Source organism: Natronococcus roseus (assembly GCF_043677095.1).
In the GTDB taxonomy this organism is placed as follows: domain Archaea; phylum Halobacteriota; class Halobacteria; order Halobacteriales; family Natrialbaceae; genus Natronococcus; species Natronococcus roseus.
The window spans coordinates 222428-444134 of the sequence record NZ_JBHLJR010000003.1; the positions used below are offsets into that span (position 1 = coordinate 222428).

The window sequence follows — 221707 nt, forward strand, 5'->3', positions numbered from 1 at the left end:
ACTGGGCCTCTTTCTTGGCATCCCGCTCGTAGAGGCAGGTCCAATCAGTGTAGTACAAAGGACCTTCGTACTTGTTTCGACGGGTCGCACCCACTACTCCGGCTGCGGCTGCACCACCGGTGAGACCACCGATCGTACTCATCAACTGTCGTCGCGTAAGGTCGATCTTCGCTGCAAGGTCCTGGTCCGGGTTTTGGCTTTTTTCTGACATTTTTATCTGGGTATAGTATGATTTAGTTGTGACTTTTTGTAGTGTGATCCGCTTTGGAGGGCCGAAGTGTGGGATCCGCACCAATCACCAAACCAGCTAAACACTGCCCTGAGCGCCTCTTCCACTGGTTCTAGACGGGGATTACAGTCAGCGAGGTCGAGGCTAACGCCGCCTTTCGGAACCCGGGTGGGAAGACGCCAGTATGTTAGTCGTGTTAGCATTGGTCTTCGGGTAACGCGATTGGTATCGTTCAGATCCATCTGGCCTGTCCGGAGACGGGATATTATATATTCGGTGACTGTGATCAGGTAGGGAATGTCTAAGAGAAACAGCGAACCAACTGCTGCTGAATAGCAAGCGCCTACCAAGTCGTAGGGAGGAATTACCCGAAAGTCTGCTACGTTCACGCCACAGAATCGAGTAGATTTCTCTATTGAATATCTGAACTGATCAGGTTGCTACCATGTTTTTCTAAATTTCAGAGATTCTATCCCAAATTGGGGAGTTGATCCGCACAATAGCAGTACCGGAATCGACGCGAGGTACGACGTCTTCGCGAGTGAACAACGCGAACGGGCGGAGGCGAGCGAGACGCGAAGCGTCTCGACTGGTACAACAGCTGTTCGCGTGATGGAGACGTCGTTCGATCGTCAGGGCCGGGTTCGGCCGTCTGTTGTCCCCCTACCCGGAAACGGTTCGAGGACGCCGGGCCGAGGCAGCAGTCGCTCGCCCAACTTTTGCTCCTCAGTTTGCCGTTGTACCGAGTATGGATGCGAGTTCGGACGACCCCGAATCGATCGTTACGAACATCCCGCTGACCGACGTGTTTGGAGCCCACCCGAAAACCAAAATCATCGGGCCGCTGCTGACCGAGGAGGAAGATCTCGCCACCCGCTTTAGCGTGAACGAAATCGGTCGAATCGCGGGCGTCGATACCGAGTCGGTCGAGGACCACGTGGCGGATCTCGTCGCGTACGGCCTCCTTATCGAGACGGACGAGCTTGAGGATCGGGTGACGTACAAGCTCGACGAGGACGGCGAGATCGTCGACGACATTCGACGTCTCTCCGACGCGCTCTTCGAACGCGAATCGGAGTGAACGTAGTCGTCGTGCTCACCGGATCGACGCGAGCTACGGCGTCCTCGCCGCGGATAGCTCTATGGGCGGGAAAAGCGAGTAGGTTGGAGGGTCCAACCCACGACTCTGGTAGTACAACGACGGTGGTCGTTGGGTCGGCGTGATCGACTCACCGTCGGATCCGGTGTCACGGAAGGTGTGTGGATCGTCGCCGACCAGCCGGTAGTTCCGTCGGGACGGTTACGGCTCTTCGGCTGCACGTGTGGCTCGATTAAGTGTGGGTCGCTTCGATCACTATTGCCGGGCGGGTTCCAGAGGACACGAACACGCGGTCACCGACGGACGATACACCCACCCAACCCCCGTCAGAATCGATGACTAAGCGGGAGTAGCGTGGCTACGACGTCTTCGCGACGTCGCCGCGGCTCTCGTCGGGGCCGCCGTCGGCCAGCCGATCGGGGTCGATATCGAACTCGAAGATCTCCTGTGGAACCGACACCGTGACGCAGGTGTTCGGCAGGTCCACGATACCCGCGATCCGGCTCTCGACGGGCGCCGTGCTCAACAGCATGTAGGCCTGCTCGGCGGAGTAGCCGAAGTTCGTCATGTAGTCGATGGCGTCGAGGCAGGCCCGGCGCATCCCGATGTTCGCGTTCTTGTAGTGTTGGGTGCCGTCCTCGTCGACGGAGTAGCCCTCGAAGACGACGTAGTTCGAGAAGTCCGGGTCCATGTAGCCGGGTTTGAACATGGCGTAGTCCGTGCCCATCTTCTCCATCCCGTCCTTGATGACGTCGACCCGCAGGTCGATCCAGCCGGGGAACTCGATCGCGCCGCAGAACGTGATCTCGCCGTCGCCCTGCGAGAAGTGCAGGTCGCCGGTGATGAAGTTCGCCCCCTCGACGAAGACGGGTAGATACACTCGCGAACCGCGACCGAGGTTCTTGATGTCGCAGTTGCCCGCGTTCTCGCGGGGCGGAATCGTCCGCGCGGCCTCCTCGGCGGCCTCGTCGACCTGATCCTCGTCCATGTCGCCCAGCAGGACGTCGTTGGGCTCGGGCGGGAGGGCCAGCGGTGGCTCCGCTTCGCCGGTCTCGTGGTTGACCGCGGTGGGGTCGTCGGGTCCGCGCTCGATGAGCGCGCGCTCGCGCTCGTTCCACTCCTCGAGCAGTTCGTGGGACGGTGCCGTCCCGAGGATGCCGGGGTGGGCACAGCCGGGGAACCGGACGTCCTCGATGTGGCGCGTGCTGGCCATGACGCCGTCGAGCTCCCAGATGCTCTTGCGGGCCTCCGGGAAGTGGTCGGTGAGGAAGCCGCCGCCGTTCTCCTGGTCGAAGATCGCGTTGAACCCCCACTCGCGGTCGGGGAAGGCGCCGAGGTCGAGGATGTCGACGACGAGCATGTCGCCCGGCTCGGCCCCCTTCACCTCGAAGGGGCCGCTCAGGTGGTGGTTCGGATCCAGCTCCATGTCGCGGATGTCGTTCGCGCTGTCGTCGTTGTTCACCTGCCCCCCGGTCCAGTCGAGACACTCGATCCGTACCTTCTCGCCGGGTTCGATCGACGACACCGGCGGCACGTCGGGGTGCCAGCGGTTGACGATCGGATCGGGTTGTTCCTCGGGCGGGGACTCGGTATCGACCTCGAAGACGGTTTCCGGCATGGTTCACGTTCACTATTAGTTCGGCCACAGTTATAGCTGATTCAACATCGCTGATAGTTCCGGACCCACCGACGGAACCGAACTTTGGCGTCGCGATTGCGGCGATCCGGAACGGGTGCGGATCCCTTTATCACGGTCCGTTCGGTATCCTCGAGCGGATACGATATGTCGGGGAGTAACGCGGTACACGATCGACTCGAAACGGGCGACACCGACGACGTTCCGGGTCGAGCGAGGAACTTCGAGGCCGGGAAACGCCTCGCGGAGACGGTCCGAACGACGCTCGGGCCCAAGGGGCTGGACAAGATGCTCATCACCGACGACGGGAAGGTGGCGATCACGAACGACGGTGCGAGCATCCTCGAGCGGATGAAGCTCTCCCACCCGGTTGCAACCCTCGTCCTCGAGGTCGCCGAGGGACAGGACACCGCCGTCGGCGACGGAACGACGAGCGCAGTGTTGCTCGCGGGCGAGTTGCTCGGCGAGGCCGAGTCGCTGCTCGAGAAGGGGGTCCCGCCGGCGAAGATCACCGAGGGGTACCACCTCGCCGTCTCGCAGGCGGTCGAGCGCCTCGCGGAGCTGACCGTCCCGATCGACCTCGCGGACGACGAGCGACTACGGGAGATCGCGCGAACGGTCGTGACCGGAAAGTGGGACGAGTCGGGAACCGACTTTCTCGCCGACCGGGCCGTCGAGGCCGTGCGGGCGATCGAGCGCGACGACCGCGTCGCGTTCGAGCGCCTCACCAGGAAGACGATCCCAGGGGGTTCGTTCTATGACTCCGCGGTGATCGAGGGCCTCGTCATCGACATGCGGGAGTCCTCGACCGACGTCGTCTCGCCCGACGCGACGCTCCCGAACCGCTACCGGGACGCGACGGTCGCGCTCGTCGACGAGGAGCTGTCGATCGACACCGCCCGGGGCGTCGGGAGCGTCGACCTCGAGACGGTCGAGCAGTACGAGGCGCTCAGGGAGTACGAGCGGAACGTGTACGAGGACTACGCGGACGCGATCGCCGGGGTCGGCGCCGACGTCGTCTTCTGCCAGCAGTCGATCGACGACCCCGTTCGCTACCTGCTCGCCGAGCGGGGGATCCTCCCGATCGAACGGACACAGCGGGACGAACTCCATAGACTAGCCCGCGCGACCGGCGGCAAGCCGGTCCCGGTTGAGACCCTGACGCGAGCGACGACCGGGGCCGCCGCGACCGTCGAACGGCGGTCGGTCGGACCCACCGACGTGACGGTCGTCTCGGGGCTCGAGGAGCTCGAGCAGGTGTCGGTCGTGTTCCGGGGCGGAACCCAGCACGTCGCCGACGAGACCAAGCGGATGCTCGACACCTGCTTCTACGCGCTGAAGCTCGCGATCGAGGACGAAGCGGTCGTCCCCGGTGGGGGCGCGACCGAGGTAGCGCTCGCCCGCGAGCTCCGATCGATGGCGGCCGGCCGGTCGGGGTCCGAACAGCTCGCTGTCGAGGCGTTCGCCGACGCCCTCGAGACGATTCCGCGGACGCTGGCCGAAACCAGCGGGATCGGGTCGACCGACGCCCTGCTGGCGCTGCGGAACGCCCACCACGACGGCGACCACGCCGCCGGACTGGACCTCGAGACCGGATCGGTCGTCGACGCGGCCGAGGCCGGCGTGCTCGAGCCGCTGTACGTCAAGCGCCAGGCGATCGCCAGCGCGGGGGAGGCCGCGAGCATGATCGTTCGCATCGACGACACCGTCCCGATGGCCCCGCGAGGCGAGGCGTCGGATCACGATCACGACCACGATCACGGCCCTGACGGGCTGATCCGGAGCACCGAGGGATACCCCTGGGCCGTCGGTCACTCGATGGGGCACTGAGATGAGCGAAACCGAACTTCCCCGGCTCGAGGACTGCCTCGAACTGTACGCCGCGGCCGTCGAACGGTACGGGTCGGAGCCGTTTACGGCTGCCAGGGCGAAGCGAGAGCTTGCCGGCACACCGTCTCCAGGACTGCTCGAGCTGGCCGTCGCCTACGGACTGCTCGAGTTCGACGGCGACGCCTACGCGGTTCGAGTCGAACCCGACGAACCCGAGAGCGCGTGGCGGGCGAACGCGGTCGACCGTGCCGAACGGATCCGAACTGCCGCCGTGGAACGCGCGATCCGGGGGACGGGAGGTACCGACGGCGTGCGGGCGCTGACCCACGACTCGAGGCGGTTCGCGAGCGTCGCCGTCAGCGAGCGGGCGGAATTCGAGGGGATCCTCGATCGACTCGAGGGGGTCCCGCTCGAGGAGTACGACGGGATCGTCCTCCGGTCGCCGGGCGAGCGCGCCAACGCCGTCCAGCGGCTCGCGGATCGGCTCTGCGAGCCGTCCGTAACCGACGAAAGCGAACTCTCGAGGCCGTTCCAGAAGGAGTCCACCGACGTCGTCGGCGACGACAAGAACGACCTAGAGTTCCGGCTCTTCCTCGAGTGGGAGTAACTACTCCTCGAGCGACTCGACGTCGTAGACGGGCTCGTTGATCGTCCAGCCGCCGGATTGAAGGTTCTGAGAGATCGTCACCCGATGGCCGTTCGGATCCGCCGCGACGACGGAGTAGGCGTCCGTTTCGATCACCTCGTAGGGCAGCTCCCGATCGTTCACCGTCACGGTATCCCCGACGTCCAGCCCGTCAAGGCGGTCCGTGATCTCGGCCGGTGCGAGCGCGTCGTCGGTCGAACTGTCGGACCTCGAGGGAGTCATGGATAGACGAAACCGGCGCTATCGTCTTATCTTTTGTCGGTTGCGACGGGAGCCGTTGTCCGGGCCACTCATGGCAAAATATAACATTGCACGTGGTAAACGGCGAGCTATGTCACCGCGACCGAAGCCACGCGATCCCGAGGACGTAGACGATAAGCGGATCCGAGAGCGGCTCGAGGAGGCCGAAACCGGCTGGTACGGCGACAGTGCGTTCTTCGGTGCGATGGCCCACTGCCCGGAGCTGTTCGAGCACATCGTGGCGGCGTTCGAGTCGTTCGGGCGAGGAGCGAACGTCGACACGGCGCTGCTGGAGCTGATGCGGATCAAGGTCGCCGAAACCCACCAGTGTGCGTACTGCGCAACGGTTCGCACCCTCGAGGTTCGCGAGGCGGTCAAACCGAAGGAAGACGCCGTCTTCGGCGACGTCGACGAGGACGAACTCTCACGTCGGGAGTATCTCGCCGTCTCGCTGGCCGAGGCGCTCTCGACCGATCCGCACAGGCTCTCCGACGACTTCTTCGCGGAACTGGGCGAGGCGTTCACCGAACGGGAGGTCGTCGAGCTCCTGCTGTTCGCCAGTCTGGAGGTGGGCCTCGATCGGTTCTGTATCGCCCTCGAGCTCCAGCCGACCGACGAGAGCGCCTACCCCGACGACGTCGACTACCCCCTCGAGAATCCGCGCCCGAAGACGTCCTGAGTGTCGGTGGGTGTGACGGCAGTCGTCCGCCGAACGAGCGCCCGCACGACGCCGGTCTTATTACGAGGACCGCGAAACGCGACGACATGCTCGAAACCGTCCGCGACCGCGCCCGCCCGTACTTCGAGGACGCGCCGCCGGCCCACGACTGGCACCACGTCCGGCGGGTCGCGGCGCTGGCCGACACCCTCGTCGCGGAACAGACGGCGCCCGTCGACGAGCGGATCGTCCAGCTGGCGGTCGCGCTCCACGACATCGGCCGCGAGCGGGAGGACCGCGGCGAGATCGACGACCACGCGACGTGGGGCGCTCGAGAGGGCAGCCGGATCCTCGCGGACGTCGGTGCGAGCGAGGAGACGATCGACCGCGTCCGGCACTGTATTCGCGCCCACCGCTACTCGAACGACGTCGAGCCCGAGACCCTCGAGGCCGAGATCGTCTGCGACGCGGACAACCTCGACGCCCTGGGTGCGGTCGGGATCGCTCGCGCGTTCGCCCACGGCTCGGTCATCGGAAGCCCGCTGTACGATCCCGACGTTCCGCCAGCCGACGACGAGACGACGGCCGGCCGATCGCAGTACAACCACTTCTACAAGAAGATCCTCGAGTTACCCGAGCGGATGTACACCGATGCGGGCCGGGCGCTCGCCGGGGATCGCGCGGCGTTCGTCCGCGAGTACCTCGCGCGCTTCGAAGCCGAGGCGTCGGGTGATGCGTAGTCCGTCGACCCGTCGGAACAACGAGGAACTCGGGAAAAGTTCTTTAGATTCGATCACATACGGGTAGCCGCCGAGGTGAGAACGAATGCACGAGAACACGACTGGACGTCCCGAACGGGACCCGTTCGATGCCCTGGTCGACGTTCTCGCCGCGGCGAACCGGTACGATCTCGCGCTTGGACTCATCCCGATCGCGTTTACGGTTGCGCTGGTCGCCGCGGGCGCGTTGGGTATCCCGGCGGTGTACGCCCTCGCGGTCGCGGCAGTCGTCGGCGCTGGCGTCATCGCCGACGCCTGTTACCTGAACCCGCCGGTCGACCGGGGATCGACGGAGCACTGATCGACGACCGTTCGCAACCCGACGGAGCCGGAGGCGATCCGGTATCCGAACCGGTTTTTGTCGTCGCCGAGTTCCGTAGCGACGGCTCTCGAGCCCCGGAACCCTTTTACAACGCACAGCCGTACGCGTTTCCAACGATGGGACTCGGCTCCGATATGTACCGACAGCAGATCCTCGACCACTACAAGAACCCCCGTAACTACGGGGAGCTCGAGGATCCGACCTTCACCCACATCGGCGAGAACCCGATGTGTGGCGACGAGATTCGAATGGACGTCAGACTCGAGGACGACGACGAGACGATCGAGTTCGTCGCCTTCTCCGGGGACGGCTGTGCGATCAGTCAGGCCTCCGCGAGCATGCTCTCGGGGGAGCTCCAGGGAAAGTCCGTCGACGAACTACTGGAGATGGACCGCGACGACGTCATCGACATGCTCGGCGTCGACATCTCGCCGATGCGAGTCAAGTGTGCGGTGCTCGCCGAGAAGGTCGCCCAGGACGGCGCGGAGATCTACCGGGGCGAACTCGACAAGGAGAAGACCTCGACCGAGGAGTAGCTGAGCCCGATCCGTCTCCCCCTTTTTGCCGTCGCCGGAGCTGGAAATCGCTGTACCGTCGGTAGCGAGCGTCGAGAGCGACGCGTAACGCTCGAGCCGAGTACGGCTATCGCTGGACGAGCGAACGAGCGCGAAAACGAGACACGAGAACGGCGGTCGTCGAGGCGCGTTATTCGGGCTTCAGTCCGCCGTCCTCGACGCGCATGACGGCCTCGCCGTCGGCGAGGTTCGGTGCGTCGACCAGTCGGACGATCCGCTTGTTGCCCTTGGACTTGCGGAGGTAGATCCGGAACGTCGACTTGTGGCCGAGGATGTTCCCGCCGATCGGTTGGGTCGGGTCGCCGAAGAACGAGTCGGGGTTCGAGGCGACCTGATTGGTGACGATGATGGCGGTGTTGTAGAGGTTGCCGACCTTGTCGATGTCGTGGAGGTGCTTGTTGAGCTTCTGCTGGCGCTCGGCGAGCTCGCCACGGCCGACGTACTCGGCGCGGAAGTGAGCGGTCAGCGAGTCGACCGCGAGCAGTCGAACGGGGTACTCCGCTTCCTCGTGTTCGCCGGCGAGCTCCTTCGCCTTCTCCGCCAGCAGCATCTGGTGGTTGGAGTTGAACGCCTTCGCGACGTGGATCTTGTCGAGGATGTCGTTGACGAGCTCCTCCATCGTCGCCTCGTCGCCCGGCGTTCCTTCGATCTCGCGGTCCTCGAGGGTGGCCTCGATGACCTCGTCCGGAAGCCCCCGAACCATGTCGTCGATTCGTTCGGGTCGGAACGTGTCCTCGCTGTCGATGAACATCGCGCGGCCGTGGAGGCCGCCGACTTCCTTGGGGAGCTGAACGTTGACGGCCATCTGGTGGGTGACCTGCGATTTGCCGGAGCCGAACTCGCCGTACACCTCGGTGATCGACTGGGTCTCGATCCCGCCGCCGAGCAGGTCGTCGACCTCGTCGATGTGCCAGCTCATCTTGCCGATCTCGTTTCGCCGCTCGAGCACCGTGGAGCCGGTCTCGAAGCCGCCGACGTCGGCGGCGTCGCGGGCCGCGCGGACGATGTCCGCCGACGTCGACTCGCCGACGTCGGCCGTGTTCGAGAGTTCGGAGGGCGAGGCGACGGCCAGGCTCTGGAAGGAATCGAAGCCGGCCTCGTGGAGTTTGTCTGCGGTTGCCGGTCCGACACCAGGGAGGGACTCAAGGTCTGCGTCTGGCATTACTCACTCGTTGTGGCGGACGCCCCATAAAGCCTCGTTAACAGGAGAGTGAAAGTGAAAGTGCCGGAAGGCGCCGAGGTGATCGGAGACGAGGAACGAAGGTTTAGGAGTCAAGACGCGGCCGAGGCCGCGTAGACCGGAGGTCGTGTCGTCGTGGCTCGAGACGGATTACGGGGTCGGTTCGTCGGTCGCCCACTCGAGCGAGGAGAGTGCGTCGGCGGCGGCGACGTACAGCCGTCCGGGCGCGAGCGCGGGCGTCCTCGAGACGGGAGCGCCGAGGTCGACGTGCCAGCGCAGGTCGTAGTCGGTCGCGTCGACGCCGTAGAGCGAACCGGTCGAATCGCCGACGCAGACGACGTCGCCGGCGACGACGGGGCTCGCGTCGACCTCGCCGTCCAGCGCGATCCCCTTCTTCGAGAACAGCCATCCTCGGACCTTGCGCCGGCCGAAACGGGTGTCGGTGACGTGGAGGTAGCCGTCGTCGGCGCCGACGAAGGTGGTCCCCTCCTCGGGGAGCACCGTCGCCGACGACGTGAACGAACCGCGGATCTCGTAGCTGAACCAGGTCTGGCCGGTCTCGGTGTCGAGCGCGAGCAGCGTGCCGTCGTCGTCGGCGACGTAGACCCGGCCGTCGGCGATCGTGGGCGGCGCCGCGACGACTCCGTCGGTCGGCGCACTCCACTTCTCCTCGACCGCGTCGGTCCCGTCCTCGAGACAGCGAACCTGCTCGTCGGCGGTGCCGACGTACACTCGAGGGTGGTCTGTGGCGACCACCGGGGAGCCGGCGGCCGGGGCGTCGGTCTCGTGGGTCCAGGTGAGCTCGCCCGTTTCGGCCTCGATCGCCGACAGGCCCGCCGTGTGGCCGGCGTACAGTCGGCCGTCCGCGAACGCGAGGTCGGACTCGAGGGCGGCCGGAAGCTCGGTCCGCCACAGGTCGTCGCCGGTTCCCGGGTCGATCGCGTGGACGGTCCCGGTGTCGGTCGCGGCGTAGACGCCGTCGTACGTGGCGATCGGGGTCGCGTCGATCCCGTCGGTCGACTCGAACACCCACCTGCGCCGGCCCGTCTCGCGGTCGAGCGCGTACAGGTTCCCGCGCGTCGTCCCGACGTAGACGGTGTCGCGGTCGAGAACCGGCGATCCCGCCGTACCCGCGAGTTCGACCGTCCAGGCCGACTCGGGGCGGTCGGGTCCCTCGAGGTCGCGGCGAACGCCCGAGTGCTGCGGATCCCGTTTGAACTGATTCCAGTCGGTCACTGGTCGGGCGTACCGATGCCGACCGGATAACTGGTTCGACAGCGGTCGCTACGGAGGAGAAGCGAAAACGGAAGCGGAAGAGGGGTGGGGTAAGGGGATGCGACAGGACAGCCGGTGTATGGCGCAGCTGGGTTCGCGTCCTGTCGTACTCGGTTCTACGGGAGCGGACGCATTACCGCTGACCCCAAACTGATTTGGATTGCGTCGAGCGGGCCGGAGCCCCACCTACTCCCAGGGGTGGGTGCCACCCTCGCTCGGCCACAGCGGGTACCAGTACTCCTTGTCGCGCTCGATCTCGAGTTCGCCGTCCAGCGTCGCCTCGAGTTTGAATTCGGCGTTCGAATCCCGCTCCCGGCCGGGACGGGGTGCGAACGGGTAGTACCGCCCCCGGCGGAACGAGTAGATCCAGTAGGCCGGACCCGACTCGTTCCGGTAGGCGAAGACGGCCGCGAGCAGCCGCGAGCCGTAGCCGTGTTCGATGAACGTGTCCGCGGCGAAGTGGAGACTGGTGATCAGATCCTCCGGATCCGTGTCCTCGAGGACGACCCAGTGGTAGCCGTGGTCGTCTTCCGAGACCGAAAACTCGGTGCCGGTGTCCTCGCGGCCGGCCTCGAGGATCGCCTCGACCTCGTCGACGGCCTCGCGGAAGCTGCTCGAGTCGACGCCCGAAAAGCAGAGCGCGCCGACGTCCGCGGACTCGTAGCCCAGGTCGGCCTCCATCGTGAGGTAGGCGGTACTCATCCCGAAGAGGTCGTCGGGATCGGCGTCGCGTTTCGCGTCGGATTCGGCGCGCGTGCCGAGGATGGAGCGAAGCCCGTCCAGTAGTCCCATACCCGGAGTGAGGGGTGTGTCCTCTTAGAAGCCTTCCATCTCGCGCTCGAGGTCCCGAAGCTGTTCGACGCGTCGCTCGGTCGAGGGGTGGGTGCTGAACAGCTTTCCGACGATTCCCGACTTGATCGGGATGATGAAGAAGGCGTTCATCTCGGCCTCCTCGCGCAAGTCGCTGTCGGGGACCTTGTCGACCTCGCCGGAGATCTTCATCAACGCGGAGGCGAGCGCCGAGGGTCTGCCGGTGATCGCCGCGGCCCCGCGGTCGGCGGCGAACTCGCGGTACCGCGAGAGCGCGCGGATCAGCAGGTAGCTGATGATCCAGACGACAAGCGAGACGAGGATTGCGACCATGATCCCGCCCTGGTTGCGGTTCCGACCGCCGCCGAAGAACGCCCCCCAGCGGACGATCATGAAGGCGATCGTCGAGAGGAGGGAGGCGATCGTCATCACCATCATGTCGCGGTTCTTGACGTGGGCGAGTTCGTGGGCGATGACGCCGTCGAGCTCCTCCTGATTGAGCGTCCGCATCAGCCCTGTCGTTACCGCGACGGCGGCGTTCTTCTGGTTGCGGCCGGTCGCGAAGGCGTTCGGTACCTTCGAGTCGACGACCGCTACCTTCGGTTTCGGCAGATCGGCCTGCTGAGAGAGCCGTTCGACCGACGAGTGCAGTTGCGGGTACTCCTCGGCCGACACCGTCTTCGCACCCATGCTCCTGAGCGTGAGGGTGTCGCTGAAGTAGTACTGTCCGAGCGAGAACCCGCCGAAGATCATGCCGAAAACGAGGAGGTTCGCTCCTCCCGTGAGATACGCCGTGAGAACTCCGGCGAAAACGATGTACAGCGCGAACAGCAGAAACATCGTGACGAACATCCGCGCGCGAAGTCCCCAGTCCGGCTGCCAGTCCATACCCGGAACGAGGGACTCCGGCGAGATAAGTATGGTTAGTGGCAGACGAGGACATCCCACACGGGCCGCCGTCCCAACCCCCCTGTTTCGCGTGGAAACCCTTGGACTGGGACACCGTCGCTCGAGCGACGTCAGACGCGCGTCTGCCGGTCGTTCCTGGCAATCCGCTACGGTCCGGTTTCGGCGCGAGTGGAGGCTCGAGCGAGAGCGCCACGCGACAGCGATCGCCCCGGATCGACGGGAATCGTTTCGGTTTCGGAACGATCGGTCGGACCGTCGGAACGATACTACGAAGTCGATAGGGAAGAGTGATCAGTCCAAGAGTGTGATATGACGGGGTACGGCAGACGGCAGGTGCTGAAACGGACCGGGGTCGTCGCGATCGGTGGTACCCTCGCGGCGAACGCCGCGGTTGCCGACGACCGGGCGATCACCGACAGCGCGAGCGCCGGGTCGGCGGTCCAGTCCGACACGCAAGGCTGGACGTCCCGCCGCGGGAACCCGGGCAACACCGGGTACGCTCCCGAGGCGAGCGGGCCGGACGATCCGGCCGTCGTCGAGTGGAGACGCGACGCGACCGGTCCCGTCGCGGTCGTCGACGGCGTCGTCTATCAGACGGACGACGGCGCGGTCCACGCCTACGACGCCGACGACGGGGACCGAATCGAAGCGAGCTCCGACGTCGGCGCAGATGGCGCGCCGACGGTCGCCGACGGACGGATCTACGTCGGCGGCGACCGACTGGCGGCCCTCGACGCCGACCTCGAGGGGATCGAGTGGACGATCGGGTTCGAGGACGACGTCCCCGAACCGATCGTCGCCGAGGAGAGCGTGTTCGTCGTCGTCGACGGTATCCTCTACGCGATCGACGCCGCTGAGGGGACCGAGCGGTGGCGTTCCGACGGCGACGGCCGAAAGCTGCACGGACAGGCCGTCGCCGTCGCCGACGGCGCCGTCTTCGTGACCGACGGTCGAACCCTGTACGCACTGGAAGCCGACGACGGGAGCCGTCGGTGGGCGAACCACGACGGCGGATTCCGCAAGCAGGTCGTCGTCGCGACCGACGACACCGTCTCGGTGCAGGCCGGCGGTCTCGACGAGGTCGTCGTCTACGAGACCGGGAGCGGCGACCTCCGCTGGACCGGCGAGGGGTACGCCTCGGCGCTCGCGACCGGCGACCGCATCTACGCGCTGACCGAGACCGACATCGTCGGCTACGACCGCGAGAGCGGCGACGAACAGTGGCGTCCCGGACTCGAGGCGGCGACGTACGGCCCGCCGATCGCCGACGGCGAGAAGCTGTACGTCGGCATCGAGAGCTCGAACCAGGGTCCCGGGATCGTCGCCTTCGACCTCGAGGAAGGCACCGTCGAGTGGTCGATCGAAACCGACGCCCAGCCCGGGGATCTCGCGATCGCCGACAACACGCTCTACGCCGTCGCCGGCGAGTTGCTCGCGATCCGGGCCGAATCGGCGTTCGACGACGTCGACGCCAACGAGACCGACGGCGACAACGTCACCCAGCCGGAGAACGGAAACGACACGTTCGAGGCCGAGGATCCGGAGGACGTCGGGGAGGACGCCGACGACTCCGACAACGGGGATGACAACGAGACCGACGACGGCGACACCGAATCGGCCGACGAGGTCCTCGGAGACGATGACGGCGAAGACGAGGGGATACCCGGCTTTACCACGGGCGCTGGGCTGCTCGGTGGCGCCGTCGCGCTCGAGTGGCTCCGGCGGAACGCGGGCGTCGAGCCCGCGGAGACGGAGTGAGCGCGGTTGGTTCGGACTCGCGTCCGGGTGGCGCGCTCGAGTTCGGGCGTGCAAGCGACGAGCCGAGAGCGGGCCGTTTAACACCGCCACGGCCCAATCGGGGACAATGAGTGAGTCGCGTGCGTTCTGTCCCCGGTGTGGGGATCCGGTACCCGACCGATCGGCGAGCGACGCGGACGCGGCCGCGGATCCGCTCCGACCCGGGACGGAGGTCGAACTCTGTGACAGCTGTTACTTCGACGACTTCGACTTCATCGACGCGCCGGATCGAATCGACGTCCAGGTCTGTGCCCGCTGTGGCGCCGTCCACCGCGGCAACCGGTGGGTCGACGTCGGCGCACAGAACTACACCGACATCGCCATCGAGGAGGTAAGCGAGGCGCTGGCGGTCCACGTCGACGTCGAGGACGTCGCCTGGCAGGTCGAGCCCGAACAGGTCGGCGAGAATACGATCCGGATGCACGCCTACTTTACGGGCGTCGTTCGCGACACGCCCGTCGAGGAGCAGGTGATGGTACCGGTGAAGATCGCCCGTCAGACCTGTACCCGGTGCGGTCGGATCGCCGGCGACTACTACGCCAGTATCGTCCAGATCCGCGCGGAGGACCGAACGCCGACGAGCGAGGAGGTCGACCGCGCCAAGGAGATTGCGAATCAGGTCGTCGCCGACATGGAGGCGACGGGCGACCGCAACGCCTTCGTCACCGAGACGAGCGAAACCGACGACGGACTCGACATCAAGGTCTCGACCAACAAGATCGGGAAGAAGATCTCGAACAAGATGGTCGAGGAGTTCGGCGGAACCGTTAACGACGCCGAGACGCTCGTCACCGAGGACGAGGACGGCAACGAAGTGTATCGAGTAACGTTCGCCGTCCGGCTCCCGCCGTACACCCCCGGGGAAATCATCGACCTGGCGGACGACGACGGCGGCCCGGTAATCGTCCGCAGCGCCCGGGGCAACCTCAAGGGAACCCGCGTGACGACCGGCGAGCGCTACGAGGCGAGCTACGAGGAGGGGAACTCCCCGGAGGCCCGCAGGCTCGGCGACCTCGAGGACGCCGTCGAGACGACGGTCGTCACCGTCGAGGATGAGAACGCCGTCCAGGTGCTCGACCCCGAGACGTTCCAGGCAAAGACCGTCGCTCGGCCGGAGTACTTCGATCCCGACGCGCAGACGGTGCCCGTCCTGAAGAGCCGCGAGGGGGTCCACATCCTTCCCGATCCCGACTCCGACGCCGGCGACGAGGACGACGACGGCTACTACGACCCCTACGAGGACGATGCCTGAGGGGTCCGAACCCGATCCCGAACCGAACGCAACGACGGCGATGGACTCGCTCGAGCGCGCCGACGCCCCGCTGGCGGCCATAGTCGAGCGGACGCGAACGGAAACGGCCATCGAGTCGCTTCGCGCCGAGGGCGTCTACGACGACTCGCGGCGCGTCCAGGCGGTCAGCGACGTGGTTCGCGATCACGGCGGACGCGTCGACGGCACGCTCGAGGAGGATCTGGCTGTGAGTGAAATGACGTCCTCGGAGGACAGCGCCACTCATGAGAAGGACTCCGAACGGATCGCGCTCCCGATCACCGAGCCTCCGACGGAGACGCGCGTCCTCGAGGTCGTCCGCCAGCTCGAGCCCGAGCGCCGGAGTCGGGATCTCGAGGATCTGCTGGCCGGGCGGGGCTGGAGCGACGACGACCTCGAAAGGGCGCCCGGATCGTGGGCCGTCATCGGCTCCGTCGTGCTCGTGACGATTCCAGAGGACTGTCCGGACGAAACCGACGTCGCGGAGGCCTTGCTCGAGCTTCACGGCGAGACCGACAGCGTGCTGGCCGACGAGGGGATCGCCAACGAGGGGGCGGCGGGCACCTACCGCGAGCCCCAAACTCGACTGCTCGCGGGCGAGACGGACACCGAGACGGTACACACCGAACACGGTACTCGATACGGGCTCGACCCCGCGAAGGTGATGTTCTCGCCGGGCAACCAGGCCGAGCGGGCGCGGATGGGCGAAGTTGTCGAATCCGGCGAACGAGTGTTCGACATGTTCGCCGGCATCGGCTACTTTACGCTCCCGATGGCTCGGGCGGGCGCGACCGTCACCGCGACGGAACTGAACCCGACCGCCTTCCGCTACCTCCTCGAGAACGCCGTCCTCAACGACGTCGCAGCCCGGGTCGACGCCTACATGACCGACTGTCGGGACGTCGCGGGCGAGCTCGAGGTCGACAGGGTGGTGATGGGGTACTACGGGCGTGCCGACGACGCGGGAGGCGAGGGTAGGGCGGACGACGCCCGCAACGCCAGAACCGACGAGGCCCACACGTTTCTCCCCGACGCCCTCGAGGCCCTCACGCCCGGCGGGATCGTCCACTACCACGAGGCGGTCCCCGAGTCGCGGCTGTGGGACCGACCGCTCGAGCGACTCGAGGCGGCCGCCGCGGACGCGGGCAGAGCGCTCGAGGTGCTCGAAACGCGACGAGTCAAGAGCCACAGCGCGGGCGTCGCCCACGTCGTCGTCGACGCGCGGTTCGGCGACGAAGCGTGAGTCGACGCGACTCGAGGAGTGAGCCGGGCGTGACATTCTTACTGTCGGGCTGACTGCGCGTACGTATGGACCGAAACCAGATCATCGCGCTCCTGTTCGTCGTGCTCATGGTGACCTCGATGGTCGCCTGGGGCGCGACGGCAGCGTTCTGACGTCCACATACGACCGTCGGAGCGGATTCTTCCACCCCATCAGCGACCGAACCCCTCTCACGAGCGCCAGCGCTCGGGACTTTTGGTACTCAAACGCAACTGTACTCGAGAGTGACAGCCGCTACGTATAGATGAAGGAAGTAACGGCGCAGCAACCGATTGTTCCGATAGCTATCAAAAAAGTTGCCGAATATAGAAGACAGAAGATGAGTTCAGCACGACGGCTTCGTTCGTTTCACACCGTCCTCGGTATTCGGAGGCTGATGTCGGTCAGCACTCCTCGTCGTCGGTCACGGTTAGCGTCCCGGTTTCGGTTTCGCCGTTCGCAGTGACGGTCCAGTCGTGGTCGCCGGGGCCGAGATCCCGACTCATGACGCCGTAATGGGCGGTCTCAGTCTCGTCGGGTTCTAGATCGAGCGGGAGCGGTTCGTCGATGGGACCGATTTCGAACTGACCGTCGACCGAAACCGCTTCGTCGCCGTGGTTCGTCACCGTGATGCAGAAATCGGCGGCGTCCTCGCTCGGCTCTGCTGTTTCTTCGTACGGAATCGAGTCAGGTGCGGACACCGAGAGATCGAGATCGGCTTTGTCCGTGGGTTCGTCGTCGTCAGCTTCCTCTTCGTCTTCGGGCTCCTCGTCGGCCTCTTCCTCGTCCTCGTCGTCCTCGGGAGGTTCGTCTAGCTCCCCGATATGCGGAACCCATGCACGGACCTCAACCAAATCCGGATCAGCAGGACACTCCTCGATCCCTCTTAGACTCAGAGAGATGGATTCGCCAGGCTCGAGTTCTTCCGGCCTTTCATGGGTGTTGTTGTCATTCACGCGACCTTCGAAGTAAATCGTGATCGCCTCGTCATCGGTCACGTTTTCAGCTTCAAACTCGATGTAACAGTAGTTCGAACTATCTTCCTGCTCGTCGAGGTAGTACTCACCCGACGATAGCTCGAGTCGTTCTTCGACGTGTTCGTCGTCTCCGTAAGCGTTCTCTGCAATCTCATACACATACTCGACCTCGACGTCCTGCGGCTCTGCTTCCTCGTCTTCTTCGTCCTCAGGAGGTTCGTCTGATTCTCCGATGCTGGCCACCCATGTATGGACCGTTGCTTGATCCGGATCATCGGGACACTCATCCGCTACCCCCTGATTTATATCCATACTTATGGAGTCTGATTCACCGGGATCAAGTGAAGTTACACTTTCGTGCGTCGGGTTCCCATCTACGACAGCATGGCGGTAGAAGCTAATACTTTCATCATCGCTGAGGTTTTCAGCATCCGCTTCGACGGTGCAAGAGTCGAATTCACCCGACGACAGTTCTAGTCGCTCTTCGAGCTGTTCATCATCTCCTTGCTCAACTGTATACGTATATTCGAACTCAACGTCCCCGTCTTCGCCTTCGTCGTCTTCGGGAGGTTCGTGTGGGTCCCCGATGTACGGGGATCGCGCAGTGATCGTAACCTGATCCGGATCGGTGGGACAGTTATCGGGATTGAGTGACTCCAGCCTTTCACCACCGGATTCGCCCGGGTCGAGTAGTCTCTGAACGTCCCACGTACTATGGCCATCCACAGTAGCCCAAAAGTCAACCCTAATTTCATCGTCGCTCACGTTTTCCGCACTGAACGTAACGTAGCAGGTCTGCGGCTCATCCTCGTCCCCGACGTAATGGTACTCAACCGAGGACAGGTCGAGTCGTTCTTCGAGCTGTTCATCGTCTCCCTCCCCTTCGAGCCGATACTCGTACTCGACGTCAACATCCTGCGTCTCCGCTTCTTCGCCGTGTTCGTCCGCGGCCGTTGACAGCGACCCAAACAGTCCAGTTACTCCAAGAGCCGCCCCCGATGCGAGCAGTTTCCGCCGATTGAATCTCGTCACAGTTAGAAACTATCACATTTTAGTATAATTGCGGGGGCTTGCACAAGCCAACCGCATTTACATACTGACGTGCTATACTGCACGGCTGCTGTCCTGTGCCAATCGACTTCCGGAGGGGGCCACATCCCCGCTGTAGATTCAGCACGGCCCTCTCAACATCTCCAGTAGCTGATGGAAGAGACGGCGTTACGTGCGCACGCTCTACGTAACGCCTCGGCCACTCGTCTCTGCGAAGGGAATCCGATTGTTAACTATCCGTCCGTATCCCAGACGTCCGCGAGCGGACTCGAGCCCGACGAGCGCCGCGAGCGCGAGCCGGAGCTACCAGTGGTTCCCTTCGAGCGCCCGCTCGAGCTCCGCTTCGCCCCATCTCGCGAGCGACCGACCGAACTCGAGCCGTCGCCGACCGCCGCCTGCGGCTCGAACGCCGGCAGCTCCGGGCGCTCCATCCGCTCGACCTGAGCGGCGAACCAGTCGGGCGTATCCGAGCGGGCGCGGTCGAAGACGTCGAGGAGACTCGAGTCGGCGAGGTAGGTCGCGCCGTAGTCGTCGGGCGCGCGGACGACCCGGCCGCAGGCCTGGATGACCGTCCGCAGGGCGGTTCGGTAGTACCACGCCCACTGGCCCTCCTCGAGGCGGTGGGCGACCCTCGAGTCGCCCGTGTTGAGAAACGGGGCCTTGCAAAGCACCTGCCAGCGACAGAGCTCGCCCTTGAGATCCAGCGCCTCCTCCATCTTCACCGAGAGGAAGACGTCGGGGTCGTCGCTGGCCTTCCATTCATCTAAGGCGGCGTCGCGGCTGTCACGGTCGTGGACGCGGATCCGATCGCCGACGCCGAAGTCGCGGAGCAGGTCGGCCAGCCGCTCCTGGATGTCGTAGGAGTGGGCGTGAACCAGCCCCTTCTCGTCGGGGTGTTCCTGCATAACCCGGACGATCGTGCGGGCGAGTTTCGGCGTCGTCTCCGAGCGGTGCTCGTAGGTCATCTTCCCCTGCGTGACGTCGTACAGCGGGCGGTGCTCGACGGGGAACGTGTGCTCGACGTCGACCAGGGCGACGTCGGCGGGGTCGAGTCCAACCTGCCGACAGAAGGCGTCCTTGTTCAGGATCGTCGCCGACAGTAGCGCGAACTTGTTCCCGCGGTCCCAGACCGTGTGCCGGAGGTAGCGCTCGGGATCCATCGGCTTGATCGTCAGCGGGCCGCCGAGCTTCTCGCCCTCCTCCTCGGAATCCCCACCGTCTCCTTCGCTTCCGCCGGAGCGCGGATCGGACTGGTCGACTAACCACGTCGTCGCGCTCTGTGGATCCCGGTAGTCCGAGACGAACCAGTCGAGCTCGCCGATCAGTTCCTGGAGGCGGTCGCGCTGGCGGACCTCGCGGGGCGTGAGCGACTCCTGGGACAGTAGCTCGTCCTTCCGGCGGGTACAGATCTGGGCGACGTTCTCGGCGTACCGGACCGCCCGATCCAGACCGTCGACCTCCGGAACACGGAGCTCGTCCCAGAACGGCACCGTCCGCGGCCCGAGCTGGATCGTCGCGTACATTTCGGCCCACTCCGCCAGCCCGTGGGCCTCGTCGATCACGACGACGTCTCGCGTGCGAAAGACCTCGCTGCCCGCCGTCTGCATGAAGTACGCCAGCGTCATCGCCGCGATTTTCCGGTTCGAGGCGATCGCCCGGTCGGAGAAGTACGGACAGCGGTGTTTGACCGAGCAGTCGTACCCCCGCTCGCGGACGCAGGGGGCCTGGTTGACGGGCGTATCACGCTCGTCGGGGAGGATGCAGGTGTAGTTCGACTTCCCGCGGATCACGTTCAGGTCGGCCAACAGATCGTCGGCCGCGACGTCGTCGAGCTGGGAGACCTGCGGGGTCGTGTAGTAGGCGCCCGCGGCCTCGCTGGGCTCGGCCTCGTCGACGGTCCGCGCGCAGCCGGCGACGGCCCGCGCGAGCAGAGACTTCCCGCTGCCCGTCGGCGCGCGCACCAACACGACGTCGTTGCCGGCCGCGAACGCGTCGCGAACGTCGCGGAGGGCTTGCTCCTGGGCCCCGCGGTAGCTCGGCGCGGGGAAGCCGTCGAAGATCCGCTCGGGGTTCACCGTTCGATCCACGGGGCGGTCGCGTCCTAAAGGCTGCGAACCGTTACGCCACGTGCGACTACCGTCGTCCGTTTCGCTCCTCGCAACTCGAGAAAGCCCCGCCTATCGGGACGTAAGCGGTCGATACGGTCGGGGTAGCGAGTCGATTACGAATACGGACCCCGTCCTCGAGTTCGAGTGCGGAAGGGTCGCTCAGCGGTAGAGCACCGCGGTGCCGTCAGGCCCGCGGCGGCCATCGTGCCTCGTGGCGTTCAAATCCCACCCCTTCCGCTCGCGGCGCCGGCTCGAACTCGATCGCGACCGTGCTTTCGGTGGTGTGTCACACGCTCGCTCTCTCGTCCCTCCTTCCGGCGCCGCCTCAAACCGACTCGAGTCGCGACGTCTCCTCGTCGACCTGCTCCAGCCGAGCGACGTCCGCGTCGGTCGGGTCGTCCGGCAGCGCCGCGATACAGGGATAACACAGCAGGTGGTCCGAGCCGTTTTCGAACTCGAGGGTCATCGCCGAACCCTGGCTGCCGTCGTCCTCGCCGAACGTCCAGAGGTTGGCGATACCGCCGGCGACCGTCACCGTTCGGCCGCAGCCGTCGCAGGTGTCCCGCGCCATACGCGAGTATCCGTCTCGAGCCGTGAAAGTCGTTCCCCCACGGCACAGCCGTTATGGCCACACCCGCAGTACCGACGGCCATGGAGGTGAACTGCCAGGGATGTGCCGGCTGCTGTCTCGACTGGCGGCCGCTGCTCGAGGCCGACGAGGAACCGAAGGGACGCCACCACGCCCGATCGGCGCCAGATGACGGCGATGCCGAACGCGAGCAGGCGTTCTCCGAGCGCGTGCCGCTGGGCGGCAGTTACAACTTCGTCGCGCTGACCCGCGACGAGATCCGGAGCTTCCTCGAGCGAGGTTCGGCCGCGGTGCTGACCCCGCGGTTCTGGACGGTGGAGGACGAACGCGAGGGCGTCGAGGTCGGCGACCGCCGCGTGGCTGCCGTCGCCGGCCGTCCGGTCTTCTTCGTCGGCCTGCGAAAACCGCCGAAGCCCGTCGCGCCGTTCGGTCGCGAGGAGGCGACGTGGCTGCCGACCTGCGTCTTCCTCGACCCGACGACGCTGCAGTGTCGGATCCACGGGAGCGACCGCTTCCCCGACGAGTGCGGTACCTATCCCGAGCAGACCATCGCGCTGGACGCCGAAACCGAGTGCGAGCGCGTCGAGGCCCGGTTCGGCGGGGAACGTCTGCTCGAGCGCGACCACGACGACCCCGACGGGCTACTGTTCGGTCCGCAGGCGCTGGGTGCGAAGCTGTTCTGTCACCCTCGCCCCGACGAACTCGAGGGCATGTTCGACCGGCTCGAGCGGGGCGAGCCGTCGTCGGCCGATCGAGCCGAGTGCATCGCCGTCGCCGCGGCCTCGAGTCCCGGCACCGTCGCCGTCTCGGAGCCACACTACGAGCGGGCGCTCGAGCGTCTCGAGGGTGACGAACCGGACGCGGGCGACGCGTGGATCAGGCCCGCGATCGACGACTGGTGCCGACGTCGGGATCGAACTCGGGCCAACGAGGCGGTTCCGGATCCCGAACTCGCGGCGGTAATCGAGGATCGACGCGGTGCCCCCGAGACCCCGGGCTGGGAGTGACTCGAGGATAGAGCCGCTGCAACGCGACTCGTTAAGGACCGATCCTCCGTACCCACCGTATGAACGTACTCGTAACGGGTGCGACCGGCTTCGTCGGCAGTCGCCTCGTCGCCGCGCTGCGTGCGATGACGGATCACGACGTGACGGTGCTCGTTCGGGACGCCGACGACTACGAGCCGCCCGACGACGGGATTACCGTCGCGGAGGGCGACGTCCTCGAGGAAGGAAGCTTCGAGGACGCGCTCGAGGGGATCGACGTCGCCTACTACCTGATCCACACGATGGGGGGCGGCGACGAGGACCTGATCGCACAGGATCGACGCGCCGCGCGGAACTTCGAGCGGGCGGCGACCGACGCCGACGTCGGGCGGATCGTCTACCTCAGCGGACTCGGCAACGAGGACGAGCAGCTGTCGGAGCACCTGGCCTCGCGACGGCTTGCCGAGTCCGAGCTGCAGGCCGGCAGCGCCGAGGTGACGGTACTCCGGGCGGCGATCATCATCGGCGGCGAGAGCGCGAGCTTTCAGATCGTCCGCCAGCTCGCGAAGCGACTCCCGGTAATGGTGACCCCGCGGTGGGTCCGCGTCGACTGCCAGCCGATCGCCATCGACGACGTGATCGCGTACCTGCTCGCGGTCCTCGAACGCTCCGAGACAGCGGGCGAAACCTACGAGATCGGCGGACCGGACGTGCTCACCTACGGCGAAATGCTCCGGACGACCGCGAGGATCATGCGGGGGTGGGAGCCGGTTATCGTCCCGGTTCCGGTGCTGACGCCGACGCTGTCGGCGTACTGGGTTGACCTCGTCACCGACGTCGACTCGCAGGTCGCCCACCGGCTGATCGAGGGGATGGTCAACCCGGTAGTCGTCGAGGACGACCGCCTGCGGGAGCTCGTCGGCGTCGATCCGACGCCGTTCGAGGACGCCGTCCGCAGCGCGCTCGCCGAGGAGGTAACCCTCGACGGGGACACCCTCGAGAGCGGGCTGCCCGACCAGGGGCACCCGCTCGAGGAATGACCCGCACCCCGGAGTACGGCGAGACGTGGGTCTACGAGAGCATCGTCGGTGCGTTGCCGGGGTTCGAACTCTCCGATCGGCTCGCCATCGGGATCCAGTTCGCGGTCTTCGAGGCGGCGCTGCTCGTGGTCGCGGCCGCCTACGGGCTGTGGGGGGCAGTCGTTCCAGGGACCGTCGCCGTCCTCGTCGCGGCGGTCGGTAGCTGGCTCATGCTCCGGTACAGCCGCTCGGTTCGGGCACTTCGCTCGCCCGAGGGGTACCGACGCGTGCTGTTCGGCTCGAACATCGAGGTCGTCCTCGGGGTGATGGCGTTCGTCCTCCTGGTCACATACCTGTTCGTCACCGATCCCCGGACCAGCGACGTGCCGTTGCTGACGGAGATCCTCGGTCCCGAGCCGCCGGCGCTGGCGGTCGCTCTGCTCCTGTTGATCCTCTGGGACGTCGTCTACCGGATCGGCACCTGCTGGTGGGCGACCGTCGCCGGGCTCTGGCGGTCGATCGTCTACGAGTTCGAGCCGGAAACGACCCGGGAGTACGCTCGAACTGACGGACTCAACGTGGCGTTTGCGGGCGTTCAGCTACTGTTCGTGCCGTTCGTGCTGGGCCATCCGATCCTGGTCGGCGCGCTCGTCGGCCACGTGATCGCCGTCGTCGCGGTGGCGGCGCTGTCGGTACTGCTGCAGCGACGATCCCAGAAAGAGTCCGGCGGGACGACCCCCTAATCCGACTTCATCTCCTCGAACTGGCTCAGCAGCTCCTCGGCCGACTCGCCGGCGTCGTACTCGACCTTGCCGTGGTAGATCGTCCGCTCGTCGTCGAAATCCGCATCCACCCGCGAGGCCTGGGCCTCGCGCCGCTCGTGTTCGTCTTCGTCATAGGCACCCATTGACATGGTAAGTATACACATTGTAGGGAGCTGATGCTTATCAATGTAACGGTGACCCACACCCCCGTCGTTCCGTCAGCGAACAGTATATACCCACCCGGACACAATCTATCGGCGTGGCACGGCCGCTTCGCTTTCGTTACTCGCCCGCCAACTGGAGCGAGCAACGAGTCCGACAGGAGATACTGGGACCGCTCCGCTCGAGCATCGGCGCTCGAGCCGCGACCCCTCGATTCGATATCGGCGCAGACTGGGAGACACACCGCTTCGAGATGCAAAACGGCGACCTCGCGCTCTTCGCTCGCAACGGTGAGGAAGCCTACTGGATGGGCAACACCGAGACCCCCTCCTCGCTGTGGAAGACCGACAAGTTCGGCTGGGAGGAGGTTCCCTACCACGTCGCCCGCTGGAATCAGCGGGAGCTGCTCGCGACGCTGCACGAAACCGATCCCTGGCTCGCCGACTACCCCTACCTCTCGTGGTTCTTCCTTCCGGTCTTCATGTCCAAGGACGGCCGGGACTCCACGCGGGCCTTCTTCCGCGAGCACGCCGCGGGCTTTCCCGACGCCGGCCGCCGCGAGGCGACCCGCTACTTCGAGGACTTCCTCGAGACCGGCGTGCTCGACGACTACCGGTCGATCATGGCCGGCAAGCTCGGCACTAGTAACCACGTCGACCGCGTCCGGATGAGCGCCGCGATGGGCGAGTTCATCGCCGCGAAGATCCTCACCGACGCGGGCTACGAGGTCACCCCCGAGATTGAGGTGACGACCGGCCACTCGCTGGATTACCGGGCCGAGGACGAGGAGACGAACCGCCTCGTCGAGGTGACCCGACCACAGCCGCCGGCCAACCGGGCCGCCGCCGGCCCCGTCGCCGCCGTACGCGACACCGCCGAGACGAAGACGGACGGCCAGCTCGCCGAACACGGCGGCGGCGCCGTCCTGTTCGTCGACTGCTCGAGCTTCCGGGACGACGCCTGGGCGGCGGTTCGGGGCGAACAGCCCGACCTGCGACACCGCCCCGCGGTCGTCTACCGCGCCCGCCCCAACGGTCACGTCGAGGGCTACCGGAAGGGGTCGGTTCCCCTCGAGTTCGGCGACTCGATCGAGTTTTTCGATCCCTCGTGAAGCAGATCGTTGATCGTGGAGCTGTAGCTGAAGGTCGAAGAGGATAAGAGACCGCGCCAGCGGTGCCCGATCCGTTCTCGAGCCGCCGCTTCGTGTCGGAGCAGCTGCAGCGGACCTGGTGCAGCAGGAGTCGCTGGCCGTCTACGCCGACGGATTTCGGTCGTATGAACTACGAGATGATGGCGACAAGTTCGACCGACAATACGTCGTCCACAGCGACGGTGAAGGCGCTGCTGAAGACGTCATCTCGATATCTGCGAGAGCCACGATCCGCTGGTGTGACCGTGGCTCTCGCCCCATCGAGGTGTCTCAAAAGACAAACTCGCACTCTGTTTTAGACTGTTAACTGATCTGCCCCGGTTAGCCGACATCATTAACTCAGCTCGTCCGGTGGCTTTCCGTATGGAGAAAGTGACCATCGATAACGTGCGAAACGAGGTCAACCCGATGCAAGTTCACGACGTGCGCCGACCGGTCTCGGACGCGCTCGGAACCGACCACTTCGCGATGAACTACTTCGAACTTGCGCCGGGCGATTCCTTCTCCGGGGGGCTTCACACGCATCACGACCAGGAAGAAGTCTTCTACATCGAGGAGGGAACGACGGTGTTCGAGGTCGGCAAGGAGCGCGAACAGGTAACCGTCGAGGAAGGGGAAGTCATCAGATTCGAACCCGGAGAGTTCCAGATGGGCTACGCGAAAAAGGAGAACGGAAACGAGGTTATCGGCTGGGCGATGGGCGCACCCGGCTCGACCCACGACTGGGAGGAGCTCGAATCGGTGGTGTCATGCCGGGAGTGTGAGGAGGACGTTCCACACGCGACGAGGATTAATTCGGAGGGCCGATTCGAGTTCACCTGCACCGAGTGTGGCAACGAGTTTGCGATGTGAGCAGAGGTGTTCCGCGACGCGGTCGAGGCCGAAGTGTACTGTCGTAGAAGGTGAAAGTATTTGCAGTGCGAACCACTGGAGCCAGCCCCCCATCCGTCGATCTTCGTTATCACTCGGCACCTATGAGGTAGGATTTCCGTGAACTACTACAGTTGGGCTGGCAACGGAGACTTTCCACGCCCTCCCCGGCCGAGTCGTACGCTCACGGGTCGCCGACCGCTCACGTACTCGTCCCTTCCACGGTTCGACCGATCGCTTCTCACCGTCGTTCGAACTGACCGACAGCGCGCTCCATCGCACCGTGGATCGGCCAGTCCGTAGTGAAGCGTGGTGCAACGAAATCGGATCAATCGGTCACGGCTCGGCCAGCTCCGGGAACAGCGCCTCCGCGATCACGATCGTCAGGTAGGCCTCGACGAACGCCGCCAGGGCGAGCAACAGCCAGCCGAATACGACGAGAAGGGTGGTCCGATAGACGTAGGTCTTCGTGAACAACGAGTCGCGCGAGCCGACGAGCCGCTGGCCGGCCCGATGGAGGAACCGGAAGCCGACGCCCGCGGCGATGAACAGCGCCGGCAGCTCGAAGATCCCGTGGGGGCGAGCAGGGCAACGATCGGACCGAACCCGACCTCGAGCCCGGTGACGACCGCGATGTTGCCGACGATGATCCCGTTAAAGACCATGATGACCGTCGTCACCAGCCCGAGCGTGAGCGCGCCGAAGATCGCCGCCAGGAACGGCGGCGTGTTCTGGACGAGGAAAAAGGTCGCCGAGAGCTCGATCCCGCCGCCCCCGGCGGGGTCGCCGTCGGCGAGTTCCTCGTCCCCGAACTCCTCGCTCAGAAGCTCGAGGAACAGCTCCGTGAGGTCGATCCCCGCGGCGACGAGCGCGGCACCGAGGACGACGCCGCCGCCGAACAGCGCCGTCGCGAACCAGACGTAGAGGCGGTGTTCGGCCCATCCCGCCGCGAGCGACGCGGCCACGCCGGTGCCCTCGGTCAGCGCGACCGCGCCGAGCGCGGCGAACGCGATCGCGAGCATGGCAGCACCGGCCGCAGCCGTGGTGAGGTCGTGGACCGCGGCCGTCGCCCCTGCCGTCACGAGCGAGACCAGCGCCAGCGCGAACGCGAGGGTCGCCCAGCCGCGGTTCGGATCCGATCCCGATCCCGGCTCCGTCCCGCTTCGGTCGGGATCCGGCGGTTGACTCGAGGGGACCTCTCGACCCTCGGAATCACGCGGTTCGCGTCGCTCGCTCGCCGACTCGTCGGCCCGCGCCGACCGATCCGCCTCGGTCTGCTCGAGCGATCCCTCGTCGGCCCGTCGGTCGTTCATACCACCTCTTGGGTCAAACGGCGGATAAATCCGCCGGCAGGATTATCGCTCGAGCAGTCGCCGGCACTGGCGCCGTAGCTGTCGGCGACCGCGAGCGTCGCGGGCGATCCGTCCGTAGTTCGCCGCCGACTGGGCGAGCCAGAGCAGTTTGTACCCCCGGAGTCGGCGAGCGGTTCCGGGCTCGAGTCGCCCCTCCCGCGCGTACCCGGACCGAAACGTTGTCCGGAGCCGAGCGCGCTCTCGAGGCTCGAGTTCTCGCGCGTGGACGTCGACGAACCGGGCCTCGGCGCGGGCCAGCGCGTACTCGGCGCGGGTGACGTGGGCGTTTCCCCAGTCGAGGACGGCCGTGATCGACCCGGAGGCGTCGATCAGCAGGTTCGAGAGCTGGTAATCGCCGTGGGTAAGCACCGGGCGGGGGTTCGGATCGTCGACTGACGGAACCGGGAACGCCTCGAGCACGGCTCCGGAATCCACCGCGTGCCAGCCGTCGGGCTCGCACAGCCGAAGCGTCGACCCCTCGCGAGCGAGGCCGCCGACGCGGGTGAACTCGAGCGAGTCCGTCGCGTGGAGCCGACCGAGCAGCTCGCCGGCCTCCCGAACGAGCCGTCCGCGGACGTCGGGCTCGAGACCCGAATACTCGGGCCCGGGATTTCGGCCCGACAGGTGCTCGTAGAGAGCCCACTGGTCGGATCCGCCGTCGGACGGGTCGGCGAGCGAGCCCGAGGCGAGCACCTCGGGAACCGGGAGCTCGGTCGTCGCGCCGACGAGGTCGGCGACCAGGGGCTCGATCACGTCACCAGTCCAGACGCTGGCGCCGCCGCGCTTGCAGACCACCGTCTCCGGGTCGTCCGCCAGCTCGAGGACGACCGTGTCGGCGACCGAACCCGGATCGGGGCGGCGACTCGAGTGCAGTTCGGTCTCGAGTGCGGCCTCGACAATCCGTGCGACCGTCTCGGAGTCCATCCGTTCGCGGGCTACGTTCGGCGGGTTCGTAGCCCTTCCGTCCCGCCCGGCCGTCGGCGACTTCGGCGCCGAGAACGAAAGCGGGTTTACCCACGGTGCTGTGGCAACGAGTATGATCGTCAGCGGATCCAGCTCCCAGGCCGTCGCCGCGGCCCTCGCCCGCGAACTCGAGGAACCGCTCGCCGCCGTCGAGTACGACCGCTTTCCCGACGGCGAACTGCTCGCGGCCGCCCCCGACGTCGCCGACCGCGACGTCGATCGAGCGGTCGTCGTCGCCTCGACGACCTCGAGCGACGCCCACCTCGAGGTGCTCCAGCTTCAGGACGCCGTTCGGGAGGCCGGCGTAGACGAAGTGGTGACGGTGTTACCGTACATGGGCTACGGCCGCCAGGACAAGGCCTTCGAGGCGGGCCACCCCATCTCGGCGCGAGCCGTCGCACGGGCCGTCTCGACCGGAACGGATCGCGTGCTCACCGTCAACCCCCACGAGGAGTCGATCTGCGACTTTTTCGAGCCTTCGGCGACCGCCGTCGACGCCGCCGACCGGCTGGCCGACCCCCTCCCGGCCGACCTCGAGGATCCCGTCTTCCTCTCGCCCGACGCGGGTGCAGTGGAACTCGCCGAAACGGTTCGGGACGCCTACGGAATGGGTGCAACGGACTACTTCGAGAAGACCCGCCTCTCGGGGACCGAAGTCGAGATCTCGCCCAGCGACGTCGCCGTCGCCGACCGGGACGTGGTCGTCACCGACGACATCATCGCGACGGGATCGACGATGAGCGAGGCCGTCGACGTCCTCGGCGAGCGGGGGGTCGGCCGCGTGTTCGTCACCTGCGTCCACCCGCTGCTCGCCCGGGACGCGGTCACGAAGCTCTCGAGGGCCGGCGTCGAGGCGATCTACGGCACCGACACGATCGAGCGCCAGTACAGCGCGGTGTCGGTCGCGCCGTCGGTCGCCGACGAACTGTAACGGTAGAGCGGAGCACGGTTTCGGTATTCGGCCTCTCGAGTAGAAATTGCGTTCCATATAGGATATTAATGTGTCACAAGAGCCAATCTGTGAGGATTAATACTCTGTAAAATGAATAGATACAGCAAACAGGTTGTTTCAGCTATATTGTGATGATTTGTGGGCAGACGATACGGCAGATAGTGCGTAAGCCGCAGCACCGAACGTAAGTATAGGACCGATATACACAAATATCAAAAGCATAGCTAATTCTGCGATAAGACCTACTACTCCCAGTACTGTGAGTTGGAGGCCGATAATCATGAGTACAATGCACGTTCGATAGCGGTAGTTAAATCCACTCATATTAAGTAATTGATGTCTCTATTTAATAAAATTGTTTCTCCTGCATCCCTTTTCAACGTTAAGTCCGCACGCCCTACATAACGATCGACCGTTCCGGGTTCGACATCACGGCCGGGCAAAAAATCGGATTGCCAACTACCGGTAACGGAAATCCGGCTTTACGCTTAGTCCGACGCTTCCGCCGCCGCAATCGGCTCGAGCGCGATCTCGGCATCCACCTTTTTCTCGGCGGGTTCGCTTCGCTCACCCTTCTCGAAAAATCTGGACCAAAAAACCGCCTCGCTTCGCTCGGCAGCGATCAGTCCGACGCTTCCGCCGCCGCAACCGGCTCGAGCGCGATCTCCATCGCGACCCCGTCGACGTCCCACTCCTTGCGGTGGCCGTCCTCGACGGTCCGCAACTCGTCGGCTCGGACCTCCTCGCGGATCAGATCCTCGCGGTCCTCGACCAGCGAGGCCACGCGGTCGTCGTCGATCTCGACCTCGAGGACGATCCGCTCCTCGACGTCTAAGTCGAGCTCCTTGCGCATCTCCTGGACCCGGCGGATGACCTCGCGGGCGTACCCCTCGCTCTCGATGTCGTCGGTCAGCGAGGCGTCGACGTAGGCGACCCCGCGGTCGTCGCCGTCGAGCGAGAAGGCGGTGCCGGCGATGTCGTCGGGGGTCTCGGTGACGAAGGAGACCATCGATTCCTCGATCGACTCGCCGTCCTCGAGTACGTCCGAGATGGCCTCCTCGAGGGCCTCGAGATCCGGCTCGTCGATGCGGGCCTCGTTGAGCGCGTTCATCACCTGCCCGGCGCGGCCGCCGAAGGCCGGCCCGAGCTCGCTCATGTCCGCCTCGGCGCTGTACCGAAGCTCCTCCCAGCGGTTCTCGGCCGAGACGAGTTCGATCTCGCGGGCGTTGAGCCGATCCTCGAGCAGGTCGGTGTGGCGTTCGACCGCATCGGCGACGCGTTCGTCGTCGGCCGCGACGACGACCCGTGGGACGGGCCAGCGCAGCTTGCGACCGGCCTGCTGGCGGGCGTTGGCGCCGGCTTCCTCGATCGCTCGCAGGTAGGCGACGTCGTCCTCGAGCTGGTCGTCGACCCAGTACTCCTCGACGTCGGGCCAGTCGCACATGTGGACGGTGTCGTGCTCGGCCCCGCCGGTGAGGGTGCCGTAGATCTCGTCGCTGACGAACGGCGCGTAGGGAGCGAGCAGGGCGACCGTCTCGCGCAGGACGCGGTAGATCGTCGCGTAAGCGGCTTCTTTGGAGGCGCTGTCCTCTTCCTCCCACATGCGCTCGCGGACCGCCTGGACGTAGAATCGGGAGACGTCCTCGACGACGAACTCGAGCAGCGCATCGAGGGCCTTGTCCTGGCGGTAGTCCTCGAAGGCCTCGGTCATCTCGACTTTCGTCGACTGCAGCCGGGCGAGCACCCACTCGTCGATCAGCTCGAGGTCGTCGTCCACGTCCTCGAGGTCCGTCTCCCGGGGATCGAAGTCGTCTAACCGCATGTACGGCAGCGGGAACCGGAAGACGTTCCACAGCGTCCGGAGGGTGTCCTCCATCGTCTGCATGCCGTCCCAGGAGAAGCGCATGTCGTCGCCCTGCGGGTTGTTCGACAGCAGGAAGAGTCGCATGACGTCCCGGCCGTGGCGGTCGATCGCCTCGTGGGGGTCGATCAGGATGTCCTTAGACTTGCTCATCGCGCGGCCGTCGGGCATCAGCGCGTGGCCGTGCATCAACACTTCCTGGTAGGGGCTCTCGCCCAACGCCGCGGTGCCCATCCCCAGCTGGGACCAGAACCAGCCCCGGGTCTGGTCGTGGGCCTCGAGGATGAGGTCGGCGGGCCAGAGCTCGTCGAACCGGCTGTCGTCGGACGGGTAGTTCAGCGTCCCCCAGGAGGCCACAGAGGAATCCAGCCAGACGTCGAAGACGTCGGGGACGCGGGTGTACGTCCTCCCGTCCTCGGTGATCGTCAGCTCGTCGACGGTGTCCTTGTGGAGGTCGACGGAGTCGTACTCGATCTCCTGGTCGACGCGCTCGACGAGCTCCTCGCGGTCGCTGATCACGATCATCTCCTCGTCGTCGTCCCGGTCCTCGGGCGTCCAGACGGGAAGGGGGATCCCCCAGTAGCGCTGGCGGGAGACGTTCCAGTCGGGCGCGTCCTCGACGAAGTCGCGGAACCTGTTGTCCCGGGCCCACTGCGGGTGCCACTCGCTGTCCTCGATGTTGTCGAGCAGCTCCTCCTTGACGTCGGTGATCGTGATGAACCACTGGTCGGTGACGATCTGGACGATCCCCGTGTCACAGCGCCAGCAGTGGCCGTAGCTGTGGTGGACCGTTCCCGAGGACAGCATCGCCCCGTTGTCCTCGAGGTCGGCGATAATCTCCTCGTCGGCCTCCTTGACGAACTGGCCCTCGTACGCGCCGGCCTGGTCGGTGTAGACGCCGTCGCCGGCGACGGGACAGAAGATCGGCAGACCGAGTTCGCGACCCCGCCGGAAGTCCTCCTCACCGTGGCCGGGCGCGGAGTGGACGAGCCCGGTGCGGTCGGCCTCGACGTACTCGGCGTCGTAGATCTGGAGGGCGTCGTCGACCGCGACGTGGTCGGGCACCTCCTCGGCGAGGGGGTGTTCGTACTCCCAGCCGATCATCTCCTCGCCCGTAACGGTCTCGAGGACCTCGTAGTCGTCGTACCGGCCCTCCTTCAGCACGCCCTCGACGCACTCTTCGGCGACGTAGATGACTTCCTCCTCGCCGTCTTTCTCGGCTCGTACGCCCTGGTAGGTCAGGTCGGGATCGACCGCGACGAACGTGTTCGCCGGGATCGTCCACGGGGTGGTCGTCCAGATGACGACCGACCCCTCTCGATCGGCGAGGTCGAACTTGACGTAGATCGAGGGGTCCTCGACGTCCTCGTACTCGACCTCGTTGTTCGCGATGGCGGTCTCACAGCGGGGACACTGCGAGATCGAACGGTGGCCCTTCTCGACGAGACCGCGCTCGGCGGCCTTGGAGAACCCCCACCAGGCCGCCTCCATGTACTCGGGCTCGACGGTGCGGTAGGGGTCGTCCCAGTCCATCCAGACGCCGAAGTCCTGGAAGTCGGCCTGGAGCCCCTCGAGCTGTTCGTCGGCGTACTCCTTGCACTCCCGGATGAACTCGTCCTCGCCGAACTCCTCGATGTCCTTCTTGTTCTCGAAGCCGAGCCGTTCCTCGACCCGGGTCTCGATCGGCAGCCCGTGCATGTCGTAGCCGGGGCGATCGGTGACGTCGTACCCCTGCATCCGCAGGAAGCGGATGTAGACGTCCTTCAGGGACTTGTTCCAGGTCGTTCCCATGTGTGCCGATCCCGACGTGTACGGCGGGCCGTCGACGAAGAAGAAGGAGTCGCCGTCGGATCGGTGCTCGACCGTCTGTTCGTAGGCGTCGACGTCGTCCCAGTAGTCGAAAACCCGTTGCTCGAGCGCGTGGGGGTCGTACTGGTCGTCGACCTCGCCGAACCTGCTCATACCAGACGTAATTGCACGGGACGGTAAAGAGGAATCGATATTGCAGGTTCCGCTCGACGGGGATCGACGGCCCTCGCGGTCGCCATTGGCCTACGAAACGATGGAGAGCTTCCGGACACCCGTCGGCTTCGTGTCTACCATCCGAACGTAGATCAAACACTATATGTTTGATCCCTGTTGTACCCCGTATGGCGATCAGCAGTCTGGTCGGGCTCACGTTCGTCTTCGCGTTTCTGACGGCGGCGTCGTACGTCGGTACCCGGTTGGCGACGCGGGACATCGCACCGCGGGGACTGAACGGCGAGTACGCGCCCGAGGAGCGACCGGATGACGGGTGAGCGATCCGAAATCGGCGCCCGAGAGCCGAGCGAGGGGCGTTCCCTCGAGGCCCGCGACGCAGTCGGAGTCCTGCTCGACCGGGAGGTACTGAAACTCCTCGCGGTCGTCGTCGCCGGCTGGTGGATGCTCGAGGCGGGAGGGGCGGAGGCCGCGAATTCGCCGGGATTCCCGCACCTGCTGTACGAGGGGATCGGTGCGTTCACGACGCTCGTCGGCGCCGTTCTCCTCGTCGTCGGATCGCTCGCGTTGCTGGTCAAACTGGTCTACGAGGCGACGAAGCTGGCGGAACGGAGTTAGCTCGAGCGAACCGACGCGAGGACCTTCTGGTAGCCGATACCGTAGATGCCAGCGTAGAGCATGATCGCACCGAGGCCGGCGAGCCACAGCGCGACGACGGCCTCGCCCGAGCCGAAGTGCTGGAGGCTCGCGTACTCCGCGGCGAGTCCCCCGGCGGTCAGGACGGCCGCGGCGAGGACGTAGAACGACAGTGCAAGCGATTCGACGATGAGTTCGGAACCCATTGTCGTTCGGGAGTCCTCCGGCGAAGGTAAATCTATCCCTCGTTCGGTCTCGATCCGACCGGCCTATACGCCTCGAGGCCCGAACGAGCCCGTGCCAGCTTCGAACGACGATACCGACTCCGGCACCGTCCCGGGCCCGCCGTTTCCCGACTCGAGGAACGTCCTCGAACCAGACTGCCGGCGCTGTCCCGACCTCGCCGAGAACCGCAACTACATCTCGTGGGGTACCGGGCCGCTCGACGCCGACGTGCTCGTCGTCGGCGAAGCGCCCGGCCCCGGGAACCCCGACGCCGACCGCTGGAAGGGGGGCAACTGGACGGGCAAGGCCTACACCTCCAGACACTCCGGCCGGCGGATCCGACGAATGCTCGAGCAAGTCGGCCACGACGAACGGTCGTACTACACGAACGCGGTGAAGTGCTTTCCGGCGAGCGAGGAGGATCCGACGAGCAACCGCGAACCCACCGACGAGGAGCGGGCGAACTGTCGAGCCCACCTGGTGACGGAGGTCGAGACCCTTGAGCCCGACGTCGTCCTCGCGACGGGGAAACACGCGACGAAATCGGTGCTGGCGGCCGAGGAGCGAGGCCTCGAGGGGTTCATCGATTCGGTCCTCGAGCCCGTCCGCTGTGAGACGCTCGACACCTGGCTCGTGCCGATTCTGCATCCCTCCTACCAGGACGTCTGGATCGTCCGCATGGGGTACGAACCCGAGGAGTACCTCGCCGAGATCGGCGCGACGCTCGACGAACTCGTCGATGGCACCGATGCCTGAGCCCTTCGCCAGCCCCGACGCCTAAGCCCTTCGCCACTCAACTCGAGGTATGGCGGTTCGACACCGACTGACGAGCGTCGAAACGGTTCTCGAGGAGGGATCCTGGCTGTTTACGGTTCGGGACGGGCGCGGCGACGAGAAGGAGGTGATCCTCGTTCCCTGCGACGACGACGAGCGCGCCCCCGTCGAGGCGTGGGTCAACCGGTGTACCCACGAGAGCCAGCGCCTCCACCGCGAGGGCGTCGGCGCCGTGATCCGCGACGGCGGGATCGTCTGTCCGAAACACGGCTCGGTGTTCGAGAGCTGCTCGGGCTACTGTGACAACGGCGAGGCCGCGAACACGACGCTTGTCGACGTCGGGATCGAGGTCGAGGACGGGGAGGTGTACCTGACCGACGACGACGTCAGCTTCCTTCGGGATGGTGGAGCGAACGAGGACCAGGGCGGACCGAGTTCGACCTCCCACATCCAGTTCTGAGCGCCGATCAGCGCGACGGCGGCGTCGATTCGCCGACTGCGGGCAGCGCGAGCGAGAACGTCGCCCCCTCGCCGGGCTCCGAGTCCACCCAGATCTCGCCGCCGTGACGTTCGGCGATCCGCTCACAGAGCGCGAGCCCGATCCCCGTTCCCTCGTACTGCTCGTGGCTGTGCAGGCGGTCGAAGACGGAGAACACGCGCTCGCTGTTCTCGGACTCGATCCCGATCCCCTCGTCGTGGACCGAGACGACCCACCGCTCTCCCCGTCGTCTCGCGTCGACGTGGATCCGCGGGGAATCGTCGCCGCTGTAGGTGATCGCGTTGTCCAGCAGGTTCTGAAAGACCTGGCGCAGCTGGTCCGGATCGCCATCGACGCGGGGCAGCTCCTCGACCGTGATCTCGGCGTCGCTCTCTTCGATCGCGAGCTGGAGGTCCTCGCGAACGTCGTCGAGCACCGCGTTCAGATCCGTCGACTCGAAGGGATCGCCCTGGGCTTCGACCCGAGAGTACGCGAGCAGCCCCTCGATCATGTCGCGCATTCGGTCGGCGCCGTCGACCGCGTACGCGAGGAACTCCTCGGCGTCCTCGTCGAGGTCGTCGCCGTAGCGGCGATCGAGTAGCTGCAGATAGCTCGTGATCATTCGCAGGGGTTCTTGCAGGTCGTGAGAGGCCGCGTAGGCGAACTGCTCGAGCCGCTCGTTCGACGCCTGAAGCGCCCGCTCGCGCTCCTCGTACTCGAGTTCGTAAGCGACCCACTGGGCCATCAGGTGGTGGAACGTTCGCTCCGCGTCCGAGAACGGACGGTCCCGCGACTCCGAGGAGACGAAAAAGAACGTCCGATCGGGTCCGTTCTCGAGCTCGATCCGCGTTCCAAGATAGCTCTCGAAGCCGAGTTCACGGTAGGCGAGGCTGTCCTCGAACCCCGCGCGCTCGGGGTCGGTAACCTCGGCCGTCCGCTCGCCGTTGGCTGCCAGTCGGCAGTACGTCTCCGACAGCGGGGTCTGCGTGCCGGGATCGAGGCGTTCGTGGTCGCCGCTTGCGGCCTCGACCTCGAACGTGTCGGTCGACAGATCGATTCGGGCTACCCCCCCAAGCTCGAGATCGAACCGCTCGCAGCCGAGGTCGAACACCCGCTGGAGCTTCTCGTCGAACGGCTCGTCCGGATCCGCCGCGATCTCGTACAGTGCGCGCTCGTACTCCTCGCGCTGGAGCTGCTCGAGCTGACCTTCCACCCACTGTCCCATCAGTCGGGTGAACGCCTCCTCCTCGTCGGTAAACCCGTCCGCCCGTCGGTCCGACGAGACGAAAAAGAACGTGCGGTCGGCGCCGGCGTCGGTTTCGACGTAGGTGCCGAGGTACGACTGCAGCCCGAACTCCTCGTAGACGACCGCGTCGCCGTACCCGTCCGACTCCGGATCGTCGACACACTCCGACGGCTCGACGCCGACGGTGCCGGCACAGAACGTCTCCGAGAGCGGGAGCTCGACGCCGGGCTCGAGATACTCGTGGTCCTCGCTGGCGTACTCGACCTCGAACCGGTCGCGCTCCGCATCGACGCGAGCCATCGCGCCGAGTTCGAGACCGAACCGCTCGCAGCCGAGGTCGAACAGCCGCTGGAGCTGCTCGCCGAACGACGCGTCGGGATCGGCCGTAATCTCGTTTTGGCGCTCGAGGAATCGGCGGCGCTTCCCGAGTTCGGCCCTGGCTTCGGTGCGGTCGACCAGCGTCCCCATCATTCGATCGAGCTCGCGCTCCGGCTCGTCGGGGCCGAAAACCTCCGCGGGCGGCGTGTAGTAGAAGTTCTGACAGACCGTCCCGTCGTAGATCAGGTGGGGGTGGGTCTCGATGACCTCGCGAAGGACCGACGGCGGAAACCGCTGGCGGTCGTACTGACAGAGCGCGATCCCGTTGTCGTCGAGCAGGAGACGGTTGAGTTTGCTCTCGTACTCGACGAGCGCCTCGACGGAGGCGTCGCGCAGTGCCCAGCTCATCTCGCTGACGATTCGGAACCCGTCGTACTCCTCGGTGGCGTTCGCGATGGCGTCCTCGAGGACGGCGATCGCGTCGTCGGGATCGAACGACCCGTTTCGGAGAAACGAGTCCGCTGCGGTGTGGATCGCGAGCGCACCCGAGTCCAGCGCGGCGTCGACGTCGACGCCCGCGTCCCGGAGTCCCTCGAGGATCGCCGTAGGCTCGGTTTCGTCCGCGACGTACACGCACCGCTCCCCGCGTTCGAGGCCGCGTTCGACGAACGGGATCACCGTCGAGAGCTGTTCGGTGCGGGACTCGTGGACGAGCGCGAGGTGGTCGTACGAGTCGTGCTCGTCTGCCGGGTCGATCGGGCCCGAGAACTCCGAACCCGCCCGGAGCGCCTCGAGGCCGTCCTCGAGTCCCAGATCGTCCGCGTGGTTAGGTGAGTGGATCATGATACGTACGCGACGGTGTCTGTCGGCGGTTCGACGGGTCTGCGCTGCGAGAGGGCGATCGAGATCCCGGAGGGCCACGTTTTCGGCGGTCGCGATCGGTGTCGGGAAGGAACAAACACAGGAGGATAAGATTCGGGGTTGAATACGCTCCGTGCCGAACGACGGGTCGTGACGCCGTCGGGACCTCGGCACGGAACGCGCAGACGATGATTCGGCGACGGAACTCGCGGCTGCGTCTCGACGGTGCCCGCGTCTCCACAGGTAACCTTCTTACGGCGAGCCGACACACACTGGCGTATGGGTACGATCTTTACGCAGATCGTCGAGGGAGAGATCCCGGCACGCATCGTGTACGAGGACGAGACGACGGTCGCCTTCCTCGACGCCAACCCGCTGGCGCCGGGGCACACGCTGGTGATCCCGAAAGACGAGTACGAGCGACTGAACGACGTCCCCGACGACGTCGCGACGGAGCTCTACGCGACGATCCACAGACTGGTTCCCGCCGTCGAGGAAGCCGTCGACGCCGACGCCTCGACGGTCGCCTTTAACAACGGCGAGGAAGCCGGCCAGGAGGTGCCCCACGTTCACTGCCACATCGTTCCCCGGTTCGAGGGCGACGGCGGCGGCCCGATCCACGGCATCGCGGGCGAGGCGCCCGATCTCGCCGACGACGAACTCGACGACATCGCCGGCGAGATCGAGTCCCGAAGCTGAGCCGGCCGTGACAGTTTTGATCCCCTCGCTCGAGGGTCGCGTATGGGAGTTCCCGACGTCGGCGCTCGGCTGCGAGCCAACCCCGTCGCAGCGACGATCGAACTCGCGAGCGTCTGCATCGCCGCGCTGTTGCTCGTCGGCACCGTCTCGCTGCTGCTGGGCGGGCTCCCGATCGTCGCCGAGTGGCCCTGGCTGCTGATTATCGGCGTCGGCGCCGCGTTCGTCCTCTTCTGGACGGTCCTGGTCCCGGCGTACGAGCGGACCCTACAGTAGGGTTCCCAGCAGTACGTCGCCGTAGGTGAGCGCGACGACGAGTCCGAGAAACAGCGGGACGAGGAAGGGCATCCCCGGCGAGATCCAGACCCGATCGCGGGTCGCCAGCGTCTCGAGCCCCGCTCGAAGCTCCGCCGGCGACGTTCCGTAGGCCGTGCCCTCGATATCCTCGAGGAACGCCTCGGCGCCCCAGGGGTCGTCGTACTCGCGCGATCGGTCGCCCCCGTCCCGAACCGGCTCCTCGAGAGTGAGGCCGGCGTCACCGACGGACTGGTCGACGACGGCGCCGTCGGTCGGCGGGTTCGGCTCGTCGGGAAGCGTCGCGGGATCCCGGAACCGATCGGGCTGCCCCCGAAGTCGTGCGAGCGTCAGGCCGCGCCACCGGAGGTACATCCGAAGGGCGTCGAGGTCGAGTCCGCCACCCCCGTCCTCGCCGGGCGCCGAGAGCAGTTTGCCGTGGGCCGTCGGCACCCGCTCCCAGGGAACGGGTCGGCCGACGAAGGCGAGCCGTGTGAGGCGACCGGCGGCGACGTTTCGGACCGCCAGGGCGAGCGGAATCGCGAGCGCGACGACGACGGCGTTGGTCAGGATGACGAACGAGAACGCTCCGACCGGCGACGCCGCGACGGGGATCGTCCAGATGCCGAGTACGTACTGCGGCGTCGTCGGGAACAGCAGGGCGAGTACCAGCAGCGCCTTCCCGTCCGCGCCGCCGAAGGCACCGAACCACCAGCACAGGTACGCGAAGGGGACGACGAAGCCGAGGCTGATCGCTGCGGGGACGAGAAACTCGGACTGCCAGACGGCGGGACCGGCCGCCCGGGCTACGAGGGCGTCCCACAGCAGGAGGACGCCACCGAGCATCGCGAGCGGGATCCAGAGCGAACTCGAAATCCGCCTGGTTCTGACGTCGCGAACGGCCGCCCAGCCGAAGACCGGAACGGCGAGGAGCCTGAGCAGATCCGGAACCGTCGCGACGTCGAGGGGTGTCACAACCGGGTACTCTCGAGCGCGTCGGCGTTATCTTTTCGGCCCCGGAGTCAGTTGCTTCCTCATAAGTTCAAGTAGATAAGAAGTGGATGAAACGGACCGCTCGTACCGAACGAAGCGATTCGCTACCGGACAGTGCTGCTCGGGGACTCAGCCCCTCGTTTCGTTTGCAGCGACGAGACGCCCCCGCTCGGACTCGTCGGCGTCGAACAGGGCAATCCGATCCCGCGGGAGTTCGACCACCACTCGATCGCCTGCCGTCGGCGGGTCGTCGGTGATCTCGGCGACGAGTTCGCCACCGGTTTCGGTTCGGACGGTCACGTCGTACCGGCGACCGACGTCCGTGACGGCCGCGACCTCACCCGGGATCGAAGGCATCGTCCCATCGGTTCCGGCGTCTGCAGAGGGGGTGAGCAACAGATCCTCCGGACGGACGTGACACGTGACCGACGCTCCCGCGGGCGGCGAACGGGCGCTGCTCCGCAGCGTGATCTCCTGTCCGCTTAGCGTGACGGTCGGCGGCTCTCGAGCGACGACGGTCGCCGGGAGCGCGTTCGATCGGCCGAGAAACGACGCCACGAACGGGGTCGGCGGCGATTCGTACAGCGTCCGGGGAGTCCCGTCGCCGGAGATCCGACCGTCGTCCATCACGATGAGTCGGTCGGCGAGCGCCATCGCCTCCGCCTGATCGTGGGTGACGAACAGGGTCGTGACCCCGGTTTCGTCCTGGATACGGGCGATCTCCGCCCGGAGCCGTTCGCGGAGCGCTCGATCGAGCGCCGACAGCGGCTCGTCGAGCAACAGCACGTCCGGCTGCGGGGCCAGCGCACGGGCCAGTTCGACCCGACGCTGTTGTCCCCCGCTCAGTTCGGCGGGGTACGCGTCCAATTGATCGCGGAGGGCGACCAGCTCGAGGTACTCTACGACCAGTTCCGCCCGTTCTCGAGCGTCGGTATCGCGGGACGCGAGGCCGTAGGCGACGTTCTCGCGGACGGTCATGTGGGGATACAGCGTCGACTCCTGGAAGACGACGCCGACGCGGCGCGCTTCGGGCGGCTGGTCGGTGACGTCCCGGTCGCGAAGGCGGACTCGCCCCGCCGTCGGGCGAACGTGGCCGGCGATCGCCTGTACGATCGTCGTCTTTCCGCAACCGGAGGGACCGAGCAGCGCGACGAGTTCGCCCTCCTCGAGCCCGAGCGAGACGTCGTCGACCGCCAGCTCGTCGCCGTACCGGTGGGTCAGCGCCTCGAGTTCGAGGATCATCGGTCGATCACCGTCGGCACGCGGCCGAACCGCTGGACCGCCGCGAGGACGACCAAGGTAATGGCGAGCAGCGCCAGCGCGAGCGGAACGATCGCGTCGATACCGCCGGCGATGAACTCCACCCAGATCCGCGTCGGCATCGTCCGCGGGTTGTACGCCACCATCATCGTCGCGCCGAACTCGCCGATCGCCCGCGCGAACGTCAGGACGATCCCCGCGACGATCGCGCCGCGAGCCAGCGGCAGCGAGACGTTCCAGAACGTCGAGAGCGGGCCGTAGCCAAGCGACCGGGAGGCCTGCTCGAGTCGTTCGTCGACCGCGCCGAACCCGGCTCGAGCGGTGATGATGACGAACGGCGCGGCGACGAACGTCTGTGCGAGGATCACGCCGAGCAGGCTGTCGGTGAGCGGGATGCCGACCGCCGCGGCGGCGCCGCCGATGGGAGTGAACCGACCGACGGCGGTGAGCAGCATCGCGCCGCCGACGACTGGCGGGACGATCAGCGGCAGGATTACCAGCGCCTCGACGAGTCGCTTGCCGACGAACGACCTGCGGGCAAGCACGTAGGCGAGCGGAACCCCGAGGACGGTCGAAATCGCCGTCGAGATCGGGGCCGTGAGCAGCGAGTTGCGGATCGCCACCCGGGCCTCCGGCGTCGACAGCTCCCCGACGACGTCGACCGCCCCGGTGCGGGCCAGGAACGCGACGAACGGGATCGCGAAGTAGACGAGGACGAGCGTACCGAGCAGTGCGGGAACGAGCAGCTCAGGCAGTCGGCTCGAGCGCCGGGTCGGGAAGCGCCTGGCGAGGCTCATACGTCGATCGCCTCCGGGAGGTCGCCCTCGGGGCGCGGGAGGCTGTCGCCGACGGTCAGCCCCGCCTCGACGAGCAGGTCGGATTCGTCGGCGAGAAACTGAACGAGGTCGTGACCCGCATCGGGGTCGTCGGCCTCGTCGTTCACCGTGGCGTTGTACAACACTGGCCGCCCCTCCGCAGTGTACCCCTCCTCGTCGGTCGTGAACTCGACCGTCGCGTAGTGGTCGGCCAGTTCGGGCTCCGCGAAGTTGTACGCGTCCGGAAACTCGAGGAAGGGGATGTCGTGATCGACAGCCATGTTGTGATAGACGACAGAGGCGGCTCGAGAGCCGCTCTCGACGCCGGCCATCATCTGGGGCTCCTCGGGTTCCTGGTAGACGAGTTCCAGCAGCTCGTCGCGGAGGCCCTCGATTTCGTACTCGTTTTCGGCCAGTTCGAACGCCTGGACGGCGCGATAGCCGAGCGGATCGAGATCGGGGTCGCCGATCGAGACGTCGCCCTCCTCGGTCGCGAGCATCAGCTCGTGCCAGGGCTCGCCGTTCTCGAGGCCCCGTCCGAACGTCGTCTCCTCGTCGTAGCCGATGCCGACGCTGTTGGTCGCGAACTCGACGTCCCAGTCGGTGAACTCGCCGTACAGCCGATCTCGAAGGAGGGTCGAGTCGGCGCTGACGATGACGTCGGGATGTTTGGTCCGGTCCTCAACCATCCGCATCACCGCGTTCGCCCCGTAGTACTCGCCGTGTATCTCGACCCCGGTTTCGTCCTCGAACGCCGGCCCGACGTGATCTTCGAAGGTGTGAGCGAGGCTGCCGGCCGCCAGGACGTTCACCGACGTCGCGTCGCTTCCGAGGCAGCCCGCCGCGGTCGTGCCGACGAGACCGCCCGTTGCGGCGAGAACCGAGCGGCGGCTCCGAAGACCGCTGCCGTTCCCCTCGTCTCGAATCATATTTCATACTCTGTGTACGTCCAGTATGAAACCTCGTACAGTTTCTTACTGGCTAAGAAGAAACTGAAAGTGGTTACCGCTCCGCCGATGCCAGGGCTCGAGCAAGGAGAATTGGTCACACCGATCCTCGAGCTATAGGATCGGTGTTAGGAAGTGTTACCGTTGATTCCCGCCCGACGGAATCGGACGGACTCGCGCTGCGAGCTTCGGAGCGGCTGCTGGGTCCTGGAGCGGCCAGTGGGAGGAACGACCGATCGGTACGCGGATGGATCCATCACAGAGCGTCGTCTGTCGGACCTGTAAATAAAAGCGAAATCCGGGGTCCTCGTGGGCGATTAAATGACGCGGTTCTGCAGGTAGTCGAGGTGTTTCGCGTTGTAGACGATCTGAACCTCGTCGGTCTCGGCGGAGCCGATACAGGTCAGACGGACGTTCTTGTCCTCGACTTCCTCGTCCGAGAGGATCTGCTGCATGTCCATGTCGATCTCGCCCTCGTAGACGATCGCTGCGCAGTTCGCGCAGGCGCCCGCACGGCAGGAGAAGGGCCAGTCGTAGCCCTGCGCCTCGGCGGCCTCGAGAATGTACTCGCCCTCGGCGACGTCGAGGGTTCCGTAGTCCTCCTCGTCGAGGCCGGCGTCGGCGGCCTGACCGAAGAGGTCGTCGTCGTCCATTTCCCAGCCCTGGTCGTCCAGCACTTCGTAGTTGAGGTATTCTACCGTGGGCATCACACGACGGTTCGAGGCCCGCCTTGGTATAGCTTGCTGTTCGATCCGAGCCGTTGCCGGCTACTGCAGGCGTCTACCACATAATTACGGAAGCGGGGGGAAGATCGGGTCGCTCGATGAGGGAAACTCGAGCGAGCGGCGCGCGCCCGAGCGCCGAGGCGCGATCAGAGGCCGAAGATCGGAACGAACCGGAACGTCAGAAACGCGCCGACGGTCGAGATGATGGGCACGACGTTCTGCATCAGGACGACGCGGGCCGTCGTCGAGGGGTCGAAGAGGTCGGAGGCCTGCGGGATGTCCGCGGGTTCCTCCTCGCCGATGCTCGGGGAGCGTTCACCTTCCTCCTCGGCGGTCAGGGCGCCGACGGAGACCCTGGTTTCCTCGCCGGCCCTGGCGTCCGAGAGTGTCGTCGTTCGGGTGGCTCGGCCCCAGCCCAGTCCGATGATGCTCATCGTCGCGATGACGACGAAACTCGCGGGAATGCCGATCCACGAGAGCCCGATAACGATCCCCGAGCTGATGACCGCGACGACGATCGCGGCGGTCAACGGGAGATTCGTGATGTCGTTGCCGAGCGTGTCGAGCGTCCGTCGGGCGATGGTGAAACAGCCGACGGCGACGGCCGCGGAGCCGATCAGAATCAGCGGTATCATATCGATGTCGCCGGTGCCGTAGATCGGCGCGATCGCGTTGGCGATGTTGCTCGTCCCCGAGGAGAAGGCCATCAGACAGCCGATTCCGACGACGACCAGCGCACCCGTGATCTCGCGGCGATCGGCGTCGTCCCCGAACTGGAGCCGCGGGGCGAACCCCGATCGGTCGACCGTTATCATCTCGCGTCCTTCCCGATTGCCCTGGATGGCGACCCAGGCGTTGATCTGCGGGTAAAAGTACCGGCCGACGACGCCGGCCACCCAGAACCCGATGATCGGAGCGACGACCCACCAGATCACGATCTCGCCGAGGACGGCAAAGTCGAGCTCCCCGGTCGCCAGACCGAGCGCGGCGATCGCCCCGACCGCGGTCATCGACGTCGAGGCGGGGACGCCGGCGTAGTTGCCGACGAATAGCGCGCCGCCGATGAAGAAGAGAACGGCGACGTTCGAACGCATCGTAAAGATCGCCGTGTCGGTGACCAGTTCCTCGCCGAGCGTGTCGACGACGTTCGGGCCGATAGTGATCGCTCCGACGAAAAAGAAGATCGACATCAGCGCAGCCGCCATGAGCTTCGTGATCACGTTCGCGCCGACGGCCGGTCCGAACGCGGGTCCCGTCGTCGCGCCGCCGATATTATAGCCGACGAACATCGCAACGAGAAGCCCCACGATAAGCAGTACTTCTGTCACAGTACTAGCCACAGGATCCGTCCGTAAAAGCACGCCTATTTGCGGCGTACCCGGCGACCATACCCGCCTCGAGTCGACACTGTCACCAGTCTGTCTCGAAACAGTACGGGTTCGTTGCGAAGACCGTCGGTGTTCCGCACGGAAGCAAAGCGACGCTTCGAAACGGCCGTGATACCGGACAGTTCGCTCGGCATCGGGGGAGTACCCAAACCACTCCTTCGGCGGTCCGTGAGAGGGTTCGATCCTAAAGAACTTCAACAGTCACTCCCTGGAATACAGTATCATGTACGCCGGTCAGAAACTCGTCTCGAGGAATCGTCAGGGAGGTCCCGGAACGGGTCCAGGGGGGGATGCCGGGGTCGTTACCAACGAGCGTTCGAAAACCGTCCGATCCACGCGTGTCGGTGGCGGTCGGCTATGCTAAACCCGGTCCGGGTCGACGCGGCCGTCGACCTCGCCTACGGAGCGCTGATCGCACTCTCGATCGTGCTGATTATGGTGCTCGGAACGAACGTCGGAATCGCGTTCGGAATCGGCGTGTTCGCCTCGTACGTTGTCCACGTCGTCTGGAAGATGGCGCGCTTCGATCCCGATTGGATGACCACAGCCGTTCAGGAATCGGTCGAAGAGAGTGTCGGCGAAACCGTCGAGGAGACCGTCGAGAAAAGCGTCGGCGAAACCGTCGAGGAACGGGTCGGCGAAACCGTCGAAGAGACCGTCGAGAAAAGCGTCGGTGAAACCGTCGAGGAACGGGTCGGCGAAACCGTCGAAGAGACCGTCGAGAAAAGCGTCGGTGAAACCGTCGAGGAACGGGTCGGCGAAACCGTCGAAGAGACCGTCGAGAAAAGCGTCGGTGAAACCGTCGAGGAACGGGTCGGCGAAACCGTCGAAGAGACCGTCGGAGAGACCGTCGAAGAACGGGTCGGCGAAACCGTCGAGCGGCGAGTCGGCGAGACCGTCGAAGAGGCCGTCGAGCGGACCGTCGGCGAACGACTCGAGGAGATCCAGGCGGAGGTCAAAGCCGTCGACGAACGGATCGATCGGCGACCTCGAGAGGACGAAATCGAGGAACTGCTCGAGGACGACGGCGAGGAGACGGAGCGTGACGACGACGGCGAGCAGGTAGAGCACACCGACGACAACTGATCGACGTTCGAACGGGCGCGCTGCGGTTTCCGCGGCCGTTCGGTCGGCTCGCTGCGTGAACGGTCACCGAACGACGACCACGGGGACCGGCGATTGGTGGACGACCTTCTTTGCGACGTTGCCGACGTAGAGGTTGTCGGCGAGCGTCCCGCCGTGACTGCCGATAACGACCGTCTCGTAGTCGCCGGCGCGGTTGATTATCGCGCGAACCGGGTGGCCCAGATCGTAGATCGTCTCGATTTTCGCGTCGCCGTCGGCGTCCGAAGCGATCTCCCGCGCTCGATCGAATATCGACTGCGCGGATTCCTCCGCCGCTTCCTCGAGATCGTCGGCGAGCGCGAGCCCAGTCGCCGCCCCCCACATCGACGACGGTTCGCCCACGACGGTCAGAACGGTTATTTCGGCGTTCGGATACACCTCGAGGGCGTACTCGAGTGCGTGTTCGCTCATCTCCGAGTCGTCCATCGGAACGAGAACGCGTGAGACCATGCGCGATCTACGTCGGGGTCGCGAATAAACCCGGAGGGAGTCAGACCAGCTCGAGGGTGGTAAAGAAGCCGTAGGCGAGCGCCGTCGACATCGACGGGCCGATGATCCACATCGAGAGGTACTTTACGACCGCTTGCGGGTTGAACAGGTCGCTCGCCTCGAGAGCCTGTTCGGACTCGGCCTCGCCGATCGACGTGACCGGCGCGTCCGGCTCCGCCCGCAGCGCCCCCATCGAGAGCTCGGCGTCGGAGTCGCCGCGAATCGCCTCCCGGGCCGTGATCGGACGGGTCGCTCGCCCCCAGCCGAGACCCACGATCGTCATCACCGACCCCATCACGAGACTGATCGGGATACCCGCCCACGAGAGGGCGGTCGTGATCGTCGAGGCAGTGATCATGACGATCAGCGCCGCGAGCAGCGGAATGTCGCTGAGCTCGCCGCCGACCGACTCCATCGTTCGTCTGGCGATCGTAAAGCCCCCGAACCCGATCGCGACCGTCGCGAGGACGATCGCGGGCTCCTCGGAAAGCGCGCCGCTGCTGACCAGCGGCGCGACGGCGTTGGGGACGTTGCTCGCACCGGCGCTGAACGCCATGTAGCAGCCGACGACGAAGACGACGACCGTCCCCGCGAGTTCCTGGAACGTCGTGTTCGGACCGAACGCGGGGAGCGGAACTGAACCGCTGCGATCGAGGACGAGCAACGGTCCCGCCGAGTTACGGATCTCGAATCGCCGGTTGAGCTCCGGGTACACGTACCGGCCGATGGTCGCGCCGACCCAGAAACCGATGACCGGCGTGACGACCCACCACGTGATGATCCAGCCGATAACTTCGAAATTGAGCGTGTCGGTCGCCAACCCGAGCCCCGCGATCGCGCCGACGGTCGTCATCGACGTCGGAACCGGGACGCCGAAGACGTTCGCGACGAGGATACCGAGCCCGATGAAAAAGAGGACGGCCACCCCCGCGGTGAGCGAGATCTCGATCGCGATGATGTCGCCGGCCAGCGTGTCCATAACGTTCCGGCCGACGGTCCACCCGCCCAGAAAGACGAAAAACGTCATCAGTGCCGCCGCAGTCGTCTTTCCGAGGATTCCGGCCCCGACCGCAGGCCCCCACGCGATCCCGGTCGACGAGCCGCCGATGTTGAAGCCGACGAACAGCGAGGCGACGATCCCGACCACCAACACGGTTTCGATCATCAGTGGATGGAACCGGCGTCCTCGAGAAACAAATATTGTATCGGACCGATCCCGTCTGTAACCGTCGGCACACCGCTGGCGACTCCCGGTCGGCTCAGACGCCCCAAAAGTACGCGATGCCGAACACGGTGACGATCGACAGCAGCAGCTGTAGCGGCGCGCCGACCCGGAAGTAGTCGGTGAACCGGTACCCCCCTGGACCGTAGACGAACAGGTTCGTCTGGTAGCCGATCGGGCCCAGGAAGGAGGTGCTGGCGGCGAAGGTCACCGCGAAGACGAACGCGAGCGGGTTGGAACCGATCCCCGCCGCCGCGGCCGCTCCGACCGGAACCATCAGGACGACGCTCGCATTGTTGCTAACGACCTCCGTGATCAGGCCCGTGACGATGTAGAACAGCCAGAGGACGGCGATCGTCGGCAGGAAGCCTGCCGTCGAGACGACCAGCCACGCGAGGTAGGCCGCGGCGCCCGATCCCTCGAGGGCGATCCCCAGCGGGATCACGCCCGCCAGCAGGAAGATGACGTCCCACTCGACGGCGTCGTACAGTTCGTTGGGCTCGAGGACGCCGGTGACGACCATCGCGACGACGCCCGCGAGCGACGACAGGAGGATGGGATACAGCTCGAGGGCGGCAACGGCGACGACGCCGATCATGATCGCGACGGCGATGGGCGCCTTGTCGGCGCGGTAGTCGGGACGAGGGGGTTCGCGGGCGACGATGACGTCCTCCCGGCGCGAGAGGCGATCGAGCGTCTCCGGCGGAGCCTGGACGAGCAGCGTGTCGCCGACGTCGAGTCGTCGGCCGACGATCCGTTCGTTGACGAGTTCGCCGCGGCGCCGAAGCCCGAGGACGGCCGCGCCGAACTCCTCGCGGAACGACTCCGGGTCGAGGCGCTCGCCGACGAGCCGGGAGTCGAGCGAGACGACCAGCTCCGTGACGATCCCCGTCTCGTCGTCCGTCGAGAGGTCGACCACCGAGTCGGGCTTGCCGACGTGTTCGACGCCGTCGAGGTCCTCGAAGGCCGTGATCGCCGCCCGTTCGGTGCGGACGACGAGGACGTCACCCTCCCGCAGCTGGGCGTCCTGTCTGGGAGCGACCGAGCGATCCCGATCCCGGACGACCTGAACGACGTCGACGTCCGAACCGATCGGTCGCGTCGCCGACGGTCTCGCCGGCCAGGGGAGAGCCGGGAACCACCGCGACCTCGGCGATGTAGTCGCCGACGGCGTATTCCTCTAAGTAGTCCGCCCGCGGGGGCACTCGCTCGGGGATGAGGTAGTGGCCGACGACGATCAGGTACAGCGCGCCGGTGACGACGACGATCGCACCGAACTGGGTGAACTCGAACATCGAGAAGGCGTGGAGCTCGGGGTACTCCTCGCCCAGTCGGCCGCTGATGTCGCTCGCGAGCAGGTTCGTCGACGTGCCGATCAGCGTGAGCATTCCCCGACCTGGGAGGCGTACGACAGCGGGATCAGCAGTTTGGAGGGCGAGGTTCCGCCCCGGTTCGCGACGTCGGTGACGACCGGGACGAGCAGGGCGATGATCGGCGTGTTGTTCAGAAAGCGCGAGGCGGGGCTCGTCGCGAGCACGGTCGCGAACAGCTGTTTGTGGATGCTGTCGCCCGCGTAGGCGGCCATCCGTCGGCCGAGTTCCTAGACGAGTCCCGTGCGGGCGACCCCGCCGCTCAGGATCAGCATCGCGAGCACGGTGATCGTCGCGTCGTTCGAAAAGCCCGAGACGCCGGTGCTCGGATCGACCCCGGTCCAGGGCTCGAGCACGACCAGCACGACGATGAGCAAGATTGCGGTGACGTCGATCGGCAGCCGTTCAGTGAGAAAGAGAACGAGCGCGAGGGCGACGACGCCGAGGACGACGAGGATGTCCGTCGTCAGCTCCGGCTGGGTCGTCACGCCCTGGGCGAGCACCAGGGGCTCCGACAGACTGCGTTCCCACTCACACCCGATAGGTAACAGTTCCGACGGACGCCGGACGGTCGGCGTTCGATGGCGGTCGCCGAAACCGTCGCCTTTACTCGCCTCGGCCGCCGACCCGAATAGCATGACAGCCGACGCGAGCGACGACGAGTTCGAGGTGATCCCCGCGGTAGACGTCCAAAACGGCGAGGTCGTCCAGCTGGTCCAGGGCGAGCGCGGCACCGAGAAGACGTACGGCGACCCCGTCGAGGCCGCCGAGCGCTGGATCGACGCCGGCGCCGAGACGCTCCACCTCGTCGACCTCGACGGCGCCTTCGAGGGCGAGCGGACCAACGCCGACGCGATCGACGCGGTGATCGACGCCGTCGACGTTCCCACGCAGCTGGGTGGCGGGATCCGAACGGCCGACGACGCCGTCGACCTGCTCGAGCGCGGCGTCGATCGGGTCATCCTCGGAACGGCGGCCGTCGAGAACCCGAATATCGTCGCCGAGATCAGCGAGGAGCATCCCGACAGCGTGGTCGTCAGCCTCGACGCGAAAGACGGCGAGGTCGTCGTCGAGGGCTGGACCCAGGGCGCCGGCGTGACACCCGTCGAGGCCGCCGAACGCTACGCGGAGCTCGGCGCGGCTGCGATTCTCTTTACGAACGTCGACGTCGAGGGCCAGCTCGAGGGCGTCGCTACCGATCCCGTCGAGGAGCTGGTCGCGGCGACCGAGATTCCGGTGATCGCCAGCGGCGGGGTCGCGACCCTCGAGGACGTGCGGGCGCTCGAGGAGGCCGGCGCGGCCGCCGTCGTGGTCGGCAGCGCGCTGTACGAGGGCAACTTCACGCTCGAGGAGGCGCAAGCGGTAGTCGCCGAGGACTAACCGTGCCCATCGGCTACGACTTCCAGAACGCCGGCGTGAGCAGAACGAGCACCGGGATGATCTCGATGCGGCCGATCCACATCATGATCACCATCACGGCTCGAGAGGTGACCGAGAAGCCGGCGTAGTTGTCGAGCGGGCCGGCCCGCTCGAAGGCGGGGCCGATGTTGAGGAAGATCGACGCCGAGGCGCCCATCGCCTCGAACTCGCCGACGGGGTCGCTGGTGCGAGCCGCGTCGACGACCACGAAGATCGTCAGCAGGAAGAAGATCACGAGCGTGAGCAGGATGTAGGCGTAGATGTCCCGCACCGTCTCCTCGTCGACGACCTCGTTGCCGAGCCGAAGCGGGCGGACCGCCTCCGGATGAACCGACGTGAAGAGGCTCCGCCGGAACGCCTTCAGCGTCACCAGCCAGCGTAACGACTTGATCGAGCAGGTCGTCGACCCGGCCATTCCCCCGATAAACATGCAGAGAAACAGCAGATGCTTCGCGCCGGGACCCCAGAGGTCGAAGTCCGTCGACGCGTAGCCGGTCGTCGTCACCAGCGAGGCGACGTTGAACACCCCGTGGCGGATCGTCGGCTCGAGACCCGTGTTGACGTCGGGATCCAGCAGGAGAATCGCCACGACCAGCGCGGCGAAAAACGCCAGCACGCCGACGTAGAAGCGAAACTCCTGGGACTCGAGCGGGCGGCGGTAGTCGCCCTGCGTGACGTAGTACAGCAGGACGAAGTTCGTCGATCCCAGCACCATGAAGGGGATGATCGCCCACTGGACGGCCGGCGAGAAGGCGCCGGCGCTGTCGGGTTCGGGCGAGAAACCCGCGGTGGCGACGCTGGTCATCGCGTGGGAGACGGCGTTGAAGGGATCCATATTGGGTCCGAGTCCCGCGAGGTGGAGTCCGTAGAACGTCGCGGCCGCGAGCAGCGTGAGGCCGACGTACAGCCCCCAGATGAGCCGGGCGGTGTCGCCGATGTGTGGACGGAGTTTGCGGACGTTTCGGGTTTGGGACTCGGTCTCCATCAGCTGGGCGCCACCGACCATCAGGTTCGAGAGCAGTCCGATCGCGACGATCAGGATACCGAGTCCCCCGAGCCACTGGATCAGCTGGCGCCAGAGCATGATCGCACGCGACTGGTTCTCGAAGTCCCAGCCGCTCATCACGGTCGCACCCGTCGTCGTGAGCCCGCTTGTGCTCTCGAACAGGGCGTTGACCGGGCCGCCAACCCCGCCGTAGAACGCCGATTGCGGACCGGCCGCGAGCCCGGCCAATAGGAAGGGGACGGCGCCGACCGCCGCAACCCCGAGCCAGGTGATCGCGACCATCAAAAACGCCTCCCGCTGGCCGAGCGAGCGCTCCTCGGAGAGGGACTCGAGTGCGAGTCCGATCGCCGCCGTGACGACGATCGCGACCAGAAACGGAATCGGGTCGTCGCCGTCGAACACGGCGAGCGCCAGCGGAGCCGCTAACGGAACGGCGAGCCACTTGAGCACCGTTCCGGTGAGGCTACAGCTCGAGCGCCAGTCGACGCGGATCGTCACGTGTACCCGACGGTGTGAGAGGAGGGAAGATAATCGGTTCGGAACGGAAGCAGAGCGATGAATCCCTCTCACGCGGACGCGTTCGAGCGGAGGGAGGATTCAGTCCTGGTTGTGTTCGTGCCCGACGTAGAGTGTGAGGACGTTGACCCCGAGCAACACGGAGAACGCGAGCAGGACGTTCGGATCTCCGAGGCCACGCGCGAGCAGCGGGAGGTGGACGAACGGGAGGGTGATCGCGGCCCAGAACGCGACGAACTGGGCGGGGCCTTTGACCGAGCGAACGAATCGACGACGGTATCGCTCGGGCGTGGACGCGTCCGGGTCGGCGGGCGTAATCGATTCGTTCGGAAGCGGGGAGTGGTTCGGCATGGCCAGGAACTACCTCTTTGTATCTCTTACATTCATCATAACCATCATATAAGCTATCGAATATTAGGTTAGGTTAGTTCTATTTTATCGCCGATCCGTGCTGGAAGGGACGTTTCGAAACCGTTCCACAACTAGTTAGAAATTTTATAACCTCTTCTGAGGGGCTCGGTCGTGTGAACTACACTCATCCGTTGGGAACGACCGCTGCCTCGACCCCGAGCCGAGCGGAACCACCTTGTACCGGCGGCGGCATCGATCCACCATGAGCGAGCGAACGGCGACGGTAACCCGCGAGACGAGCGAGACGACCATCGACTGCACCCTCGCGATCGACGGCAGCGGCGACGCCGACGTCGAGACGGGTGTCGGCTTCTTCGATCACATGCTGACCGCGCTCGCCAAACACGGGCTGTTCGACCTCGAGGTCGACTGCGACGGCGACCTCGAGATCGACGACCACCACACGGTCGAGGACGTCGCGATCGTCGTCGGAACGGCGCTCGACGAGGCACTCGGGGACCGAACGGGGATCGTCCGATACGCCGATCGTCGCGTCCCCCTGGACGAAGCCGTCGCGGGCGCCGTTGTCGACGTTAGCGGCCGACCCCGGTTTTACTTCGACGGGGCGTTCTCCCAGGACGCGATCGGCGACTTCACGAGCGACATGGCCCGCCACTTCGGGGAGTCGCTCGCGATGAACGCCGGCTTGACGCTCCACCTCGAGGTCGACGGCGAGAACGCTCACCACGAGGTCGAGGCGTTGTTCAAGGCCCTCGCCCGCACGCTCGACGACGCGACCCGAATCGACGACCGCCGGGAGGGAACCCCGAGTACGAAGGGCGCCCTGTAGCGCAGCCTCGGATATCCGCCGAGCCACCGGCGCGCACCGATCACCGATCCTTATACTCCGGCCCGCGTACGCCCGGTACGGACATGTTCGACGAGATTATGGAGAAGTTCGAGGGATCGCCCAGCCAGCAGGCGGTGATCCGTCTGCTGCTCGAGCGCGGGTTCTCCGTCAACGACGACGGCCGGGTCGTCTCCGGCGGCATCGAGATACCGAACACGGGCATCGCCCGCGAGATCGGCGTCGACCGACGGGTCGTCGACTCGACGACCGACGTCATCCTCGAGGATCCCGAGCTGCGCCGGATCTTCCAGAACATCTCGCAGGTCCCGAGTCTGATGGATCTCGCGCCGGTTCTCGATCTGACGGTACTGTCGATCGCGGTCGACGACGCCGACCAGGAGGGGATCGTCGCGACGATCACGGGGACGCTGGCCGAGCACGAGATCTCGATCCGGCAGACGATCAGCGAAGACCCCGAGTTCACCGACGAACCCCGGCTCTACCTCGTTACCGACCAGGACCTGCCGGGCGAAGTGATCACCGAGATCCGCGACCTCGAGTTCGTTCGCAAGATCGAGCTCCAGTGATCAGCCGTCGGCCGGCTCGTGGTCCTCGAGGACGGCGCTGAGCGCGCTCGTCAGCTCCTCGAAGCGCTCCATCGACATGTTGTCGGTCGTCACCCAGACGCCGTGTGAGCCACGGATCACGCGGCTCAGGTACCCGTTTTCGAACATTCGGATCGTCGCCTCGTACTCGCCGAGCTGCGTGTTTCGGTAGGCCGACTGGGAGTGAAAGCCGCGGCGCTCGTGTTCGGCGAACCCGATGAGGTCGGCGGTTCGGTCGAGATCAGACCGCAGGTACACCTGCTCGACGTCCTCCTCGGTGAGGTAGGTGATGCTGCGGAGTTCGTCGCCGACGGTGGTTCGACAGGCGCTGCGGAGCTCGTCGGCGAACGTCTCGTCGATGATGGTATCGTCCATGCGACGACAGACCGTACCGAGGACCAATAACGTAGCGGATCCGGCACCGACCGGCAGGGCGACCGACGGGCTCTTTTCGGTCGCGTGAGTATCACCCCCATGATCGATCCGGGGCAGGGTCGAGGACGGAGACGGGGTGATCCCACGTGAGCGAGACGTACCGAACCACCGCCGACGCCGCGACGGCGACGTTCGTCGTCCAGGGATCGGAGTTCCTCGGCCACGTTCGGCCCGTCGACTCCGTCGACGCCGCCGAGGCGTTCGTCGAGGACGTCGCCTCGGAGTACGACGACGCGACCCACAACGTTCCCGCCTACCGGGTGCGGGCCGGCTCCGGCGGGGAGTTCCTCCGGGAGTACTCGAGCGACGACGGCGAGCCGTCGGGGTCGGCCGGCAAGCCCGCACTGAACGTTCTCACCCAGCAAGAACTCGAGAACTGCGCGGTCGTCGTCACCCGGTACTACGGCGGGACGAACCTCGGCGTCGGCGGACTCGTCCGGGCGTACTCCCGGGCGGTCAAGGAGGCCGTCGAGACGGCGGGAATCGTCGAACAACGGCCACACGAGCAGGTAACCGTCACCGTCGAGTACGACGACTCCGGGACCGTCCGTAGCATCTTGGAGAGCGAGGGCGTCGAGTTCGACGCCGAGTACGAGGCCACCGTCACCTTCGAGGTGCGGGTTCCGAGCGCGGAGGCCGAGGCGCTCCGGGATCGGCTCCGGAGCGCGACGAGCGGACGGGCCGACCTGGCGTAGCCGAACGGCGGACTACGGCACGGATCGGGCGTCCGCGCCCGCGGTCTCGAGGGTTCGCTCGATCGTCTCCCGGACGGCCTCGAGTTCGGCGAGTTCGGATCGCTCGAGGCGGACGTCGAACAGTCCGCGATCGAGGACGAGTTCGTCCTCGTGGAGTCGAACGTGGGCGACCTCGTCCCAGGGGACGAACGCCTTCGTGAACGGGCGGCGTTTGACGAGTCCAGCCTCGTGGACCCGGATTTCGGGGTCGGCACCCCACGACGTTTGCCAGCGGCCCTCGATAGCGCCGCCGACGATCCAGCCGACCGCGATCAGGAGCCAGACGACGGCGGCCGACCAGTTGCCCCCGGCGGCGTTGGCGAACGCGGTGAACAGCCAGGCGAGGGCGACGAACGTATCGACCTTCCCACCGCCGGGCGGCGTCCACTCCCAGGTTGCCGTCGGCTCGTCCGCGGTGACCCCCTCCACGTACTCGGTTTGGGCGAGACCGCCGAGAACGAAGCCGAGGACGAGAAGGGCAAGCGACGACCCGGTCGCGACGAGCGTCGAGGCGATCGGGGACCAGGACACGGTAGCGGCCGCCGCGCCGAGCAAGCCCGGAATCCCGGGCAGGTACAGCAGTGCGCGACGGCGTCGGCTCCGTCCGAGACGGATCGCGAGATCGCCGTCGAGTCGCGCGGCGAGAACGCCGAGGATTCCCCCGGTTGCGAGACCGCCGACGAACGCGGCGGCGAGGACTGCGTCCGAGACCTGCTGCGTCGCCGCCACCGAGGCGGTGATTCCGGCGACGAGAACGCCGAGGTAGAGGCCGAAAGCGGTCCGAAACCAGCTACTCGGAGAGCTGGCGGACTGCTCGCTGGCATCAGACATATCGCCCACTACGTCGGACTGGTTAAAATAATGACGGGTCGGAGTCAGACGGATCGTCGTACGTCGGTGACGGCACAACCGCGAGCCGTTCTGCGGTTGTGCCGGGAACTCGGTACAGCAGACCGTCTCAGGCGTCGCCAGCCGCCGGCGCGGAGGTGGCCGCGTCGGCGTCGGCCTCCTCGAGGTCGGCCCGCGAGCGGTTGCGGTAGGTCAGTACCACGAGCATCGCCAGGCCGACGCCCCGCAGCGAGGCGGTGATCTCGAAGATCGTCAGCGCCGAGGGGATACCCGCAAGCGTGAGGATTCCCTCGACGATCAGCAGCGGAATCTCCGGCACCATCAGCAGGATCGACGAGATCGAGTACAGCGCGCGGTTCAGCTGGGAGACCGAGGCGTACTGGTAGCCGATGATCGTCACGCCGAGTGCGTAGACCCCGATGAACATCCCGAGCACGGGGATCACGACCTCGGGAACGACGAAGCCGACATCGGCGACGTCGTTCCAGCCCATGATCTCGCCGTCGCGCAGGAACAGGATCCCCGGCGAGAAGACGAACGCGAACGGGACGAGAACCTTGTTCAGCGAGAGCAGGAACGCGATCGTCGCCGTTTTCATCTCCTCGGCTTTCGCGACGCCGGCCCCGGCGAACGCGGCGACCGCCACCGGCGGGGTGACGTCGGCCATCAGTCCCCAGTAGAGGACGAACAGGTGTGCAGCCAGGACGATGACGCCGGCCTCGACCAGCGGCGCCTCGAGCATCGCGACGAGGATGATGTACATCGCGGTCGTCGGCATCCCCATCCCGAAGATGATCGCGGCGACGCCGGTCAGACCGAGCAGGATCAGCATCGAGTCGCCGCTGACCTGGCTGATGAGCGCGGCCAGGTTCGGCCCGAGCCCGGAGACGCTGATGACGCCGGGGACGACGCCGGCGGCGGCGACGGCGACGACGACCGTCGTCGCTGTTCGCGCACCGGAGTCCATCGACTTCAGGACGAACGTCCCGAAGCGGTAGGCGCGGTTGCCCGACAGCGACGGGCGGTTGAACGCCTTCGCGCTTCGATTGGCCGCCTCGTCGACCTCGGGGTCGAAGTCGAGCAGCGGCGCGTCGGCCCGCGGTCGTAGGAGAATGAAGACCGCACTGACGAGGATCGCGATCACCCCGAAGTCGCCGATCGCGGCCACCGCCGCGTCGCCGACCGCCAGCGGTTCGCCGGTGGTCTCGAGACCGGCTGCCGCCTGTGCGGCGTCGAAGAGGCCGACACCGGCGGTCGCGTACGCGGCCGCTTGGGCGACGTACGCCGCCGCGAGCGTCCCCATCAGCGGAATCCGCGTGCGTTCGTCGTAGGCGGCGACGATCGCCAACAGCGCGACGACGGCGACGATGGTCAGCCAGCCGGCGCGGTTGATCGAGTACCGGGCGATCACCAGGAAGTACAGCAGCAGGATCAGCGGAATGAGGTAGAACCAGCCGCTGCGCAGCGCCGAGCGGACGTCCGGCAGCTCCGAGCGGGGAAGTCCGCCGATGCCGCCGCGGACTGCCTCGAAGTGGACCATCACCCACATCCCGAAGAAGAAGGCGAGTGCGGGTAACGTTGCGGCGATGATGACGTCGGCGTACGGCGTGCCGGTGAACTCGACGATGAGGAACGCCGCGGCGCCCATCACCGGCGGAAGCATCTGTCCGCCCGACGAGGAGGAGGACTCGACCGCACCGGAGAACTCCGGCGAGTAGCCCGAGCGCTTCATCAGCGGGATCGTGAACGCACCAGTCGTCACCGTGTTGGCGATCGACGAGCCGCTGAGCATCCCCATGAACCCGCTCGAGACGACGCTGGCCTTCGCGGGACCACCCTCGCGGGTCCCCGTCGCGGAGTAGGCCATGTCGATGAACCAGCGGCCGGCCCCGCTCATCTCGAGGAAGGCGCCGAACAGGATGAAGATGTAGATAAAGCGGACGCTGACGGACACCGGCTGGCTGTGGACTCCGGCCTCGACCGTGTACCAGAGGTTGTACATGATGTTCCCCCAGTTGTCGGGCTGGATCGACAGCGCGCCGATCGCGGAGTCACTGGGGATGTGGTAGCCCCACCGAGCGTAGACGATAAAGAGGGCGACCAGCGACGTCAGCAAGAGCCCGAGCGCTCGCCGGGTCGCCTCGAGCACCAGCAGCATCCCGACGACGGCGAGAACGAAAGCGGCCGAGGTGTCGGCCATCGGAATTCCGATCGCGGTCAGGCCCATCTCCACGGGCGCCAGGAACGGGAAGACCTCGCCCAGCGACTGGGTGTCCTCAAAGCGGTGGACGGCGATCTGCTGAATTTCGTCGTAGTTGGTCCCGATGTAGTACGCCGGCATCATCGCGATACCGGCCAGGATCACGTCGGCCGGCGCGACCCGGTTCATGTCGGGGTCAAGGAACGCCCACCTGGTCGCGCCCGCAGTCTTCGCAGTCCCTCGAGTAATCGGGTGTTCGTCGCCGAACCGACTCCTGACGGCCGGCTCGATCCGGCCGAGTCGTCGGACGACGAACCCGTCGCCGCGGGTCGTCGGGAACAGCAAGAACGCGAGCACCAGTCCGAACGCGACGTGGATCGCGTTGACCTGAAGCTGCTGGAAGCCGATCAGTCGATACTCGCCGACGACCGGCAACGTCCCGCCGAAGACGTAGCCACGCGCGGCGATCCACATCTGGAACGCCGAGAACGCGATGGCGATCAGGGAGACGATCACGACCGCCAGTCCCCGGTGGGACCGGCGTCGCTGGACCTCCTCCATGAGTTCCTGTTGTTCCTCGTCGCTGAGTGCCTCTTCATCCCCCCTGTCTACGCTCATGAGTTCGTATCAGTCATTTTTGCCGCCGTCGGTAATGTGTTGGTTTCGGTTCGTTGCCCCGAGTTACCGTCGGTGACGACCTCACCGATCCCCCGGTCGGCCAGAAACAGGACGACGCGGCCGTCCGCAGCCTCGGCCAGCGCGTACCGTTCGTCACCCACGATCAGTTCGTGGCCGGCGATCTCGCCGGGGGCGACGAGCAGTTCGTCGTGGGTTTCCGATCCCCGGACTACGTACCCCTCCTCGGTTCGCTCGACGTCCGTCGTCGGCAGCCCGGCGCCGAACGAGTGAAAGACCGATCGATCGGCACGCAGGCTCGAGCCGTCGACGACGTAGACGTCCTCGATCGGCGTCCGCTCGACGCTATGCGTGTAGGCGATCGTCACCTCCTGACCCTGATCGACCGGGATCTCGAACAGCCGCTCGTCGGACTCCGCGTCCGCGACGACGAGCGTGCTGTCGGCCGTCGCCGAAGAAACCACGGCCGTCGCTCCGGAGACAGCAACCGCAGAGACGAGGAACGCGCGTCGGGTCAGGTGGTCCACGGTGATGCTCCGGAAATCCCCCGATATCGCGGTCGAGCGGCGTTACTCGTCCTCTTCGTCGTCCTCGCCGTTTTCGTCCGCCTCGTCGTCCTCGGCGTCCTCCTCGTCGACGTCCTGCTCGTCGAAGTACGCCGCCGCGCCCTCGTGGAGATCGATCGGCATCGCCTCCTGGGCGGTCTCGAGGTCGATAAAGTCCGCCTGGGTCGTGAAGTCGTCGACGTTGTCGAACATCGCCGCCGTAACCTCCTCGACGATCTCCGCGTCGACCCCCTCGTGGGTCGCGAGCATCGCCTGCACCGAGACCGTCTCGACGTCGTCGTCGACGCCGTCGTAGGTGCCGCCAGGAATCTCGTCCTCGGCGAGCCACTCCGCGTCGTCGAGCAGGTTGTCGCGGGCCTCGTCGGTGATCTCGACGAACGAGATGTCCTGGGTCGCCGAGAGGTCCTCGATCGCACCCAGCGGGTAGCCGCCCACGGTGATCGCGGCGTCGACGTCGCCGTCGCCGATCTGGTCGGCCGCGGTCCCGAAGTCGGTGTTCTGCTCGTCGAACTCCTCGACGCCCGCCGACTCGAGGATCTGCAGGGCGTTGACCTGCGTCCCGCTGCCGGCGTCGCCGGTGTTGATCGACGCACCCTCGAGGTCCTCGACGGTCTCGATACCGGAGTCCTCCTGGGTGACGATGTGGATCGTCTCCGGGTACAGCGAGGCGATGCCGCGGATGTTCTCGAGCGGTTCGCCCTCGAACTCGTCGAGCTCGACGCCGTTGTACGCGAAGTACGTGATGTCGTTCTGGACCAGCGCGAGTTCGGCCTCCTCGCGGCCGAGGCTGGCCGCGTTCTCGACGCTGGCACCCGTCGACTGCACCTGAATGCCGTGTGGCGTCTGGTCCTCGACGATGGACTTCATGTCACCCGCGAGCGGGTAGTACGTTCCCTCGGTTCCGCCAGCGTGCAGCGAGAGCGTCTCGCCGCCCTCCTCGGGCTGAGCTTCCTCGAGGTCGTCCTCGCCGTTTTCGTCGTCGCCGTTGTCGTCTCCGTTCGCCTCGTCTTCAGCGTCTTCGCCGATACAGCCGGCGAAACCCACGATTCCAGCAGCCCCACCGAGCGCAATGAACTTGCGCCGCTTGATGTGTCGAACCATGCAGGATATATAATGCGGAATTCGTTAATAGCTGCTTCGGATTTTTTCCGTTCGGCGAGGGCGAGCCAGATCGGACGAAAGATCTCACATCTCGGGTCGAAGCCGTGTGGTTTCGTCTCGAACCGCAGCCTGAGCGCTCCTCGTACCGTTCCGTCGGCCGAACGGCCGAGACGATTACGAATCGAAATACTTTCACGGACTCCACGGTGCCTGTTGGCATGAACCGAATCGAGGCCGCCGACTATCACGACCTCGTACAGCCCGCGGACCCCCAGCTCTCGCCGGAGGGCGACCGCGTCGCGTTCGTTCGTCGGACGCCGGAGGACGACGAGACGACCGCGGCGACGATCCACGTTGTTCCCGTCGGTGGCGACGAGCCGCGACAGTTCACCGCGGCCGACGGCGTCGACGGCCAGCCCCGCTGGAGCCCCGACGGCGACCGACTCGCGTTCGCCAGCACGCGCGGCGACGGCGACCGACAGCAGGTGTGGGTTCTCCCGACCGACGGCGGGGAGGCCCGGCGAGCTACGGGCGTCGTCGGCGGGGTCGACGGCCTCGAGTGGAGCCCCGACGGCTCCCGACTGCTGTTCACTCAGCGGGTGAGCGAGGCCGACCGCGAGGAGAGACGCGACGTCGCGGTCGATCCCGACTACGAACCCGAGGCGCCCGATCCACGGGTGATCGACCGCATGATCTACCGCGCCGGAACGGAGTACATGGACGGCCGCCGGAGCCACGTGTACGTCCTCGACGTCGAGGCGGCCCTCGAGGGCGCGGTCGACGCCTCGGCGGACGGCGAGGACGACACCGACGCGGGAGCGGCGGTCACTCGACTCACCGACGGCGACGCCGACCACGTCGGTCCGACGTGGGGCGACTCGGAGACCGTCTACTACGCGACGAAAGCGGGCGAGGTGCCCGACGATTCCGTGACGTACGACCTCCTCGAGCACGACATCGGAACTGACGAGCGCGCCGAATTCGCGCAGACGACGGGCTGGATCAGCGGACTCGAGGCGACGGCCGACGGTCGGGTCGCCTTCGAGTACACCGACGAGGAGCGACTGACGCTCGGCCAGACCGAACTCCGCGTCCACGATCGCTCGAGCGGAACCGAGACGACGCCGACGGAGCCGCTCGATCGGACGATCGGTCACGATTCGGGCTTCGAGTGGGCTCCCGAGGGCGAGTCGCTGTACTTTACGACGCCCGATGAGGGGTCGCAGGTGCTCTGGTCGGTCCCCGGCGACGCGAGCGAGGAACCGACTCGAGTGTACGGCGAGGGCGTCACCGTCGAGTCGTTCTCGGTGGGGAGCGACGCCGTCGCCGTCGCACAGAGCGAGTGGGACCACCCCGGCGATCTGTTCCTCACGACCCGCGGCGGGGCCGAGACGGTCAGGCTGACCCGGGTCAACCACGAGTACCTCTCGGATCGGGCCGTCCGCCAGCCCGAGGAGGTGTGGTTCGAGAGCGACGGACACGAGATCCAGGGCTGGCTGCTCACGCCTCCGGAGTTCGGCGGCGAGGTGCAGTCCACCTCGGAAGCGCCGGGTGAGGGGGGCTCGCGAAACTCCGGCGAGACCTACCCGCTGGTCGTCGAGATCCACGGCGGCCCCCACTCCCAGTGGACGACGTCGGGAACGATGTGGCACGAGTTCCAGACCCTGGCCGCGCGGGGGTACGTCGTCTTCTGGTCGAACCCTCGAGGGTCGACGGGCTACGGTGAGGCCCACGCGAGCGCCATCGAGCGCGACTGGGGCGACGTGACGCTGACCGACGTCCTCGCGGGCGTCGACGCCGTCTGCGAGCGCGACTACATCGACGAGGACGAGCTGTACGTCACCGGCGGCAGCTTCGGCGGGTTCATGACGGCCTGGACGGTGACCCAGACCGACCGCTTTCGGGCTGCCGTCTCCCAACGCGGCGTCTACGATCTCTCCAGCTTCTACGGCTCGACGGACGCGTTCAAGCTCATCGAGGGTGACTTCGGCACCACTCCCTGGGCGGAACCCGAGTTCCTCTGGGAACAGTCGCCCGTCGCCCACGTTCCGAACGTCGAGACCCCGACGCTCGTGGTGCACTCCGATCGGGACTACCGAACCCCCGCGAACACCGCCGAGCTGTTCTACCTCGGCCTGCAGAAACACGGCGTCGACACGCGGCTCGTCCGCTACCCCCGCGAGGGTCACGAGCTCTCCCGCAGCGGCGAACCGGGCCACGTCGTCGACCGCATCGAACGGATCGTCCGCTGGTTCGACGGCTACTCGAGCTATCACGAGGCGGCGCCGGCCCTCGAGCGCGAGCCCAATGCGGGGCTCTCGAGCGCGACGAACGATAATGAGGACAACGAGGGCGCGACGGACGAAACGAGCGAAATCAACGAGTAGCGCTCGAGTCCGTGCTCCGACAAACCTGCCAACCCGCAAATAATATTATCGATCGAACATAAACGTCGGTACGTGCCGCTTTCGCCCGACCGACGACTCCAGCTCAGAATCGCTGGCGCGCTCGCACTGGTGATCGCCGTCAACGGCGCCCTCCTTGCGGTACTCGCCTGGATCGCGAGCCGCGCGCTTTCCGCGAGCGGACGGTCGGTGTCGATCGAACTCGGCCTCCCGCTTTCGATCGGCGCGGTGCTTCTCGGCGCGATCGGGCTCGTCGCCACGCAGGCGCGGTACGGCTCGCGAACGGCCGTCTCCGGACTCGAGCTCGAGGCCGTCGACGGCGACGGGCCGCGAAGCGTCGCGAGTCGGGTCCGACGGCTGGCGGCGCAGGCGGACGTCCCGGCTCCGTCGGTGGCCGTCGCCGACCGCTCCGAGCCGGGCTGTCTGACCGTCGGGCGCCAGCGCTCGCCGACGGTCGTCCTCACGACGGGGCTGCTCGAGAAACTCGACGACGACGAACTCGAGGCTGCCCTGGCCCACGAGGTCGCCCACGTCGCGAACCGCGACCTGCCGGTCGTCACCGCCGTCGCCGCGGCCGTCGCGATCGGCGATCGACTGCTCGAGCGCGAGGAGTTGCTACGGCGCGTCCTCGAGAACACGGTGCTGATCGCCTTCGTGACCGGGATCGGTGTGATCGTCTTCGCGATTCCGATTCTCGTACTCGGCATGTGCTACCTGCTCCTGAGCGCGGTCGCTCGTGCGGTCCTCGGCGCGAACGCGATCGTCCTCGGACTGTTCTCGCGAGCCCGCGAGTACGCCGCCGATCGCGGCGCGAGCCGACTCACCGGGAATCCGGCGGCGCTGGCGAGCGCGCTGGAGACGCTCGACGACGGGGCGCGCCCTCGACGAGACGCGCGGGTACACGCCAGCGCGACCCTCGGGATCGTGCCGCAGCCGCTCGGCCTCGAGGACGCCACTGAAGACGGAGAGGAGAGCTGGGTCGAGCGGTTCCTCTCGCCCGTCTCCCTCGAGCGAATCGGGGATCCGACCCTCTTCGATCGGGCGGTGACCGCGGTCGGCGGGTGGCTCCGCGAGCAACTCGTCGCGCCGACGGCAGCCGCCGTCCGTCGGCTGCTGGGCTGGCGGCCCTCGACACATCCGCCGACCGAGGCGCGGGTCGATCGGCTGCGGGCGCTCGAGCGACGGCGGCGTGAGTAACGGTCGTTCCTGCCGAATCGAACGACGAAGGAGCGGCGTGATGGGAACGGTCCGGGACCGTTTCCACTCGAGATCGAGGGAGTGAATCGCCCGACGTGGCGGGGGTTCGACCGGAAACAGAGGGGTCAGGGGACAGAGTGACGTGCGTGGCCCCCTTCCGGTGGCGCATGAATCCGAACGTCGGCGGACTCGACCGCCTGCTGCGTGTCGTCGGCGGAATCGCCCTGCTCGTCGTCGGCTACCGCAACCGCGGCCAAACGCTCGGGACGCTGGCGTTCGTCGCCGGTAGCGACGTTTTGGCGACCGCGATCATCCAGCGTTGTCCCGCCAACGAGCTGCTCGGAATCGACACCTGCAGCTAGCTCGCTCGAGAGTTGCCGTTCGAGCCGCTACGTCGTTCGGAACGCCCGATCACCGGCGTCGCCCAGCCCAGGGACGATGAAGCCGTCGTCGTCGAGGCGGTCGTCGATCGAGACCGTCAGCAGGTCGGCCTCGGGGTGGGTCTCGTCGACTCGAAGCAGCCCTTCAGGGGCCGACACGGCCGAGAGGACGATCAGATGCTCCGGCTCGGGCGAGTTCTCGATGACGTGTTCCAGAACTGTACACATCGTGCTCCCGGTCGCGAGCATCGGGTCGGCGATAATCACCGTATCCTCCTCGTGGATCTCGGGCAGTTTGACGTAGTCGACCGTGATCGGGAACGAGCCGTCCTCCTCGCGGCCGGCCTCCTCGTCGCGGCTCGCGCTGATGACGCCCTGGCGCGCGCGCGGGAACGCCTTCAGCAGTCCCTCGACGAACGGCGTCGCCGCGCGCAAAACGTTGATGATAACGACGTCGTCGAGCCCGCGGACCCGCTCGCCCATCGTCGGCTCGAGAGGCGTCTCGATCTCGACGTACTCGGTCTCCATCCGGCCGTCGATGATCTCGTAGCCACAGATCCGGCCGAGCTTGACCAGTCCCTTCCGGAAGCTGACCTGCTCGGTTTCGACGTCCCGAAGCTGCGAGAGCGTGTGCTTCGCGAGCGCGTGCGTGATCAGGTGTGCGTCGTCCCGGTCTTCGATCGTCATTACTCGAACAGGCACGCGCCGGCACTTTCACGGTGTCGGTCCGCCTCGACGGCCGAACTGGCGTGTGTCCACGCTACACCAGAGTAGCGATCTCACGCAGCGACGAGACTTATGTCGGTTCGACGCATAGCAGTCGCCCAGCCGAATGGAAGAGAGCATCTCGGGATTCAAGGTTCGCGGCGACTGGGGCGACGTCGTCGAGCACGGCGAGCGGATCACGCAGGCGCTCCGAAAGGCGGGTGTCCACGACCCCGACCACGACTACGGCGCCAGCTTCGCTCGCGCCTTCGAGGAGTGGGACGAGTGGCGTCCGAAGGCCCACGAAACGCTCGAGAGAGACGTCAGCGAGAAGACATCCGATCAGGCGAGCATCGAGGAGGGAAAGGGCGAACGCGCGGGAAAAGAACCCGACGAGGACATCAAGACCGCCGGCGAGAAACTCTCGGAATCGTACGAGCACCTGGAGAAGGACGACGCCGACGCGGCGGTCGACGACTGGAAGGAATCGATCGACTACGTGGCGCGCGCGGCCGACTCGGCGAGCCGAAAGGCGCTCCGACGGGTCGAGGACACGGTCTACCAGAACGTGATGACCCAGCTCGCGCCGTACTACTTCGACAACGAACTCGTCAGCGCGAACATCCAGCAGTCGACCCGCGGCGAGGGCGAACAGTTCATCTTCGAGGTCAACGTCAACGACGACGTTCTGAAGGAGGACGTCTCCGGACAGCTCAGCGAGTTCGAGGACGCGATCGACCGCTGGCACGTCGAGGTCGAGAAGGACACGGAGGCCGCGGAGGCGATCGAGGGTGCCGAGCCGCCGCCGGAGCCCGCCGACAACTCGAAGTCGACGCGGAACTGACCGAGCGGGACCGAGACGTGGCGCCCGTCTCTCGAAACCCGCAGCTGCAGGTCGGCACACACTTGTAGGGCCCTCGACTACTATTCGATAGATGGTCGATATCGCGACGATTGGACTGTTCTTGATCGCCGCGACCGCGAGTCTCTTTATGTCCTGGGCGATCGGCGCCGGCTCGAGCGGATCGACGCCGTTCGCGCCGGCCGTCGGGGCGAACGCGATTTCGGTGATGCGGGCCGGCTTCGTCGTCGGCCTCTGTTGTTTTCTGGGGGCCGTTTTGCAGGGAGCGAACGTCTCCGAGGCCGTCGGCGAGGATCTCATCATTGGCGTCACCCTCTCGGCGGAGGCGGCGACGATCGGACTGACGATCGCCGCGGGACTGGTCGTCATCGGAATCTTCACCGGCTACCCGATCGCCACCGCGTTCACCGTTACCGGGGCGGTGATCGGTGCGGGCTTCGCGATGGGCGGCGATCCCGCCTGGGCGAAGTATCAGGAGATCGCCGCCCTCTGGTTGCTCACACCGTTCGTCGGGGGCGGAATCGCGTACCTGACTGCGCGCGCCCTGCGCGAGGAGCCGATTCCCGAGCGCCAGGTCGTCCTCATCCTGGCGGCGATCGTCGGCGTGTTGCTCGCAAACATCGAGTTCGCAATGCTCGGGCCGCCAGACGGCGGTGCCTCGATCGCTGTTACCGCCGCCGGCTCCCTCCCCGGATCGACGGTGCTCGGCAGCGCGGCGACGACTGGTGCGATCGCGGCGGCCTGTGCGGGCGGACTTCGGTGGGACATGCGCCGCGGAACGAAAGTCGCCGAGCGACACTTCCTGCTCGCGATGGGGGCGCTCGTCGCCTTCTCCGCCGGCGGGAGTCAGGTCGGGCTCGCGGTCGGTCCCCTCGTTCCACTCATAGACGACATCGGACTGTCGATTACCGCCCTGTTGCTCGGCGGCGGCGTCGGCCTGCTCGTCGGCGCGTGGACCGGCGCAACGCGGATGATAAAGGCGATATCCCAGGACTACTCCTCGCTTGGTCCGCGACGGTCGATCGCCGCGCTCATCCCATCGTTCGCAATCGCGCAGGTCGCGATCCTGTTCGGTATTCCGGTGTCGTTCAACCAGATCGTCGTCAGCGCGATCATCGGCAGCGGGTACGCTGCTGCGAGCAGCGGCGGCGTCAGCGCCCGCAAGATGGGATTTACCGTTCTCGCTTGGGTGCTCTCGCTTGCCGGTTCGATCGTTATCACGTACGGCGGCTACCGCGTCGTCGACGTGCTCTTGCTCTGAGCGAGCGGCACACATCGAACAGCCTTTACACGGCGGGTGGCGAGAGTCGAGTATGGGCGCGACCGAACCGATCCAGTGGCGACGGGATCCCGACACCTCTCGTACCGTTCGGCTCCTCTGGTCGCTCGGCGTCGGGACCTTCTTCGCCGTGACCGTTATCATCGTCTTCTGGCGAGTGTTCGATATGGCCACCCAGGTCGGCGGTCAGTCGATCGTCGCCGCCGCGCTGGTCGCACTCCTCATTACCGCGCTCGCGTTCGCCGTCTCGGACGACGCCGAACGACAGCTCGAGCGAATCTTCGGTCGGCTGTCGGTATCGGTTCCCTCCGGTACCTCGCTCAGCCGGGCGAGAGACGCCACGCTGGGAACGGTAGCGATGGTCGTCCTTATCGGCTCGCTGATGATCGTCGGTCGCATCGTCTCACAGCAGGAGTTGCTGGGCGGCGTCGGTGCCGGCCCGTTCACCGGACTGGCCGCCCTCTCGCTGCCACTGGCGCTCGTCGCGATTCTGCTCGCGTCGTTCCTGCGCTCGGTCGGCGCTTACAACCCCGACGAACGCACGATCTACCTCTACGATCCCGACCAGTCGATCGATCTCGACGTAATAACGGACGCCTCCGTCCGTCAGGTCGGCGACGTCGCGATCGTCAACTTCGACTACGCACAGCCCGACGGCCGGTACGTCCAGGGTCCGCGGCGAATCGTCGTTCCGCCCCAGGTCGCTCGCGAGGTCGTCGCCGCCGTCGACGCCCGCTAGTTCGCGTCGGTCTCCTCGAGTTCGTCGGCCTCGTCTTCACCCTCCTCGTCTCGCTCGAGTTTGTGTAGCCGCGCCTTCATGATTCGGGTGTTCTCGACGGCCTCGACCGTGATGCGGACGCCGTCGAACTCGATCTCTTCACCCTCCTCGACGAGTCGGCCCGCGCGGTTGAAGATGAAGCCGGCGATCGTCTCGAACTCCTCGCCCTCCGGAAGCTCGATCTCGAGGGCCTCGTTGACGTCCTCGATGTTGACCTCGCCGCGGACGAGGACGGTGTCGGCGTCGATCTCCTCGATCGGCAGGTCCTCGCCGCCCTCTAAGATCTCGCCGATGATCTCCTCGACCATGTCCTCCATCGTCACGAGCCCCTCGGTGGTGCCGAACTCGTCGATGACGATCGCCATGTGCATCCGGTTTTCCCGCATTTCGGTCAGCAGTTCGTCGACGTTCTTCGACTCGGGAACGTGAAGCGTCGGCTGGATCAGATCGGCGAGCTCGAGGTTCTCCGCCTCGGCCTCGCCGTAGTTGAGATCCCGAACCAGGTCGCGGATGTGGACGACACCCTGAACGTTGTCGAGGCTGCCCTCGTACACCGGGACGCGAGCGTGGCCGCTCTGGATACAGGTCTCGATCGCCTCGTCGATCGTCGCGTCCTTGGGGACCGCCGTCATGTCGAGTCGCGGCGTCATCACCTCCTTGACGATCGTCTGGTTGAACCGGAAGATCCGGGTGAGCATCTCGTGTTCTTCCTCCTCTAAGACCCCCTCTCGCTCGCCGGACTCGATCATCTCCTGGATCTCGTCGCGGGTGACGTAGGGCGACTCGATCGCGCCCGTCGAGCCGGTGAGCTTGTTCACCTGCCGGGTCAGGTAGTCGAAGAGGACGATCAGGGGATACAGCACGTACTCGGTGGCCTTCAGTGGCTTCGAGATCCGGACCGCCCACGATTCGGTGTTCTCGACTGCGTAGGACTTGGGGACGCTCTCGCCGAACAGGAGGACGATCGCGGTGACTCCCAGCGTCGAGATCAGGACCGCCGCCAGTCCGCCGAAGTAGAGTCCGAGCAGCGCGGTCGTGATCGAGGTCATCGCGATGTTGACGATGTTGTTGCCGACGAGGATCGTCACCAGCAATCGGTGGGGATCGTCCTTGAGGGCTTTCACCAGTTCCGCACCCTCGATGCCCTCCTCGACCATCCCCTCGAGGCGGTGTTTCGACAGGTTGAACATCGCGATCTCCGACGAAGAGAAGAATCCCGATAACACGATAAGCACGCCGACAGCGAAAAGGCCGAGAATCGTCACGGTCGAGTCGTCGAACTCGAGGCCGACGAACGGGACCTCGTAGGCGGCGAGCACGACCTCGAGCAGCGGAGACAGCGCCATGATGTCCTGACTTAACACCCGATCGGTTAACCGTTTACCATTCTTTTCCCCCTTCCGACGACACGTTTACCCCGCCAGTCCCCCAACGAACGGCCATGTCCGAGGCCACCAGTCGCGACGACGGACCGGCGATCACCCTCTACCGGCTCCAGGCGTGTCCGTACTGCGAGCGCGTCGCTCGCGCGCTCGGAGAGCTGGGACTCGAGTACCGCTCGCGGTTCGTCGAGCCGCTACACTCCCGTCGCGATGTCGTCAAGCGCGTCGCCGGCGTCCGCACCGTGCCGGTCATCGTCGACCACGAGACCGGCGTGACGATGGCCGAGAGCGCCAACATCGTCGACTACCTCGAGTCGACCTACGGCGACGGCCCGCCGACCGGCTCGGCGGCTGCTGACGAGGCGACCGCCGAAACCGGAGGTGACGACTGATGCCCGAGTTCGACGTCGTCGAACTCGAGCCGGCCGACCACCTCGAGCCCGGCGAGACGGCGCCCGACTTCACCAGACCGCTCGTCGCCGACGAGTTCTGGGAGGACCGCTCGTTGGCGGAGCTGGTCGACGGCCGAACGATCCTCGTCTTCACGCCGATGATCGGCTCGTTCGTCGCCAAGTACGTCTGGAGCGAGCTGGCCGACCGGGGCTGGCTCGAGCGCGAGGAGCGGATCGTCGGGGTCACGGCCTCAACGCCCTACGGGATCTCGAGGTTCCTCGACGAGAACGACCTCCCAGTCGAGGTTTTCGCCGATCCGACCAACGAGATCGCCGCCGACTACGGGATCGCCCACGACCTCGACGGGATGGCCGGCGTCAGCGAACCCCGGCTCGCGTTCGTCGCCCTCGACGCTGACCGGTCGGTCGAGTCCGTCTGGGTCGCCGACGAGTGGCCCGAGTTTCCCGACTACGAGGCGCTCGAGGCCGAGTTCGGGTTCGACTGACGCGGTGCGTTTTTGACGTCGCCGAACCGATCGAGAGCTATGAGCGAACTCGAGTCGGCCGCCACCGCGATCCGAGAGGGCGAGCTGGTCGTCTACCCGACCGAGACCGTCTACGGGCTCGGTGCGAACGCCGTCGATTCCGACGCCGTCGAGCGCGTCTTCGAGGCGAAAGGGCGGGACCGATCCAAACCCGTCTCGATGGCGGTTCCGTCGGTCCCGTCGGCGCTCGACTACGTCCGCGCGACCGACCGCGAGCGCGAGTTCATGGCGGCGTTCCTCCCGGGCCCCGTGACCGTTCTCTGTCAGCGACGCGACGTTGTCCCCGACGAGCTAACCGCGGGCGAGGATCGAGTCGGGGTCAGGGTGCCGGACCACGACCTCGTGCTTCGGCTCTGCGAGCGGGCCGGAACGCCGATCACGTCGACGAGCGCGAACGTCAGCGGGAGCGGAAGCGTCCGCCGGATCGACGACCTCGAGCCGTCGATCCGCGAGGCCGTCGCGGTGACGATCGACGGCGGCGAGACGGCCGGGACCGAAAGCACTGTCGTCGACGTCTCGAGCGGAACGGTCCACCGCCGCGGTGCGCGAGCCGACGAGATCGAGGCGTGGCTCGAGGCTCGGTGACCGACCGCTGCCTACTCGAGACCCGCTACCCGAGTCCGAGCAGCGACCGCAGCGTCCGCGTTCGAACGCCACACTGTTCGGCGAACTCGCAGGCTCCGCACTTCGCCCGGTTGTCGATTCTGGCCGGCGGGCCGTCGAGTTCCCGCACCGCCCGTAACGTCCGACGGTACCCCGCCTTCCGTCGGGTCGTGAGATCGATCCGCCGGATCGTACCGTGAGCGGGGTACTCGAGCCAGGCGCGCTCGACCGACCGCTCGTGCTCCCAGGCCAGCGCCTTCGCGGCCGCGACAGCGTGGACAGACTGGGACTCCCAGACGCCGTTGTCGGGGGGTTTTCCAGCCGAGACGAGGACGGGCTCGAGGGGATCTTCGAGGACCTTGTGGACGATCCCGCGACAGTGGCGCCCCGTCGCGAGGACGGTTCGCGCGTCGGGCTCGCGGAGACGCCGCCAGTGGTCCGCTGTCGCGAGCCGCCGTCGGGTCTCGGCGAGTCGGTCGCGGTAGGCCGCCGGCGGAAGGGCGATCGGCTCGGATTCGAGGTCGTCGATCGACGCCTCGAGCAGGGACTCGTAGCGGGGCTCGAGCTCCCGAATTTCTGTAACCTCGGGTGGCGGTTCGCGGTCGTCGTCGTCGTGCCGGCGCTGGTAGTAACACTTCCGCGGGCAGTAGGCGGCGGTCCGGAGATCGCTGAAGGCGACGTGTGACACGGGTGGTCTGGCCCCGCCCTCGTACAAAAACCTCGCCTACGTCGCGACGAATTCGTCTCGCTAGAAGTCGACGTCGGTTTCCATCCCCTCGGTCGCGTCCTCGAGGCCGTCCTCGCGGACGTCGGTCGCCATGCGCTCGGAGAGGTCGGCGTCGGCGAGGACGCTGTCGAACTCGTCGCGGTAGCGGTCGTTGGCCGCGCGGGACTCGTCCTGGGCTGTGGCGACGCGACGGTAGCGCCCGATCCGTTCCTCGCTGACGTCGTACTCCTCGGCGAGCGCGGCGTCGTCCTCCTCGCGCTCGCGGATCGCGGCGAGGTCGACCTCGTCCGCGTCGCTCTCGTCGATCAGGTGCAGCGACATTCGGGCCTCGAAGACGTCGTCCTCGGCGACGCCGAGCTCTTCGGCCAGCTCCGCGTCGGAGCGATCGTCGTAGAACCCCTCCGCGATCTGGAGGTAGTCGTCGGTCGAGAACGGCCCCTCGAGTCCGTAGCGCTCGTTCATCTGCGTGACGACGCTCTCGAGGCGCTCCCGGTCCGTGCGTTCGTCCTTCTCGAGGGAGCCCCGGTCGTCCTCCTGGGCCTCCGTGACGGTCTCCTCGCCGTCGGTAACCTCGGTGAAGATGTCGCGAAGTTCTTCCGTTTTTTCGTTCATGGGTGGACACTCGCGGGGGGCGGCTATATAAGCCTGTTGGCAGAACGGGTAACGGCCGGCAGTTCGGAAAACTCACAATATCTGGTTAATTTACGCAAGACGACGGAGGGGTACGCGGGACAATCTCGTGACAAGAATTAAGTCACGGCTCCCCGCCTAATTGAACATGAACGTCCTCGCGCAGACGGAGGCGACGAGGGAGACGTACTGGGGACTCAGCAGCACGGAGTACGCGCTGTTCTATCTCCTGGCGACGGTCACGATCCTCGTCTTCCTCTACGGGGTGTACAGTCGATTTACGCGGTACACGGCCGGCGACGACGACCCGTTCGCTCGCCTCGACGATCTCGCAAGCCGGATCCTCTCGAGTACGAAGATCGTGCTCTCGAACGAGAAGCAGTTCGACAGGGATCTCTACGGCGGGCTGATGCACGCCTTCATCATGTGGGGGTTTCTGACCCTGCTGATCGCGACGACGATCCTGTTCGTCGACGGCTACTTCTGGGAGCCGTTCCAGGGCTCGTTCTGGGTCGGCGACTTCTACCTCGCCTACCAGTTCATGGTCGACGCGATGGGACTGCTGTTCGTCGTCGGGATCGGGATGGCGATGTATCGGCGCTACTGGGTGCGCAACGAACGCCTCTGGGATCGCCATACCTCCAGCGAGGACGACATCTTCATCTGGACGCTGTTTGCCCTCGGCGTCGGCGGCTTCCTGCTCGAGGGACTGCGCATCTACGCGACGGGGATGCCCGACCACGAGATCGTCAGCTTCGTCGGCTGGGGGCTCGCCCTGCTGTTCCAGACGATCGGCCTCCCCGTCGTCGAGGGGACCGCCACGGATCCGAACTACACCGCACTCAGCGTCCTCGGCTTCAACGCCGAGACCTTCCACTGGCTGGCCTGGTGGTCCCACTCGCTGATTGCCTTCTTTTTCATCGCGTGGATCCCCTACGCCAAGCCGTTCCACATGCTTTCGTCCTTTGCGAACGTCGTCACCCGCGACGAGAAGGCCGGCAAACGGCTGCCGAACGTCCCCGCCGATCTGGACGCCACGAACGCCGAGTCCATCGAGGACTTCACCTGGAAGGAGATGCTCGACCAGGACGCCTGCACCAAGTGCGGCCGGTGTTCGGCCGTCTGTCCCGCCAAGGCCTCGGGCCGACCGCTCGACCCGCGCAACGTCATCCTCGACCTCAAGAAGTACCGCGAACACCGCGCCGAGGGCGGCGAGGAGCAACCGATCATCGCCGACGGCGGCACCTCCGTGATCGACACCGAGACGATGGAGTCCTGCATGGCCTGTATGGCCTGCATGGACGCCTGTCCGGTCGAGATCGAACACCTCCAATCCTTTACCCGGCTCAACCGCCAGATGACCGATCAGGGCGACGTCGATCCCGGGATGCAGGACGTCTTCCAGAACGTCATGCAAAACGGCAACACCTTCGGCGACAGCCCGCGTTCTCGGGCCGACTGGGCCGACGACCTCGAGTTCGACGTTACCGATGCACGAGAGGAGGAGGTCGACTACCTCTGGTACGTCGGCGACTACCCCAGCTACGACGACCGCAACAAGCAGGTCGCCCGCTCGCTGGCGGCCATCCTTCAGGAGGCCGACGTCAGCTTCGGCATCCTCTTCGACGACGAGAAGTACGACGGCAACGACATCCGCCGCGTCGGCGAGGAGTTCCTCTACGTCGAACTCGCCGGTCACCACGTCGAAACCTGGGAGGACTGCGAGTTCGATAAAATCGTCTGTACGGACCCCCACTCCTACAACACCTTCAAAAACGAGTACCCCGAGGTCGACTTCGAGGAGTTCGCCGACGACCCGATGATGCCCTTCGACTACGAACAGCAGTGGAACGCCGACGGTGAGGTCGACGTCTACCACTGGACCCAGGCCGTCGAGGAACTCGTCGACGAGGGCCGACTCGAGCTATCGGGTACGGAACTCGACTACACGGTCACCTACCACGATCCGTGTCACCTCGGGCGGTACAACGACGAGTACGAGGCACCCCGCGAGATCATCGAAGCGACGGGCTGCGAACTCGAGGAGATGCCCCGCAACCGCGCCGATTCCTTTTGCTGTGGCGGCGGCGGTGGCGGCCTCTGGATGGAGTTCGACGAGGAGCCAAAGCCTAGCGAGGAGCGACTTCGGGAGGCCCTCGAGGACACCGACGCCGGCTCGGGCATCGAGAAGTTCGTCGTCGCCTGCCCGATGTGTATGACGATGTATGAGGACGGCCGCAAGACCGGTGGCTTCGAGGACGACATCGAGGTCGTCGACGTCGCCGAACTGCTCGTCGAGGCGATCGGCGCTCGGGAGAAGGCGGGGCTCGAGACCGCGGCGGCCGACTGAGCCCACTCGGAGTTCGAATCGGGTTCGTTTTGATAGCGCGTCGCTACGTGACGAGGGTCCGCTCTGTACCGAGCGAGGCCAAAACAAGTTCGCGCCAAGGACGGCGTCAGCCGATCACGAAGAGGTTCGTTCGTGGTCGATCACTGGCTCTGCCGTCGCCTCGGCCGACTGCAGTTCCGCGACGTACTCGAGGAAGTTCTCGAAGACGAGCTTCGCCTCGCACGCGCTCCGGTAGTTCTCGTCGGTGATCTCCGCGAGCACCGAGTCGCGACGTTCGTCGGACAGCTCCTTGCGGTGGACAAGCTCGCGGGCCGTCCGCTGGTCGTACTCTGGGTGGAACTGGACGCCGAAGACCCGGTCCTTGCGGAAGCCGTGGTTGGAGTAGTCGTTCTCGGCGAGGGGTTCGGCGCCGGCGGGCAGCGCCGAAACCTCGTCGGCGTGGCTCGTGAAGGCGGTGAACTCGCTCGAGATCCCCTCGAACAGCCGCGACTCCCCGGAGTGTTCGATCCCGCTGTAGCCGACCTCGTAGGCACCCATGTCCTCGACGGTCCCGCCCAGGACGTCCGCGAGCAGCTGGTGGCCCCAGCAGATACCGAGAAACGGCACGTCTCGAGCGATCGCCTCGTCGACCCACTCCTTTGTGGCGTCGATCCACTCCTCGTCCCAGTAGACGGACGTTCGCGACCCCGTGACGACGGCGCCGTCGAAAGCGTACGTCTCGGGTAGTTCCCCCTGCGTGATGTCGAACTCCGCCAGCGAGGCGTCGAGTTCGCGTCGAAAGTTTCTCGTGGTGTTCGCGTCCTCGTGAGCCGCGTTCAGGACGGCGATGCGTAGCTGACCCATCGTCCCTCTCTGACCGCTCGGAGGAAAAATGCCTTCTGCTACGGCCGGGCGTTGCCGGAAGATCGGACCCCCCGGAATCCGGTGGTCGTGAGCCGACGACTCACGCCCGGTGGAAACTTCCGTCGGCGCTCCGACGGAACCGCTCGCCGGTGTCGAACCAGCCGTCGACGAACCCCAGTGCCGACCTCGAGTCCGCCTCGCTGCCGTCGCCGTCGTCGGCAGGTGTTGCGTACCCGTCGGCGACCACCGGGCCGGAGAGCCGCAACTGACCCGTCGCCTCGCCCTCGAGCACGGTCCCCTCGTCGTCGACCAGCTGCGCCTCGCAGTCGAGCACCGGCCTCCCGATCGCGTCGCCGTCCGTCGGTCCCGCCACCGTCCGGGTCGCCGCCGTGGGGCACGCCGGCGCGCCGTAGGTCCGTGAAACCGTGACGCCGTACTCGAGCAGCGTCTCGACGGGCGCCTCGTCGACGGCGTGATCGCAGATCGCGCGCTCGAGACCCGCGAGCGCGTCGGCGTTCTCGTGGGTTGTGAGTTCGCGGATCGGCGCCTGCCGGCCGGAAACGACCGTCACCCCGCTCTCGTCGATCGCCCGCAGCGTATCGCCGGGGTCGAACGCCCGGTCGAGCAGGAGCCGGCCGCCGGCGTACAGCACGGGGAGCGCGGTTCGAAACAGTCCGTCGGCCGTCGAGAGCGGATCGAGGACGAACCCCGAGTCCTCTCGGGAGAGGTCCCACTCGAGGATGGCGTCGATGCAGTTCCACTCGACAGTCTCCGACGAGAGCGTCGCCACCGACTCGCCCGACTCGTCGTGGATCGCGAGCACCGGTGCATCGATGTCCCGCTCCGTACCGGTGTCGTCGACCGACGCGTCGGTCCCCGCGAGCTCCTCGAGCGTCACGGTTCGATCGTGGGGGATCGAGCGCACGAGGTCCCGCTGGGCCGCCTCGGCGACGACGATGGCGGGCTCGAGCACCTCGAACGGACGAGTCACCGTCGCGGGCGTCAGCCGGTACGAGATCGGGGCGAGCGTCGCTCCGAGTCGGCGACAGGCGAAGACGAGCGCCAGCGACGCCACTCGGTTCCGGGTGACGAGACAGACGGTGTCGCCGGAGGCGACGCCCCGTTGCTCGAGCGCACTGGCGAGCCGACCCGCGATACGGGACAGCTCCGCGTAGGTGACGCGGTCCTCGCGGACGGTCTCGGCCGGCGCGTGGAGACGGTCCTCGGAGACGTCGACGATCGCCGTCCGGTCCGGAAAACGCCCGGCGCGACGAGCCAGCGAGAGAGTCACGACGGTGTCTTCGACGGCCGACACCGTAGTAGCAGGGGGGACAGGCGCAAGCCACGAAAGCCCCCGCTCGGCTCACCGATCGGCGCCCGAGCGCTCCTCGAGAAAGCCAAGCAGCCGATCGTTGACCGTCCGCGAGCGCTCGATCCCGACGAGATGGCCCGCGCCCTCGAGCGGGACGAACTCACCGCGGGGCAGTCCGGACGCCAGCTCGCGGCTCGCCTCGGATGAGACGAGCGCGTCGACGGTTCCATGGATAACGCGTGCAGGTTGGGTCACCTCGACGAGCCAGTCGCGGGCGTCGAACCCCTCGAGGGCGGCGAGCTGTGCCTTCCACCCCGCCCTCGTGGCGTCGCCGTCGGCTCGCCAGTCGACGATTCCCTCGAGGACCTCGGGCTGGGACTCGCGGAAGCCAGCGGAGAGGCCCGCCTCGAGCGACTCCCGAAGGGCCGCGCGGTCGTCGGGCGAGGCCAGCAGGGGCTCGAGGTCGAACGCGTCACCCCGAGCCGCGGTGCAGAGCACGGACAGCGTCGCGACCCGCGTCGACTCCCGGGCCGCCGCGAGCGCGACGGCACCGCCCAGTCCCGCGCCGACGAGGTGGGCGTTCCGGGCGTCGACGGCGACGAGAATCGCCTCGAGATCGTTGACGAGGGTTTCCATCGAGTACGGCCCGGGGGGGACGTCGGACCGACCCGTCCCTCGGAGATCCCAGACGACGGTCTCGTGGGGACCGGTCAGCGCGGCGTGTTGCCACCCCCAAGACCAGCCGCCGAGGCCGGCCTCGGGGACGAAGACGACGGGCTTGCCCTCGTCCTCGCTCTCGCCCTCCTGGTGGTAGTACAGCGAGACGCCATCGTTCGAGACGGTGGACATACTCGAGGAGTGGCGTTCGCGGCCCAGGTCGGTTTCGGTTCCCGAAGGTCAGGCCGTGAGGTACGCCTCGGCCGCCGCGGCCAACGTCTCGCTCGCGACGAGCACGTCCTCCCACGCGATCGTCTCCTCGGGGAAGTGGGCCTGCTCGATGTTCCCCGGGCCGAACAACACCGTCGGGATTCCGGCCTCGACGTAGTGGCGGCTATCGGCGCCGTAGGTTCCGGCTCGGGGGGCGGTCCCCTCGAGCCCCTGGGCCGTCATCGCCGACTGCACCGCCCGGACCACCGGCTCGTCGGGCTCGATCTCGGCGGGTTCGAACTGGATCGAGAACCGCTCGAACTCGCAGTCGACGTCGGTCTCGGCGACGACCTCCGCTACCCGCCGGCCGAACTCCCGTTCGACCTCGTCGACGGTCTCGCCCGGCGCGACGCCGATGCGGATCTCGGCGACAAGCTCGTCGGCGACCGACGACGCCCAGCGCCCCGCCTCGAGACGGCCGACACAGACCGGCCACGGGATCGGAAACTCCTCGTACAGCGGGTGGGTGACGCGTTCGCCGCGTTCGGCCTCGAGCTCCTCGAGTGCCCAACGGATTCGCTCGAACGCGGGCAGCACCGACTCGCCGCGCCAGCGCATCGCCGCGTGAGCGGAACGGCCCTCGAGCCGGAGCCGTTTCATCAGGCTTCCCTCGGTCGCGATTACCGGGCTGCAGTCGGTCGGCTCGGCGACGATCGCCGCATCCCGCTCGAACGGGTAGGGGTTATCCAGGGCCGCGGCGGCCGCCCCGATCCCGCCCTCCTCCTCGCCGGCGACGCTCTCGACGACGAGCCGGCCGTCGATCTCCGGGCTCGAGGCCTCGAGGTGGCGCACCGCGAACACGCAGGCCGCCAGCCCGCACTTCATGTCCGCGGCGCCCCGAACGGTGAGATTCCCGTCTGTCCACCGGGGATCGAACGGGTCCCCCTCCCAGCCGCTGCCCGCCGGCACCACGTCGATATGGCCGTTCAAGACGAGCGTCCGTCCCGCATCGGGATCGCCGAACTCGAGCACGCCGCCGACGCTCGGCCTGTCGGTCGTCTCGATCTCCGCGGGATCGTCGGGAAACGAGGGGTGGTCGGCGAGCGTCTCCGCGTCGGCCTCCCATCGGTAGGTTTCGAAACCGGCCGACTCGAGGGTGTCGCGGACCCACCGCTGGGCGGGCGCCTCGTTTCCCGCGGTCGTATCGAACCGGCACAGCTCGTCGACGAACGACTTCAGATCAGCCTCCCACGTCGTCCCGAAGGTCATACTCGAGAGAGCGGCGGACGGACCAAAAGAGCAGCGACAGACCGTCGAGCGGTAGAAATCGAGTATGGTAGCTGGAGCGGGTCAGGCCGCTTGTCGCCGCTCCCACCACTGCTTGACGTACGGCCCGAAGATGAGCAGGACGATCAGGATGCTCAGGATCAGCGACAGCCACCGTCCGTACTCGAGCGGGTTCACGAAGATCATGAACGAGCCGTCCGAGAGCTGCAACGCGGTGTAGAGGTTCTCCTCGGCGATATCGCCCAGCACGACTCCGAGAACGAACGCGATCACGGAGTAGTTGTACCGGACCATGTAGAAGCCGATGATCCCGAAGACGATCACGGTGAGGATGTCGATCGGGTTGATCCGCAGGGCGTAGGTGCCCAGGAACGAGAGGACGATGACCATCGGGATGATGTAGTCCGTGTCGATCTTGGTCAGGTAGCCGAGCTGGGTCACCATCGACAGTCCGAACAGCAGGATGACGACGTTGCCGACGAGCAGCGCCAGCAACATCGTGTACGTCAGCGTCAGTTCGCCGCTGGGATCGAACATGCTCGGCCCCGGCCGGAGGTCGTGCATGAGCAGGCCGCCGATGAGGACGGCCGTCGACGAACTCCCCGGAATGCCAAAGGAGATGGCGGGGACGAGCGACCCCGCGACGGTCCCGTTGTTCGACGCCTCCGAGGCGATGACGCCGATCTCGTTGCCCGAACCGAACGAGTCAGGGTCGCTCGAGGAGCGGACCGCCTCGGAGTAGGCGACGAAGTTAGATACCGTCGCGCCTGCACCGGGGATCGCGCCGACGATCATCCCGATGTTCGCGGACTTAAACACCGTGATCGGATGGTTGAGCGTCGACCGGACCCCTTCGGTGATACCGGCTCTGTCGATCGTGACCTCGCCCTTGGCGATGCCGCCCTCCTGGCCGGCGAGTTTCATCATCTCCGCGATCGCGAACAGCCCGATCAGAACGGCGACGAAGTCGATGCCGTCGTAGAGGTACATCGTCTCGCTGTAGCGCTGGTCGAGCGACATCGGTGCGATGCCCACGGTCGTGACCAGCAACCCCGCGACACCCGCGAGGAGCCCCTTTGCGAACGATCCACGGGTGACGACCGTGATCATCGCCAGTCCAAGGATCGCCACGAGGAACCGTTCGGGCGTTCCGACCGCCAGGACCATCTCGATCAGCGCGGGCGAGAACAGGATCAACGCGGCGATCGTAAAGAGGCCGGCGAACGCCGAGGCGGTCGCGGAGATGGCGAGTGCCGTCGCCGCTCGTCCCTGTTGGGACATCGGATAGCCGTCGAACATCGTCGCTGCCGAGGAGGACACCCCCGGCGTGTTGATCAGGATCGCAGCGATCGAGCCGCCGTACATCGAACCGCTGTAGACCCCGACCAACAGAATAATCGCGTTTGCCGCGTCGAGGGGTAACGTCAACGGCAGAATAATCGCCATTCCCAGCGGTGGGCCGAGTCCGGGCAGTCCGCCAACGATAATGCCGATAATGACACCGGCCAGCAGCCAGATCATCGTCTCGACCGTCAGGAGTGCCTCGATCGCACCGACGAACGATTCGACCGTCATCCGATCACCACGCCCCACTGGAGCAGGTCACCGGCGTGGATCCAGAGACCGAGTAGGTCGTCCGGCGCTGGGAGCTCCCAGCCGGTGAGCCACCCTTCGGCGATGTCGTCCTGAATCAGGTCGTAGAAGAGGTAGGCGGTGACGAAGCTGAGAACGGTGAGCGCGACCGCTTTGGGGACGTCCATCCGAACCCAGAGCGTCCAGGCGATAACGAAGATCGGCGTCGCGTACAGCATTCCGATCGTGAACGTCAACAGCATGTACCCGACACAGAGCAACCCGGTAACCACCGGCCCCTTCGGATCGTCGATCTCGTAGACGTACATCGCCGCCGAATCGCTCTCCTCGCCGCTCGCCGCTCGGTCGGCGTCGGCCGTTTCCGAGTCGGCCTCGTCGGCCGGCGGTTCCTCGGGTTCGGTCTCGCTCTCCGCCAGGGCCTCGGTCGTATCCGTATCCCCCATCACCTGCATCGGCTCGGCGACGAACGACTCGACGCCCTCGCCGAACCGCTCACGGAAACCGACGACTGCGACCAGGAGTCCGACACCCGCGACGAGCGACACCAGCCCGCCGCCGTCGGCGAGGAACGTGGTAACGCCGTCGTACGTGAGGTACGCACCCAGGCCGGCCCCGACCAGCGGGGCGACGACGGTCAGGTAGTTACGAGCGAGCAGGAGGAACGCGAGAACGGCCGTCCCGCCGGCCATGAGTCGCGGGAACGTCTGAGCGTCCGGCGCGAACTCGGAGGCGCCCTGGTACATGTAGACCCCGACGACGAGAAACAACACCAGCAGGACGTGTTCCATCGTCGGTCGCTCGCCCAGCACCGTCTCGAGGGGGGCTCGAACGCGGTCCGCGATCGAGCCTACGGTGTCGTCCTGTTCCATGGCTGGATTCGTCTAACGGCGTGGAGTTCGACCGAATCTCGATCGATGCTGGTCTCGGTACGGCGTCGTTCGCGAGAGCTTCGAGTGGCGTCGGTAGCAGTAAACTTGTTCTGTGACATCTCTCTTTTTCGTGGCCTCGAAAGCAACGTAGTCGGCGTCTCGAGTCGGGAACGGCTTTGGCGTTCCGGTCTGTGGACGACTACTCCTCCTCTTCCTCTTCGGCCTCGTCGACCATCTGCTGGAACTCGTCGAAGCCGCCGATCGCGTCCTCGACTTGCTGTTCGATCTCCTCGACGCTGCCGACGTACTGGTCTGCGGCGTCGTCCATGTCGCCGAACTCGACGATGTTTCCGGTCTCTTCTTCCCACTCCTGTGTCTCCTCGTGCTCGGTCGCCTCCTGAACCGCCTCCATGAGGATCTCGCGTTCCTCCTCGGGCGTGTCCGGCGGCGCGACCTGCACCTGGTAGAACTCCGTGATCCAGGCGAGGCTGTCGCCGTAGTCCGTGATCGGGTCGATATCCGGGAACGTGTCAGTGAGGTCGATGTCCATCAGGTTGACGATGGTACGGGCCTCGCCGGATTCCTCGGCGGAGATCGCGGAGGTGTTCGTCGCGATGCCGGCCGGGACCTCGTCGCTCAGGACCGCCTCCTGCACCGGGCCACCGCCGTCGTAGGGGACGATGTTGTCGGCATTGAGGTCGTACTCGTCCTGAAGCAACAGCGTCGTCAGGTGACTGTCGCTGCCGGCCCCCTGGTACGCGAAGCCGCTGATCTCGTCGTCGGCGTAGGCGTCTCGAAGCTCGTCGTACGTCTCGATGTCGTAGCTGTCGTTGATGATGATCGTGTAGCCGAACACGCCCGAGTGGGCGATCGGCTCGAGATCGTCGGGGTGCCAGCCGTCGACCTCCTGTGCTCGCCAGGTGAAGCTCCATCCCGGCGGGTTGACGGTTCCGAACGTGTAGCCGTCCGGATCCTGTTCGACGAGCCACTCGCTGCCGAGCATGCTGCCGGCGCCCTCCCGGTTGTCGATCTCGATCGACTGATCGAGCGGGTCCTCCATCAGCGGCGCCATCTGGCGGGCGTACGTGTCCGTTCCGCCACCCTCTCCCCAGGGGATCATCCACGTCAGCGATTCGGAGGGGAAGTCGTCCCCGTTATCGCCATTGTCGTCTCCGAGGCACCCGGCAAGTCCGGTCAGTCCCACAGCCCCAACTGCACCCGTTGTCTGGACGAACGTTCGTCGGTCCATGATAACGGAGAACATGAATCAAGAGTACATAATAGTTTTGGATATCCGGTGCGCGTCTCGAGAAACCCTTGAATTCATTATATTATTCGAAGGGCCGTTACTGATTACATATCTCGGTGCTATTCCCGGATATATGTAAGTATCACTTCAGGTACTGGTGACCGAATCACTCGTACCTATATCGGTCCCCTCACTACCGTCCCGCATGGACGAACGAACGGCGAGGAATCGAGTCGAAGAGGCGATCATCGATCGAGAGGACGACCTGCTGGGACTGCTCGAGGATCTCGTCGCCGCGAAGTCGGTGACCGGTCACGAACCCCGCGGACAGGACGTGATGCTCGAGGCGTTCGACGACCTCGGACTCGAGGTCGACACCTGGGAGCCGAGCGTCGAGGCGCTCGAGGACCACCCCGGGTTCTTCCGGACGTCGTCGTACGACGAGTACGGGTACGACGGCCGGGAGAACGCGGTGGCGACCGTTCCGGGTTCCGGCGACGGGCCAACCCTCGCGCTCTCGGGGCACATCGACGTCGTCCCTGCCGACCCCGAATCCGCCTGGGAGTCCGATCCCTGGACGCTCCGACGCGAGGGTGACGAACTCTACGGCCGCGGCGTCTCCGATATGAAGGGCGGGCTCGCCGCGATGCTCGTCGCGGTCGAGGCCCTGCAGGACGAAGGGATCGACCTCGCGGGCGATCTCTACGTCCAGAGCACTATCGAGGAGGAAGCCGGCGGCGTCGGCGGCCTGCTCTCGGTCCTCGAGCGCGGCTACGTTCCCGATGCGGCCATTATTCCGGAGCCGTTCGGCCTGCCGAACGTCGGCATCGCCAGCGCGGGCGTGATGTTCTTCGACGTCACCGTTCCGGGGAAGAAGGCCCACGCCGCCTGGGGCCACCAGGGCGTCAGCGCCTTCGACAAGGCGTGTCGCGTGCGCGGCGCGCTCGAGGAGCTGAACGACGAACGGCAGGCCAGGATCGACTTCCCGCCCGCTTACGGCGCCGACCCCGACCTTGAGGGCCACGTGACGAACATCAACCTCGGCGTCGTCGAGGGCGGGGACTGGCCCGCCTCGGTGCCCGCCGAGGTGTTGCTGCAGGGACGGGTCGGCTGGCCGCCCGGCGAGAGCCGCGGCGAGGTCCGCGAGGCGATCGAGGGCGCGATCGCAGACGCGACCGAGGACGACGAGTGGCTGTCCGAACACCCGCCGACCGTCGAGTGGACCGGTTGGAACGCCGCGCCTCACGAGGTTCCCCGCGATGCCGAGATCGTCGAAATCGCGAAACGAAACGCCGAGTCGATCACCGGCGAGGGCGGCACGTTCGTCGGCGGCAACGCGGCGCTCGACGAGCGGTTCTACCAGCGGTACTACGACGTTCCCGTCGTTACGGCGGGGCCCTACGGGCCGAACCTCCACGGCGTCGACGAGTACACGACGCTCACGTCGCTGGTCGAGACGGCACAGACCATCGCGACGGCTGCGATCGACTACTGCGGGCTCGCGGAGTAGAGGTTCCTCACGTCGAGTCGAAACCGAAACTGCGCCGGAGAAAGTCAGGCGTCGAGGATCTGTCGAACGACGTCGGGTGCGTCCTCGAGCGCGTCGTCCAGTTCGTCGACGTTCGGACCGCCGCCCTGGGCGAAGTCCGGCGGACCGCCCCCGCCGCCGCCGACCTTCGCGGCGAGCTCGCCGACGACCTCGCCGGCGTTGACGCCGACGTCGTCGGGAACGGCGACGACGAACTGCGCGCCGCTCTCGCCGCTGCCGAGTATCGCGATCTTGCCCTCGTCGCGAATGGCGGTCGCCGTCGCGCGCAGTTCGTCCATGTCGGCGTCGATGCGGTCGACGACCGCCGCGGTGTCGCCGACCTCGATCTCGTCGCCGCCGCCACCGCCGCCCGCGCGGGCCGCGGCGAGCTGTTCTTTCAGGTCCTCGATCTCCTTGCCGCGGGCCTTCCACTCCTCGAAGAACCGCTCGGCGGTGTCGGGAACCTCGTCGGGGGAGACGTCGAGGACCTCGGCAGCCCCGTAGAGGGCGTCCTCGGTCTCCTGGGTCGCCGCGATGGCGGCCTCGCCCGCGGCGAAGGTGAGCCGTTCGACGCCGTCCTGGACGCGCTCGCTCGAGCGGATCTTGATCGTGCCGATCTCGCCGGTGCGGGCGACGTGGGTCCCTCCGCAGGCCTGGACGTCCTCGTCGACGTGGATCAGCCGGATCTGCTCGCCCGGCGGGATCCCGCCCTGGTAGAGGTCGAACCCGTGCTCGCTCTCTGCGTCGTGGCGGTCGGGCCACTCCTGGGTCACCGGGGCGTTGTCCATCACGATCTCGTTTGCCTCCCGTTCGATTCGCTTGACGTCCTCGCGGGAGATCCGATCGTAGTGGCGAAGGTCGATCCGCGAGGAGTCGACGCCCTTCTGGGCGCCGGCCTGACGGACGTGCTCGCCGAGCACCTTGCGGGCGGCGTGGATGACGATGTGGGTCGCCGTGTGGTGGCGCATCAGCTGTCGGCGTCGGTCGACGTCGAGGTATCCTTTCACGAACTCGCCCTTGTCCGGACGGGCGTCGGTCCGGTGAAGGACGACGTCGTCCTCGATCTGGACGTCTTCGACCTCGACTGTCGTCTCGTCGGTCGAGAGCGTCCCCGTGTCGGCGGGCTGGCCCCCGCCCTCGGGGTAGAACATCGTCTGATCGAGCACGACGTCGTAGCCGTCCTCGAGCTCGAAGACGTCGAGGACGACGGCCTCGAACTCGGTACGCTGCTGATCGTCGTAGTACAGCTTCTCCGTCTCGGGGAGGTCGTCGAACCGGGAATCGGTCTCGCCGGTCGCCTCCTCGAGCGCCTCGACGGTGTCGTGGCGCTGTGCGACGAGACTGTAGAAGTCGTCGGGAACGTCGACGTCTGCGCCGGCCTCGGCGGCGATACCCTCGACCATGTCGGGCTGGATCCCGTGGGAGTCGTAGAGTTCGATCAGCTCCTCGGTCGGGATCGGCTCGCCCTTCTTTGCGTACTCCGTCGCGAGGGCTTCGACCCGGCGACCGCCGCGCTCGAGGGTCTCGCGGTACTTCTCGACCTCGGTGCGGACGATGTCGCGGATCGTGTCGCGGTTCTCGTACTCGAGGCGCTCGGCCTGCATGTCGACGAGTTCGTCCAGCGGCGCGTCGACGCCGACGTTGTCACAGAGTCGTTTCGTTCGGCGAAGCACCATCCGGGCGAGATACCCCGTCCCGACGTTCGAGGGGACGATGCCGTCGCCGAGCATGTACGCGAGGGTCCGGCAGTGGTCGGCGATCGCGTAGATATCCTCGAGGGGCTCCATCAGTTCCTCGAGCTCGCCGGCGTCGACGCCGAGTTCGTCCGCGATCTCGCCGCGGGCAGTCTCCATATCCTCGGCCTCGTCGATGTCCATGTGGCCCGCCAGCTTGGCGGCGCGGTGGACCAGCTCGCTCTCGTCGTCGGAGTGATCGAGCTCGGCGTTGTTCTTCAGGAACTCGATCATGTCGGGGTAGATCGCCTCGTAGACGGTCGGCGTCCCCTGGGACACCCAGGTCCAGCGCTCGAGCCCGTAGCCCGTGTCGACGATGTAGGTGTCCATGTAGGAGTAGGCGTTCCCGTCTTTCATCTCGAACTCCCCGTCGGGATCCTGCTCCATGCACATGAAGACGAGCGTCGCGAGCTCGACGCCCTTGAAGATAACCTCGATCGCGGGGCCGGCGTTGCCGCCGCCGACCCACGGATCCTCGATGTAGATGACCTCCTCGAGGTCGACGCCCATCGAGTCGAAGAACTCGTCGCAGAGTTCTACTGTTCGGTCCTTCCAGTAGACCTCGCCCTGGTAGGCGTACTGGTTGGGGTTCTCGAGGTCCTCGCGGGCGTTGAACGCGTGGTGGGCCATCATCTCGAACGCCATCGTGTGTCGGCCCGTCTTCCCGACGTTGTCGATGTCCTGCATCCGGATGCAGGGCTGGGAGATGGTCAGGGGATTCGCCGGCGGCGGCGTCTCTCCGCTGGTCACGAGCGGCTGGAAGTCGTAGATCGACGCCTGGGTCAACAGAACGTCGTCCCGCCAGCGGTTCGCCGCGACGGGGTAGGGCTCGATACGCTCGTGGTCGTGGCCCTCGAAAAAGGAGAGGAACGTCTCCCGCATCTCTTCCAGACTGTGCTCCTCGTCGAACCCGGGGTTGCCGATGAAGTCGTACTCCTCGCAGGGCGGCTCGCCGCAGGTCTCTCGCTCGTAGTCGCGCGTCCAGAAGTGTGCGCCACAGGAGGGACACTCCTTGCGCTCGAAGCCTTCCTCCTCGAAGTACTCGAGGCGGTACTCCTCCTCCAGTTCACTCATTACACGTGTGTTGGCCCCGCAGCGGGTAAAATAGTTCCGCAACCGTTATTCGGGATAGATCGCCCAACGACGGCGGTCTCGGGCTCGAGGCTGTCGGGCGACCTCCCTCGTAAGCGGGCGTCAGCGGTAGGCAAACGCCACCGCCAGCAACACGACGAACGTACTCGCCAGCGCACCGACGGCGACGACGGCGTCGTCGACCTCGAGCCAGACGAGTGGAACGAACCCGAGCAATAGGATGCCACAACCCATCGCGACGAACCCCAGCCGACGGCCAGTTTTCCGGTCGACGTCGGGTGTGGTCAGCAGTTCCCGGCGATCGCGAACCGCGACGAGCCAGCCGAGAACGAAACACAACAGCGCGCTCGCGAGGATCGTCGCCGTCCCGACGATCGCCGACGGAAGCTCGAAGACGATCGCCCCGGCCAGCGCGAACAGCCCAATCCCGACGAGCGCGAGGACGGCGGCGTTCGCTCGAGCGCTCGCGTCGTCGTCCGGCTCGAGGCCGTACAGCCGCCGCGTCCAGCTTCCGGCCCGAAGCGAGGCGAGCGCGAGCGCGAGACAGCCGGCGCCGACGGCGAGGAGGGCGGCGATTCCGCCGGTCGAGGGAGACATGGCTGGCGAGCGGTACGTTCCGAACTGCGAAAGCTACGTCGAACGGATCGATACCAGTAGCGTATGGACGGACCGTTCGGCGACGTGTCTGCAGTGCCGATTAGCCGCCACGGGGTGGGACTGAAAGGGCTGGCGTTCTCGAGCATTCCGACGACGCAAGCACGCGACTGCAAGGAGCGCGCAGCGAGTCAGAACGCTCGAGAACGGCAGGGGCTTTCGTGGTGATGGTTCCAGAAGCACGTCCTGCTCGCACGAACAAAGGGGATCGCCACGCCCTCCCCAGCCGATTCACTCACTCCCTACGGTCGTTCGTTCATCCACTGGAAGACGCGCTGCGTCTTCCAAGCCGTTCGCTCGCATGGCTCGCGAAGACCTCGCGCAGTATCGTCGACCTCCCTCACTGACGTTCGGTCCGTCGACAGCGCACGCCACCGCAGCGAGGGACGGTTGATACCCGGTGAGACGTAGTTCACCCGTACGGAACGCAAGGTTCACGACCCCGCCGAATAACGAACTCGCAGTTCCGACTACCGATCCCGAACGCCGCGCTCAGTCCTCGTTCTCGAGGGCCAGCGACGCCAGCATCGCCTCGAGCTGGAGCCGTTCGTTCGCCCCTTCCGTGATGCGATAGTCGACCTCGCCGAGGCGCTCGAGCAGGCGCACCGTCGCTTTCTCGGGGATGTCGAACTGCCACGCGGAGCGGTGAAGCTGGTCGATCACGTCCCCGCCAGCCAGCCCGCGCTCGGTGAGCAGGTCCTCGAGGGCCGCCCGCGCGGCCGTGAAGTCGCCGTCGATGGCCTGGTCGACCATCGCCTCGACCTCCTCGGGTCGAGCGGTGGAGGTGATCGCGAAGACGGTCTCCTCGTCGACGACCTCGCCCATCACGGCCGCGGCCTGGAGCCCGTTGATCGCCTTGCGCATGTCGCCGTCGGCGGCGTAGACGAGCGCGTCGACGCCGTCGTCGGTGACCTGAATCCCCTCGTTTTCGGCGATTTCGCGGATCTGGGCCTCGACGGCGTCCTCGGTGAGCTCGGTAAAGCGGAAGACGGCACACCGGGACTGGATCGGGTCGATGATCTGGCTCGAGTAGTTACACGAGAGGATAAAGCGGGTGTTGCTCGAGAACTGCTCCATCGTCCGACGGAGTGCTGACTGAGCGTCTGAGGTGAGGGCGTCGGCCTCGTCGAGGAAGATGATTCGGTGATCGTACCCGCCGAACGAAGAACGCGCGAAGTCCTTGATCCGATCGCGGACGACGTCGATCCCCCGCTGGTCGGAGGCGTTCAACTCGAGGAAGTTCTCGCGCCAGTCGTCGTCGTAGACCTCGCGGGCGATGGCCTGGGCTGCGGTAGTTTTTCCCGTACCTGCCGGGCCTGCAAACATGAGGTGGGGCAGGTCGTCCTGCTCGACGTAGCGCTGGAGGCGCGGCACGATGTTCTCGTGGCCCTTGATCTCGTCGAGCCGCTCCGGGCGATACTTCTCGATCCAGACCTCGGTCTTGCCGGGAGTCGGCTCCGCCGCCTCGGCGTCGGCCTCGCTCATACCCACCACGAGGGGGAGCCGCCAGATAAATCGCCCGAAGGTCGTCCTCGAGGCGTCAGTGCGGTTCCGCCGGAGAGCTCGAGGACGTTCCGCGCCGAACCCTCTCGAGTTCGTGGACGCGGGTGTCATGTTTTTCAGTTCACACGACGAGAGGTGATCTATGGCGTCCGAAACGTCCGTTCGAAAGCGACTCGCGGTCGTCCTCCTCGTCGTCGTCCTGCTGGGGACGCTACCGACGGGGGTTGCCGCGCAGTCCGAGTCGACCGTCGGCGGGACGGTCGTCGTCGGGGAAGGGGAAACGATCGACGAACTCGAGGCCGTCGCCGGCACCGTCGTCGTCGAGGGGACGGTGACGGGCGACGTCTCGGCCGCGGCCGGCGACGTCCGGATCGAGAGCGGGGGTGAGGTCGGAGGCGACCTCGAGGCCGCGTCGGGAAGCGTGACGATCGACGGTGCCGTCGGCGGCGACGTCGACGCCGGTGCGGGCAACGTCGCGGTCGGCGAGGACGGAACCGTCGGCGGCGAGTTTACGGCCGGCGCGGGGAACGTCGTCGTCGACGGGACCCTCGAGGGTGACGCGGCGATCGGCGCCGAGACGATCACCCTGGGCGAGGGCGCCTCGATCGCGGGCGACCTGCGGTACAACGGCGACCTGCAGGGTAACACCGACGCGGTCGCGGGCTCGATCACCGAGGACTCCACGCTCGGATTCGATATCGCGCCGACGCTGCAGCCGCTGGCGTCGTGGCTGGTCTCGCTGTACACGCTCGCGCTGAACCTGCTGCTCGGCGCCGCCTTGCTCGCGCTGTTCCCGCGCTTTTCCGACGGCGTCGCCGAACGGGTCGCGACCGACCCCCTTCGGACCGGCGCGGTCGGTTTCGGCGTACTGATCGGCGTGCCGATCCTGCTGGTCGCCGCGGCGATCACGATCATCGGCATCCCGTTCTCGATCGTCGGCGGGTTCGCGTTCGCCCTCGTCGTCTGGATCGGGATCGTCTACGGGCGGTTCGCCGTCGCCGCCTGGCTGCTTGGCTACGCCGACCTCGAGAACCGGTGGCTCGCGCTGGTCGTCGGCATGATCGCCGGAGCGATCCTCGCCCAACTCCCGTTCGTGGGCGGGCTGTTGAACTTCCTGATCCTCCTGCTCGGGCTGGGTGCGCTGGCCTGGGGGCTGTACGCGCACCGACGAACGCCGGGGACTCGAGAGCCCGAGCACCGTGATCGGATCGGGCCCGACGAGCCGGCGAGCGACTGAACCTCGGACACACTCGCAGTCGACGCGCTCAAGTCCACTCTCGAGCAAGCACCACCATGCGCGTCACCGTCGACGTCAAGGGCGAGGGGAGCCACGAACTCGACCTCGAGGAGGTGGCGACCGACGCTCCCGAGCCGACCTACGCGGACCTGCTCCGGGAGATCGGTCTCAGCCCTCACGAGGTGAGCGTGCTTGTCGACGGCCGTCCCGTCCCCGAGGACCAGCCCGTCGAGAGCGAGCGCGTGACCGTCCTCCGACTGATCAAGGGCGGCTGACTCCGCGTCGCTACTCCTCGGCCTCTGGCGTCACTACTCCTGAGATCGGACGTCCCTACTCCTCGGTCTCTGGCGTCACTACTCCTGAGATCGGACGTCCCTACTCCTCGGTCTCTGGCGTCACTACTCCTGAGATCGGACGTCCCTACTCCTCGGTCTCTGGCGTCACTACTCCTGAGATCGGACGTCCCTACTCCTCGGTCTCTGGCGTCACTACTCCTGAGATCGGACGTCCCTACTCCTCGGTCTCGATCGACTCGAGCGCCGTCGCCCGCGCCGCGGTCGCCTTGAACGAGGCGACGACCTCGCGACCCGGCTCGAGTCCCAGTCGCTCGCGACTCGAGTGGGTCACGAGTGCCTCGAGGTCGACCCCGTCGGCCAGCGAGAGTGTAACGCTGGCGATCGCCTCACCGTCGTCGATCGCCGCGACCGTCCCGGAAAATCGATTCCGCAGGCTCGTTCCGTCGGGCTCGGGCGTCTCCGTCGGATCCGTCAGGACGACGGCGTCCGACCGAACCGCGACCTGCACCTCGCCCGCGTCCGGAGGGACGAGCGCCGTAACCGGGCCGACGGCGGTCTCGACGGTCGCGAGCTCGCCGGTCCGTTCGACGACGGTACCCCGAAAGACGGACTCCGTCGCAGTGGCCACGCCGTCGAGTTCGCTCTCGTGGCGGTCGAACTGTCGGCGAAGCTCGTAGGCGGTCTCCGTCAACTGGGTGCCACCGCCGTCGCGGCCGCCCCGCGTTCGCTCGGTGAGTTCGCCGAGTTCGGCCTCCAGTTCGACGATCCGGTTCTGGAGGCGCGCGTAGGAGCGGCCGAGCTCCTCGGCGGCACCGTGTATCGATCCCTGTCGGTCGACCGCCTCGAGCATCTCGATGTCGCGGCGATCGATCGTGAGGTCGCCCGCCGAGAGCTTGGTGCTGAAGTCCTTCTGGATCCCCATCGTTCCTCCTCGCGTGATCCGACAGACCAGCCCGCGATCGATAAACGTCCGGGTTCGTCGTGGATGTGACCGACGGACTGTTGGCGAACAGCGACGTACGACCGGCCGATGCACGTTCGAATCGCAGGCCCCGACGACGCCCTCGAGGTCCGGCGGATACTGGACGCCGCGATGCTCGAGCCGGGAGACGTCGAGACGCGCCTCGACGTTCGGGACGTCCTCGTCGCCGGCGACCGGCGAGGCGCGGACTCGACCGAGCGGATCCTCGGCGCGCTCGTCCTCGAGCCCCGCGAGCGAGGCGCCCACGTCGCCGCCGTCGGCGTTCGTCGCCGTCACCGCGGACGGGGGATCGGTCGACGGTTGGTCGAGCGAGCGCTCGAGCGCGAACGCCGGCTCACCGCGCGGTTCGACGACGGCGTCCGGCCGTTCTACGAGGCGCTCGGGTTCGCGATCGAACCGATCGGCGAGGGTCGACACCGCGGCGTCGCCGTGGCGAACCGAGGTGAGTGAGTGACGACCCCGTCTCGTGCCGGCGGAAGTTTAACACCGAGAGCGTGGTACGATTCGTCGCATGGCGCTCCAACGGATGCTCAGCGGAGACCCGTCGAAGAGTTCGAAGCTGTACATCGCGATCGGGCTGCTCTCGCTCGCGAAGGCGATCGTCGTCTACAAGGACCGAAACCGGTTCCGACGGGAGCTGATCGACGCCGCCCTCTTCCTCGGCGTCGGCATCACGCTCCGGAAGTACAGCCAGCTCAAGGCCGAAAAGCGCGAGGAGATCGAGTCGCAGGTGCCGGACTGGCTGGCCAGCGCCGCCCAGTCCGAGGCCGCCAGGCAGGGCGTCCGTTCGGTCGCGAAACGAAAGCTCGGCGGGGAGCCCGAGCCGGAGCCGACCTTCCGCGACCGCGCTCGAGACGCCGTCTCGCGGTAATCGCGGATTCTGTCCTCGGCTTTTTCTCGCGGTGCTGTCGCAGTTCGCTCGGCTCAGGGGGAGTCCGTCGGCTCGAGCGTCGCCGTGAAGTGTCTGATTTCGGCCATCTCCGGCTCCTCGACGATCTCGAGTCCCGAAACCTCGTCGCGTCGCTCGAGTACTGCGGCAGCGGTCTCGGCGACGTGCTCCAAGTGCTCGCGGTGGTAGGTCCTGCGGGGCAGCGCCAGCCGGACGAGCTCTGGCCGATCGGTGTTGGGAAACGCGAAACTACCCAGTTCGACCCCGCGGACGCCGCCCTCACGGTAGAGCTCACAGACCAGCGCCTGCCCGGGGAACTCGTCGGGTTCGAGGTGGGGAAGGAAGGCGCCGGCGTCGAGGTAGACCGCGTGTCCGCCCGCGGGCGTGTAGATCGGCACGCCGACGGACTCGAGGGCGTCGGCGAGTTCCTGGACCTGTCCGACGCGGTCGGCAACGTAGGCCTCGTCGACGGCCTCACGGAGGCCGACGGCCATCGCGGCGATGTCCCGACCTGCCATTCCACCGTAGGTGGGAAACCCCTCGTAGAGGATCGCCCGCTGCTTGCAGGACTCGTACAGCGCCTCGTTGTCGGTGGCGACGAACCCGCCCGCGTTGGCGAGGCCGTCTTTCTTGCCGCTCATCACGACGGCGTCGGCGAGGGCGAGCTGTTCGCGAGCGACGTCGGCGACCGAGGCGTCGGCGAACTCCGCCTCGCGTTCGGTGACGAAGTAGGCGTTCTCGGCGAACCGGCAGGCGTCGATCACGAACGTCGCACCGATCTCGTCGGCGAACTCGCGAACCGCTCGGGTGTTCTCGACGCTGACCGGCTGGCCCGCCGCGGAGTTGTTCGTGATCGTCTGGACGACGACGGGCACCCGCTCGGGACCGTGCTCCTCGACGACCGCGCGAGCCCGCTCGAGCGAGGTGTTTCCCTTGAACGGACCGTCGGCCGCGGGGTCGCGGGCGTCGTCGACCGGGCAGTCGACGGGGTCGGCGCCCTGATTTGCGATGTGGGCCCGCGTGGTGTCGAAGTGGGTGTTGTTCGGAACGACGTCGCCCTCCTCGACGAGGCTGCCGTAGAGGACGTTCTCGGCGCCCCGGCCCTGGTGGGCCGGGACGACGTGCGAAAAGCCCATCACGTCGGCGACGGCGTCCTCGAGTTCGCCGAAGCTGCGCGAGCCCGCGTACGCCTCGTCGCCCCGGAACAGCGCCGCCCACTGCTCGTCGCTCATCGCGCCCGTCCCGCTGTCGGTGAGCAGATCGACGAAGACGTCCGCCGAGTCGAGGTTAAAGACGTTGTACCCGGCCTCCTCGAGGGCGCGCTCGCGTTTCGTCCTCGAGGGGAGGGGGATCTGCTCGACGACCTTCGACTTGTATCCGACCATACGCCCCCTTCGGGAGCCGCGCAGTTCAATTCGAGTGACGGAACGTGCTCACGGACGGGTCGGATCGACCCTCGGCGGATCGATTCGGCGTTCGACGGCCGAAGACCGACACCAGCGAACGGGTTCGCGGACACGGACGCTGTCTGAAACAATGTAAATGGATTGTACGATAGACACACCATTAGTGAACTACCCCACCCTACTCGCTCACGGCTAACGACGTTCGCTCCTTGAGGGTGGGGCTTCCTGTGTCAACGACGGCACTTGCAGGGACCACGTCTCTAGATGAGATAGAGCGCGACCCCGCAGCGGTTCCAGTCTCAGCAGGCGTTGATTCGGCCAGTTCCTGACCTAATCCAGAAGAATCCTCAACCACTCCCAGTTCGAGCAACCCAAGACGCTGTACCTCAAGAGCAGCGTTCTGGTCACGGTCTGTCTCGAACCCGCACGACGGGCAAGAATGCTCGCGCACCCACAACGGTTTCTCCGACTCGACACCACACTTCACACACCGCTTCGTCGTCCCCTCAGGCGGGACGAGTACAATGTAACAACCGTTCTTCTCCCCGAAGCGTTGGAACGTTTGCAGCGTCTCATACCACGACATCGACGCGATATTCCGACTGTTTCCGTTCTGCTGCATCATACTACCCACGTTCAAGTCTTCGAGGAACACTGCGTCGTATCGCTGGGTATAAGCGTTGGCGAGGGTTTCACGATATGCTCGACGCTTGTTTGATAACCGTTCGTACGCTCTCGCTAGTCGCTGACGAGCCTTGTTCCAGTTGTTCGACTCGTGTTCTTTGCGAGAAACGGAGTGGTGGCGTTTGTCGATGCATTCGCGTTCTTCCTCTTCGTCTACCGGTCGGAACGCTCGTCCGTCTGAGTCGTGAATGAACTTCGTGATACCGAGATCGATGCCAACGGTGTCTTCAGCATCGATGTCTGCGACAGTAGGTTTCTCTGGATAGTCAGCATCGTATTCAATCATAATGCTGACCGTCCAGTCACCCATCTTCTGCTTTTTCAGGATGACCTCTTTGATGTCTGCGTCGTCTGGGAGTGGTCGGTGAAAGTTCAAGTGGAACGTACCGATTTTAGAGAGTTCGACCGTAGCGTGGTCAGTCCGACCCGTGTTACTATCCACGTCGAAGCCAGACTGATTGTACGTGATGCTACGGTAGTCTCGCGGTCCTTTCCACTTGAGTTCACCTACGTCGAAGCCACGTTCTTTCAGCTTGCTGAGGATAGTCTCAGAGTGCTTGATTCGGCGTACGGCCATTTGCAGGCATTTCGAGTACACGTTGCTCCATACAGGCCACTCGCGCTTCCACTCGGGAAGCTTGTTCTGCATCGCCGTATACGATGGTTTGTCGTAGTCTGGAACAGGTTTGTACTCTTGAGTGAGCGCGTGGTTGTATACTTCACGGCAGGTTTGAATCGCTTGCCACGCACTCTCAGCAGTGGTCGCGTCCTCGGGCTCGGCAGCGTACTTGAACGCTTCCTCGACCACTATTCGCTGGTTAGTAGTGTCGAGAACTTGAACGTTTTGATTGGAACGAAGCTTACGGTTGTATCCCCGCCCTACTGCGTCCTCAGAACGCGAAGCGTTCTGATGTGCGAACGAGAGCGAAGCTCTCGTTAACGCTACTCGTTCGCTCCGCTCACTGCGTTGCTCTTTGAGGATAGAAACTTAACCTGCAAAATTTAAACCCCGATAATAATTATCGAGTATGGCAGGCTACGACCAGACGCTACGACCGTTCCTCTGGCGCGCCGAACGACTGCATCCCGACCAGGAGGTCGTCTCGCGGACCCACGACGGGATCGTCCGTAACACCTACGCGGAGTACGGCGACCGAACTCGGCAGTTGGCGAACGCCCTCGAGGACGCCGGAATCGAGGACGGCGACCGTGTCGGCACGTTCTGCTGGAACCACCACCGCCACGCGGAGGTGTACTTCGCGGCGCCGAACGTCGGCGGGCAGCTCCACACGATCAACCCGCTGCTTCCGGCCGAACACATCCAGTACATCGTCGAGAACGCCGAAGACCGACTGCTGTTCGTCGATCAGTCGTTGCTCGAGCCCCTCGAGGCGGCCTACGATCCCGAAGCGTTCGACAGCGTTGAGCAGTTCGTCGTGATGGGTGAGTCGGTTCCGGAAACCGAGCTCGAGCCCGTCACTGACTACGAGTCCTTTATCGGGGCCCAGACGGCCGAGTACGAGTGGCCCGAACTCGACGAGGAGAGCCCGGCGGGGATGTGTTACACGTCGGGGACGACGGGCAAGCCGAAAGGCGTCGAGTACACCCAGCAGATGCTCTGGAGCCACACGATGATGACGCTCACCCCACAGGGACTTGGCATCGCCGAGGACGACGTCATCATGCCGGTCGTCCCGATGTTCCACGTCAACGCGTGGGGGCTCCCGTTCTCGACGACCGCAGCGGGCGCGAAACACGTCTACCCCGGCCCCTCGCCCGACCCCGCGGACCTGGTAGAACTCATCGAGGAGGAAGGCGTCACGATCACCGCAGGCGTGCCGACGGTGTGGTTCGGCGTTCTGGAGTACGTCGAGGAACACGGAGCCGACCTCTCCTCGCTCGACCAGATCGTCATCGGCGGCAGCGCGGCCCCCGAGAGCCTGATCCGCGAGTTCGACGACCGCGGCGTCGAGGTCGTCCACGCCTGGGGGATGACCGAGATGTCCCCGCTTGGCACCGTCGCCCACCTCAAGGCCGACCTCGAGGACCTGCCCGCCGAGGAGCGCTACGAGAAGCAGGCCAAACAGGGACTGGTCGTCCCCGGGCTCGAGTTCAAGGTCGTCGACGACGACGGCGAGGAAGTCGAGTGGGACGGCGAGGAGTTCGGCGAGCTCTACGTCCGCGGGCCGTGGGTCACCGACTCGTACTTTGAACGTCCGGAGGCGAACGAGGCCGACTTCGAGGGGTCGTGGCTCAAAACGGGCGACATCGTCACCGTCGACGAGGACGGTTACATCAAGATCGTCGACCGCGCGAAGGACGTGATCAAAAGCGGCGGCGAGTGGATCTCCTCGGTCGAACTCGAGAACGCCATCATGGCCCACGACGACGTCAGCGAGGCGACCGTCATCGGCGCGCCACACGAGAAGTGGCAGGAACGACCCGTCGCGTTCGTCGTGCCCACCGCCGACGCCGGGATGGGCGAGGACGAACTCTACGACGAGATCCAGGCGTTCGTCGCCGAGGACTACCCCGACTGGTGGACCCCCGACGCGGTCGTCCGCATCGACGAGGTGCCCAAAACGGCGACCGGCAAGTTCGACAAGAAGACGCTCCGCGAGGAGTACGAAACCGAGAGCCTGCTCGAGGACGAATAGGACGTCGTCGCCTCTCTTTCGGCTCGAGGCGAGCGAATCCCTCGAGCACGAGCGGGTTGATCACGACCCGGAGGGGCTCAGAACGGTCCCTCGACTGTCGGATGTTGCGACCGCAAGAATCGGATTGGTTGCCGCGACGATACGCCTGTCAGTGCCGCCCTGCCGTCACAGCAGCAGCGACAGTACGGCCAGGACCAGGAACGCGAGGACGAGCCACTTCGCGATGGCCATGGACATACCTGCGACGCCGCCCGCACCGAGCGCCGCGGCGATCAGCGCGATGACGAAGAACACGATTGCCAGTTCTAGCATACTCCCATCTTCGAGAGGTTACTAAAAGTGCGTTGAGCATGAATCTGCCATACGGTAACTTTTCGAGAACGGGTTCGCGGCGGGAAAATCCCGAGAGCGGAGCGAACGCCGTCCAACGGAGTACTATCGCTCTCGAGTGGCGTTTAGAAGAGCCCCTGCGTTAGCTCGAGGGTTTCCTCGCGGTCGTCCCAATCGACGAAGATGGCGACGCTGGTCGCGCTCGTGATGATGTCGTGGACGTTGATCCGGGCCTCCGCCAGCGGGTTGACGATCTCGCCGATGATCCCCGGCTGGTTGGGAAGTTCCCCGCCGGTGACGCGGACGACGGCGAGGGACTCGTCGACGGTGACGCTCGAGAGTTCGTCGCGGGCGATGACCTCGCGGTGGAGGATGTTCTCGGCGCGCTCGGCGTCCTCCTCGTCGACGTAGAAGGTGACGCTGTCGAGTCCGCTGGCGACCGCGTCGACGTTGATATCGCTCTCGCTGAGCGGTTTCGAGAGGTGGTTGAAGACGCCGGGCTGGTTGCGGATCGCCCGTCCGGCGATCGTCAGACAGGCCAGCGGGCGCTCGCGCAGGTCGACCAGGTTCTCGAACTCCCCCTCGATGCTCGTCCCACCCGAGAGGAGGTCGCCGTGCTGGTAGTGGACGACCCGAACCGAGAGCGTGTCCTCCTTGTAGGAGAGCGCGGAGGGCGCGACGACCTCGGCACCGCGAAAGGAGAGGTTTCGAAGCTCGTCGACCGAAATCTCGCCGACGTTGCGGGCGCCTTCGACGACGTTCGGGTCGCCGGTCATGACCCCCTCGACGTCGGTGATGATGACGACTTCGTCGGCGTCCATGTACTTGCCCATCATCACGGCGCTCGTGTCGCTGCCTCCACGACCGAGCGTCGTCACCGACCCGTCCGGCCCTTCGGCCAGGAAGCCGGTGATCACTGGCACCGTTCCGTCGAGATCGGCGGCGACCTCGCGGGCGCGACGCTGGGTCTCCGGAACGTCGACCTCACCGTACTCGTCGGTGACGATCGGCCAGTTCTCGCTGCCGGGCTCTAAGAAGACCGCGTCGACGCCCCGAGCGGTCAGTGCGGCCTTGAGCATCCGGACCGAGGTCCGCTCGCCCATGCTGACGATCTGGGCTCGATCAGCCTCGTCGGTTTCGAACGTGATCTCGTCGAGCAGTTCGTCCGTAGTCGACCCCATCGCGCTGGCGACGACCGCGATCTCGTGGCCGTCCTCGACGGCCGCAGCGATCGAGTTCGCGGCGCGGTTGATCCGGTCCCCGCTACCGAGACTCGTCCCGCCGAACTTCGCTACGACCCGCATGCTGACACCTCACGGTCCGCCGGCAACCTGGTGGATTGACTCATGCGAGGTGGTTGCAAGGGCGGGCAGATAACTGTGTCTCATCGCCCGCATTTTTACCCACACCGATCCGCTTCCCGCAGACTCGGGCCGCTTCCCGCGTCGATGTCGAAGACGACGCACGTTCGAACGCCTCGATTCCAACTGGATTTATATTTGTGGGTGTCATTACCACACCCTAATGAACGTACGGGACGCACTCGAGGCGGACGCCGACGCGCTCGCGGCTATCGCCGACTCCCCGACCGACGTGATGCGGAACCTGGTTCACGATCGGACGGTTCGAGTCGCCGAGGACGGCACCCACGACCCGAACGCTGACGTCTCGGAGTCCCAGTACGGTGGCTCAGATCCGGAGGATCTTCTGGGGTTCGTCAGCTTCGACGCCCGCGAGGACACCGTCCACGTCACCCAGCTCGACGGGACGCCCGAGGCGTGCAAGCGACTGCTCGCCGAGCCGGTCCGGTTCGCCGAGCGCGAGGGGATGGCCGTCGAGGTGCTGATCGCGACCGACGCCGACCTCATCGAGGACGCCGCTCAGGAGTTGGGGTTCGATCGCTACGGGCCTGGTCCACAGTTCAACGGCGCCTCGACGGTCCGGTTTCGCCTCGAGTCCTAACTGAACTTCTGGACGGTCACGTTGAGCGTATCGAGGTCGACGATCGGCGCGAACCCGGCGTCGGGCTGGATGTTGACGCTCTTCTGAAAGTCAGTCTGGGACTGCCAGCAGCCGGAGTTGATCGCGAGCACGTTGTGGTACTTGCCAAAGCCCAGCTTGTGGACGTGGCCCGTATGGAAGATGTCCGGCACCTCCTCCATGATCAGGTAGTCCTTCTCCTCGGGTGCGAGTCGGGTGTGGCCCCCGAACTGCGGCGCGACGTGGCGTTTCTTCAGGAGCTGGTACATCGCCCGGTGGGGATCGTCGTAGCTCGCCTTCTCCTCGGGGAGCTCCGCGATAACCTCGTCGAGACTGACGCCGTGGTACATCAGCACCGAGACGCCCTCGAGGGTCACCGTCGAAGGGTTGCTGACGATCCGGGCGTCGTGGGCAGACATGATCCCTCGCAGCTCCTCGTCGAAGCCAGGTTGGGGTTCTGCAAGTCGCACCGCGTCGTGGTTACCCGGGATCATGACGATCTCGATGTCGCCGGGAACCTGTTTCAGCCGCTCGTTGAACGCCTCGTACTGCTCGTAGATGTCGACGACGTCGAGTTCCTCGTCCTGGTTCGGGTAGACGCCGACGCCCTCGACCATATCGCCTGCGATGAGCAAGTATTCGACGTGCTGGGCCTCGGACGTGTGGAGCCAGTCGGCGAATCGGTTCCAGGCCTCGCTCATAAACTCCTGGCTGCCGACGTGGACGTCGCTGATCAGCGCCGCCTGGACGTGGCGATCCGCCGTCGTGGGCTCGTGCGTGCGCGGAACGTCCGGGAAGTACATCGAATCGACGAACGCGATCCCCGAGTCGTCGGCCAGGGTGCCCTCCATCGCCAGCACCTCGTCGTACAGTAGTTCGTCGACCAGATCGGCGTACTCCCGATCCTTCATCACGAGCCACGGGAACGTTCCGGTGGCGTCCTCGAGTTCGATCAGCCAGTGGCCGCTCGCGGTGGAGCGCACGTCGTTGACCAGGCCGACCATTCCGGCCTCGCTGCCGCCCGGCATCGACTGGATCGCCGTCGCCGGTCGGTGGTTGACCCGCCCGCGGAGCTTCGATCCCAGCCGCTCGAGACGGTCCCGGAACACCGAGACGAAGTCCCCGTACTCGCCGGTTCCCGTGCTCTCGCCGGTCATATCGCCGGCGATCTCGAGCGAGCGCTCGAGCGGATCGGCCGACCGACCGCTCCCCTCCAGATCCCCCTTCGTTTCGACTGGACCTCCGGTAGCCGTCGGTCGGGAAGTGGATTGTTCGTCTCCAGTCGAAGCGGAGGTATTGCGGATCGACGGCTCGCCCGAATCGGGGCCGTCACCGGTCGACGATTCGCTCGAGCTGGAGCCATCGCCGGTTGGCGACTTCCGCGAGTCGGAGCCGTCATCGATCGACGATTCGCTCGGATCGGTGGTTCGAGCGCCATCGGAAACGGGCGCTCGTTCGAGGAACGAGTCGACGTGTTCCGAGCGGACAACCAGCGCGTCGTCGGGGAGGTCCTCGAGAACCGCCTCGAGGGTCGTCGCCGGGTTCTCGGTCGCGGCGATCCGCGTCACCGCCTCGCGCTCGGCGTTGTAGCCGCGACTCGTGAGTTCGCTGACGATCCGGGCGGGTCCCTCGAGTGGCACACGCCTCGCATTCGCGAGCGGAATCAAAAACGTAGCGGAGTCGGCGTTCGGAGCGGGATCGGCGTGACGGGCAGAACCTTGATCGTCGGTGTGACGAACAGAACCTTGATCGTCGGTGTGACGAACAGAACCTTGATGGCCGGGCCCGGTATAACACGGGACGATGAGCGGTCCCGATTCCGGCGACGAGAGGAGCGACGACAGCGGTGAGCCACGCCGCCACGACCCGAGCGAGGCCCCGCTGGACGGGACCGACGAGCCGGCACGTGGCTCGAGGTCGGCGAACGACGGCCGACCCCGAAACGGAGTCGGAACGGAGAACGAGGAGTCGGTCGTCCAGCGCAGCGGATCGGGGTCCGAAAGTGATGACGTCTCGATCGAGGACGACGGGATCGTCCGGTGGTTCTTCGGAACGAACGACGAGTCGGTCGTCCTCGTCCGGGATATCCTGAGCAGCGTCGCCATCGTCGCGGTGATCGGGCTCTTGCTGTTCGGGATCAGCGGCGTCTGGCCGCCGCTGGTCGCCGTCGAGAGCGGCAGTATGGAACCCAACATGGAGGTTGGCGATCTTATCTTCGTCGTCGCGGACGACCGTTTCGTCGGCGATGACTCGACCGGAGACACCGGCGTCGTCACACACGAGGACGGCGAGGACCACGAGAAGTTCGGCAAGGCCGGTGACGTCGTCGTCTTCGAACCCAACGGGCAGGCCCACCAGACACCCGTGATACATCGTGCACACTTCTGGGTCGAAGAGGGCGAGAACTGGGTCGACAACAGGGCCGAACCCGAGTACGTCGACGGCGCGAGCTGCGATCAGCTCCAGACCTGTCCGGCCGCCCACGACGGGTTCATCACGAAGGGTGACGCGAACCCCTACTACGACCAGTATCAGCGCGGCGGCGCGAACACCGATGTCGTCCAGCCCGGCTGGATTACCGGGAAGGCGTCGTTCCGGGTTCCGTGGCTCGGGTACGTCCGACTCACGTTCGATTCGATCCTCGGTGGGATGCTCGCGCCGCAGCCGGGTCTCGAGACCGTTGCGGGCACAGTCGGGACGGAAACGCCGGTCTCGAGCGCCGGTGCGGTCGGAGCGAGCGTCGGTGCGGCGGGCGTCGCCGCGGCCGGAACGGGTGCCGCGATGGCTGCGGGCCGGCGGCGTCGACGGTAGCCGGCCGCGTCGCTCGAGTCGAAACGGAGGGGTCAGCGAGAGAGGAGATAGTGGGATCAGCGGAAGGAGGTTCGGGGTCGGGGACGAATTCGGCCCTCAGTTTTCGAATCGGGCCTGGACGAACGGCTGGATGTCGTCGATGTTGCTCAGTCGGGAGTCCGAGAGCAGGACGGCCTCGGTCTCGTCGATCGGAACCGAGAGGCTGATCTCCTTGGTGCGACCGTAGCGGCCCTTCGAGACGACGACGGCGTTGACGATGCCGAGCATGTCGAGTTCGCTGATGAGGTCGGTCACTCGGCGCTGGGTGAGAACGTCGGCGTCGATCTCCTCGCAGAGGCGCTTGTAGATGTTGAACACCTCGCCCGTGTTGATGCTGTGAACGCCGTTTTTCTCGAGCAGGATGGTCGAGAAGAGGACGAGCTTCGACTGCGTGGGAAGGGTGCGGACGACCTCGACGACCCGATCGAGTTCGATCTTGTCCTGGGCCTGCCGGACGTGTTTCTCGACGATCGTCTCCGCCTGGGAGCGCTCGGCGAGCTCGCCCGCCGTCCGGAGCAGATCCAGTGCGCGACGCGCGTCTCCGTGTTCTTGGGCGGCGAAGGCTGCACACAGCGGGATCACGTCGTCCGACAGCGCATCACCCTTGAAGGCGACGTTGGCTCGGTGCTGAAGGATATCCCGGAGCTGATTCGCGTCGTACGGTGGAAAGACGATCTCCTCCTCGCCGAGACTGGACTTGACTCGAGGGTCCAGAAAGTCGGTGAATTTCAGATCGTTCGAGATTCCGATGATCGACACGCGAGAGTTTTCGAGTTCGGAGTTCATCCGCGAGAGGTTGTACAGCGTGTCGTCCCCGCTCTTCTCGACGAGCTTGTCGATCTCGTCAAGCATGATGACAACGACCCGCTCGTCGTAGTCGACGGCGTCGAAGAAGACGCTGTACACCCGATCGGTCGGCCAGCCGGTCATCGGTACCTCCTGGAACGACTCCTTGTCCTCCTCGAGGGAGTCGATTCGGTCCTCGATCTCGTTGTGGCTGGAAAAGGGCGTGGACGCGAGCGGGTGTTCCGCATCGGCTCCGTCGATATTCGTCGGATCTGTCGACCCCTCCGTTTCGACTGGAGAATCGGACGACTGCGACTCGGTGTCGGTTGCAAACGAAACGTCGTCGTTCGGATCGGAGCCGGCCGTCTCCTCGGCGGATTCACCGGCTGAATTGTCGCGACCGTCGCTCGCTTCGTACTCCTCGAGCGCCTCGAGGCGCTCCTCGAGCGACTCGATCTTTCGGTCGATCCGTGCCTCGTTTTTCTCGATAAACTTGTTCGCGAGCTGTGCGAGTACTCGGTACTGGGTATCGGTCACCTCGCAGTTGATGTACTCGACGTCACAGGGGACGCTGTACTTCTGGGAGGTGCTCTCGAGTTCCTTGCTGACGAACTTCGCGCTCGCGGTCTTGCCGGTTCCCGTCTTCCCGTAGATGAGGATATTCGAGGGCGTCTCGCCCCGGAGTGCAGCGACCAGGATCGTCGCCATCTTGTTGATCTGGTCGGTCCGGTGGGGGAGTTCGTGGGGCGTGTAGGACGGACGCAGCACCTCCTTGTTCTCGAAGATCGGCTCGCCGCTGAGCAGGTCGTCGAACAGTCCCTGGCTCGGTTCCTCGTCGCCGATCGCCGTCTCCTCGAGCGTCGTCGAGAACCCGTCGGTCTCGCCCTCGACGTCGTCGGTTCGTGGCGGCTCTGAGTTGTCGTCTGACATCCGTCGTTGGGATACCCCCTCGTTTCGTGTGGAGAGACGGACCCGAAAGCAGTGATACAGCGTTTGAACGGCCAGTGCGGCCGATCAAGCGGAATAGCGATCGGTTTCGGATCCAGTTGATGCAAACGAAACAGAGGAACACCGCGATATTAAATTCTTCCCTTTCACTCACGTAGGATATGATTCTTTTTGGACGGGTCCGGCCGCGAATCGAGTTGGAGCCAGCGGCCGACCCTGGCGGCGTTTCGGATCGACTCCGGTTCCAGCGGTGAGCGAAACCACACCCGTATCAGTTCGAGTCCCCGTTTGACAGTACTCGATCTCTTTGGAATGATACCGATACTCGTGGGCTCTTGGGATGAAGTTCTCGTTCGGTCAGTCGTCGAGGCGCTCGACGATTGTTGTCGGCTCCGTGATTACTCCCTGCTGGATCCGTTCGTCCCGAGCGTTCGATCCGAAGCCGAGGTGGTGGAAACATGGTGAGGAGCGACCGGCTTCCTTCGACGTCGGAGCCGGTCGCTCTCGAGTCGAAGAGTGGGGGGTTGGTGTCGGCGTTCCCCTCCCCCACCCCTTCGTTTCAACTGGAGAGCGGCGAGAGTGTGGGGTGGGGATCCGAGAAGACGGCCACCGAGGAAAGATATCGAGGCCTTGATCGGGTGATTTCGGGGGAGCTCGAACGATACACGGGAGTTCCGTGACGAGCGCTGTGGACTAGTTGTTTAGACGGAAAGTTCGGAAAGGATCTAGCAACTAGGTAGATAAGCCTAGTAAACCCTTCCCTTCTGAATCTAGTACGGATTCTGTTTTTCTCGTAGGATCATAAAACCTTCTCTTCACAAAGCACCCTCCCCCCTCCCCTCCCTTTGGAGCGTTCCAGTTGAAACGAAGGGGTGGGGGGTTCCGGCGTCTCATCCGATCGTTCCGCTCACCGCGAGTACCTCTGCGACCAATCCGATTGAATGACTTTCCTGTTTGTTGGCTACTATTCGGCCCGTCCTTCCGTCTCCCGGCGTTCCAGGTGGTGTGTGCTATCTTCTTCCATGGAATTCTTTCACAGCAGTCGAATTCTCTACACGTCTGACGTAGGCTTAAGTGAATTCAGTTTGTAGTACGCGCAGACGCACTTCGCGGTGCCAGAGGGCCAAGGATGGGACTGTTAACAGGACTCAAAGATAGTATCTCCCGGGTTACGGATCGGTTGTTTACCGACGATCAACCCAAACGAATCGGAATCTACGGACCGCCCAACGCTGGAAAGACGACGCTTGCGAATCGCATCGCACGGGACTGGACCGGCGATGCGGTCGGAACCGAAAGTCACGTTCCACACGAAACACGCCGCGCACGGCGAAAGGAAGACGTCGAGATAGAACGCGACGGACGGTCGGTCTCGATCGATATCGTCGATACGCCCGGCGTAACCACCAAGGTGGACTACGAGGAGTTCACCGACGAGATGGAGGAAGACGACGCGATCCGTCGGTCCCGCGAGGCCACGGAGGGCGTCGCCGAGGCGATGCACTGGCTTCGCGAGGACGTTGACGGCGTTATCTACGTTCTCGACAGCGCGGAGGACCCGATCACGCAGGTCAATACGATGCTGATCGGCATCATCGAATCCCGCGATCTGCCGGTTCTCATCTTCGCGAACAAAATCGACCTCGACGAGGCGAGCGTCAAACGGATCGAGGACGCGTTCCCCCAACATAAGACGGTCCCGCTCTCCGCGAAGGAGGGCCAGAACATGGACGAGGTCTACGACAACATCGCGGAGTACTTCGGGTGATCAGTCGTGCCCAAGGCAACTAACCCGGACGATCCCAACGGTAACGACGGCGTACAGATCGATCTCATCAGCGGCGAGCGGATGGACACCCTCGCCTCCACGGAGAAGATCCGGATGATCCTCGACGGCGTTCACGACGGCAACATCGTTATCTTAGAGGAGGGGCTCACCCCCGACGAGGAGAGCAAGCTCATCGAGATGACGATGGCCGAGATCAGCCCCGACGCCGGATTCAACGGCATCGAAATCGAGACCTACCCCAAATCGGAGACGAAGGATTCGTCGCTGCTGGGTCGGCTCATGGGATCGAACGAGTCGACGGCGAAGCTGACGGTAATCGGGCCCGCGAACCAGATCGAGACGCTCCACAAGGACGAAACGCTGATCAGCGCGCTCGTATCCCGTAACTAATGCCACACCAGTGTACGAACTGTGGCCACACGTTTCCGGACGGCTCGAAGGAGATGCTCTCGGGCTGTCCCGACTGTGGCGGGAACAAGTTCCAGTTTACGCCGAACTCGGACCGGAGCGCCGAGGACGGCGCCGACGGAGATGCCGACGATGAAACGCCGGCGGCCGATTCCACCGAAGCGAAAGCCGACGGCGTCGCCTCCCGAGCGGCCGAGACCGTCCGCGGCTGGGTTTCTTCGGAGCCGACCGACGAGTCGACTCCCGACGCCCCGGAGCCACCGGCAGCCGACCGATCGACGGCGAGCGCCGACACGGCCGATCCCCAGCCGACCGGTGACTCTCGAGGGTCCGAACCGACTCGCAACGAGCGGTCGACGTCCCCCGGAGATCGGAGCCGAGCGAGCGACGACGAGGACGACTCGTTTACCGAGTGGCCCGACTCGGCTCGTCGCCCCGAGGACCGCTCGTCGCCGTCTACGGAGTCCACGGCCAGCGATGCCACCGACGACCGCACCAGCTCCGAACTGAACTCGAGTGACCACCGGACCGATCCGATCGCGGACGCCTCGAGCGAGCGTTCCGGACCCGACCACGAGACGGCGGCAGTGGCGGACTCGGAGGACTCCGCGCAGGCGAGCGCCCGCAGCGAGGTCGTCCCGGCCGACGATCTCCCGACCGGTTCGGACGTAGCTGGCGAAGGTGATCCGATCACCGAGGTCGATCCCATCGACGACGGCGGGAGCGAGGAGACGCCCGATCACGGGCGAGTCGTCAGCGAGCCATCGGGTGAGCAGCCGTCGATCGAGGAACTCCGCGCGGAACTCAACGAGCAGTTCGAGAGCATCAAGATCCTCCGACCGGGCCAGTACGAACTCAACCTCATGGAGCTGTACAACCGCGACGAGTATATCATCTCGCTCCAGGAGGACGGCCGGTACGTCATCGACGTTCCGGAGTCCTGGCACGACGACGTCGACGAGTAGCGTCGACCCCTTCGGTTCGACTGTAGACGGCCACCACCAGCCCTCGGGTCGCCCCTTCTTCGACTCGAGTTGCAGTCGAACTCGGGGTGTGGCTAGCGAACGACGATCGGTCGAGAAACCCTGGCGTCTCGCGGTTTCGGCCGAGACAGATGGATTTAAGCGATGCGACCGATAGCGTCCGAACATGAGCACTGCAACCAAGGCCGTTCTCGCGACGATCACCGTGTCGGCGCTACTGTCGGCGCTGATCATCTTCCAGACCGTTCTCGTCTGATGTTCACCGCTCGAGAGCTCTCGTCCCCGGTTGCGGCGATCCGGGAGGAGCACGCTCCCGACGCAGTCGTCGTCGACTGCGATCGGGACTTCGAGACGCTCGCGCCCGCCCAGTCGGAGGACCTGGGCCTGCTCGTGGACTCACTCGAGCCGGCGACGTACCCGGCCGCGTGGCTCCCCGAGGATGCCCCGGAGCTCCTCGTCCGATACGCGAGCAACGATTTCACGATCGGAATGCCCGGCGACGGGAGCATCACCTGGACCCACCAGACCGACCCACCGACAGTCATCGTCAAACCCCGCGTCGAAGGGTCGCCCGAACCGTTTCTGGACTTCCTCCTGGCGGAGGCACTCGTCGAGGTCGGACTCGAGGTTCCCGAACACTTTCTCGGCTTCTTCGAAGAGGAGTACCCAAACCTCGAGCAGGCGACGGCGCTCGATCCGGCCGGCACCTACCAGATTGCCGCGGCGCTGTACGACGGCTGGACGGGGCTCCACACGCGCGACGTGTTCGCGGCGTGGGACGAGGACGAGGACGAGGGCGGGACGCATCCGGAGCTGGCCGACGCCTGGCGGGACGCGGGCACCCGGCTCGAGGACCGCGTCTCGGGGCTTCCGGGTGCGGTCGCCCGCGGCGAGACCGACTTTGCGGACGCGACCGAACTGGCCTGCGCCGCGATCAAACACGGCCTCGAGCTACCGGCGCCGTTCGACGCGCTCGACACCGACGCCTACCGGGATCACGGATCGGACTACGCGGTGACGTGGGCCGAAAAGACGTTCGACGCGCTCGAGGACTAAAACGTCGCGTCGATACTGCCGTCCTCGTCGAGATCGATCGTGCCGTCGAACAGCGCGCGGAACTCCTCGACGAGTTCCTCGTCGTGGGGATCCTCCGAGAGGTGGAACAGCCCGACGGCGTCGTGTTCGTCGAGCAACTCGAGAATACGGCTTGCGGCCTCGAGGGCCTGTTCCTCGCCGGCGTAGTAGGCGAGTTCGGTCACCGAGTCGAAGCTGAGCCGGAGTTTGCCGTCGTGGTTCTCGAGGAAGCCGTCGATGTGATCGACGATGCCGTCGACGTCGTCGGGCGCGGCGACGTAGTGGACGGTGTCGCTGGTCCGTCGCGAGTAGCCGCGCTCGATGGAGAGCGTGTCGAGGATCTCGGCGCGGTTCTCGTCGACGTCGTAGTACTCGAGTTTTTGCTTGGCCTCCCGTGCCGTCGTCCGGGTGGAGATGACGAGGAAGTTGTCGGTATCGGTCTTGAGAAAGTCGGTATCGATGCGGTCGGTCTCACCGGTACTCGGGTGCAACAGAAGGATGCCGGTTCCCCCGGGGACCGTCTCCGGTGTCCCCTCGATCGCCAGTTCGTACTCCATACTGCGTGACCAATTGCCGGAACCGACTTAATACTGAGGATATGTCGTCCCACAGCACGCGACGGCCGTTCCCGAACCACACCGCCGGTCCACTCTTCGAGTCGAAACGAGGGGGAGACCGGAATTGCCGTGCTGACGATCGGGAGCTTTCGGCCGTCGATTACACCTCCTCCTGACGGAGGAGCACGAGCATCGAGAGCCCGGAGATCACCACCAACAGGAGGGCGGGGACGGCCGCGTACCGATAGGCCAGCGCGTCCTGTGCGCCCCAGATGATCGAGACGAGCGTGTCCATTCCGACGGGCTGGAGCATCAGGGTCACCGGTAGCTCCTTCATCGTCGTCAGGAAGACGAGGACGCCGCCGGCGATTAGCCCGGGCATGATCAACGGCAGCGTGATCCGACGGAACGTCTCGAGACGCCCGGCGTTGAGCGTGCGGGCGGCCTCGATCGTCTTGTCGTCGATCTGCAGGACCGACGACCGGACGGTGCCGACCGCCTGCGGAAGGAATCGGACGACGTACGCGAACACGAGCAGGGCGACGCCCTCCCGATAGAACGAGGGGAGGGTCCTGGTACCGAGGAAGACGAGCGCGAGTCCGATGACGACGCCGGGGACGGCGAAGCCGACGTAGGTCGCTCGCTCGAGGATCCGCGAGACGAGCGAGCTCGATCGGCCGGAGTAGTACGCGACCGGCAGCGCGAAGAGGCACGCGACCAGCGCGGCCAGCAGGGCGAGGTATACCGAGTTGAACGCGAACTCGGGCTGGAACTCGAGTGACGGAATGGGATCGCCCTCGCTGCGGAACAGCCAGTTCGTGAAGATCGCGACCGGGACGGCGAGCGTAAGAAAGCCGATAAACGAGACGAACCCCATCGCCGGCCACTTCCAGCGGCCGAGACGAACGACGCTGCCTTTCGCCGTCCCGCCGGCGACGTCCTCGTCGCGGCCGATACCCGCTTCGATGACGAGAACGATCGCAACGATCGCGATTAGCTGTAGCGCGAGCAACGCCGCGTACTCGACGGCGAAGTTGCTGAACTCCCAGTAGATCGTGCTCGTGAAGACGTCGGCCTGCATGAACGCCGGCGTTCCGAAATCCGAGATCGCATAGAGGGCCGCGAGCAACGCGCCGGCCGCGATTCCCGGCCGAATCTGCGGGAACGTGACGCGACGGAAGGCCTCGAGGGGGCCAGCGTTGAGCGTCCGAGCCGCGTCGACGAGCGAGTTGTCCATCGACAGCAACGCGGCGCGGGTCGTCAGGAACACGTAGGGGTAGGTGTACAGCGTGATGATCAACACCGCTCCCGACAGGCCGTCGACGCGCGGGATCGTCACACCGAACAGCGTATCGATCTCGCCGCCCGGACCGAACATTCCCGCGAACGCGATCGCGCCGATGTAGCTCGGGATCACGAGCGGCAGCGCGGCGACGATCGTCCAGAGTCGAGGGTACGGGAGGTCCGTTCTCGTCGTCAACATGGCGAGTGGAACGCCGAGCAGGATCGAAAACACGGTGACGAGCACCATCAGCGTGATACTGTTGATCGTGATCCAGGCCGTCCGCGAGGAGACGACGAGGTCGTACGCGCGCGTAGCCTCGACCGTCGTCGCCTGCCAGAACAGCCAGAACATCGGGGAGACGACGAGAAACGCGACGAGACCGCTCAGAAGTGCCAGGATCGTCATCGAACGGTCGGTGTTCCCGAGTCGATCCTGTACCGACTCGAGTCTCCGCGAGGAACCGAGATAGTCCGTAGGTGGTTTCATTGTAGATCGTCTGCCCGGATCGGCGGAGCCGTGGACGTGGTCGGCCCTTGGAGCTAGGCGCTCCTAAATCCCCCGAAGCGTTCCCGAGGTGTGAGAAGCCGAAAAGCGACAGCCACGGCGTCTCTGACTGGGTATATGCTTACAGCCGCGTCAGACCGTCATCCCTTCCTCGCTGAGGAGGTCCTGGGTCTCCTCGAGATCCATGTCGAAGTCGCTCAAGTCGAACTCCGGCGGCTCGAGCTCCTCGAGGTCGGGGAGGTCGCCGACGTAGTCGACGTTCTCGACGACGGGGTACTCTCCATTTGCGTCCATCATGAACTCCTGGCCCTCCTCAGCCAGCAGGTGACGGACGAACTCCGCGACGAGCTCGGGATCCTCCACGTCGTTCGTGACGCCGACGCCCGCGACGCTGAACAGACAGCCGGGATCGTTCTCGGTGAACGCCACGTCGATCGTCGCGTCGGGGTCTTCGTTGAGGATACGGGCGGCGTAGTAGCTGTTTCCGAGTGCGACGACCGGGTCGTCATCGCCACCCCTCTCGATGGCCTCCGCCTGATCCGACCCGCCTGAGAACAGCTGGATGTCCTGGTCCTCGACCATCGCCCGGACCCACTCGCGAGTTTCCTCCTCGCCCTCGAGTTCGACCATCGCTTGGATGAACCCTCGGAAGGTTCCGGAGTTGGGCCGCGTCGAGATGATCCCCTCGAATCGGTCGTCGGTCGCAAACTCCATGATGTCGGTCGGAAAGTCGTCGCCGTCGCCGTCCCAGCGCTCGGTGTTGTACAGAATCGAGCGAACCCGACCGGAGACGCCGGTCCAGTAACCGTCCGGTTCGTGGTAGCTCTCCGGAACGGCGTCGACGACGTCCTCGGGCAGTTGCTGGACGGCACCCTCGCGCTCGAGCTCGGCCAGCGCGCCCGGATCCTGTGAGTACATCAGATCCGCCGCGACGGCGTCGCCCTCCTGGAGGATCTGGTTGACCTGCACGTCGTTGTCGTCGTAGTCGACGTTGAGCGTCAGCCCGTCGTACTCCTCCTCGAGCGCGACGAAGACGGGATCGATCTGGTCTCGGGTGCGCCCGGAGTAGATCGTCAGCTCGCCCTCGAGGTCGCCCAGGTCGTCCCAGGAGACGGCCTCGGAGTCGACCGACGCCTCGCGGGGACCGACGTCGGCGACCGCCCCGGCGCTTTCGCCGTCGTCGCCGAGACAGCCTGCGAGTCCCGCGAGCCCTGCGACCGACACCCCCGTCGCCGCGAGAAATCGTCGCCGTCCGGTCGCCGTTCGCTGCGTTCGATCGTCGTCTCGCTGGTGCATATCTAGTTTTAGGTTAGCCTAAAACACTAATACCTTCCGATTGTTCCCGTCAGAAGGGCCGAGAGGTCGGGGTAGCTACCGCTTCCCGTTCGGCCCGAATCCGATGCCCACGGATTTCGGCCGACCTAAACCTCCACCCCATCTTTTTAGGCCAACCTAAAGAGCCTGTCGGTGATCCCCGTCTTCCGGGGCGAGAGCCGAACCGGTTTTGGCCCTCTGGCGGAAACGAGTCGGTATGAGCGTACGCGAGGAGTTCGACGAGTGGGCTACGAGCGGTCGCGACAGGGGAATGGAGGAACGCCACTGGCACACCGCCAAACACGCGCTCGCGCGAATGCCCGTCGAACCGGGCGACACGGTTCTCGACCTGGGCTGTGGCAGCGGCTACGCGGGTCGTGCGCTGCGAGACACCAAGGACGCCGGTCGAATCTACGGACTCGACGGCTCGCCCGAGATGGCACACAACGCTGCGGGCTACACCGACGATCCGCAGGTCGGCTACGTCGTCGGCGACTTCGGCGCCCTGCCCTTTGCCGACGACTCCATCGATCACGTCTGGTCGATGGAGGCCTTCTACTACGCCGCCGACCCCCACGAGACCCTCGAGGAGATCGCACGCATCCTCCGGCCGGGTGGGACGTTCTACTGTGCGGTCAACTACTACGAGGAGAACGTCCACTCCCACGAGTGGCAGGACAACATCGCCGTCGAGATGACCCGCTGGGACCGCGACCAGTACCGCGAGGCGTTCCGCTCGGCGGGCCTCTCGGTCGCCGAACAGGACAACGTCCCCGACCGGGAGATCACGATCCCCAGCGAAGCGGAGTTCCCGCTCGAGGACTGGGACACCCGCGAGGCGATGGTCGAGCGCTACCGGGAGTACGGCACCCTGCTCACGGTCGGGGTCGCCCCCTGATTTGGGTCGACGCTCCGGTCGAACCCCTTGATTTCCACTCGACCGTTCGAACGTCCCGTCGGTTTTCTACTCGGGACGGTAGCTCTTCTTCCGGGACGGCGGCCAGCGACAACGAGGCGACTGCCGAAACGCCGATCGAACGTGACGGTACGGACGAGGACGAGATCGACCAGTCTGCAGCGGAACGCGACGAGAGCCACGGCCCCTCGCCCGAACAACGCGAACGACGCTGTCGGCGTCCGTGCTGTACGGCGGTCTCACTGCCCCCGGCGAGTAGCGCTACTCGAATCGCTCGCCGGCCGGAATCGTCACTTCGAGCCAGTTCTCTTCGGGGGGAAGGGGACAGTCGAACGTCTCGCTGTAGGCACAGAACGGCGTGTACGCGAGGTTGAAATCGACGACCAGCTCGTCGCCGGTCTCGAGGTCCCGGTCCGCGGCAAGCTCCATGTACCGCCCGCCCTCGTAGGTCTGCTGGCCCGTCGTCTTGTCTCGGAACGGGACGAAGTAGGGCTCCTCGTTCGGGCTCTCGAGCTGGTAGGCCGCCAGCTCGAACGCGCCGTCCTCGAGGTCCTCGTCCTCGCGATCCAACTCGAACTCGAGCGTCGCCGCCCGAAGGTAGCGCATCTCTCGACCCGCCGTGGTGTCCATCAGGACGACCTCCGGATCGTCGTGGGCGGTTACGGTTGCAGTCACTCGATAGGTCGGATCCGGCTCGAAGTAATCCAGCCCCTCGAACTCCTCGCGGTCCTCGGGCGGCACCGGCGACTGGGGGTGTTCGGCGAAGAAGTCGTTCTTCTCGGCGCGCTTTGCCTCGAGTTCCGCGCGCCACTCCTCGACGTCGATCGAATCGGTCATACGGCCAGTTGGAAACCGAACGGGGAAGGCGTTGTGCTCCGCCGTCGCGCCCGACACGTATACGACGATTGTTACTAACTACCCAGGAAGGGTTATTATCCCCGAGACCCGAGGGCGAGGTATGTGGCCGTGGGAACATGCGATCATGGGGTACGTCGCGTACTCACTGTTCTGCCACGCCTACTACCGCGACTCGCCGGGGGGACTCGAGGCGTTCGCGGTCGTCTTCGCCTCCGTGCTCCCCGACCTGATCGACAAACCCCTAGCCTGGGAGTTCGGCGTCTTCGAGGTCGGCTACGCGATCGGCCACTCGATCTTCTTCGCCGTTCCCCTGTCGATCGCCGTCGGCGCACTCGCCCGGACGTACGGCCGTCCTCGAGCCGGGCTCGCGTTCGCCGTCGGCTACCTGCTACATCTGCCCGCCGACATCGTCGACGGCTACGTCCGGGACGATCACCTCAGCTTCTGGATCGTGCTGTGGCCGTTCCGCCAGGACGAGGTCCACCTCCACGCCCACGAACACACCGGCTTTGCCGACCAGTTCTTCGTCCTCCTGGGGACCTACCACCAGGAGCTGTTCTCCGACGACCCGTCGACGTACGCCCTGGTCATGCTCGGTGCGACCGGCTTCGCCGCCCTCCTGTGGCTCTACGACGGCGCACCGGTCCTCCGTGAGTCGGTCCTCGCGGTCAAGCGCGGGCTCGAGCGATCGGTCGAGCTGGTAACCGACTCCCGAAGCCGCTGACGCGAGCTGGCGTCGGTCCTCCGTCCCGAGGTTTATATCCCAAAGCGCGGCTACGGTCCGTCAACGCTATGAGCGACCGACGATGAGTACGGCAGGAATGACCGACTGGCGCTCGATCTTCGGCCACCCCCAACCCTACGACGAGCAGGTCGACGGTATCGAGACTGCGGTCGAGACGGCTCGAGGCGGCGGCTACACCGTCGTCGAGGGGGCCTGTGGGACCGGGAAGACGATGATCGCGCTCACCGCCGGGATCGACCTCGTTCGCGACCCCGATACCGACTACGAGCGCGTCCTCGTCCTCACGAGCGTCAAACAGCAGCTTCGCCAGTTCGAGGCCGACCTCGAGACGATCAACGCGAACCTGCCCGACGACTGGAACCCCGTCTCGGGGCTAACCCTCGTCGGGAAGGCCGACGTCTGTCCGTACAACCGCGCCGGTGCAGGAGGAATCGACGACGGCAACGTCTACGATCGCTGCGAGAGCCTGCGCGAGCGCACCCGCGACCTCACGGGCGAGGGCGGCGAGACGACCGCGGGCACGCTGACCGCCCGCGCTCGCCAGCAACAGACCGGCCTCGCCGACAGCGGATCGACGGGATCGACGGGACGGTTCCTCGAGACCGCCGGAGAAACGGCGGCCTACCCGCCGGAGATGCCGACCTACGGCGACGGCGGCGCGGTCGGCGCCGAGACGGAGTACTGCCCGTTCTACGCCCAGTACCTCGAGGACCTGCCCGACGAGGAGGACGGCGATCCCGCCGAGGCGGTTCCCTTCGATTTCACCGACGCCGGGATGTTGACTCCCGACGATCTCGTCTCGCGCTCGGTCCGCAACGGCACCTGCCCACACTCCGTGATGGGCGCGGCGCTAGGCCACGTCGAGGTCGTCCTCGGCAACTACTACCACGCGTTCGACCCGACCACGACGACCGCCTTTACGGGGGCCCTGCTCGACGACTCGACGTTCGTCGTCTGCGACGAGGCCCACATGCTCGAGCCCCGCGTGCGCGATCTGGTCAGCGACGGCGTCGCGGATCAGCGCCTCCGGGACGCCGAGACGGAGCTCTCTCGAGTGCTCCAGCCGATCAGGTTCGAGCGCGAGGGCCGAGAGGCCCAGGGCGGATCGAAGACCGCCGACGCCGACCTGGTTCGGGGCGAACTCGAGGACAGCGACGTCTCTTTCGAGGAGCTGTCCCGCACCCTCGAGTTCGTTCGGGACCTCCGGGAGGAACTCGACCGCCGCGTCACCGCCTACCTCGACCGGAACCACAGGGGATGGCAGTCGAATCCGACCGAGCTCTCGGACGCCGAGATTCCCCTGCGCGACCCGCAGGAACCGGCCGTCGACGAGCTCACCGAGTGGGCCGCCGACGCGGGCTACAGCGATGCCGTCTGGGTCCGGGCCGAGAACGTCGGTGCCGTCGTCGAGCGCGTGTTGAACGAGGCCGAGGACGAGGACCGAACCCGGGCGGCGCCCGCCGTCGGTCGCGTTCTCGGCGAGTGGTACCGCCGGGACCACACCGATTACTTCCGGGAGATCGAACTCGAGCGCACCTGGGACGAGACCGAGCCGGCCGACTCTTGGCGGCGAGCCTACACCGCTCGCCTCGCCCTGCACAACTGTGTCCCCAGCGACGCCATCGGCGACCGGCTGGCGGCGTTTGGCGGTGGAATCCTGATGAGCGCGACCCTCGAGCCAGTCGACGCGTTCACCGAGGTGACGGGACTCGACTACCTCGCCGATGAGGAGGACCGTCCGGTCGTCGAACGCCAGTACGGCCTGCACTTCCCCGAGGAGAACCGCGAGAGCTTCGCGGTGGCCGCGCCGAAGTTCACCTACGACAACCGGGGTCGACCCGGCGAGACCAACCCGACGCGCACCCACTACGCCGACGCCGTCGCGAGGGTCGCCCGGCTCCCCGGCAACGTCCTCGTCGGGATGCCAAGCTACGCGGAAGCCGAGTGGATCGCGGGTGCCCTCGAGGACCGGATCGACAAACCCGTCCTGCTCGACGCCGCGAGCGACGACGAAACGACCCAGTCGCTCAAGAACGACTTCTTCGCGGGTGAGGGAAAGGTGCTCGTCACGAGTCTGCGGGGGACGCTCACCGAGGGGGTCGACTACAGCGGCGACCGACTCTCGGCCGCCGTGGTCTGTGGCGTCCCGATCGTCAACACCTCGAGCCCGCGAACGACGGCCGTCCGTCGGGCCTACGACGACGCCTTCGGCGACGGGTTCGAGTACGCGCTGACGATCCCGGCGGTCCGGAAGACCCGCCAGGCCGTCGGGCGGGTCATCCGCTCGGCCGAGGACGTCGGCGTTCGGGTGTTGCTCGACGAGCGCTACGCGCGGGACAGCTGGGACTCGGTGCGGGAGTACCTCCCCGACGACGGCGAGTTCCAGCCTGTCAGCCCCGATATGCTCGAGCTGGGCCTCGATCGGTTCCGGTCGCGGCTCTAGAGAAAAACAGCGAGCGCTCCACGGGCCACTCGACCCGTGGTCGGTTACTCGCTTTCGACCGGGCAGACCCGATGTGGGCGGTCGACGCTCGACTCACGGCGATTTCCGCACCGTGACGGTTCTGGTCGTCGTCTCCGCGTACAGCGAGTACAGCAGGACCGTACAGCCGCCGGCGGTGAACGAACTCTGGACGGCGACCCCGAGTGCGATCCGGCCGGCGACGAGGTGGACGACTCCACCGAGAACCGACCCGGCGACGAGCAGTCCGAATCCGATGGCGACCGCCCGGAGGGGTCCGGCGCCGGTCCGTCGGAACGCACGGTAAGCGAGGACGGCGACCGCGCCGCCGGTGAGCAACGTTGCCGTGTTCGCGGCTGCGATAAGGACGCTGTATTCGTTCATGGGTCCCCGCTTCCCGAGCGGGAGTACCGCTCGAGAACGCGTTCGTTCGCCGCTGGGTCACGGTGGTACTTCAGTCGGGTGGCCGGTTCCCACTCGAGTGGAACCGTTCGGGTCCGTTACTCCGCGACGGTCTCCGCCCACTCGTCGACCCACTGCTCGAGGTCGGAGCGGAGCCGATCGTACCCGACTGAGACGGGGTCGGCCGGAACCGCCGCGGTCTCCTCGAACGGCTCGTCCAGCTCGAGGAACGCTCGACTGAGCGCCGGCATCGCGGAGTGACGCTCGGCGAACGCGGCCTGAACGTCGCTCGAGAGCAGGAAGTTCAGGAAGTCGTAGGCGAGATCCACCTCCTCGGCGTCCTCGAAGACGGCCGCGCCGATCGGCGTCTCGTACCCCTGTTCGTCCGGGAAGGCGAGCTCCCAGTCGTCGACCTCCCACCCCTCGCGCTCGGCGAAGGCGGCGTCGGTCGAGTAGCCGACCGTGAGCGGGTGATCGCCGTCGGCGAACGCGGCCGTCGACGCTATCCAGTCGTCGACGAGTTCGAGTCCGTTCTCCTCGAGATCGCCCCAGTAGCGGCGATAGCCGTCGTCGCCGACCACCTCGACCGTCCAGAGCAGGAAGGCGAGGCCGGCGTCGGAGCGATCGGGACGCGGGGCGAGCAGGCGCTCCTCATACTCGTCGTCGAGCAGGTCGGTGAGTTCGTCGGGTCCGTCGAGTTCGCTCTCGTCGTACCACAGACAGCTGTACCGGACGCCGACCGGAACGGCGCGTCCCGAGGGATCGCCGAACTCGAGGCCGTCTCGGATGCGCTCGGTTGTCGGAAGCCGATCGGTGCCGAGTTCCCGAAACAGGGAGTGCGACGCGAGGTCGGCGTCGAGTCCGGCGAGATCCGGCGGCGTGAGTCCGAGGTAGACGTCGGCGTCGATCTCCGCGTCCTGCTCGGCCCGTCTGCGGTAGTGGTCGAGACCGGCCTCCGGAATCGTCCACTGGAGTTCGGCGTCGGGGAACTCCTCCTCGAAGGCCTCCTTGATCCACTCGCCGACGGCCCGCTCGCCGACGACCATCGACTCGGTCGTCGCCACCCGGAACGTCCCCTCGAGGTCGGGCTCGTCCGGCTCGGTGTCGTCGCGCTCGGTCGCGTCGGTCGCCTCCTCGCCCTCGTTCTCGCCGTCTTCGTCGTCATCGTCCTCATCGTCGTCCCCGACGGGGGAGGAACAGCCGGCCATCCCGGCGAGCGCTCCGACGCCGACGGTCCGCACGACCGAACGCCGATTCATGCTGGGAGCCACACACCGTGTCGTCTTAAGCGCCGGGATCGGCCGCCGGATACCGAGGGGCCCCATCACAGAAAGGCTTTGACGGTCGACGGCGATCGGCCCCTGTGACAGCCACCACGAACTCGCCGCGGCGGCGCCACGTGCTCGGCGGCGTCGTCGCGGTCCTCGGCCTGCTGACCGGCGCGATCCTGCTCGAGGTGCTCGGAACGATCCTCTTTGCGCTGACGGTCGCGTACGTGCTGGTGCCGGTTCAGGGGTGGCTGGTCAGGCGCGGCCTCGGCGAGTGGACCGCCGCCGTCGGCGCGACGCTCGTCGGGTTCGTGAGCGCGACCGCAGTGTTCGCGCCGATCGTCCTCACGCTGTACTTCCGGGTCGACGAGGTGATCGCCCTCGTCGAGGGGGTACCGGCCGAGATCCCGGTGACGGTTCTCGAGATGACGTACACGATCGAGACGCGGGAGGTCCAGGCGCTGGCGGTCTCGTTCCTCCGCGACGTGGCCGTTTCGCTGGCCTCGTCGTTGCCCGTCCTCGCGATCAAGTTCGCGCTGTTCGTCATCCTGCTGTTCGCGCTGCTTTACAGGGGCGACGCCGCCGCACGCGCCGCGATCGCACCCGTCCCCCACGAGTACAGAGGAATCGTCCGAGCGCTCGCCGTCCGGGCTCGAGAGACGTTGTACGCGATCTACGTGCTGCAGCTCGCGACGTCGGTGACCTCGCTCCTGATCGGCTACCCGCTGTTTCACCTGCTCGGTTACGAAATGGCGTTCACCCTCGCGCTGTTCGCCGCAATCTTACAGTTCGTGCCGATCATCGGTCCGAGCCTGTTGATCGCGCCGATCGCGCTCTACCACGTCGTCGCGGGCGACGTCGTCGCGGCCGCGCTGGTCGGCGTCCTCGGCATCGGGCTCGTCGCCTGGCTGCCCGACATCGCCGTCAGACCCCGCCTCGCCCGCCGCTCGGCCGGACTGCCGGGAAGCCTCTACTTCGTCGGGTTTACCGGCGGACTCTTCACCCTCGGTGCGATCGGGATCGTCGTCGGCCCGCTGATCGTCGCGATCTTCGTCGAGGCGGTCGAGCTGCTCGCCGACGAGGTCAACGGGGACGTAAGCCTCGCGGAGCTCGCACCGCCGGACCTCGAGGACGGCACGCGAGCGCCGAGTGCCGACGTGGAGTCCGAGGCTTCGACCAACGACTGATCGGGTCGAACCAGCCAACACGCCTTTCTCCCTGCTCGTCGTCGATCGCCCATGGTCAGTGGCCGAACGATCATCAACGCGATCATCGGCGCCGTCGTCGGAATCGTCCTCTCCTTTATCCCGTTCTCGACGGTCGTCGGCGGCGCTGTCGCCGGGTTTCTCGAGGGGCCGGACGACCGGGACGGGGCGATCGTCGGTGCCCTCGCGGGCGCGATCACGTTCGTCCCGATCGCCGCCGTCGCCGTGCTGGGAATCGGCTTCGTCGGATTCGGGTTCGGCGTCGCCGCCGCACCCGCGGAGGGCTTTGCGTTCGTCGTCCTGTTGATCCTCGTCGGGGTCCTGTTCGCGTTCGTCTACACGGTCGGCCTGTCGCTACTCGGCGGGTACCTCGGGGCCTACCTCGCGCGAGAGTACCCCGGAAAACACGCGCGAACGCGGGAGACGTTCGGCGGGAGGCGACGGGAGCCGTCCCCCCGTTCCGGGACGCGACCGCGCGAGCGGGACGCGGAGGGAGCCGATCGACTCGACTCGGATCGGCCGACGCGAAACGAACCGGCCGACGACCCCGAGGACGACGACCTCGATCCCTCGCGGTGGCGCGAAACCCGAGATCACGAGCGAGACGAGTAGCGCCCGCTCCTAGACGAATTCGAAGAGCGCCGACGTCTGGCCGTCCTCGCGGCCCGTGAGATACAGCGCGCCGGCTTCCACGGCGGGACCGCTCGTCGGCCTCGCCTCGCCGTCGTACTGCCACTCGAGCTCGCCGCTTTCGGCGTCGAACGCGCCGATCGTCTCGCCACTCCCCGATCCGGAACCCCGGTCGCGACGCACTCGAGCGAAGATCAGCCCGGAACCGATCACGGGTCCGGTCGCGTACGAGGAGACGGCTCGCTCCGATCGCCAGACGCGGTCGCCCGAGTCGGGCTCGACGACGGTGAGCGCGCCCCCGTCGTCCGACGCGCAGACGATCCCGTTCCCGACGGCGACGGCGTCGACGTCGCGATCGGCGACCTCGGTCCGCCACCGGACGGCGCCGTCGAAATCGACCGCGATCACCGTTCCAGACCCCGTTCCGACGTACACGCCGTCGCCCGTGACGGCCGGTCCGGCCGTGAGCTCGTCGTCGGCGTTGGCCCGCCAGCGGACGTCGCCGGTCTCGCCCTCGAGCGCGTGGAGTGTCGCGTCGCCGCCGCCGAGGTAGATCGTCCCGTCCCGGCTCGCGGGGGTCGCCGTCGGTCGCACGCCGATCGGTTGCTCCCAGCGTCGGTCGCCGTCCTCGAGGTCGTGGGCGGCGACGCCGAGGCGTGTACTCGCCAGCAAAACGTCGTCGTCGACGGTTGGATCTGGCCGAGACCAGCTGAACCGAACCGACTCCTCGGTCCGCCAGCGCTCCTCGCCGTCCCGGTCGAACGCCCGGACCGACGATCGGGAGCCGATCAGGACGCCGTTCTCGAATACCGCGGGTGCGGTCCGCGGCTCGAAGTCGGCCAGTGTGACCGTCCACTCCCGCTCCCCGGTTTCGGCGTCGACCGCGAACAGCCCCTCGTCCAAGTCCGAGGCGACGACGGTTCCGTCCCGAACGACCGGGTGAACGTGACCGACGTGGGTCTCGTACGATTCGGTCCACGAGACCGACAGCGGCGGCTCCGGCACCGCATCCGGGGGAACGGTCCGCGTGTTCGCCGGATCGCCGTGAACGACGGCCCACGACCCTCGCTCCGGGGCCAGCGACGGGTCGACGCTGACCTCGCCGTCGAACGTCTCGAGGTCGCTCGAGTCCCGGCCGAAACAGCCCGCGCCCGTCGCCGTTATCGCGCAGGCGCCCGCCGCGAGGACGGCTCTACGACGCATCGTCACCACCGAATTTCGCGAGCCGTCCCCATCGGGTGGTCGCGTAGAGCGCGCCGTTCGCGACCGCTTGCCCGTCGGTCGGAAGCTCGCGGCCGAACGACCCGCCTTCGAAGTAGTCGCTCTCCTCGTCGTCGCCGACCGCCCCCCACCGGTGCTCGCCGTCCTCGCGATCGAGCGCGCCGAACCCGACGAGGACGCGGTCGCCGACGACGACCGGGGCGCCCGTGATCGGCGTCCGATCGGTTCCGCTCGAGGACTCGTCGTCGTCCGGAGCGAGATTCACGTGGCGCCACCGCTCCTCGCCGGTGTCCCGATCGACCGCGTAGACGTTCTTCGCGCCGAGGTACACCGCGTCCTCGCCGACGGTCGGCGAACTCGTCGCGTCGACGCCGGTCGCGAACGTCCACTCGCGGCTCCCGTCCTCGACCGACCGCGCCTGTAGCTCGCCGGGAACGGCGACGTAGACGGTTCCGTCGGCGACTGCGGGAGAGGGAAGCATGCTGGAACGGGCGGGATCCTCGAGTTCGATCGCCCACCGCTCCGATCCGGACTCCTTGTCGAGTCCGCGAACGAGCACCGTCCAGGGGGGCGGGTCGTCGTTCGATCCCGTCAGTACGACGACCGTCTCGTCGCCCACTGCGGGTCGCCCCGTCGCACGATGCTCGTCTCCCAATCCAAGTCGATCACGGATCCCTTTCTGTCGGTCGTCCCAGCACCGCTCTCCGGTGTCGACGTCGACGGCGAAGACGCGCCCGTCGTCGGTCTGGACGTAACACCAGCCGTCGGCGACCGCGGGCGTGCGAACCGCCGCGCCGAGGTCCGTCTCCCAGACGACGTCGCCGCCGCGGCGCTCGAGTCGGGTCAACGTCCCGTCGCCGTCGCCGACGACGAGGCCGTCGCCGACGAGCGCGGGCGCCCCGCTCGGATCCGAGAGCGAGTGTTCCCACTCGAGTTCGCCGGTGGCCTCCTCGAGTGCGAACACCGCGCCCTCGTCGTCCTGTTCCGGGGGGAATCGGTCGTCGGGAGCGGACAGGCCGTAGACGACGTAAACTCGCTCGTCGTCGACGACGGGGGCGCTGGCGACGCCCCCGTGATCGTCGTGCTCCCAGGCGTCGAACCGCCAGCGTTCGGGCGGATCGTCCGGCGGCGAATCGCCGTCGGGGTCGAGGCCGGTGTTCGCGGCGTCGAACCCGGGCATCGGCCAGCTCTCCGGCGGCGGATCGGCGTCCGTCCGGGACGGACACTCCTCGCCGAGACAGCCGGCGGTGCCGGCTCCGCAGACCGCCGCGAGGACGCGTCGGCGTTGCATACCGTCCGCATTCCAAACCCGAGCTATATGCTTTGTCGGTCGGCCAGTCACTCGTACCGGAGCGCGTCGATCGGATCCGTCCGGGCCGCCCGCCAGGCGGGGTACAGCCCGGAGAGGATCCCCACGAGGACACCGACGGCGATCGCGAGCGCGACGTACTCGAGGGGGTAGACCAGCGGCAGGTCGATGTACCACGCGCCGAGGTAGCCCGCGGCCAGCCCGAGGGCGGTTCCCAGGATCGCGCCGACGACGCCAAGGATCACCGCCTCGGCGAGGAACAGCCCCAGCACGTCGCGGTTCTGGGCGCCGACGGCTTTCATGATCCCGATCTCGCGAGTGCGTTCGGTGACGCTGACGAGCATGATGTTCGCGATCCCGATCGAGCCCACGAGCAGGGAGATCGCCGCGATCCCGACGATGAAGTTCTGTAACAGCTCGAGGACGTCCTCGAGCTGCTGGAGCAACTCGGCGCTGGTCTGGAACGTCATCGCGAGCTCCTCGTCGAGGAACTCGCTCGCGTCCGAGTCGTCGCTCTCGAGGTAGTCGACCGCGGCCTCGCGGGCGGCGTCGACGTCGTCCTCGTCGGCGGAGTGGGCCTCGACGATGACCGCGATGAAGCGCGCGTCGCCGTCGTCGGCTTCGGCGGCGTCCTCGCCGCCTCCGTCATCGACGTCCTCGCTCCCGCCCGTTCCGGCCGGTCCCTCGTCGCCGAGCCCCGCGGCTCCGGCCTGTTCGACGTAGTAGGGATCGGTCGGCACGTAGATCCGCGGGGAGGCCTCGAACCCCTCGAACGGGCTCAGCCCCTCGTTGCTGTCGGTGATACCGACGACCTCCGCGGTCGCCTGTTCGCCGCCGAGGACCGTGATCGTGATCTCGTCGCCGACGCTGACGTTCTCCTCGAACTGGCCCGCCGCGGCGGGGTTGAGCACCGCCTCGCGCTCGCCGGGCTCGAACTGTCGGCCCTCGCGGAGCGTGTCCTCGCGGACGTAAGACGGGCCGGTTGCGATCACCCCGTCGCCCTGAGCGACCTGTTCGTCGCCGCTCGAGACCGCCTGGCTCTGGATCGGCGCGTAGCCGTAGGCCGCGTCGACGGCCTCGAGCCCCTCGATCGACTCGAGGTCGTCCCCGCTGACGACGGGCTGGGCGCCCGCAAGCGGTCCGCCCTCGGTGTCGGGGTCGGCCGCCCAGCCGTAGACGTTGCGCTGGTCGTCCGGGCTGATGTCGCCGACGATCCCCGCCTGCAGGCTCGCGCCCAGGGTGACGAACGCGATCACCGCGGCGATCCCGATCACGATGCCGAGTGTCGTCAGCGCCGACCGGAGCTTGTGGCCCCGGATCGAGCGCCAGGAGAGTCGCAGGCTCTCGAGCGGGTTCATCGATCCTCCGTCGCCCTACCGTCGTCGGCCGGCTCGCCGGGGTCGCTCGTGGATTCGAGCTCCTCGATCCGTTCGATCTTCCCGTCGAGCAGGTGGACGATCCGCTCGGCGCGCTCGGCGACGTGGCGCTCGTGGGTGACGACGACCAGCGTCGTCCCCGCGTCGTGGAACTCGCCGAAGAGGTCGAGCACCTCGGCTTCGGTTTCGGTGTCGAGGTTCCCGGAGGGTTCGTCGGCCAACACGAGGGCCGGATCGTTCACCAGCGCACGCGCGAGCGCGACCCGCTGGCGCTGGCCGCCCGAGAGCTCGTTCGGAACGTGATCGATGCGGTCGCCGAGACCGACCCGCTCGAGCAGCTCCCGGGCTCGCTCGCGGCGCTCGTCTCGGCCGACCCCCTGGAACAGCTGCGGCAGCGCGACGTTCTCGACGGCGTTCAGCCGTGGCATGAGGTTGAACGTCTGGAAGACGAAGCCGACCGTCGTCCCGCGGAGGGTAGTTCGTTCCCGCTCGCTCAGGGTCGCCACGTTCGAACCGTCGACGACGACGGCCCCGTCGGTCGGCGTGTCGAGACAGCCGACGAGGTTCATCAGCGTCGACTTCCCGGAGCCGCTCGGTCCCATGATTGCGGTGTAGGACCCTCTCGGAACCTCGAGGCTGACGCCGTCGAGGGCGTGGACGGGCTCCCCGAGCTGGTAGGTCTTCCGGACGTCCTCGAGGCTGACGGCCGTCGCCCCGTTCACTTCGGTCTCGGCGCCCGGTCGTGTCATAGTGTTCCAAAGGCTTCCCTGGCGAAAAAGGTTCCAATCCGGGTGATGGTCGCCGCAATCGGTGTTCTCGAGTCGGATCGTGCTCCGGACAGTCCTGTTAGTAGGCGACGCAAAACATATGTAGTTGCTAAGTAAATAGTCAGCAAATAAAACCGTGACTGCAATCGACATCTCGAACGTGACCAAACGGTACGGCGACGAACTCGCCCTCGAGGGACTGGACCTTACGGTCCGGGAGGGCGAGGTGTACGGCTTTCTCGGGCCGAACGGGGCGGGGAAGTCGACGACGATCAACCTCGTGCTCGATTTCATCAGACCGACCGCGGGCGAGGTATCGGTGTTCGGGCGGGACGCCCAGGACGCGAGCCTCGAGATCCGCGAGCGAACCGGAATCCTGCCCGAGGGGATCGAACTCTACGATCGGCTGACGGGGCGCCAGCACGTCGAGTTCGCCATCGAATCCAAGGCGGCCGACGACGACGCCGACGAGCTGCTCGAGCGGGTCGGGATCGCCGACGCCGCCGACAAGAAGGCCGGCGGCTACTCGAAGGGGATGGCCCAGCGGCTCACCCTCGCAACCGCGCTGGTCGGCGAGCCCGACCTGCTGATTCTCGACGAGCCCTCCACAGGATTGGACCCCAACGGCGCCCGCGAGATGCGCGAGATCATCCGCGAGGAGAACCGCCGCGGTGCGACCGTCTTCTTCTCCTCGCACGTCCTCGGCCAGGTGGAAGCGATCTGCGACCGCGTTGGGATCCTCCGTGACGGCGAACTGATCGCCGAGGACACCATCGCCGGCCTCGAGGACGCGGTGCCCGACCGAACCCGGCTTCGGGTGCGGCTCGATCGCATCCCCGAGGACTCGGGGGCCGCGCTTTCGGCCGTCGAGTCGATCGACGGCGTCTCCGAGGTCGAGGCGGAGGGGACGACGCTGGTCGTAAGCGTCGCCGACGAGGCGAAGACGACCGTCCTGCGGACCATCGAGGACCACGGCGTCACCGTCGAGGACTTCGAGACCGACGAGTCCTCGCTCGAGGACCTGTTCGTCGCCTACACCGCCGAGGAACGGGAGGTGGCGCCGTGAGCGCGATCGCCGTCGCCAAGAAGGACTTCCGCGACGCCGTGCGCTCGCGGACGCTGCTCGCCCTGACGGCGCTGTTCGGACTCTTTACCGTCGGCGGAGCGTACCTGGCCTCCTGGGCCGCCGAGGTGCTCGACGGTGGCGCCGAGACGACGCTCGATCTCATCATCGCGCTCCAGACGCCCGCGAGCTATCTCGTCCCGATCATCGCGCTCGTCGTCAGCTACGCCGCGATCGCGGGCGAGCGCGAGAGCGGGAGCCTGAAGTTCCTGCTCGGCCTGCCCCACTCGCGGCGCGACGTCGTGGTCGGGAAGATCCTCGGCCGAACCGGGGTCGTCGGGGTCTCGATCCTCGTCGGGTTCGCCGTCGGCCTGATCGGGCTGTTCGCGTTCGTCGGCTCGGTCTCGCTGGTCGACTACCTCGGCTTCACGCTCGTGACGCTGCTGTTCGGACTGGTCTACGTCTGTATTGGCGTCGGGCTCTCCTCGATGACCCGCTCGACGACGAAGGCGGCGATCGGCGCGTTCGGCCTGATCGTCTTCTTCTGGTTCGCCTGGTCGATCCTCGTCCAGCTCCTGTTGTACGCCGTCGAGGGACAGTTCCTCCTCGAGGAGTTCCCCGACTGGTACGTCACGCTGCTCTCGCTGTCGCCCGACGCGGCCTACGGCTCGGCGCTGGGCGCCGTCCTCGGAGAGTCCGGACTGACGATGAGCGGAATGTACGGAAGCACCGACGAGCTCCCGCTGGCCGCCCGTCCCTGGTTTGGGTTCGTCGTGCTCGGCGTGTGGGCGCTCGTCCCGCTCGTGATCGGGATCCTGCGGTTCGAGTCGATCGACCTCTGATACGGACCGTTGCAGCGTTTTGCCGGTGATCGCTCGAGCGGAGGCGACGACCACCGGTAATGAACAACAACTGCCCGTACGAGGGAGGAAGTACAACGTTTTTCCCGCCGCCTCTCGCCCTATGAGCCATGAAGACGACGGGCGGCTCCGACGCGGCGAAGCGACGCGCCGGCGAGCGCGCGGCCGAGGAGGTCGCGGACGGCGACGTCGTCGGGCTCGGAACCGGCTCGACGACCGCCTACGCGATCGAGGCGATCGGTCGGGCCGTCGACGACGGGCTCGAGGTCCGGGGAATACCGACCTCCTTCCAGTCCCGGCAGCTGGCCCTCGAGGACGGGATTTCGCTAACCGAACTCGACGCCGTCGAGGGAGTCGATCTCGCGATCGACGGCGCCGACCGGGTGGTCGACGATCCCGGATCCGCGGCGCACGGCACGCTGATCAAAGGCGGGGGGGCTGCCCACACGCGCGAGAAGCTCGTCGACGCGAGCGCCGACCGGTTCGTCGTCGTCGCCGACCCCTCGAAGCTGACCGACCGACTCGAGGCGTCGGTTCCGGTCGCCGTCCTCCCCGAGGCCCACACGGTCGTCGCCGAGCGGATCGCCGAACTGGGTGGCGAGGCGACGCTGCGAGACGCACAGCAGAAGGACGGCCCCGTCGTCACCGACGCCGGAAATCTGGTACTCGACTGTGAGTTCGGCCCGATCGCCGAGCCGGGGGAACTGGCGGGACGGCTCTCGAGCCTGCCCGGCGTCGTCGAGCACGGGCTGTTCGTCGACGTCGCCGACGCGACCTACGTCGGGACGGACGATGGCGTCGAGGTTCGACGCTACTGAGGACGGCGGTCAGTTCCGCGCGGGCTCCCCCTCGCTTTCGTTGCTCCCGATCGTCGACAGCGCCGCGACGGTCAGATAGAGCACGCCCAGCAGCCGCGCGGCCGGGTTCACCCACGGCTTCGGCTCGAGCTCGTCGACGTTCTCGTAGACCAGCCGCTGACTCAGTTCGACGAGGGGCTCGGGGACGAGCACGAGCGCGATCCCCGCGAGCGCGAGCAGCCGGTTGGCGATCGTCGCCCCCGACTCCCGGCGGGCGAGCACCCAGACGAACAGCGCACCCTCGAGTCGGGCGCCCCACAGCGCCTGCGGCCGAAGTTGGGCTTCCTCGGCGTTCTCGAGCCCGATTCGCTCACACGCATCGATCACCGGCTGGGGCTTTGCGATCTCGAAGATTCCGAACGCGATCAGCAGTTTGCGGAGCATCGTCGTCTTTCGGATGGACGCCAACCCTCAAAAAATCGGCCCCGGACCCGCACGCGGCGAACGGATCGCTTTTCACGATCCTCGTGTCCCTACTAGGCAATGACCGAGACGGCCGATCGCAAGGACGATCATATCCGTATTATCGAGGAAGAGGACGTCGAAACGAAGGGTACCGGCTTCGAGGACGTCGAGCTGATCCACGAGGCCCTCCCCGAGATCCACCGCGACGAGATCGACACGTCGACGACCCTCTTCGGCGCCGAGGTCGACGCGCCGATCGTCATCGAGAGCATGACCGGAGGCCACCCGAACACGACGAAAATCAACCGGGCACTGGCCGAGGCCGCCCAGCGGACGAACGTCGCGATGGGTGTCGGCAGCCAGCGAGCGGGTCTGGAACTCGACGACGAGGAGCTGCTCGAGTCCTACACCGTCGTCCGCGAGGCCGCGCCTGACGCCGTCCTCTACGGCAACGTCGGCGCCGCACAGCTGCTCGAGTACGACCTTGCGGACGTCGAGCGGGCCGTCGAGATGATCGACGCCGACGCGATGGCCGTCCACCTCAACTTCCTCCAGGAGGCGGTCCAGCCCGAAGGCGACGTCGACGCTCGAGGCTGTCTCGCCGAGATCGAACGCGTCGCCGACGGGCTCTCGGTGCCAGTCGTCGTCAAGGAGACGGGCAACGGCATCTCTCGGGAAACGGCTCGACGGCTCGCCGACGCCGGCGTCGACGCCATCGACGTTGCGGGCAAGGGCGGGACGACGTGGTCGGGGATCGAATCCTACCGGGCCGCTGCGGTCGGCGCCGACCGACAGGAGCAGATCGGGAGGCTGTTCCGCGCGTGGGGCGTTCCGACCGCCGTGAGCACCCTCGAGGTCGCCGACGAACACGACACCGTCGTCGCGAGCGGCGGCGTTCGGTCGGGACTCGACATCGCGAAGGCGATCGCGATGGGCGCCAGCGCCGGCGGGCTCGCGAAGCCGTTTCTTGGTCCTGCGGGACAGGGCGCCGACGCGGTCGTCGACCTGCTCGAGACCCTCGAACTCGAGTTGCGAACAGCGATGTTCGTCACCGGCGCGGCGTCGATCGAGGCGCTCGGCGAACGCGAGTACGTCCTCACCGGGCGGACGAAGGAGTACCTCGAGCAGCGCCGGTAACTATAGTCGCCACTGAACGTCAGTGCGCACCCGATCGCACAGCCGTCGTGCGATCGGTGTGCAAACAGTTTCAGTTGTTACTATACCCGCTCTCGCCCCTCGCGCTGACGGCGCAGTCGGGACTACGTGTCGTTGCTTCGATAAAAGAACGCTCGAGCGAGTCGCCTTACAGGTCGCGCGGCTGGACCGTCTTCCGGTCGTTCTCCTCGGCGCGGCGGGCGGCGTCCTCGAGAAGCTGGTCGACTTCCTCGTCGAGTGCGTCGTAGAAGTCCGAAGCGACGTTCTTGTCATCGAGCGCTTCCTTCACAGCGGCTTTGACGATAAGGTCTGCCATACGATGTGTCCGTTCCCGTTTTCCCATTATAAGTATTGTGGTTATGCGGGGGGAGACCGGGGCTGCAGCGGTTCGTTCGCCTGTTTGGGGCGCACATGCCACCGGAAAATATATGGTTGATGAACTCCGCCGCCCAACCTCGGGGTGTTCCGACCGGAGAATCGGTCTCGCGCGCGGTCTGGGTCCGCTCGCGCGCGTTTCCGAACTCGCGATTCGGGTCGACGGATTCGAGTAGATCGATCCCCCAGTTCGGGTATGCGCGAACTCCTCGAGGCCGTCGCCGACGGCTCGCTGTCGCCGGCGGAGGCCGAGGCCGAACTCAACGGCTACGTCACCGGCGAGGCGGGACGGTTCGACGCGGCTCGCCAGCAACGTCGCGGCATCCCGGAGGGAATCTTCGCGGCGGGCAAGACCGCCCCGCAGGTCGTCGCCCTCGCCGAGACCGCACTCGAGACGACCGGTCGGGCGCTGATCACCCGCGCCGACGACGCCCAGATCGAGGCCCTGGAGTCGAGCCTGCTCGAGTCCTTTCCCGACGCGACCCTCGAGCGCTGGAGCACCACCGTTCTCGTTCGGACGGCCGAGGCCGAGCAGCCGTCGCTCGACGCGACGGTCGGCATCGTCACCGCGGGCACCGTCGACGGCCCGGTCGCCGACGAGGCCGCGGCGGTCTGTCGGGACGCCGGCGTCGCGGTCGACCGGGTCGACGACGTCGGCGTCGCCGCGCTCGATCGCCTGCTCGACCAGCTCGATCGGCTCCGCGAGGCCGACGTGTTGCTCGTCGCCGCGGGGCGAGAGGGAGCGTTGCCGACCGTCGTCGCCGGCCTCGTCGACTCGCCGGTGATCGGGATTCCCGTCTCGAGCGGGTACGGCCACGCCGGCGACGGCGAGGCGGCGCTCGCGGGAATGCTCCAGTCGTGTACGATCCTCTCGGTCGTCAACGTCGACGCGGGGTTCGTCGCGGGCGCGCAGGCGACCCTGATCGCACGGGCGCTCGATGACGCTCGGCGCTGAGCCGGTAACGGGTTTCTGGAAAATATTCTTCCGAAGTCAGAAAGCCAAACTACGTTTGGGAAAGCGTTTTTATTGGTATGCGGACTACGGTTGAACGCCGGCCGAAGCCGGCACCACAATGCCCACCTGTGACCACTGCGACGCGCACGTCTCCGAACGGTTCGCCCGCGTGTTCGCCGACGAGCACGGCGAGATTCACGCCTGCGTCAGCTGTTCGGCGAACGCAGGGATCGCGGAAGCCGCCAAGGAGCGCGTCCGCGGCGCCTGAGTCGCTCGAGTACCGCCATCGACAGACCACGGCTGGACCCCGCCACCTAGCTGCGGACGAGACGATTTTTGCCCGTCGGCTCCATACCCTCGAGCGATGGCAGACGCCGACCACGTGGTCTACGTCCTCGAGTGTGCCGACGGCTCGCTGTACACGGGGTATACGACCGACCTCGAGCGTCGCGTCGCGGAACACGACGCGGGCGAGGGTGCGAAGTATACCCGGGGACGGACGCCGGTGGAGCTGTGCTACGAGGAGGAGTACGACTCGAAGTCCGCGGCGATGTCCCGCGAGTACGAGATCAAACAGCTGACGCGAACGCAGAAGGAGCGGTTGGTCGGGCTCGAGTGAGCACAGAAGTGACGCGTCACTCTCGGAACTGCACTCGTGTCGATTGGGTCGCTACGTGTAGAGTATCTATGCAGCATTCGGTAGCTACTGACTTCATACAATCACTACTGAACGAAGATGGGCCGTCGGTGTACTGTTTCTTATCGGAATGGCACAGTCACGCGTGGTCGACGAGACTATCGTACTCATACGTCGAGTTCTATTTCTTCGACCGGGACTCGCATTCTGTACTTCCCAACCTCGAAGCCGAGTTTCTCGTAATACGCCAGCGCACGCTCGTTGTCGATGTCCACCTCCAGTGCAAGTTGCTCACAACCGTCTTCGCGAGCGGACTGCACGGCACGTGCGACCAGTTGATCGGCCAGCCCCGCTCCACGATACAACTCCCTGACATAGAACTCACCAACGACGAGCCTGTCGGGCCAGTCAAACGCAGACGGTCCAGTCTCTAGATCTACACTGATAAAGCCTGCAAAGGTCGCACCGATTTCCTCGAGCGGCGCTGTCGAGTTGTCGACATCGTCAAGTGCAACCCAGAGACGGCTGTCGGCCGTCTCGAAGCGGTCGATGTGCCACTCAATTTCTGCCTCGATATCGAACTCCGAAGAGAGTCCCTGTGCCTCGACCACCTCGCCCAATTCTCGCCTGTACGGCAGCCAGAGTTCTTCCATGTACCGACGAATCGGGCCGTCCGCAGCTCTGACGCGACGAATGTGCATACACATTCAGCACGCGTACAGTGATTAACAGTTACGACTGTTACCGAACTGCCACAAGACGTCAATCCTTCCCGTTCGTCGTGCGAGATTCGCGCGCTGTATTCAGCACGACTCTCTCAGCATCCCTATTAGCTGATGGAAGAGACGGCATTAGGTGCGCATCTGGACGTAACGCATCACGCTGGCAGCAAGGAATTTCCACGTCCTCCCAGCCGATTCGTTCGTTCACTCATCCTCTGTCAGAGCATGCTCTGACGAGCCTTCGCTGATGCAGTATGAGCAAAGAACTCCACGTGGGTGAACCACAGTTCGCTGGCGACTCACTGTGATCCAGCGCGCACCACTACTCGTCGGCCGCAGCCGTCCGCGGGCTACTCACGTCGGGTTCGATGTGGGCGTACTCGACGAGCATCCGGCCGAGCTTTCTGGTACGATCCTCGAGTTTCTCGTCGACGAACGCGCGGCCGTCGATGGCCTCGGGGTCGGCGGCGAACTCGCTCGAGGCGCCGCGGATCCCGACCTGGTGGGGGAGGACCCAGCCGTGAACGCCCCGGACCGTGATCCGGAGGTGGTCGAGCGTCGAGCCGTAGCTCCCGCCGCCAGCGGTCGCGAGCAGACCGACGGTCGTATCTTCGAACTCCTCGAACCCGCAGTAGTCGTGGAGGTTCTTCAGCGCCCCCGAGTACGAGCCGTGGTAGACCGGGGAGCCGAGCGCGACGGCGTCGGCCTCCCGAACGAGCCGTTTCACCGCCTCGCCGTCGCCCTGATCGTCGACGTCGGGGTCGTAGACGGGGAGGTCGTACTCCCGCAGATCGAGCAGCCGCGTCTCGGCGCCGGCCTCCCGGGCCGAGTCGAGAACGTACTCGAGGGCGGTTCGCGTGTAGCTTTCGTCGCGGAGACTGCCGGAGACGGCGAGAACGGAGGTCATACCGCCTCTAGCGGGGTCGACGTCAAAACCTCGTTGCCTTCGGCGCCGACAGCGTCGCCTTTTTCGCACCGGGCGGTGAGGGGCGGGGTATGGAGACGATCTCGTTCGGAACCGACGGCTGGCGGGCGCCCCTCGAGGAGTTCACGGCGCCGAGAGTGCGGATGGTCGGACAGGCGGTCGCGACGTACCTCGCCGACGAGGGACTCGAGGGCCCGGTCGCGGTCGGCTACGACGCCCGCGAGACCTCGCGGGGGTTCGCCGAGGAGCTGACTCGCGTGCTGTGTGCCAACGGGTTCGACGTCCTGCTGTCCGAGCGGGACCGACCGACGCCGCTGTTCGCCCACGCGATCGTCGAACGGGACCTGGCGGGAGCGATGGTCGTCACGGCCTCGCACAACCCGCCGGAGTACAACGGCGTGAAGTTCATTCCCGAAGACGGGGCCCCGGCACTGCCGGAGGTAATGGACGCGGTCGCGGAACGCCTCGCCGAACCCGATCCGCTGCCCGAGGACGAGCACGGAAGCGCCGAGGAGGTCGACTTCGTCGCATCCCACGCCGACGCCGCGTTCGAGCTCCTCGAGGAGACGATCGGCGACGTCGACCTCGAGGGGACGACCGTCGCCTACGACGCGATGTACGGTAGCGGCCGCGGGACGACCGACGCCATCCTCGAGCGGGCCGGCGCCGACGTCGATCGGCTGCGCTGCGAGCAGGATTCGGAGTTCGGCGGCGGCGCACCCGAACCCGCCCCGGAGAACCTCGAGGCGCTCGTCGAGCGCGTGACCGACGGTGACGGCGACCTCGGCGTCGCCAACGACGGCGACGCCGATCGAATCGCGATCGTGACGCCCGAACGGGGCTACCTCGACGAGAACCTCTTTTTTGCCGCACTGTACGACTACCTGCTCGAGCGCGATTCGGGGGCCGTCGTCAGGACGGTGTCGACGACGTTTCTCATCGACCGGGTCGCCGACGCCCACGACGAGGCCGTCCACGAGGTCCCGGTCGGCTTCAAGTGGATCGCTCAGGGGATGGCCGACCACGACGCGCTGGTCGGCGGCGAGGAGTCGGGCGGGTTCACCATCCGCGGGCACGTCCGCGAGAAGGACGGCGTCCTCATGGCGTTGCTCGCCGCCGCGATGCACGACGCCGAACCGATCGACGAGCGCGTCGACCGACTGCTCGAGGATCACGGCACCGTCGTCCAGGACAAGCGAAGCGTCGCCTGCCCCGACCACGAGAAGGCGCGCGTGATCGACGATCTCGGCGACGAGATCCCCGACGACGTCGCCGGAACGCCCGTCGAGAACGTCAACACCGCCGACGGCTTCAAGCTCCAGCTCGAGGACGGCTCCTGGCTGCTGGTCCGTCCGAGCGGGACCGAGCCAAAGCTGCGGGTCTACGCCGAGGCGACCGATGAGGACCGGGTCGCCGAACTGCTCGAGGCCGGCGAGGCACTGCTCGAACCGTTGATCTGAGCTTCAAACGGTTTCGAGGTACGCTCGAACCGCGTCGCGCTGGGCCTCGAGTTCGTCCCGCGCTCGCCGGAGTTCGGCGTCGGTCAGCGGCGCTTCGTACTCGGTTTCGGCGGTCGACTCGTCGATCCCCTCGCGGCTCTCGAACTCGCGGACGAACCGCTCGAAGCCCCTCGTCAGGTGGTCGAGGGCCCGCTCGAGCGCTTCGTCGGGAGGAAGCGGGTCGGCGATCGGTTCCACGTCGACCCCGCCGTGCTCCCGGTGGACCTTCGCGTGAAGCCCGTCCTCGGCGACGTCCCGACTCGTCGCGCCGGGACGGTGGCAGTACTCGACGACGTCGCGCCACTCGCTTCCGTTCCAGTACTCGAGGGCGACGAGGAAGCGAGTCACGGCCCCACCCTCGGTTCCGACCCCGATACGGGAGCGCATCCCACCTGGTCCGGCGAGCGCGCGGTCGAACTCTCGGTCGTACTCGCTGCGGTACTCCACGACGACGGCTCCGATACCGAGGCTGCTCGCGACGAACCCGATCGCGGTTCCGACCGCCGGAAGGGTGAACGCGACCGCTGCGACGGCGGCTCCGGCGACCGGTGCCCGCATCCAATCGTCCGCGACGAGTCGACCGACCGCGAGGTATCCGAAGACGGTCGCGACGAACGAGAGCGGAACGAACGCGATCAGTACCGGCAACGCGAGCACGCCCGCGCCGAGGACGGCCAGCACGAGCGCGCCGCCGATCGCGCCGAGACTGACGACGACGCCCCAGGCGAACGTGCCGATCGGGTCGTGTAGGACGCGATCGGTCACCGTCCGGGTGTACTCGCGCCCGAAGTAGACGAACGCGCCGCCGAGGACGAGAACGGCGAGCGCGCCGAAGGTGCCGGTGATAATCCAGTCGCCGACCGATCGTCCGAGGAACGGCTCGTATCCGCCTACGACCGCTACGGCGTCGACCGGCTGTATCGATCGCCCCATCTCTCGGGTGGTCGTCTCCTTTCGGTCGGTAAGTACTTTTCAGCCGACGTTCCCCGATCTGGGGGTTGCGCACTCCGGGACCACGTTTACCGGATCGGCGCTCCTAGCTCGGGGTATGAGACACAAGAGCGAAGACGCTGCGTACACGGAACTCGAGCCCGACGCGTGGCACCAGAACGATCAGGGGAACTACTCGGTCGACTGTCCGGAGTGTGGTTCCGAGGCGACGCTGATGAACGTCGTCAAACACGGCCGCTGCAACGGCTATCTCAGCAAACACGACGAGGACGTCGAACTCGACACTCAGCCGATGGACTGTACGGCCAAGCTCTGGTTCGAACTCGGCTACGTCTCCGATCCCGACGAGTCGATGACCGACGACGCCGTCGGCGCGGAGGATGGTGAGGACGAGACCGACCAGGACGTCGAGTCCGGCGAGGGCGTTCCGGCTTCGGACTCGGACTCGGACCCGGGCGGGACCGTCGACGAGGACCAGACGTAGCGCCTGCGTTCAATCGATTCGCTCCGCGGGGACGCCGGCGACGGTCGTCCCGGAGTCGACATCGTCGGTGACGACCGACCCCGCGCCGACGGCCGCGCTTTCGCCGATCGTGATATCTCCCAGTAGCGTCGCGTTTGCGCCGACGGTGACGCCGTCCTCGAGGGTCGGATGGCGCTTGACGGGTTCGTTCGCCGTTCCCCCGAGGGTGACCCCGTGGTACATGTGGACGTCGTCGCCGACCTCGGCCGTCTCCCCGATGACGACGCCCATCCCGTGGTCGATCGTAACGCGGCGTCCGACCGTCGCCGCGGGATGGATCTCGACACCAGTCAGCATGCGGACGAAATAGGCGAGCAGGCGGGCGACGAGTTCGAACCCTCCGTTCCAGAGCCGGTGGGCGAGTCGGTGGCCCCAGACGGCGTGGACGCCGGGATACGTGAGCCAGACCACGCGACAGCCCGTCGCCGCGGGATCGCGGTCGCACATCGCACGAACGTCCTCGCGGAGTTTTCCGATCATGCGTCCTCGAGGCGGATTTCGTTGTTATCCGACGCCGTTCGAACGAGTTCGGGCCGCGACGGTCGTCGTCGGCCGGAGGCCGCGGCGAGCGCGACGCTCCGTGTAACGGACCCGGTGCGGCCGGTCGAGAGCATGCCTCTCACTACTCCGATCGACGGGCTAAAATGGATCGCTTCGCTGACCATCCTGTAAACCAACTATGACGATATCTTTTTCGCTACTTGCCGCGCTCGAGCCGACTCCCGATCCCCTCGGGAAGCCCCGCCGCAGCGACGGCGTCCCTGACGGCGCCGATGTCGTACTCGACGCGGTGAGTCTCGATGGTCATCGCCTCGAGGTCGACGACGGCGTAGGCCGCCCGCGGATCGCCGTCGCGGGGCTGGCCGACGCTGCCGGGGTTGACGACGATCCCCTCGCCGTAGCGCTCGACGTGTTGAATGTGCGTGTGGCCCAAAACGAGGACGTCCTCGTCGTCGAGCAGTCGCGGCGAGAACTCGGCTGGACGGGTGTAGTGGGTGTAGCGTTCGGGATCGTCCGGGTGACCGTGAACGAGCTTTACCCGATCGTCACACGCCAGTCGCTCCTCGGGCAGGTCGGCGAGCCACTCGAGCTGATCGGCCGAAAGCTGCTCGAGGGCGTGTTCGACGCCCGCTTTGGCCATGCTGTTGAAGCGAAACGGCGTCTCCTCGACGACCGCGGCGTCGTGGTTGCCCATCACGGTCGGCACCGCACGCTCGCGGAGTTCGTCGACGCAGGCCGCGGGCCAGGGGTTGTAGCCGACGACGTCGCCGGCACACAGGAGTTCGTCGACTGCAGGCATGTCCGCGAGGACTGCCTCGAGGGCGACGCGATTGCCGTGAACGTCGGAGATGAGCCCGACTTGCATACCCGGAACTACGGCACGGGGACTTGTAGGTCGTCCGCCGGCGACGTGGCCGGTAGGGAACCAGGATGGTGGCACTCGCCCGTTCGATCGAACGACGGCTCCTCGCTTAGTCGCCGTTCTCGATCGCCGTCTCGAACCCGTCGTCGGTCCGGGCGATTCCGGCCGCACAGACGGCGTGTTCGAACTCGTGATCGTAGACCTCGCTCGCCGCCTCCGAAGCGGTATCGGCCTCGAGGTCGAACGCCGTGGGCGAGTCCTCCTCGTAGGTCGCGACCAGCGTCGGCTCCTCGACGGTCTCGATGAGCAAGGCATCCTTCCGAACGGTACCGATCAGCGCCTCGCCGTCCTCGCCCAGAGTGGCCGCGATCCGAGGCGTGTCGTAATCGTCCTTCTCGTAATCCAGCGCGAGCAGACTCTCCGCGAGGGCGTCCCGGGCAGGGTAACCCAGCTCGAGCTTCTCGGCGATCGGATCGACGTGGGAGCCGTTGCCGAAGGCCGCCGTCTCGCCCGTCGGCGTCTCGACGACCCGCAGGCAGTTGTAGGAGACGTAGGGGTTGTCCGTCTCGGGGGCGTCTGCGGTCGGGCCAACGGTGAGTGCGTCGTCTCGAGCGGTGAGCTTGCGGTTCGGGAACGACCTCGAGGAGACGCGGTAGGCGCCGACCTCGGGACCGACGACGACGAATCGTCCGACGTACATACACGTGGCTGTACAGGGAGAGGTGAAGTGTGTGTCGATCTGTGCACTATCATTGACTCCGCATAGTCGCGCGGCGTGAATCTTTATGTTCAACTAAACGATAACTCTAAACATGGCGACGGAGGAGGCCTGCCTCGAGGCGTTGCGACGCGCCGCGGACGAACTCGGCGAATCACCGACGAAGGCGCAGTACGAGGATCTCGGACTGACGCCAGCTTCGGCGACGATCATTCGAACCGTCGGCGGATGGAACGCGGCGAAAGAGCGAGCCGGACTGGCGACCGAACCGTCTACCGGTTCCCGCACACTGCCGAAACCGGACGATGTGGACTTGCCACCGGATACAGTCTGGAAGGAGCTTTCGGTCGATCAACGGTGACACTATCGGAACGTCGAGCGGAATACCGAACGGACGCTGTTCCGTCGTTCCGGCCTCCGTTCGTGGCTCAATACCAAAAAGCGTGACTGGGGCTGTTCGCGTTGCGACGTTGACACGCCGACCTGTCTCGACTTCCATCACCGAGACGGAGAAACGAAACGGATGGCGGTCGGACGAATGATCACGTTCGGATACGGGAAGGACGCGCTCCGGGAAGAGATCCGAAAGTGTACGCTGCTCTGTGCGAACTGCCATCGAAAGCTCCATCATACGCCGCCGGAACGGGAGCGCAGACGGTGGGTTCACGACCGAAAACGCGCCGAGGGGTGCGAACGCTGCGGTGAATCGGTTCCGGCGTCTCTGGACTTCCACCATACGACTGATCGAAAGGAAGCGACCGTCGCGAGATTGATCTCGGACGATCGATCGAGAGAACGCATTCGAACCGAAATCGACCGCTGTACCGTTCTCTGCGCGAACTGTCATCGAAAGGAACACCAGGACGTCTCCGCTGCTGATCGCTGATCGCCGTCGGCCGATTAGGGAGACGGACGACAGTTCGTCGGAGTTCGTAACACTCTAATACGGACCCGCCGTTACGAGTAGATAGGTCGTCTCCGACAGACGACGCGATGCAGTCCATTGGGGTAGCGGCCAATCCTGAAGCCTTCTGGGGGCTTCGACCCTGGTTCGAATCCAGGATGGACTACTTCCTCTCGAGTTCGTTTCGACCCGTTTCGTAGCGTCCGTTGTCGATCTCCAGTCGAAACGAAGGGGTTCTCGGATCGGCGTTCCGACCAGAACCCATATTCGGTCGGCCTCCCTACGAGTCGGCGATGAGACGACGGGAACTTCTCGCCACGGGAACGGCGGTGACGGCGGCGGCTATCGCGGGGTGTCTCGGCGACGACGATAGCGCCGACGGCTACGGACCCGAACAGGACTCGGTACCCGAGGAACGATCGATCGACACCGACGCCTACGAGCTGCTTGAGGTCGGCGACGTCGACGTTCCGCTGGCGCCGCTCGAGGACGTCGCCTACTGGTACGAGCGGCGGGAGGCCCGCTTCGCCGACACGCGAGGGAGCGACCAGCACGAGGACCTCCGGATCACGGGTTCGGCGCTCAGCAGCGCTCCGGACGGCGTCTCGAACGATCCGGTCGAGGACTGGTCGACGGACGACCGCATCGTCACCTACTGCGTCTGCCCCCACGCCCTGGCGGGACAGCGAGCCGCGTCGCTGATCGACGCCGGCTACGAGAACGTCTACGCGTTCGACGAGGGACTCGAGGCGTGGGTCGCCCAGGGGTATCCCGTCGAGGGCGAGCGGGCGACCCAGAGCCTGACGTCGTACCAGATCCGCGGCCGATCGGATCCCGCCTATGCCGGCGAGTACGTTCACGCCCGAACCGTCGACGCCGATCAGAGCGAGGTGAGCACCGTCGAGGACGACGGTAGCTACGAACTGACGGTTCACTTCACCGGCCTCGAGGCCGACTCGCTGCTCGAGATCGAGGCGCCGGACTACACTCGAGAGCTAACCCTCGAGGAGGCGACCGACGGCGTCGTTACCGCCTGAGCGGCTGTCCGCCGGTTTCTCGTTCGTAGGCGCCCTCCCGCTCGAGTTCGCCGCGTCTTCGAAGCACTGACGGCGTCCGACAGATCCCCGGGGCACCCGTCACCTGCGGCACCGTACAGTTGTTGCAGCTCTCACAGAGAACGCGCACGTCCTCGCCGCCGCTCGCGGACTCCGTCTCGAGCAACCGAGCACCCAGCCGCGGCTCGGCGTAGAACGGACGGGCCATCCCGACCATCTCGCAGGCCGCCGACCCGGTTTCGCTACCGAGCAGACGATCCATCTCCCGACGCTTGCGGATCCCACCTTCCGCGAGAACGGGAATCGAGACCTGCTCGCGCACCCGTCGACAGAACGCCTCGTTCCAGGCCGGCTCGGTGTCGTACTGCAGCGACTGGAGCCGGTTTCCAAGGGCGACGAGACGTTTTCGGACTGTGCCGCCGAACGCGGCGTCGTACCCCTCCTGGAGCGCCTCGTTCTCCCACGCTCGGTCGGGGTACTTTCCGCGAACGATGCTCATATCCCAGACGACCGACGTCCGTACCGGAACGACGGCGTCGTAGCCGATCTTCTCGAGTCGACGAGCGATCTCGATCCCGTCCTCGAGCGAGAGCTTTCGCCGAACGATCGGTGCGGGCGGGGCGGGAGTCTCGACCGGCACCTTCGCCATCACCGGAAGCTCGCCCGCGTGCTCGCGGATCTCCTCGTAGACCACAACTAAAAAGCGAAGCCGGGCCTCCGGCGAGCCGCCGAACTCGTCGTCGCGTTGGTTGTAGAACGGCGAGAGGAACTGCTGGACGATCCCCATGTTCGCGCCGGCCAGGTGGATCCCGTCGTAGCCCGCCTCGGCCGCATATCCCGCGGCCCGACCGAAGTCGGCCGCGAGCTCGTACACCTCCTCGGTCTCGAGCACGTGGGGCTCGTACGAGAGGAACCCGGCCCGATCGAGCGCCCGGAGCTGCCAGGGTGGCTCCGAGACCGCGAGCTGTTCGAGCCCCGGATGCTCCCGGCGGTACTCGGCGTGCCAGGTCTCCATGCTCCGGAGCCCGCCGTGCTCGAGCTGGAGGAAGAGCTTGCTGCCGTGGTCGTGGATCCGGTCGGTCAGCCGTGAGAGTTCGGCGACGAAGTCGGGGTCGTGAACGCGGGTCATCCCCGGCGCCGCACAGCCTCCTTCGCCGCGGACGATCGTCGCGCCCTGACAGAGCAGCCCGACTCCCGACGCCGCGGCGGGTTCGAGATCCTCGATCAGCGTCTCGACGGCGTCGGGGCCGTTGCCCGCACACTCGAGCAGCGGCGCGCGGTAGAGTCGGTTCGGAACGCGACAGCCGCCGATATCGATCGGATCCTCGAGGGTTGCCATGCGAGAGACGTATCACGCGTTCGCACAAGAGGGTAGCGTCGCCTTCGACCCGATAGCACTGTGTGACACACCGTCCCCGATTTCAAGTACATCGCAATCGATCGGCGAGTATGGCGGGAACGACGTTCCTTCGGGGCGAACGTGTCGAACTGCAGCCGATCGAGCGCGACGATGCCGCTTTCCTGGCGGGACTGGTCAACGACCCGCGGGTTCGCCGTCACCTCGGCGCCGCCGACCCGCTGAACCGGATCCAGGAGCGCGAGTGGATCGAGTCGCTCGACGACACGGAAGGGTACCACTTCCTGATCGCCGCCGACGGGAGCCCGGTCGGATCGATCGGGTTGCACGAACCGAACGAGATCTGGGGGACGATCGAGATCGGATACATGATCGACCCCGACTGCTGGGGCCAGGGCTACGCGACGGACGCCGTTTCGCAGGCGTGTCGCTACGCGTTCGCCGAACGGCGCTTCGAGAAGGTGTTCGCCTGCGTCTACGAGACCAACCCCGCCTCGCACCGCGTCCTCAAGAAGGCCGGGTTCGTCGAGGAGGGACGGCTTCGCGACGAGGCGTTCGTCGAGGGCGAGCGCGTCGACCTCTTTCGGTACGGGCTGCTGGCCGACGACTGGTTCGAGCAGTGAGCGACGGCTCTCTCAGGGCGGCGTGATCACCGCCCGCCCCTCGATCTCGCGGTGCTCGAGCCGTTCGGCGACGGTGTTGATCTCTTCGAGGTCGTAAATTTCGGTACGGAGCTCGACGTCCCCGCGATCGACCAGTGCGACGAGCTCCTGGAGTTCGGCGTACTTCCCCACCAGGGTTCCCTTGAACGAGAACTCGCCGTTGACGAGCGCTTGGCAGGGTTCGTGGATGTGGCCGCCGTAGCCGATCACGTGGTGATCGCCGCCGGCAGCGACCATGTCGGGCGCCGCACCGGTCGTCTGATCGGCCCCGACGAAATCGAGCACCTGCTGGGCGCCCTCGTCGTCGGTCAGGTCCATCACGCTCTCCGCGAGGTCGTCCTCCCCGGAGTTGATCGTGTAGCGAGCGCCCAGATCCTCGGCCAGTTCGAGGGCCTCGTCCTTCAGATCGGCGGCGACGATATCGGCCGCGCTCATCGCGTCGAGACACTGCAGCCCGATGTGGCCGAGTCCGCCAACGCCGATGACGACGCAGGTGTCGCCGGGATTCAGTTCGCGAACGGCCTTTTTCGTGGCGTGATAGGCCGTGATCCCCGCGTCGGCGTGGGGGGCGATCTCGGTCGGGTCGACGCCGTCGGGGAGCGGAATTACCGCGCGCTCGTTGGTCTGAAGGTACTCCGCGAACCCGCCGTTCGTGGTGAGGCCGTTGAACGCGCTGTTCTCGCAGTACATGTCCTCGCCGAGCCGACACGGCCGACAGATTCCACAGGTCTGGACGGGATGACAGATTACCGGGTCGCCCTCCTCGACGAGGGTTACCTCCTCGCCGACTTCCGCGACGATGCCCGCGTTCTCGTGGCCCAGCGTCATCGGAAGGTCCTGCGGGGCGTACTCCTCCCACATTCCCTCGATGATGTGGTTGTCGGTCTGACACCAGCCGGCGCCTGAGACCTCGACCAGGATCTCGTCGGATTTCTCGAGCTCCGGCCGGTCTATCTCCTCTACCTCGAGGGCCTCGCTCATGTCGTCGGTGTACTCGTGGAGACGGGCTGCTTGCATGATACCACGTCACGCTTTGTCGTACTGGGTGAAAACGTTCGCCCAACGTATCGACGCTCGGACACGACTGCCGCCGGCACGTCCTCCGGTCGGGAATCCATCACGAAGAATAATGGTTGTTGATACCTAGCACCATACTGCGATGTACGATCACAACGGCGAGGAGATCTTCGTTATCGACGGTCACGTCCACCTGTGGGACGCGACGGAGGGGAACATCACCCACGAGGGCGGCGAGGAGTTCATCCAGTGTTTCTACGACTACCACACGACGTTCACGCCCGAGGAACGGCAGTGGAGCATCGAGGAGTACCGCAAGTACGGCGCCGAGCGGATGGTCGAGGACCTGTTCGAGAACGCCGCCGCGGACATGGCGATCTTCCAGCCGACCTACCTCACGGACTTCTACGGGGAAGGGTTCAACACCACCGAGCAAAACGCCGAGCTCGCGACCGAGTACCCCGAACGGTTCGTCCTCAACGGGAGCTTCGATCCCCGCGACGGGGAGGAGGGGCTGGAGTACCTCGAGAAGCTGAACGAGACCTACGACATCCAGGGTGTAAAGGTCTACACCGCGGAGTGGCGCGACGAGTCGAAAGGGTGGCGGCTCGACGACGAGGCCGCCTTCGAATACCTGGAGAAGTGCGAGGAGCTCGGTATCGAGAACATTCACGCCCACAAGGGACCGACGATCCGGCCGCTGAACCGCGACGCGTTCGACGTCGCCGATATCGACGACGCGGCGTCGTCGTTCCCGGATCTCAACTTCGTCGTCGAACACGTCGGGCTGCCGCGACTGGACGACTTCTGTTGGATCGCCGCTCAGGAGCCGAACGTCTACGGCGGGCTCGCGGTCGCCGCACCGTTCGCCCAGAACCGTCCCGCGAAGTTCTCCGAGATCCTCTCCGAACTACTCTGGTGGCTCGGCGAGGACCGGGTCCTGTTCGGCTCGGATTACGCCATCTGGAACCCTGACTGGCTTGTCGAGGCGGTTCTCGAGGCCGAACTCACTCAAGACGATCGGATGGAGTACGGCGTCGAGTGGGATCTCGAGACCAAACGGAAGGTAATGGGCGAGAACGCCGCCGAACTGTACGACATCGACATCGACGAGAAGAAACGCCAGTTCCGCGAGGACGAGATCAGCGAGCGGTTCGGCCTCGAGGACCACTACGCCAGCGACGCCCCCGCGGCGGCAGACGACTGATGACCGACCACGATTTCGACGCCCTCACTCGCGAGGCCGTCCGCGACCGACTGGACCGAGTCACCGATCCCGAACTCGACCGTTCGATCGTCGAACTCGAGTACATCGACGCCATCGAGATCGACGCCGGAACCGTCACCGTCCACCTGACGCTGCCGACGGCGTGGTGTTCGCCTGCGTTCGCCTGGATGATGGCCGTCGACTCCCGCACGGAGGTCGAGGAACTCCTCGCGGTCGACCGGGCCCGGATCTACCTCCACGAGCACATGCACGAACTCGAGATCAACCGCGGCGTGAACGCGGGCCGGTCGTTCGCCGAGGCGTTTCCCGACGCCGAGGACACCGTCGATGCGGTTCGACTGGAGCTCGACCGCAAAGCCAGAACCGCCCGCCAGTACGACGCCGTCGAGGCGCTGCTCGAGGCGGGCCTCGATTCCGAGACGATCGTCTCGCTCCGACCGACGGATCTCGAGCGCACCGACGGCGACGACCAGCTCTCGATCTACCTCTCGGATCGGGCCGTCGGGGTCTCGGTTCCCGCGGAACCGATCGAGCGCTACCTCGAGAAGGCCCGCGAGACGGGACTCGTCGATGCGCCGACCGATCCGCTGTTCCTGACTCCCGAGGGCGAACCGATCGACCCCGAGGAGTTCGAGCTGGTCCACCGACGGGGACGGCTGGCACAGGTCAACATGTCGAGCCAGGGTGGGATCTGCGACGGGCTCCGGGAGTCCCGGGAACGACGGCTCGAGGGCGCGTCGGACTGACTACTTCTCGACCTCGAGCAGCGCCACTCGCTCGCGAACCAGGGCGCCCAGCGAGGCGTCGGTCGCCGCGCGCTCGCGGTCGGGAATCTCGAAGAACGCCTGGAGGGTCTCCTCGTCCGGGTTCTCGAGGGTCGACGCCGTCCCGGCGAACGCCGCGAGCTCCCGGACGCCCTCGAGCGCCGCGGCCTCGTCGCCCCCGTCCGCGAGGACGACGGCTCGGTTCTCGCCCTCGCCGACGCCCATCTCCAGCGCGCGGTCGATCTGGCGACGCCCCGCGGCGTACAGCAGGATCTCGACGGCCCGATCGCGGGCGACGTTCTCGCCGCGCGCGATCGAGCGGTCGGCCAGTTCGACGGCCCGCTCGAGGTGGCGAGGCCCGGCGACGTAGCGGGCGTCGAACGCCTGCAGGGTGGTTCCGTGGGTCTCGCCGATCTCGCCGAGGTCGGCGACGAACGAATCGAGGTCGTCGATCGCGAGGGGACACTCGAGCAGCTCCATCAGAAATCACCCAGGCTCGACTGGCTCTCCTCGTCGTCGGTCGTCGCGGTCGTCTCCGTCTCGGCAGTATCGTCGCCGTCGTTCGAGCCCGTCGCCGCGGCAGACGCGTCGGCCTTGACGCCGTCCATCGAGGGGTCCTCGCGGCCGACGTTCTCGAGGATGTTCTCGGCCGTCTTCTCGCCCCTGAGCGCCCCGAGGACCACGGACTTGTCGGCCTCGCGGAGGTCAGCCGGCTCCTCGATGCCGACCTCGTACAGCTCCCGGGCGCGTTTCCGGCCGACGCCGCGGACCGAGACCAGCTCGAGCAGCTCCTCGTCGACGCCGTGTTCGACGCGGGCGCGGGCCTCGCGGACCGCGACGGTCCACTCGCTGTCGATCTCGCTCGCGAGCGACTCGGCCGCGCCGAGCAGCCACTCGGCGGTATCGACCTTTCCGCGCAGGTCGCCGGGACCGATCTTGTACCGCTCGGTGATGCGTTCCTCGTCGTCCTCCTCGGCCCAGTCCTCGAGCAGCTTCCCCGTCTTCAGCGCGGCGAGCCAGTCCTCGAAGCGGTCCTCCTCGAACTCGCTCGGCGCGTCGCCGAGCAGCTCGGTCTCGCGCTCGTAGTAGAGTTCGCCGAACTTCTCGTCCTCGCCCGAACGGAGGTAGAGTTCGTACATGTCCGGCGTTCGGGAGACGAGCTGGTAGAGTCCCAGCGCGGTGGGGCGCTCGTCGGCGTCCTCGAGCCCGTGGACGATCGTCGCGGCGCTCATCGGGTCCAGGTAGAGCCGCGAGACGGTGTGGCCGAGACTGGTGGCCTCGAGATCCTCGCTACGCCCGCTGCCGTCAGCGAGATCGGCTGCGGTCGTGAACGCGCCGGCGTCGCCGTCTCCACCCCTATCGCGCTCCACGAAGTCGTTGCGCTCGAGGTAGTCGAGCACGCTGTCGGTCACCGTTTCGAGCCGACCCGGCTCGGTCGACTGGCTCGCGTACAGCGTCGCCTCGAGGAACTCGAGCAATCCCTCTCGCGTGCGGGCGAATCCGGAGGCGATCGTAGCGAGCACGTGGGTCCGCAGGGCGGGCTCGGCCGCGAGCTTCGAGCGGACGGGCTCGGGGTCGGCCCAGATGTAGCGGTCGAACAGCTCCTCGCTCTCGTCGTGGCTCTTTGCCAGAAGGACGGCCTCGCCGTAGGGGTCGAGCCCCGGTCGTCCAGCGCGGCCCATCATCTGGTGGACCTCGAGGACGTCGAGCGGGGCCATTCCCCCCGCAGTCGGATCGAACCGGCGCCAGTCACGGACGATGACTCGCCGAGCCGGAGTGTTCACGCCTGCAGCGAGCGTCGGCGTCGCCGAGATCACCTTTAGCAGGCGCTCGCGGAAGGCGTCCTCGACGAGCGAGCGCTGGGTGCTCGAGAGCCCCGCGTGGTGGAACGCCGAGCCGCGTTCGACGCAGTCGGCGAGGTCCGTGCTGGTCTCGGTGTCGCTGTCGTCGCGGATCTCCTCGGCCAGCTCCGCCAGCTCGTCGTGCTCGCCGCTGGTCAGCTCTCGGCTCGTTACTTGCCCGAGCCTGCGGGCTGCGGCCTCGGCGTTGCGCCGCGAGTTGACGAACACGAGCGACGACCCCCCTTCCTGAACGATGTCGCGGACGAGTGCGGCCTCCTGCTTTTCGCTCCCCTCGACGGGCACCTCGCGAGTCGAGCCGTCGTCGAAGTTCAGGGCGTTGCCGTAGTGGACGCCCATCTGCAAATCGATCGGGCGCCAGTCGGTGTCGACGAGTTCGGCGTCGAGCCACGCCGCGATTTCGTCGGCGTTTCCCACGGTCGCGGAGAGGGCGACCGTCTGGAGGTCGGGGTTGAGCCGGCGCAGTTTCGCGAGGGTGACCTCGAGCGTCGGTCCCCGATTCCGGTCGTCGATGAGGTGGACCTCGTCGCTGACGACGCAGGTGAGCTCGGAGAGCCAGCTCGCACCGTTGCGCACGAGCGAGTCGACCTTCTCGCTGGTGGCGACGACGATGTCCTTCGTCGCGAGCCAGTCGCTGGTCGACTCGTAGTTGCCCGTCGTCACGCCGACGTCGACGCCGAACGATTCGTAGGCCGCGAACTCCTCGCGTTTCTCGCTGGCCAGCGCCCGCAGGGGTACGATGTACAGCGCCTTCCCGCCGCGCTCGATCGCCGACAGCATCGACAGCGCGGCGATCATGGTCTTGCCGCTCGCCGTGGGGACCGCCGCGACGAGGTTCTCGCCCTCGGTCGCGCCGGCCTCGACGGCCTCGGCCTGGGGCGGGTAGAGCTCCTCGATCCCCTCGCCGCGAAAGTGCTCGACGGCGCCGGGCGGGAGCCCCGACAGCTCCTCGATGTTCATTACCCGCAGTTGGCGCGTGCTCCGGTTTAAACTGTCGTATCGCTGCCCTCGACTCGATCCTCGAGCCCGTTCGGTCGACCGTGTCACGGGCGCCCGCTACGCCCTTGAGACGCCGTAGCTGCGCTCGAGGTGCTCGACCAGCTCGCCGACGAACGCGGGATCGTACGTCCAGACGCCGTAGTACTCCCCGGGCTGGCGCTCCTCGGCGACCAGCGCGCAGCTCTGGCGGTCGGTGTCGGCGGCCTCGAATGCGACGAACCAGAACCGACCGATCTCGCCGGATGCGGAGACCACCGACGGCCCTTCGAGCGGTGCGTCCCACGTATCGTCGAGAAACGCCGTCACCGAGAGCGTTCCCCGACTGGCCAGCCGCTCGTACACCTCGAACTGATCGGCGAACGCCGCCTCGCGCTGGAAGCCGGCGTACAGGGTGCCGTCGGCGACCCGCCACGCTCGCTCCTCGATCTCCCGCGAGACCGCGAGCAGCTGTCGCCGGTCGGCGGCGGCGAACGGCGTCCCCTCCAGAAAGTCAAGTAGCTCCCGGAGGTCGACGTCGGCCTCCTCGAGCGTCCAGGGCGGGTGGATCTCCGGCGAGAGGAGGGCGTCGAACCCCTCGAGACCCAGCGCGCCTCGGAACTCGCCGTCGGAATCGCGGATCACGACGAACCCGTCCTCGAACGCCGCGGCTCGGCGGTACTCGACCGCGACGTTCCGGCTCGTAAACTGGCGCTGTAGGTCGACCGCGACGTCGCTATCGCTCGCGTGTACCTCGAGTCGCTTCCGTTCGGCTTCGGCGCGCTCGAGCGCCTCGCCGAGCGTCTCGAGGCTCATTCGCCGACTCCGAGCACGTCGTAGACGGCCGGCGGTACGTCGACGTCCTCGACCGTTCCGTCGGCCGGATCGAACTCGATTAGCCCGTGGTCCTGGAGCCGAGGGAGGACCGAGTGGTGGAGGGAGACGTGCGCTCGCTCGTACTCCGACTCGCCGCCGATCCGTCCGCTCTTGGCTGCAGCGGCACCGGTGATAGCCGCGGCGAGTTCGTCCACCGTCGCGTTGGGGTGATCGTACAGGTACGCGAGCGTGATGCGGACCTCCCGCGTCGAGAGGAGTCCGAGGAGTTCGTCGACGTCGTGCTCGGACACGGCGTCCGCGAGCGCGGAGAGATCCTCGAGACTATCTTTCATGATCGTTAATTTACTTAGCTCCTCGACGGCATAAGCCGTGTCCCGTTCGATCGGGACAGTCATCGATCGAAATATATCGGGCGCCCACAAAGCTCGCCGATCACATCTCGTCGCTGAGCGACGGAAACGGTCGGGTGTCCGACGTTCGGTCGCCACGACCGCTAACGATTTACGACGATCGATCCAACCCTCGCGTATGAAAGTCGAGTTCGACGAGGAGACCTGTATCGGGATGTACCAGTGTGTCGCCGAATGGGACGCCTTCGAGAAGGACAAGTCGGCGGGGAAGGCGATCCTCGAGGACAGCGAGGAGGTCGAGGACGGACTCTTCGTCCGCGAGGTGCCCGAGGAGGCCGAACTCGACGCGAAGTTCGCAGCCCGGACCTGTCCCGTCGACGCGATCACGATCTACGACGATGACGGCGAGCAGCTGATTCCCTAACCGACCGCTTCTCTACCGCCGTAACGCCGCATCGACCAGCTCCCCCTCCGCCGACCGCAGCAGCGTCGACGCCGCGCTCTCGGAACACTCGAGCTCCTCGGCTACCGTCGCCAGTTCGCCGCTCCGGGGGATTTCGTAGTAGCCCGCGTCGCGGGCGACCTCGAGCGCTTCGAACTGTCTGGCCGTGAGTCGGCCGGCCAGCGTCTCCGAGCGGCGCTGGTGCTCGCTCACGCGCGTGACCTCGACGTCGTCGGGGGCGCGCTCGAGCAGCCCCGACATGGCTTCGGGCTCTCCGAGGACGGTAACGTGGACGTTCTCCCGACCGGTGTAGACCATCGGCGGCACGACTACCAGTCCGGGGACGTCGAACGTTCCCAGGAGGGTGGCGTCGGCGGCCCGCAGGTCCATCTCGACGTAACCGTAGAACGTTTCCGCATCGATCGGCGTGACGTCGTACCGGTGGACCGACTCGAGAGCCTCGGCCAGGTCCCCGAGCGCACCGGGGTCGCCGACGACCAGCGAGAGAAAGCGCACGGTTTCGGACTCTTCGTCGACTTCCCAGGAGAGCACTTCCTCGCGCCGGAACGACTCGAGTGGCTCCTCGGGCGCCGGCAGTTGCATCGACGGCGGAAGCCGGAGCGTGAGGTCTGCCGACTGCATACCGGTCGTTCGACGGGACGATATAAAGAAGTTCAGCGCTTCGGGAGAGCACCGACAGCCGTTCGCTTCGAAGGAAGGGTATGAGCGAGACGCGGCCGACGGCGGACGACCGCGAACAGCCGACAAGCGACGCGGACGTCGACACCGGACCGACGCGAACGGTCGTCGGAACGCCGCCGCCCGGTCCGCGCGGCCTTCCGCTGGTCGACAGCACCCTCGCGTTCGCTCGCGACCCGCTCGAGTTCCTCTCCTCGATGCGCGAGTACGGCGACGTCGCCCGATACGAGGCCTTCGGCCGCGAGTTCGTGGTCGTCTCGGACCCCGGACTGGTCGAGGGGGTTGTCGTCGCCCGCGACGACGAGTTCTGGCGCGGCGAGTTCGAGCACGAGTTCGGCGACCTGCTCGACGTCGAAGGGTTGTTCTTCGCGGAGGGCGAACGCTGGCGCCGCCAGCGTCTGCTCCTCCAGAACGCCTTCACGCCGGCTCGAATCCGGAGCTACGCGGACGATATGGTCACGGAAGCCATCCGTCTGGTCGAGAACTGGTCGGACGGCGAGGTCATCGACGTTCGGGAGGCGATGTCGACCCTGACGCTGCGAGCGCTGACGCGGTCACTGTTTGATCTCGAGTTCGGAGACGGGCGCGCCGAGCGCGTTCGGCGCTGGGTGCACGCGATGGGCGCGTACAGCGATAGCGAGTTCTTCGGCGCTCGCGCCGTACTGCCGACGTGGATCCCGAGCCGGGCCGAACGCGAGTACCGCCGCGCGACGGCCGACGTCGAGGCGCTCGTCGAGGAACTGGTGGCCGAACGTCGCCGGTCCGACGCGGACGGCGACGACCTGCTCTCCTTGCTCGCGACGAACGAATATCCCGACGGCTCGAGGCCGTCGATCGAGGAGATCACCGACCAGTTACAGCTGTTCCTGTTGGCCGGCCACGAGACGACGGCGACCGCGCTGACCTACGCCTGCTGGTTGCTCGCCGACGCCGACGACGCCCGATCGCGACTCGAGCGCGAGGTCGACGCGATCCCCGGCGACCGGAAGCCGACGTTCGGGGATCTGCCGGACCTGGCGATCACCGAGGCCGTCGGCCGGGAGGCAATGCGTCTCTACCCGCCGCTACCGTTCCTCCAGCGCGAGCCCTACGAGGAGACCGCGCTCGCCGGCTACCGCATCGGTCCGGGGACGACGGTCCAGTTGAACATGTACAGCGTCCACCGCGACGAACGCTGGTGGTCCGAACCCGGCGCGTTCCGGCCGGATCGGTGGCTCGCGGACGCCGAGGACGCGGACGGAGACGAGCGATCCGTGCTCGGCGACCCCGACGGCCGACCCGAGTACGCCTACTTCCCCTTCGGCGGTGGCTCGCGCCACTGCATCGGGATGCGGTTCGCGATGACGGAGCTCCAGCTCTCGCTGGCGACGATGGTTCGACGCGTCGACCTCGAGCGAGTGACTGAGTCGATCGACCCCACGCCGAAAGTGTCGCTCGATCCCGGTCCGGTCGAGATGCGAGTCCGGAAGCGGTGATGGCTCCCCGATCCATCATGCCGTTATGAGAGCGTCGACGTGTCGTCGGTCCGGCTCGCCGGCGCCGACCGCTCGAAACGCGTCGCGCGTGGCTCCGGACTGGGTTTCGACCGGCAGCGCCTCGATGCGTGTCCCGTCACCGTCGAAGAGCACGGCGTCGCCCTGTCGCACGCAGTGAGGCGAGTCGAACGCGAACAGCCGGCTGATCGCGCCCGTCGGGGGTTCGTGGCGAGAAAACGGAGTCCGACTTGCGGTTCGAGGGGGCCGATTACGCGATCTCGTCGTACTGCTCGGAGAGCTTCTCGGCGGCCTCGCCGAGCTGGTTGCGCTCGAACTCGGTCAGATCCCACTCGACGATCTCCTCGACGCCGTCGGCGCCGAGCTTGGCCGGAACGCCGAAGGCGGTGTCCTCGTGGCCGTACTCGCCCTCGAGGACGACGCTGCAGGGAAGCACCTCGCCCGTATCGCGGAGGATGGCCTCGACGGTGTGGCCGACGCCCGTCGCGGGACCCCACTGGGTGGCGCCTTTCTTTTCGATGACGTTCATCGCCGAGGTCTGGAGTTCCTCGAGCAGCTCCGCTTTCTCGTCGTCGGTGAACTCGAGGTCCCTCCCGTCGATGCGGACCTTCGAGAAGGCAGGAACCTGGGCGTCGCCGTGCTCACCGAGGATCGTCGCCTCGACGTTTTGGACGGGGACGTCGTAGCGCTGGGCGATCACGTAGCGAAAGCGAGCGGAGTCGAGCCGACCGCCGAAGCCGATCACCTGCTCGCGGCTCCGATCGCCGGCCTCGTAGAGGTGGCGGTTGAGCAGGTCGACGGGGTTCGAGGTGGTGACGGTGACGAAGTCGTCGTTGTGCTCGGCCAGCGAGGAGCCGATGTCCTCCATGATCGGCGCGTTGTCGCCGGCCAGATCGATCCGGGTCTGCCCGGGCTGGCGCGGGATCCCGGCCGTGATGACGACGACGTCCGAACCGGCGGTGTCCTCGTACCCGCCCTGTCGGATCGTCGTGTTCGAATCGTAGGCGACGCCGTGGTTCGTGTCGGCGGCCTGGCCGATCGTCGTCTCCTCCTGATCCGGGATGTCGACGAAGACGAGTTCGTCCGCGACGTCTCGGAGCGCGATGTTGTAGCCTGCGGCGGCCCCGACCGTGCCGGCCGCGCCGACTACGCTAACTTTCGTCATACCACGTGAAACTGCACCATCCCAGGCGTTAAATCCGTCGGATCGTCCACGCTCACCCGAGACTGACGATGAATTGTACGTCGATCGTCGAAATGCGCCGTCGGGCTCGACCGTCGAACGGGGAGATGCAATCCGAGTACTTTCACAATTGCTATCATCCCTCGCCCGAGCTATCGATCTCATGGATCGGAACGATCGCCGGATCGCCCGTTTCACCATGCTCGGGCACGCGACGTTCCACCTCTACGAGCTGACGATCCCGCTGTTCGTCGTCGTCTGGCTCGAGGCGTTCGACGTCTCCGCGGCCGTCCTCGGGACGGTGGTCGCCGTCGGCTACGCGCTCATCGGGATCGGAGCACTCCCCAGCGGCGCGCTCGCGGACTCCTACGGCTCGAAGCGACTCGTTGTCCTCTCGATGGCCGGGATGGGCGGGGGGTTCGTGCTGATCGCGCTCGCGCCGTCGCTCCCGCTGCTCGCGCTCGCGCTCGTGCTCTGGGGGGCCGCAGCCAGTCTGTACCACCCTGCGGGGCTGTCGCTGATCACCCGCGGCTCGGAGCGCCAGGGGACCGTCCTCGCGTACCACGGCGTCGCCGGTAACGTCGGCACCGCCGTCGGCCCCCTCGTCGCCGCGCTCCTGCTCACGTTTCTGGACTGGCGGCTCGTCGCCGGGCTGTTCGCCGTCCCCGCGATCCTCGCGATCCTCGTCGCGGGCCGTCTCGAGTTCGTCGAGCGGACGGCGACCGATTCCGACGAGTCGACGGCGACCGACGCCGACGGCCTCTCGGGGATCGTCGTGCAGTCGCGGGTGTTGTTCGTCGGCAGCTTCCTGCTCGTCTTCGCCATCGCCGTCCTCGCGGGAACGTACTACCGCGGACTGTTCACGTTCCTCCCCGACGTGCTGGCTGGGCTGCCGGTGTTCGAGCCCGTCGAGATCGCGGGCGAGACGTTCGAGCCGAGCCAGTACGCCTACGCCGGCCTGCTGCTCGTCGGCGCCGCGGGCCAGTACGCCGGCGGCCGCCTGAGCGACAGCCGCTCGCCCGAGCGGACGATCGTCGCCGTCTTCCTCGCGCTGATCGTCGTCTCGCTTTCGTTCCCGGTCGTCACGTCGTTCGGTCTGCTCCCGACGGTCGCGATCTGTGCGCTGCTGGGCTTCTTCGTCTTTATGGAGGCGCCGATCCACCAGGCGCTGATCGGCGAGTACGTCGCCGCTGACGTCCAGGGGCTGTCGTTCGGCTACACCTACCTCGGCGTGTTCGGGATCGGCGCCGCGGGCGCGTCGATCGCCGGGATCGCGCTCACCTACGGCGGTACGGCCCTCCTGTTCGTCGCGCTCGCGGCGCTCCCGACCGGCGGGCTCGTCCTCGCCGCGATCCTCGTCGCTCGCTCTCGGCGCCCGTCGCCGTAGCTCGGGACCGAACCGGTCTTCCCGCTCGCCGTCGCTCCCTCGAGCATGCGCGTCAGCGTCATCGGCGGCGGACGGATCGAGGGTGAAGCGACTGCCCGGGCCGAGGCCGTCGGCCGGGAGCTCGGGCGACGGGGACACACGGTCGTCTGTGGCGGACTCGGCGGCACGATGGCGGCGATCTGTCGGGGCGTCAAAGCGGAGGGCGGGCGGACGATCGGCATCCTCCCGACGGAGCGACCGGAGGACGCGAACGATTATATCGATATTCCGATCGCGACCGGGCTCGGCCACGCCAGGAACGCGCTCGTCCCGCTGAACGGGGAGGCGGTGATCGCGCTCGCGGGGAGCCACGGCACCCTCTCGGAGATCGGGTTCGCCGGCGTCTACGGTCGCCCCGTCGTCGGCCTCGAGACCCACGACGTGCCCGGCGTCGAAACCGTCGAGACGCCCGAGGGAGCCGTTGACGCCGTCGAAGCCGCGGTTTCGAACTGACCCTCGCCTCGAGTCGCGTCCTCCGGACTGTCTCCGTGATGCACGATAACAAATAACACTCGGAACGTCGACGCTACAACCGACGTTCCGGGAGCGACGTGAGCGACCGACCGCCCGGAGCGATCACGAGGTGAGCACATGGCAACCCAAATCGAATCCAACACGGAACTCGTTCGGCAGTATCTGGCCGCGTTCAACGACCGGGATCGGGAGACCCTCTCGGAGCTCCTCGCGGAGGACGTGGTCGAGCACGGCATCCACGACGAACGCCACGGCGTCGACGAACTCCTCGAGAAGCTCGAGGCGCACTTCGAGCCGTTCCCGGACTACTCGGGGACGACCGAGGCGATGGTCACCGAGGGCGATCTGGTCGCGGTCCGGTACACGGTCGGCGGGACTCACACCGGCGAGTACCGCGACGTGGAGCCGACGGGCCACGTCGCGGAGTGGACCGGCATGGCCATGTATCGGATCGAAGACGGCGAGATCGCCGAGGTCTGGCTCGAGGAGGATCGGCTCGAACTGCTCGAGCAACTCGAGGTCGTCGACCCCCCGGCCCACCTCCGGATCTGACCGGTACCGCTTTTTGCCCGCCGGATCTGGACGCCGACATGAGCGACGCTTCCGATCCGTACGAGATTCGCGACCGACTCCCCGAGCCCGAGACGTTCGCCGCCCTGCGCGAGGCGACCGGGATGACCGCCCGCTCGCTCGAGGGGATCGAAGCGGGCCTTCCGAACTCGCTGTTCGGCGCCATCGCCGTCCACGAACCCACGGACGAGACCGTCGGGATGGGGCGGATCGTCGGCGACGGTGGCACGGTGTACCTGCTCTCGGACATCGCGGTTCACCCCGATCACCAGGGACGCGGACTCGGCACGCGAATCGTCCGGCGACTCGAGGCCTACCTCGAGCGCGAGGCGCCCCGGAGTGCGTACGTCACCCTGATCGCGGACGTCGACGGCTTCTACGAGCGGTTCGGGTACGAGGACGTTCGCCCCGCGTCGAAGGGGATGTACCGCCGCACGAAGTAGGGTCCGCAGGTTTTTCGCCGCTGGGCCGCCTTCGAACGGGTATGAGCGACTTCGACAAAGAAGCAGAGCGCGAGAAGCTTCGGGAGAAGTACGAGCGCGACAAGGCCGAGCGGGAGGCCACCCAGCGGATGAGCGACCTCCTGCTCAAGGGAGCCACGATGACCAACAGCCACTGTGGCACCTGCGGCGATCCCCTCTTCCAGCAGGACGGGACGACGTTCTGTCCCAGCTGTCACGGCAACCCCGACGCCGTCCAGGGGACGGATCTCGAGGCCCAGCCGGCCAAAGAGTCGACACCAGCGGACGGCGACGAGAACGACGGGGAGAGCCGACCGCAGCCCGAGATCGACGGCACGCGATCGGCGACCGACGAGGACGGACCCGAGACAGAGCCCGAACGAGCGGGCCAGACCGCCGACACCGATCCCGCAGGCGACTCGAGCGATCGCCCCGCATCGCCGCCGCCCGAATCGACGGCGGACCGGGAGGTTCGAACCCAGTCGGAGGCCGATCCGTCTCGAGGCGCGGAGACGGAACGAGCCCAGTCGGACCGTCACCACGCCGAGTCGAGCCGTCGACCGCCCGCGGACCGCTCGCAGCGGGCGAGCGGCTCACGGACCGACGACCTCGAGAGCGCGCGAGCCTCGCTGGTCGCCGCCCTCGAGAAGTTCTCGCGGGAGGCGAGCGAGACGGACGATCCGCGCTACGCCCGGGAGTGTCTCGAGGCCGCCCGCGAGGCCGGAGAAACCCTCGAGACGCTGCGCTAATCGAGAAACCGCTCCTGGACGTTTCCGGTCGGCATCATACACTGGTCTTTCTTGCCGAACACGCGATAGCGGTTGGCGGCGACGACGTCGTACCCCCAGTCCCGGAGCCGTCGCGGGAGATATCGTAGCGGTCGGCCGAGCGCGTAGACGCCGCCGAGGTGCTCGCCGATTCGCAGAACGGCCGCGGACTTGACGTAGGCGTCCTCGCCCTCGATCAGGACGATCGAATCGAGGTGATCCTCGGCGAGACCGTGGTCGGCCAGCAGCCGCTGGCCGACGTCGGACTGCAGCGACGCGAAGTGAAAGATCTCCTCGTCGTCCCGCGGCACGATAAACTGGACGAACCCGGCACAGAGGTTACAGACGCCGTCGAAGAGGACGATCGGCGCGTCCTCGGGGAGCTCCTCGCTCATCGAGCGTCAGTTCGGAGCGCTCGCAGTTCAGAATTCCGATCGGAGACCCCGATCGCAAGGATCCGAGGTTCGGACCCTAGAAGTCGGGCGGTTGGATCTCCGTCGGCTCGTTGTCGCCACAGCCGTGTGCGGAGACTGGTCTGACGTCCCGATCGCGGTCCTCGGGATCGCTCACGGTGTCCATGTCGACGCTCTCGACTACCTGGTACATGTTGACGTGGGTGAGCTCCGTCCCGTGTTCTTCCTCCCAGCTCGCACAGATGTAGTCGGCGAGATACTCGTCGGCGTCGTTTGTTCCCTGGATTCCGCCGCGGCGGACGCTGTTCATGTAGAACCGCTCCCGGTAGGAGCCGTACTGCTCCTGGAGCTGGCTCCCCTCGTAGGGTCGGTCGTAGGAGACCGACGCCTGGCCGTTGTAGACGTCGACCACCTCGCCGTCGGCGGTCTGTGCCGGGAAGACGTAGTAGCTGTCGGTCGTCCGCGGGGTCGGCGCGAAGACGCTCCAGTCGGGCTGGTCGATGCTCAACTGCTGGGCGCGGTCCTCGATCTGCTCCTCGACGACGGTCTCCTCGTCGGCGAGGCCGCCGAACGGAACCGTAGAGAGGGCCACGAACAGCACGATCGACAGCACGACGATCCCGAGCGCCGCGTTGTAGCCCAACTCCCTCGCGCGTCGCTGGCGTTCGCCGCCGATTCGGACGTCCGGAACGCGTCTCGCGAAACGCACGAGTCGCTCCCGGCGGGCCTCGAGCCCGGCGAGATCGAGCTCGAGGAAGCGAGCGATCGCCTTCAGATCGTCCCAGAACTGCGCCTGAAGGAACAGCATGACGCCGGCGATCGCGACGTAGGGGAACGCGCCGATCCGCACCGTAACGATGAACGAGGCGTGCGAGGCCACGAACATCCCGACGAGGGCCATCCGCAGCCGGCCGCGTAGCACGAACAGCAGCCAGGAGAAAATCAGCATGTAGAACCACGTCAGTCCGCCGATCTGGAGCAACGTCTGAAACTCCCGGAGATAGGGCGCGAGGAAGAACGTCGTGTCGTGAAGTCCCATGATCAACGGCGTCGCCTCGCCGCTCGTCCAGAGCTCGTCCTGGGCCTTGTGATAGCCGTTGACGATGTACATAACGACCATCTGGGCGAGAATGAGCGCCGACGCGACGCTGGCGATCCCCGCCCGGGGCTCCCGGTCGGCGTGGATGGCGTCGATCGACCACCGTTCGCCGAGGGGCAGGAAGATTGCCCAGAACAACAGGAGCCGGAATAGCGTGTCGGCGTAGCTCAACACCAGCGGGTTGTGGTGGTCGAGCGAGACCACGAGCAGAAACGAGAGGATCGTGGCGATCCGGGTCTTGTAGCCGACGATGAGCTGGACGGCGATCAACCCCTGGAGCACGAACAGGCCGGCGATAACGGTCGGATCGGTCGTGTAGTGGTAGATCGAGATCGCCCCCTCGGAGCTCATCGCCTGGGCCAGCGACTGGGGGACGGCGCCGTCGTTCGTGTAGTAAAACGAAAAGTTTCGGCTCCGGAGCAGCAGGTCGGCGACGATCAACAGTCCGACGACCACTCGAAAGACCGCGAGCGTTCGCGTGTCGATCCGGACCCGGTCGGCGACGCCTCGCCGGACTCGAGCCGAAAGCGAGCGGGGGTCGAGCGCGCCGTTACTCATCGCTCGCCCGCGCCGCGGTCGGCCGGTCTCTCCCCGTGTTGCGTTCGGGGGATCGTCTAGTCTCGTGACTGTACTCGCCGTGCGAGTCGTCGCCCATCATTGGCACCCTTGGCTGGCCGCCCGGCTTCGGATCGAGAGCGCGGGGTTCCCGCGACCCCACCGTGGAGGGAGCGAGGCGGCCATTCTACACGATAATCGATACGCAACCAGTATATATGTTCCGTTCGTGAGGATCGATGGTTGCGTTCGATCGGTTTAGTGGCGTTCGCCTCCGTCACCCCGTATACTCGCTGCCGATCACGTCACGGATCCGCTCGGCGGTCACCCGGCCGACGCCGTCGGCTTCCATCAGTTCGTCCTCGGTCGCGATCATCACCGCCTCGACGGTGCCGAACTCCTCGAGCAGCGCTCGAGCGGTGACGGGGCCGATTTCGGCGATCGAGGAGACGACGTACTCCTGCTGTTCGGCCATCGTCTTCGCCTGCTTTTCGCCGTGGACCGACACCTCTCGGTTGGAAGTCCCCTGTTCGCGGCCGGCGATTACCGCAAGCAGCTCGGTCGTGTCGGCCTCGCTTTCGGTCCGGAGGACGCTCGCGCCGAAGTCGACGGCCAGACTCGAGAGCGCGCCACGAACGGCGTTCGGGTGGATGTCCCGCTGTTCGTACAGCCCCTCACCCTCGACGATCACGATCGGTCGGGCGTAGTGACGGCCCATCGCGCCGACCTGCTCGAACACCGAGCGGTCGCCGCCGACCAGCGAGTCGACGAAGTCGGCGACGGACTTGCGCTCGACGGCGACCCGATCCGAAAGCACGTAGTCGCCGACCTCCAGCGTCTCGAGGCGGATTTCGTACTCCTCGCGCCTCGAGAGCTCCCGTGCGATGTTGGCGTCCATCTCGCGCTGGTCGGCGACGACCTCGACCGCATCGCCCTCGGCGTGGGGTTCGTGGGTCTCGACGCTTCCTTCCGTAACTGAATTGGTGCTGTCCGAGCCGTCGCCACCACTACTCGAGTCCGAGCTCTCCTCGGCGAACTCCCGTAACCCCGGTCGCTCGTCGACCCCCTCGTTTCCGCTGGAGACCCTGCCGTCCGATTGCGGTTTTCCGCCTTCGGGGTTTACTTTCGCTCCGCTCTCGAACGCGGCCAGGGACTGCTGGGCGTCGTCCAGTTCCTCCTCGAGATCGTCGGCCATCCCCTTCAGCTCCCGGAGTTCGGACTCCATCTCCTTCTCGCGGCGTTTCGAGATCCAGAAGTAGGCCTCGTCGCGGGTGTCCTCGGCGAGCAGGACGACGACCCGCCCCTCGGACTGACGGCCCGTCCGCCCCTTGCGCTGGATCGAGCGGATGGCCGTCGGGACGGGCTCGTAAAAGAGGACGAGATCGACCTCGGGGACGTCCAGCCCCTCCTCGGCGACCGACGTCGAGACCAGCACCTCGAACTCCCCGCCCCGGAAGGCGTCGAGCACCTCCTGCTGTTCCGTCTGTGTCATCCCGTCCGAGCCCTCGCGGTCGCCCTGGCCGACGAACCGCTTGGCGTCGAAGCTCTCGTTCAGAAAGTCGGTCAGCGCCTCCGCGGTGTCGCGCGATTCGGTGAAGACGATCACCCGGTCGCCGCCCTCGAGACCCAGGGTCTCGGCGAGCAGCATCCGCGTCTTCCGATACTTGGGGTGAAGCTGGTCGAAGCGCTCGGCCTTCCGCATCGACTCTCGAACCCGTGGGTCGGAAACCATCCGCTGGCTGGCCTTCGAGGCTCCCGAGGAGCGAGCCTGGTTGCGCTGTCGGTCGAAGTACCGTCGCAGGGCCTCCACACTCTGGGTTTCGACGAGGGTGACGGCCTGCCGGAGCTTCATCACCTCCGCGTGGACGGACATCCCCTCGAACCCCTCCGACTGGTCGTTGTTGATGAGCTTCTGGAGCTCCGCACGCATCCGGTTGAGATCCTTCTGGGACTGGTCGGGCTGGGTCGAGGAGGCCACTCCGAGTTCCTTTAATTTCTCGAGGCGGTCTTTGATCACCTCGTTCAGCGCGTCGCGGATCTCGAGCACTTCTTCGGGAAGCTCGATCCGCTCCCACTCGACGTCGGTGTCGTGGGTGAACTCCGCGACGTCGGCGTCCTCCTCGGTCATCACCTCCACCTCCTGGAGGCCGAGGTTCTCACAGACCTCGAGGATGGCCTCCTCGTCGCCGCCCGGCGAGGCGCTCATTCCGGTCACGAGCGGATTGTCGGCGTCGGCGTGGTAGCGCTCGGCGATGTAGTTGTACGCGTAGTCGCCGGTGGCGCGGTGGCACTCGTCGAACGTGCAGTGGGTGACGTCGGCGAGCGAGATTCGGCTCCCGACGAGGTCGTTCTCGATCACTTGGGGGGTGGCCATCACGACCGTCGCCTCTTCCCAGAGCGCGGCCCGGTCGTCCGGGCTGACGTCGCCGGTGAAGACGACGATCTCGTCGTCCGGTATCTGGAGGGCTTCGCGGTAGAACTCGGCGTGTTGCTGGACGAGGGGCTTGGTGGGGGCGAGCATCAGCGACGTGCCGCCGACCTCCTCGAGCCTGCGGGCGGTCACCAGCAGGCTCACCGTCGTCTTCCCCAGGCCCGTCGGGAGGCAGACGAGCGTGTGGTGGTTCGCGGCCGTCCCCGCGAGCTTGAGCTGGTAGAGCCGGCGCTCGAGGAAGTTCGGCTCGAGCAGGGGGTGGTCGATCGTCGGCTGTCCGCCGTCCTCGTCCGTCGCTGCCATTGCCGGGCGTTCATCCTCGCCGCGAATAAGGGTTCGCGTATCGGGGTGAAAGTGAAGCGGGAGTCGGAGCTGCTCTCGACAGTCGGACGGACGACTCGTTTCCCGCGCGATGCAACGCCAGCTTCCAAGCGTCCCCGCGTCGTCGAGGACGTATGGAAACCTCGAGGGATACTCTCGGTCTGCCGGAGCCGCGATCGATCCTCACGGCGATCGGCTTCGTCGTCCTGGTCAACGCCGTCGGCAGCGCACCCGCCCTCATTTCGTCGTCGGACACGGCCTGGTTTCAGGCGCTCGACAAACCCTGGTTCTACCCGCCCGGCATCGCCTTCTCGATCGTCTGGACGCTGCTTTTCACGTTACTGGGTGTCGCGCTCTGGCTCGTCTGGCGCAGCGACAGCGACGGACGACGACTCGCGCTGGGCCTGTTCGTCGTCCAGATGGCGGTCAACGTCTCCTGGACGCCCGCGTTCTTCTCGCTCGAGCAACTGCTCGTCGCGTTCGGCATCATCGTCGCTCTCTGGGTGCTCGTCGTCGCAACTATTGTCGCCTTCCGACGAGTCGATCGCCGCGCCGCCGCCTTGCTCGTGCCCTACCTCGCCTGGATCACGTTCGCCGCCGTGCTCAACTTCGAAATCTGGCGACTGAACGCGTAAGGCAGAACTCGGGCCCCATCTCTCCATCGTGGCGCGCGCTGAGTCGCGGTGAGCGGAGCGAGGCGCGACTCGACGCCGTGCGAGGTCTTCGCGAGCTCTGCGAGCGAACGGCTCGGAAGACGCCCCGCGTCTTCCGGTGGATGAGTGAGTGACCCGAGGGAGCGAACGAGTCGGCCGGGGAGGGTGTGGTCACCAGTGTGTCTCGTGCGAGCAGGACACTCTTCTGGAAGACTCACCCATAGAGATGGGTACTGATCGCCGAGTCGTCTGCCAGTATCACCGCCGTTCGCGCTGTCGCGCAAGGTACGAACCTTGCCCGGCAGCGGGAACTCGAGGCACGGTTCATTGCGGCAGGGTACGTTCATCGATCAACGACGTCAGTTGCCACAGAACGACCAGTAGCGTAACTGCGATCCAGAGCACCATCATCACTAGGATCGTACTGATATCACTGGTGAAATGCCACGCGAAATATCCGGCACCGATAGACAGGATCGGACTAATAAGAATAGTATTTTTGATCTCCTGAACCCGGTCGGAGGACATGTAAGCGGATGTAGACGCGACTGAGATATTCTTTTATAATGGCTTCTTAGGTAGGAGTGGTACCGCTTTCCGTTGTACTAAATGCGGACTTTCCGATCAACTCCGCGCACGACGACCCCTCTTACCGGTTACTGTAGCCGAATCACACTCAACACTTCTCGGGCCGGCGCGGTCGGTCCGGAGCGACCGCGTGCGCGAGCACCTCGAGCCCAGTCCCCAGCGGATACTCGAGGATCTGCGCCGGCTCCTCGAGCACGCGCCCGAACACCAACTCCGACAGTCGAGCGACGGGGTTCCAGGTGTCGTAGTAGGCGTCGTACACACCGCCCATCGCCTCGGTTTCCATGTATCCACAGAGGACGTAGCCGTCGGGTCGGCGCTCGAGGACGATCGACTCGGTGTACATGTTCTCGGCCTCGAGCATCGCCCCGCTCCAGCGCTCGACGGGGCCAAGCTCGAGTTCGCCCGCCGTAACGCGCCGCGAGAGTCCGGCGAACCGGTCCGCGAGCCGCTCGGCCAGCCCCGGTTTCAGGTGCAACTGGACGAGGTCGACGTCGACGCCGTCCTCGAGTTCCGCACCGCTGACGACGAGAGGGCCGTCGTCCGCTCCCGTCGCAGTGCGGGGTCGGTTCGGGTTAACTGCGTGGACCAGCAGCTCCCGATCGACGCGAGCCTCCGCGGCGGCGAGCGCGTCGTGCTCGAGGGGAAACGCCGCCTCGATCCGCGATTCCGGATCCTCCCAGTCGGCCGTCGCGGAGCGGGGCATCTCGACGTACCAGAGCAGCTCGGGATCGTCGCCCGTGTCGAGAATCAGCGAGGCCGTGGTCGCGCCCTCGAGGCCGAGTAGCGGTTGCGGATCGTCGGGGTCGACACAGCACTCTGCAACGGCTTCGCGAACCGACTCGAGCCGACCCCCGTCGACGCGCCGGCGGACGAGAAACGCGCTCGCGTGGCGCTCGGTGATGTACCTCGAGTCGCTCGCTGCCGATCCGCGGCGTCTGCGGTACTGTGCGTAGCCCAGGCCGGCGACGACGACGGTTCCCAGAACGAGACTTCGGCGTCCCCACGATTCGAATGCCATATCGGATCGTCGGCGCGAGCGACGTTCGCAGTGTTCCCGAAACCTATCGCCCATTCAAGTAGGTTCCGCCCGTACGACCGACCGTGAAGTCCGTCGGCATCGAACTGCGCTACGAGCGAGACGCGCTCTCGCCGATCCACGAGGGGATCTGTTCGTCGCCCGCCCTCGAGCGAGAACTGATCCTCGGCGGGCAGGCCGTCGACGGCGTCGAAACCATTACGTCGTTCGTCGACGGCGATCCGAGGGCCTACGAGCCGCTGATAGCCGACAGCGAGCGGGTTCGCGAGTACGAGATCACGCCCGCCGAGGACGGCTTCTTCCTCTACCTGCGCCAGGAGCTCGGCCCCGAGGGAGTCTCGCTGCTGGACGCGCTGGCTCAGGAGACCGTCGTGGTCGTCCCGCCGATCGAGGTTCGCTCCGACCGAACGATGCGACTGACGCTCGTGGGCCACCCCGACGACCTCGGGACGATCCTCGAGACGGTTCCGGAGGGCGTCTCGCTCGACGTGTTGTGGGCCCGCGACGAGCTGACCGTCTCCGGGAGCGTCTCGGATCGCCAGCGCGAGGCCCTCGAGGTCGCTCGAGCGCTGGGCTACTACGAGGTACCGCGCCGGAACGGGATCGAGGCCGTCGCGGCCGAACTCGAGTGTGCCGTCTCGACGGCCTCCGAACTGCTGCGGCGGGGCGAGGCGGAGGCCGTAAACGGGGTTCTCGACGGCGAACCGTGAGCAACCCGAAGAACGGCCGAGCGGGATTCGCACCCGCTCCCAAAACTTCGCGCGTTGGTGTACGAACGAGATGCGGCGCATCTCGGCAACGTCCCCGGAACTCGAAGCGTTCTGGCGTGCGCGCAAGATCCTAGGTCTTGCGCGCACGCCAGAACGCTGTAACCGACGGGATTCGCTCCGCGAAAGGGCGATAACCGATAATCGTTCGAAGCGCCTCGAATAATTGGCTGATACTCCAAAAAACACTTGCGTATGTGTTGTGTGTTTTAAGTATGTACGGCGATTCGAACCCTACCGGCGCTTTCGGGAGCGTTCACGCGGTGCTTATAGCCGTTCTCGCGCTGGCGATCGGTGGGACGTTCGGATTGTCCCTTCTCGGACTGTCGGGCGGGTCGATCGGAGCCGCCTTTATTATTATTTTCGCCAGTTTGCTGGCTCTTGCGTGGCCCCTGTTTCGGAGGGCCCAGCCGCGCCACGACCGGAATCGGGAGTAACGCCTCGAGGGCGATCGCCGTCCTCGAGCGGTCGTGATCGACGACGACCGACCCCGACGACCGACCCCGAATACCGACCCCTGCTCCCATTTGCTGCTACAGAAACTCGAGGGCGAGGTACGCCAGCCCGCTCGCGTAGATCGGGATCGTGAGGTTGTCGTCGACGATGAAGTCGCCGATCCGTACCTTGACGCCGTCGGCGATCGTCGCCCCCAGCGCGGCCGCGAGCACGGCCAGGGGTGCCTCGTAGAGGAAGGGGGCGGCGAGGACGGCGCTGACGACGAACATCGTAATCAGGACTCTCGGCCCCTTGACGGTCTTGAGGGTGTCGTCCGAGACCGCGCCGCTGATCGGGTCCCCGATCGCCAGCATCAGCATGGCGGGAAGGGCGATCGCGGGCTGGAAGAGGAGTACTGCGATCGTCATACTGACCATGTAGTAGCCGTAGCCGGCGAACTGATCCTGTTCGTACTCGCGGGTGAGCTTGTCGTAGATCGTCCAGTCGAGTCCGACGCGCAGCCGGAGGAACTCGAGGCCGATGACCCCGAGCGCGAGGAACACCATCAGTGCGCGAAACCGATCCCAGGTGAGTCCGAGCTCGAGGGAGGTAGCGAGGAGGTACAGCGCGACCAGCCCCGCCCCGCTCGAGTGGACGAGACGGCGCTTCAGTTCGTCGGCCATCACCGCAATCCTCGAAAGACGGTACCTTCAGTCCGTCGGTTACGTCCCCGTCCGAGCTATCGGGACCCGAATCCGGATTCCCGAGCGCCGCTCGGGCTCACTCGTCCGGGGATTCGACGGCGACGGTACCGCGACTCGAGACGGTCACCTGGCAGCCCTCGTACGAAAAGGTTACCTCGACGGGCGTGTCCCGGTTCGACGCCACGAGGTCGACGAGCGCCTCGGGATCGACGGTCGCAAACAGCGGCGACAGGTCCTCGGTCTTGCGGTTCGTAACGGCCGCGACGGTCTCGACGATCGCCACGACGGCGGTGGTGTAATCGGTGCCGAAACGGGCGTACGACGCGTCGGCGGTTGGGTCGTATCCCACGACGTCCTCGCCGAGCCCTGCGGCGGACATCGCATCGGATTCGGTCGTATTATCGTTCACGGCTCCTCCCTATGACTGACGTCGTGGTAAGGGGGGACGCTGACCAGTCAGCGTGCTTCCGCACCCGACTTTTCGAAGAGGTGACGGAACACCGTCCGCTGTGCTTTGCGAAGGTGCTGGTTGAACGTCTGTCGCGTCACGCCGAACCGATCCGCCAGTTCGTCGCCGGTACTCGTTCTCGGCGTGTCGAAGTAGCCGCCGAAGTACGCGGCGTCGAGCACGGCGAGCTGGCGCTCGGTGAGCGCGTCGGCGACGACGTCGTACAGCAGGTGCGGCGAGTAGACGAGATCTTCCGACACCAGTTCGACGTCCGGGTGAAACTCCCGAATCCCGTCGGCTGCCAGCCGGGGATCGACGTCGCCCGGCAGCTCTCCGAGGAACCGCACCTCGTCCGGAGTGATGACGATCGTTCGCGCGCGACCGCCGAGGGAGGGAAAGACCTGTGCGACCGTCGTCGACTCGGCCTGGGCTTCGACGCGGTTGTGGCCACCGATCGAACTGAGCAGCCGAACGTCGATGTAGTGGGGTACTTCTCCGACAGCGGTGACGAAGTCGCTCGCGGGGAGATCCGACGTTCCCATGTACTGGACGGTCGTCCCGTCGGGCAGCGGGACGACCGAATCGATCTCGATCCGCGTCTCGCCGCCCTCGACCCGAAGCGACGGCGGGACCGCCGACTCGCTGGCACGAAACTCGAGGCGGCGGACGTGGTCGCTGGTTAGTCGCTTCTCGCGTCGCTTCAGCTGCGTCACGTCCTCGAACGCGACGACGACGTACTCGACGTCCCCCTCTTCGTTCGGAACGGGCGCCGTGTTGCTCGAGAGCCACCGCTCGGAGCCGTCGGACAGCTCGATCCAGTGTTCGAACCCGAACTCCGGTTCGCCGGTCTCGAAGACGCGGGCCACGGGATTTTCCTCGTCCGGAACGGGCCGCCCGTCGTCGTAGTAGATGTTCCACTCGCCCGAGTCGTACGTCCGGTCGGTAATCTCCTCCCGCGAGAGATCGAGCGTCGCCGCCGCCCGCTCGTTCGCGAAAACCATCGTGCCCGTCGAATCGACGACGATGGTGCCGACCGGATTCATGTCGAACACCCGACGGGCGAGATCCTCCGGTGGCGTACACGCCCGTTCGTCTCCCCACTCCTCGGTCGATTCCTCCTCGGAACGGCCGTCCGTCGATCGGTCGCTCACGGACCCACCCCCGGTCGGCGACGTCGACGCTCCACGGTAGGGGAATCGAACGGCGACGGGATGACTCGAGACGGAACCATGCCACCGGTACGGTCCCAGCGAATATGTGTGTTCCACAGGTTCCCGCCGTGACGGAACCGCCGACCGATCCTCCTCTGCTCCGTCGCGGTGCTACCGCTCGAGCCCGTTCGACCGACGGAGCTCGTCGGGGAAGATGCTCTCCGGCAGGTACGCCGAGACGACCCAGTTCGGGGCGTTGACCGCCTCGTTCACCTTCAGGTCGACGGCGGCCGAACACAGCATGTAGGCCTCCGCTCGATCGAGTCCGCGTTCGGCCTCCATGTGGTCGATCAGCTGCCGGATCGCGACTCCGGACGCCTCGCGCAGATCGTCGGCGACGCCCGTCGTCCCGTACATCGGCTCGTCCCGACCGGTCGGCGTGAACGGCCCCGTCGTCTCGAACTGGGGCTGTTCGATCGACGGCTCCGAACGGAGGCCGAACCGACACGTCACGGTCATCGGCGCCTCGATCCCGGTGCCACAGACCTCGCCGTCGCCCTGTGCGGCGTGGCAGTCGCCGATCGAGAACAGCGCGTCCTCGACGGCGACCGGGAGGCACAGCCTCGAGCCCGCCGTGAGGTGTTTGATATCGAGGTTCCCGCCGACCGACCGCGGCGGGAACGTGCTGTGTGCCCCGTCCTCGGCGGGTGCGACGCCGATCACGCCGGGGAACGGCTCGATCGGGACCTCGATCCCGTCGACGAACCGGGCGACGCCGTCCTCGAGCTCCCAGACGTACAGATCCGGCTCCGGAAACTCGTCGGCGAGGAGTCCGAGCTCCATCGTTCCGGGCAGGATCAGCGTCTGTCCCCACCCCTTGTGCTCGAGGGCGAGCAGCTCGACCTCGAGGACGTCGCCCGGCCGAGCCCCCTCGATCGCGACCGGTCCCGTCAGCGGGTGGATGTGCTCGACGTCGATCGCCACGATGTCCTCGGCCGTCGAGCCCGGCCCGAGCTGTCCGTTCGTCGCATCCCGACAGTCGAACCGGACGACGTCGCCCGGCTCGATCGTCAGCGCCGGCTCGAGGGCGTTATCCCAGCTGCTGTGAACGGCGTCGTCCGCGCTCACCCGATGATCCACCGAGTACGTCTCGCCTGACATTCGAATACTGTACGAGCGGGAGCAGAATAAGAATACTGCGACAATCGCTGTACCGGTGGCCACCCCTCCGGTCGCTCCTAGAGAGAGGGCGACGCTACAGCGACTCGAACTCGCGGTCGCCGTTCCGGATCGCCGCCAGCGTCTCGGCGAGGTCGTCGACGGCCAGTCGCTTCTGTTCGGTTGTATCTCGCTCGCGAACCGTCACGGTCGTCTCTTCGGCTTCGACGGTTTCGTAGTCCACGGTCACACAGAACGGCGTACCGACCTCGTCTTGGCGCCGATAGCGCCGGCCGATGTTCCCGGAGTCGTCGTAGGTGACCGACAGCCCCGCCTCGCGGAGGTCGGCGACGACGTCGTCGGCGACGGCCTCGAGGTCGTCGTCGCTCTGTAAGGGGAAGACGCCGACGAAAGTGGGCGCGACCTCGGGGTCGAGCTCGAGGTAGGTGCGCTCCTCGCCGTCGACCTCGTCCTCGCTGTAGGCGTGGTGAAGGACGGTGTAGACGACCCGATCGACGCCGAAGGAGGGCTCGATGACGTGGGGCGTGACGTGCTCGCCGGCGATCGTCTCCTCGTCGACCGAGAACCCGGTCTTCTCGACGGGAATATCGTGCGTTTCGCCCTCGAGGTCGATTTCGACGGTTTCACCGTCGAAAGCGGCTCGGTCGCGCTCCGCGAGAGCCTCGAGCTCGGCGACGACGTCCCCCGCCGCGCCGCCGAACTCCGGCCCCAGGTAGCTCATGTCGGGATCGACGGTCGCCCGCTCGACGGTCTTGGGCTCGTCGTACTGCTTGAAGACGGTAAAGCGGTCCTCGGAGTACTCCTCGTGTTTCGAGAGGTCGTAGTCGGTCCGGTTGGCGAAGCCGGCCATCTCGATCCAGTTACCGTCAATTTCGCTCTCGGCGTCCCAACAATCGGCGGCGTAGTGGGCCCGCTCGCCCGAGAGGTGCTGGCGGAACCGGAACCGGTCGGTGTCGACGCCGACGGCCTCGTACCACGGCTTGGCGACGCCGAGGAAGTACGCGACCCACTCGTCGGCGATGATACCCTCCTCGACCGCGTCGCCGATCGTCGTCTCGAGCTCTTCGCCGTCCTCGTCGTTCTGTTCGTCGACGGGGTAGAGGCGCACCTCGACGTCCGCGACGCGCTCGAGGGGCGGTTCGTCCTCCTCTGGGTCGACGAAGTACTCGAGTTCGGCCTGGGTGAACTCCCGTGTCCGAATAATGGATCGACGCGGGCTGATCTCGTTGCGGTAGGCGCGTCCGATCTGGGTGACGCCGAAGGGAAGCTGGTTGCGTGCGTACTCCTTCAGGCGCGGGAACTCGACGAAGATCCCCTGTGCGGTCTCGGGGCGCAGGTAGCCCGGCTGGGAGTCGCCGGGACCGATGTTCGTCGCGAACATCAGGTTGAACGTCTCGACGGCCTGGCCCGCCAGTCCCGCGCCACAGGAGGGACAGACGAGCTCGTACTCGGCGATGACCTCCTCGACCTCCGGAATGGGGAGGCTCTCGGCGTCCTCGTACTTGGTGTTGTCCTCGACGACGTGGTCCGCGCGGTGACTCTCGCCGCAGTCCGGACACTCGATCAGCATGTCGTCGAACCCCTCGAGGTGACCTGAGGCCTCGAAGACCGGCTCGGGCATGATCGTCGGAGCGTCGATCTCCATGTTGCCCTCCGCGACGGCGAAGCGGTCGCGCCAGGCGTCCTCGACGTTGCCCTTCAGGGATGCACCCTGCGGACCGAACGTGTAGAAGCCGCCGACGCCGCCGTAGGCGCCCGAGGACTGGAAGAAGTACCCCCGCCGTTTGGCGAGTTCGACCAGCTTCTCGCTCGTGGGCTGGTCCGTCGAGCTGGAGCCGTTCGCCTCACTCATACAGAGCCTCCAGGAGGTCAACGTCTCGCACGACGCCGACGAGCTGTTCGCCCGTGACCATCGGGAGCTGTTCGATATCGTTGCTGATCATCCGCTGGGCGGCCTCCTGGATCGACGTCTGTGCCGAGACCGTCACCACGTCTTCGCTCATGAACTTCCGAACGGCGCCGTTCGGGATCTCGATGTCCCGCGTCGGCAGGTAGCGACTCCCGATGCCCTTGATTCCCTCCCAGGACCACTGGGCGTCCTGATCCGGGAAGTTGTCACCGGTCTCCTCCTCGCCCTCGACGATGCGGGCGACGTCGATGATGTCGACCTCGGTGAGGACGCCGCTCATTTCGCCGTCGTCGTCCAGCGCGACGGTGTAGGGAACGTTCGCGTAGTACAGCTCGCGCTCGGCGACCGGCAGCGGCGCGCCCTCGTAGGTCGTGTTGACGTTCCCGCTCGAGTGGCCCTCGACGGTGTCGTCGGTCTCCTGGTCGCCCGTCGCGATCGCGTGGACGACGTCCGTCACCGTGACGATCCCCTCGAACGCCCCGTCGACCACCGGAATCCGTCGCTCGCCCTCGTCGAACATTAGTCGGGCGGCCTCCTCGAGGGAGGTGTCGGCCGTCGTCGACGGGACGTCGTCCATCAGCATGACGAGCTGGTCCTCGTCGGGCTGTTCGATCAGGACGTCCCGCGAGACCAGCCCGCGGTACTCCACCTCGCCCCCTTCCTCCGCGACGACCGGAACTGACGAGAACGACTGTTCCTGCAGGTACTCGAGGACGTCCTCGCGAGTGCCTGGTAACTCGACGGTCACCACGTCTTCTCGAGGCGTCATCGCGTCGGCTACGTTCATTATGATACCCGGTACGGCGAAAATGAGTATAAACCCAGTGTTTCACCTGCGGACGGGTGCGCCCGCCCTCCTGTTGACGGCGAACGGACCGTTCCGACGCGTTTATATGTGGGAGGCATTCACATTCATGTATGATGTCATCCGATCTCACCCTCGCCGGTGACGAGACGGTCGTCGGCGCGGTCGATCCGACGGAGTCCGGCGACCGCTACGTTGTCGCGGATATCTCGGTGGACGACGCGTGGCTCTCGATGCGGGCCGACGACGCGCCGACGCTGCCGTCGATGCGGTGAACCGGCCGCCCGAATCCGGTGAGTAGCGGCTCCGTCTCCCCACAGTACTTGCACCTCAGGCGCTTCCCTTTCGATAGATGGTTGGACCGACCCCTCGGACCGGCCGGAGCGAGCGATCCGGCGCCGACGACGACTCCAGGTACACGACCGCGACCTTCCTCGCCGCGCTGGTTCCGACGGCGCTGGCGCGACGGCTGCTTCGGGTCTCCGTCGAGACCGATCGACAGGTCTACGACCGCGACGACCCCGTCGAGATCACCGTCGAGTTCAAGAACCCCCTGCCGGTGCCGATCGATATCCCGACCCCCGAACAGCGCCGCTGGGGGTGGACGATCGACGGACTCCTCGAGGCCAGCGACGAGAGTCGCTACACCCGCAGTCGACCGAGTTCGTTCTCGTTCGGCGGCGGCGAGCGAAAGCGAACGTCGTTCGTCTGGAACGGCCGGTTCGAACGCCACCGCGGGGACTACCGCGAGTCGGTCGTTCCCAATCCCGACGAGTACGAGATCAGGGTCTTCGTGGCGACCCACGAGGGGAGCTTCCGACCGAGCGACAGTACGACCGTCACGATCCGTTGAGAAAACCCGTTGCGCCGACTGAACGCCGATTCGGTTCGAGTACGACCGCCGACTATCCGGTGAGAATCCCGCCGGCCGGAGCCTGCGTCTCGGGCCGACCGTCGTCGCTCGTCTGAACGCCGGTGAACTCCGGCGAGTTGTCGATCGCTCGTCGCACCTTCGCACCGAACGTGGCGGTCGTCGTCAGGATGGACATAATCTTACTCATTCACGAGTTAATAGTGGCGCCGGCCGCTTAAGACTTTATACCACCAAAGATAGTGCTGTATGATAGTTCCCACGGGATACGTCTCACCCTATCAAACGGCGTCGAGCGGAGCGATCGAACCCAACGAGCCCACGGCTCACGGATCGGAGCACGCCTCGGAGAAGGTCGTCGGAGATCAGCGGTGGAGGTGACAGGCCGCGAAGTGAGTATCGGAACCGTACTCCGGCTGGATCTCGTAGGCCGGTCGTTCGGTCGCACAGATGCTCTCGCGGGCGAACGACTCGAGCAGGAGCTCGCGGGCCTCCTCCCAGTCGTCGTGGTCGTCGTCGCTCTCCTCGCTCCCGTCGCCGGGATCGGTCGCGACGAGATCGATCGCCTCCGCGACGATCTCGCCGGCCTCGCCGTGGGGGAGGTCCCCGCCGAAGAACTCCTGGCGGAACTCGCCTGCGGGCATCGGCTCGAACGTCCGGCGCTTGACCGCACGCATGAACGTTCGCGTGTGGGCCCACTCCTCGTCGGTCCACTCGTACCCCTCGGGGGCGATCAGGCGCGGACACCGGGTTCGGAACCGACAGCCCGACGGCGGATCGATCGGACTCGGCACCTCGCCCTCGAGAACGCCCCGGGCGTCTCGCTCCCGCGGATCGGGGACGGGAATCGAGTCGAGCAGCGCTCGCGTGTAGGGGTGCTGGGGGTTCTCGAACAGCTCCTCCTTGTCCGCGAGCTCGACGATGTTACCGAGGTACATCACGGCGACGCGATCGGAGATGTGGCGGATCACCGAGAGGTCGTGAGCGATGAAGAGGTAGGTCAGGCCGAACTCCTCCTGGAGCTCCTCCATCGTGTTCAACACCTGGGCCTGGATCGAGACGTCCAGCGCCGAGACGGGCTCGTCGCAGACGATGAACTCCGGATCGACCGACAGCGCCCGCGCGAGGTTGACCCGCTGGCGCTGGCCGCCGGAGAAGGCGTGGGGGTGGCGGTTGTAGTGATGGGGGTCGAGTCCGACCTTCTCGAGCAGCATCTTCGCGCGCTGCTCGCGGCCCTCGTCGTCCAACATGCCGTGGGCACGCATCGGCTCCTCGACGATCTGGCCGATCTTCATCCGGGGGTCGAGCGACGCCTGAGGGTCCTGGAAGATCATCTGGATCTCGGACCGTTTCTGCCGGAGCTCCTCGCCGCTCATCTCCGCCAGATCCTGCCCCTTGAAGTCGATCGTCCCCTCGGTCGGCTCGAGCAGGCGCAGCAGGGTTCGTCCGAGCGTACTCTTCCCGCAGCCCGACTCGCCGACGAGCCCGAGGGTCTCACCGCGGCGGATCTCGAAGTCCACGTCGTCGACCGCCTTGACCCGCTGCTGGCCGACGTCGATCGGTGGGAACTGGCTCGAGTCGAACGAGAGCCCGCTCAGGAGCCCCGACTCCTGGTTGAAGTACTTCTTCAGGTTCCGGACCCGGACCAGCGGCTCGCCGCGGCCGACGTCGTCGGTCGTCCCGGAGTCAGCCGGGCTACTCACCGTCCTCACCTCCCGGCGTGCCCGCGGTCAGCCGTGGCTCCGCCTCGAGCGGCGGGCTCTCGTCGTAGCCGACGTCGAAGGCGTCGTGTTTGACACAGGCCGCGTTGTGCGGGTAGCCGTCGGCCCGCGCGACCTCCTTCGGATCGGGGTGGACGCGCTGACAGACCTCCCTGGCGTCGGGACAGCGCGGGTGGAACCGACAGCCAGACGGCGGCGAGATCGCTTCGGGCATCACGCCCTCGATTGGCTCGAGCTCGCCGACGGTTCGGTCGGGCCGGGGCATCGAGTTCAGCAGCGCCTGCGTGTAGGGGTGTTTGGTGTCGTGGAACAGCTCGTCGACGGGCGCCTGTTCGATGATCTCGCCGAGGTACATGACGTTGACCCGGTCGCAGATCTCGGCGACGACGCCCATGTCGTGGGTGACCCAGATGAAGCTCGTGCCGTACTTCTCCTGGAGGTCGTCGACCAGATCGATGATCTGGCCCTCGACGGTGACGTCGAGCGCCGTCGTCGGCTCGTCGGCGATGATCAGGCTCGGCTCGCAGGCCAGCGCCATGGCGATCAGCACCCGCTGGCGCATCCCGCCCGAGAACTGGTGGGGGTACTCCTCGTAGCGCTCCTCGGGGTCGGGGATGCCGACCTCACGGAGCATCCGAATCGCCTCCTCTCTGGCCTCCGTCCCGGAGAGGTCGCGGTTGAGCTCGATGAACTCCCGGAGCTGTCCCCCGACGGTGAAGACGGGGTTGAGCGACTCCATCGGATCCTGGAAGATGACCGCGATCTCGTTGCCCCGGATCCGGTCCCGGACCGCCTCGTTCGAGAGCATGTCCTCGCGCTCCCGGAGTTCGCCGTCGGGCCCCTCCTCGAGGCCGAAGATCGTCTCCCCTCTGTAGGTGATCTCGCCGCCGACGATCTCGCCGGGGTGTTCGACGAGCCGCAGCAGGCTCATCGAGGCGACGCTCTTGCCGGCCCCCGACTCGCCGACGAGGCCGACGATTTCGCCCTCGTGGACCTCGAACGAGATCCCGTCGACTGCGCGTACTGTACCGGCGTCCGTGAAGAACTGCGTCTTGAGATTCTCGACGCGAAGTAGTGGTTCGGAGCTCATGTTAGTTCTTGAGTCGTGGGTCCAGCGCGTCCTGCAGGCCGTCGCCGAAGAGGTTGAACCCCATGATAGTGATCAGAATGGCGATACCGGGCCAGACCGAGAGCCAGACGTTCGAGTGCATGTAGCCGTGCGAGACGTTCAGCATCTCGCCCCAGTCCGGCGTCGGCGGCTGTGCACCGTAGCCGAGGAACGAGAGCCCGGCGACGATGAGGATCGTGACGCCAATCTGTAGCGTCGCGTAGACGAGCACGGGTGCGAAGCTGTTCGGGATCACGTGCCGGAGGATGATGTTTCGGTTCTTGACACCCGAGGCTCTGGCGGCCTCGATGTAGTCCATTTCGCGGATCGAGAGCACCTCGCTGCGGATGATCCGAGCGAACACCGGGATGAAGGTGATTCCGACTCCCAGAATCGCGTAGGTGATGTCCGGACTGCCGCCGCTGACGAACACGGTGAAGACGATGATGAGGATCAGCGGCGGGATGGCGTACACCGTCTCGACGGCCCGCATAAGGATGTCGTCGACCTTGCCGCCGTAGAACCCCGCGACGGACCCGATGACCGTTCCGCCGACGAAGCCGATGAGCGTCGAGACGATGCCGACGCTCACCGAGACCTGGGCGCCGTAGACGATCCGCGTGAAGTAGTCGCGGCCGTCGGCGTCGGTGCCGAGCGGGTGGGCCATCGAGCCGTCCGCGTGGAACGCCGGCGGCACGTGGGTTTCACCCTCTCCCGGCGGTGGGATGCGCTCGGGGTGATCAAATATCGGTATCGCCTCGGCGAACGTAAAGTCCGAAATCATCCCGAACGTCAGTCGCGAAAGATTGCTGTCGATCAACGTGTACAGCGAAACGAACAGGACGAACGCAACGACGTACAGCCCCCAGCGAGCGGTCGTGTCGTTCGTAACTTTCGCAAGCGTGTACCGCCAGCCGAACTTCGCTTCGACTTCCTTCGATGGTTCCGATTCCCCGCCGCCTTGAGATTCGCCTATCGCCATGTTATTCCTCCTCCCCGTAGGTGACGCGGGGATCGATGTAGGCGTAGGAAATGTCCGTGATGATGACGCCGATAACGAACATTGTCCCGATCACGATCGTAATCCCCATGATTAGCTGGTAGTCGAGCGTCTGGATCGCCTCGATGAACAGCCGCCCCATCCCGTTGATATTAAAGACGTACTCGATGAGGACCGCTCCGCCGAGGGCCGTCGAGAGGTTCAGTCCGATGATCGTGATGATCGGCAACTGGGCGTTCTGGAACGCGTGCTTCCGGAGGATCGTCCGCTCCGGAACGCCGTAGGCTCGCGCGAGTTTGACGTACTCGCCTTGCAATGATTCGATCATCTGGGTACGCTCGACGCGCATCAGCGTCGCCATCTGGAGCGTTCCGAGCGCGATCATCGGGAGCAACAGGTGCAACGCCGTCTGGTAGAGCAACTCGGGCCACGTGTCGATCCAGTCGTACCCCTCGGGGCCCCACCACGGGTAGACGAGTCCGGTCGAGGGGAACCAACCGAGCTGGACGGCAAAGAGCAGGATCAGCATGATTCCGATCCAGAACGACGGGGTGCTCACTCCCAGCAGCGCAACGATCCGGGAGACGTGGTCGGTCGGCTCGTTTCGTTTCGTCGCCGCGAGGATCCCCATCGGAATCGCGGTGACGATCGCGAACGCGTACGCCGAGAGGACGAGCAGCAACGTCGGTCCGAGCCGGCTCAGCATGAGGTCCGTCACCGGTTCGTTGTAATGAATACTGTGTCCGAAATCGCCCTGTACGAGACCGCTCATGTACGTCAGATACCGCTCGTGAAGCGGCTGATCGAGCCCATATCGCTGTTCGATAGTTTGGATGAGTTCCTCGTCGACCTCCTGGCCCTGCAGCATCATCCGAACCGGGTCACCCGGCGCCAGATTCGCGAGGAGAAACGTAATGATCGTGATACCGATCAGTACGGGAACCGCTTGAACGAGCCGGTACAGCGTGTAACGAAGTAGTCCCATCTGGGTATCGTGTTATCAGTAGTTGTCGGAAAGGGGTATGTAGATGTTTTCGTTTCCGTCCCTGTTCGGTAGGCTAATTGATCAGTCGTCGATCCATACGTTACCTCCCTCGGAGACAAGATTAGGATTATACTGCATCTGTGGGTGAACGTGCATGTCTCTCACCTGCTCGCCGGTCGCCATCGAGTTGTGCTCCGTGTAGGCCGGAAGCGCCGGCAATTCCTCGAGAATCTCCTCGATGATCTCGATGTAGAGCTCCTCTCGCTCGTCGTGATCGGCCGACTGACGCGCGGCGATGATGTTGTCGTGGAAGTCGTCGCTGCCGTCGTAGTGGTGGCCCTGGTTGAGCGTCTCCTGGCTCTCGTGGAAGTTGGAGTAGAGGTACTGGTCGGGGTCGGGGCCGCCGGTCCAGCCGGAGATGTACAGCTCGTAGTCGTCTGGGTCGCCGTCGCTGTAGACGGTCTGATCGAGCATCGTCCCGAACTCCATCGTCTGGACGCTCATGTCGTAGCCGATATCGTCCAGTCTGGTGGCCACGCGCTCGGCGAGGTTCGCCCGCTCGTCGTCGGGGGCGACGAACGTCGGGTTCCAGTCGTCGGGAGCGTACTCGTCGAGCAGCGCCTCCGCCTCCTCGGGATCGTACTGCGGGTAGAGCTCCTCCTCCCACTCGTCGATCGGGAAGTCCCACTGTTCGTTGGTGATGCGTGACGTCGGCGTCACCAGCGGAATCGCGGCGTTGTTCATGTACGTCTCGACGTAGTCTTGCATCGAGAACGAGTGGGCGATCGCGCGACGGACGTTCGGGTCGGCCGTACCCGCCCCCTCGTTGGTGTTGAAGAAGATGTACGCGACCGAGGGGCTCTCGGCGACGTGGAGGTTGATATCGTCCTCTTCGTCGAGGTCGTCCCAGTCGTCGTTCGGGATGTCTCCGATCGCGTCGGTGTCGTGGGAGAGCATCTCGCTAACCCGACTCGCGTCGTCGACGTTGTCCTCGAACCGGATCGACCCGATGTACGGCTCCGGTTCGTCCCAGTAGTCGTCGAACCGCTCGAGTTCGACAAACTCGCCGAACTCGAACTCGCTCCACTGGAACGGTCCGGAGCCGATCGGATTCTGGTTGAACTCCTCGCGGTCGTCGGTCCGTGCACCCTCCGGAACGATGTCTACTGCGTGATTAAACATCTCCCAGGGGCCGTACGGTTCCTCGAGGTCGACCTGTAGCTGGTACTCGTCGACGACCTCGATCTCCTCGACCATGTCGAACTCCGACATGTTCGGGGTTTCCTCCTCGACCGGTGCCTCCATGGAGTGAGCGACGTCCTCGGCGGTGAGCTCTTCGCCGTTGTGGAACTCGATCCCGTCGTGGATCTCGTAGAGGTACCGCGTGTCGTCCCGTTCGACCTCGGGAAAGTCGACGGCGACCTTCGGCTCGAGTTCGTAGTCGTAGTTGAACTCGTAGAGCCCGTCAAACACCTGCGTGATGATCTGGTAGCTGTAGGCGTCGTTCGAGACGACGGGGTCGAAGTCCTCGTCGCGCTCGAGTTCCTGCGTGTAGACCATCGTGCTATCCCGAACGTCGTCGGGATCGTCTGGCTCGTCGCGCTCGTAGTCGTACTCTTCTGGATCCAGGATCTCCTCCTCTTCCTCTTCGTCACCGTTCCCACCAATGCACCCTGCAATGGCCGCGGCGGAAACCGCGGTACCCGAGGCGAGGACGTGCCGTCGGGTCCATACCTTCTGGTTGTTTGCCATTCTCACAGTAATGGCCGTGGCAGCAAACTATATATGTTTTGGTTTATCGTGGAGAACCGGCGTCACGATAGCCATTTTCATCCAATAGCCGCCGTTTGTGGACGTTCGATACGTTATTTCAGGGCATGCACCTTATAATTTCACCATAGATGTGTCAGTAGCACACGGGTCTGGCCCCGAGAGGGACGGCTCCGCGCGGCCCGCGCCGGGGACCGGTGCGCTTTTTCTTCCGGCCGTCACAGTAGTGTCGTATGAACTATCGAGCCGTCGAGCACGGAACGGAGTACGTCGCCGCCCTCGGGTGCGAGTACGACGAGACGACCGATCTCGACCGCTGGCTCTGAGATGCGCGAGGAAGACGAACGCTACTTCCGCCGGCTCGAGGCCCAGCTCGATACCGCGTTCGACGTCGCCGAACGGGCCAAAGAGCGAGGCGGGGATCCCGAACCCGAAGTCGAGATCCCCGTCGCCAAGGACATGGCCGACCGCGTCGAGAACATCCTCGGGATCGACGACGTCGCCGAGCGCGTCCGCGAACTCGAGGGCGAGATGAGCCGCGAGGAGGCCGCCCTGGCGCTCGCCGAGGACTTCGCGGAGGGGCGAGTCGGCGATTACGAGACGAAAGCGGGCAAGGTCGAGGGGGCGGTCCGAACGGCGGTCGCCCTGCTCACCGAGGGCGTCGTCGCCGCCCCTATCGAGGGGATCGACAGGGTCGAACTGCTCGAGAACGACGACGGCACCGAGTTCGTCAACGTCTACTACGCGGGGCCGATCCGCTCGGCGGGCGGAACCGCACAGGCCCTCTCGGTGCTCGTGGCGGACTACACGCGCGCGCTCGTCGGGATCGAACAGTACAACGCGAGATCGGAAGAGGTCGAACGCTACGCCGAGGAGATCGGCCTCTACGACAAGGAGACGGGACTACAGTACACCCCGAAGGACAAGGAGACGAAGTTCATCGCCAAACACCTCCCGATCATGCTCGACGGGGAGGCCACGGGCGACGAGGAGGTCTCCGGATTCCGGGATCTGGAGCGCGTCGACACCAACAACGCCCGCGGCGGGATGTGTCTCGTCCTGGCCGAGGGGATCGCGCTGAAGGCCCCGAAGATCCAGCGCTACACCTCCGCGCTCGACGAGATCGACTGGCCCTGGCTACAGGACCTCATCGACGGCAACTACGCCGACGAGGCGGCCGACGCGTCGGAGGACGAAGATGGTGAGGCAGCCGAGGCGTCCGACGACGGCGGCGGTGGCGAGAACGAGACGGAGCCCGCCGAACCCGAGGGCCCCGTCCGGGCGAAGCCCTCCCAGAAGTTCCTCCGGGATCTGATCGCCGGCCGCCCCGTCTTCTCGCATCCAAGCGCCGCGGGCGGTTTCCGGCTCCGGTACGGCCGCGCGCGCAACCACGGCTTCGCGACCGGCGGGGTCCACCCCGCGACGATGCACCTCCTCGACGATTTCCTCGCGACCGGGACCCAGATCAAGACCGAGCGGCCGGGCAAGGCCCACGGGATCGTCCCCGTCGACACGATCGACGGTCCGACGGTCAAACTGGCCAACGGCGACGTCCGTCGGATCGACGACCCCCAGGAGGCCCTCGAGATCAGAAACGGCGTCGAGCGGATCCTCGACGCCGGCGAGTACCTGGTCAACTACGGCGAGTTCGTCGAGAACAACCACCCCCTCTCGCCTGCCTCGTACGTCTTCGAGTGGTGGGTCCAGGACCTCGAGGCCGCGGGTGCGGACGTCCAGGCCCTCGAGGACGACCCTCGAATCGACCTCGAGAACCCCGACGCCGATCGGGCCCTCGAGTGGGCCACGACCTACGACGCCCCGCTTCACCCGCAGTACACCTACCTCTGGCACGACGTCTCCGTCGAGGAATTCTGTACCCTCGCCGACGCAGTCGCGAACGGTCGGGTCGAGCGCGCCGACGGCGGCGACGGAACGCTCGTCCTCGCGTACGACGAAACAGTTCGCGAGGCCCTCGAGGCGATCATCGTCGAGCACCGCCAGCGTCCCGACGACGGCCGGATCGAGATCGACGACTGGAAACCGTTCGCTCACACTGTGGGCTGTGAGCCCAGGGAAACGGTCGCCGACGGCGCGGCGGCCGACCCCGACGCTCGAGACCGACGGCCGACCGTCGAACTCGAGCGCACCTGGAGCGACGGCGACCTCTCCGAGCGCGCCCGAACGTGGGGCCACGAGACGGAAGGCGACAACGCCGTCGAGGCGGTCAACGAGGTTGCGCCCTTCGAGGTGCGAGAGCGCGCCCCGACCCGGGTCGGCAACCGGATGGGGCGCCCGGAAAAGTCGGAGCGCCGGGACCTGAGTCCGCCGGTCCACACGCTGTTCCCGATCGGCGAGGCGGGGGGCCCACAGCGCAACGTCGCGGACGCGGCCAAACACGCCGAGACGATGTCGGATACCCCCGGCGTCGTCGAACTCGAGATCGGCCGCCACCGCTGTGAGAACTGCGGGACGGAGACGTTCAAGAACCGGTGTCCGGACTGCAACGAACGGACGACGCCCGACTACCGCTGTCCCGACTGCGACACGCAGATCGAACCCGACGAAGCCGGCCGCGTCGAGTGTGGCCACTGCGAGGTCGAAGCCACCTGCGTCGAGCGCCGGGAGGTCGACCTCAACGAGGAGTACCGGAGCGCGCTCGAGTCGGTCGGCGAGCGCGAGAACGCCTTCGAGATCCTCAAGGGCGTGAAGGGACTGACCTCGACGACGAAAATTCCCGAACCGATCGAAAAAGGTGTGCTCCGGGCGAAACACGACGTCTCGTCGTTCAAGGACGGCACCGTCCGCTACGACATGACCGACCTCCCCGTTACGTCGGTTCGGGCCAGCGAACTCGATATCGACGTCGGTCAGCTGCAGGCGCTCGGCTACGAGGAAGACATCCACGGCGACCCGCTCGTCCACGAGGACCAGCTCGTCGAACTCAAAGTCCAGGACGTCGTCCTCTCGGACGGCGCCGCCGAGCACATGATCCAGACCGCGGACTTCATCGACGACCTGCTCGAGCAGTACTACGGGCTCGAGCGGTTCTACGAGCTCGAGGATCGCCAGGACCTCGTCGGCGAGCTGGTGTTCGGGATGGCTCCGCACACGAGCGCCGCAACTGTCGGAAGAGTGATAGGATTCACGAGCGCGGCGGTCGGATACGCGCATCCGTACTTTCACGCCGCCAAGCGCCGCAACTGCGACGGAGACGAGGATTGCGTAATGCTCCTCATGGACGGGTTATTGAACTTTAGTGAAAGATTCTTGCCAAATCAGCGCGGGGGAAAGATGGACGCACCTCTGGTCATGTCCTCGAGGATCGATCCCTCCGAGATCGACGACGAGGCCCATAACATGGACATCGCCTCGCAGTACCCCCGCGAGTTCTACGAGGCGACCCTCGAGCAGGCCGACCCCGGCGAGGTCGACATTCGGATCGGCGAGGACACCCTCGGTACCGACCTCGAGTACACCGGGTTCGAACACACTCACGACGTCACCGACATCGCGATGGGACCGGACCTGTCGGCGTACAAGACGCTCGGGTCGATGATGGAGAAGATGGACGCCCAGCTCGAGCTCTCCCGGAAGCTCCGGGCCGTCGACGAGACCGACGTCGCCGAGCGGGTGATCGAGTACCACTTCCTGCCGGATCTGATCGGGAACCTGCGGGCCTTCTCACGCCAGGAGACCCGCTGTCTCGACTGCGGCGAGAAGTTCCGTCGGATGCCCCTGACCGGGGACTGCCGGGAGTGTGGCGGCCGCGTCAACCTCACCGTCCACCAGGGCTCGGTCAACAAGTACATGCAGACCGCGATCCAGGTCGCCGACGAGTACGACTGCCGGGACTACACGAAACAGCGCCTCGAGGTGCTCGAGAAGTCCCTCGAGAGTATCTTCGAGAACGACAAGAACAAGCAATCGGGAATAGAGGACTTCATGTGATCTCGCGTCATCGTTCGCCCGCCGATCTCCGTCCGGACGCACCTTATATTTACCATTGGTCAGAAGGCAGAAATAAAATAACGAGGTGTGTTGACGCCTTGCTATGAGTCACGATAACTGTTGTGGCGGTAGCATCGCACCCGATCCGGAGGCGCTTCCGTCGGTCGCGACCGAGCGGCGATCGTTCATCAAGGGGGTCGGTGCGCTCACCGGGGGCGCCGCCCTCTCCGGTCGAGCGGCCGCCGACGACGCCGACGAGGAGAGCGACGCGGACCGAACCGAAGAGTGTCGAAACGCGATCACCTTCATCCACGACGGAATGGGCCCGACTCAGGTCACGGGCGCTCGCTACCTCAAAGCCTACCAGGAGGACCCGGAGCAGTTCCCGCTGAACGCCGATCCGTCCGAGACGCCGCTGCACATGGACCGCCACGAGGCCCACGGGACGATGACCGTCTTCCCCGACGATCCCAACGAGGTCGTCATCGACTCGGCGGCTGGAGCGACGAGCCCGGGCGCGATCGACTGCGCCGCTTCGGCCACCGGGATCGGCGCCGGCGTCAAGACGTACAACGGTGCGATCGGCGGCATCAGAAACGAGGACGGCGAGTTCGTCCCCGTCGAGACGATCCTCGAGGCGGCCAGCGACGCGGGGCTCGCGACGGGACTGGTGACGACCACGCGAATCACCCACGCGACGCCGGCGGCGTTCGCCGCCCACGTCCCCCACCGGTCGATGGAGGACGAGATCGCCGAGCAGTACATCGACGAGGCCGACGTCGACGTCCTGTTGGGCGGCGGGAAGGCCCACTTCGACCCCGACCAGCGCGACGACGGCCGGGACCTGCTCGGCGCCGCGGAAGAGCAGGGGTACCGAATCGTCGAGACCGACGAGGAACTCGCCGACGTGGAGGAGTCGCCCGTCCTCGGGCTGTTCACCGAGGACGACAGCCACCTCGACTACTACCTCGATCGCCAGTCCGACACGACCCAGCCGGGACTGGTCGAGATGACCGAGAAGGCCCTCGAATTGCTCTCGGCGAACGACGAGGGCTTTTTCGTCATGATCGAGGCGGGACGGGTCGACCACTGCGGCCACAAGAACGACCCGGCGATCTTCGACGAACAGCTCGAGGGCGACCGGGCGGTCGGCGCTTGTCTCGACTTCGCGCGGGACGACGGGACGGCACCGACGACCGTCGTGACGACAGCAGACCACGAGTGCGGCGGCTTCTCGCTCGGTCGCGACGGGATTTACAACGTCGACTACGAGATGATCGACGCGCTCCAGGCCAGCGTCACCGAGGGGATCGTGCCCGCGATCGACGAGGACGTCGAGGACGTCGCGGACCTCCAGACCGTCATGTCCGAGGTCGCCGGGATCGAACTCGAGGACGTGGATCGAAACCACTCCGACGCCGACATCTACCGGGCGATCGATCTGGGCCCGCTGTACGCCGAGGTTCCGGCGCTCCGCGACATGCTTAACAGGCAGATGTTGATCGACTTTACCTCCCACGGTCACACGGGCGTCGACGTCCCGCTGTACGCCGACGGGCCGAACGCCGAGTTCTTCGACCGAGCGCGAGACAACACCGATATCGCCGACGTGATGGCCGACGCGCTGGGCGTCAAGTGACGAGTCGCGCCTGACTCGAGCGTCTCGCCGGGAAATCTCGATTTTCGGAGCGCCGAAGCCGGAGTTCCGCCGTTGTCGTTCGGTAGTCGCTTCGCTCCCGTCCGACCGTGGTCGGCTCCCGGCCGGAATTAGTATCGCGGTTAGTGATTTATGACTGGGCTAGCAGTCGTTCTGTGACGTACGGAACGTTCTCGAGGACGGCACGTTCAGGCCGTCCGAGGACCGTATTCCCTTTATCACGCTCGAGCGCGTCGGAGATCGCATGGCCGAAAACGGCGACACAACTCGTCTCGGGTTCGGAACGAGGATCTACACCGAGGACGGAACGCAGGTCGGTCGCATCCGCGGGTTCGACGAGGACGGGTTCTACGTGACGATCCGGGAGGGACTCGAGGGAATGAGCGTCGAGCACGTCCGTTCGGGCAAGGAGTTCGGCGAGGCGGAGCTGATGTGGCGCTGCTGGGAGTGTGGCGAGATGGGGCGGCTCGACTCCGAACTTCCCGAGAGCTGTCCGTCCTGTGGCGCCGACCGGGAGGATCTGTACTACTGGACCGAGGACTAACGACAACCGTTTTTACCGCTCCGACGCCACCGTCGGGCGATGCAGATCGTCATCTTCGGCGCCGGCAGCCTCGGGACTCTCGTCGGCGCCGTTCTCGCGCGCGCACATCAAGTAACTCTCGTCGGTCGCGAGGACCACGTTACGGCCGTCCGGGAGCGCGGGCTCGTCCTCGAGGGCGAGCTCGAGGCGACGGTCGAGCCGCGGGCGACGACCGACGGGACGGAACTCGCGGGCGACCTCGCGGTCGTGACGGTGAAATCCTACGACACGAGTGGGGCCGCCGAAACGCTCGCGACGGGGGCGTTCGACGCCGTCCTCTCCCTGCAAAACGGGATGGGAAACGAGGAGATACTCGCCGAGACGCTGGGCGAGCCCGTACTCGCCGGGACGGCCTCCTACGGCGCGGTCCTGCGGGAGCCGGGGATCGTCGAGTGTACCGGGGTCGGTGAGATTGTCCTCGGCGACCGCCGCGGGGGCGAATCCGCGGTCGCCGACCGTACCGCCGACGCCTTCAGTTCGGCGGGGCTCGAGACCACGGTCTCGGAGTCGATGCCCCGTCGACTGTGGGAGAAGCTCGCGGTCAACGCCGCGATCAACCCGGTGACGGCGCTGACCGCGACCGAGAACGCGGCGGTGCTCGAGGAGCCGGCCTCGGACCTCGCTCGCGGGGCGGCTCGCGAGACAGCTCGCGTCGCCCGCGCCGAGGGCGTCGGGCTCTCGAACCGCGAGGCGCTCGCGGCGACGGAGCGAGTCGTCGCGGAGACGGCGGCCAACACCTCCTCGATGCGCCAGGACGTCCTCGCGGAACGCCGAACGGAGATCGACGCGATCAACGGCTACGTCCTCGAGCGGGCGTCCGAACGCGGGCTCGAGGTCCCGACGAACCGCACGCTCGCGACGCTCGTGCGGGCGTGGGAACGGGGACGTGGTCTGCGGTAGAGTCCGGCAGCTCTCGACTCGAGCGAAAACACAAGAACGGAACGGACGCCTTAGAACGGAGCCTCGGGTCCTTCGTCGGCCTCGCCGTCGTCGACGGTCTCGCCGGGGAACGACGGCTCCATGCCGCCGCCCATGTCGTCGCCGCCGTCCATACCGGTGTGGGCGTTGACCTTCTCGATCTCGGGAATCTCCTTGACCATTCGGCTCTTGATCGCCTGGATCGTCATCGGCGAAATTCCACAGCCACTGCAGGCGCCACCGAGCGCGATGGTGACCTCGCCGGACTCGCGGTCGAGGTCCTGAATCGCCGCCGAGCCGCCGTGCATCTGGATCTGCGGGAAGTTCCGTCGCAGGAAGTTCGAGACGCGGTCCTCGAGATCGTCTCCGCCCTGAGTTTCGGTGCTCATGTTTCGCCGTTGGGGGCGAACCTCCCTAAACCTTCCGTCGCTTCCCGTTCAGCCGAACTCGAAGACCCGCTCGAGTTCGCGCTCGATCTCCTCGACGTGGATTTCGAGGACCTCCTCGAAGCGCTCCTCCTCGACCAGCACGCCTGTCACCCGGTCGTAGGGATCGTCGGGGAGTTCGACGCGGAACTCGCCGTCTCCCTCGTAGAACGGCTCGCTCTCGTTCAAGACCTGCTGGTCGATCGCGTGGACCAGTTCGGAGTCGTAGCGGTCGTTCATCCGGTTGAACGCGTTCTTGTAGGCCTGCTGGAGTTCGGGAAAGTAGTTGGCGTACTTGTCCTCGAACTTCTCGGGGTCGAACTCTGCCATACCGTCTACGAACGCGAGCGAGGACAAAAGTCGGACGATCGGTCGCTTGCTGCAGATTAACACGGATATTAGTAACGGCACTGACACGGTACGGGGTTCCTACATACGACGCACGCGTACGCAAGCGGCACCACCATCCCTCTCACCGGGATAGCCGGCAACGATGTCATCCGATCAACACCCCGTCCCTCCGGAAGCGCTTCCGCCGGGGTGGGGGCCGGTCGAGTGCTGCCGTGGCTACCTCGCGTACCGTCACGCTCGGCCGCCGATCGAACTCATCGCGGACCGGACGACCGCCGACGGGTTCCACCCCGGACTCGGACTAAGCCACTGTTGGGAACTGCAGTACCAGTACGCGCTCGACGACCGGGCGATCACCGAGTGCATCGGTCGCGTGCCGACCCGGCGGGCGGCCGTCGAGGGGCTGCTCGAGTGTATGTCCCGACTACACGACCGCCTCGAGAACCGGACCGACCCGCTCGAGATCAGAAGCGTTCTGAACGGCGTCTCGCTCGGCGATGCGATTCCGGACGGTTCCCGGTGACGGGCCGGGCTCGGATTCGTAACCCGTAATAACCGCTTATTCGTCTGTCCAGCTGCGGTCGCTACAGCTTCTACGAGCGGTTGTCGCCAGAAGCGGGCTCTCGCCGCCAGTCTGCCGTATCGAGGTAGTCGGCCGTCCAGGCGAAGCCAGTAAACCCCATATTACGATATCGAATCCGTCCGCGAGACGTGGCGGAGCGCTTATGCGACCGTCCGAACTACCGTGTACAACGGACGCTATTCGAGAGGTCTTATGACAGCTCAGATTCCTTTCGCCATCGACTTTCACGTTCACTCGGACGACTCATACGACGGCCACGAGCCGATCGAGCTCGTTCTCGAGCACGCGGCGGATATCGGGCTCGACGGGGTCGTCATCACCGACCACGACGAGATCGGCGAGTCGCTCCGGGCCGCCGAGATCGCGCCGGAGTACGGCCTCGTCGGAATCCCGGGCGTCGAGGTATCGACCCGACACGGCCACCTGCTGGCGATCGGCGTCGAGGAACGACCCGATCCGGGCCAACCGTTCGTGGAGACGGTCGAGACGGTTCGGGATCTCGGCGGCGTCGCGATCGTTCCCCACCCGTTTCAGCGCAGCCGTCACGGCGTTCGCAAGCGCCACATCGAGGATGCGGACGCGATCGAGGTCTACAACTCGATGCTGTTTACCGGCTACCGCAACCGTCGCGCCCGAACGTTCGCCAGGCGACGGGGGTACCCCGAGATCGGCGCCAGCGACGCTCACTACCTGCCGAACGTCGGCCGCGCTTACACCGAGATCCTCGTCACGCCCGACGCCGCGAACCCGACCAAAGCCGAGATCGACGGCGACGACCTCATCGACGCCATCCTCGAGGGACGGACCCAGATCCGAGGCAAGCGCACGCCGGTGTATAAAAGTTCGATTCAGTACGCCAAGGGGGCGGTCCGGAAGTCGACGTACCTGCTGACCTCGCGTGCGCCGCTGGTGCCGACGGTGCCGGCCTCTATGGACCGTTCCTAACCGAGCTGGTCGCCGACGATCTCGTCGGCCCGTTCGACGAACTCCGCCTCCGCTCCCTTCGGAACCGTCGCACCGGCGGCGACGTCGTGGCCGCCGCCGTCGCCGCCGACCGCCCGCGAGGCCTCCCCCATCACGACCGAGAGGTCGAGTCCCTTCCGAACGAGACCGTGGGTGCCGCGGCCCGAGACCTTGATTTCCTCGGCGTCGGTCTCGGTTCCGCCGTTACCGTCTCCACCCTTTTCGGCGAACGCGAGGATCGGCTTCGATCGACTGACCCCGTCGTTGCCCATCGCCATCCCGGCGACGATGCCGACGATCGTCTCGCGGATGCGGTCCTCGGCATGGAACCACTGAACGTGTGCCTCGTGAGTGACGCCCTCCTCGGTGACGAGGTCGATCCCCTCCGAGAGGTTCCGTCGGTGGTTTCGCAGGAGCTTGCGGGCGCGCTCGAGCGCCCCCTCCCGGTCGCCCAAGCAGACGCCGAGCCCGACGTCGGCGCGCTCGTAGCGGGCGGTCGCGTTCAGCAGCGTCGAGAACTCGCTCGCGTCCCGCAGCTCCGTGCCGACCGGCTCCTCGCTGAGGACGTAGCTGGTGCCAACCAGCTGGTCGATCTTCGGCGCGGGAACGCCTCGCTTGACTGCCCGCTTGACCAGGGCGCTGGCGACGGTCTGTTGTTCCTCCCTGGTCAGTTCGGCCCAGCAGCGCCACTCGCCCCCCGATTTCAGCTCGAGGTCGAGCCCGTCGAGAAACGAGAGCGCACCGCGCTGGTCGTTCGAGATCCCGGGGATGCGAACGTCGGTCGCGTACTCGAGGAGCTTCGGCAAGGGGCGGGTCTGTTTGCCGTACAGGGCGAGATCGGTTCCGGTCTCGACGACCCCGGCCTCGACGCCCTCGGCGACGATCCCCTCGTTGGCGCCGTGGAGTTCGCCCCCGGACGCCTGCATGTCGCCGACGGCGCCGACCACCGCGAGGGCGGCGAGGTCGCGGTTGTCGGCGTGCGCGGTCGCGGTCCCCCCATCGGCCGCCGCGATCGGGTCGCTGTCGTCGGTTTCGGCCGCGAGCTCGGCGAGCGCCCGTGCGAGAACGTAGCTCGCACCCGCACCCGACAGCTCCGAGGCGCCGTCGATCCCGAACAGCAGCGGGTTGAGGTGGTACTCGGTGTCGCGGTCGGCCGGCTGGTGGTGGTCGGCGATGACTGGCGTGAACGCGCCCGCGTCCTCGTGTTCGCCGATGATATCGAGCTGGCCGCTGCCGAAGTCGGTGAACAACACGGTGTCGTAGTCGGTCGCGGCGATGTCGGCGATCGCCGCCTCGTCGAGCTGTTTCTCGAAAACGGCCTCGAAGGGGATCCCCGCGCGCTCGAGTGCTTGCGCGGCGATCGCGGCGCTGGTCAGTCCGTCGGCGTCGATGTGGGAGGCGAGCAACACGCGGTCGCAGTCGCGGAGGTGTCGTGCACAGGCGAGCGCTCGCTCGTCGAGTTCGGGAACCGGTCCGGTCATCGGCTCATCGGTCGATCGTGGGTCGGCATGCGGGATAAAGCTCCGGTCCCGACCGAACCGTTAAGCGGCGATCGGCGAGCTCCCGGAGACCAGCAGGACGACGTTGTTCGTCACGAGGACGAGGTAGACCGCAACCATCCCGCCGACGAACCGGCGGTCGAGCGGGTCCGAGAGGACGTGGCCGATCGCGACGACGACCGCGGCGTAACACGTCGCCGCGAGCGCGACGCCCGGCAGACCGAACACGTCGTAGAACAGCACGGTGACGGGATTGAGTTCGGTTGCGTAGGGGACGAGAAAGAAGAGGGTGGCGGCGACCATGTCGATTCCCCAGAGGACGAAAAACGCGACTCTGAGACCGACCGTTCCGGGCGGGTCGAACTCGAGCGTGTGCGATCGTTCGACTGTCATTCGACCCCGCCTAGCCACCGGGAGAAATTACGGTGCGTCCTTGCGAGAGCCGACTGAGACCCACTCACACGGAACTTCGCCGGAAGCGAGCCTGCACTCTCGAGGGCTCGCCATCGTCCTCGCTCGAGCCGATAGTCGGGAGTCGGTCAGTCGCGGTACGTCGGCGCTGCGGCCTCGACCGTCTCGCAGGCCAGCGCGTCGAACGTCGCCTCGCTCGCGACCACGTCGACGTCGATTCCGAGTCCAGCGGCCGTCTCCCGGGTCGGGTCCCCGATGACGCCGACGGTGGCGCCCTCGAGTCCCGCGAGCGCTTCCTCGCGCAGCCCCCGAGCCGCGGCGGCCTCGAGGAAGTGCTCGACGGTCAGCGACGAGGTGAAGCAGGCGGCGTCGAGTTCGCCAGCGGCTGCCCGCTCGGCCGATTCGCCGCTGCCTTTGGGTCGGACAAGCCGGTAGAGAATCGTTTCGTGGACGTACGCGCCGGCGGCCTCGAACCCGTCGAGCAGGACGGGGCTGCCGTGGTCGCTGCGGGCGACCTCGATCCGGGCGCCGTCGATCCGATCGGAGAGGGTTTCGACCAGCCCGCTCGAGGTGTACTCGTCGGGGACGACGTTGACCTCGTAGCCCGCCTCGCGGATGGCCTCGGCAGTTTTCGGACCGATCGCACAGACGGTCGCGTCGCCGGGCTCCCAGTCCGAGTCGGCGACGAGTTCGGCGCCGGTCTTGCTCGTCAGAACGACGTAGTCGGCGTCCTCTCGGGGGGTGGCGTCGGTCGATTCGACCGATAGCATCGGGTCCGGTATCGGCGTTGCGCCCAGCGAGTCGATCAGCTCGACCGCGGTGGCGAGGCGTTCGTCGTCTGGGCGGAACACCGCGACGGAGAGGTCTCGCATTCGATCACACCTCGTCGTCCGCCGCTGTCGCCTCGTTCGCCGTCTCGTTAGCGAGGAACTCGAGGACGGTCGCCCTGGTCGCGGCGACCTCGCCGACGACGGTCACCGCGGGGGGCTCGATTCCGACCTCGTCGCGGGCGTCGACGATCGTCTCGAGGGTTCCCGTCGCAACCTGCTGGTTCGGCCAGGTGGCGCGCTCGACGAGCGCGACCGGCGTCTCGGGGGCCATACCGGCCTCGAGCAGCGCGCCGGTGTAGTCGGGGAGCCGCCTGACGCCCATCAGGACGACGATGGTGCCGCCGACGGCGGCCAGGGCCTCCCAGTCGACGGCGGACTCGGGCTTCGTCGGATCCTCGTGGCCCGTGACGATCGAGATCGAAGACGTGTGTTCACGGTGGGTGACGGGGATCCCGGCGACGGCGGGGGCGGCGGTGGCCGAGGTGACGCCGGGGACGATCTCGAACGGAACGCCGTGGTCAGCGAGGAACTCTGCTTCCTCGCCGCCGCGGCCGAAGACGAACGAGTCGCCGCCTTTCAGCCGGACGACCGAGTTCCCCTCGCGGGCGAGTTCGACCAGTCGCTCGTTGATCTCGGACTGGGGTGTGCGCTCGCCACCGCCCCGTTTGCCGACGTCCTCGCAGCGGTCGGCCGACAGCCCCTCGAGAATCTTGGGGCCGGGCAGCCTGTCGTGGAGGACGACGTCCGCGCGCTCGAGCAGCCGTTTCGCCTTCACGGTCAGCAGTTCGGGATCGCCGGGCCCGCTGCCGACGAGGTAGACGGTGCCGGGCTCCGGCGCTGTGGCAGCGTCGGTCATCAGTTCTCCGTAGGCTCCTCCGAGGTGGGATCGGCGTCCTCACGGGCGGCGTCGATCAGTTCCGCGGCGCCGCGGTCTGCGAGGTCGGCGGCGAACTCGCGAGCCGCCTCGGCGTGGTGCTCGACGGGCAGATCTCGGCTCGCCGTAACGGACTCCTCGCCGTCGCGGTCGAACACTGTGACCGTGGCGCGGACGTACTCTCCCTGGAGGACCGCGTAGACCCCGATCGGCGCGATACAGCCCCCGCCCAGCTCCGCGAGCACGGTGCGCTCGACGGTCGTCTCGGCGCGACTCCGGGGATGGTCGAGTAGCGTCTGGAGGTCGTCCGCGGTCTCGCCGTCGACCGCGGTGACGGCCAGGGCCCCCTGTCCCGGCGCGGGGACGAACGTCGTCGGCGACAGCTGCCGGTAGTCGACGGAGTGCTCGAGGCCGCTGCGCTCGAGGCCGGCCTCGGCGAGCACGATCGCGTCGTACTCCGTCTCGACCTCCCGACCCAGCGCCTGCTTCTCGAGTTCGGAGAGGTCGTCGAACCACTCGTCGACGGTGCGGTCGTACTCGGGTTCGAAGTCCTCGTCCCCGACGTTTCCCTTCCGCTCCTTGTCGGCCTCGCTGCGCTCCTGATGTTCGGCCTGCAGCGACGGGGCGAGCAGTTTCTCGAGGCGCGTGTCGACGTTCCCCCGCAGCGGCTCGACCTCGAGGTCGGGACGTTCCGACAGCAGCTGTGCGCGACGGCGCAGGCTCGAGGTGCCCACGGTCGCCCCGTCAGGCAATTCTCCGAGAGTGGCGCCGTCGGGCGTGACGAGGACGTCCCCCGGTCGTCCCCGTTCGGGAACCGCCGCCGTCACCAGTTCGTCGGGCTGGTCGGTCGGCATGTCCTTCATCGAGTGGATCGCGCCGTCGACCTCCCCCTCGAGGACTCGCTCGTCGAGTTCGCGAACGAACGCCCCCGTCTTCCCCAGCCGGTGGATCAGTTCGTCGCGTATCTGATCGCCTTTCGTCTCGACGGTGACGAGTTCGACCTCGTACCGTCGCTCCTCGAGGGCCTCCTGTACGAGGCCGGCCTGTCGCCGGGCCAGATCCGACCCCCGCGTCGCCAGTCGCAGCGTCCCGCGCGTTCTCATGGAGGGTACTCGTCGCCTGGGGTATGAAAAGCGCACGCTTGTCGGCCGCGCTTTCGAACCGTGCTCCGATCGATCCGTTTCCCGCCGCGGAGCCGACGACATGTTCGGGGCCGGTTTTATTAGTGAGTGCTAGCTATCCCTCTCCGTGACAGAGACCCTCTACGACCGTCTCGGAGGCCAAGACGCGATCGGCGCCGTCGTCGACGAGTTCTACGACCGGGTGCTCGAGGACGAGCGGGTCGCGTACTACTTCGAGGACGTCGACATGCAGAAACAGCGCGCACACCAGACGCAGTTCATCAGCTCCGTGACGGGCGGACCGGTCGAGTATACGGGTGCGGAGATGGAGGCTGCCCACGAGGGGATGGGGATCACGCCGTCCGAGTTCGACGCGATCGCGACCCACCTCGACGAGACGCTGGCGTCGTTCGACGTCGACGACGAGGACCGACGGGCCGTCATGGAGACGATCGCGAGCTACCGACCGGAGATCGTCACCGCGTCGGACTGAGCGCGATCACGGGGTTCCGAGGGTTCGGTGGCGCCGAAAGAGGTAGTAGCCGGCGAGGATCGGCTGTAGCGGCGCCACGAACAGGGTCAGGAAGGCGAAGCCGAGGTAGAGCCCGGGATTCGGCCGCCAGGTGTTGCTTCGAGTACAGACGTAGGCCGCATCCTGGTGGATCGCGATCGGAAACGCCCCGAAGGCGATCGCCCCGGAAAGCCCGATTACGGTCAGCAACGGCCCTGGAAACGCGAGGACGACGGCGACGACCGCCGCGACGAGCCCGACCACTGTCATCGCGAACGAGACCGCGACGACGAGCCACCACTCCGACCAGCCCGGCGGCGTCCCGAACCGACGGTGGCGCCGAAAGAGGTAGACGACGCCCGCGATCGGCGCCCACAGCAACGCGAAGGCCGCATTAAGCCACGGGTTCGGTCGCCACTCGCCGCTCGCTCGTGGCTGTCGACGCACTCGACGCGCGTCCAGAAGGAGTGCCCCCGCCAACCCGACCGTCAGAACGGTGTAGCCGAACGTGCCGAACAGGACCAGCCCCCGCTGGAGCAGCGGGACCCCGAGATCGGCCTCCCGGAGCACCCCGACGATGCCGACGCCGATCACCGGCGGGAACAGGTAGAGCAACCGCTCCGCGACGCGGGCCCAGTCGAGTTCGGCGACGCTCGAGGGCGAGGGCAACTCGAGGTCCATCAGCCGTCCGCGGCGCTCGAGTCGGCCGTCGTTCGTCCGACCGTCCGATTCCGGGGATCCGCCATCACCGTCGCGACTACAGCGCCTCCTTGTACGCCTCGAGGGTCTCCTCGACGTCTTCCTCGGTGTGGCCGTAGCTGACGAACTGGCACTCGAACTGGTTCTGCGAGAGGAACACGCCCTGTTCTTTCATCTGGCCCCAGAAGATCCGCCGCCAGCGGTCGGTCTCGGCGTTTTTGACGTCGGTCGCGTTCTTCGGGCAGGTATCGTAGCGCGGGCAGGACGGCCGCTGTCGGCAGCCGCTCGAGCACTGCTCCTCGAGAGAGTTCGCGCCCGGTCCGTCGCGGGTGAAGATCACCTTGAACATGCTGTCGGTGCCGGTGACGGTGTAACTCGGCGCCTGGTCGGCGAGGATCTCCGTCAGCCCGCTGCGAAGCTGCTCACCGAGCCCGTTGACGTGTCCGTAGACGTCGTTCTCGGCGGCGAACTGCAGGGTCTCGAGACCCGCGGCCATCGTGACGGGGTGGCCAGAGAACGTGCCGGCCTGGAACACCGGGCCCGAGGGCGCCAGGTGTTCGACGATCTCGGCCCGGCCGCCGAGCGCGCCGACGGGGAACCCGCCGCCGACGATCTTGCCGAACGTCGTCAGGTCGGGGGTGACGCCGAACTCGCTCTGGGCACAGCCCAGTCCGCCAACGCGGAATCCCGTGATAACTTCGTCGAAGATCAGCAGCGAGCCGTGCTCGTCGGTGATCTCGCGGAGGAACTCGTGGTACCCCTCCTCAGGGTAGACAATACCGTGGTTGCCCAGGATCGGCTCGGTCATGACGGCCGCGATGTCGTCACCGTGTTCCTCGAAGACCTCGCGAACGGTGTCCTCGTCGTTGAACGGCACCGGAAGGGTGTGTTCGGCGAAGGACTGCGGAACGCCCGCGGAGGAGGGGGCCGGATTCTCGGTGTCGCCCTCGACCAGCGTCGACTCCTGGGCGCCGTGGTAGCCGCCCTGCATGACGACGATCTTGTTCCGACCCGTGTACCCCCGTGCGAGTCGCACCGCGGAGGTGGTCGCCTCGGTGCCGGAGTTGACGAACCGGATCTTCTCGACGCTGGGGACGTGACGAACGACGAACTCCGCCAGGTCGACCTCGATCTCGGTCGGGGTGCCGTAGATCGGCCCCTCGCTCGCGTTTCGCTGGATGCCCGCGCGAACGGGCTCGGGCAGATCGTGGCCCAGCAGCAGCGGACCCAGCCCCATCACCCAGTCGATGTAGCGGTTGCCGTCCGCGTCGATGACGTGGCCGCCGTCGCCCTTCTGCACGAAGAAGGGGTAGGGTTCGATCGCCGCCCGAACCGCCGAGTTGACGCCGCCGGGCATCACCGACAGCGCCCGGTCGTACAGCTCGCGAGAGTGATCGTCGGTCATGGGCGAGCCTTACGAGCGGGACGGCAAAGTAGTACCGAGGTTCGCTCGTCGGGCCGCGATCGAGCGGGCGACGCGCTCGCGACCTCGAGCCGACCGAAAAAAGCCTCGGTACCCGTTTCGATCCGATCAGACCGCGTCGGTGCCGGTCTTGCCGGTCCGGATCTGGACGGCCCGCTCGACGGGGGTGACGAAGACCTTCCCGTCACCGGGCTCGCCGGTGTTCGCGCCCTCGCAGATCGCGTCGACGACCGTTTCGGCCGGGATGTCGGCGACGACGCACTCGATCTTGACCTTCTGGTGGAGATCGACCGTGTACTCCTCGCCGCGCCACTGGCCCTTCTTGGCGGGCTGTGAACCACGACCCGAGACGTTCGTGACCGTCAGCGACGGTGCGCCGGCCTCGGCGAGCGACTGCTTGACCGCGCCGAGACGATCCGGACGGACGATCGCGGTGACCATCTTGATCTCGCCGCCGTTCGGGCTTCCCCCGTCGGTCCGAATGCGCTTATCGTCGACGCTTCCGCCGTCCGTCGCGACGTCTGGACCGCCGAACTCGGGGTAGGTGTCGACGCCGTGTTCGGTGACGTCGAGCCCGTCGCGCTCGTGTTCGGGGGTCACGCGGGCCTGTCCGATCGCCTTGAACGCGCCCCAGACGGCGGCGGTCGCGGCGACCGTCCAGACCGTGATCGTGGCGACGCCGATGGCCTGGGGGGCGAACGCGCTCGCCTCGATCGAGAGGATCCCGCCGGCGACGACGCCGCCGCCGATCGCGGTGCCCTCGATCGACCACAGCGGGTAGATGAGCAATCCGAGCATCCCCGCGGTCCCGTGAACCGGGAACACCGCACAGACGTCGTCGATCTTGAGCCGCTCGTCGACGAACTTGAAGACGATCGGGAGCTGCGCGCCGGCCAGAAATCCGATCGCGATCGCACCCATCGGGGTGATGAGGTCCGTCGGACCCGTGACGCCGACGAGCCCGGCGAGCATCCCGTTGGCGACGTACAGCGTGTCGACCTTGCCGTTTATCGCGAGCGAGACGCTCGAGGCACCGATCGCGCCCAGGCCCATCCCGAGAGCGGTGACCATCGCGACGCTACCGACGTACTCGAAGTCGGCCAGCCCGACGACCTCGCCGGCCGCCGCCCCGGTATCGACGTCGACGACCGTCGCGGCCGTCCCGACGTTGAAACCGAACCAGCCGAAACAGAGGATCAGCGTCCCCAGGACGGCGAACGTCATCGAGTGACCGGGAATGATGTTGACGCTGCCGTCGTCGTTGTACTTGTCCATTCGGGCGCCGAGCATCCAGGCGGCGGTGAGCCCGGCGACCCCGCCGACGCCGTGGACGACCATCCCGCCCGCGAAGTCGGAGAAGCCGAAGCTCGCGAGGATCGGCTCCCCGCCGGGCGCGTACCAGACCATCGCCGCGACCACCGGGTAGATGACCGCCGCGAGCAGGAACGTGTACGTGACGTACGCCCGGAGCTTCGCGCGGCCGGCGACGGCCCCGGAGACGATCGTGGCCGCGGTCATCGCGAACACCGCGCTGAACAGCCACATCGCCCAGTCGAACGATCCCTCGCCGAACATCGTCAGCGGGCCGGCGTCGCCGCCGCCCAGCGCCGCGCCGACGTTGTTCGAGAGCCCCATCCCGATCACGAAGAAGACGAAGATGCCGACCGCCCAGGTCAGCATGTTCTTCGTCAGCTGGTTCGCGACGTTCTTCGAGCGGACCTGCCCCGCCTCGAGCATCGCGAAGCCGGCGTGCATGAAGAAGATCAGGAACGTCACGGTCAGCGCCCACATCAGGTTCATCCCCGTCGCGAGCTGCTCGATATCGGCCGTCGAGACCTCGAGGGCGATCGGCTCGATCACGAAGCGCTCACCTCATTCGTGAGATTTTTGCTCGAGTTCTGTGAGTGACCGTCCACTCTAATCCGTCTGCCTTCCGCGTATGTATTCTGATTCACGGATAACGGTGATGGAAGTGAATAGTATAAGGTTTAGCCTTGACGATTGGTCATATACCGTTGAATATTTGTGGCAGGTGTGTATATCTATAGGCAATTTAATCCGTATAAGGGGATCCGAATCGGATTCAGACCGGTGTTTCGATCGCCGATACGACGGTTGCGAACGATGTCCTCCTGAGATAATCGGTCTTCGACGTAAATTTCTCCGTCGCCGGAGCCGGTCGTAGCCCGCGCGGAAAATGTTGCCGACAGTTACCCGCCGTGGACTCGCCGTTGGACGTTCGTCCGAAACTGCTTCACCGTGCTTTGCCGACCGTTTGGCGGTTCAATCGGCCGATTTTCCCGCGCTTTCCCATCAAAAGCGGCTCACGTCGGACGCCGCTCAAACCGCGTCGGTGCCGGTCTTGCCGGTCCGGATCTGGACGGCCCGCTCGACGGGGGTGACGAAGACCTTCCCGTCGCCGGGCTCGCCGGTGTTCGCGCCCTCGCAGATCGCGTCGACGACCGTTTCGGCCGGAATGTCGGCGACGACGCACTCGATCTTGACCTTCTGGTGGAGGTCGACCGTGTACTCCTCGCCGCGCCACTGGCCCTTCTTGGCGGGTTGGGAGCCCCGTCCCGAGACGTTGGTGACCGTCAGCGACGGTGCGCCGGCCTCGGCGAGCGACTGCTTGACCGCGCCGAGGCGGTCGGGGCGAACGATGGCCGTAACCATCTTGATCTCTCCGTCGTTCGGCTTTCCTCCGTCCGTCCGTGCGTTCTCGCCGCTCGTGTTTGAGCTCACGTCTTCGGATGAGAAAGAGAAAAATATAACAATTGGCGTTGACACTCGTGTCGCTCTAGAGAAAATATCTTCTCCATTGTCCAGCATACTAGGGAACGCAACTCGTATAAGGTCAGCTGTTTCAGAAGCGCCTCCGGTCCTCGACGGGAATCCGACGTTCGTCGAACCGATCCCTCGCTTCCGAACGGCCGCCGAGCTAGCTCCGACCGGACAAGTGTTCGGCGACGTCCTCGGCGAAGTACGTGAGGATCAGATCCGCACCCGCGCGCTTGATCGACAGCAGCGATTCGTGTGCAACGGCCTCGAGATCCAGCCACCCCTTCTCGCTCGCGGCGTGGAGCATCGCGTACTCGCCGGAAACGTTGTACGCGGCGATGGGGTGGTCGAACTCCCGTCGGAGGTCGCCGACGATATCGAGGTAGGGTAGGGCGGGTTTGACCATCAGGACGTCCGCGCCCTGTTCGGCGTCCAGCCGAACCTCCCGCATCGCCTCGCGTGCGTTCGCGGGATCCATCTGATAGTGTCGTCGGTTGCCGAAGGCGGGCGCGCCGTCGGCCGCGTCGCGGAACGGCCCGTAGAAGGCGCTCTCGTACTTCGCCGCGTAGCTCATGATCGGGACGCGCTCGTAGCCCTCGTGGTCGAGCCCCTCGCGGATGGCGGTGACCATCCCGTCCATCATTCCGCTCGGCGCGATCATGTCCGTGCCGGCCTCGGCGTGGGAGACGGCGATCCGATCCAGCGCCTCGAGCGTCGCGTCGTTGTCGACGGTCAGCGCCGGGTCGCAGTCGGCGGCGTGGTCGTACGCCCCGGCCTCCTCGCCGCGCAGTTCCGCCTCGAGGGGGCCGCAGTGGCCATGGTCGGTGTACTCGCAGAGACAGACGTCCGTGATCACGTAGGCGTCGGTCTCGCTCGTGATCCGCCGAGTGGCCTCCTGGACGACGCCGTCGTCGGCCCAGGCGCGGGTTCCTTCGGGATCCTTCGATTCGGGAATCCCGAACAGCATGACGGCCTCGACGCCGGTCTCGAGCACCTCCTCGACGCGGGCGACGCTCTCGTCGATCGGCACCCGTTCGTGGCCGGGCATCGTCTCGATCGGTCGGCGCTCGTCGGTCGTCGCGTCGACGAACACCGGGGCGATGAAGTCGGCGGGCTCGAGGCTCGTCTCGCTGACGAGCCCGCGAACCCGGTCCTGGCGGAGCCGTCGCGGACGGTGGGTGAGATCCATACCTGCCCTATCGAGGGCACGTGCAAAAGCGGTGCGCTCGCGCGCGGCCAACTGGCCGCTCGTTTCAATCGTCCGAGGCGACCTCGTCGGCCCGCAGGCGATCCATGTCCTCGCTCGCGAGTTCGCGGATCTTCTCGTTGGTGAACGTCTCGCCGTTGTACAGGACGCTGACGAGCCAGATCGTTACCAGCGCCGACAGCGTCGCCGGCACGGCGGGTTCGACCTGCCCCTGTCCGGCGATGATCTCGGGCGAGCCGAGGCCGAACTCCCAGATGACGAAGACGATCCCGCCGACGATGAAGCCGGGCAATCCGGCCTCGCGGACGGTGCCGTCCCAGAGCATCATCAGCAGGCCGGCGAACAGCACGGACATGATTCCCATTCCGAGAGTGTTGATCACGATGATCTCGATCCCGCTGAACGCGATCAGCGCGGCACCGACGCCGAAGACGACGATTGCGATCCGCGTGACGAAGACGAGGCGATCCTCGTTGACCGCCTCGTGCCCGCCCCGAAGCGGGATGTAGATGTCGTTGATGAAACTCGTCGCGCCGGCGAGCAGGAACGAGTCCGCACCCGTGATGACCGAGGAGACCGCCGCGGCCAGCAGCAGGCCGGCGAGTGCGTCGGGGAGCGTGTTCGTGATCGTCCAGGCGAACGCCATCTCGGAGGCGATGTCGGCCCCCTGGGCGTTCGCGATCATGCCCGCGGCCGCCGAGAGGATCCCGAAGCCCGTGATGATCGTCCCCGCGAGGAAGGTCCCGAACATCGCAACCCGACGGTTCTTCGCCGACCACGTCCGCTGGAGCATCTGCTGTTGGGCGCCGGCGACGGTGAGGTACATCAGGTACCAGGTCCCGATCTGGACGATCCCCACGCCGAACCAGTTCATGTGTTCGCTCGGCACGTCCGCGGAGATCGCTCCGACGCCGCCGACGTTCGAGACGGCGAGCGGGATCGCGACGATCATCCCGACGATGATGACGACGCCGTGGAGCGTGTCGGTGTAGGCGACCGTACTCATCCCGCCGTAGGCGGTGAGCCCCACGAAGATGGCGACGCTGATCCAGAACGCCGTCGTGAGGTTCATCCCGGTGGTGACCGCGAGCACCGATGCCATCCCGATCGTCTGGCCGGCAGTGAGCGCGACCTGTCCGGCGACGGTGAACAGTCCGGCGAAGTACTGCGTGTACTCCCCGTACACCCGGCCGAGCAGTTCGGGAACGCTCACGACGTCGAACGAGTAAATAAAGCCGATGAACAGCGTCATCGTCATCCAGGCCAGCCCCTGGGTCATCGCGTACCACTGGGCGCTGATGCCCTCGATGAACGCGTGCTGAGCGAGCCCCATCGTGAGTCCGCTTCCCGCGAACGTCGCGAAGTACGTCATCAGGTAGACCGGCAGGCTCAGATTCCGACCGGCCAGCGTGAACTCGACGTACCCCTCGCCGGCGCCCCGTCCGTACCAGAGTCCGACCGCAAGCGTCACCGCGAAGTATCCGATCATCGTCGCAACGATCGGATCAGTAAGTGTATCAATCATGCAAATACCGCGCGAAAAATTCTACTCGCGTCATGTGATAGTTGGATCAATTAGAAATTTGCAAAGACGGCCTGCACATGTAAGCCGCTTATCGGGTCGTCGTCGAGCGGCCCGAGTCCTCGCTAGCACTCTCGTCAGTGGCGGCGCACCGACGCGCGGTCGTGGCGCGTCTTCCGTAGCATGGTGGTCGATCCGTTGTTACTGACGGAGTAACGACCTGCCTGTTACTCTCGAGATCACGAACGAGCTATACGGCGTCGAACGAACTCCCGGCCGTGACTGGAACGGATCGTCGGAAGGGAGCGGCACGCTGTGTCGACTGTGGGCGCGCGCTGGCGGTCTGGCTGTCGTCGTCGGGCGAGATCAACCCGATCGGCAGCACCACGGGCTGTCCGTGCGGTGGAACCGAGTTCGATCCGTTGGGATGATCGCCAGCGAGAGAACGTCCGACTTTTGGCTACCGATACCCGTGTCCACGTATGCCCAAAACTGAGGAAGCGGTCTCCGCGCTGTCGGAACTCGGGCTCACCGAGTACGAAGCGCGGTGTTTCGTCGCGCTGACGAAGCTCACGACCGGGACGGCAAAGGAGATCAGTCAGGTCTCCGACGTTCCCCGGTCTCGCGTGTACGACACGATCGAGCGACTCGACCGGAAGGGGCTCGTCGACGTCCAGCAGTCAGACCCCCGAGAGTACCGGGCGGTCGAGGTCGAGACGGCCTGTCGCCGAATCCGCGAGAACTACGACTCCCGGATCAACACCGCCGAGAACGCCCTCGAGCAGATCGAACAGCCCGAATCGACCGAGGACGCGGGCGTCTGGTCGATCTCGGAGACCGAACACGTCACCGATCGGATCGCCTCCTTTATCGAGAACGCGGAAGAGTCGGTCCACCACGTCGTCGCGAGCGACGAGGTGGTCGACGACGCGATCCTCGCAGAACTACGTGGAGCGACCGACCGCGGCGTCGAGGTCGTCGTCGAGGTTCCGACGGAAGACGACCAGGAAGCCTTCGAAGAGGCCGTCCCGGACGCGATCGTCGTCGTCGCTCCGGACCTCGAGACGACCAACGCCGTCTACTCGGAGTGGCCCGCTCAGCTCCTGCTCGTCGACCACGAGTCGGTCGTCGCGGCGGCGATCAAGGAGGGCGGACTCCCCGACGTTATCCAGCAGACGGCGATCTGGACGTACGGCCACGACCACGGCGTAGCGGTCTGGATTCGCGAGCTCCTCGACGACCGTCGCGCGTTCCGAGAGCGGGAGGACTGAGCCGTTTCACCGGACGATCGCGTCGCGGCGTTCCGCCGCCGTCGGCCGGAATACGGCACATACTTTTAAGTCCCGGCGGCGATTTTTACCTGTTAGCAATGACCATAGATCCGCAGTTCCACGAGAACCGAGAAAAGGTCGACGAACACAACGGCCACGCCGTCTGGGGACCCGTCGACGAACCCGAGGAGCTCGGCATTCACGGCACCCATGTCGCGGTCGACTTCGACCTCTGTATCGCCGACGGCGCCTGCCTGGAGGACTGCCCCGTCGACGTCTTCGAGTGGGTCGACACGCCGGGCCATCCCGAGAGCGAGGAGAAAGCGGATCCGGCGAAGGAGGCCCAGTGTATCGATTGTATGCTCTGCGTCGACGTCTGCCCCGTCGACGCTATCGACGTCGACGCCGGCCGGACGGCGTGATTACTCGGCGCGGTCGACGTCGACCTGCTCCTTGAGCGTCTCGAGACCGTCGGCTTCGGCGAGTTCCTGCAACCGCTCGCGGAAGTGCTCCTCGCAGAGTCCGACCTTGAGCTCGTCGGATTCGGCTGCGAAGGCCGCCTCGCGGTCGCAGTAGTGGCAGTTCATACGCGTTCGTACGAGCCAGGGGACATTGAAGGCTCCGCTCTCGGCGGCGTTCACCACCTCAGCTCTCGAGCCCGAGCTTCCGGTACTCGGCCTTCGAGAGGCCGTTAACGCCCAGATCGCGCTCGTGAGCGTCGGTCCCGCCCGTCGCGAGCAACCCGTACCGTTCGATGGCTCGATCGACCCGATTCGAGTCGACCGCCCGCCCGTAGGGGTAGTAGCGCTCGACGGCGTCGAGCTCGCTCGTCAGCTCGAGTGCGGCCTCGGGATCGGGGTACCTGAACGGGTGTGCGAGCGAGACCAGTCGGCCCGCCTCCCCGAGTACCTGCCGACCGTGCTCGAACGAGGGGAGCTCCCTGGAAACGAAACAGGGGCCGTCGTTGCCGATGAGGTGATCGAACGCTCCCTCGTAGTCGTACTCGGTCTCGGGGTGGGCGTCGATCGCCCGCGCGACGTGGGGCCGCCCGAACCCGTCGTCGACGGTGACGCCGAGATCGACGTCGAGTCGGTCCTCGACGCGGTCGACGATCGCCCGCCCGCGTTCGATCCGGTTTCGCTGGATCCGTTCGGTCGTCGCCTCGAGGTCAGCGGTCGGCTCGATTCCGTACCCGAGCAGGTCGACACGCTGGCCGGCGTCGGTCTCGACCCGAAGTTCGATTCCGTGAACGATTCGGATCCCGTCCCGTTCGATAGCGGGTTCGTCGAACGGCTGCAGGCGGTCGTGATCGGTCAGCGCGACGACGGCTACACCCGCTCGTCGCGCGGCGTCGGGAACCTCGGCCAGCTCGAGGGCGCCGTCGGAACGGGTCGTGTGGACGTGGAGATCCGCGTAGGGCATGCCCTACTCGAGCCGTCCCGCAGCCGTAAGCTCACTGTTGTGCCGGCGAAAACGCGCTCTCGCCTCTAGGTGTTTAAGGTGTACGGTAGGCCTAGAAATCGATTATGGAAAATGTTTATAATCATCGTTCACACAGATAGGGGTGTAATGCTGCTCAACGGCACCGGCGAAGTCATCGACGACTACGAGTACCCCGCGACCACCGAGGAACTGATCGCAGAACACGGCGACCGAACCCTCGAACTCCCCAACGGAACCGAGACGGTCAGCGAGGTACTCGCCCGCCTCGAGTCCGAGACCTTCGAGAATCCGGAGGAGGCCCGGTTCGCCGTCTACTCCGCGGTGAGCGACAAGGCGGTCGGTCGGGTCGGCTACAGCGACCGCGACCCGACGCCGGTCGGGAGCCCGTACGCTCCGGACGCCGTGTCGTTCTAGAACCGCACCAGTAACGCTCGCTCTCGCTCCGAACGCGTTTTTTAACACCTACTCACATCAGCGACGGCTCGCCCTCGTCGTCAGTTCCCGCGAAGCCACAAAAGCGGCTTCGTGACGGCGAGCCGGTAGTCCTCGTGTGGGTCGTACCTCGCGAACGCGAGGCTGTTGGTCATGACGCTGACGCTCGAGGCGGCCATCGCCAGCCCCGCCAGTGCGGGGTTCAGCAGACCGAGCGAGGCGATCGGGATCAGCGTCGCGTTGTAGACGAACGCCCAGAACAGGTTCTGGCGCACCTTCGAGATCGTCGCCTCGGAGATCCGAACGGCCTTCAGCACGTCTGCGGGATCGTCGCGCATCAGCGTGACGTCCGCCGACTCGATGGCGACGTCGGTCCCGGAGCCGATGGCGATACCGACCTGTGCCGTAGTGAGGGCGGGCGCGTCGTTGACGCCGTCCCCGACCATCATCACTCGCGAGCCGTCGTTCTGCAGCGCTTCGACGTGATCCGCCTTGTCTTCGGGCAACACCTCCGCGCGGACGTTGTCGGGGTCGATCCCGACCGCTCGAGCGACCGCCGCCGCGGTGCGCTCGTTGTCGCCGGTGAGCATCACGACCTCGGTCCCGCGCGCTCGCAGCGCCGCGACGGTCTCCGTCGCGCTCTCGCGAACCTCGTCGGCGACGGCGAGAACGCCCACTAGTCGGCCGTCTACCGCAACCGGCATCGCCGTTTTCCCCTCGCGCTCGAGCCGGATGAGCGTCTCCTCGGCGGGTTCGGTATCGATCCCCGCGTCCTCGAGCAGCTTCCGACGACCGATCAGAACGCTCCCGCGGTCGGTTTCCGCTCGTACGCCGTGGCCGGGGACGTTCTCGAACTCGCTGACCTCGCCGATCTCGACGCCTCGTTCCTCGGCGCCGTCGACGATCGCCCGCGCGATCGGGTGTTCCGAGCCGGACTCGGCGGTGGCGGCCGCGCCGAGGACGAACGATTCGAGATCCTCCTTGCGCTCGAGTCCCGTCAGCGTCCCGCCGTCCGTCGCCGTCCGCTCGCCGACGAGTTCGAGGTCGGTCAGGGTCATCTCGCCGTGGGTTAGCGTTCCCGTCTTGTCGAAGACGACGGTGTCGATCCCGCGAACCTGCTCGAGGACGTCACCGCCTTTGAACAGGACACCGTTGGTCGCCGACAGCGTCGAGCCGACCATCGTCGCCGCGGGCGTCGCGAGCCCGAGGGCACAGGGACAGGCGATCAACAGCGCCGAGGCGAGCACGACCACCGAGAACTCGAAGACGGGCACGCCGCCGACGACGGGACCCCCGCCGACGGGCTCGAGGACGGGGATCCACGACCCGAGCGCCGCGGAGGCGCCGTACAGCGTCTCCGGAAACAGGAACCAGAGGACCGACCAGACGACGGCGTTGACGATCACGGCGGGGACGAAGTAGGCGCTGACCCTGTCGACCAGCCGCTGGATCTCGGGCTGGCGGGACTGGGCTTCCTTGACCCGCTCGACGATCTGCTGGATCGCCGTCTCCGAGCCGACCTTCGTCGCCTCGACCAGCAGGACGCCGTTCTCGTTGATCGTCGAGCCGACGACCTCGTCGCCCTCCTCTTTCTCGACCGGGACGGACTCTCCGGTCAGCATCGACTCGTCGACCGCGCTCTGGCCCTCGCGGACGACCCCGTCGGTGGGAATTTTTTCCCCGGGTCGGACCTTCAGCACGTCGCCTGGTTCGACGTCCTCGAGGGGGACCTGGCGCTCCTCGCCGTCCCGAACAACGGTGGCCTCGTCGGCCTCCATCTCGAGCAGTTCCCGCAGGGCGCTGCCCGCGCGGGCCTTCGAGCGGACCTCGAGCCAGTTACCGAGCGTGATAAACCAGAGGATGAACGCCACGGCCTCGAAGTAGAACCCGCCGGTGATCGCGCCGACGAGCACCCCCGTACTGTAGACGTAGCCCGCCGACGTGCCGACGGCGACGAGCGTGTCCATGTTCGCCCGCCGGTTGTTCGAGAACGCCCGCCAGGCGCCGACGATAAACTCCTTGCCGAGCGTCGCCATCAGGGCCGTCGCGAGGACGAACTCGAGCCAGCCCGGCGGGTGGGCGATCGCCATCGGAACCGGCGAGGCGACGTCGACGAATCCGAACAGCATGTCGACCATCATCGGCACGAACGGCAGCGTCAGCAGGCCGCCACCGATCACCAGCTTTCGCTGGCGCCGGAGCTCTTTCTCGACGGCGCGCTCGCGCTGGCTGGCGCCCTGGCTTTCCTCGAGCTCGTCGCGGACCGGCTCGTAGCCCGATTCCTCGATGGCGTCGACGATCTCCGAAAGGGACATGTCGTTCGGGTTGTACTCGATCCGGGCCTCGTCCGAGGCGAAGTTTACGTCGGCTCGAACCACGCCCGGCAGGTCGGTGACCGCGTCCTCGACGGTTCCCGAACAGGTCGAACACGACATTCCCATGACGGTCAGTGTCTCCGTCTCCGAAGCGGCCTCGTAGCCCGCCGACTCGATCGCGTCGTAGATCTCGGCCAGCGACGTCTCCACGGGGTCGTACTCGACGGTCCCCTCGTCGGTCGCGTAGTTCGCGCTCGCCGACGCGACCCCCTCGAGATCGCCTACCGCATCCTCGACGCTCCCCGAACACGTCGAACACGACATGCCGGTGATCTCGAGGTGCGCTCGTCTCCTACTCATAATACTCGACACTATGGGCTACACGTTCAAGCGGGTTGTGACTTTGCTACCGCGAATATCCAATCGCATATCTTTTGAAACTAAACTATCTCGGGAGATAAATCCGATTCTATAAGACCCATCTCGTTAGTCCACGCACGTACCGATCCCTCAAATTTGATTACAGTCGCGGGTAAGAGATCCTTCCCTCACTCGTCGGACAACAGTAGCTTCCGCTCGGTCTCGCCGCGTCGGACGAAGACGAGCCGGACCGGTTAACAGCTACCGGCACCGGTGTGGTGGTCGCCTGGCCCGTGGTCAGCGTGGTGTTCGGCGTGGTTCGCATCGTCGTGGTGCGCACCGTGATCGTGGTCAGCGTGACCGTCGTGATGCGCATCGTGGTCTCCCATCCGTTCGTTCATCCACTCGACCGCGGCGGCGTCCGCGTCGGCGTCGTCAGCGCTTACTATCGCCGCGCCGCCGAGCAGTGCGATCACGGCGAGCAGGCCGATCGTCAGTCGTAGCGTCGGTGTTGGCATTGGTCGTCACCTCAGTTGGGACGAGGGCGGCTCGACGGTTAGCCGCTCGGTCGTGAACCCACTTCGCAGATCGTTCGAGAACGTTTCTAAATCGTCCTAACCGTTTCATAGATTCGAAACCGTTCGTGCGGGGCCCACGCGACGGTCTGAGCCGAACGGCTCGCTTCGCCCGAAGACGTCGGTCAGCGCTCCTCGAGGTCGTCGCTCGGGTAGACGCGGTACGTTCGCCCCTGTGGTTCGCGGTAGAGCAGCCCCCGCTTCTCGAGATCGGTGACCGTCTGGCTGACCTTGCTCTTCGAGAAGTCGGCCCGGTCCCGGAGTTCGATCTGGGTCAGCCCCGGCGAGTCGACGACGGGTTCCAGGATACGGCGCTCGTCCTCCGGCAGGACGTCCAGCACCCGAGGATTCGGCCGAGAGCTCTCGGTCGCCGACTCGGCTCGGAACGGCGATTCCGACCCGACGTCGGTTCGAGATCCGGAGTCGGATTCCGGATCGGGTTCGGCCGCTCGAGGCGACGGCCGATGCTCCGTCTCCGCGTCCACCTGCTCGCGAACGACCCAGTACGCGCCGGCGACGACGCCCGCGACGAGGATCGACCCGAACAGGTACACCAGTGGGTGCGGACCGTGAACGGCGGTGTGGCCCATCATCTCGCCGTGAACCTGGGACTGGCGAGAGGTCTGCCAGGCGGCGCCGACGCCGAGGACGACGATCCCGGCGACGAAGACGGCGACCACGGCGTCGAGTGTCGTTCGGTCCACTGTCGTCTAGAGGGTCTCAGGTGAGGGTCCTACGTGTTACGCTTCCGATGGGCAGGATCGGCCGACGGGATCCTCGAGGAGGGCGAGGCGGACGCCACCGAGGTGATGAGCAAGGGGGAATCGAGGCCGGTAGAAAAGGCCCGCGACGAGATCATCGCCGGGACGACCAACCGTGACGGGAGCTTGTGCGTCCGAATCGCCGTCCGTTCTTTACGTGATTCTGATCACAAGCTGTAGCTACGACGAGAGTCGCCGTTCTCGCGTTCGCCACGCCTCGCAGCCACGTCGCTCCGCAGGGGCCGCATTCGTCCGTCGTCGGGATGGAAAGACAGTTCCCTCCCGATCTCGAACCGCCGGTAAATGCGAATCGCCGTTCCCAACAAGGGCCGCCTGCACGAGCCGACGATCGACCTCTTAGAGCGGGCGGGGCTGCACCTCGAGAACGGTGCCGACCGCAAACTGTACGCGGACACCGTCGATCCCGACGTTTCGGTGCTGTTCGCCCGCGCGGCCGACATCCCCGAGTACGTCGCCGACGGCGCGGCCGAGATGGGAGTGACGGGTTACGACCAGGTCCGTGAGGCCGGCGTCGACACCGTCGCCGAACTGCTCGACCTCGAGTTCGGCCGCTGCCGGCTCGTCCTGGCCGCCCCTGAGGACGGCGACATCGAGACTGTCGCAGATCTGGCGGGCAAGACCGTCGCCACCGAGTTCCCCAACATTACCCGCGACTTTTTCGCCGACGCCGGCGTCGAGCCCGACATCGTCGAGGTCTCGGGTGCGACCGAACTTACGCCCCACGTCGAGATGGCCGACGCTATCGTCGACATCACGAGCACTGGGACGACCCTGAAGATGAACCGGCTGGCGATCGTCGAGGAGGTGCTCTCGAGTTCGGTGCGGCTGTTCGCCCGGGAGGACGTCGTCGACGATCCGAAAGTGCAGGAGGTCCGAACGGCGCTGTCGTCGGTCAAACACGCCGAGGGGAAACGCTACCTGATGATGAACGTCCCCGAGAACCGACTCGAGGACGTCCGCGAGGTGATCCCCGGCCTGGGCGGGCCGACGATCATGGACATCGCCGACGACGACGGCGACGGGATGCTCGCGGTCCACGCCGTCGTCGACGAGCGGGACGTCTTCGAGACGATCACCGACGTCAAAGCGGCCGGCGCCAGCGACATTCTCGTCACGGAGATCGAACGGCTCGTGGAGTAGCTCCCGGTTTCTTCCGTACCGTGAGAACGCTCCCGTACGATTATGCTCGTCTCGATCGTCTCGGACGAGTATGATTCGCCTCGTCACCGGCGTCTTCGGGGCTCTCACGGCACTGTTTCCGGATCGAATACTCGACGGCTTCGAAGCCGTTGCTCTCGACAATCCCGGCAACCAGGAGATCAGACCATGGGTCAGGTCGGGAATACGGACAGAAGGACCGTCGTGACCCTCGCCAGCCTAACTGGCGGCCGAGCGTACGCCCGGCTGATGGACCTTACGGGGCTGTTCGGCGCCGTCGTCGTCCTCTTCCCACAGCTGTACCGCAGATTTGTGCTCGGATTCCTCTACGAGCACCCGGAGGAGGTCGAGTGGAACCCACGATTCACAGACGGGTGCGAGTAATCGGCATCCTGTACGTTCTGATTGCAGTGAGGGCGTTCGCCGGACGCCGCGCCGAGACGTGACGGCGTCCGCGTGCCCGACAGGAGCCGTGAAACTGTGGGGCCGAGCGGAACGCGTCGGCTCGACGACGCGTAGCCGGGCGGCAGGCGATTGTCTCCGAACGGTGACCAACGGTCGATCACCAGGGCCGCTCGAGCTCGACGTCCTCGAGCAGCGACTCGAACTCGGAGAGGTTCGCCGCGGGGGAGACCAGCCCGCGCTCGCGGTCGTACTCGACGATCCCGTAGCGCTCGAGCAGCGGGAGGTGGGTGCGACACAGCGCGACGTGGACCCGCTGGCGCAGTTCGTGGATCGTCGTCAGGGCGGTCGTCTCGTCCTCGGTGTCGGCCAGCCAGCCGACGAGGCGCTGGACCGTGATCGGTTCGTCGGAGGCGAGCAGGTACCTGAGCACCTCGCGCCGACGATCGTTCGCCAGCACGCGACCGAACTCTCCCCGGGAGATGGCGCGGAGGCGGACGCTTTCGCCACTGAACCCCTCGGAGACGGTCGTTCGGTCCGGATGGATCGTCATCGTCGGTAGAGACTCAGGGATCCCGAATAAACGCGGTCGGTCGTTTCGAACCGTCAGCGCCGGTTCAGATCAGTCTCTGCGATCCAAAGCGGAATGAACGGTCTTCAACTCGCGCGAACGATCGGATCGAACCCGTCGCTCGTGGATATGGAGGAGTTAAACCGGGATTACCGGTCCGCTCGCGGCGATCGACGGGTGGGTCGTGTTGGCCGGTGGTTCGAACGGACAGCCTTCGGCAACGTCGGAGTGAACGGTCAGTACGAACGATTCTCAGTCGGGACTGTCGTTCGCGAGAATCGGTTTCGGAACGCGCTACTCGAGCAGGCCGAGGTCCTCGAGGCGCGAGACGATCTTGTCGACGGCGTGTTCGGCGTCCTTGGGCTTCTTCCCGCCGGTGATGACGAGTTTGCCGGAGCCGAACAGCAGGGCGACGACCTCGGGTTCGTCGAGCCGGTAGACGAGACCGGGGAACTGCTCGGGCTCGTACTCGATGTTCTCGAGACCCAGCCCGATCGCGATCGCGTTCAGGTTGAGGTTGCGTCCGAGGTCCGCGCTCGTCACGATGTTCTGGACGACGATCTCGGGGTCCTCGTTGACCTGGATCTGGAGCTCCCGGAGCTTGTCGAAGACGATACGGAGACTCTCGTGGACGTCGTCGGTGCTTTTCGCACCGGTACAGACGATCTTCCCGGAACGGAAGATCAGCGCAGCGGACTTGGGATTTTGCGTGCGGTAGACGAGACCGGGAAACTGCTCGGGGTCGTAGTCGGCCCCCTCGAGGTCCATCGCGACGCTCTGCAGATCGAGCTCCTGTCCGATGCCGGTCGACGCCACCACGTTTTCGATGTTGATGGTGTCCTTCGGATCCGTCATAAGTCGCTTAAAAGGACGTATTTAAGGTTTATAAAGGTTGGTACCGGCACCTGATATGTCCGGTTTATATCGATCGGTTGGAAACCGGGATCAGTGTCGCTCGGCCGTCTTCTACCGGTTCGACGGCGATCGTGTGATCGTCACTCGAGGTTGGCTGAGGAAAGCGGTACCCTGATACTCGAGCCCGAGCGATGATCCGACGTGTACTTCCTCGAGCTCGGTGGCGAGGACGACGCGTTCGCAACCCGCGAGGCCGAAAGCGCCGCGGCCGACGTCCGCCCGGTTGCGCCGGGCCTCGCCGTTGCGAACGCCGCCGTTCCCGAGCGCATCCGCGGACTGGCCTACACGCACCGCGCGAGCGCGCTGCTGGGCCGGACCGACGCCGACCTCGCCAGTGCGACGGCGCTGCTCGAGGCCGCCCCGATCGACCGGTCGGGAACGGTCGCGGTGCGCGCGACCGACGTCCATGGCTCGGCGGGCGTCGCGACCGATCGCGCGGAGCGCGAACTCGGTCAGGTCCTGGTCGACCGCGGCTTCGAGGTCGACCTCGAGGATCCGGATCACGTCCTGCGGGCGGCGTTCTCCGAGGGGCGACTCGAGCGCGACGAAAACGGGCGAGACGACCTTCTCTCGGCCCCCGACGACGAGGGCGACGAATCGCGAGGCGAGCGGGTTTCGGTCTGTGCGCTCGGCTGGCTCGCGGCCGAGAGCGTCCGCGACTTCGGTACGCGTGCGCCCACCGACAAACCCTTCTTCCAGCCCGGAAGCATGGATCCCCTGCTGGCCCGCGCGGTCGCGAACGTCGTCGGCGCCCGACCCGGCGCGACGATTCTGGACCCAATGTGTGGCACGGGCGGCGTGCTGGTCGAGGCGGGGCTGGTCGGCGCCGACGTCGTCGGCACCGATGCCCAGGCGAAGATGGCCCGCGGTGCGCGGACGAACCTCGAGCACTTCCTCGAGCCCGACGAGCCGTCGCCGACGGGCGCCGAACGCGGTTCGTGGCACGTCGGTCGCGGCGACGCCACTCGGTTGCCGATCGCCGACGACGCGGTCGACGGCGTCGTCTTCGACGCCCCCTACGGCCGCCAGTCGAAGATCGACACCCACCGGCTCGAGGACCTCGTTTCGGGCGCGCTCGCCGAAACTCGGCGGGTCGCCTCTCGGGCCGTCGTCGTCGCGGACCGCTCGTGGGCCGCCGAGGCCCGTGAGGCCGGCTGGGAGCTCGAAGCCGCCTTCGAACGCCGCGTCCACCGGTCGCTGACGCGGTACGTGCTGGTGCTCGAGTGACGTTCCGGCACCTCGCTCGGTCTGATCCAGTCGCTCCCCACTGTTTATCGTGATCGTATCCGTACCCACGAACGCGGGTGATCCCTGTGAACGAATCCGACGATTCGGTCGACGAGGAGTACGGGACCGCTCGGCTCAACCATCGTGGTCGATTGACGATTCCGAAGACGCTCCGAGACGATCTCAATCTCGAGGACGGAACGGAGTTCCGCGTCGTTCGGGAGGGCGGGGATATCCGACTCGTGCGAGAACTTCCCGGTCTCGAAACGGTAACTCGCGGCGAAGAGTGGGGTTCGGAGACGTTCCGAGACGCGGGTGAGGCGACGTTCGGCGGTCGATAGGATGTGTAGGACTCGCGTTCTTCCCGACCTCGATGCACTGTCGATACAGCTGGTCGACGTTGACCTCCTCCCGCGCCTAAAGACGTCCCCAGAACGCTTCGCGTTCTGGTGTGCGAACGAGACGCGTCGCGTCTCGTTACCGCGGGAATCCCACCACGGGATTTCAGGCCGGTCGCCCCGACCCTATAGTTTCAAGACGCATACGTCCCAAGCGTCTCTTGCTGGGTAGCATCGGCTTGGGTGTCTTGTGGGGCAGTCAAACGCCCCCCATCCTCAGCCGAGTCATCGCCATCCGTGTGTTCTCTTGAATGGCTCTCTCCGCTGAGGTAGCGGTCCGCTATGTTAATCGCGCCGTTCACGTCCGCTTGGTACTCACCCATCCAGCAAGCGTCGTTCGTACATTTGAACGTCGCCTGTCGCGGGCGGTATCCTACCTCACCGCAAGCGTAGCACTCCTTCGACGTGTTGCGCGGGTTCACCGTCTCGACGGGGATGCCCTTCTCGACGGCCTTGTAGCGTATCTGCGCGTGGAGTTTGGCAAACCCCCATCCGTGGAGACGCCGGTTCATGAAGTCGCCGTAGTCCATCGACTCCCGTATGTACGTCAGGTCTTCCAGAACAAGAACGGGATTCTCGACGGACTCGGCGTACTCCACGACTTCGCGGGTGACGCGGTGGAACACGTCGTCTATCTGTCCCCACACGTCATCCCCGAAGGACTCCACGATACGCTCGCTTCCGCGCGTCTGGAGTCGGCGCTTGGCGGTGAAGTAGGTCTTGCGGAGCCGACGAACGGTCTTGCCCTCGTCGGCCCACAGTTCTGGCGCGGTCGGAGAACCGTGGTCGTCTCGGTGACACACCGTGACGAGTGACGCTTCCCCGATGTCCACTCCGATGGGCGTCCGTTCTTCGGTGGACACCTCGGAGCGTTCCTCCACGTCGCGGGTGGCGGTGACGTGGAGATACCACGTTCCGTCCCGCTCGAACAACCGACTCTCACCCATCGTGGCGTCTCCCGCGTTCAACGCTTCCAACCAGTCCCGTTGCTCGGGATTCGGTTGTGCTGGTATCCAGAGGTGGTAGTCCTCGTGGTGCGGAATTTTGACGTACCACTCGATAGCGTTCTCGGGCTTGTGGTCGAGCCGTAGCCCCTCGTTGGTGAAGCGGACAGGGTGATCGTCGTGAAGTTCGCCCGCGTTGTACGTCGTCGTGAGTTGCGGGACGTACTTCTTGAGCGCGTTCTTCGCGTACCCGCTCAGGTCGTAGTTGACCACCACGTCGTTCGCTTCGGTCTGCGTGGTACATCGGGCGTCGAAGGCGTCTTGGAGGGCGTGCTGGTACGCTTCTCGTGTCTCTCGGAGTTTCCCCCGCTTGTGGGCGTTCGGGTCCACAAGTTTGAGTTCAAGCGTCTTCGTGAGTTCGGTCACGAATCTCCCCCTTTGTGTTCTTGGATGTAGTTCTCGACTGTCTCGCTCGAAACGTGCCCGGCGGTCCCTGCGTAGTACCCTCTCGCCCATCCGATTTTCTCGCCGTCGTGGTCGGCGTATCGGTGGTTGTACTTGCGCGAGGAGATGCCTTTGAACCAGTTGGCGAGTAGTGCCGGTTCGTTCTTGGGTGGGCTACTAACGAACAGGTGAACGTGGTCGGGCTGTACGGTGAGGTCGAGAATTTCGACGCCTTTGTCGTCGGCTATTTCGTGGAGGATGGTTTTCACACGGCTGGCGACCTCGTTGACGAGTACCGATTGACGGTACTGAGCGGAACCCTGTTCCGCGATGTCCGCAGAACTGTCGGTTCTGCGAGACTTCGGCAACCACACTATGTGGTAGTTGAGGTTGTAGGTCGCGTGACGTGTGGTCTTCATCCGTGTTGCACACTATGGTCCGTCGGTGTCTTAATACTATCGATAGAATGGTGGGAAATCCAGCCGTAGCGTCGTCAGTGGGCGTGTAGGCTATTGTCCGCTTGACCCCCGCCTAAAGACGGGGGTATGCGCTCGTATCTTTATCACGACGTCTTCGATTGTTTCTACCTCGCCCTCGCGCGACAGGCCGACGTCGACGTCCTCGTTACGACCGATCGTGACTTCGAACGACTGTGCGAGAACGAGGCCTTCGAGTACGTCAACCCAGTCCCCGAGGACGTACTGGAACGGTTCCACGCCGTCGGCGAGTCGTGATCGACGGCGACGGATCCGCCCTTCGACGACCGAAGCGCCGGATTCGGTGCTCGAGTGACAGTCGTTCGAGACAGTTCGACTCGTTTCGATCCCGACGAGTCACGATAAGGGACTGTTAAGACCCGATGTCGCCACGATCCCGCATGGACATATTCTTCAGCGGCTCCATCCGCGGCGGTCGGGACGACGTCGATCTGTACGCCGACCTCATCGCACTCCTCGAGCAGCACGGAACGGTCCTCACCGAACACGTCGGGACCGAGGACGTCGAAACGAAAGAGCGCGAGGCGGGACTGACCGACGTCGACATCCACGACCAGGACGTCGCCTGGCTCCGGCGAGCCGACGCCGTCGTCGCCGAGGTGACGACGCCGAGTCTCGGCGTGGGGTACGAGGTCGGGCGGGCCGTGGCGTGGGAGACGCCCGTACTCGCGCTCTACCGTCCGGAGGGCGAACACGAGCTGTCGGCGATGGTACGGGGCAACGAAGCCATTGAGGTCCTCGAGTACGAGACGCTCGCGGACGTCGAGCCGGCGCTCGAGACGTTCTTCGAACGCGTTCGCTGAGGGCCTTGATCTGTCGATCCGCCGGCTACACGTTGACGTCGTGGAGACCGATCGTCTCGATCTCCCACTCGTCGTCCGGAATCTCCGCGATCAGCTCGATCTCGACCAGCGCATCGTCGAGCAGCGATGCCACCCCGATCATCGTACTCGCGGGGTAGTGCGGTCGCTCGAAGAACTCGGATCTGACCTCGTGGAGCGCCACCTGTCCCTCGCGGGAGAGTACATCCTCACGGACGTACCAGCGGGACTCGACCACGTCGTTGATGCCGCCGCCAAACGCTGCCAGACCCTCTTCGAAGTACTCGAGAATCGTCCGCGCCTGCTCGCGACGAGTTCCTTCCTGGTGGGTGTTGCCCGAACAGACGACGCGCCGATACCCGTCGTGTTCGGTTGCGACAGCGTAGCTCATCTGCGGTTCGTCCGCACTGTCCGAGTCGAGCTCACCCAGCAAGCCGGGGAGGAGCGCGATCTTTTTCACGCCGACGAAACCGTCGTTGAACTCATGTAACTATGATGACTATACGAGTAACTCACCACTGGACCGATTCAGTCGGCTTTCAGCGCCCGTTCTTGCAACTGCTTGCCCTCCTCGCTCTCGACGGAGAGTTTAGGGACCGGCACCGACTTCCCCTCGCTATCGATCGCGACGAACGTAAAGGAGGACTCGGTCGTCTTCTCGACCTCGCCTGTGCGCGGTTCCTCGCGCCAGGCCCGCAGCGCGACGTGGACGCTCGAGCGACCCGCATCGTAGACGTAGGCCTCGACCAGCGCGATGTCGCCGATCCTGATCGGACGTTCGAAGTCGAGTTCGTTCACGCGGGCGGTGACGCAGGTCTCGCCGGCGAAACGCATCGCCGACATCGCGCCGATCTCGTCGAGCCACTTCATCAGGTTTCCGCCGTGAAGGGTGTTGTTGTTGTTCGCGTGGTTGGGCTGGACGCGGAATCGGTTCTCGATGCGAGTGTCGAGCAGTGTCGGCATGCTCGAGGGGTACGCGACGGGGTGAATAAACCCGTCCGAAACGGACCGCTTCCGACATGTTCTTGACAGTACCCTCGAGTCCATCCGTATGGATCGCGGAACGTCGGTTCCGCCGTCGCCCCGCTGGTTTCGGCTCCTGTGTTACGGGCTGGTCATGGTGATCGTCCTCGGGATGACCTACCGAACCCTCGAGGACGCGACGTCGACTCCAGCGGCGCTGCAGGGAGTCGTCGGGATCGCCGTCCTGTGTCTCTTGCTCGGCTACCTCTCCGTCTCGAAGACGCGTTGGCGCGATCGAAACGCGCTGTCCGGGATGGCATTACTCGCCTGTCTCGCCATTACCGTCGGGATCCTGGCGGCGTTCGCGCCAGACAGCCAGTGGCTGGATCGCGAGTTCGTTATCGTGCTCGGTGTCGGGCTTCTGCTCGCGCTCGCACTGATCCTCTCGCGCTTTATCTCCCTCTCGGGGCGGGTTTTCGGTGTCGTCGTTTCGGCCGTCGGTATCGGAATCATCGGACTGTATACTTCTGGATACTGGGAGGCGACGGGACGACGGAATCCGTTCGTCGTGGGAGCGATCTGTCTGCTCATCGGACTCCTGTACGTCATCAAACCGGACGCGATGACCGAACTCGAACGCCAGGCACGAGAGCGGGAAGCCGACTGATCAGGCGTCCCGTCCCAGTTCCGCGAGCAGGTGCGAGACGTGGATCCGGTCGCTCGTTCCCTCGTGCATCTCGAACTCGACATCGGCGGCGAGTCGGTGGGTGCGGGCGAGCTTCTCGCCCTGGTAGCGCTTGCGCGCGACGCGGAGCACGAGATCCAGCACCTCCTCGCCGTCTAACCCCTCGTCGACGAGCAGGTCGTCCAACGTCTTCCGCGCATCCGTAAACTCGCCGCGTTCGGCGTCGTCGAGCATCCCTTCGACCTCGTCCTCGAGGCCGACCTCGCCGATCGTCTCGTAGGCCGCGCTCATCGTTACCTCGCCCGCGTCCTCGACGGTGGTCTGGGCGGCGAGGATCGCCTGTCGGAGGTTGCCGTTCGCGTAGCCGGCGACGAACTCGAGGCCCTCGGACTCGTAGTCGACGTCCTCCGCGGTGACGATCCGTTCCAGCACTGCGACGGTCTCCTCGCTGGTCGGCGCCCGGACCGAGACGGGGAAACACCGCGAGCGGATCGGCGGGATGAGCTTGGTCGGCTGGCGGGTCGCGATGATAAACTGGGTCGTCCGGTGATGTTGCTCCATAATCCGGCGCAGCGCCTGCTGGAAGTCCTCGCGGACGTCCTCGGCGTTGTCGAGCAGGATCGTCTTGTACTCGCCGGTGACTGGCGCGTAGCTGGCCGACTCCTTGAGCACGCGGTTGATCATGTCGCGTTTGGACATCGACGACCGACCGGTCAGAAACGAGGCGAACCGGGGATCGTTCTTGATCTCGGTCTTCGTCCGGCCGAAGAAGTCGGCGACGTTGATCTCGACCAGGTCGTTGTCGGGGTCCTCGTGCGCTTCTCGAGCGAGCGCGCGCGCCGCCGCGGTCTTGCCGCTGCCGGGCGGTCCCTGCAGGACGAGGTTCAGCGGCTCCTCGACGGCTCGCTCCAAGTACTCGCGAGCGTCGTCCTGTGGCAACTCGGCCAGCTCCGGGGCGTGGGTGTCGGTCCACAGCGGCGCGTCCATCGCTCGTCGGTAGGGGAGAGGGCGGTAAGAATCGGTCGGTTGGACGCCGCGTTACTCGTCGTCCGCGTCGTCGTCGCCGTTCTCGTCGTCCGTCTCGTCCCCGTTCCCGTCGTTCTCATCCTCGTCGTCCGCCTCGGCCTCGGCCTGGGCGTCCGCGATGGTGAACGTCTCCTCGACGGGTTCGTCCTCGTGCTCGAGCGGCTCCGCCGAGTCGACGTCCTCGGGGTCGCCCTCGTAGACGACCGCCGTGAGCTCGTCGTCCTCGTCGACGGTGACGTCGTCGTCGAACGGGACGCTGACGTTCTCGTGTTCGCCGGCCTCGAGTTCGTCGCTGGTTCCGAGCACCTCGTCGTCGTCCTCGATCGCGACGAACCCGTCCTCGGGCGTGGCGACGTCGACGGTCACCTCGTCGGTGTCGGCGTCGACGACCGAAACCGACGGATCGGTGTGGAACTCGAGGTCGATCTCGCCGACCTCACCGTCGTCGTCGGTGTAGACGCCGATCGACTGGGTTCCGGGCGGCGCCCCGCTCAGGTCGACTTCGAAACTGATCTCGCGGTCCTCGCCGCCGTCGAGCTCGAGGATCTGACGCTCGAGGACGGTTCCGTTCAGCCGGAACTCGACGACCTGTTGCTGGTCGAACTCCGTCGGGTTCCGCACCTCCGCGACGACTCCGATCGTCTCGTTGGTCGTCGCCGACTCTGGCGCGGTCATCGACTCGACGACGAACGAGTCCGAGACCGCCTCCTCGTCGTCCGGGGTTACCGATGCGGTGTCGCTAACCGGGTACCCGTCATCGAGGTAGGGCTGATCCTCTTCGCCCTCGGTCTCGTAGTACGTGAACGTCTCGTCGCCGGTGGTATCCTGATGGACCGTTGCGGTCAACTGACCGACGAGATCGGTCTCGTTCTCTTCGCTCTCGACGGTGACGTTTTCGTGCGTTCCGTCCTCGAGGTATGTCGAGACGGCGAGGGATTCGTCGCCCGCGCCGGTGATGACGACGAAGCCGCCGTCCGAGAGCGTAACCTCGTCGATAGTGACGCTCACGCCGTCGCTCTCCTGATCCTCGAAGGCGATCGAGGCCGATGGATCGTCGTCGACGCCGAAGATGACGGGGGCCTGCCCAACGACGATACCGGCCGCGAGGACCACTGTGATCGCAATCAGGATGGCGGCAACTCGTTTAATAGTTCCGAACGTCGGTCTCGAACTCATTTGGGGATGGTGTTGCTCGACACGTTAGAGCTACAGGAACGTAAAACGCACAGTCCGTTCGCCGCGCCGGAACGATCCGATCGCCGTTCGCGTGCGAATCGGTTTGGCGTCGGATCCGAAGGCGGTTTAGTCTCAGCGCGTCGAACACGCAGTGATGCCACTGCGCGTGACGTTTCTGGGGACCGGCGGGGCCGTTCCAACGACCGAGCGGAATCCGAGCGGGATCTTCGTCGCCCGCGAGGGCGAGGGGCTGCTGTTCGACGCCGCCGAGGGGACCCAGCGCCAGATGATGCGATTCGGGACGGGGTTTTCGATCGCGCATATTTTCGTCACGCACCTCCACGGCGATCACGTCCTGGGGATTCCCGGCCTGCTCCAGACGATGGACTTCAACGACCGCGAGGACGCCCTGGCGATCCACGGCCCTCGAGGTACCCGACGCGACCTCGAGTCGCTGGTCCACGCGCTCGGCAATCGACCCTCGTTTCCGGTGCGGATCAACGAGGTCGGCGGCGGCGATGTCGCCTACCGCGCCGACGAGTTCGCGGTTCGAGCGTTCGCGACCGACCACGACACTCGGTCAGTCGGCTACGCGCTCGTCGAGGACGACCGCAAGGGCCGGTTCGACCGCGAGCGCGCCGAGGAGCTCGGCGTCCCCGTCGGGCCGAAGTTCTCGAGGCTCCACGAGGGGGAATCCGTCGAACTCGAGGACGGCACCGTCGTCGACCCCGAACAGGTCGTCGGCGACCCCCGACCCGGTCGTGCGATCGTCTACACCGGTGACACCCGGCCGACGGCTGCGACGATCGAGGCCGCCGACGAACCCGACCTGTTGATCCACGACGCGACGTTCGCCGACGACCGCGCCGACCGCGCCGCCGACACCGCCCACTCGACGGCGCGCCAGGCCGCCGAGATCGCTAATAGGGCCGGCGCAAAGCGCCTGGCGCTGATGCACCTCTCGTCGCGGTACGCCGGCGACGTTTCGGCTCACCTCGAGGAGGCCCGCGAGGTATTCGCGGGTGAAGTCTTCGTCCCTGACGACGGCGAGACGCTCGAACTCGAGTACCCGGACGTCTGAGCAGAGCTGGCCGTCGGAAACCGTCCCATCCTGCGATCAGCCGACAAAGCTTTGTGGCACTGTTACACAGTGACAGAGGTATCGATATGCAACCGTGTCAGAACTGTCAGGCGATCATCGACGAGTACACCCTGGACAAACAACTCGAGACCCTGCGCGGACTCACGGTCGACGATTTCAACGTCTGTGCGGACTGCACAACGGTCGCACCCGAGGCCTGCGTGGAGTGCAGCGGCGCGGTTTACGTTCCCCGAAGCGAAGCCTCGACGCCGGACTACTGTCCGGCCTGCCGATCCGATCGGATCAAGCGCACGGGACGGGATCCCGGCTGGACAGTCGAGCCGACCTCCTCCTGAACGGGTTCTGGTGCCGCGGCCCGTTCTGTGTGGCCTCTGACTATTGTAAGTAGTAGAGTAACGTAGCCGGAAAGATGTTAAAGTGTCCACTCCAGCTGTAGAATCTGACCATTCGACCAATGTATAAGGAATATCTATACTGTGTGTACACAACGGTTATTACGCAGGATCAGTTCTCGAGCATGTGAGAAGTACGCACAGACGTCCTGACCGGGGTGCCGGCCTGCCGATTTGCCGCTGGCTAAGAGACGGAGCGAACGGTTCGATCGGTCTGAGCTCGGCTACCTGGATGCAGCACCGACCGACGCGATGCGGCGATCGAACGAGACGCCTCTTCCGGGGTTGAGAGATGGCTGTCCCACTCGATACCGAAACCGAATCCACGAACGAGGGCGGACTGATCCGACGAAGCGTCGAGGTCGAGTACTGGGTGATCGACGAGCGCGGCCAACTGACCGAACCCGGAGACCTCCTCGAGGCCTCCCCGGGCGTCGAAGGGGAGTTCGTCGCGCCGCTGCTCGAGATCAAGACGACGCCGTGTGAGTCGACGGACGAACTGCGTGACGAGCTGTTCGGTCGGCTGGGTCGCGTTCTCCGTCGAGCCGAGGAGCAAGGGAAGCGACTCGTCCCGCTTGGCACTCCGATACACTGCGGTCCGATCGAGGACCGTCCGAACGAGCGCACGAGGATTCAGGACCGCGTCCTCGGCGAGAACTTCGAGTACGTCCGACACTGCGCCGGAACGCACGTTCATATCGAACAGCAGCC

The 221707-nt window shown here is 66.1% G+C and carries 221 protein-coding genes, 2 tRNA genes and 5 pseudogenes (2 of these 228 cut by a window edge); 105 read left to right on the forward strand and 123 right to left on the reverse strand.

Going from position 1 to position 221707, the window contains the following annotated elements; all coding sequences use genetic code 11:
• Nucleotides 1-142: the 5' portion of a multicopper oxidase domain-containing protein gene (locus tag ACFEMD_RS09075; protein ID WP_394740698.1), read on the reverse strand. It extends 4472 nt beyond the left edge of the window; the window shows 142 of its 4614 coding nt (coding positions 1-142); its start codon is at nt 140-142; its stop codon lies off the left edge, out of view.
• 835 nt (nt 143-977) lie between these two features.
• Between ACFEMD_RS09075 and ACFEMD_RS09080 the strand changes: the two genes are divergently transcribed.
• Nucleotides 978-1310 (forward strand): hypothetical protein, encoded by a 333-nt coding sequence (locus ACFEMD_RS09080; protein WP_394740699.1) that lies wholly within the window; start codon nt 978-980, stop codon nt 1308-1310.
• Between the two features lie 376 nt (nt 1311-1686).
• Here the strand turns inward: ACFEMD_RS09080 and fmdA are convergent, their stop codons facing one another.
• Nucleotides 1687-2946 (reverse strand): formamidase, encoded by a 1260-nt coding sequence (gene fmdA, locus ACFEMD_RS09085; RefSeq protein ID WP_394740700.1) that lies wholly within the window; start codon nt 2944-2946, stop codon nt 1687-1689.
• A 165-nt stretch (nt 2947-3111) separates the two neighbouring features.
• Between fmdA and thsA the strand changes: the two genes are divergently transcribed.
• On the forward strand, nt 3112-4794 hold the full coding sequence (thsA, locus tag ACFEMD_RS09090; RefSeq protein ID WP_394740701.1) for a thermosome subunit alpha: 1683 nt from the start codon (nt 3112-3114) through the stop codon (nt 4792-4794).
• A 1-nt stretch (nt 4795) separates the two neighbouring features.
• Complete coding sequence (locus tag ACFEMD_RS09095) at nt 4796-5401, forward strand: hypothetical protein (RefSeq protein WP_394740702.1); 606 nt, start codon at nt 4796-4798, stop codon at nt 5399-5401.
• On the opposite strand, the gene ACFEMD_RS09100 is transcribed toward ACFEMD_RS09095, so the two are convergent.
• The gene (locus ACFEMD_RS09100) at nt 5402-5662 is read right to left on the reverse strand and encodes a transcriptional regulator (RefSeq protein WP_394740703.1); all 261 of its coding nucleotides are present in this window, start codon (nt 5660-5662) and stop codon (nt 5402-5404) included.
• A gap of 109 nt (nt 5663-5771) precedes the next feature.
• Between ACFEMD_RS09100 and ACFEMD_RS09105 the strand changes: the two genes are divergently transcribed.
• The 4 genes from ACFEMD_RS09105 to sufU all read left to right on the forward strand — a co-directional run bounded on the left by ACFEMD_RS09105 (nt 5772) and on the right by sufU (nt 7975).
• Nucleotides 5772-6359: a carboxymuconolactone decarboxylase family protein gene (locus tag ACFEMD_RS09105; RefSeq protein ID WP_394740704.1), complete on the forward strand. Its 588-nt coding sequence runs from the start codon at nt 5772-5774 to the stop codon at nt 6357-6359.
• An 86-nt stretch (nt 6360-6445) separates the two neighbouring features.
• Nucleotides 6446-7078, forward strand: a complete 633-nt coding sequence (locus ACFEMD_RS09110; RefSeq protein ID WP_394740705.1) for an HD domain-containing protein — start codon at nt 6446-6448, stop codon at nt 7076-7078.
• 85 nt (nt 7079-7163) lie between these two features.
• The gene (locus ACFEMD_RS09115; RefSeq protein ID WP_394740706.1) at nt 7164-7418 is read left to right on the forward strand and encodes a hypothetical protein; all 255 of its coding nucleotides are present in this window, start codon (nt 7164-7166) and stop codon (nt 7416-7418) included.
• 137 nt (nt 7419-7555) lie between these two features.
• A complete protein-coding gene (gene sufU / locus ACFEMD_RS09120; RefSeq protein ID WP_394740707.1) occupies nt 7556-7975 on the forward strand; it encodes a Fe-S cluster assembly sulfur transfer protein SufU in 420 nt (139 codons plus the stop codon).
• Nucleotides 7976-8144: 169 nt separating this feature from the next.
• Here the strand turns inward: sufU and radA are convergent, their stop codons facing one another.
• The 4 genes from radA to htpX form a co-directional block, all read right to left on the reverse strand.
• Nucleotides 8145-9176, reverse strand: coding sequence for a DNA repair and recombination protein RadA (radA, locus tag ACFEMD_RS09125; protein WP_394740708.1), 1032 nt, complete (start codon nt 9174-9176; stop codon nt 8145-8147).
• A 168-nt stretch (nt 9177-9344) separates the two neighbouring features.
• Nucleotides 9345-10430 carry an outer membrane protein assembly factor BamB family protein gene (locus ACFEMD_RS09130; RefSeq protein ID WP_394740709.1) on the reverse strand — a complete coding sequence of 362 codons (1086 nt, stop codon included), beginning with the start codon at nt 10428-10430 and terminating at the stop codon, nt 9345-9347.
• A 225-nt stretch (nt 10431-10655) separates the two neighbouring features.
• Nucleotides 10656-11261: a PspA-associated protein PspAB gene (gene pspAB / locus ACFEMD_RS09135; RefSeq protein ID WP_278303268.1), complete on the reverse strand. Its 606-nt coding sequence runs from the start codon at nt 11259-11261 to the stop codon at nt 10656-10658.
• A gap of 24 nt (nt 11262-11285) precedes the next feature.
• The gene (htpX, locus tag ACFEMD_RS09140) at nt 11286-12167 is read right to left on the reverse strand and encodes a zinc metalloprotease HtpX (RefSeq protein ID WP_394740710.1); all 882 of its coding nucleotides are present in this window, start codon (nt 12165-12167) and stop codon (nt 11286-11288) included.
• Nucleotides 12168-12497: 330 nt separating this feature from the next.
• Between htpX and ACFEMD_RS09145 the strand changes: the two genes are divergently transcribed.
• From ACFEMD_RS09145 to ACFEMD_RS09155, 3 genes are all read left to right on the forward strand, one after another.
• Nucleotides 12498-13946: a PQQ-binding-like beta-propeller repeat protein gene (locus tag ACFEMD_RS09145; protein WP_394740711.1), complete on the forward strand. Its 1449-nt coding sequence runs from the start codon at nt 12498-12500 to the stop codon at nt 13944-13946.
• 106 nt (nt 13947-14052) lie between these two features.
• Nucleotides 14053-15237, forward strand: a complete 1185-nt coding sequence (locus tag ACFEMD_RS09150; protein WP_394740712.1) for a 60S ribosomal export protein NMD3 — start codon at nt 14053-14055, stop codon at nt 15235-15237.
• A complete protein-coding gene (locus tag ACFEMD_RS09155) occupies nt 15230-16498 on the forward strand; it encodes a class I SAM-dependent methyltransferase (RefSeq protein ID WP_394740713.1) in 1269 nt (422 codons plus the stop codon). The genes ACFEMD_RS09150 and ACFEMD_RS09155 overlap by 8 nt, the downstream gene beginning before the upstream one ends.
• Nucleotides 16499-16920: 422 nt before the next feature.
• Here ACFEMD_RS09155 and ACFEMD_RS09160 read toward each other — a convergent pair whose 3' ends face one another.
• Nucleotides 16921-18525 (reverse strand): hypothetical protein, encoded by a 1605-nt coding sequence (locus tag ACFEMD_RS09160; protein ID WP_394740714.1) that lies wholly within the window; start codon nt 18523-18525, stop codon nt 16921-16923.
• A 251-nt stretch (nt 18526-18776) separates the two neighbouring features.
• Nucleotides 18777-20618, reverse strand: a complete 1842-nt coding sequence (locus ACFEMD_RS09165) for a helicase C-terminal domain-containing protein (RefSeq protein ID WP_394741049.1) — start codon at nt 20616-20618, stop codon at nt 18777-18779.
• 181 nt (nt 20619-20799) lie between these two features.
• Here ACFEMD_RS09165 and ACFEMD_RS09170 point away from each other — a divergent pair.
• Nucleotides 20800-20888, forward strand: a tRNA-Gly gene (locus ACFEMD_RS09170).
• Between the two features lie 88 nt (nt 20889-20976).
• Here the strand turns inward: ACFEMD_RS09170 and ACFEMD_RS09175 are convergent.
• Nucleotides 20977-21222, reverse strand: a complete 246-nt coding sequence (locus ACFEMD_RS09175; RefSeq protein ID WP_394740715.1) for a DUF7561 family protein — start codon at nt 21220-21222, stop codon at nt 20977-20979.
• A gap of 80 nt (nt 21223-21302) precedes the next feature.
• Between ACFEMD_RS09175 and ACFEMD_RS09180 the strand changes: the two genes are divergently transcribed.
• The 3 genes from ACFEMD_RS09180 to ACFEMD_RS09190 are packed head-to-tail and all read left to right on the forward strand — an operon-like array spanning nt 21303 to nt 23988.
• The gene (locus tag ACFEMD_RS09180) at nt 21303-22247 is read left to right on the forward strand and encodes a YkgJ family cysteine cluster protein (RefSeq protein ID WP_394740716.1); all 945 of its coding nucleotides are present in this window, start codon (nt 21303-21305) and stop codon (nt 22245-22247) included.
• A gap of 59 nt (nt 22248-22306) precedes the next feature.
• A complete protein-coding gene (locus tag ACFEMD_RS09185; RefSeq protein ID WP_394740717.1) occupies nt 22307-23266 on the forward strand; it encodes an NAD(P)H-binding protein in 960 nt (319 codons plus the stop codon).
• Nucleotides 23263-23988 carry a DUF7530 family protein gene (locus ACFEMD_RS09190; RefSeq protein WP_394740718.1) on the forward strand — a complete coding sequence of 242 codons (726 nt, stop codon included), beginning with the start codon at nt 23263-23265 and terminating at the stop codon, nt 23986-23988. The genes ACFEMD_RS09185 and ACFEMD_RS09190 overlap by 4 nt, the downstream gene beginning before the upstream one ends.
• On the opposite strand, the gene ACFEMD_RS09195 is transcribed toward ACFEMD_RS09190, so the two are convergent.
• Nucleotides 23985-24158 (reverse strand): DUF5786 family protein, encoded by a 174-nt coding sequence (locus ACFEMD_RS09195; protein ID WP_278290408.1) that lies wholly within the window; start codon nt 24156-24158, stop codon nt 23985-23987. The two genes, ACFEMD_RS09190 and ACFEMD_RS09195, sit on opposite strands and share 4 nt — an antisense overlap.
• Before the next feature lie 110 nt (nt 24159-24268).
• Here ACFEMD_RS09195 and ACFEMD_RS09200 point away from each other — a divergent pair, with 110 nt between their 5' ends.
• From ACFEMD_RS09200 to ACFEMD_RS09210, 3 genes and pseudogenes are all read left to right on the forward strand, one after another.
• A complete protein-coding gene (locus ACFEMD_RS09200; protein ID WP_394740719.1) occupies nt 24269-25282 on the forward strand; it encodes a DUF5784 family protein in 1014 nt (337 codons plus the stop codon).
• A gap of 121 nt (nt 25283-25403) precedes the next feature.
• Nucleotides 25404-25627, forward strand: a pseudogene (locus tag ACFEMD_RS09205) (IS1595 family transposase); the annotation flags it as partial.
• A 57-nt stretch (nt 25628-25684) separates the two neighbouring features.
• Complete coding sequence (locus tag ACFEMD_RS09210; RefSeq protein ID WP_394740720.1) at nt 25685-26173, forward strand: cupin domain-containing protein; 489 nt, start codon at nt 25685-25687, stop codon at nt 26171-26173.
• Nucleotides 26174-26527: 354 nt separating this feature from the next.
• On the opposite strand, the pseudogene ACFEMD_RS09215 reads toward ACFEMD_RS09210, so the two are convergent.
• Both ACFEMD_RS09215 and ACFEMD_RS09220 read right to left on the reverse strand, forming a co-directional pair.
• Nucleotides 26528-27504: pseudogene (locus ACFEMD_RS09215) on the reverse strand (stage II sporulation protein M).
• A 42-nt stretch (nt 27505-27546) separates the two neighbouring features.
• Nucleotides 27547-28467 (reverse strand): phosphotransferase family protein, encoded by a 921-nt coding sequence (locus ACFEMD_RS09220; RefSeq protein WP_394740721.1) that lies wholly within the window; start codon nt 28465-28467, stop codon nt 27547-27549.
• Between the two features lie 112 nt (nt 28468-28579).
• On the opposite strand from ACFEMD_RS09220, the gene ACFEMD_RS09225 reads away from it, so the two are divergent.
• On the forward strand, nt 28580-29437 hold the full coding sequence (locus tag ACFEMD_RS09225; RefSeq protein WP_394740722.1) for a ribose-phosphate diphosphokinase: 858 nt from the start codon (nt 28580-28582) through the stop codon (nt 29435-29437).
• A 643-nt stretch (nt 29438-30080) separates the two neighbouring features.
• Here ACFEMD_RS09225 and ileS read toward each other — a convergent pair.
• Entirely contained in the window at nt 30081-33281 is a 3201-nt protein-coding gene (ileS, locus tag ACFEMD_RS09230) for an isoleucine--tRNA ligase (protein WP_394740723.1), read from the reverse strand.
• Between the two features lie 188 nt (nt 33282-33469).
• Here ileS and ACFEMD_RS09235 point away from each other — a divergent pair, with 188 nt between their 5' ends.
• Entirely contained in the window at nt 33470-33619 is a 150-nt protein-coding gene (locus ACFEMD_RS09235; RefSeq protein ID WP_394740724.1) for a hypothetical protein, read from the forward strand.
• Nucleotides 33609-33917, forward strand: a complete 309-nt coding sequence (locus ACFEMD_RS09240) for a hypothetical protein (protein WP_394740725.1) — start codon at nt 33609-33611, stop codon at nt 33915-33917. Before ACFEMD_RS09235 ends, ACFEMD_RS09240 begins: the two co-directional genes overlap by 11 nt.
• On the opposite strand, the gene ACFEMD_RS09245 is transcribed toward ACFEMD_RS09240, so the two are convergent.
• Complete coding sequence (locus ACFEMD_RS09245) at nt 33914-34141, reverse strand: hypothetical protein (RefSeq protein ID WP_394740726.1); 228 nt, start codon at nt 34139-34141, stop codon at nt 33914-33916. The genes ACFEMD_RS09240 and ACFEMD_RS09245 overlap by 4 nt on opposite strands.
• Nucleotides 34142-34232: 91 nt before the next feature.
• Here ACFEMD_RS09245 and ACFEMD_RS09250 point away from each other — a divergent pair, with 91 nt between their 5' ends.
• Nucleotides 34233-34916 carry a uracil-DNA glycosylase gene (locus ACFEMD_RS09250; protein WP_394740727.1) on the forward strand — a complete coding sequence of 228 codons (684 nt, stop codon included), beginning with the start codon at nt 34233-34235 and terminating at the stop codon, nt 34914-34916.
• 49 nt (nt 34917-34965) lie between these two features.
• Entirely contained in the window at nt 34966-35394 is a 429-nt protein-coding gene (locus ACFEMD_RS09255; RefSeq protein ID WP_394740728.1) for a Rieske (2Fe-2S) protein, read from the forward strand.
• Between the two features lie 7 nt (nt 35395-35401).
• Here ACFEMD_RS09255 and ACFEMD_RS09260 read toward each other — a convergent pair whose 3' ends face one another.
• Nucleotides 35402-37819: an MEDS domain-containing protein gene (locus ACFEMD_RS09260; protein WP_394740729.1), complete on the reverse strand. Its 2418-nt coding sequence runs from the start codon at nt 37817-37819 to the stop codon at nt 35402-35404.
• A gap of 297 nt (nt 37820-38116) precedes the next feature.
• On the opposite strand from ACFEMD_RS09260, the gene ACFEMD_RS09265 reads away from it, so the two are divergent.
• Nucleotides 38117-38536 carry an HIT family protein gene (locus tag ACFEMD_RS09265; protein ID WP_394740730.1) on the forward strand — a complete coding sequence of 140 codons (420 nt, stop codon included), beginning with the start codon at nt 38117-38119 and terminating at the stop codon, nt 38534-38536.
• Nucleotides 38537-38578: 42 nt separating this feature from the next.
• Nucleotides 38579-38809: a hypothetical protein gene (locus tag ACFEMD_RS09270; RefSeq protein ID WP_394740731.1), complete on the forward strand. Its 231-nt coding sequence runs from the start codon at nt 38579-38581 to the stop codon at nt 38807-38809.
• Here ACFEMD_RS09270 and ACFEMD_RS09275 read toward each other — a convergent pair.
• The 6 genes from ACFEMD_RS09275 to ACFEMD_RS09300 form a co-directional block, all read right to left on the reverse strand.
• Complete coding sequence (locus tag ACFEMD_RS09275; RefSeq protein WP_394740732.1) at nt 38801-39802, reverse strand: A24 family peptidase; 1002 nt, start codon at nt 39800-39802, stop codon at nt 38801-38803. The genes ACFEMD_RS09270 and ACFEMD_RS09275 overlap by 9 nt on opposite strands.
• Nucleotides 39803-39949: 147 nt before the next feature.
• Nucleotides 39950-41062, reverse strand: coding sequence for an ABC transporter ATP-binding protein (locus ACFEMD_RS09280; protein WP_394740733.1), 1113 nt, complete (start codon nt 41060-41062; stop codon nt 39950-39952).
• The gene (locus ACFEMD_RS09285; protein WP_394740734.1) at nt 41059-41877 is read right to left on the reverse strand and encodes an ABC transporter permease; all 819 of its coding nucleotides are present in this window, start codon (nt 41875-41877) and stop codon (nt 41059-41061) included. The genes ACFEMD_RS09280 and ACFEMD_RS09285 overlap by 4 nt, the downstream gene beginning before the upstream one ends.
• Nucleotides 41874-42824, reverse strand: a complete 951-nt coding sequence (locus ACFEMD_RS09290) for an extracellular solute-binding protein (RefSeq protein WP_394740735.1) — start codon at nt 42822-42824, stop codon at nt 41874-41876. Before ACFEMD_RS09290 ends, ACFEMD_RS09285 begins: the two co-directional genes overlap by 4 nt.
• Nucleotides 42825-43159: 335 nt before the next feature.
• The gene (gene fer / locus ACFEMD_RS09295; RefSeq protein ID WP_252488644.1) at nt 43160-43549 is read right to left on the reverse strand and encodes a ferredoxin Fer; all 390 of its coding nucleotides are present in this window, start codon (nt 43547-43549) and stop codon (nt 43160-43162) included.
• Between the two features lie 164 nt (nt 43550-43713).
• Nucleotides 43714-44895: an inorganic phosphate transporter gene (locus ACFEMD_RS09300; protein ID WP_394740736.1), complete on the reverse strand. Its 1182-nt coding sequence runs from the start codon at nt 44893-44895 to the stop codon at nt 43714-43716.
• A 417-nt stretch (nt 44896-45312) separates the two neighbouring features.
• On the opposite strand from ACFEMD_RS09300, the gene ACFEMD_RS09305 reads away from it, so the two are divergent.
• On the forward strand, nt 45313-46041 hold the full coding sequence (locus ACFEMD_RS09305) for a hypothetical protein (RefSeq protein ID WP_394740737.1): 729 nt from the start codon (nt 45313-45315) through the stop codon (nt 46039-46041).
• A gap of 63 nt (nt 46042-46104) precedes the next feature.
• Here the strand turns inward: ACFEMD_RS09305 and ACFEMD_RS09310 are convergent, their stop codons facing one another.
• The 3 genes and pseudogenes from ACFEMD_RS09310 to ACFEMD_RS09320 form a co-directional block, all read right to left on the reverse strand.
• Nucleotides 46105-46530, reverse strand: coding sequence for a universal stress protein (locus ACFEMD_RS09310; RefSeq protein WP_394740738.1), 426 nt, complete (start codon nt 46528-46530; stop codon nt 46105-46107).
• Nucleotides 46531-46570: 40 nt separating this feature from the next.
• Nucleotides 46571-47734, reverse strand: a complete 1164-nt coding sequence (locus ACFEMD_RS09315) for an inorganic phosphate transporter (RefSeq protein ID WP_394740739.1) — start codon at nt 47732-47734, stop codon at nt 46571-46573.
• Between the two features lie 94 nt (nt 47735-47828).
• A pseudogene (locus ACFEMD_RS09320) lies at nt 47829-49679 on the reverse strand (SLC13 family permease).
• 118 nt (nt 49680-49797) lie between these two features.
• Between ACFEMD_RS09320 and hisA the strand changes: the two are divergent.
• The gene (gene hisA, locus ACFEMD_RS09325; protein WP_394740740.1) at nt 49798-50541 is read left to right on the forward strand and encodes a 1-(5-phosphoribosyl)-5-[(5-phosphoribosylamino)methylideneamino]imidazole-4-carboxamide isomerase; all 744 of its coding nucleotides are present in this window, start codon (nt 49798-49800) and stop codon (nt 50539-50541) included.
• 13 nt (nt 50542-50554) lie between these two features.
• Here hisA and ACFEMD_RS09330 read toward each other — a convergent pair whose 3' ends face one another.
• Complete coding sequence (locus ACFEMD_RS09330; protein WP_394740741.1) at nt 50555-52084, reverse strand: TrkH family potassium uptake protein; 1530 nt, start codon at nt 52082-52084, stop codon at nt 50555-50557.
• Between the two features lie 99 nt (nt 52085-52183).
• Nucleotides 52184-52453 carry a hypothetical protein gene (locus ACFEMD_RS09335; RefSeq protein ID WP_394740742.1) on the reverse strand — a complete coding sequence of 90 codons (270 nt, stop codon included), beginning with the start codon at nt 52451-52453 and terminating at the stop codon, nt 52184-52186.
• Between the two features lie 262 nt (nt 52454-52715).
• Here ACFEMD_RS09335 and hisB point away from each other — a divergent pair, with 262 nt between their 5' ends.
• Complete coding sequence (gene hisB / locus ACFEMD_RS09340; RefSeq protein ID WP_394740743.1) at nt 52716-53303, forward strand: imidazoleglycerol-phosphate dehydratase HisB; 588 nt, start codon at nt 52716-52718, stop codon at nt 53301-53303.
• An 83-nt stretch (nt 53304-53386) separates the two neighbouring features.
• Nucleotides 53387-53890 (forward strand): hypothetical protein, encoded by a 504-nt coding sequence (locus ACFEMD_RS09345; protein ID WP_005554754.1) that lies wholly within the window; start codon nt 53387-53389, stop codon nt 53888-53890.
• Here the strand turns inward: ACFEMD_RS09345 and ACFEMD_RS09350 are convergent, their stop codons facing one another.
• Nucleotides 53891-54283, reverse strand: a complete 393-nt coding sequence (locus ACFEMD_RS09350; RefSeq protein WP_005554756.1) for a DUF7522 family protein — start codon at nt 54281-54283, stop codon at nt 53891-53893. It abuts the gene before it with no gap.
• Between the two features lie 146 nt (nt 54284-54429).
• On the opposite strand from ACFEMD_RS09350, the gene ACFEMD_RS09355 reads away from it, so the two are divergent.
• A complete protein-coding gene (locus ACFEMD_RS09355) occupies nt 54430-55038 on the forward strand; it encodes an IMPACT family protein (protein WP_394740744.1) in 609 nt (202 codons plus the stop codon).
• A 12-nt stretch (nt 55039-55050) separates the two neighbouring features.
• On the opposite strand, the gene ACFEMD_RS09360 is transcribed toward ACFEMD_RS09355, so the two are convergent.
• The 4 genes from ACFEMD_RS09360 to ACFEMD_RS09375 all read right to left on the reverse strand — a co-directional run bounded on the left by ACFEMD_RS09360 (nt 55051) and on the right by ACFEMD_RS09375 (nt 60429).
• Nucleotides 55051-55908, reverse strand: coding sequence for a hypothetical protein (locus ACFEMD_RS09360; RefSeq protein WP_394740745.1), 858 nt, complete (start codon nt 55906-55908; stop codon nt 55051-55053).
• Between the two features lie 127 nt (nt 55909-56035).
• Entirely contained in the window at nt 56036-58744 is a 2709-nt protein-coding gene (locus tag ACFEMD_RS09365; RefSeq protein WP_394740746.1) for a TRAP transporter permease, read from the reverse strand.
• Nucleotides 58741-59289, reverse strand: a complete 549-nt coding sequence (locus ACFEMD_RS09370; RefSeq protein ID WP_394740747.1) for a DUF1850 domain-containing protein — start codon at nt 59287-59289, stop codon at nt 58741-58743. Before ACFEMD_RS09370 ends, ACFEMD_RS09365 begins: the two co-directional genes overlap by 4 nt.
• A 42-nt stretch (nt 59290-59331) precedes the next feature.
• The gene (locus tag ACFEMD_RS09375) at nt 59332-60429 is read right to left on the reverse strand and encodes a TAXI family TRAP transporter solute-binding subunit (protein WP_394740748.1); all 1098 of its coding nucleotides are present in this window, start codon (nt 60427-60429) and stop codon (nt 59332-59334) included.
• A 218-nt stretch (nt 60430-60647) separates the two neighbouring features.
• On the opposite strand from ACFEMD_RS09375, the gene ACFEMD_RS09380 reads away from it, so the two are divergent.
• From ACFEMD_RS09380 to ACFEMD_RS09390, 3 genes are all read left to right on the forward strand, one after another.
• Nucleotides 60648-62816 (forward strand): S9 family peptidase, encoded by a 2169-nt coding sequence (locus ACFEMD_RS09380; protein ID WP_394740749.1) that lies wholly within the window; start codon nt 60648-60650, stop codon nt 62814-62816.
• Between the two features lie 72 nt (nt 62817-62888).
• On the forward strand, nt 62889-64031 hold the full coding sequence (locus tag ACFEMD_RS09385; protein WP_394740750.1) for a M48 family metallopeptidase: 1143 nt from the start codon (nt 62889-62891) through the stop codon (nt 64029-64031).
• A 167-nt stretch (nt 64032-64198) separates the two neighbouring features.
• A complete protein-coding gene (locus tag ACFEMD_RS09390; protein WP_394740751.1) occupies nt 64199-64393 on the forward strand; it encodes a YgaP family membrane protein in 195 nt (64 codons plus the stop codon).
• A gap of 27 nt (nt 64394-64420) precedes the next feature.
• Here the strand turns inward: ACFEMD_RS09390 and upp are convergent, their stop codons facing one another.
• Complete coding sequence (upp, locus tag ACFEMD_RS09395) at nt 64421-65098, reverse strand: uracil phosphoribosyltransferase (RefSeq protein WP_394740752.1); 678 nt, start codon at nt 65096-65098, stop codon at nt 64421-64423.
• A 145-nt stretch (nt 65099-65243) separates the two neighbouring features.
• On the opposite strand from upp, the gene ACFEMD_RS09400 reads away from it, so the two are divergent.
• From ACFEMD_RS09400 to ACFEMD_RS09410, 3 genes are all read left to right on the forward strand, one after another.
• Nucleotides 65244-65960 carry a DUF5828 family protein gene (locus ACFEMD_RS09400; protein WP_394740753.1) on the forward strand — a complete coding sequence of 239 codons (717 nt, stop codon included), beginning with the start codon at nt 65244-65246 and terminating at the stop codon, nt 65958-65960.
• A gap of 91 nt (nt 65961-66051) precedes the next feature.
• Nucleotides 66052-67239, forward strand: coding sequence for an inorganic phosphate transporter (locus ACFEMD_RS09405; protein WP_394740754.1), 1188 nt, complete (start codon nt 66052-66054; stop codon nt 67237-67239).
• A gap of 52 nt (nt 67240-67291) precedes the next feature.
• Nucleotides 67292-67996 (forward strand): hypothetical protein, encoded by a 705-nt coding sequence (locus ACFEMD_RS09410; protein WP_394740755.1) that lies wholly within the window; start codon nt 67292-67294, stop codon nt 67994-67996.
• Here the strand turns inward: ACFEMD_RS09410 and ACFEMD_RS09415 are convergent.
• Nucleotides 67993-69381, reverse strand: coding sequence for a hemolysin family protein (locus ACFEMD_RS09415; RefSeq protein WP_394740756.1), 1389 nt, complete (start codon nt 69379-69381; stop codon nt 67993-67995). The genes ACFEMD_RS09410 and ACFEMD_RS09415 overlap by 4 nt on opposite strands.
• 95 nt (nt 69382-69476) lie before the next feature.
• On the opposite strand from ACFEMD_RS09415, the gene ACFEMD_RS09420 reads away from it, so the two are divergent.
• From ACFEMD_RS09420 to ACFEMD_RS09430, 3 genes are read left to right on the forward strand one after another with little or no spacing between them, the layout of a single operon-like run.
• On the forward strand, nt 69477-69809 hold the full coding sequence (locus ACFEMD_RS09420; protein ID WP_394740757.1) for a glutaredoxin family protein: 333 nt from the start codon (nt 69477-69479) through the stop codon (nt 69807-69809).
• The gene (locus ACFEMD_RS09425; RefSeq protein ID WP_394740758.1) at nt 69809-70315 is read left to right on the forward strand and encodes a redoxin domain-containing protein; all 507 of its coding nucleotides are present in this window, start codon (nt 69809-69811) and stop codon (nt 70313-70315) included. The genes ACFEMD_RS09420 and ACFEMD_RS09425 overlap by 1 nt, the downstream gene beginning before the upstream one ends.
• A 39-nt stretch (nt 70316-70354) precedes the next feature.
• On the forward strand, nt 70355-70939 hold the full coding sequence (locus ACFEMD_RS09430; RefSeq protein ID WP_394740759.1) for an L-threonylcarbamoyladenylate synthase: 585 nt from the start codon (nt 70355-70357) through the stop codon (nt 70937-70939).
• A gap of 25 nt (nt 70940-70964) precedes the next feature.
• Here ACFEMD_RS09430 and ACFEMD_RS09435 read toward each other — a convergent pair whose 3' ends face one another.
• Both ACFEMD_RS09435 and ACFEMD_RS09440 read right to left on the reverse strand, forming a co-directional pair.
• Nucleotides 70965-71645, reverse strand: a complete 681-nt coding sequence (locus ACFEMD_RS09435; protein WP_394740760.1) for a CRISPR-associated protein Cas4 — start codon at nt 71643-71645, stop codon at nt 70965-70967.
• A 60-nt stretch (nt 71646-71705) separates the two neighbouring features.
• A complete protein-coding gene (locus tag ACFEMD_RS09440) occupies nt 71706-72296 on the reverse strand; it encodes a conditioned medium-induced protein 4 (RefSeq protein WP_394740761.1) in 591 nt (196 codons plus the stop codon).
• A gap of 166 nt (nt 72297-72462) precedes the next feature.
• On the opposite strand from ACFEMD_RS09440, the gene ACFEMD_RS09445 reads away from it, so the two are divergent.
• Entirely contained in the window at nt 72463-74664 is a 2202-nt protein-coding gene (locus tag ACFEMD_RS09445) for a heterodisulfide reductase-related iron-sulfur binding cluster (protein WP_394740762.1), read from the forward strand.
• Between the two features lie 114 nt (nt 74665-74778).
• Here ACFEMD_RS09445 and ACFEMD_RS09450 read toward each other — a convergent pair whose 3' ends face one another.
• From ACFEMD_RS09450 to ACFEMD_RS09480, 7 genes are all read right to left on the reverse strand, one after another.
• Entirely contained in the window at nt 74779-75507 is a 729-nt protein-coding gene (locus tag ACFEMD_RS09450; protein WP_394740763.1) for a type 1 glutamine amidotransferase, read from the reverse strand.
• A 100-nt stretch (nt 75508-75607) separates the two neighbouring features.
• Nucleotides 75608-76822: an AMP-binding protein gene (locus tag ACFEMD_RS09455; RefSeq protein ID WP_394740764.1), complete on the reverse strand. Its 1215-nt coding sequence runs from the start codon at nt 76820-76822 to the stop codon at nt 75608-75610.
• Nucleotides 76823-76870: 48 nt separating this feature from the next.
• Entirely contained in the window at nt 76871-77668 is a 798-nt protein-coding gene (locus ACFEMD_RS09460; RefSeq protein ID WP_394740765.1) for an alpha/beta fold hydrolase, read from the reverse strand.
• Nucleotides 77669-77716: 48 nt separating this feature from the next.
• Complete coding sequence (locus tag ACFEMD_RS09465; protein ID WP_394740766.1) at nt 77717-78955, reverse strand: ArgE/DapE family deacylase; 1239 nt, start codon at nt 78953-78955, stop codon at nt 77717-77719.
• Nucleotides 78956-79036: 81 nt separating this feature from the next.
• Complete coding sequence (locus ACFEMD_RS09470; protein ID WP_394740767.1) at nt 79037-80548, reverse strand: tripartite tricarboxylate transporter permease; 1512 nt, start codon at nt 80546-80548, stop codon at nt 79037-79039.
• Nucleotides 80545-81435, reverse strand: a complete 891-nt coding sequence (locus ACFEMD_RS09475; protein WP_394740768.1) for a hypothetical protein — start codon at nt 81433-81435, stop codon at nt 80545-80547. The genes ACFEMD_RS09470 and ACFEMD_RS09475 overlap by 4 nt, the downstream gene beginning before the upstream one ends.
• A gap of 199 nt (nt 81436-81634) precedes the next feature.
• Complete coding sequence (locus ACFEMD_RS09480; RefSeq protein ID WP_394740769.1) at nt 81635-82684, reverse strand: Bug family tripartite tricarboxylate transporter substrate binding protein; 1050 nt, start codon at nt 82682-82684, stop codon at nt 81635-81637.
• Nucleotides 82685-82889: 205 nt separating this feature from the next.
• On the opposite strand from ACFEMD_RS09480, the gene ACFEMD_RS09485 reads away from it, so the two are divergent.
• The gene (locus tag ACFEMD_RS09485; RefSeq protein WP_394740770.1) at nt 82890-84194 is read left to right on the forward strand and encodes an ArgE/DapE family deacylase; all 1305 of its coding nucleotides are present in this window, start codon (nt 82890-82892) and stop codon (nt 84192-84194) included.
• Nucleotides 84195-84238: 44 nt separating this feature from the next.
• Here ACFEMD_RS09485 and alaS read toward each other — a convergent pair whose 3' ends face one another.
• Nucleotides 84239-87019: an alanine--tRNA ligase gene (gene alaS, locus ACFEMD_RS09490; protein WP_394740771.1), complete on the reverse strand. Its 2781-nt coding sequence runs from the start codon at nt 87017-87019 to the stop codon at nt 84239-84241.
• A gap of 120 nt (nt 87020-87139) precedes the next feature.
• Nucleotides 87140-87634: a hypothetical protein gene (locus ACFEMD_RS09495; protein ID WP_394740772.1), complete on the reverse strand. Its 495-nt coding sequence runs from the start codon at nt 87632-87634 to the stop codon at nt 87140-87142.
• A gap of 63 nt (nt 87635-87697) precedes the next feature.
• On the opposite strand from ACFEMD_RS09495, the gene ACFEMD_RS09500 reads away from it, so the two are divergent.
• Complete coding sequence (locus ACFEMD_RS09500) at nt 87698-87859, forward strand: hypothetical protein (RefSeq protein ID WP_394740773.1); 162 nt, start codon at nt 87698-87700, stop codon at nt 87857-87859.
• A gap of 324 nt (nt 87860-88183) precedes the next feature.
• Here ACFEMD_RS09500 and ACFEMD_RS09505 read toward each other — a convergent pair whose 3' ends face one another.
• Nucleotides 88184-89176 (reverse strand): replication factor C small subunit, encoded by a 993-nt coding sequence (locus tag ACFEMD_RS09505; RefSeq protein WP_394740774.1) that lies wholly within the window; start codon nt 89174-89176, stop codon nt 88184-88186.
• A 160-nt stretch (nt 89177-89336) separates the two neighbouring features.
• Between ACFEMD_RS09505 and ACFEMD_RS09510 the strand changes: the two genes are divergently transcribed.
• Both ACFEMD_RS09510 and samp2 read left to right on the forward strand, forming a co-directional pair.
• The gene (locus ACFEMD_RS09510; protein ID WP_394740775.1) at nt 89337-90431 is read left to right on the forward strand and encodes a bactofilin family protein; all 1095 of its coding nucleotides are present in this window, start codon (nt 89337-89339) and stop codon (nt 90429-90431) included.
• Between the two features lie 56 nt (nt 90432-90487).
• Nucleotides 90488-90706 carry a ubiquitin-like small modifier protein SAMP2 gene (gene samp2 / locus ACFEMD_RS09515; protein ID WP_394740776.1) on the forward strand — a complete coding sequence of 73 codons (219 nt, stop codon included), beginning with the start codon at nt 90488-90490 and terminating at the stop codon, nt 90704-90706.
• A gap of 235 nt (nt 90707-90941) precedes the next feature.
• Here samp2 and ACFEMD_RS09520 read toward each other — a convergent pair whose 3' ends face one another.
• Nucleotides 90942-91649, reverse strand: a complete 708-nt coding sequence (locus ACFEMD_RS09520; RefSeq protein WP_394740777.1) for a TOBE domain-containing protein — start codon at nt 91647-91649, stop codon at nt 90942-90944.
• Between the two features lie 108 nt (nt 91650-91757).
• Between ACFEMD_RS09520 and ACFEMD_RS09525 the strand changes: the two genes are divergently transcribed.
• On the forward strand, nt 91758-92159 hold the full coding sequence (locus ACFEMD_RS09525; RefSeq protein WP_394740778.1) for a GNAT family N-acetyltransferase: 402 nt from the start codon (nt 91758-91760) through the stop codon (nt 92157-92159).
• A gap of 61 nt (nt 92160-92220) precedes the next feature.
• Nucleotides 92221-92580 (forward strand): hypothetical protein, encoded by a 360-nt coding sequence (locus tag ACFEMD_RS09530; RefSeq protein ID WP_278301248.1) that lies wholly within the window; start codon nt 92221-92223, stop codon nt 92578-92580.
• Between the two features lie 53 nt (nt 92581-92633).
• Here the strand turns inward: ACFEMD_RS09530 and ACFEMD_RS09535 are convergent, their stop codons facing one another.
• Together ACFEMD_RS09535 and ACFEMD_RS09540 are read right to left on the reverse strand one after the other, a co-directional pair.
• Nucleotides 92634-93983, reverse strand: a complete 1350-nt coding sequence (locus ACFEMD_RS09535; protein WP_394740779.1) for a tryptophanase — start codon at nt 93981-93983, stop codon at nt 92634-92636.
• 199 nt (nt 93984-94182) lie between these two features.
• Entirely contained in the window at nt 94183-95496 is a 1314-nt protein-coding gene (locus tag ACFEMD_RS09540) for an RNA-guided endonuclease InsQ/TnpB family protein (RefSeq protein ID WP_394740780.1), read from the reverse strand.
• A gap of 220 nt (nt 95497-95716) precedes the next feature.
• Between ACFEMD_RS09540 and ACFEMD_RS09545 the strand changes: the two genes are divergently transcribed.
• A complete protein-coding gene (locus ACFEMD_RS09545; RefSeq protein ID WP_394740781.1) occupies nt 95717-97345 on the forward strand; it encodes a long-chain fatty acid--CoA ligase in 1629 nt (542 codons plus the stop codon).
• Nucleotides 97346-97510: 165 nt separating this feature from the next.
• Here ACFEMD_RS09545 and ACFEMD_RS09550 read toward each other — a convergent pair whose 3' ends face one another.
• A complete protein-coding gene (locus ACFEMD_RS09550; RefSeq protein ID WP_005554807.1) occupies nt 97511-97657 on the reverse strand; it encodes a DUF1328 family protein in 147 nt (48 codons plus the stop codon).
• Between the two features lie 143 nt (nt 97658-97800).
• The gene (locus tag ACFEMD_RS09555) at nt 97801-98979 is read right to left on the reverse strand and encodes an aspartate kinase (protein WP_394740782.1); all 1179 of its coding nucleotides are present in this window, start codon (nt 98977-98979) and stop codon (nt 97801-97803) included.
• Nucleotides 98980-99199: 220 nt separating this feature from the next.
• Between ACFEMD_RS09555 and ACFEMD_RS09560 the strand changes: the two genes are divergently transcribed.
• Nucleotides 99200-99637: a hypothetical protein gene (locus ACFEMD_RS09560; RefSeq protein ID WP_394740783.1), complete on the forward strand. Its 438-nt coding sequence runs from the start codon at nt 99200-99202 to the stop codon at nt 99635-99637.
• Here ACFEMD_RS09560 and ACFEMD_RS09565 read toward each other — a convergent pair.
• Nucleotides 99634-101295: a DNA-directed DNA polymerase II small subunit gene (locus ACFEMD_RS09565; protein ID WP_394740784.1), complete on the reverse strand. Its 1662-nt coding sequence runs from the start codon at nt 101293-101295 to the stop codon at nt 99634-99636. The two genes, ACFEMD_RS09560 and ACFEMD_RS09565, sit on opposite strands and share 4 nt — an antisense overlap.
• A 163-nt stretch (nt 101296-101458) precedes the next feature.
• Between ACFEMD_RS09565 and ACFEMD_RS09570 the strand changes: the two genes are divergently transcribed.
• The gene (locus ACFEMD_RS09570) at nt 101459-102466 is read left to right on the forward strand and encodes a S24/S26 family peptidase (RefSeq protein WP_394740785.1); all 1008 of its coding nucleotides are present in this window, start codon (nt 101459-101461) and stop codon (nt 102464-102466) included.
• A 96-nt stretch (nt 102467-102562) separates the two neighbouring features.
• On the opposite strand, the gene ACFEMD_RS09575 is transcribed toward ACFEMD_RS09570, so the two are convergent.
• Complete coding sequence (locus ACFEMD_RS09575; protein WP_394740786.1) at nt 102563-104221, reverse strand: Cdc6/Cdc18 family protein; 1659 nt, start codon at nt 104219-104221, stop codon at nt 102563-102565.
• Nucleotides 104222-105368: 1147 nt separating this feature from the next.
• On the opposite strand from ACFEMD_RS09575, the gene ACFEMD_RS09580 reads away from it, so the two are divergent.
• From ACFEMD_RS09580 to ACFEMD_RS09595, 5 genes are all read left to right on the forward strand, one after another.
• Nucleotides 105369-106007: an Era-like GTP-binding protein gene (locus ACFEMD_RS09580; RefSeq protein ID WP_394740787.1), complete on the forward strand. Its 639-nt coding sequence runs from the start codon at nt 105369-105371 to the stop codon at nt 106005-106007.
• Nucleotides 106008-106013: 6 nt separating this feature from the next.
• Nucleotides 106014-106418 carry a DUF2073 domain-containing protein gene (locus ACFEMD_RS09585; protein WP_394740788.1) on the forward strand — a complete coding sequence of 135 codons (405 nt, stop codon included), beginning with the start codon at nt 106014-106016 and terminating at the stop codon, nt 106416-106418.
• Nucleotides 106418-107401: an OapC/ArvC family zinc-ribbon domain-containing protein gene (locus ACFEMD_RS09590; RefSeq protein ID WP_394740789.1), complete on the forward strand. Its 984-nt coding sequence runs from the start codon at nt 106418-106420 to the stop codon at nt 107399-107401. The genes ACFEMD_RS09585 and ACFEMD_RS09590 overlap by 1 nt, the downstream gene beginning before the upstream one ends.
• A 184-nt stretch (nt 107402-107585) precedes the next feature.
• Nucleotides 107586-107675: a hypothetical protein gene (locus ACFEMD_RS22060; protein ID WP_449560121.1), complete on the forward strand. Its 90-nt coding sequence runs from the start codon at nt 107586-107588 to the stop codon at nt 107673-107675.
• Nucleotides 107675-108475: a DUF7089 family protein gene (locus ACFEMD_RS09595; RefSeq protein ID WP_394740790.1), complete on the forward strand. Its 801-nt coding sequence runs from the start codon at nt 107675-107677 to the stop codon at nt 108473-108475. The genes ACFEMD_RS22060 and ACFEMD_RS09595 overlap by 1 nt, the downstream gene beginning before the upstream one ends.
• Here ACFEMD_RS09595 and ACFEMD_RS09600 read toward each other — a convergent pair.
• From ACFEMD_RS09600 to ACFEMD_RS09610, 3 genes are all read right to left on the reverse strand, one after another.
• Nucleotides 108472-109050: a DUF7090 family protein gene (locus ACFEMD_RS09600; protein WP_005554822.1), complete on the reverse strand. Its 579-nt coding sequence runs from the start codon at nt 109048-109050 to the stop codon at nt 108472-108474. The two genes, ACFEMD_RS09595 and ACFEMD_RS09600, sit on opposite strands and share 4 nt — an antisense overlap.
• A gap of 160 nt (nt 109051-109210) precedes the next feature.
• Nucleotides 109211-110821 (reverse strand): ABC transporter permease, encoded by a 1611-nt coding sequence (locus tag ACFEMD_RS09605; RefSeq protein WP_394740791.1) that lies wholly within the window; start codon nt 110819-110821, stop codon nt 109211-109213.
• A gap of 150 nt (nt 110822-110971) precedes the next feature.
• Entirely contained in the window at nt 110972-112135 is a 1164-nt protein-coding gene (locus tag ACFEMD_RS09610) for an extracellular solute-binding protein (protein WP_394740792.1), read from the reverse strand.
• 235 nt (nt 112136-112370) lie between these two features.
• On the opposite strand from ACFEMD_RS09610, the gene ACFEMD_RS09615 reads away from it, so the two are divergent.
• Nucleotides 112371-113051, forward strand: coding sequence for a class I SAM-dependent methyltransferase (locus ACFEMD_RS09615; RefSeq protein ID WP_394740793.1), 681 nt, complete (start codon nt 112371-112373; stop codon nt 113049-113051).
• A 279-nt stretch (nt 113052-113330) separates the two neighbouring features.
• Here the strand turns inward: ACFEMD_RS09615 and ACFEMD_RS09620 are convergent, their stop codons facing one another.
• On the reverse strand, nt 113331-113906 hold the full coding sequence (locus ACFEMD_RS09620; protein ID WP_394740794.1) for a DUF1684 domain-containing protein: 576 nt from the start codon (nt 113904-113906) through the stop codon (nt 113331-113333).
• A 121-nt stretch (nt 113907-114027) separates the two neighbouring features.
• On the opposite strand from ACFEMD_RS09620, the gene ACFEMD_RS09625 reads away from it, so the two are divergent.
• Entirely contained in the window at nt 114028-114651 is a 624-nt protein-coding gene (locus tag ACFEMD_RS09625; RefSeq protein ID WP_394740795.1) for a metal-dependent hydrolase, read from the forward strand.
• Nucleotides 114652-114748: 97 nt separating this feature from the next.
• Complete coding sequence (locus tag ACFEMD_RS09630; RefSeq protein ID WP_394741050.1) at nt 114749-117115, forward strand: ATP-dependent DNA helicase; 2367 nt, start codon at nt 114749-114751, stop codon at nt 117113-117115.
• A gap of 93 nt (nt 117116-117208) precedes the next feature.
• Here ACFEMD_RS09630 and ACFEMD_RS09635 read toward each other — a convergent pair whose 3' ends face one another.
• Nucleotides 117209-117517, reverse strand: a complete 309-nt coding sequence (locus ACFEMD_RS09635; RefSeq protein WP_394740796.1) for a DUF7521 family protein — start codon at nt 117515-117517, stop codon at nt 117209-117211.
• A 116-nt stretch (nt 117518-117633) separates the two neighbouring features.
• Nucleotides 117634-118794 carry a thiamine ABC transporter substrate-binding protein gene (locus tag ACFEMD_RS09640; protein ID WP_394740797.1) on the reverse strand — a complete coding sequence of 387 codons (1161 nt, stop codon included), beginning with the start codon at nt 118792-118794 and terminating at the stop codon, nt 117634-117636.
• Between the two features lie 104 nt (nt 118795-118898).
• On the opposite strand from ACFEMD_RS09640, the gene ACFEMD_RS09645 reads away from it, so the two are divergent.
• Both ACFEMD_RS09645 and ACFEMD_RS09650 read left to right on the forward strand, forming a co-directional pair.
• The gene (locus tag ACFEMD_RS09645) at nt 118899-119990 is read left to right on the forward strand and encodes an AI-2E family transporter (RefSeq protein WP_394740798.1); all 1092 of its coding nucleotides are present in this window, start codon (nt 118899-118901) and stop codon (nt 119988-119990) included.
• 51 nt (nt 119991-120041) lie between these two features.
• Nucleotides 120042-120620, forward strand: a complete 579-nt coding sequence (locus ACFEMD_RS09650) for a DUF5518 domain-containing protein (RefSeq protein WP_394740799.1) — start codon at nt 120042-120044, stop codon at nt 120618-120620.
• Nucleotides 120621-120629: 9 nt separating this feature from the next.
• Here the strand turns inward: ACFEMD_RS09650 and ACFEMD_RS09655 are convergent, their stop codons facing one another.
• From ACFEMD_RS09655 to ACFEMD_RS09670, 4 genes are read right to left on the reverse strand one after another with little or no spacing between them, the layout of a single operon-like run.
• On the reverse strand, nt 120630-121841 hold the full coding sequence (locus ACFEMD_RS09655; protein WP_394740800.1) for an outer membrane protein assembly factor BamB family protein: 1212 nt from the start codon (nt 121839-121841) through the stop codon (nt 120630-120632).
• A complete protein-coding gene (locus ACFEMD_RS09660; protein ID WP_394740801.1) occupies nt 121831-123150 on the reverse strand; it encodes an outer membrane protein assembly factor BamB family protein in 1320 nt (439 codons plus the stop codon). Before ACFEMD_RS09660 ends, ACFEMD_RS09655 begins: the two co-directional genes overlap by 11 nt.
• Nucleotides 123151-123197: 47 nt before the next feature.
• Complete coding sequence (locus ACFEMD_RS09665) at nt 123198-124526, reverse strand: ABC transporter permease (RefSeq protein WP_394740802.1); 1329 nt, start codon at nt 124524-124526, stop codon at nt 123198-123200.
• Nucleotides 124523-125293, reverse strand: coding sequence for an ABC transporter ATP-binding protein (locus ACFEMD_RS09670; RefSeq protein WP_394740803.1), 771 nt, complete (start codon nt 125291-125293; stop codon nt 124523-124525). Before ACFEMD_RS09670 ends, ACFEMD_RS09665 begins: the two co-directional genes overlap by 4 nt.
• Before the next feature lie 154 nt (nt 125294-125447).
• Here ACFEMD_RS09670 and ACFEMD_RS09675 point away from each other — a divergent pair, with 154 nt between their 5' ends.
• The 3 genes from ACFEMD_RS09675 to rpiA all read left to right on the forward strand — a co-directional run bounded on the left by ACFEMD_RS09675 (nt 125448) and on the right by rpiA (nt 128052).
• On the forward strand, nt 125448-126377 hold the full coding sequence (locus tag ACFEMD_RS09675; RefSeq protein ID WP_394740804.1) for an ABC transporter ATP-binding protein: 930 nt from the start codon (nt 125448-125450) through the stop codon (nt 126375-126377).
• Complete coding sequence (locus ACFEMD_RS09680) at nt 126374-127216, forward strand: ABC transporter permease (protein ID WP_394740805.1); 843 nt, start codon at nt 126374-126376, stop codon at nt 127214-127216. Before ACFEMD_RS09675 ends, ACFEMD_RS09680 begins: the two co-directional genes overlap by 4 nt.
• Nucleotides 127217-127344: 128 nt before the next feature.
• Nucleotides 127345-128052: a ribose-5-phosphate isomerase RpiA gene (rpiA, locus tag ACFEMD_RS09685; protein WP_394740806.1), complete on the forward strand. Its 708-nt coding sequence runs from the start codon at nt 127345-127347 to the stop codon at nt 128050-128052.
• Between the two features lie 9 nt (nt 128053-128061).
• Here the strand turns inward: rpiA and ACFEMD_RS09690 are convergent, their stop codons facing one another.
• Entirely contained in the window at nt 128062-128475 is a 414-nt protein-coding gene (locus ACFEMD_RS09690) for a hypothetical protein (protein ID WP_394740807.1), read from the reverse strand.
• Between the two features lie 99 nt (nt 128476-128574).
• On the opposite strand from ACFEMD_RS09690, the gene fni reads away from it, so the two are divergent.
• Nucleotides 128575-129633 carry a type 2 isopentenyl-diphosphate Delta-isomerase gene (gene fni / locus ACFEMD_RS09695; RefSeq protein ID WP_394740808.1) on the forward strand — a complete coding sequence of 353 codons (1059 nt, stop codon included), beginning with the start codon at nt 128575-128577 and terminating at the stop codon, nt 129631-129633.
• Between the two features lie 166 nt (nt 129634-129799).
• Here the strand turns inward: fni and ACFEMD_RS09700 are convergent, their stop codons facing one another.
• Entirely contained in the window at nt 129800-129967 is a 168-nt protein-coding gene (locus ACFEMD_RS09700) for a DUF1931 family protein (protein WP_005554854.1), read from the reverse strand.
• A 255-nt stretch (nt 129968-130222) separates the two neighbouring features.
• Here ACFEMD_RS09700 and larB point away from each other — a divergent pair, with 255 nt between their 5' ends.
• The 3 genes from larB to ACFEMD_RS09715 all read left to right on the forward strand — a co-directional run bounded on the left by larB (nt 130223) and on the right by ACFEMD_RS09715 (nt 131600).
• Nucleotides 130223-130981, forward strand: coding sequence for a nickel pincer cofactor biosynthesis protein LarB (gene larB, locus ACFEMD_RS09705; RefSeq protein WP_394740809.1), 759 nt, complete (start codon nt 130223-130225; stop codon nt 130979-130981).
• Between the two features lie 118 nt (nt 130982-131099).
• Nucleotides 131100-131249: a DUF7563 family protein gene (locus tag ACFEMD_RS09710; RefSeq protein WP_394740810.1), complete on the forward strand. Its 150-nt coding sequence runs from the start codon at nt 131100-131102 to the stop codon at nt 131247-131249.
• 96 nt (nt 131250-131345) lie between these two features.
• The gene (locus ACFEMD_RS09715) at nt 131346-131600 is read left to right on the forward strand and encodes a GIY-YIG nuclease family protein (protein ID WP_394740811.1); all 255 of its coding nucleotides are present in this window, start codon (nt 131346-131348) and stop codon (nt 131598-131600) included.
• A gap of 185 nt (nt 131601-131785) precedes the next feature.
• On the opposite strand, the gene ACFEMD_RS09720 is transcribed toward ACFEMD_RS09715, so the two are convergent.
• Both ACFEMD_RS09720 and ACFEMD_RS09725 read right to left on the reverse strand, forming a co-directional pair.
• Nucleotides 131786-132319: a GNAT family N-acetyltransferase gene (locus ACFEMD_RS09720; protein ID WP_394740812.1), complete on the reverse strand. Its 534-nt coding sequence runs from the start codon at nt 132317-132319 to the stop codon at nt 131786-131788.
• A 343-nt stretch (nt 132320-132662) separates the two neighbouring features.
• A complete protein-coding gene (locus ACFEMD_RS09725; RefSeq protein ID WP_394740813.1) occupies nt 132663-133247 on the reverse strand; it encodes an NADPH-dependent FMN reductase in 585 nt (194 codons plus the stop codon).
• 89 nt (nt 133248-133336) lie between these two features.
• Between ACFEMD_RS09725 and ACFEMD_RS09730 the strand changes: the two genes are divergently transcribed.
• Nucleotides 133337-134725, forward strand: coding sequence for a phosphoglucomutase/phosphomannomutase family protein (locus tag ACFEMD_RS09730; RefSeq protein WP_394740814.1), 1389 nt, complete (start codon nt 133337-133339; stop codon nt 134723-134725).
• Between the two features lie 3 nt (nt 134726-134728).
• On the opposite strand, the gene ACFEMD_RS09735 is transcribed toward ACFEMD_RS09730, so the two are convergent.
• The gene (locus ACFEMD_RS09735) at nt 134729-135697 is read right to left on the reverse strand and encodes a DUF7718 family protein (protein WP_394740815.1); all 969 of its coding nucleotides are present in this window, start codon (nt 135695-135697) and stop codon (nt 134729-134731) included.
• 115 nt (nt 135698-135812) lie between these two features.
• Here ACFEMD_RS09735 and ACFEMD_RS09740 point away from each other — a divergent pair, with 115 nt between their 5' ends.
• On the forward strand, nt 135813-136199 hold the full coding sequence (locus tag ACFEMD_RS09740; RefSeq protein ID WP_394740816.1) for a hypothetical protein: 387 nt from the start codon (nt 135813-135815) through the stop codon (nt 136197-136199).
• A 9-nt stretch (nt 136200-136208) separates the two neighbouring features.
• Here the strand turns inward: ACFEMD_RS09740 and cysE are convergent, their stop codons facing one another.
• From cysE to ACFEMD_RS09755, 3 genes are all read right to left on the reverse strand, one after another.
• Nucleotides 136209-136718, reverse strand: coding sequence for a serine O-acetyltransferase (gene cysE, locus ACFEMD_RS09745; RefSeq protein ID WP_394740817.1), 510 nt, complete (start codon nt 136716-136718; stop codon nt 136209-136211).
• Nucleotides 136719-136935: 217 nt separating this feature from the next.
• Nucleotides 136936-137604, reverse strand: a complete 669-nt coding sequence (locus tag ACFEMD_RS09750) for a metallophosphoesterase family protein (RefSeq protein ID WP_394740818.1) — start codon at nt 137602-137604, stop codon at nt 136936-136938.
• A gap of 106 nt (nt 137605-137710) precedes the next feature.
• Nucleotides 137711-138301 (reverse strand): IMP cyclohydrolase, encoded by a 591-nt coding sequence (locus tag ACFEMD_RS09755; RefSeq protein WP_394740819.1) that lies wholly within the window; start codon nt 138299-138301, stop codon nt 137711-137713.
• A 112-nt stretch (nt 138302-138413) separates the two neighbouring features.
• Between ACFEMD_RS09755 and ACFEMD_RS09760 the strand changes: the two are divergent.
• The 3 genes and pseudogenes from ACFEMD_RS09760 to ACFEMD_RS09770 all read left to right on the forward strand — a co-directional run bounded on the left by ACFEMD_RS09760 (nt 138414) and on the right by ACFEMD_RS09770 (nt 140260).
• Nucleotides 138414-139205: pseudogene (locus tag ACFEMD_RS09760) on the forward strand (homing endonuclease associated repeat-containing protein).
• Nucleotides 139206-139316: 111 nt separating this feature from the next.
• Nucleotides 139317-139389: transfer RNA gene (locus ACFEMD_RS09765), tRNA-Gln, on the forward strand.
• Nucleotides 139390-139516: 127 nt separating this feature from the next.
• Nucleotides 139517-140260 carry a rhodanese-like domain-containing protein gene (locus ACFEMD_RS09770; protein WP_394740820.1) on the forward strand — a complete coding sequence of 248 codons (744 nt, stop codon included), beginning with the start codon at nt 139517-139519 and terminating at the stop codon, nt 140258-140260.
• Here ACFEMD_RS09770 and ACFEMD_RS09775 read toward each other — a convergent pair.
• A complete protein-coding gene (locus tag ACFEMD_RS09775; RefSeq protein ID WP_394740821.1) occupies nt 140250-141617 on the reverse strand; it encodes an oxidoreductase in 1368 nt (455 codons plus the stop codon). The two genes, ACFEMD_RS09770 and ACFEMD_RS09775, sit on opposite strands and share 11 nt — an antisense overlap.
• A gap of 110 nt (nt 141618-141727) precedes the next feature.
• Between ACFEMD_RS09775 and ACFEMD_RS09780 the strand changes: the two genes are divergently transcribed.
• Nucleotides 141728-142258: a GNAT family N-acetyltransferase gene (locus ACFEMD_RS09780; RefSeq protein ID WP_394740822.1), complete on the forward strand. Its 531-nt coding sequence runs from the start codon at nt 141728-141730 to the stop codon at nt 142256-142258.
• A 12-nt stretch (nt 142259-142270) separates the two neighbouring features.
• Here the strand turns inward: ACFEMD_RS09780 and ACFEMD_RS09785 are convergent, their stop codons facing one another.
• Complete coding sequence (locus tag ACFEMD_RS09785; RefSeq protein WP_394740823.1) at nt 142271-143314, reverse strand: NAD(P)-dependent alcohol dehydrogenase; 1044 nt, start codon at nt 143312-143314, stop codon at nt 142271-142273.
• Between the two features lie 142 nt (nt 143315-143456).
• Between ACFEMD_RS09785 and ACFEMD_RS09790 the strand changes: the two genes are divergently transcribed.
• Nucleotides 143457-144521 carry an amidohydrolase family protein gene (locus ACFEMD_RS09790; protein WP_394740824.1) on the forward strand — a complete coding sequence of 355 codons (1065 nt, stop codon included), beginning with the start codon at nt 143457-143459 and terminating at the stop codon, nt 144519-144521.
• Nucleotides 144521-145288 carry an iron-sulfur cluster assembly protein gene (locus ACFEMD_RS09795; RefSeq protein ID WP_394740825.1) on the forward strand — a complete coding sequence of 256 codons (768 nt, stop codon included), beginning with the start codon at nt 144521-144523 and terminating at the stop codon, nt 145286-145288. Before ACFEMD_RS09790 ends, ACFEMD_RS09795 begins: the two co-directional genes overlap by 1 nt.
• Here the strand turns inward: ACFEMD_RS09795 and cgi121 are convergent, their stop codons facing one another.
• The 4 genes from cgi121 to ACFEMD_RS09815 form a co-directional block, all read right to left on the reverse strand.
• On the reverse strand, nt 145289-145786 hold the full coding sequence (gene cgi121 / locus ACFEMD_RS09800; protein ID WP_394740826.1) for a KEOPS complex subunit Cgi121: 498 nt from the start codon (nt 145784-145786) through the stop codon (nt 145289-145291).
• Entirely contained in the window at nt 145786-148125 is a 2340-nt protein-coding gene (locus ACFEMD_RS09805) for an ATP-dependent DNA helicase (RefSeq protein ID WP_394740827.1), read from the reverse strand. The genes cgi121 and ACFEMD_RS09805 overlap by 1 nt, the downstream gene beginning before the upstream one ends.
• A gap of 96 nt (nt 148126-148221) precedes the next feature.
• The gene (locus ACFEMD_RS09810; RefSeq protein ID WP_394740828.1) at nt 148222-148956 is read right to left on the reverse strand and encodes a DICT sensory domain-containing protein; all 735 of its coding nucleotides are present in this window, start codon (nt 148954-148956) and stop codon (nt 148222-148224) included.
• Nucleotides 148953-149372, reverse strand: a complete 420-nt coding sequence (locus tag ACFEMD_RS09815) for a DUF7344 domain-containing protein (protein WP_394740829.1) — start codon at nt 149370-149372, stop codon at nt 148953-148955. Before ACFEMD_RS09815 ends, ACFEMD_RS09810 begins: the two co-directional genes overlap by 4 nt.
• A 133-nt stretch (nt 149373-149505) precedes the next feature.
• Here ACFEMD_RS09815 and ACFEMD_RS09820 point away from each other — a divergent pair, with 133 nt between their 5' ends.
• Nucleotides 149506-149751, forward strand: a complete 246-nt coding sequence (locus ACFEMD_RS09820) for a ferredoxin (protein WP_005554882.1) — start codon at nt 149506-149508, stop codon at nt 149749-149751.
• A 12-nt stretch (nt 149752-149763) separates the two neighbouring features.
• On the opposite strand, the gene ACFEMD_RS09825 is transcribed toward ACFEMD_RS09820, so the two are convergent.
• Entirely contained in the window at nt 149764-150411 is a 648-nt protein-coding gene (locus ACFEMD_RS09825; RefSeq protein ID WP_394740830.1) for a helix-turn-helix domain-containing protein, read from the reverse strand.
• A gap of 80 nt (nt 150412-150491) precedes the next feature.
• Here ACFEMD_RS09825 and ACFEMD_RS09830 point away from each other — a divergent pair, with 80 nt between their 5' ends.
• Nucleotides 150492-151943, forward strand: coding sequence for a cytochrome P450 (locus tag ACFEMD_RS09830; RefSeq protein WP_394740831.1), 1452 nt, complete (start codon nt 150492-150494; stop codon nt 151941-151943).
• Nucleotides 151944-151958: 15 nt separating this feature from the next.
• On the opposite strand, the gene ACFEMD_RS09835 is transcribed toward ACFEMD_RS09830, so the two are convergent.
• Complete coding sequence (locus tag ACFEMD_RS09835) at nt 151959-152114, reverse strand: hypothetical protein (RefSeq protein ID WP_394740832.1); 156 nt, start codon at nt 152112-152114, stop codon at nt 151959-151961.
• A gap of 97 nt (nt 152115-152211) precedes the next feature.
• Nucleotides 152212-153126, reverse strand: a complete 915-nt coding sequence (mdh, locus tag ACFEMD_RS09840) for a malate dehydrogenase (protein WP_394740833.1) — start codon at nt 153124-153126, stop codon at nt 152212-152214.
• Nucleotides 153127-153307: 181 nt separating this feature from the next.
• Here mdh and ACFEMD_RS09845 point away from each other — a divergent pair, with 181 nt between their 5' ends.
• The 5 genes from ACFEMD_RS09845 to ACFEMD_RS09865 all read left to right on the forward strand — a co-directional run bounded on the left by ACFEMD_RS09845 (nt 153308) and on the right by ACFEMD_RS09865 (nt 156824).
• The gene (locus ACFEMD_RS09845) at nt 153308-154531 is read left to right on the forward strand and encodes an MFS transporter (RefSeq protein WP_394740834.1); all 1224 of its coding nucleotides are present in this window, start codon (nt 153308-153310) and stop codon (nt 154529-154531) included.
• Between the two features lie 45 nt (nt 154532-154576).
• Nucleotides 154577-155023: an SLOG cluster 4 domain-containing protein gene (locus ACFEMD_RS09850; protein ID WP_394740835.1), complete on the forward strand. Its 447-nt coding sequence runs from the start codon at nt 154577-154579 to the stop codon at nt 155021-155023.
• 138 nt (nt 155024-155161) lie between these two features.
• Nucleotides 155162-155596 carry an ester cyclase gene (locus tag ACFEMD_RS09855; RefSeq protein WP_394740836.1) on the forward strand — a complete coding sequence of 145 codons (435 nt, stop codon included), beginning with the start codon at nt 155162-155164 and terminating at the stop codon, nt 155594-155596.
• A gap of 38 nt (nt 155597-155634) precedes the next feature.
• Nucleotides 155635-156057 (forward strand): GNAT family N-acetyltransferase, encoded by a 423-nt coding sequence (locus tag ACFEMD_RS09860; RefSeq protein WP_394740837.1) that lies wholly within the window; start codon nt 155635-155637, stop codon nt 156055-156057.
• Nucleotides 156058-156098: 41 nt separating this feature from the next.
• On the forward strand, nt 156099-156824 hold the full coding sequence (locus ACFEMD_RS09865) for an Sjogren's syndrome/scleroderma autoantigen 1 family protein (protein WP_394740838.1): 726 nt from the start codon (nt 156099-156101) through the stop codon (nt 156822-156824).
• On the opposite strand, the gene ACFEMD_RS09870 is transcribed toward ACFEMD_RS09865, so the two are convergent.
• The 3 genes from ACFEMD_RS09870 to ACFEMD_RS09880 all read right to left on the reverse strand — a co-directional run bounded on the left by ACFEMD_RS09870 (nt 156821) and on the right by ACFEMD_RS09880 (nt 161643).
• Complete coding sequence (locus tag ACFEMD_RS09870) at nt 156821-157237, reverse strand: thiol-disulfide oxidoreductase DCC family protein (RefSeq protein ID WP_394740839.1); 417 nt, start codon at nt 157235-157237, stop codon at nt 156821-156823. The two genes, ACFEMD_RS09865 and ACFEMD_RS09870, sit on opposite strands and share 4 nt — an antisense overlap.
• Nucleotides 157238-157313: 76 nt before the next feature.
• Complete coding sequence (locus ACFEMD_RS09875) at nt 157314-158912, reverse strand: HTTM domain-containing protein (RefSeq protein ID WP_394740840.1); 1599 nt, start codon at nt 158910-158912, stop codon at nt 157314-157316.
• A 274-nt stretch (nt 158913-159186) separates the two neighbouring features.
• The gene (locus ACFEMD_RS09880; RefSeq protein ID WP_394740841.1) at nt 159187-161643 is read right to left on the reverse strand and encodes a DEAD/DEAH box helicase; all 2457 of its coding nucleotides are present in this window, start codon (nt 161641-161643) and stop codon (nt 159187-159189) included.
• A 152-nt stretch (nt 161644-161795) separates the two neighbouring features.
• On the opposite strand from ACFEMD_RS09880, the gene ACFEMD_RS09885 reads away from it, so the two are divergent.
• Nucleotides 161796-162296, forward strand: coding sequence for a TspO/MBR family protein (locus ACFEMD_RS09885; protein ID WP_394740842.1), 501 nt, complete (start codon nt 161796-161798; stop codon nt 162294-162296).
• 342 nt (nt 162297-162638) lie between these two features.
• On the opposite strand, the gene ACFEMD_RS09890 is transcribed toward ACFEMD_RS09885, so the two are convergent.
• The gene (locus tag ACFEMD_RS09890) at nt 162639-162842 is read right to left on the reverse strand and encodes a hypothetical protein (RefSeq protein WP_394740843.1); all 204 of its coding nucleotides are present in this window, start codon (nt 162840-162842) and stop codon (nt 162639-162641) included.
• A 148-nt stretch (nt 162843-162990) separates the two neighbouring features.
• Nucleotides 162991-163923 carry a hypothetical protein gene (locus ACFEMD_RS09895; RefSeq protein ID WP_394740844.1) on the reverse strand — a complete coding sequence of 311 codons (933 nt, stop codon included), beginning with the start codon at nt 163921-163923 and terminating at the stop codon, nt 162991-162993.
• Between the two features lie 83 nt (nt 163924-164006).
• On the opposite strand from ACFEMD_RS09895, the gene ACFEMD_RS09900 reads away from it, so the two are divergent.
• Complete coding sequence (locus ACFEMD_RS09900) at nt 164007-164651, forward strand: helix-turn-helix domain-containing protein (RefSeq protein ID WP_394740845.1); 645 nt, start codon at nt 164007-164009, stop codon at nt 164649-164651.
• A gap of 590 nt (nt 164652-165241) precedes the next feature.
• Here the strand turns inward: ACFEMD_RS09900 and ACFEMD_RS09905 are convergent.
• The 6 genes from ACFEMD_RS09905 to ACFEMD_RS09930 all read right to left on the reverse strand — a co-directional run bounded on the left by ACFEMD_RS09905 (nt 165242) and on the right by ACFEMD_RS09930 (nt 171321).
• Nucleotides 165242-165826, reverse strand: a complete 585-nt coding sequence (locus tag ACFEMD_RS09905) for a dolichol kinase (protein ID WP_394740846.1) — start codon at nt 165824-165826, stop codon at nt 165242-165244.
• A 97-nt stretch (nt 165827-165923) separates the two neighbouring features.
• On the reverse strand, nt 165924-166256 hold the full coding sequence (locus ACFEMD_RS09910) for a HalOD1 output domain-containing protein (RefSeq protein ID WP_394740847.1): 333 nt from the start codon (nt 166254-166256) through the stop codon (nt 165924-165926).
• 47 nt (nt 166257-166303) lie between these two features.
• The gene (locus ACFEMD_RS09915; RefSeq protein WP_394740848.1) at nt 166304-167446 is read right to left on the reverse strand and encodes a bacterio-opsin activator domain-containing protein; all 1143 of its coding nucleotides are present in this window, start codon (nt 167444-167446) and stop codon (nt 166304-166306) included.
• Nucleotides 167447-167617: 171 nt separating this feature from the next.
• Nucleotides 167618-168607: an acetamidase/formamidase family protein gene (locus ACFEMD_RS09920; protein ID WP_394740849.1), complete on the reverse strand. Its 990-nt coding sequence runs from the start codon at nt 168605-168607 to the stop codon at nt 167618-167620.
• 94 nt (nt 168608-168701) lie between these two features.
• A complete protein-coding gene (gene glyS / locus ACFEMD_RS09925; RefSeq protein ID WP_394740850.1) occupies nt 168702-170477 on the reverse strand; it encodes a glycine--tRNA ligase in 1776 nt (591 codons plus the stop codon).
• The gene (locus ACFEMD_RS09930) at nt 170470-171321 is read right to left on the reverse strand and encodes a CBS domain-containing protein (RefSeq protein ID WP_394740851.1); all 852 of its coding nucleotides are present in this window, start codon (nt 171319-171321) and stop codon (nt 170470-170472) included. Before ACFEMD_RS09930 ends, glyS begins: the two co-directional genes overlap by 8 nt.
• A gap of 131 nt (nt 171322-171452) precedes the next feature.
• Here ACFEMD_RS09930 and ACFEMD_RS09935 point away from each other — a divergent pair, with 131 nt between their 5' ends.
• Nucleotides 171453-171614, forward strand: coding sequence for a DUF7556 family protein (locus tag ACFEMD_RS09935; RefSeq protein ID WP_394740852.1), 162 nt, complete (start codon nt 171453-171455; stop codon nt 171612-171614).
• Nucleotides 171615-171691: 77 nt separating this feature from the next.
• Nucleotides 171692-172192 carry a hypothetical protein gene (locus tag ACFEMD_RS09940; protein ID WP_394740853.1) on the forward strand — a complete coding sequence of 167 codons (501 nt, stop codon included), beginning with the start codon at nt 171692-171694 and terminating at the stop codon, nt 172190-172192.
• A gap of 52 nt (nt 172193-172244) precedes the next feature.
• Here the strand turns inward: ACFEMD_RS09940 and ACFEMD_RS09945 are convergent, their stop codons facing one another.
• The 6 genes from ACFEMD_RS09945 to ACFEMD_RS09970 form a co-directional block, all read right to left on the reverse strand.
• The gene (locus tag ACFEMD_RS09945) at nt 172245-172400 is read right to left on the reverse strand and encodes a hypothetical protein (RefSeq protein ID WP_394740854.1); all 156 of its coding nucleotides are present in this window, start codon (nt 172398-172400) and stop codon (nt 172245-172247) included.
• Between the two features lie 175 nt (nt 172401-172575).
• The gene (locus ACFEMD_RS09950) at nt 172576-173913 is read right to left on the reverse strand and encodes an ABC transporter ATP-binding protein (RefSeq protein ID WP_394740855.1); all 1338 of its coding nucleotides are present in this window, start codon (nt 173911-173913) and stop codon (nt 172576-172578) included.
• A complete protein-coding gene (locus ACFEMD_RS09955; protein ID WP_394740856.1) occupies nt 173906-175021 on the reverse strand; it encodes an ABC transporter ATP-binding protein in 1116 nt (371 codons plus the stop codon). Before ACFEMD_RS09955 ends, ACFEMD_RS09950 begins: the two co-directional genes overlap by 8 nt.
• Before the next feature lies 1 nt (nt 175022).
• Nucleotides 175023-176021 carry an ABC transporter permease gene (locus ACFEMD_RS09960; protein ID WP_394740857.1) on the reverse strand — a complete coding sequence of 333 codons (999 nt, stop codon included), beginning with the start codon at nt 176019-176021 and terminating at the stop codon, nt 175023-175025.
• A gap of 1 nt (nt 176022) precedes the next feature.
• A complete protein-coding gene (locus tag ACFEMD_RS09965) occupies nt 176023-177024 on the reverse strand; it encodes an ABC transporter permease (RefSeq protein WP_394740858.1) in 1002 nt (333 codons plus the stop codon).
• An 81-nt stretch (nt 177025-177105) separates the two neighbouring features.
• Entirely contained in the window at nt 177106-178776 is a 1671-nt protein-coding gene (locus ACFEMD_RS09970) for an ABC transporter substrate-binding protein (protein WP_394740859.1), read from the reverse strand.
• Nucleotides 178777-179121: 345 nt separating this feature from the next.
• On the opposite strand from ACFEMD_RS09970, the gene ACFEMD_RS09975 reads away from it, so the two are divergent.
• From ACFEMD_RS09975 to ACFEMD_RS09990, 4 genes are all read left to right on the forward strand, one after another.
• Complete coding sequence (locus ACFEMD_RS09975; protein WP_394740860.1) at nt 179122-182742, forward strand: DNA polymerase II large subunit; 3621 nt, start codon at nt 179122-179124, stop codon at nt 182740-182742.
• Nucleotides 182743-182845: 103 nt separating this feature from the next.
• On the forward strand, nt 182846-184381 hold the full coding sequence (locus ACFEMD_RS09980; protein ID WP_394740861.1) for an alkaline phosphatase: 1536 nt from the start codon (nt 182846-182848) through the stop codon (nt 184379-184381).
• Between the two features lie 262 nt (nt 184382-184643).
• The gene (locus tag ACFEMD_RS09985) at nt 184644-184943 is read left to right on the forward strand and encodes a DUF7130 family rubredoxin-like protein (RefSeq protein WP_394740862.1); all 300 of its coding nucleotides are present in this window, start codon (nt 184644-184646) and stop codon (nt 184941-184943) included.
• A gap of 39 nt (nt 184944-184982) precedes the next feature.
• Nucleotides 184983-185882, forward strand: a complete 900-nt coding sequence (locus tag ACFEMD_RS09990; protein WP_394740863.1) for a ketopantoate reductase family protein — start codon at nt 184983-184985, stop codon at nt 185880-185882.
• 50 nt (nt 185883-185932) lie between these two features.
• Here ACFEMD_RS09990 and ACFEMD_RS09995 read toward each other — a convergent pair whose 3' ends face one another.
• Nucleotides 185933-186289, reverse strand: coding sequence for a NifU family protein (locus tag ACFEMD_RS09995; protein ID WP_015323125.1), 357 nt, complete (start codon nt 186287-186289; stop codon nt 185933-185935).
• A 48-nt stretch (nt 186290-186337) separates the two neighbouring features.
• The gene (locus ACFEMD_RS10000) at nt 186338-186655 is read right to left on the reverse strand and encodes a DUF5783 family protein (protein ID WP_394740864.1); all 318 of its coding nucleotides are present in this window, start codon (nt 186653-186655) and stop codon (nt 186338-186340) included.
• Between the two features lie 163 nt (nt 186656-186818).
• Here ACFEMD_RS10000 and ACFEMD_RS10005 point away from each other — a divergent pair, with 163 nt between their 5' ends.
• Complete coding sequence (locus tag ACFEMD_RS10005; protein ID WP_394740865.1) at nt 186819-187199, forward strand: hypothetical protein; 381 nt, start codon at nt 186819-186821, stop codon at nt 187197-187199.
• Between the two features lie 252 nt (nt 187200-187451).
• Nucleotides 187452-188204 (forward strand): PHP-associated domain-containing protein, encoded by a 753-nt coding sequence (locus ACFEMD_RS10010; RefSeq protein WP_394740866.1) that lies wholly within the window; start codon nt 187452-187454, stop codon nt 188202-188204.
• On the opposite strand, the gene ACFEMD_RS10015 is transcribed toward ACFEMD_RS10010, so the two are convergent.
• The 5 genes from ACFEMD_RS10015 to hemC all read right to left on the reverse strand — a co-directional run bounded on the left by ACFEMD_RS10015 (nt 188201) and on the right by hemC (nt 192939).
• Complete coding sequence (locus tag ACFEMD_RS10015) at nt 188201-189703, reverse strand: DHHA1 domain-containing protein (protein ID WP_394740867.1); 1503 nt, start codon at nt 189701-189703, stop codon at nt 188201-188203. The two genes, ACFEMD_RS10010 and ACFEMD_RS10015, sit on opposite strands and share 4 nt — an antisense overlap.
• Before the next feature lie 60 nt (nt 189704-189763).
• Nucleotides 189764-190114, reverse strand: a complete 351-nt coding sequence (locus tag ACFEMD_RS10020; protein WP_394740868.1) for a hypothetical protein — start codon at nt 190112-190114, stop codon at nt 189764-189766.
• Nucleotides 190115-190260: 146 nt separating this feature from the next.
• Entirely contained in the window at nt 190261-191004 is a 744-nt protein-coding gene (locus ACFEMD_RS10025) for a uroporphyrinogen-III synthase (protein WP_394740869.1), read from the reverse strand.
• Between the two features lie 4 nt (nt 191005-191008).
• The gene (cobA, locus tag ACFEMD_RS10030; protein ID WP_394740870.1) at nt 191009-191818 is read right to left on the reverse strand and encodes a uroporphyrinogen-III C-methyltransferase; all 810 of its coding nucleotides are present in this window, start codon (nt 191816-191818) and stop codon (nt 191009-191011) included.
• Nucleotides 191818-192939, reverse strand: a complete 1122-nt coding sequence (gene hemC, locus ACFEMD_RS10035) for a hydroxymethylbilane synthase (protein WP_394740871.1) — start codon at nt 192937-192939, stop codon at nt 191818-191820. Before hemC ends, cobA begins: the two co-directional genes overlap by 1 nt.
• Nucleotides 192940-193084: 145 nt before the next feature.
• On the opposite strand from hemC, the gene ACFEMD_RS10040 reads away from it, so the two are divergent.
• Complete coding sequence (locus ACFEMD_RS10040) at nt 193085-193450, forward strand: group I truncated hemoglobin (protein ID WP_394740872.1); 366 nt, start codon at nt 193085-193087, stop codon at nt 193448-193450.
• Nucleotides 193451-193456: 6 nt separating this feature from the next.
• Here the strand turns inward: ACFEMD_RS10040 and ACFEMD_RS10045 are convergent, their stop codons facing one another.
• The 6 genes and pseudogenes from ACFEMD_RS10045 to ACFEMD_RS10070 all read right to left on the reverse strand — a co-directional run bounded on the left by ACFEMD_RS10045 (nt 193457) and on the right by ACFEMD_RS10070 (nt 201064).
• Nucleotides 193457-194149, reverse strand: a complete 693-nt coding sequence (locus ACFEMD_RS10045) for a hypothetical protein (RefSeq protein ID WP_394740873.1) — start codon at nt 194147-194149, stop codon at nt 193457-193459.
• Between the two features lie 76 nt (nt 194150-194225).
• The gene (gene hemL, locus ACFEMD_RS10050) at nt 194226-195572 is read right to left on the reverse strand and encodes a glutamate-1-semialdehyde 2,1-aminomutase (RefSeq protein WP_394740874.1); all 1347 of its coding nucleotides are present in this window, start codon (nt 195570-195572) and stop codon (nt 194226-194228) included.
• A 126-nt stretch (nt 195573-195698) separates the two neighbouring features.
• Nucleotides 195699-197450, reverse strand: a complete 1752-nt coding sequence (locus ACFEMD_RS10055) for an ammonium transporter (RefSeq protein ID WP_394740875.1) — start codon at nt 197448-197450, stop codon at nt 195699-195701.
• 480 nt (nt 197451-197930) lie between these two features.
• Nucleotides 197931-198305, reverse strand: a pseudogene (locus ACFEMD_RS10060) (P-II family nitrogen regulator); the annotation flags it as partial.
• Nucleotides 198306-198528: 223 nt separating this feature from the next.
• The gene (hemB, locus tag ACFEMD_RS10065) at nt 198529-199557 is read right to left on the reverse strand and encodes a porphobilinogen synthase (RefSeq protein WP_394740876.1); all 1029 of its coding nucleotides are present in this window, start codon (nt 199555-199557) and stop codon (nt 198529-198531) included.
• Nucleotides 199558-199621: 64 nt separating this feature from the next.
• Nucleotides 199622-201064, reverse strand: coding sequence for a sodium:solute symporter family protein (locus ACFEMD_RS10070; RefSeq protein ID WP_394740877.1), 1443 nt, complete (start codon nt 201062-201064; stop codon nt 199622-199624).
• A 515-nt stretch (nt 201065-201579) separates the two neighbouring features.
• On the opposite strand from ACFEMD_RS10070, the gene ACFEMD_RS10075 reads away from it, so the two are divergent.
• Nucleotides 201580-202368, forward strand: a complete 789-nt coding sequence (locus ACFEMD_RS10075; RefSeq protein WP_394740878.1) for a TrmB family transcriptional regulator — start codon at nt 201580-201582, stop codon at nt 202366-202368.
• 98 nt (nt 202369-202466) lie between these two features.
• Entirely contained in the window at nt 202467-202790 is a 324-nt protein-coding gene (locus ACFEMD_RS10080; RefSeq protein WP_005554954.1) for a 4Fe-4S dicluster domain-containing protein, read from the forward strand.
• Here ACFEMD_RS10080 and ACFEMD_RS10085 read toward each other — a convergent pair whose 3' ends face one another.
• Both ACFEMD_RS10085 and ACFEMD_RS10090 read right to left on the reverse strand, forming a co-directional pair.
• Entirely contained in the window at nt 202791-202955 is a 165-nt protein-coding gene (locus tag ACFEMD_RS10085) for a DUF6757 family protein (RefSeq protein ID WP_005554955.1), read from the reverse strand.
• A 58-nt stretch (nt 202956-203013) separates the two neighbouring features.
• Nucleotides 203014-203790 (reverse strand): PHP domain-containing protein, encoded by a 777-nt coding sequence (locus ACFEMD_RS10090; protein ID WP_394740879.1) that lies wholly within the window; start codon nt 203788-203790, stop codon nt 203014-203016.
• Nucleotides 203791-203937: 147 nt separating this feature from the next.
• Here ACFEMD_RS10090 and ACFEMD_RS10095 point away from each other — a divergent pair, with 147 nt between their 5' ends.
• Entirely contained in the window at nt 203938-204225 is a 288-nt protein-coding gene (locus ACFEMD_RS10095) for a DUF5789 family protein (RefSeq protein ID WP_293029165.1), read from the forward strand.
• Between the two features lie 80 nt (nt 204226-204305).
• On the opposite strand, the gene ACFEMD_RS10100 is transcribed toward ACFEMD_RS10095, so the two are convergent.
• From ACFEMD_RS10100 to ACFEMD_RS10110, 3 genes are all read right to left on the reverse strand, one after another.
• Nucleotides 204306-206918, reverse strand: a complete 2613-nt coding sequence (locus ACFEMD_RS10100; protein ID WP_394740880.1) for a heavy metal translocating P-type ATPase — start codon at nt 206916-206918, stop codon at nt 204306-204308.
• A gap of 254 nt (nt 206919-207172) precedes the next feature.
• Nucleotides 207173-207436 carry a hypothetical protein gene (locus ACFEMD_RS10105; protein WP_394740881.1) on the reverse strand — a complete coding sequence of 88 codons (264 nt, stop codon included), beginning with the start codon at nt 207434-207436 and terminating at the stop codon, nt 207173-207175.
• Nucleotides 207437-207618: 182 nt separating this feature from the next.
• A complete protein-coding gene (locus tag ACFEMD_RS10110; protein WP_394740882.1) occupies nt 207619-208197 on the reverse strand; it encodes a MarR family transcriptional regulator in 579 nt (192 codons plus the stop codon).
• A 33-nt stretch (nt 208198-208230) separates the two neighbouring features.
• On the opposite strand from ACFEMD_RS10110, the gene ACFEMD_RS10115 reads away from it, so the two are divergent.
• The 3 genes from ACFEMD_RS10115 (at nt 208231) to ACFEMD_RS10125 (ending at nt 209817) form a co-directional block, all read left to right on the forward strand.
• On the forward strand, nt 208231-208434 hold the full coding sequence (locus tag ACFEMD_RS10115) for a hypothetical protein (RefSeq protein WP_394740883.1): 204 nt from the start codon (nt 208231-208233) through the stop codon (nt 208432-208434).
• Between the two features lie 123 nt (nt 208435-208557).
• Nucleotides 208558-209415, forward strand: coding sequence for an ATP phosphoribosyltransferase (hisG, locus tag ACFEMD_RS10120; protein WP_394740884.1), 858 nt, complete (start codon nt 208558-208560; stop codon nt 209413-209415).
• A 186-nt stretch (nt 209416-209601) separates the two neighbouring features.
• A complete protein-coding gene (locus tag ACFEMD_RS10125) occupies nt 209602-209817 on the forward strand; it encodes a hypothetical protein (RefSeq protein ID WP_394740885.1) in 216 nt (71 codons plus the stop codon).
• Nucleotides 209818-209995: 178 nt separating this feature from the next.
• Here ACFEMD_RS10125 and ACFEMD_RS10130 read toward each other — a convergent pair whose 3' ends face one another.
• Nucleotides 209996-210388, reverse strand: coding sequence for a DUF7344 domain-containing protein (locus ACFEMD_RS10130; RefSeq protein WP_394740886.1), 393 nt, complete (start codon nt 210386-210388; stop codon nt 209996-209998).
• A gap of 312 nt (nt 210389-210700) precedes the next feature.
• Entirely contained in the window at nt 210701-211261 is a 561-nt protein-coding gene (locus ACFEMD_RS10135) for a TATA-box-binding protein (protein WP_005554970.1), read from the reverse strand.
• Nucleotides 211262-211462: 201 nt separating this feature from the next.
• On the opposite strand from ACFEMD_RS10135, the gene ACFEMD_RS10140 reads away from it, so the two are divergent.
• The gene (locus tag ACFEMD_RS10140) at nt 211463-212548 is read left to right on the forward strand and encodes a TIGR01177 family methyltransferase (RefSeq protein WP_394740887.1); all 1086 of its coding nucleotides are present in this window, start codon (nt 211463-211465) and stop codon (nt 212546-212548) included.
• 86 nt (nt 212549-212634) lie between these two features.
• Nucleotides 212635-212889: an AbrB/MazE/SpoVT family DNA-binding domain-containing protein gene (locus tag ACFEMD_RS10145; RefSeq protein ID WP_394740888.1), complete on the forward strand. Its 255-nt coding sequence runs from the start codon at nt 212635-212637 to the stop codon at nt 212887-212889.
• Between the two features lie 191 nt (nt 212890-213080).
• On the opposite strand, the gene ACFEMD_RS10150 is transcribed toward ACFEMD_RS10145, so the two are convergent.
• Both ACFEMD_RS10150 and tnpA read right to left on the reverse strand, forming a co-directional pair.
• Nucleotides 213081-214316 (reverse strand): RNA-guided endonuclease InsQ/TnpB family protein, encoded by a 1236-nt coding sequence (locus tag ACFEMD_RS10150; protein ID WP_394740889.1) that lies wholly within the window; start codon nt 214314-214316, stop codon nt 213081-213083.
• On the reverse strand, nt 214313-214753 hold the full coding sequence (gene tnpA / locus ACFEMD_RS10155; RefSeq protein WP_394740890.1) for an IS200/IS605 family transposase: 441 nt from the start codon (nt 214751-214753) through the stop codon (nt 214313-214315). Before tnpA ends, ACFEMD_RS10150 begins: the two co-directional genes overlap by 4 nt.
• A gap of 126 nt (nt 214754-214879) precedes the next feature.
• Between tnpA and ACFEMD_RS10160 the strand changes: the two genes are divergently transcribed.
• Nucleotides 214880-215068, forward strand: coding sequence for a hypothetical protein (locus ACFEMD_RS10160; RefSeq protein ID WP_394740891.1), 189 nt, complete (start codon nt 214880-214882; stop codon nt 215066-215068).
• Nucleotides 215069-215211: 143 nt separating this feature from the next.
• Nucleotides 215212-215634: a nucleoside 2-deoxyribosyltransferase gene (locus tag ACFEMD_RS10165; RefSeq protein WP_394740892.1), complete on the forward strand. Its 423-nt coding sequence runs from the start codon at nt 215212-215214 to the stop codon at nt 215632-215634.
• A gap of 25 nt (nt 215635-215659) precedes the next feature.
• Here the strand turns inward: ACFEMD_RS10165 and ACFEMD_RS10170 are convergent, their stop codons facing one another.
• Entirely contained in the window at nt 215660-216112 is a 453-nt protein-coding gene (locus tag ACFEMD_RS10170; protein ID WP_394740893.1) for a RidA family protein, read from the reverse strand.
• A 68-nt stretch (nt 216113-216180) separates the two neighbouring features.
• Nucleotides 216181-216615, reverse strand: a complete 435-nt coding sequence (locus ACFEMD_RS10175; RefSeq protein WP_394740894.1) for an acyl-CoA thioesterase — start codon at nt 216613-216615, stop codon at nt 216181-216183.
• An 88-nt stretch (nt 216616-216703) separates the two neighbouring features.
• Here ACFEMD_RS10175 and ACFEMD_RS10180 point away from each other — a divergent pair, with 88 nt between their 5' ends.
• Nucleotides 216704-217282 (forward strand): hypothetical protein, encoded by a 579-nt coding sequence (locus ACFEMD_RS10180; RefSeq protein WP_394740895.1) that lies wholly within the window; start codon nt 216704-216706, stop codon nt 217280-217282.
• Here the strand turns inward: ACFEMD_RS10180 and ACFEMD_RS10185 are convergent, their stop codons facing one another.
• Nucleotides 217283-218287 (reverse strand): AAA family ATPase, encoded by a 1005-nt coding sequence (locus ACFEMD_RS10185; RefSeq protein WP_394740896.1) that lies wholly within the window; start codon nt 218285-218287, stop codon nt 217283-217285. It lies immediately after the preceding gene.
• Nucleotides 218288-218338: 51 nt separating this feature from the next.
• The gene (locus ACFEMD_RS10190) at nt 218339-219502 is read right to left on the reverse strand and encodes a DUF7282 domain-containing protein (RefSeq protein ID WP_394740897.1); all 1164 of its coding nucleotides are present in this window, start codon (nt 219500-219502) and stop codon (nt 218339-218341) included.
• A 154-nt stretch (nt 219503-219656) separates the two neighbouring features.
• On the opposite strand from ACFEMD_RS10190, the gene rnz reads away from it, so the two are divergent.
• The 3 genes from rnz to ACFEMD_RS10205 all read left to right on the forward strand — a co-directional run.
• Nucleotides 219657-220583, forward strand: a complete 927-nt coding sequence (rnz, locus tag ACFEMD_RS10195; protein WP_394740898.1) for a ribonuclease Z — start codon at nt 219657-219659, stop codon at nt 220581-220583.
• Between the two features lie 86 nt (nt 220584-220669).
• On the forward strand, nt 220670-220939 hold the full coding sequence (locus ACFEMD_RS10200; RefSeq protein ID WP_394740899.1) for a DUF7571 family protein: 270 nt from the start codon (nt 220670-220672) through the stop codon (nt 220937-220939).
• A gap of 349 nt (nt 220940-221288) precedes the next feature.
• A protein-coding gene (locus tag ACFEMD_RS10205) for a glutamate-cysteine ligase family protein (RefSeq protein ID WP_394740900.1) crosses the window boundary here: on the forward strand, nt 221289-221707 show its 5' end (the start). 775 nt of this gene lie beyond the right edge of the window; only the first 419 of its 1194 coding nucleotides appear in the window; the start codon lies at nt 221289-221291; its stop codon lies beyond the right edge, outside the window.

Bases quoted from the DNA above. Each gene is read 5' to 3' on its own strand.
- ACFEMD_RS09805 (WP_394740827.1), bottom strand. From the start codon at position 148,125: ATGAACATCGAGGAGCTGTCGGGGCTCCCGCCCGGCGCCGTCGAGCAC.
- ACFEMD_RS10080 (WP_005554954.1), top strand. From the start codon at position 202,467: ATGACCATAGATCCGCAGTTCCACGAGAACCGAGAAAAGGTCGACGAA.
- ACFEMD_RS10200 (WP_394740899.1), top strand. From the start codon at position 220,670: ATGCAACCGTGTCAGAACTGTCAGGCGATCATCGACGAGTACACCCTG.
- ACFEMD_RS09620 (WP_394740794.1), bottom strand. From the start codon at position 113,906: ATGACCGATTCGATCGACGTCGAGGAGTGGCGCGCGGAACTCGAGGCA.
- ACFEMD_RS10015 (WP_394740867.1), bottom strand. From the start codon at position 189,703: ATGACCGGACCGGTTCCCGAACTCGACGAGCGAGCGCTCGCCTGTGCA.
- ACFEMD_RS09845 (WP_394740834.1), top strand. From the start codon at position 153,308: ATGGATCGGAACGATCGCCGGATCGCCCGTTTCACCATGCTCGGGCAC.
- ACFEMD_RS09930 (WP_394740851.1), bottom strand. From the start codon at position 171,321: ATGAACGTAGCCGACGCGATGACGCCTCGAGAAGACGTGGTGACCGTC.
- rpiA (WP_394740806.1), top strand. From the start codon at position 127,345: ATGAAGACGACGGGCGGCTCCGACGCGGCGAAGCGACGCGCCGGCGAG.
- ACFEMD_RS09750 (WP_394740818.1), bottom strand. From the start codon at position 137,604: ATGCAAGTCGGGCTCATCTCCGACGTTCACGGCAATCGCGTCGCCCTC.
- ACFEMD_RS10100 (WP_394740880.1), bottom strand. From the start codon at position 206,918: ATGAGTAGGAGACGAGCGCACCTCGAGATCACCGGCATGTCGTGTTCG.
- ACFEMD_RS10010 (WP_394740866.1), top strand. From the start codon at position 187,452: ATGACAGCTCAGATTCCTTTCGCCATCGACTTTCACGTTCACTCGGAC.
- hisB (WP_394740743.1), top strand. From the start codon at position 52,716: ATGAGCGAGCGAACGGCGACGGTAACCCGCGAGACGAGCGAGACGACC.
- ACFEMD_RS09735 (WP_394740815.1), bottom strand. From the start codon at position 135,697: ATGGGGCGATCGATACAGCCGGTCGACGCCGTAGCGGTCGTAGGCGGA.
- hemB (WP_394740876.1), bottom strand. From the start codon at position 199,557: ATGGATCTCACCCACCGTCCGCGACGGCTCCGCCAGGACCGGGTTCGC.
- ACFEMD_RS09115 (WP_394740706.1), top strand. From the start codon at position 7,164: ATGCACGAGAACACGACTGGACGTCCCGAACGGGACCCGTTCGATGCC.
- ACFEMD_RS10025 (WP_394740869.1), bottom strand. From the start codon at position 191,004: ATGCGAGACCTCTCCGTCGCGGTGTTCCGCCCAGACGACGAACGCCTC.
- larB (WP_394740809.1), top strand. From the start codon at position 130,223: ATGCGCGAACTCCTCGAGGCCGTCGCCGACGGCTCGCTGTCGCCGGCG.
- samp2 (WP_394740776.1), top strand. From the start codon at position 90,488: ATGCGCGTCACCGTCGACGTCAAGGGCGAGGGGAGCCACGAACTCGAC.
- ACFEMD_RS09660 (WP_394740801.1), bottom strand. From the start codon at position 123,150: ATGCAACGCCGACGCGTCCTCGCGGCGGTCTGCGGAGCCGGCACCGCC.
- ACFEMD_RS10075 (WP_394740878.1), top strand. From the start codon at position 201,580: ATGCCCAAAACTGAGGAAGCGGTCTCCGCGCTGTCGGAACTCGGGCTC.
- ACFEMD_RS09210 (WP_394740720.1), top strand. From the start codon at position 25,685: ATGGAGAAAGTGACCATCGATAACGTGCGAAACGAGGTCAACCCGATG.
- ACFEMD_RS09175 (WP_394740715.1), bottom strand. From the start codon at position 21,222: ATGGCGCGGGACACCTGCGACGGCTGCGGCCGAACGGTGACGGTCGCC.
- ACFEMD_RS09870 (WP_394740839.1), bottom strand. From the start codon at position 157,237: ATGAGCGAGGAGCTCCCCGAGGACGCGCCGATCGTCCTCTTCGACGGC.
- ACFEMD_RS09635 (WP_394740796.1), bottom strand. From the start codon at position 117,517: ATGAACGAATACAGCGTCCTTATCGCAGCCGCGAACACGGCAACGTTG.
- ACFEMD_RS09990 (WP_394740863.1), top strand. From the start codon at position 184,983: ATGCAGATCGTCATCTTCGGCGCCGGCAGCCTCGGGACTCTCGTCGGC.
- ACFEMD_RS09155 (WP_394740713.1), top strand. From the start codon at position 15,230: ATGCCTGAGGGGTCCGAACCCGATCCCGAACCGAACGCAACGACGGCG.
- ACFEMD_RS09700 (WP_005554854.1), bottom strand. From the start codon at position 129,967: ATGGCAGACCTTATCGTCAAAGCCGCTGTGAAGGAAGCGCTCGATGAC.
- ACFEMD_RS09530 (WP_278301248.1), top strand. From the start codon at position 92,221: ATGGCGCTCCAACGGATGCTCAGCGGAGACCCGTCGAAGAGTTCGAAG.
- ACFEMD_RS09825 (WP_394740830.1), bottom strand. From the start codon at position 150,411: ATGCAGTCGGCAGACCTCACGCTCCGGCTTCCGCCGTCGATGCAACTG.
- ACFEMD_RS09150 (WP_394740712.1), top strand. From the start codon at position 14,053: ATGAGTGAGTCGCGTGCGTTCTGTCCCCGGTGTGGGGATCCGGTACCC.
- ACFEMD_RS09665 (WP_394740802.1), bottom strand. From the start codon at position 124,526: ATGAACCCGCTCGAGAGCCTGCGACTCTCCTGGCGCTCGATCCGGGGC.
- hisA (WP_394740740.1), top strand. From the start codon at position 49,798: ATGACAGCCGACGCGAGCGACGACGAGTTCGAGGTGATCCCCGCGGTA.
- ACFEMD_RS09780 (WP_394740822.1), top strand. From the start codon at position 141,728: ATGGCGGGAACGACGTTCCTTCGGGGCGAACGTGTCGAACTGCAGCCG.
- ACFEMD_RS09445 (WP_394740762.1), top strand. From the start codon at position 72,463: ATGAACGTCCTCGCGCAGACGGAGGCGACGAGGGAGACGTACTGGGGA.
- ACFEMD_RS09715 (WP_394740811.1), top strand. From the start codon at position 131,346: ATGGCAGACGCCGACCACGTGGTCTACGTCCTCGAGTGTGCCGACGGC.
- alaS (WP_394740771.1), bottom strand. From the start codon at position 87,019: ATGAGTGAACTGGAGGAGGAGTACCGCCTCGAGTACTTCGAGGAGGAA.
- mdh (WP_394740833.1), bottom strand. From the start codon at position 153,126: ATGACGAAAGTTAGCGTAGTCGGCGCGGCCGGCACGGTCGGGGCCGCC.
- ACFEMD_RS10000 (WP_394740864.1), bottom strand. From the start codon at position 186,655: ATGGCAGAGTTCGACCCCGAGAAGTTCGAGGACAAGTACGCCAACTAC.
- hemL (WP_394740874.1), bottom strand. From the start codon at position 195,572: ATGACCGACGATCACTCTCGCGAGCTGTACGACCGGGCGCTGTCGGTG.
- ACFEMD_RS09600 (WP_005554822.1), bottom strand. From the start codon at position 109,050: ATGGAGTACGAACTGGCGATCGAGGGGACACCGGAGACGGTCCCCGGG.
- ACFEMD_RS10190 (WP_394740897.1), bottom strand. From the start codon at position 219,502: ATGAGTTCGAGACCGACGTTCGGAACTATTAAACGAGTTGCCGCCATC.
- ACFEMD_RS09095 (WP_394740702.1), top strand. From the start codon at position 4,796: ATGAGCGAAACCGAACTTCCCCGGCTCGAGGACTGCCTCGAACTGTAC.
- ACFEMD_RS09690 (WP_394740807.1), bottom strand. From the start codon at position 128,475: ATGCTCCGCAAACTGCTGATCGCGTTCGGAATCTTCGAGATCGCAAAG.
- ACFEMD_RS09895 (WP_394740844.1), bottom strand. From the start codon at position 163,923: ATGGCATTCGAATCGTGGGGACGCCGAAGTCTCGTTCTGGGAACCGTC.
- ACFEMD_RS09400 (WP_394740753.1), top strand. From the start codon at position 65,244: ATGGAAGAGAGCATCTCGGGATTCAAGGTTCGCGGCGACTGGGGCGAC.
- ACFEMD_RS10160 (WP_394740891.1), top strand. From the start codon at position 214,880: ATGCGCTCGTATCTTTATCACGACGTCTTCGATTGTTTCTACCTCGCC.
- ACFEMD_RS09265 (WP_394740730.1), top strand. From the start codon at position 38,117: ATGGGTACGATCTTTACGCAGATCGTCGAGGGAGAGATCCCGGCACGC.
- ACFEMD_RS09105 (WP_394740704.1), top strand. From the start codon at position 5,772: ATGTCACCGCGACCGAAGCCACGCGATCCCGAGGACGTAGACGATAAG.
- ACFEMD_RS09890 (WP_394740843.1), bottom strand. From the start codon at position 162,842: ATGTCCTCCGACCGGGTTCAGGAGATCAAAAATACTATTCTTATTAGT.
- ACFEMD_RS09360 (WP_394740745.1), bottom strand. From the start codon at position 55,908: ATGTCTGATGCCAGCGAGCAGTCCGCCAGCTCTCCGAGTAGCTGGTTT.
- cobA (WP_394740870.1), bottom strand. From the start codon at position 191,818: ATGACCGACGCTGCCACAGCGCCGGAGCCCGGCACCGTCTACCTCGTC.
- ACFEMD_RS09560 (WP_394740783.1), top strand. From the start codon at position 99,200: ATGAACGTACGGGACGCACTCGAGGCGGACGCCGACGCGCTCGCGGCT.
- ACFEMD_RS09520 (WP_394740777.1), bottom strand. From the start codon at position 91,649: ATGGGGATCCAGAAGGACTTCAGCACCAAGCTCTCGGCGGGCGACCTC.
- ACFEMD_RS09555 (WP_394740782.1), bottom strand. From the start codon at position 98,979: ATGCGGGTCGTAGCGAAGTTCGGCGGGACGAGTCTCGGTAGCGGGGAC.
- ACFEMD_RS09610 (WP_394740792.1), bottom strand. From the start codon at position 112,135: ATGCACCAGCGAGACGACGATCGAACGCAGCGAACGGCGACCGGACGG.
- ACFEMD_RS09875 (WP_394740840.1), bottom strand. From the start codon at position 158,912: ATGAGTAACGGCGCGCTCGACCCCCGCTCGCTTTCGGCTCGAGTCCGG.
- ACFEMD_RS10175 (WP_394740894.1), bottom strand. From the start codon at position 216,615: ATGCCGACACTGCTCGACACTCGCATCGAGAACCGATTCCGCGTCCAG.
- ACFEMD_RS09855 (WP_394740836.1), top strand. From the start codon at position 155,162: ATGGCAACCCAAATCGAATCCAACACGGAACTCGTTCGGCAGTATCTG.
- ACFEMD_RS09905 (WP_394740846.1), bottom strand. From the start codon at position 165,826: ATGGCCGACGAACTGAAGCGCCGTCTCGTCCACTCGAGCGGGGCGGGG.
- ACFEMD_RS09985 (WP_394740862.1), top strand. From the start codon at position 184,644: ATGGCCGAAAACGGCGACACAACTCGTCTCGGGTTCGGAACGAGGATC.
- ACFEMD_RS09625 (WP_394740795.1), top strand. From the start codon at position 114,028: ATGTGGCCGTGGGAACATGCGATCATGGGGTACGTCGCGTACTCACTG.
- ACFEMD_RS09415 (WP_394740756.1), bottom strand. From the start codon at position 69,381: ATGGCGCTGTCTCCGCTGCTCGAGGTCGTGCTCGCCGCCTACGAGGTC.
- ACFEMD_RS09305 (WP_394740737.1), top strand. From the start codon at position 45,313: ATGCTAAACCCGGTCCGGGTCGACGCGGCCGTCGACCTCGCCTACGGA.
- ACFEMD_RS09615 (WP_394740793.1), top strand. From the start codon at position 112,371: ATGAGCGTACGCGAGGAGTTCGACGAGTGGGCTACGAGCGGTCGCGAC.
- ACFEMD_RS09955 (WP_394740856.1), bottom strand. From the start codon at position 175,021: ATGAGCTCCGAACCACTACTTCGCGTCGAGAATCTCAAGACGCAGTTC.
- ACFEMD_RS09470 (WP_394740767.1), bottom strand. From the start codon at position 80,548: ATGACGGTCGAATCGTTCGTCGGTGCGATCGAGGCACTCCTGACGGTC.
- rnz (WP_394740898.1), top strand. From the start codon at position 219,657: ATGCCACTGCGCGTGACGTTTCTGGGGACCGGCGGGGCCGTTCCAACG.
- ACFEMD_RS09545 (WP_394740781.1), top strand. From the start codon at position 95,717: ATGGCAGGCTACGACCAGACGCTACGACCGTTCCTCTGGCGCGCCGAA.
- ACFEMD_RS09580 (WP_394740787.1), top strand. From the start codon at position 105,369: ATGGGACTGTTAACAGGACTCAAAGATAGTATCTCCCGGGTTACGGAT.
- ACFEMD_RS09350 (WP_005554756.1), bottom strand. From the start codon at position 54,283: ATGGACGATACCATCATCGACGAGACGTTCGCCGACGAGCTCCGCAGC.
- ACFEMD_RS09655 (WP_394740800.1), bottom strand. From the start codon at position 121,841: ATGCGTCGTAGAGCCGTCCTCGCGGCGGGCGCCTGCGCGATAACGGCG.
- ACFEMD_RS09720 (WP_394740812.1), bottom strand. From the start codon at position 132,319: ATGCACATTCGTCGCGTCAGAGCTGCGGACGGCCCGATTCGTCGGTAC.
- ACFEMD_RS09180 (WP_394740716.1), top strand. From the start codon at position 21,303: ATGGAGGTGAACTGCCAGGGATGTGCCGGCTGCTGTCTCGACTGGCGG.
- ACFEMD_RS09190 (WP_394740718.1), top strand. From the start codon at position 23,263: ATGACCCGCACCCCGGAGTACGGCGAGACGTGGGTCTACGAGAGCATC.
- thsA (WP_394740701.1), top strand. From the start codon at position 3,112: ATGTCGGGGAGTAACGCGGTACACGATCGACTCGAAACGGGCGACACC.
- ACFEMD_RS09425 (WP_394740758.1), top strand. From the start codon at position 69,809: ATGCCCGAGTTCGACGTCGTCGAACTCGAGCCGGCCGACCACCTCGAG.
- ACFEMD_RS10165 (WP_394740892.1), top strand. From the start codon at position 215,212: ATGGACATATTCTTCAGCGGCTCCATCCGCGGCGGTCGGGACGACGTC.
- ACFEMD_RS09450 (WP_394740763.1), bottom strand. From the start codon at position 75,507: ATGGGTCAGCTACGCATCGCCGTCCTGAACGCGGCTCACGAGGACGCG.
- ACFEMD_RS09245 (WP_394740726.1), bottom strand. From the start codon at position 34,141: ATGGGTTCCGAACTCATCGTCGAATCGCTTGCACTGTCGTTCTACGTC.
- ACFEMD_RS09975 (WP_394740860.1), top strand. From the start codon at position 179,122: ATGCGCGAGGAAGACGAACGCTACTTCCGCCGGCTCGAGGCCCAGCTC.
- ACFEMD_RS09405 (WP_394740754.1), top strand. From the start codon at position 66,052: ATGGTCGATATCGCGACGATTGGACTGTTCTTGATCGCCGCGACCGCG.
- cysE (WP_394740817.1), bottom strand. From the start codon at position 136,718: ATGATCGGAAAACTCCGCGAGGACGTTCGTGCGATGTGCGACCGCGAT.
- ACFEMD_RS09795 (WP_394740825.1), top strand. From the start codon at position 144,521: ATGACCGACCACGATTTCGACGCCCTCACTCGCGAGGCCGTCCGCGAC.
- ACFEMD_RS09495 (WP_394740772.1), bottom strand. From the start codon at position 87,634: ATGTCTCCCTCGACCGGCGGAATCGCCGCCCTCCTCGCCGTCGGCGCC.
- ACFEMD_RS10070 (WP_394740877.1), bottom strand. From the start codon at position 201,064: ATGATCGGATACTTCGCGGTGACGCTTGCGGTCGGACTCTGGTACGGA.
- ACFEMD_RS09920 (WP_394740849.1), bottom strand. From the start codon at position 168,607: ATGTCAGGCGAGACGTACTCGGTGGATCATCGGGTGAGCGCGGACGAC.
- ACFEMD_RS09195 (WP_278290408.1), bottom strand. From the start codon at position 24,158: ATGTCAATGGGTGCCTATGACGAAGACGAACACGAGCGGCGCGAGGCC.
- ACFEMD_RS09390 (WP_394740751.1), top strand. From the start codon at position 64,199: ATGAATCCGAACGTCGGCGGACTCGACCGCCTGCTGCGTGTCGTCGGC.
- ileS (WP_394740723.1), bottom strand. From the start codon at position 33,281: ATGAGCAGGTTCGGCGAGGTCGACGACCAGTACGACCCCCACGCGCTC.
- ACFEMD_RS09440 (WP_394740761.1), bottom strand. From the start codon at position 72,296: ATGAACGAAAAAACGGAAGAACTTCGCGACATCTTCACCGAGGTTACC.
- ACFEMD_RS09815 (WP_394740829.1), bottom strand. From the start codon at position 149,372: ATGACTGTCCCGATCGAACGGGACACGGCTTATGCCGTCGAGGAGCTA.
- ACFEMD_RS09420 (WP_394740757.1), top strand. From the start codon at position 69,477: ATGTCCGAGGCCACCAGTCGCGACGACGGACCGGCGATCACCCTCTAC.
- ACFEMD_RS09535 (WP_394740779.1), bottom strand. From the start codon at position 93,983: ATGGTCGGATACAAGTCGAAGGTCGTCGAGCAGATCCCCCTCCCCTCG.
- ACFEMD_RS09280 (WP_394740733.1), bottom strand. From the start codon at position 41,062: ATGATCCTCGAACTCGAGGCGCTGACCCACCGGTACGGCGACGAGCTG.
- ACFEMD_RS09270 (WP_394740731.1), top strand. From the start codon at position 38,579: ATGGGAGTTCCCGACGTCGGCGCTCGGCTGCGAGCCAACCCCGTCGCA.
- ACFEMD_RS09505 (WP_394740774.1), bottom strand. From the start codon at position 89,176: ATGAGCGAGGCCGACGCCGAGGCGGCGGAGCCGACTCCCGGCAAGACC.
- ACFEMD_RS09510 (WP_394740775.1), top strand. From the start codon at position 89,337: ATGGCGTCCGAAACGTCCGTTCGAAAGCGACTCGCGGTCGTCCTCCTC.
- ACFEMD_RS10090 (WP_394740879.1), bottom strand. From the start codon at position 203,790: ATGCCCTACGCGGATCTCCACGTCCACACGACCCGTTCCGACGGCGCC.
- ACFEMD_RS09960 (WP_394740857.1), bottom strand. From the start codon at position 176,021: ATGGCGATAGGCGAATCTCAAGGCGGCGGGGAATCGGAACCATCGAAG.
- ACFEMD_RS09375 (WP_394740748.1), bottom strand. From the start codon at position 60,429: ATGGTTCGACACATCAAGCGGCGCAAGTTCATTGCGCTCGGTGGGGCT.
- ACFEMD_RS09885 (WP_394740842.1), top strand. From the start codon at position 161,796: ATGGAAACCTCGAGGGATACTCTCGGTCTGCCGGAGCCGCGATCGATC.
- ACFEMD_RS10020 (WP_394740868.1), bottom strand. From the start codon at position 190,114: ATGACAGTCGAACGATCGCACACGCTCGAGTTCGACCCGCCCGGAACG.
- ACFEMD_RS09940 (WP_394740853.1), top strand. From the start codon at position 171,692: ATGGTTGGACCGACCCCTCGGACCGGCCGGAGCGAGCGATCCGGCGCC.
- ACFEMD_RS09880 (WP_394740841.1), bottom strand. From the start codon at position 161,643: ATGGCAGCGACGGACGAGGACGGCGGACAGCCGACGATCGACCACCCC.
- ACFEMD_RS09830 (WP_394740831.1), top strand. From the start codon at position 150,492: ATGAGCGAGACGCGGCCGACGGCGGACGACCGCGAACAGCCGACAAGC.
- ACFEMD_RS10130 (WP_394740886.1), bottom strand. From the start codon at position 210,388: ATGACGATCCATCCGGACCGAACGACCGTCTCCGAGGGGTTCAGTGGC.
- ACFEMD_RS09225 (WP_394740722.1), top strand. From the start codon at position 28,580: ATGATCGTCAGCGGATCCAGCTCCCAGGCCGTCGCCGCGGCCCTCGCC.
- ACFEMD_RS09525 (WP_394740778.1), top strand. From the start codon at position 91,758: ATGCACGTTCGAATCGCAGGCCCCGACGACGCCCTCGAGGTCCGGCGG.
- ACFEMD_RS09500 (WP_394740773.1), top strand. From the start codon at position 87,698: ATGGACGGACCGTTCGGCGACGTGTCTGCAGTGCCGATTAGCCGCCAC.
- ACFEMD_RS09290 (WP_394740735.1), bottom strand. From the start codon at position 42,824: ATGATTCGAGACGAGGGGAACGGCAGCGGTCTTCGGAGCCGCCGCTCG.
- ACFEMD_RS09630 (WP_394741050.1), top strand. From the start codon at position 114,749: ATGACCGACTGGCGCTCGATCTTCGGCCACCCCCAACCCTACGACGAG.
- cgi121 (WP_394740826.1), bottom strand. From the start codon at position 145,786: ATGGAGCTGCTCGAGTGTCCCCTCGCGATCGACGACCTCGATTCGTTC.
- ACFEMD_RS09770 (WP_394740820.1), top strand. From the start codon at position 139,517: ATGAGACGACGGGAACTTCTCGCCACGGGAACGGCGGTGACGGCGGCG.
- ACFEMD_RS09605 (WP_394740791.1), bottom strand. From the start codon at position 110,821: ATGAAACCACCTACGGACTATCTCGGTTCCTCGCGGAGACTCGAGTCG.
- ACFEMD_RS09710 (WP_394740810.1), top strand. From the start codon at position 131,100: ATGCCCACCTGTGACCACTGCGACGCGCACGTCTCCGAACGGTTCGCC.
- ACFEMD_RS09730 (WP_394740814.1), top strand. From the start codon at position 133,337: ATGGAGACGATCTCGTTCGGAACCGACGGCTGGCGGGCGCCCCTCGAG.
- hemC (WP_394740871.1), bottom strand. From the start codon at position 192,939: ATGAGAACGCGCGGGACGCTGCGACTGGCGACGCGGGGGTCGGATCTG.
- ACFEMD_RS10135 (WP_005554970.1), bottom strand. From the start codon at position 211,261: ATGACGGATCCGAAGGACACCATCAACATCGAAAACGTGGTGGCGTCG.
- ACFEMD_RS09550 (WP_005554807.1), bottom strand. From the start codon at position 97,657: ATGCTAGAACTGGCAATCGTGTTCTTCGTCATCGCGCTGATCGCCGCG.
- hisG (WP_394740884.1), top strand. From the start codon at position 208,558: ATGCGAATCGCCGTTCCCAACAAGGGCCGCCTGCACGAGCCGACGATC.
- ACFEMD_RS09575 (WP_394740786.1), bottom strand. From the start codon at position 104,221: ATGTCAGACGACAACTCAGAGCCGCCACGAACCGACGACGTCGAGGGC.
- ACFEMD_RS09850 (WP_394740835.1), top strand. From the start codon at position 154,577: ATGCGCGTCAGCGTCATCGGCGGCGGACGGATCGAGGGTGAAGCGACT.
- htpX (WP_394740710.1), bottom strand. From the start codon at position 12,167: ATGGACTGGCAGCCGGACTGGGGACTTCGCGCGCGGATGTTCGTCACG.
- ACFEMD_RS09790 (WP_394740824.1), top strand. From the start codon at position 143,457: ATGTACGATCACAACGGCGAGGAGATCTTCGTTATCGACGGTCACGTC.
- pspAB (WP_278303268.1), bottom strand. From the start codon at position 11,261: ATGGGACTACTGGACGGGCTTCGCTCCATCCTCGGCACGCGCGCCGAA.
- ACFEMD_RS22060 (WP_449560121.1), top strand. From the start codon at position 107,586: ATGAGCACTGCAACCAAGGCCGTTCTCGCGACGATCACCGTGTCGGCG.
- ACFEMD_RS09650 (WP_394740799.1), top strand. From the start codon at position 120,042: ATGGTCAGTGGCCGAACGATCATCAACGCGATCATCGGCGCCGTCGTC.
- ACFEMD_RS09345 (WP_005554754.1), top strand. From the start codon at position 53,387: ATGTTCGACGAGATTATGGAGAAGTTCGAGGGATCGCCCAGCCAGCAG.
- ACFEMD_RS10045 (WP_394740873.1), bottom strand. From the start codon at position 194,149: ATGGACCTCGAGTTGCCCTCGCCCTCGAGCGTCGCCGAACTCGACTGG.
- ACFEMD_RS09980 (WP_394740861.1), top strand. From the start codon at position 182,846: ATGAGTCACGATAACTGTTGTGGCGGTAGCATCGCACCCGATCCGGAG.
- ACFEMD_RS09220 (WP_394740721.1), bottom strand. From the start codon at position 28,467: ATGGACTCCGAGACGGTCGCACGGATTGTCGAGGCCGCACTCGAGACC.
- ACFEMD_RS09380 (WP_394740749.1), top strand. From the start codon at position 60,648: ATGAACCGAATCGAGGCCGCCGACTATCACGACCTCGTACAGCCCGCG.
- ACFEMD_RS09110 (WP_394740705.1), top strand. From the start codon at position 6,446: ATGCTCGAAACCGTCCGCGACCGCGCCCGCCCGTACTTCGAGGACGCG.
- ACFEMD_RS09965 (WP_394740858.1), bottom strand. From the start codon at position 177,024: ATGGGACTACTTCGTTACACGCTGTACCGGCTCGTTCAAGCGGTTCCC.
- ACFEMD_RS09240 (WP_394740725.1), top strand. From the start codon at position 33,609: ATGACGGGTGAGCGATCCGAAATCGGCGCCCGAGAGCCGAGCGAGGGG.
- ACFEMD_RS09475 (WP_394740768.1), bottom strand. From the start codon at position 81,435: ATGGAACAGGACGACACCGTAGGCTCGATCGCGGACCGCGTTCGAGCC.
- fmdA (WP_394740700.1), bottom strand. From the start codon at position 2,946: ATGCCGGAAACCGTCTTCGAGGTCGATACCGAGTCCCCGCCCGAGGAA.
- ACFEMD_RS09100 (WP_394740703.1), bottom strand. From the start codon at position 5,662: ATGACTCCCTCGAGGTCCGACAGTTCGACCGACGACGCGCTCGCACCG.
- ACFEMD_RS09670 (WP_394740803.1), bottom strand. From the start codon at position 125,293: ATGACACGACCGGGCGCCGAGACCGAAGTGAACGGGGCGACGGCCGTC.
- ACFEMD_RS09810 (WP_394740828.1), bottom strand. From the start codon at position 148,956: ATGAGCCTCGAGACGCTCGGCGAGGCGCTCGAGCGCGCCGAAGCCGAA.
- ACFEMD_RS09260 (WP_394740729.1), bottom strand. From the start codon at position 37,819: ATGATCCACTCACCTAACCACGCGGACGATCTGGGACTCGAGGACGGC.
- fni (WP_394740808.1), top strand. From the start codon at position 128,575: ATGACCGAGACGGCCGATCGCAAGGACGATCATATCCGTATTATCGAG.
- upp (WP_394740752.1), bottom strand. From the start codon at position 65,098: ATGACGATCGAAGACCGGGACGACGCACACCTGATCACGCACGCGCTC.
- ACFEMD_RS09465 (WP_394740766.1), bottom strand. From the start codon at position 78,955: ATGACCTTCGGGACGACGTGGGAGGCTGATCTGAAGTCGTTCGTCGAC.
- sufU (WP_394740707.1), top strand. From the start codon at position 7,556: ATGGGACTCGGCTCCGATATGTACCGACAGCAGATCCTCGACCACTAC.
- ACFEMD_RS09755 (WP_394740819.1), bottom strand. From the start codon at position 138,301: ATGTACGTCGGACGATTCGTCGTCGTCGGTCCCGAGGTCGGCGCCTAC.
- glyS (WP_394740850.1), bottom strand. From the start codon at position 170,477: ATGAGTGAGGCGAACGGCTCCAGCTCGACGGACCAGCCCACGAGCGAG.
- ACFEMD_RS09640 (WP_394740797.1), bottom strand. From the start codon at position 118,794: ATGAATCGGCGTTCGGTCGTGCGGACCGTCGGCGTCGGAGCGCTCGCC.
- ACFEMD_RS09485 (WP_394740770.1), top strand. From the start codon at position 82,890: ATGGACGAACGAACGGCGAGGAATCGAGTCGAAGAGGCGATCATCGAT.
- ACFEMD_RS09315 (WP_394740739.1), bottom strand. From the start codon at position 47,734: ATGATCGAAACCGTGTTGGTGGTCGGGATCGTCGCCTCGCTGTTCGTC.
- tnpA (WP_394740890.1), bottom strand. From the start codon at position 214,753: ATGAAGACCACACGTCACGCGACCTACAACCTCAACTACCACATAGTG.
- ACFEMD_RS09185 (WP_394740717.1), top strand. From the start codon at position 22,307: ATGAACGTACTCGTAACGGGTGCGACCGGCTTCGTCGGCAGTCGCCTC.
- ACFEMD_RS09995 (WP_015323125.1), bottom strand. From the start codon at position 186,289: ATGAGCACCGAAACTCAGGGCGGAGACGATCTCGAGGACCGCGTCTCG.
- ACFEMD_RS10095 (WP_293029165.1), top strand. From the start codon at position 203,938: ATGCTGCTCAACGGCACCGGCGAAGTCATCGACGACTACGAGTACCCC.
- ACFEMD_RS09820 (WP_005554882.1), top strand. From the start codon at position 149,506: ATGAAAGTCGAGTTCGACGAGGAGACCTGTATCGGGATGTACCAGTGT.
- ACFEMD_RS09080 (WP_394740699.1), top strand. From the start codon at position 978: ATGGATGCGAGTTCGGACGACCCCGAATCGATCGTTACGAACATCCCG.
- ACFEMD_RS09970 (WP_394740859.1), bottom strand. From the start codon at position 178,776: ATGGCAAACAACCAGAAGGTATGGACCCGACGGCACGTCCTCGCCTCG.
- ACFEMD_RS09860 (WP_394740837.1), top strand. From the start codon at position 155,635: ATGAGCGACGCTTCCGATCCGTACGAGATTCGCGACCGACTCCCCGAG.
- ACFEMD_RS09335 (WP_394740742.1), bottom strand. From the start codon at position 52,453: ATGCCGAACCACTCCCCGCTTCCGAACGAATCGATTACGCCCGCCGAC.
- ACFEMD_RS09725 (WP_394740813.1), bottom strand. From the start codon at position 133,247: ATGACCTCCGTTCTCGCCGTCTCCGGCAGTCTCCGCGACGAAAGCTAC.
- ACFEMD_RS09410 (WP_394740755.1), top strand. From the start codon at position 67,292: ATGGGCGCGACCGAACCGATCCAGTGGCGACGGGATCCCGACACCTCT.
- ACFEMD_RS09740 (WP_394740816.1), top strand. From the start codon at position 135,813: ATGAGACACAAGAGCGAAGACGCTGCGTACACGGAACTCGAGCCCGAC.
- ACFEMD_RS10005 (WP_394740865.1), top strand. From the start codon at position 186,819: ATGTCATCCGATCAACACCCCGTCCCTCCGGAAGCGCTTCCGCCGGGG.
- ACFEMD_RS09480 (WP_394740769.1), bottom strand. From the start codon at position 82,684: ATGGACCGACGAACGTTCGTCCAGACAACGGGTGCAGTTGGGGCTGTG.
- ACFEMD_RS09235 (WP_394740724.1), top strand. From the start codon at position 33,470: ATGGCGATCAGCAGTCTGGTCGGGCTCACGTTCGTCTTCGCGTTTCTG.
- ACFEMD_RS10125 (WP_394740885.1), top strand. From the start codon at position 209,602: ATGGGTCAGGTCGGGAATACGGACAGAAGGACCGTCGTGACCCTCGCC.
- fer (WP_252488644.1), bottom strand. From the start codon at position 43,549: ATGCCCACGGTAGAATACCTCAACTACGAAGTGCTGGACGACCAGGGC.
- ACFEMD_RS09145 (WP_394740711.1), top strand. From the start codon at position 12,498: ATGACGGGGTACGGCAGACGGCAGGTGCTGAAACGGACCGGGGTCGTC.
- radA (WP_394740708.1), bottom strand. From the start codon at position 9,176: ATGCCAGACGCAGACCTTGAGTCCCTCCCTGGTGTCGGACCGGCAACC.
- ACFEMD_RS09365 (WP_394740746.1), bottom strand. From the start codon at position 58,744: ATGAGCGTAGACAGGGGGGATGAAGAGGCACTCAGCGACGAGGAACAA.
- ACFEMD_RS09310 (WP_394740738.1), bottom strand. From the start codon at position 46,530: ATGGTCTCACGCGTTCTCGTTCCGATGGACGACTCGGAGATGAGCGAA.
- ACFEMD_RS10085 (WP_005554955.1), bottom strand. From the start codon at position 202,955: ATGAACTGCCACTACTGCGACCGCGAGGCGGCCTTCGCAGCCGAATCC.
- ACFEMD_RS09570 (WP_394740785.1), top strand. From the start codon at position 101,459: ATGAGCGGTCCCGATTCCGGCGACGAGAGGAGCGACGACAGCGGTGAG.
- ACFEMD_RS09785 (WP_394740823.1), bottom strand. From the start codon at position 143,314: ATGCAAGCAGCCCGTCTCCACGAGTACACCGACGACATGAGCGAGGCC.
- ACFEMD_RS10105 (WP_394740881.1), bottom strand. From the start codon at position 207,436: ATGCCAACACCGACGCTACGACTGACGATCGGCCTGCTCGCCGTGATC.
- ACFEMD_RS09285 (WP_394740734.1), bottom strand. From the start codon at position 41,877: ATGAGCCTCGCCAGGCGCTTCCCGACCCGGCGCTCGAGCCGACTGCCT.
- ACFEMD_RS10180 (WP_394740895.1), top strand. From the start codon at position 216,704: ATGGATCGCGGAACGTCGGTTCCGCCGTCGCCCCGCTGGTTTCGGCTC.
- ACFEMD_RS09430 (WP_394740759.1), top strand. From the start codon at position 70,355: ATGAGCGAACTCGAGTCGGCCGCCACCGCGATCCGAGAGGGCGAGCTG.
- ACFEMD_RS09460 (WP_394740765.1), bottom strand. From the start codon at position 77,668: ATGTCCACCGTCTCGAACGATGGCGTCTCGCTGTACTACCACCAGGAG.
- ACFEMD_RS09775 (WP_394740821.1), bottom strand. From the start codon at position 141,617: ATGGCAACCCTCGAGGATCCGATCGATATCGGCGGCTGTCGCGTTCCG.
- ACFEMD_RS09945 (WP_394740854.1), bottom strand. From the start codon at position 172,400: ATGAGTAAGATTATGTCCATCCTGACGACGACCGCCACGTTCGGTGCG.
- ACFEMD_RS09865 (WP_394740838.1), top strand. From the start codon at position 156,099: ATGAGCGACTTCGACAAAGAAGCAGAGCGCGAGAAGCTTCGGGAGAAG.
- ACFEMD_RS09590 (WP_394740789.1), top strand. From the start codon at position 106,418: ATGCCACACCAGTGTACGAACTGTGGCCACACGTTTCCGGACGGCTCG.
- ACFEMD_RS10185 (WP_394740896.1), bottom strand. From the start codon at position 218,287: ATGGACGCGCCGCTGTGGACCGACACCCACGCCCCGGAGCTGGCCGAG.
- ACFEMD_RS09595 (WP_394740790.1), top strand. From the start codon at position 107,675: ATGTTCACCGCTCGAGAGCTCTCGTCCCCGGTTGCGGCGATCCGGGAG.
- ACFEMD_RS09255 (WP_394740728.1), top strand. From the start codon at position 34,966: ATGGCGGTTCGACACCGACTGACGAGCGTCGAAACGGTTCTCGAGGAG.
- ACFEMD_RS09935 (WP_394740852.1), top strand. From the start codon at position 171,453: ATGATGTCATCCGATCTCACCCTCGCCGGTGACGAGACGGTCGTCGGC.